We start from the raw sequence: 230,686 nt of genomic DNA on the forward strand, positions 1-230,686 counted from the left end.
GCAGTATGTTATTCCTCCCAGGCGCAAACGCCGCCATGTTGTCCAATGCGTTCATCTATAAACCTGACTCCATTATGTTCGATCTGGAAGATGCGGTATCCCTGCGGGAGAAAGATACCGCGCGCCTGCTGGTTTTCCATGCGCTCCAGCATCCGATGTACCGTGATATTGAAACCGTGGTGCGTATCAACCAGCTCAGTACGCCGTTTGGCCTGCTGGATCTTGAAGCGGCCGTACGCGGTGGTGCTGATGTGATTCGTCTGCCAAAAACCGATTCCACTGACGATGTGAATGAACTGGAACACCATTTGGTGCGTATCGAAAAGGCCTGCGGTCGTGAAGTCGGTTCTACCCGCATTATGGCGGCGATTGAGTCTGCGGTGGGTGTGATTAACGCCGTTGCCATTGCACGCTCTTCTGAACGCATGATCGGGATTGCGCTGGCCGCATTTGACTATGTGATGGATATGCAGACGGAACGCGGTGATGGCACAGAACTGTTTTATGCCCGCTGCGCGGTGCTGCACGCGGCTCGCGCTGCCGGTATCGACGCCTTCGATGTGGTCTACCCCAACGTTAACGACGATGCTGGTTTCCTAAAAGAAGTTGAACTGATCCGCAAGCTGGGCTTCAACGGTAAATCCCTCATTAATCCGCGCCAGATTGAGTTACTGCATAACGCTTATGCCCCGACGCAGGATGAAGTGGACTATTCCCATCTGGTGATCAACGCCGCCGAAGAGGGCGAACGTGCCGGTCTGGGCGTCATTTCCCTGAATGGAAAAATGATTGACGGACCCATTATCAACCATGCCAGAAGCGTGTTGGAACGTGCTCAGGCCTCCGGCGTTCGCAAATAGCTATTGCGTGGTGACACCGCAATAGCCGTTCTCAGGAATTACAGGATTAGACAATGAGTCATTTTATTGAAGCACTGCAACAGCAGTACCCGGAAAAACGTCATTTGCGAGCCTTCGCTAACGCCAATCAAAATACGCCGTGGCTGAATGATGTTGCCCAAAAACATGAACGCAAACTGTGTACCGATCTGGAAGAGGCGATTTGTAACAGCGGACTGGAAAATGGGATGACAATCTCTTTCCATCACCACTTCCGCGAAGGCGATAAGGTGATTAATCGGGTGATTGATACACTGGCACACATGGGCTTTCGCGATCTCACGCTGGCATCCAGTTCGCTGATGAGCTGCAACGCGTCGCTGGTCGACCATATCAAGGCGGGCGTAGTTAGCCGAATTTACACCTCTGGGATGCGCGGCAAGCTGGCTGATGCCATCTCCCACGGATTAATGAAAGAACCGGTACAGATTCATTCTCACGGTGGCCGCGTCCATCTGCTGCAAAGCGGTGAGCTGAATATCGATGTCGCTTTTCTGGGCGTCCCGTGCAGCGATGAATTCGGTAACGCCAACGGCACCACTGGGAAATCCAGCTGCGGCTCGCTGGGCTATGCCATGGTTGACGCGCAGTTTGCTCGCAAAGTGGTGCTACTGACGGAAGCGGTAGTGCCGTTCCCAAATATGCCTGCCAGCATCGTGCAAGATCAGGTGGATTATATCGTTCAGGTCGATGAAGTGGGCGACCCGGCCAAAATCAGCGTCGGTGCGGCGCGTGTTACCAGCAACCCACGTGAATTGCTGATTGCCCGTTCAGCGGCGGACGTGATTGAACATGCCGGTTATTTCACCAACGGTTTCTCGATCCAGACCGGTTCCGGTGCGGCTTCTACGGCCTGTACGCGTTTCCTTGAAGATAAAATGCGTCAGCAGAATATTGTGGCACGCTTCGCCCTCGGCGGTATCACGGGCGGTATTGTCGATCTTCATGAAAAGGGGCTGATCGAAAAACTGATCGATACCCAGTGTTTTGATGCCAATGCGGCCGCATCGCTGGCGAAAAACCCTAATCATGTCGAGATTTCCACTAACGTTTATGCCAACCCAAGCTCTAAAGCGGCCTGCTGCGATCAGCTGGATATGGTGATTCTCAGCGCGCTGGAAATTGACACCGACTTCAATGTCAACGTGATCACCGGCTCTGATGGCGTGATGCGCGGTGCATCTGGCGGACACTGTGATGTTGCGACGGCAGCGAATCTGACCATCGTCGTTGCGCCGCTAATTCGTAGCCGCATCCCGACCGTGGTGCGTCAAGTGACGACGCGGGTTACGCCGGGAGAAAGTATTGACGTACTGGTGACCGATCACGGCATTGCCGTTAACCCGGCACGTCCTGAGGTTGCTGAACGCTTGAAACAGGCGGGGCTGAATGTGATGACGATTGAGGCACTTTATCAACGTGCGATTGCACTGGTCGGTGAACCACGCGCTATTGAGTTTCACGATCGCATCGTCGGTGTTATTCGCTATCGTGACGGCAGCGTGATTGACGTCGTTCGTCAGGTGAAAGAAGCCGACGAATAAGTGCTAAAGACATGAGGGAATCGACGATGATAAAGGCTGTTTCCATCTCGCTGGAAACCTTACTCGCGGCGAAGGAACGCCGCGCAGTTCGTCAGCAAGAATGGCTCGCCCGGCACGGTGCGACGCTGGTGTCACTGACGCTGGTTACTCCGGGGCCGATAAAAGATAGCGAAGGCTACCGGCAGGTGATGGCCGAAGCCATCAAGGCATTTTCCTCGTTATGTCAGACGCGAGGCTGGACGGTGTTGGAGCAGCAGACATTCTGGTTGGCAACCGGTGCAGAAGGGCTGTGGGAAATCACAAAAGACGCGCTGTCGGTGAAAGCAGCCACCATTGCGCTGGAAGATAGCCATGAACTAGGACGGTTATGGGATTTCGACATCTTCAGCCCGCAAGAAGGCGCGATTAGCCGGTCAATGTTGGCGCATAGTGGACGCGCCTGCCTGTTGTGCGATCGGATGGCACACGCCTGTAGCCGTTCGCGCCGCCATTCGCTGTCTGAGCTGCTTGAGCACATAGAGGAAAGGGTCAATGCCTACTTTACGTCAGTCTGACGGTGTGCTGTCTGCCACGGCATCTCATTCTGCACTGCGTGAATATCGGGAACGCTACCCATTGCCCGATATTGGGCTGCGGGTGGCGCGTGCGCTGACGATGGAAGTCATGTTGACACCAAAGCCAGGTCTGGTGGATCGCGCTAATAACGGGTCCCATCGGGATATGGATGTGGCGTTGTTTCAGACCAGCATTCAGGCAATTGCTCCCTGGTTTGGACATTTTACCGACGCAGGTTATCAGCATACCAACGTACCGCGAGAGCAACTGTTGTTTCAGGTTCGGCCTATTGGCATTGCCTGCGAACAGGCAATGTTGTCAGCAACGAAAGGCGTGAATACCCATAAAGGTGGAATTTTTGCGTTTGGTCTGCTGTGCACTGCCGCGGGTTGGTTGGCGGGGCAGGGAAAGCGTGTCACGCAGCGTAGCCTGTGCGATAGCGTTTCCGTTATGTGCAGCGATCTGGTGCGTAATGAGCTGGAAACGTGTTCTGGGGCGGCAACGGCGGGTGAACATCTCTATCAGCGCTATGGTTTGACCGGTGCGAGGGGAGAAGCTGCCAGCGGTTTTAATACCGTATGCCAGTATGCGTTACCCACCTTGCAGCAGGCGATTGCTGCCGGTTTGGATGAGGAAACCGCGCTGTTACGAACGCTACTGGTGTTGATGGCTCACAATCCTGACACCAACGTGGTCTCACGTGGTGGAATGGACGGATTGGCATTTGTGCAGAATTATGCGCAGAAATTACTGGCTGGCCCGCTGGATCGTCAGGCGCTGATAAGAATGGATGAGGCGCTGATAGCCAGAAATCTTAGCCCTGGCGGCAGTGCCGATCTATTGGCTGTAACCTGGCTGTTGTATCACTATCCTGCCGAATAGTGACCGAATGTGATAAAGGAGCGGACTCGCGTCGATAAATTTCATCATTTGACCGCTCTTGAAAACTTTTCTATTAATACGCTAAAGTTGTTGAGGAAATTGTCGATACCGTTTCCACCTATTTATATACCCAAAATAATTCGAGTTTCAGGAAGGCGGCAAGAGAGGGAATCCCGATGAGCTTACACAAGTAAGTGATTCGGGTGAGTGAACGTAGCCAACGCACATGCAACTTGAAGTATTACGGGGATATCATGTAATTTCAAGCGCCTGCGTAATCGTTTTTATAGGCCGCCAGAGTGTCATTGTATTAGCACTTATGGGACTTGAAAGATAACGGAGAGGTGTGCATCAATATAAGCCATTGACACATAATCCATGTAAGTAATGGTGGGGATGAAAGCGGTGAATGAAACTTTGAAAGAGCAGTTTGTTAAGCGCAACAAACTGGCTATCTGTGCAACGCTGCGCGAATTAAAGAAGAATGATACGTCTCTGATGGTGCATCATCCTCACGGACAATTCATCAGTAAAATTCTTGATGTCGTACCCGACAGCAACCTGTTTGTCTTCGATTTAGGTGGCATTGCGCGTGAAAACAACCGTGCGCTATATGCCGGAGCGCTGTCTTTCGTCGCCGAACCTGCGGGTGCGAAAGTTGAATTTAATGCTGAAATTGCAAAAACCGTGACTTACGATGGGTTACCCGCTTTCAGTGCGCAAATTCCTGAACTCCTTTATCTTATCCAGCGTCGAACCTATTTCCGTATCAACACGCCGCTGTGGCCGCCGTTGACGTGCCGTGGCGAACTGCCGGATGAGAGTGTTTTCACGTTCACCATCAAAGATCTCTCTCTGGGGGGATTGAGCTTGTATACCGACCGTGATACCACGGGGTTGCTGACCGAAGGCGATATCATTAAAAGCGTGGAAATGGATCTTGCCGATCACGGTTTCTTCTGCGTTGATTTGCAATTTGTCGGCCAGGCGATGGTGAAGGTTGTCGATAACAAAGGGGAAGTGAAACTCACGCAGCGTCTGAGCTTCAAATTCCCTGCACTGAACGCGGCGCAGGAGCGCGATCTTCAGCAGGTGATTTTTGAGTTGGAAAGATTACAAAACGAAAAGAAAAAGCGGTTCCAGGAGTTGTAATTTTTAAACGCAACCCTTTGTTTAAGCTTCACACATAACAGCAACGTTTTTCATTACGAATATTAACGTATTACCTGACTTATTTACGCCTAACTAATGCGAGTCGCAGGACAAAATGTGATTGTTTTGAATGCGAAAGCCAGCGTACACGCGGCTTGAAGTATATTGGGGATAAATAAATGGTTTCCAACGTTCTCAGAGCCTTGTCAGATGAGATCGTCTGGTGCAAAATACGCGCCTTGCAAAATAACCGACGTCTAATAGCGTCGGTTATTTTTTTACATTTATGCTCGTCATACTTCAGTTACAGAGGTATTGGTGTGGTTTCGTACCTTCTTCTCTGTAGTTTAGGTTTGCTGGGTATAGGGTCTTCAACGAAAGAGGCCGGACAACGATCCGGATAGATAATTTTGTGTGTGCCTGTGAGCACAGTGAGGAAAGGAAAGATGGGGCAATCAGTAAGTTTCGCACCGGTGCCCGCCGGTTTGTGCTGTAAAGGTATTGGTTATGGCGCGACGTTGTCGCAAGTTATCTCTGGTGCTGTTTCAGCCACCTCTTCTCATCGTGATTCAGGCGAGTCCTGTATCCACTCCCGTATTTTCAGTACGTTTGCGTACGACAGCGCTGCTGTAGCCGTGATGAACGGAGGTGTGCGTCATGTCGCTTGATACGCATCTGTCTACTTCTGGCACGACTTCTGCAAAACGCGCTCAGTTAAAAAGAACGCTCACGTTGTGGCCCGTGGTCATGATGGGGCTGGCCTATATGCAGCCGATGACCATTTTTGATACGTTCGGTATCGTGTCTGGCTTGACTGACGGTCATGTGGCTACTGCCTATGCGTTTGCGCTGGTCGCCATTCTGTTCACGGCGTTGAGCTACGGCAAATTGGTAAAACGTTTTCCGTCCGCCGGTTCGGCGTATACCTATGCGCAAAAAGCGATTAGCCCGCACGTTGGGTTTATGGTTGGCTGGTCGTCACTGCTGGACTATCTGTTCATGCCGATGATTAACATCCTGCTGGCGAAAATCTATCTGGAAGCGATTTTCCCCGGTGTTCCGTCATGGATTTTTGTGGCGGCGCTGGTTGGGTTAATGACGCTGTTCAACCTTCGTGGCATCAATTTGGTTGCTAATCTGAACTCCATTATCGTGGTCGTACAGGTTGCTATCATGGCGGTGTTCCTGGGGCTAGTGATCCACGGTGTGTATCTGGGTGAAGGAGCGGGTACGTTGACCAGCACGCGTCCGTTCTGGTCTGAGAACGCGCACGTCGTGCCGATGATTACCGGGGCAACCATTCTCTGTTTCTCGTTCTTGGGATTTGACGGCATCAGCTCTCTGTCGGAAGAAACGCAGGATGCTGGTCGAGTGATTCCCAAAGCCATCTTCCTGACGGCGCTGATCGGCGGCGTGATTTTTGTTGCTGTGGCCTACTTCCTGCAACTGTACTTCCCTGATATCTCGCGCTTTAAAGAGCCGGATGCGTCTCAGCCGGAAATTATGCTGTATGTGGCAGGTAAATTCTTCCAGTCCGTTATTCTGGTGTTCTCCTGCGTTACGGTTCTGGCATCCGGTATGGCCGCACACGCTGGCGTGTCGCGTCTGATGTATGTGATGGGGCGTGATGGCGTGTTTCCTGAGCGTTTCTTCGGCTATATTCATCCCAAATGGCGTACGCCATCGTTGAACGTGTTGCTGGTTGGCGTGATTGCGCTGTCTGCGGTGTCGTTCGATCTGGTAACAGCAACGGCGTTGATTAACTTTGGTGCGCTGGTGGCGTTTACGTTCGTGAACCTATCGGTTATTTCACAGTTCTATATTCGTGAACGCCGTAACCGTACCGTGAAAGATACCATTAACTTCCTCGTGTTGCCTGTACTGGGCGCGTTAACGGTAGGAGCGCTGTGGGTGAATTTGGAAGCCAGTTCGATGACGTTGGGTCTGGTGTGGGCGACGATCGGATTGCTCTATCTGGCGTTTGTGACGCGCAGCTTCCGTCAGCCAGTGCCGCAATGTAGTGAAGAGCCAGTATAAGCTCGTTGATGATTTAGCTATGAAAAAGCGGAGCCTGTGTGCTCCGCTTTTTTATGTCCTATCCCACCAATTCCTGCGCATAAGCGTACAGTGCTTTGAGCTGCGCCATCTTCTCTTTATCGTCTTCATGAAGCTGATACAGATCGCTGAGTTCTGACAGGTAAGACTGCAATCGTTCCGGCGTAAATACCGCACGCCGATGTTGCAGCCAGCGCTGCTGTTCGCGGTCATCCAGCGTGCCGGGGAAATTGCGGGCACGATAGCGGAAAAATAGCGGTTCCAGCCGATTATCGGCAAACGTGAGATCCAACGCGGGGAGATTCTGCGGCGCGGTTTCCTGAATAATTTTCATCGCCATACGGTCGGCATCGCCAAAGAAGCCATCATAAAGCCGTAAATCAACATCATCAGACGCGACAAATGCGGGGGCTTCGGCAAACAGCTCGACCACTTTTTCCCTAACGCTCGCGTCGTTGCGCAGCAGCGCCAGATTATCCAGGCAACGTTGACGGTCGATGCCCAATCTTTCCGCGTCTTCGGGCCGTAAAGTGTTGGCAGGTGCTAATACTGGACATTTATTGATGTGCACCAGCTTGAGTGGAACCGCGCTCTGATCGGCTTCAAGCGCATCCCGACGGGTATATAACCGTTCACGCAATGTCTCGCTGTCCAATTCCAACAGCGGTGTCATATCCCCCGCCAGATCGCACATGATGACCGCATTACGGTTGTCCGGGTGCCAGGCGAGCGGTACAACCCAACTGGTGTTGCTTCTCGCTGCACCAAACATGCCGGAAACGTGAACAAGCGGTTTCATTTGCGGAATATCGATCAGCGCGGAAATTTTATTTTTATTACGCAGTAGGAACAGATACTCAAATAGCTTGGGTTGCGCCTGCTTAAATAGTTTCGCCATCGCGATGGTGGCATAAACGTCGGACATCGCATCATGCGCCTGCTCGTGCGCAATGCCGTTTGCTTTCGTCAGGTGCTCAAGACGGAAACTGGGTAGACCGTCATCATTTTCTGGCCAGACGATGCCTTCTGGCCGCAAGGCATAGCAGGCGCGTAACGCATCCAGTAAATCCCAGCGAGAATTGCCGTTTTGCCAGCTGTAAGCGTAAGGATCGTAGAAGTTACGATAGAAAATATTGCGGCTGACTTCATCATCAAAGCGAATGTTGTTATAGCCCATAATACAGGTGCCGGGTACGCTGAACGCGTCGTGGATTTGACGGGCGAACTCCGCTTCATTCACGCCTTTGGCCAGCGCGGCCTGCGGGGTAATGCCCGTAATCATTACCGCTTCCGGTTCCGGCAGGTAATCATCGGCCGGACGGCAATAAATAACCAACGGCTCGCCGATAATATTGAAATCCATATCGGTTCGGACACCTGCAAACTGCGCCGGGCGATCGCGCGCGGGATGTTTGCCAAATGTCTCGTAGTCGTGGATGAAAAAAGTGGGTTGTGTTTTATCGGCCATATATGCAGTTAGCTACGTCTACGCGCTGAGCCTGTAGTCGGGCAAAACAGGCTGGAAAATGACAAGGATACCATTGAATCGACTTTTCTGCGGCGCTTTCCTGATTTGCATCACTTCCCTGACTTACATCAATAGGAGGGTAGACATAATCGCTAGGCATGAGTGTGTCCATTCGGTTACAATTTTCGCTCTAATGCGAATGATAATTAAATTCGATGATTAGTGAAATTATCTCAATGCTTAATTCCGATAAAGGAGAAAAGAATGCGGTTTCCCTCGATGATAAAAATGACGCTGCTGGCTTCCGCGTTAGTGGTCGCTGGCTGCGATCAGTCAGATTCAGCACCTACGGCAAGCAACACCGTTACAATCGAACATACAAAAGGTGTGACGCAGGTTCCAGTGAATCCGAAAAAAGTCATCGTGTTTGATACCGCCATTCTGGATACGTTGACCGCGTTGAACATTGATATTGCCGGCGTGCCACAGGGCGATGCAAAAATATTTCCCGATGTCTTAGCCCAATATAAAGATAGCAAGTACCTGAATGCAGGCACGCTGTTTGAACCTAACTATGAAGCGATTAGCAGTGCAGCACCTGATTTAATCATTGGTGGTGGCCGTGCTCGCGACGCGTATGACAAATTGAATGCGATCGCCCCGACGATTGCCTTAGATATCGACGATCATCAATTTATGACCAGCTTTACGCAGCGCGTCGAACAACTGGGTGAAATTTTTAGCAAGCAAGACGAAGCGAAAGCCAAACTGGATGACTTTAAACAGCGCATTGCTCAAACGCATGAAAAAGCCGATAAAGCAGGTACGGCGTTGTTAGTGATGGTGACAGGCGGAAAAATGTCGGCATATGGCCCGAAATCTCGTTTCGGCTTTGTGTTTGATGAATTGGGATTTAAACCGGCAACGGAATTCCCTGATTCGGGTCGCCACGGTAATGTCGTGACGTCCGAACTGCTGTTGAGCGCTAACCCAGATTGGCTGTTTGTTTTCGATCGTGACAGCGCCATTGGCAACCAGAAGGAAGGCCAGTCAGCAAAACAGGTTCTGGATAACCCATTGGTGAATAAAACCAATGCCTGGCAGAATAACCGTGTGATTTACCTTGACTCCTCTTCGATTTACATCGCGGGTGGGCTGCAAAGCTATCTGCGTCTGATCGACGATGTTAATAAAGCCCTTGATGCCAAACCCTAAAGCAGCGTCGTGACTTCGGTAATGAAAGCGTTTTATTTTTCAACGGGTATCATCTTCATGTTGGGGATGATTACCACCAGCCTGTTTGTTGGGGCAGGGCAAGTCACGTTTGATGCGGTCTGGACCGACCCAATGATGCGTGACATTTTCTTTATCAGCCGTGTTCCACGCACGCTGGCACTGCTCTTGGCTGGGAGTGCCATGAGCGTCGCCGGGTTGATCATGCAATTGCTTACGCAGAACCGCTTTGTCGAACCTTCGCTGGCTGGTACCACCCAGTCTGCGGGGTTTGGCCTACTGGTTGTGATGGTGATTGCGCCCTCAGCTTCCCTGATGGTGAAAATGGTCGTTGCCAGCGTCTTTGCGATGGTTGGCACGTTACTGTTTATGATGCTGTTGCGGCGTATTGTCCTCAAATCAGCGCTGGTTGTACCGCTGGTTGGGATCATGCTGGGGTCGGTAATCGGTGCGGTGACCACATTCGGCGCAATGCATTATGACCTGTTGCAGTCGCTTGGCAGTTGGGAAGCAGGAGATTTTTCTGGCATTTTACAAGGGCGATATGAACTGCTCTGGCTGGTGGGAGGACTCACGTTATTGGCATGTTGGACAGCAGATCGCTTTACCGTTGCTGGGATGGGACGTGAGTTTTCTGTCAATGTCGGCCTGAACTATCGAAAGGTTATGCTGCTGGGGCTGTCCATCATTGCGGTGATTAGCGGCGTCGTTGTCGTTGTCGTGGGCGCATTGCCGTTTCTGGGGCTGATCGTGCCGAACCTCATCAGTATGCTGATGGGCGATAACGTACGAAAAACTATCCCTTGGGTCTGTTTGCTTGGCGGTGGTCTCGTGCTGTTGTGCGATATCATTGGCCGTGTGGTGCGTTATCCGTTTGAGATCCCGGTGAGTGTTATTCTGGGTGTGATTGGTGCCGTCGTGTTCCTTCTCCTGTTGTTGAGTCAGAAACGTCATGTCAGTTAATGAATTCAAAGTTGATACCCACACTGCCGCTGCGCCCGTGGTGCGTAGCACGTTACCTTATCGGCGTTTGTGGTGGTTGAGTGCGCTGGCATTAGCGGCAATCGTGGTGTTCATGACCATTAATCTGGGCGGTAACCTGCGCTACATCCTTATACACCGTAGTTTGATTTTATCCACGATGGTGTTGGTGGCGTTTGCGGCTGGTGTGTCAACGGTACTGTTCCAGACGGTGACCAATAATCGCATTCTCACGCCCTCTATCATGGGGTTTGAGGCGCTGTTTGTCCTGCTGCAAACTGCGGTTCTGTTCTTCTTTGGGGTGCAAGGTATTACGGCGGTCGGTGTCAGCGGTAAGTTTATCCTCGAAGCGTTGCTGCTGGTGCTGTTTTCCTCACTACTCTATCGTGGCCTGTTTACCGGGCGTCACAGTAACCTGCATCTGGTTCTGCTGGTTGGCATCATTTGCGGAACATTGTTTCGCAGCGCCTCCAGCCTGATGCAACGCCTCCTGACACCCAGTGAGTTTGCGGTACTGCAAGGCCGAATGTTTGCCACCTTCACCCGTGCAGCGCCGGAACTGATTGCGCTGTCTGCTGTGATCATACTGATTGTTGCCTTGTACGTGTGGCGTTTGCGTTTCCAACTGGATGTGCTTGCGCTGGGGAAAAACACGGCGATTAATCTGGGCATCGCGTACAAACGTCATGTGACAGTGGTGCTGTTGTTGGTGTCAGTGCTCGTTGCTATTTCGACGGCGCTGGTGGGGCCGTTAACCTTTTTAGGATTTATGGTGGCGAATTTAGCCTATCTGATAGCCGGTTCCAGTCAGCATCGCATTTTGCTGCCTACTGCGTTTTTACTTGGCATTATCGCATTAGTCGGAGGGCAACTGATTCTGGAACATCTGTTGGGTATGGCAGGGGCGCTATCTGTGGTGCTCGAGTTTATCGGTGGATCGCTGTTTATTGTGTTGCTACTGAAAAAGGTTTCCGTGTGATTGAGATCAGCAATGTAACTAAAACGTATAATAACGTGACGGTATTGAATAATGTCACGGCGACGGTGCCCCGCGGTGGCGTCACGTCGATTATTGGCCCGAATGGCGCGGGAAAGTCGACACTATTGTCCATCATCAGCCGCCTGCTGGATGCGGATCAAGGGCAGGTAAAAGTTAACGGCATGGATGTCATGACAACGCCAAGCGATAAGCTGGCAACATGCTTGTCCGTTCTACGGCAGGAAAATCAGTTTACCAGCCGCCTAACGGTAGCAGAATTGGTAGGCTTCGGACGCTATCCCTACACCAAAGGGCGGCTGAACGCGGATGACCAAGAACGCATTAGTGCCGCGCTGGCTTTCCTCAACTTGACTGAGCTGAAAGATCGTTTTCTAGATGAGCTTTCCGGTGGCCAGCGGCAGCGGGCCTATGTTGCGATGGTGCTGTGTCAGGATACGGAGTATGTGTTACTGGATGAGCCGCTGAATAATCTGGATATGAAGCACGCCGTGGCGATGATGAAGCAGATTCGCCGTGCGGCCGATGAGCTAGGTAAAACCATCGTACTGGTTATCCACGATATCAACTTTGCTTCCGCCTATTCGGACTACATTATTGCTATGCGCAAAGGGCAGATTATCTACACGGGAAAACCGAAAGACATCATGGTATCCGACGTGCTGGAAGACATTTTCGATACAGAAGTCGCTATTGAAGAGGTTCATAATCAGCGCATCGCGGTATATTACCGCTAAATACCCGTCATACTTCAAGCCGCATGTACGTTGTCAATACTCGGCTCATATTTGAGCCTCGCCCTAAAGGGCCGCCGCAAGCGACGTTCAAATTGACTAAGTCAATTTGTCCTTACTCGCCCCAGTCGCTTACTTGAGTCAGCTCCTGGGGACTCTTGCGGTTGCCGCCTGCATGCAACTCGAATTATTTAGGGTATGGTTTGGTGACAGAGTATCCGCTTGGCGATGTGTTAGCGCAAAGGGCGTAAGCACTGCTTGAAAGACGTCGGGTAGAACCTGTATGGTGAATGCATAAAGAATTTATGTATGACTTGAGGTAAGGGCAAAAGATGGATAAGGACACTAAGCCATGTTTCCAGGATGTGCTGGAATTCGTGCGCATGTTTCGTCGTAAAAACAAGCTTCAACGTGAAATCGTCGACAACGAAAAGAAAATTCGTGATAACCAGAAGCGTGTTCTGCTGCTGGACAACCTGAGCGAATATCTTAAACCTGGCATGTCCATTGAGGACGTGCAAAATATCATCGCCAACATGCGCGGTGATTATGAAGACCGCGTTGACGACTACATCATCAAAAACGCCGATCTGTCGAAAGAGCGTCGTGAATTGTCTAAAAAGCTGAAAGCGATGGGCGAAGTTAAGTAACCTAACGCCCCGTTTTTACTATGAAAGGATCGCTTCGGCGATCCTTTTTCTTTTGATTTTTACTCGCCGGATTATTTACTTCTTTCTGTTCGACCCGTTTTCAGTCAATGGTAATTGCATTGCACGCCGGAAAGACTGGAATCCAGCTCGCGTGAAGAATGCTATTTTTTGCAACTTAACCGCTTTTTTGCGAGACGTTTCCCCACCCGAATTTTCCGTTCTGTTGCGTTAACCTGAGTTGCTGCAACATCCCAGAACGAACCGCAGGAAGAGAGGGAATGCTGTGTTATGGCAAAGGACGATGTCGGTCAATGGCCTGGCTTGGGCTGGCGTACTAGGTATATTACCGCTACTTTTTTTACCGCAGATTCCAGCGCAAACGCCGCTGTGGTGGGGCGGTGGTCTGTCCCTTTGTGTGATATTGGTAGGACATCGCTACGCGTGGATATGCTTTGTGGCGATTGTTGCCACAAGTTTTTGCTGGGCCTCGTTGAATGCTCAAACCCTGCTATTGCAAATCGAACGCTTCACACAGGATTCGGTTAGCACCGTCGTCACCATAAGCAGTATACGTTTCAGTGAACATGATGATGCTTGGGTCACGGTGAGGTTGGAAAAAGTGAATCAGCGTTGGGTCTTCCCCCCAGTGTATGCACAACTGATCTTATCTCCTGAGATGAAAAACTGGTGCGGTGGACAACGCTGGGTAATCACGGCCAATTTTCGACCCATACATAGTCGCTTAAATGAAGGCGGTTTTGATAGTCAGCGCTGGGCAGTGGCTAAACGACAACCGCTATCGGGTCGTGTGCTCGCTGCACATGTGGTTGATGGCCGTTGTGATCTTCGTCAGCGTACGATCGCAAAGGCAGAACAGCAGGTACAGGGATTACCTTGGCGTTCTATTTTACTGGCGTTGACGTTTGGTGAGATGAAAACGGTGAGCCCTGAGCTCAAAACGCTACTTCAGAATACCGGAACGATGCACCTAATGGCGATTTCCGGCCTTCATATTGTGCTTGCTGGCCTGTTTGGTTGGGTAATCGTGCGAGCGTTGCAGTATGGCTTCCCTGTGCGATGGATTGGCTATCGTCTCCCACTATTGACGAGCATCATGGTTGCTTGGGGATATGTCTGGCTGGCTGGGGGAAACCCACCGGCGGTGCGTTCTGCATTAGCACTTAGCGTATGGGTTGGCCTAAAAATGCGGGGTGTTAACTGTTCAGCCTGGCAGGTTTGGCTATGGTGTATCGCATTGATTCTGGTCAGCGATCCACTAAGCGCGTTATCAGACAGTTTTTGGCTATCTTGTCTTGCGGTGGCCTCGCTGATTTTTTGGTTTCAATGGGCGCCACTTTCCCATCGGTTACAGACTCAGCGACGGTGGTTCTGGCTACGATGGCTTCATCTGCAAACGGGGATCACACTGTTATTGATGCCCTTGCAGTTGCATATTTTCCACGGTTTTAGCATTACCTCTCTGCCCGCCAACCTTTGGGCTGTGCCTTTAGTCACCTTTGTTACCACGCCGCTTATTCTATTGGCATTGAGCACGATTACGTTCTCACCACTGAGCGAAAGGCTTTGGCAACTGGCGGATATTTCACTGCAAGTAGTATTTGCACCGTTGATGTATCTACAGACGGGATGGGTTTATCTTGATGCGTCGCTGCTACTCGTGAGTGTTGTGGGGTGGGGCGCAGTTGTGATTTGGCGCTTTAGCTGGTGGCGACACTATCCCATGAACGTTTGCGCTCTGATTGTTATTTTATTGGTTTTTCGCATAAAAAATGATGAACCGGAGTGGCGTGTGGACATGTTGGACGTTGGCCATGGTTTGGCAGTCGTGATCGAACAACGTGGGAAGGCGGTGTTGTACGATACGGGAAACCGCTGGGAGGGGGGAGATATGGCAACGCGAGAAATTTTACCCTACCTGCGGTGGCGTGGCGTCGATGTGGAAAAAATCATTCTGAGCCACAGCCATATGGATCACATCGGTGGTCTGGAAACGTTACTGGCCGCTTATCCTGACGCCGCGATCTATAGCGCTATCAACACGGTGAATCATCGTTCTTGCCTACGTGGCGAACGTTGGCGCTGGCAAAATCTCACGTTTACCGTGCTGTGGCCACTCGCGCTCGTCGAAAGGGCGGAAAATAATGATTCCTGTGTTATCCGCGTTGATGATGGTAAAAACAGTGTTCTACTGACGGGCGATTTGGAGTCGGATGCGGAAAAAGCACTGGTGAGAGTAGAACGCAGTGCGTTGCGTGCGAATTTGTTACAAATCCCCCATCATGGCAGTAAAACCTCTTCATCCCCTCCCTTTATTCGAGCGGTTAGCGCCGACGTTGTGATGGCGTCGGCGGCGCGTTATAACCCGTGGCGACTGCCTTCAGTAAAAATTGTTGAGCGATATCGGCAATATGGCTACTCATGGCTGGATACTGCATCATCTGGTCAACTAAGCGCTCGTTTTTTCAGCGATTCGTGGCGTATTCTGCGGTTCAGGGATCACATATCGCCTCGTTGGTATCATCAGTGGTTTGGCGTCGGGCGGTATAATGAGTAAAATGGTCGGCTATTTCTTCCCGATTCAGGTTCACTACATGCTGAATGATAAAGATCTCTCCACCTGGCAGACCTTTCGCCGCCTATGGCCGATGATCTCTCCTTTTAAGGCAGGGCTTGCTGCTGCTGCAATCGCACTCATTATTAATGCAGCTGGCGATACATTAATGCTCTCTCTGCTTAAACCCTTGCTGGATGAAGGATTCGGTAAGGCGGAACGTTCAGTATTGCTCTGGATGCCACTGGTTGTTATTGGGTTGATGTTAGTGAGGGGGCTATCAGGCTTTGTCTCCAGCTATTGCGTTGCCTGGGTTTCCGGCAAAGTGGTGATGAATATGCGCCGCCGCCTTTTTTCCCACATTATGGGGATGCCGGTCGCGTTTTTCGACCAGCAGTCGACAGGGACGCTGTTATCCCGTATCACCTATGATTCTGAGCAGGTTGCGGCTTCGTCATCTGGCGCGTTGATTACCGTCGTCAGAGAAGGCGCGTCAATCATTGGCCTGTTTATTCTGATGTTCTACTACAGCTGGCAATTGTCCATCATCCTGATTGTGATTGCGCCGATTGTGTCGATCGCTATGCGTCTGGTGTCCAAACGGTTCCGTAATATCAGTAAAAACATGCAGGATACAATGGGGCACGTCACCACCAGCACGGAGCAAATGCTTAAAGGGCATAAAGAAGTGCTAATGTTTGGCGGTCAGGAAGTTGAAACCAAACGTTTCGATCAGGTCAGCAACCGGATGCGTCAGCAGGGCATGAAGATGGTATCCGCTTCTTCAATTTCCGATCCTATCATTCAGTTGATCGCGTCGCTGGCGCTGGCGTTTGTCTTGTATGCTGCCAGTTTCCCTAGCGTGATGGAGACATTGACTGCCGGGACGATCACGGTGGTGTTCTCTTCCATGATCGCGCTGATGCGTCCGTTAAAGTCACTAACTAACGTGAATGCCCAGTTCCAGCGCGGGATGGCCGCGTGCCAAACATTGTTCGCCATCCTAGACATGGAGCAGGAGCGTGATACTGGCAAATTGGAAATCGAACGAGCGAAAGGTGACCTCGAATTCCGTCAGGTTAATTTCGCTTACCCGGGAAGAGAAAATCTGGCGCTGAAAAATATCAATCTGCATGTCCCCGTTGGTAAAACGGTGGCATTGGTTGGTCGCTCTGGTTCAGGTAAATCGACAATTGCTAGTTTGATCACACGTTTTTACGATATTCAGTCTGGTGAGATTTTACTTGATGGCCATGACTTGCGCGAATATCGCTTGTCTTCCTTGCGTAATCAGGTGGCGTTGGTTTCTCAGAATGTGCACCTATTTAACGATACGATAGCGAACAATATCGCCTATGCCCGTAATGAGCACTATAGCCGTGAGGAAATTGAGCGTGCGGCGAAAATGGCATATGCGACCGATTTCATCAACAAGATGGAAAATGGCCTGGACACGGTTATTGGTGAAAATGGTGTGATGCTCTCAGGCGGTCAACGCCAACGTATCGCGATTGCTCGTGCGCTACTGCGCGATAGCCCGATCCTGATATTGGATGAGGCTACGTCGGCGTTGGACACCGAATCTGAACGCGCGATTCAGGCAGCGTTAGATGAGTTGCAGAAAGATCGTACTGCTCTGGTGATTGCGCACCGTCTTTCCACGATTGAAAAAGCAGATGAAATTCTGGTGGTTGAAGATGGCAGAATCATTGAACGCGGTAACCATGCTGCGTTGTTAGCGACGAACGGCGCCTATGCCCAGTTGCATAGAATGCAGTTTGGCGAATGATTGAGCGTATTTGGTCCGGGCAGTCGCGGCTCTATTGGCTGTTACTGCCGCTTGCGTGGCTATACGGACTCATCACTTTTCTGATCCGCCAGAGCTATCGGCTAGGGTGGCGGAAAAGCTGGCGATCTCCCGTTCCTGTCGTGGTCGTGGGAAATTTGACGGCTGGCGGCAATGGGAAAACACCGGTAGTCATTTGGCTCGTCGAACGACTGCAACACAGAGGTTACCGTGTTGGTGTGGTGTCACGTGGTTACGGTGGAAAAGCGGAGCGCTATCCACTACTGCTAGATGAGTCGGTGACGACGGTACAGGCAGGTGATGAGCCAGTGTTGATTTTCCAACGTACAGGTGCGCCTGTTGCGGTTGCCCCCCAACGCCGGGATGCCGTGAAGGCATTATTGGCTTGCCACACGTTAGATGTGGTGATTACTGACGATGGGTTACAGCACTATGCGTTGGCAAGAGATATCGAACTGGTTGTGATTGACGGGATGCGGCGTTTTGGCAACGGTTGGTGGCTACCGGCTGGGCCGATGCGGGAACGAGAAAGTCGTCTGGCATCGGTGGATGCCGTCATTGTTAACGGTGGCACTCCGCGAACAAATGAGATAGGAATGACATTAACGGCGGGGATGGCAGTTAACTTATTGTCAGGTGAATCCCGCCCGCTTAGCCTATTGCGTGATGTGGTTGCGATGGCGGGTATCGGACACCCCCCGCGTTTTTTTGCTACGTTGCGTGATGCGGGCGTCAGCATTGTGCGTGAAGTCGCTTTTGCCGATCATCAAGCGTACCAGTCAGAACAGCTTGAATCGTTGACTCAAGATGCGCTTCAGCCGCTGCTGATGACGGAAAAAGATGCCGTAAAATGCAGGTCGTTCGCTAAAGATAACTGGTGGTATTTGCCCGTTGATGCGGTGTTAGCTGAGCCTGATGACTCACAATTACTTGATAAAATTGAACGTGTTATTAACCGTAATGCCCGGCAAAAAGTGAATTAATCTGTTGCCACGGCTTTAACTATCCCTGTAGGTAACACACCTCATTAGATCGTTGCTATAGCGATAAAGAACATGTCGGTCATCGATCGGCCAAAGATGGAGGAAGCATGGATCACCGTTTACTTGAGATTGTTGCCTGTCCTGTTTGTAATGGTCGGCTGTACTTTAATAAAGAGAAACTGGAATTGATATGCAAGGTCGATGGTTTGGCCTACCCAGTTCGTGATGGTATCCCCGTGCTACTGGAAAACGAAGCGCGTAAACTTGGGGCTGACGAGACAGCACAATGACTTTTACTGTGATTATCCCTGCGCGTTTTGCGTCAAGTCGACTGCCTGGGAAACCGCTCGCGGACATCAACGGCAAACCGATGGTCGTCCATGTGATGGAGCGGGCGCTGGAGTCGGGGGCGCAGCGCGTTATCGTGGCTACCGATCATCCCGATGTTGAGATTGCCGTGCGACAAGCTGGTGGTGAAGTCTGTCTGACCCGCGCCGATCATAATTCTGGCACAGAACGTCTGGCTGAAGTCATCGAGCAGTACGGCTTTGCCGATGATGACATCATCGTTAACGTTCAGGGCGATGAGCCACTTATTCCTTCCGTGATTATTCATCAGGTGGCAGAAAATCTCGCAGCAAGTAAAGCGGGAATGGCAACGCTGGCAGTGCCGATTGAAACCAGCGAAGAAGCATTCAATCCAAATGCGGTAAAAGTGGTTACCGACGCTAAGGGATACGCGCTGTATTTTTCTCGTGCGACAATTCCCTGGGACAGAGAACGTTTTGCTCAGTCTAAAGAAACCATTGGCGATCATTTCCTGCGTCATATTGGTATCTATGCTTACCGAGCTGGCTTTGTGCGACGCTATGTCACCTGGGCACCAAGCCAGCTAGAGCAAATCGAATTGCTGGAGCAACTGCGTGTGCTGTGGTACGGCGAGAAGATCCATGTGGCTGTTGCCAAAGCCGTTCCCAGCGTCGGTGTGGATACACCGGAAGATCTAGCCCGTGTGCGACAAATTATGGGTAGACAGTAAAAACCGTCACACTAACCAGCGATAAGCACGTCATGGGGAGCCTATCCTTATCGGAATAGACTTTACCCATGACGTTTTTCTTTATGCAATATTTTATCTTTTAAATTATTTAGCAATTATTTAGATAAGTATTCTTAAAAAATCCAAAATCATACAGCGCTGTTTTATTTTTGCAGGTAATTAATTTTCATTTTGAATTTACGCGCTGCGAGTGAAACTTTTATTTTTATATTTAAATGCTACTATCAATTTGCCATGTTTTCGCATGGCATTTTCTTTATTTCAACTAAGGATGGTAATAATATGAATGCTAAACGTTATATCGCAAAAATTTTCCTCGGCGGTATGTTAATGGGGGCTGCGGCTGGCAGTAGCGCGGCGGTTTATTACATGGCCCCCAACGGCAATGACGCGAATAATGGTACTAAGAACTCCCCTTGGAAAACGATCGATCGTGCACAGAAGACATTAAACCCTGGTGACCGCTTGTGGATACGCGGTGGTAAGTACGTGTTCACCAAAGGGCTGAACGTCTGTGCTACTCGTACCGATGTAGTTAATGCGATTACGCTGAGTAAGAGCGGTACAGAAGGTAAGCGTATTGAGTATTGGGCGTCTAGCGGAGAAGTCCCGATTTTTGATTTCAGCCAGATGCAAGATGATTGCCGGGTCAAAGGGTTTAACGTTGTTGCCGATTGGGTTTCCGTTAAAGGGCTGGAAATAACTGGCGTACCACAACGTAATAACCTTAACCATGAATCTTGGGGCGTGTGGATTAGAGGCAGTAATAATATATTCGAGCAGTTGAATATCCATCATATTATGGGTACAGGTTTGTTCATCCAGCGTGGGGGAAATAACCTGGTATTAAACAGTGACTCTCACCATAACTATGATCCACTGACATCTAATGGCGCTGGTCAAAGCGGGGACGGTTTTGGTGCGCATATCCCGGCGAATCAGCCTGGTAATATTTTCCGCGGTTGCCGGGCATGGTCAAATTCGGATGATGGTTTTGATTTAATTAATGCCTATTCTCCTGTGCTGATTGAAAACTCCTGGGCCTGGTCGCATGGTTATTTGCCGGGGACCACACAATCACTGGCTGCGGGTAACGGTAATGGTTTTAAAATCGGTGGTTATGGTGGCGTTTATGTGGCAAATGCGGTGAAACATACCGTGCGTAACTCGGTGGCGTTTTTAAATAAGGCGGCTGGTTTTTATGCTAATCACCATCCGGTAGCGAACGATTTCTTCAATAACACTGGCTATAAAAATAATCCTAATTTTAATATCCGCGGCATTGATGCAAATGGAAAAGCCATTGGGTTGGGTACGCTGCGCAACAATGTGTCTCACGGTGGTAAAGACTTGTCGTTCTCCGATGGCGCGAACATGCGCTATAACTCGTGGGATCTGAAGATTGCGGTATCAGATGCTGACTTCGAGAGCGTATCCGTGACCGGATGGGATGCGCCACGTCAGGCGGACGGCAGCTTGCCCGTATTGAAGAGCCTGCGTCTTGCGGCGGGGAGCGCGTTAATCAACAAGGGGGGAGATGTCAAACTGCCTTACAAAGGGTCAGCGCCAGATCTGGGGGCTTTTGAACGCGAATAGTGGTGAAATGTTAATACACTAGCCAGCCATTCACGGTATTCCCTGCTGACAGGCAGGGGATATCGCTGCAATAACGTTGCCAGAGCGTTCTTCCTGCTGTGTCCCCAACATGAAGTATGACGAGTATATTTGATCTGCGTTGAAGTATTTGTCCTCTGCTCGCCGCATCATGGTAAGTGGAGCTATTTGGCTCAACTGAGGTATAGCCGTTTATGGAACAGTTGAAATCAGAACTCAGTACGGTTTTGGGGGAAAGCCTCAGCCGGCTTGAGCGCATAAGCGAACAGCCCTATGCGGATCTGTATGCCTTGTATGATAAAGAAGGCAACGCCATTCCGTTGTTAGCTAAAAGTTATGTTTGTCAGGGTGTTGCGCAACAGGAAGCCTATAAGCTCTCGATGCTGGCACGTGAAGGTGATGCCCGTCTGCCAACCGTCTATGGGTTGGTTCTGACGCAGCAACAACCTTATCGGGAACTGTTGCTGATTGAGCGCTTACGTGGTGTATCGGTGGAAGCACCACCAAGAAACGGCCAGCGTTGGACGCTGCTGATGGATCAAATTGTTGAAAACGTATTGGCCTGGCACCGAATTGACAGTCATGGTTGTGTCGGTTCTGTCGATAGTACGCAGGACAACGATTGGTTCAGTTGGTATCAACAGCGTCTGGAAGTCTTGTGGGCTACGTTGCTCAATGTCAGCGCGCCGCAACTTACGCAGCAGGATCGTACCGTGCTTTATCGTTCTCGTCAGTGCCTGAAAATGTTGTTTGAGGATTTTGACGACAACTGTGTATTGGTGCATGGCAACCTTTCACTACGCAGTATGTTGAAGGATGCGCGTAGCGATCAGCTATTAGCGATGATTAATCCGGGGATGATGCTGTGGGCACCCAGAGAGTATGAGCTTTTCCGACTTTGCGAATCTGGCATGCCAGAGCAACTGCTTTATCACTACCTGAAACAGGCACCTGTTTCTGAATCCTTTGTTTACCGACGCTGGCTGTATGTGATTTGGGAAGCCGTGGCCCGCTATATTCACACGGGCCAATTGGATCGTCAGCTATTTGATGTGGCTTCTCGCGAGCTGTCTCCCTGGCTGGAATGAACCTGTGGTTGTTCGGCGTGATGAGGTACTGCCGTGGTTCCCTTTAGTAATTGCCAGAGACGACCTAGCGTTTCATACCAGGCGCGTTCACTGTGAGATAGGTAGTAAGCGGAAGGGAATACTTTTTCCCAGGGGTTAAGCGCAGACGTGATTGCCATCTGGTTCGCTGGAGCCGGAATGGGTGCTAGCCCTTGGGCTTGGAAAAATCGCATAGCGCGAGGCAGGTGGTTGGCTGAGGTCACCAGCAAGAAAGATCGATCGCCAACAATCTTAGCGGTTGCTGCCGCTTCTTCTTCCGTATCCTTCGGTGTATCCAGAATGACAATATCCTGTTGGGGAATGCCCAAACTTTCTGCGACCAGCGCCGCCGTTTTCGCGCTGCTGACAGGATTACCTTGCGCAGCTCCACCAGTAAAAATCAATTTAGCCCCGGGATTGGCATGGTAAAGACGAACGCCTTCCGTCACGCGCGGAAGGCTATTGCTAATGAGATTGGAGCTGGGTGCCCACTCTGCGTTATAGGTATACCCCCCTCCAAGCACGACAATATACTCGACGTTACCTGCTTGCGGCGTCTGTTGCCAGGTTGGGTAGTGTGATTCCAATGGTAACAACAGCCGATCGGCAACAGGTTGCAGGCTGAGTAGAATAAGCATTAGCCAACTGACTAATATCATCGTTTTCCCCGTGCGTTGCCGTTGGGTAAACCAGAGCAGCAACAGGCCAACACCCATCAGAAGCAATAGCAATGGCAGGGGTTGCAAAAGGCCACCGACGAACTTTTTGAGTGTGAAAAGCATAGAATTGCATTCCTTTTGAGTGAAAAAACCGCATCCGGGAAGATATCATGCGGTAAGGCCATTTATTCTAAGCCAGCCTGTGCCAAAATGGCAGGCTGGAAAAATCGCATCGCGCAGACACGAGTTGCGCGAGCCATCCCCGTTTATATGATGCGGAACAATGACTGATGCAGGATCGCAATTTTAACGATATCGCGGAAAAATTTGCCCACAATATTTATGGCACAACGAAGGGGAGACTTCGGCTGGCGGTATTGTGGCAAGATCTTGACGGTCTTTTGGCCCAACTTCCGGCACGGCCTTTACGCATCCTTGATGCAGGAGGAGGGGAAGGGCAGATGGCCTGTCGTCTTGCAGCTTTAGGACATCAGGTATTGTTGTGCGATGTTTCCGATGAGATGATTCAGCGCGCTAAAAACGCAGCAGCGGCGCAGGGCGTCGCCCATAATATACGTTTTGTGCAGTGCGCCGCACAGGATGTCGCGCAATATATGGAAAGCCCCGCCGATCTGATATTGTTCCACGCGGTGCTGGAGTGGGTCGAGCAGCCTCAGCAGGCGCTGAAAATATTGTATGATTGCCTATCGCCGGGTGGTGCGCTGTCGTTGATGTTTTATAACCATCATGGGCTATTGATGCGTAACATGGTGCTAGGCAACTTTGATTATGTTCAGGTTGGCATGCCGAAAAACAAACGGCGTTCGTTATCGCCAAATCACCCGCTGGACCCGCAAGAGGTGTACGGCTGGCTTGATGAGATGGGGATGACCATCAGCGGGAAAACCGGCGTGCGGGTGTTTCATGACTACTTGCAGAATAAGCAGCACCAGATTGATAAATTTGCCGACATTCTGGAGCTTGAGCAGCGGTATTGCCGACAAGAGCCTTTTGTGAGTTTGGGCCGTTATATCCATGTCATGGCGCATAAACCCCATTTGAAGGATGCATTATGAGTGATTTTTCCCAGACTGTACCCGAATTGGTCGCCTGGGCACGAAAAAACGATTTCTCCATTTCCCTCCCCACTGAACGCCTGGCGTTTTTGATGGCAATCGCCACGCTTAATGGCGAACGTATGGATGGTGAAATGAGTGAAGGTGAGCTGATTGATGCCTTCCGTCATGTGAGTCAGGGATTTGATCAGACGAACGAAACCATTACCGTCCGCGCGAATAACGCGATTAACGATCTGGTCCGTCAGCGGTTGCTTAACCGCTTTACCAGTGAACAGGCGGAAGGCAATGCGATTTATCGCCTGACCCCGCTGGGGATCGGCATTACGGATTATTACATCCGCCAGCGTGAGTTCTCGACGCTGAGGCTTTCTATGCAACTTTCTATCGTGGCACAGGAACTCAGTCGTGCGGCCGATGCAGCGGAAGAAGACGGCGATGAGTTCCACTGGCACCGCAACGTATTTGCGCCGCTGAAATATTCCGTTGCTGAAATTTTTGACAGTATTGATTTGTCGCAGCGCGTGATGGATGAACAGCAGCAGGGCGTTAAAGACGATATCGCGGCGCTGCTAAATCAGGACTGGCGAGCAGCGATTGGTAGCTGTGAACAACTGCTGACGGAAACGTCATCTACGCTGCGTGAATTGCAGGATACGCTTGAAGCTGCTGGCGACAAATTACAGACGAGCCTGTTAAGTATTCAGGATGCGATTATGAATAATCCGCATAATCTGGAGTTTGTCGATAAGCTGGTATTCGACCTGCAAAATAAACTCGACCGCATTGTAAGTTGGGGACAGCAAACGATAGATCTGTGGATTGGGTATGACCGCCACGTACATAAATTTATTCGTACCGCGATCGATATGGATAAAAACCGCGTCTTTGCTCAGCGGTTGCGTCAATCGGTGCAGAGCTACTTCGACAACCCTTGGGCGCTGACGTTCGCTAACGCTGATCGTCTTCTGGACATGCGTGATGAAGAACTGACGTTGCGTAGTGAAGAAGTGACCGGCGAACTGCCGCCGGAACTGGAATACGAAGAGTTTAGTGAAATGCGCGAGCAGCTGATCGCGTTGGTTGAGCAGGCGCTGCATAAATATAAAGCGCAACAGATCCCGCTTGATTTAAGTGAAGTGATGCGTGAATACCTCGCGCAGTATCCTCGCTCGCGGCATTTTGATGTTGCCCGAATCGTGGTCGACCAGGCTGTACGTCTGGGCGTAGCCGAAACAGATTTCTCCGGATTGCCAGCACTGTGGCAGGCAATCAATGATTACGGAGCCAAGGTGCAGGCCCATGTCATCGACAAATATTGAACAATTTATGCCAGTAAAGCTGGTAACCGCGCTGTCGAATAACCTTTTTCCCGCGCTGGACAGCCAATTGCGCGCAGGGCGCCATATTGGTATTGAAGAACTGGAAAACCACGTATTTTTGATGGATTTCCAAGAGGTGCTGGAAGAGTTCTACAGCCGTTACAACGTGGAGCTGATCCGCGCGCCGGAAGGTTTTTTCTATCTGCGGCCACGCTCCACCACGCTGATTCCGCGCTCGGTGTTGTCTGAGCTGGATATGATGGTAGGGAAAATTCTCTGTTATCTCTATCTGAGCCCGGAACGTTTGGCGCACGAAGGCATTTTCAGCCAGCAGGAGCTGTATGAAGAACTGCTGAGTCTGGCGGATGAAAGTAAGCTGCTGAAGCTGGTTAACCAACGTTCCACCGGTTCCGATCTGGATCGTCAAAAATTGCAGGAAAAAGTCAGAACCTCGCTTAACCGCTTACGTCGGCTAGGCATGATCTACTTTATGGGTAATGACAGCAGCAAATTCAGAATTACCGAGTCGGTATTCCGCTTCGGGGCGGATGTGCGCAGCGGCGATGATGCCCGTGAAGCACAGCTACGCATGATTCGCGATGGTGAAGCGATGCCTGTTGAAGGTAGTTTGTCGCTGAAAGATGACAGCGACGATAACGATCGCACCGATGATACCGCGCCAGAAACGGGCGAGGATGAATAAGAGCTTATCCCATTAGAGCTATTTCATTTGCCATTTTGAACCTAGGCAGTGCTCGAAATCCTCACGTACTACGTGTACGCTCCGGTTTCTGCGCGCTGTCCGTGTCCAAACTGACTGCACCAATAACGCCTACTGGGATGGGCTCTCAGTGTTGAGGATGAACAGGAATGATTGAACGCGGTAAATTTCGCTCACTAACGCTGGTCAACTGGAACGGCTTTTTCGCCCGCACCTTCGATCTTGATGAACTGGTTACCACGCTATCCGGCGGTAACGGCGCAGGGAAATCCACCACGATGGCCGCCTTTATTACGGCGCTGATCCCTGACCTGACGTTACTGCACTTCAGAAATACGACTGAAGCGGGGGCCACCAGCGGTTCACGCGATAAAGGTTTGCACGGTAAATTACGTGCGGGTGTCTGCTACTCGACGCTGGATGTCGTTAACTCGCGCCATCAGCGCGTACTGGTTGGGGTTCGTCTCCAGCAGGTTGCGGGGCGTGACCGTAAAGTCGATATCAAACCTTTCACCATTCAGGGATTGCCGACCGCCATCCAGCCGACACAAATTCTGACGCAGGTCGTCGGCGATCGTCAGGCGCGCGTGCTGTCGTTGCAAGAGCTGAAAGATCGCGTCGAGGAGATGGAAGGCGTTCAGTTCAAGCAGTTTAACTCCATCACCGATTATCACTCGCTGATGTTTGATTTGGGCGTGGTGCCCAGGCGCTTGCGTTCCGCCTCCGATCGCAGCAAGTTTTACCGCCTGATTGAAGCCTCGTTATATGGTGGTATTTCCAGCGCGATTACGCGCTCGCTGCGCGATTACCTGCTGCCGGAAAACAGCGGCGTGCGTAAAGCGTTTCAGGATATGGAAGCGGCGCTGCGTGAAAACCGCATGACGCTGGAAGCGATTCGGGTTACCCAGTCTGACCGCGATCTGTTTAAGCATCTGATCTCTGAAGCGACATCCTATGTTGCCGCTGACTATATGCGGCACGCCAATGAGCGACGCATCCATCTGGATGGGGCGCTGGAGTTGCGTCGTGACCTGTTCTCCAGCCGTAAACAACTGTCGAGTGAGCAATATCGCCATGTGGAAATGGCGAGGGAATTGGCGGAGCAGAGCGGCGCTGAAGGCGATCTGGAAACGGATTATCAGGCAGCGAGCGACCACCTGAATCTGGTGCAGACAGCGATGCGCCAGCAGGAAAAGATCGAGCGCTACAACGCCGATCTGGAAGAATTGAGCTATCGCCTCGAAGAACAGAACGAGGTGGTAGAAGAAGCGCGTGAGCAGCAGGCGGAAAACGAAGAACGTGCCGATGCGGCTGAATTGGAAGTTGATGAGCTAAAAAGTCAGCTTGCCGATTATCAGCAAGCGCTGGACGTTCAGCAAACGCGCGCCATTCAGTACCAACAGGCTCAACAGGCATTGGAACGCGCTCGCACGCTGTGTCAGTTGCCGGATTTAACGGCAGAGAATGCAGATGAATGGCTGGATAGCTACCAGGCGAAAGAGCAGGAAGCGACAGAAATTCTTCTGATGCTGGAACAGAAACTGAGCGTGGCAGATGCGGCGCACGGCCAGTTTGAGCAAGCTTATCAGTTAGTGAGCAAAATTGCCGGTGCGGTCAATCGCAATGAGGCCTGGCAGGTCGCGCGCGACTTGCTGCGCGACAGCTCTTCACAACGCTATCAAGCCGAGCGAGTACAGCCGCTGCGGATGCGGTTGTCTGAGTTGGAACAGCGCCTGCGTGAGCAACAGGATGCTGAACGGCTATTGCAGGATTTCAGCAAACGTAACGGTCAGGATTATCAGCCAGAAGAGCTGGAGTCGCTCCAGCAAGAGCTTGATGCGCGTATCGAAACCCTATCATCGCTGGTGGCGGAAGCGGGTGAACGTCGCATGGCGTTGCGGCAGGAATTGGAGCAAATCCAGCAGCGCATTCAGAAGCTGACGGCGCGTGCGCCAGTCTGGCTGGCTGCACAGGAAATGCTGACGCAACTGAGCGAGCAAAGCGGCGAAACGTTTGAAGAGAGCCGTCAGGTGACCGAGTTCATGCAGCAATTGCTGGAGCGTGAACGTGAAACGACGGTTGAGCGTGATGACATCGCTGCCCGCAAACGTCAAATCGAAGCGCAGGTTGAGCGACTAAGCCAGCCCGGTGGTTCAGAAGACCCGCGTCTGAACGCGCTGGCGGAACGTTTTGGTGGTGTGCTGCTGTCTGAAATTTATGATGATGTCACGCTGGATGATGCCCCGTATTTCTCTGCGCTTTATGGCCCCTCTCGCCATGCGATTGTGGTACCCGATCTTTCTCTGGTCCGCGATCAGCTTGCCGGTCTGGAAGACTGCCCGGAAGATCTGTATCTGATCGAGGGTGACCCGCAGTCGTTTGATGACAGCGTGTTTGCCGTTGAAGAACTGGAACGCGCCGTGGTCGTGAAAGTTGCGGAGCGCCAGTGGCGCTATTCTCGCTTCCCGGAAGTGCCGCTGTTTGGCCGCGCTGCGCGGGAAATGCGTCTGGAAAGTCTGCGTGATGAGCGCGAAGCGCTGGCAGAGCAGTATGCGACGCTATCATTTGACGTACAGAAAACGCAGCGCTTGCACCAGTCTTTCAGCCGATTTATCGGTACACATCTGGCTGTTGTTTTCGATGAAGATCCCGAAGCAGAAATTCGCAAGCTCAGCTCCCGCCGCGGCGAATTAGATCGTGCGATGGCCAGTTTTGATGGTGAAAATCAGCAACAGCGCCAGCAGTATGAGCAGGCGAAAGAAGCCAGCGCGCAACTGAATAAATTGATTCCGCGTATTAGCCTGTTGTGCGATGAGACGTTGCAGGATCGTGTGGAAGAGATCCGTGCAGAGCTGGATGAAACCGAAGAATCTGCCCGTTTTATTCAACAACACGGAGCGACGCTGGCTAAGCTGGAGCCACTGGTTTCTGTCTTGCAAAGCGATCCGCAGCAACATGAACAGTTGCAGGAAGATTATGCTCAGGCGCAGAACGCACAGCGGCAGGCGAAACAGCAGGCGTTTGCACTGACCGAGGTTGTGCAGCGTCGTGCCCACTTCAGCTATGCCGATTCGGCCGGCATGTTGGGTGAAAACGCCGGTTTGAATGACAAACTTCGCCACCGTCTGGAATTGGCTGAAGCAGAACGGACAAAAGCGCGCGAACAGCTACGCCAGCATCAGGCACAGCTGACGCAATACAGTCAGGTTCAGGCGTCGCTGAAAAGTTCTTATGACGCCAAACAGGACATGCTGAAGGAACTGACGCAGGAACTTCAGGATATCGGCGTGCGTGCGGATGCCGATGCTGAAGCGCGTGCCCGTCAGCGCCGTGATGAACTCCATGCTGCGTTAAGCACCAACCGCTCGCGGCGTAACCAGTTGGAAAAACAGATTACGTTCTGTGAAGCGGAAATGGACAGTTTGCAGAAGAAATTGCGCAAGCTGGAGCGTGATTACCACCAGATGCGTGAGCAGGTTGTCACCGCGAAAGCAGGCTGGTGCGCGGTCATGCGTTTGGTGAAAGACAATGGTGTTGAGCGTCGTTTGCACCGTCGTGAACTGGCGTACATGGAAGGTGATGAACTGCGCTCCATGTCGGATAAGGCGCTGGGGGCGCTGCGTCTGGCGGTCGCGGATAACGAACATCTGCGCGATGTGCTGCGGCTTTCGGAAGATCCGAAGCGACCTGAGCGCAAGATCCAGTTCTACATCGCCGTTTATCAGCATCTGCGCGAGCGTATCCGGCAGGATATTATCCGTACCGACGACCCGGTAGAAGCGATTGAGCAGATGGAGATCGAGCTTAACCGTCTGACTGAAGAGCTGACGGCGCGTGAACAGATGTTGGCAATCAGCTCGCGCAGCGTGGCAAATATCATTCGTAAGACGATCCAGCGTGAGCAGAATCGTATTCGTATGCTGAACCAAGGGCTGCAAGCGGTCGCGTTTGGTCAGGTAAAGAGCGTCCGCTTGAACGTCAACGTACGCGAGACGCATACCACGTTGCTCAACGTGCTGTCCGAGCAGCAGGAAATGCATCAAGATCTGTTTAACAGCAATCGTCTGACCTTCTCGGAAGCGCTGGCGAAATTGTATCAACGTCTGAATCCTGAAATTGATATGGGTCAGCGTACACCGCAGACTATCGGCGAAGAGCTGCTGGATTACCGCAACTACCTCGAAATGGAAGTGGAGGTTAACCGTGGTGCGGATGGTTGGCTGCGGGCGGAAAGTGGGGCGCTGTCTACCGGGGAAGCAATTGGTACTGGGATGTCAATTCTGGTCATGGTGGTACAGAGCTGGGAAGAAGAATCTAAGCGTCTGCGTGGAAAAGATGTTATCCCGTGCCGTCTACTTTTCCTCGATGAGGCGGCGCGTCTGGATGCCAAATCGATCGCGACGCTATTCGAGCTCTGTGACCGGCTGGAAATGCAGCTAGTCATCGCGGCACCGGAAAATATCAGCCCCGAAAAGGGAACCACCTATAAGCTGGTGCGTAAAGTTTACCAGAACAATGAGCATGTCCATGTGGTTGGATTACGTGGGTTCGGAACGGAAGCGTCAGAGACGCAAGAGCAAGTTTTGTAGCTGTAAATCCTGCTGCTATTTTCCTCTATAATGATAAAGCCGCTTTTTTAAGCGGCTTTATTTTTTTCGTAAAGAGTGGCTAAAAGAGAATGCTGACGGCGAATAGGTTCATCAAACACTAAGATAATACCCAGAAGAAGAAGCAAAAATATTTTTCTCTTTATATACTGACGATAAAACGATTGCAGGCCGTAGAGGGATTTACGGGCGTATGTTGTAAAGTGGCCTGTGGTAATAATGGCGCTATATAAAAACGATCCTATTTCATTCTTTATCGTTTTCTACAATGGAAAACGAAGAAATGAGCTTATGCCAGTGTGACCGTATGCGAATGAATTCGGTTTGTTATTTCCATGTTCAACGTGGATTGTCGTGAAAGCATAGTGATTAATGAGTACAGGGGATAAATGGATGTTGTTGTTACATAAACGAAAAATGGTCAGGCTGATGTTGCGCGTGGGTTGTATTTGGGTAGGAAGCCTGTCTCCTTCGTTTTCGGTGCTGTCAGCGTCTCCGACGGTGGTGTCTGGGTTATCACAAAGCACGGGCGTGGTTTCTGTCGAAAAGAGTCGGGCAGGGCTTTTGGCTGCGCTGCCACACGGCATGACGGTACATTATCTCTCTGATTTATCATCACTTTATGCTCAGCATCAGATGCAGCCGATGTGGGCAGATAATCGCGCCGTTCAACAGTTTCAACAGCAGCTTGCCGAATTGGCGATAGCGGGTGTGCAGCCACAGTTCACCACGTGGGTGACCTTGCTGACCGATCCTCAATTAACCGGGTTTGCGCGTGATGTCGTGCTATCAGATGCGATGCTGGGTTATTTGCAGTTCGTCTCTGGCGTGGAGCGTAATGGCAATGATTGGCTGTACAGCAGCGTGCCTTATCGTCTGCAATCGCCTGCGTTGAATATCGTATCTCAATGGCAACAGGCCGTGAAATCCGGCACCAGTGCGGCCTATGTGGTTTCGCTGGCTCCGCAGCACTCACAGTACGCCAAAATGCATGAGGCGCTGAAGACGATGCTGACTGACACGCGTCCGTGGCCGAATCTCAATCTGGCGGAATCTCTGCGCCCGGAACAGCAGAGCCGTGAATTGGTTGTGCTGCGTGAGATTTTGCAACGTACTGGCATGTTGTCGTCAACGGAGAGCATCACGCTTTTTAATGAAAATGTCGCCGCAACGACCACGTCGCTAACCGCGCAAACCTCTGTCGTCGATGGCGCTATCAATACAGACGATCTTTACACGGGTGAACTGGTTGAAGCGGTTAAGCGCTTCCAGCACTGGCAAGGGCTGGAGGATGATGGCGTGATTGGTAAACGCACGCGTGATTGGCTTAATGTTTCTCCGCAAATGCGAGCAACGCTGCTGGCATTGAATATCCAGCGTCTGCGCCTGTTACCGGATAATGTTCATACCGGTATTATGGTGAATATCCCCAATTACTCACTCATTTATTATCAGGATGGTGCTGAACGTTTATCATCGCGCGTCATTGTCGGGCAACCGAAACGTAAGACGCCGCTAATGAGCAGCTCGCTGTATAACGTAGTGGTCAATCCGCCGTGGAATGTCCCTACGACGCTGACCCGACAGGACATTATTCCTAAAGTGGTGCGCGATCCCGGTTATTTGCAGCGCCATGGCTATACGGTGCTGTCCGGCTGGAGCCAGGATGCAGAAGCGATTGATCCCTCAATGATTGATTGGCAGGGCGTGTCGGCAGAGCGCTTCCCCTATCGCCTGCGTCAGGCACCTGGGGCAAACAATTCGCTGGGGCGTTATAAGTTTAATATGCCGAATTCAGAAGCGATTTATCTGCACGACACGCCTAATCATAACCTGTTTCAACGTGATATCCGGGCGCTGAGTTCTGGTTGCGTGCGGGTCAATAAGGCATCGGAACTGGCTAACATGCTGCTACAGGATGCTGGTTGGAATAATAGCCGCATTTCTTCTACGCTGGATCAGGGAAATACGACTTTTGTTTCAATGAAGCATCGGATTCCGGTTAATCTCTATTACCTGACGGCGTGGGTCGCGGAAGATGGTAAACCGCAGTTCCGAACAGATATTTACAATTATGATGATACCGCCCGTGCCGGGACGAAAGTGCTATCCAAAGCAGGGCTGTTGCTTCAGTAAGTATTGAAAATACGGGCATTAGCGGTATGGGGGTTGTATCGTTTTGCGGGGGATCGATGCGATCTCCCGCAAAGCTGTAAGCAAAGCGGGTTGACTCACTTTTCTCTGGCAGTTAAGGTTCAAGGCGGTGCGTTTTGTACCGCTTTTATACCGTTCTTTTAGCCAGGATACCCGTTCTATGGATCGCATTGACAATCATCGCCGTAAGTGGCTTGCACTGGGTGGTGCCGCTTTGGGCATCGCACTGCTTCCCGGTCAGGCATTTGCAACGTTATCTACGCCCCGACCACGAATTTTGACGCTGGATAACCTGAATACCGGAGAACGGCTGAAAACGGAATTCTTTGATGGCAAACGGTATAATAAATCAGAACTTTCCCGCCTGAATCATTTTTTCCGCGATTACCGCGCCAATAAAGTCAAAACGATTGACCCGCAACTTTTCGATCAGCTTTATCGTTTACAGGTCATGCTGGGAACCAACAAGCCTGTACAGCTAATTTCTGGTTATCGCGCAATCGATACTAATAACGAATTACGCGCGCATAGTCGGGGTGTGGCAAAGCAGAGCTACCACACGAAAGGGCAAGCGATGGATTTCCATATTCAAGGTGTTCAACTGGCCAATATCCGCAAAGCTGCTACTAAAATGCGTGCCGGTGGGGTTGGCTACTACCCGCGCAGTGATTTCGTTCACATCGATACTGGCCCAGTTCGTACCTGGTAACCTGCTATAGCAGCACGACATTTTTCTGACACGGCTCGCCGCAATATAGCGAGTCGTTGAGTTATTCAACATGGAGTGATATGAAATATCAAATAGTCCCAGTGACGGCATTTAGCCAGAACTGCACATTATTATGGTGCGAAAAAACCAATGAAGCAGCAATTGTCGATCCCGGTGGCGACGCTGAAAAGATCAAACGTGCCGTCGCGGATACGGGGATTTTGGTTAAGCAGATTTTGTTGACGCATGGTCATCTAGATCACGTCGGTGCAGCCGCGGAGCTGGCAGAACACTATCAGGTATCAATTATTGGTCCACAGATTGAAGATGCTTTCTGGCTGGAAGGATTACCGGCACAGAGTCGGATGTTTGGTCTGGAAGAGTGTGCGCCGCTGACGCCATCACGCTGGTTGCAGGAAGGTGATCAGGTCAGCGTGGGGGAGACGACATTGGCGGTTTTCCACTGTCCAGGTCATACACCCGGTCATATTGTTTTCTTTGATGCCGAATCACGTTTAGCACAGGTAGGGGATGTTGTTTTTAACGGTGGTGTAGGGCGCACCGATTTCCCTCAAGGCGATCATCAGGCGTTGATTGCGTCCATCAAGAATAAGCTACTGCCACTAGGCGATGACGTGACCTTTATTCCAGGGCACGGCCCGATGTCGACATTAGGGCATGAGCGCAAAACCAATCCTTTCCTGCGTGAAGATGCCGCAATTTGGTAGTTTTTTATTGGCTTGAAAAGCAGAAATAAGAAAGCCGACACAGCGTGTCGGCTTTTTTGATCGGTAAAACGATCAGAGCACGGCAACAATCGCTTCGCAGAGCGGTGCCATGTTTTCTGGCGTCATCCCTGCAACGTTGACACGACCAGAGTTCACTGCGTAAACGCCGAATTCGTCACGCAGACGCAGAACCTGCTCCTTGGTCAAGCCGCTGAATGAGAACATCCCATTCTGGTTGATGATGAAGGAGAAATCCTGCTGCGCGCCTTTTTCCTGCAACGTATTGACGAACAGCTGACGCATACGCTGAATGCGCTCGCGCATCGCCGTCAACTCCTGCTCCCAAATGGCCTTCAGCGCGTCGTTACCCAAGATGGTTGCAACAACGGTCGCACCGTGTGACGGTGGGTTAGAGTAGTTAGCGCGAATAGCGGCTTTCACCTGGCTGAATGCTTTGTCTGCCGTTGCGGCATCTGCTGCAACCAGCGTACAGGCACCGACGCGCTCATTGTACAAACCGAAGTTTTTAGAATACGAGCTGCATACGATCAGCTCATTGTGAAGTGCGGCAAAGATTCGCAGACCTTCCGCATCTTCTTCGAGCCCACGGGCAAAGCCCTGATAGGCGAAGTCAAACAGCGGCAGCCAGCCTTTTGCTACCGACAGTTCAGCCAGTTTAGCCCACTGCTCAGCGGTAGGATCGATACCGGTTGGGTTATGGCAACAGCCGTGGAACAGCACCACGTCACCTGCTTGTGCGGCATTCAAGCTGTTCAGTAGGCCATCAAAATCTAGCGCATGGTTTGCTGCATCGTAGTAGTCATATTGGCAAATTTCTAAGCCAACGGCAGAGAACACATTATTGTGATTTGGCCAGGTTGGGTTGCTGATCCAAATACGTTTTGCTGACGTCTGATTTGCAATGAAATCAGCGGCTACGCGCAACGCACCTGTTCCGCCCGGCGTTTGTGCTGTGCGAGCCCGCTTATCGGCAATGATGGCATTCTGCTTGCCAAACAACAGCTCCTGCGTGCACTGACCGAATGCTGGCAGACCGTCAATGCCCAGATAATTTTTGGTGGTTTCATTTTCCAGCAGATAGTGTTCTGCTTTTTTTACGCTGGTCAGAACCGGAGTTTTGCCGGTTTCATCTTTATAGACACCAATACCCAGATTGATTTTATTCGCGCGGTCATCGGCGCGGAAAAGATCGGTCAGCCCGAGAATAGGATCGGCCGGTGCGGCAGAGATATTTTCAAACATTGCCAGAATGTTCCATAACTGAGATGAAATAAGAATTCTCAGAGTACCGTCAGTAAAAGGCTTTGCCAACCGTTGATGTCAAAAAGAAAGGGAAATAACAGGGAGAAGGAGAGAGACGAAATAAAAGACTGGTTAGGTGAGAATAATTGGCGCAAAGCAGAAACAAAAAACACCATGCGCGTTTTCCAATGTTGCTTATGGCGGCCAGTAAGGGGAGCTATCCAATACGCAATAAAAAAGACAGAGCCGAAGCTCTGCCTTTTCATGCAATACGAACGATTAACTCGTTACGTTATGCTGCAACAACTTAGAACTGGTAAATTACACCAACGTCTACACGGTCGCTGTTTTCTTGATTAAATGACTTAGTACGGTCTTTATCAAGCAGGCTGATGTCGTACTCAACATAGGTAGAGAAGTTTTTGTTGAATGCGTAAGTTGCACCAACGCTTGCATATTTAACAGCGTAGTCGTTGGCAACGTTATTAATTTTGTCTTTACGAGATACGTAAGCAACGGTAGGTGTTAAACCGAAATCGAAGTTGTATTGTGCAACCAGTTCGAAAACTTTGCTCTCATCAGCAATTCCAAATGTGCTGCTAGAACGGTAGAAATTACGAGCTTCGCCGTAAGTTGCTGCAACATAGACGTTGTTAGCATCGTATTTCAGGCCAGTTGCCCATACGTCAGCACGGTCGCCTTTAGCGCCAAAAGCAGCAGCTTGCTGGTCTTCAGTACGGTCATATGCACCGTAAGAGGCAACTACACCTACGCCGAAATCGGTATCGTAGGACAGAGACGTCGCCCATGCATCACCATGTTGGCGATCCAGACGTGAAATTTTGTTATCACCGTCGTTCTCGTCTTTAGCGATATATTGCAGACCGAAACCTAAACCGTCAACCAGACCAAAGAAATTGGAAGTGTTGAAAGTTGCTGCATTACCGATACGGCCAGTCAGGGTATCAGTAACGCTGCTGTCGCCGCCGTTTTCTGGCAGTACGTCAGTATAAGCCAGACCGTTGTAAGCGACACCGGTGTTACGGCCGTAGTCGAAAGAGCCGAAATCAGCAAATTTCAGTCCAGCAAACGCCTTACGGGTTTTGCCTTCATCATTATTTGTACTTTCGGTGTTGTTAGCATCGAACTGGTATTCAAAAGTACCGTAACCAGTCAGATCGCTGGTGATCTGAGTCTGGCCTTTAAAGCCCAGACGTGCGTTGGTGTTGTCTGTATTCTCTGCGCTTTGGTTTTGGAACGCATAGCCTGCGTGTACACGACCAGTCAGATCCAGCTTGTTCGCATCTTTATTATAGATTTCTGCTGCGTTGGCAGCGCCTGCGACTAACAGAGCTGGGATTACTACTGCAAGAATGTTGCGTTTCATCATTATTACCCTCATTGGTGTTATTTAGACACCTGCCACTGCCATAAATAATTCTTTGGGAACTATTCCTGAAAGTTTGGTGTCTTCCTGTGTCTGAACGCAGTTTTCCATTCACTCGCGCGTTAATCCACCCTAAAGATGCTACAAACTTCGCAATCAGGTAACAAATAGAAAAATTGTGTGTCAAAATGTAAAATTCAGGGAACTTTTTGTGACATAACAAAAATTAAAAAAAAAGAGCCGGGAAACCCGACTCTTCTTTTCTACATATTTGTTTTACTTATATTAAATTTTTATTTAGAAACTGGCATTCCGTGGTGTGCGTGGGAAAGGGATTACGTCGCGCACATTTTGTACACCGGTAACATAGGCAATTAGTCGTTCAAAACCTAAACCGAAACCAGAATGGGGAATGGTGCCGTAACGGCGTAAATCACGGTACCACCAGTAATCTTCTTTATTCAGCCCCATCTCTTCCAGACGGCTATCTAGCTGTGCCAGACGCTCTTCACGCTGAGAACCTCCGATGATTTCACCGATGCCAGGTGCCAGAACATCCATCGCGGCAACGGTTTTACCATCGTCATTCATACGCATGTAGAAGGCTTTGATGTCTTTCGGGTAATTTTTAACCACAACGGGTGCTTTGAAGTGCTGCTCAGCCAGATAACGTTCATGTTCGGAGGAGAGGTCAACGCCCCAGTAAACCGGATTCTCGAACTGCTGCCCGCAATTCAACAGGATATCAACCGCATCGGTGTAATCGACCTGGGCGAAATCGGAGCTGACGAATTTTTCCAGTCGCGTGATGGCTTCTTTATCTACGCGCTCGGCAAAGAACGCCATATCATCGGCACGCTCGTTCAGTACGGCCTGGAAAACATATTTCAGCAGGTTTTCGGCCAGACCCGCGACGTCATCCAATGTGGCGAACGCGACTTCCGGTTCGATCATCCAAAACTCAGCCAGATGGCGGCTGGTGTTAGAGTTTTCTGCGCGGAACGTGGGGCCAAAGGTATAGACGTTGGACAGTGCACAGGCGTAGGTTTCGCCGTTCAACTGGCCTGATACGGTTAGGAACGCTTCTTTGCCAAAGAAGTCTTCGCTGAAATCCACTTTACCTTGCTCGGTACGTGGCAGATTTTCCAGATCGAGTGTGGAAACGCGGAACATTTCACCCGCACCTTCGGTATCGGATGCAGTTATCAGCGGGGTAGACACCCAGAAATAACCATTTTCATGGAAGAAGCGATGGATCGCCTGAGCCAGCGTATGACGAACGCGTGCAACGGCACCGATCAGGTTGGTACGTGGACGCAGGTGCGCCACTTCACGCAGGTATTCGATGCTGTGACGCTTTGCTGCCATTGGATAGGTATCGGGATCGTCAACCCAGCCGACAACGTTAACATTGGTCGCTTGTAGCTCGAAGCTTTGGCCTTCACCTGGAGAAGCAACGACGTTACCGGTGATTTCAACGGAGCAACCCGTGGTCAGGCGCAGTACGTCATCCTGATAATTCGAGAGATTATTATTAACGACAGCCTGTAATGGATTAAAGCAGGAGCCGTCATAAACGGCGATAAAGGAGATACCGGCTTTAGAATCTCTCCGGGTACGTACCCAGCCGCGCACGGTGACTTCGCTGTCAACGGCGACACGGCCTTGCAGTACATCGACTACAGGCACTACGCTCATAAAATTCTCTCTTTAATTAATCGTGTTTAAGAAATAGATCGTGGTTAAAACGCTAAATGGCCCAATCCGAGCCATTTGCTATGTTACTTGCGATGCAACAGGACACAAGCAGAAATCACCGGAATGGCGCGAAGTTTTCGCCCATGTCGGTGAATCTGCTGCAAAGTTGGTCAATACCCGTCATTCTTCACGTTGCCTGTGCGTTTGCTGCGCTGAAATACTCAACCCGTCGTAGACCTCGTACTGGAGGGGCAACGCGAATGATTCAGAGTATGCGGGAAAGCCTTAACTGGCCTTTTTCACGCGAGGTAAGTCAAACGCTTTGCGTAACTCACACACGAAGTTCTGATCCTGGCAGATGGTTTTACCTGGGCTATCAGAGAGTTTTGCCACTGGTTTGCCGTTGCATTCCACCAGCTTGATGACGATATTCAGCGGTTTCACGTCGGGAATGTCACACGTCAGACGTGTACCCATGCCAAATACCAGATTTACGCGTGGGTAAAAATGACGATACAGCGCCAGCGCTTTATCCAGATTCAGGTTGTCGGAGAAGACCAGCGTTTTGCTCATCGGATCGATGTTCAAGCGTTGATAATGCGCAATCGCTTTCTCGCCCCAATCGACCGGATCGCCAGAATCGTGGCGTAGCCCCTGATAGGCTTCGGCGAACGGTAAATCGAAATCGCGTAGGAAAGCATCCATGGTGATGCAATCGGTCAACGCAATGCCCAAATGTGTGGGATATTCATGTAGCCACATCTGGAGCGCCGCACGCTGGCTGTTGGCCAGCGTCGGACTAATCTGTTGATGCGCTTGAAACCACTCGTGCGCTTGCGTACCGACGGGGGTGATGCCCAAACGGCGTGCCAGATCGTAATTACTGGTGCCGATGAGATAAGGAAAATCGGCTTGCAGCGCCGTAACAATAGTTTGCTGAACATCGTGTGAGAAGCGGCGGCGCGTGCCGAAATCCATCAGCTTAAATTGGCTGAGGTCCACATCTACGCTGTGTTGACGGAAGCTCTCCAGCGAAGCTGACAGTTGGACGAGCGCTTGCTCGGCCGTGACATCGGGCGAACGATACCGATGTACGACTTCGCTGATCACGGCCAGCAGGGGAACTTCCCACAAGATAACTTCACGCCATGGCCCGGTGATGCGGATATCCAGCTTGCCAGCGTTATTCTTAATCGAAACCTGCTGAGGATTGAAACGGAAGTCCCGCAGCCAGTTAAGGTAATCCTGCTGGAAGAACGGCAGAGAAGAAAGATAGGTGAACTCATCGTCACTCAATGACAGGAAACGCATCAGATCAACCTGATGGGCTATATCGTCGGCATAAATGCCTAATAACTCATCGCCACGGCAGCGGAATTCAGCCGCAACATCGACATGGTAATAATGATGATACACCGCCTGTTGCATGTGCAGCTTGTAGGCATCGGTATCCAGCAATGAGCGCAAAATCGGGGAAGTGTGCAAAGTCATAATGCGTTACAGCATCCTTGTAAGATGCCTATCCACCATCGGGACAATCAGCAATGTCCGGTCAGTATACCTTGATTATCTGTTTATTACATTACGACAACATAGCGAGACGTGCGGGGGTGAACCACGATACGATGATTATCCTCATTATTTTGTCGTGGTAACATTAAGATAACAGGCTTAGACTTGATCTTTGATGCTTATGACGAGGTGGAAACTTTAGATGAATCAACAGCCGCAAATAAAATATCGCCATGACTACCGTGCGCCGGATTACACCATTACCGACATCGCATTGGATTTCGATCTCCATGCTGAAAAAACTCGCGTAAAAGCCGTTAGCCAGGTGGTGTTGCAGGGGGGCGCTGGCGCGCCGTTGAAGCTGGATGGGGAAGGGCTGACGCTGATTAGTGTGAGCGTTGATGGCCAGCCATGGGCGCATTATCAGCAGCAGGCCGATGGTTTGATTCTGACGCAATTGCCAGCGACGTTTACGCTCAGTATTGAAACGGATATCAATCCTTCCGCCAATAGTGCACTTGAAGGGTTATACCTTTCTGGCGAAGCGCTCTGTACGCAGTGTGAGGCCGAAGGATTCCGCCACATTACCTATTATCTCGATCGCCCGGATGTGCTGGCGAAATTCACGACGCGCATCACCGCAGATAAAGCTTGTTATCCTTATTTACTCTCTAACGGCAACCGTATGGCGCAAGGGGAGTTGGAAGGGGGTCGCCATTGGATTGAGTGGCAGGACCCGTTCCCGAAACCGGCTTATCTGTTTGCACTGGTTGCCGGTGATTTTGATGTTCTTGAGGATCGCTTCACAACGCGTTCTGGCCGCGATGTGGCGTTGGAGCTGTACGTTGACCGTGGCAACCTCGATCGTGCGGATTGGGCGATGACCTCGCTGAAGAATTCGATGAAGTGGGATGAGGACCGTTTCGGTCTGGAATACGATCTCGACATCTATATGATCGTCGCCGTTGATTTCTTCAACATGGGGGCGATGGAGAATAAAGGGCTGAACGTATTTAACTCCAAATACGTGCTGGCCAAAGCGGAAACCGCGACGGATAAAGACTATCTGAACATTGAAGCGGTGATCGGCCATGAATATTTCCACAATTGGACGGGCAACCGTGTCACCTGCCGCGACTGGTTCCAGCTTAGCCTGAAAGAAGGGCTGACGGTGTTCCGCGATCAGGAGTTCAGTTCCGATTTGGGATCGCGCCCGGTGAATCGTATCGATAATGTACGTGTGATGCGCGGTGCGCAGTTTGCAGAAGATGCCAGCCCGATGTCGCATCCGATTCGTCCCGATCAGGTGATTGAGATGAATAACTTCTATACGCTGACGGTCTATGAAAAGGGATCGGAAGTGATCCGCATGATGCATACCTTATTAGGTGAAGAAGGCTTCCAGGCCGGTATTCGTCTGTATTTTGAGCGTCACGACGGCAGCGCGGCGACCTGCGATGACTTTGTGCTGGCGATGGAAGAGGCTTCCGGCGTCGATCTCACGCAGTTCCGCCGCTGGTACAGCCAGTCGGGAACGCCGGTATTGACTGTGCGTGATGATTACGATCCGCAGACGCAGCAATATCTGCTGAGCGTGAGCCAGATGACGCCAGTCGGTGCCGACAAGCAGCAGAAGCTGCCGTTGCACATCCCGTTGGATATTGAGCTGTATGATCTGCAAGGGAAGGTGATTCCGCTTCAGAAAGACGGTCAACTGCTGTCGTCAGTACTTAATGTGACTGAATCTGAGCAAACGTTCATTTTCGATCAAGTACCTTGCCGCCCGATTCCTTCTTTATTACGTGAGTTTTCTGCACCGGTAAAACTGAACTATGCCTGGAGTGACGAACAACTGACGTTCCTGATGCGCCATGCGAGTAATGCGTTCTCGCGTTGGGATGCGGCACAGAGCCTGTTGGCTAACTATATTCGTCTGAACGTTTCCCGCTATCAGCAAAAACAGCCGCTTTCAGTGCCAATGCATGTTGTTGATGCTTTCCGTGGCGTATTGCTGGATGACAAACTGGACCCAATGCTGGCTTCTCAGATTCTGACATTGCCGAGTGAAAACGAGATTGCCGAACTGTTCGATATCATCGATCCCACCGCAATCGCTGCCGTGCGTGACAGCATGACGCACACCATGGCGCAAGAGATGGCGGATGAGTGGTTGGCGGTGTACCACGCGAATCACGCGCCGCAATATCGTATCGAACATGCAGATATGGGCAAGCGTGCGCTGCGCAATACCTGCCTGCATTATCTGGCATTTAGCGATGCGGTTCAGGCGGATAAACTGGTGCAAACACAGTTCCGTCAGGCGGATAACATGACCGACTCGCTGGCGGCGTTGGCGGCGGCAGTTGACGCTCAGTTGCCGGTGCGTGATGAGCTGCTGACACAGTTTGATGACCGCTGGCATCAGGATGGGTTGGTCATGGACAAATGGTTCACGCTGCAAGCCTCTAGCCCAGCAGATAATGTGCTAACCCGCGTGCGTGAATTGTTGCAACACCGTTCATTCAGCCTGAACAATCCTAACCGTTTACGTTCGTTGGTGGGAGCGTTTGCGGCATCGAATCCGTCGGCTTTCCACGCAGAAGACGGCAGCGGTTATCGCTTCCTGACGGAGATTCTAACCGATCTTAACACCCGCAATCCGCAGGTTGCTGCCCGGATGATCGAACCGCTAATCCGCCTGAAACGCTATGATGCTAAACGTCAGACGCAAATGCGTCAGGCGCTGGAGCAACTGAAGGCGTTGGAAAACCTGTCTGGCGATCTGTTCGAGAAAATCAGCAAAGCACTGCAAGACTAATTCCGTCACGGCCATTCCTCTATCACACGCGGTAACCTGCCGCGTGTGATATTTCCCCCCATGCTAATTTCTTACCTCCGCAAACGTTTTACTTTCCGCAGAGATGGCACTACCATCACCGACCGTGAGTTAAACCGTAATCCACTATTGCTTACTTTCTGCGTAAGCAAGATACCTTTGTGATAGGGATCTCAGGAGACAATATGTTCTATCCCGTTATCAAAAAAGCCCTGTTTCAGCTCGATCCAGAGCGTGCACATGAGCTGACCTTCCAACAATTACGCCGTATTACCAACACGCCTTTTGAATTTCTCGTCCGTCAATCCGTTCCGACTAAACCTGTTACCTGCATGGGGCTCTCTTTTAAAAACCCACTGGGTTTGGCGGCGGGATTAGATAAAGATGGCGAATGTATCGATGCTTTAGGCGCAATGGGATTTGGTTTTATTGAAGTGGGTACGGTAACGCCGCGTCCACAAGCCGGTAATGATAAACCAAGATTATTCCGCGTGGTGGAAGCGGAAGGGTTGATCAACCGGATGGGATTCAATAATAAAGGCGTGGATTACCTTGTCGAGAATGTAAAGAAAACACATTTTGGCGGTGTATTAGGGATCAATATTGGCAAGAATAAAGATACGCCGGTTGAGCAAGGCAAAGACGATTATTTGATCTGTATGGATAAGGTTTATCCTCACGCGGGCTATATCGCGATCAACATTTCGTCACCCAATACGCCAGGATTACGCAGCCTGCAATATGGCGAAGCGCTGGACGATCTTTTGCTGGCGATAAAGAATAAGCAGACAGAATTAAAAGAGAAGCATCAGAAATATGTCCCTGTGGCGGTGAAAATCGCCCCGGATCTTTCTGAAGAAGAATTGATCCAAATTGCCGATAGCCTGGTTCGCCATAACATCGACGGTGTGATTGCCACTAACACGACGCTCGAGAGAAAACTGATTCAGGGGTTAAATCATTGCGGACAAACGGGAGGATTAAGTGGGCGTCCATTGCAGACGAGCAGCACGGAAATTATCCGTCGTTTGTCACAGGAATTAGCGGGACGTTTACCGATTATTGGCGTGGGCGGAATTGATTCTCTGGTCGCCGCGCGTGAAAAAATGGATGCTGGCGCCTCGCTGGTACAGATATATTCAGGGTTTATTTTCCACGGCCCTCGCTTGATTAAAGATATCGTTACACATATTTAATCCGAAAGTTCTTTCATTGCTAGCTGGGGGTTTATTTATTCACCCAGCTAGTCTATATTTTATCCGTTTGTGTAAATAATCTATCAATCGATGTCTGATCTTCTTGCTGCGGCGTTTATTCGCTGAACGATTATTGCGATGTAAGAAAACACAATCAGCCATTTCTGATATTTCTACTGTGAAGGCGAAGGGTAAATAATATGAAGTTAAAACCTGACGATAACTGGCGCTGGTATTTTGATACCGAACACGATCGCCTGATGTTGGATCTGGCTAACGGCATGTTATTCCGTTCTCGCTTTCCGTCTAAAATGCTAACGCCGGATGCATTTAATGAATGTGCATTTTGCGTTGACGATGCCGCATTATTTTTTACTTATAATGACAAATGCCAGAAAGTGGCACTACACCGCGATCTTCAGGGTGAGTTAGTTTTGAATGCGCTGGTGGCAAGCCGATTCCTTAAGCCGCTCATGCCAAAAAGCTGGCATTTTATCCAGCAGCCGGATGCCGTAGCCTATTCACCGCAGGCAGGGGATATTGTGCAGGTACAGCTCACCGAAACGCATGAAACGGCCTGTTTTCTGGTGGCGGAAGCGGGGGATAAAGCTTGTCTTTGCCTGCTGGCGCAAGAGCAACTGCCATTGAATGGGAAAATGATGGGGCTGGGTGATGCCATAAAAATTATGCACGACAGGTTAATGCCTGCCGTTGTTCAGAATAGGGCTGAGTGGGAAACCACGCTGGGTGACGGCACCTCCGCATTTGAGTATGCCAAGGTCGTCTAATCCCCGTCATACTTCAAGCTGCATCGTGTTGGTTTGTCTTCGACTATTGCAGATGCTTTTTTATTGCAAATGAAGGTCACCCTGTGGAATGCAGCTACAGCTCAGAATCTCACCGTTTGCTCTGATGGCACTTTGTTTTAGTGCAGAAACCTCCCCACTGACTAACGTCAATTTGCAGCAACCGCACAGTCCAGCCCGACAAGAATAGGGGACGCGAATGCCCTGTTGCTCCAATTGCTCCAGTAAAATCTGCTGATTATTCCCTTGCAACAATTTTCCCTGATAGTGGATGGTAACGGCTTGCTTACTTTTTTCGGGAACGGCAAGACTTTCGACGACCTGACCTGCGCCATAAGGACGCGGTGGTTTGGTCGCTAGAACTTCCAATGTATCGCCTACGCGAATGATGCCTGTATTTCTGGCGACCAGGTTTTGTCCAAAATCAACGTCGCCGTTGTCGGCAGTGCGGAAAGATTGCAGCGTTGCCAAAGGCTCTGCTGACGGATGTTTGCGCCCGCGCTCGATGCTGACGGTGGTCAAAATGCAGCGACTACAGGGTTTGACAACATCAAAAATAATCTCGCCAATGCGGATGGTCTTCCAGCTATCTTCGGCAAAGGCTTCTGCGCCTGTCACCACCAGATTAGGGCGAAACTGTTCAATTTTAATACCGGCCGAGCAGCGCTGGCGTAGCGCCTGAAATGACGCATCATTGATTAACAGAAACGGATAACCATCGGCAAAAGCCAGAGGAACATCGGGATAATGCTTCACCCGCCGTGACGGCTCATTACCCACCCAACGCAACTGAACATCGCGCTGAAAATAATGGCTTAGCCAACGATTGATAGCATCGGGTGCAACGTTCGCGGTGAAGTGTGTTCCCCAAACTTCAGTGGGTTGAGGTGCCTCGATGAAGTCGGCAAAGCGAATAGTGGCCGTTTGACCATCCGGTGCGGCAATAAACAGCCCATCAGCTAACAGCGCGGGGGTAAATAACACCATTTGTGGATACTGGCGAGCAGTAATAAAGGTGCCATCAGGTTCGGTGATCATGAATGCACGATCGTTCGCCAAACCGCTGACAGATGCCATCGCGTGGGACAGTTGTAGCCCTCGCATCGATTTTACTGGGTGTATATAAAGCCGCGTTACGCCGATCACTGACCTGTTCCTTGCAGAAGTAAAGCGGCAACTTTATGACAAGCGTCTCGGATTAGCTATAATGCGCCTCAATTTCTTTCTTTAATGTATTTCTTTTTGGTGATAGTGACGACATGAATGCTTTGTTTGCCAGCACGGCGCGGGGACTGGAAGAGTTATTAAAAAGCGAACTCGAATCATTGGGTGCGCAGTCTTGTGCGGTTGTGCAGGGCGGTGTCCATTTTGAGGGTGACAACCGCCTGCTGTACCAGAGCCTGCTGTGGAGCCGTCTGGCGTCGCGCATTCTGCTGCCGCTGAATGAATTCAAGGTACACAGCGATCTGGATTTGTATCTGGGCGTGCAGGCGATTGACTGGTCAGCGATCTTTAGCATCGATAAAACTTTTGCCGTGCATTTTACGGGTACTAATGAAGATATCCGCAACAGTCAGTACGGCGCGTTAAAAGTAAAAGATGCGATTGTCGATAGCTTTACGCGCAAAACCGGGCAGCGACCGGACGTGGCTAAACAGCAGCCGGATATTCGCGTTAACGTCTTTTTGCAGCGCGATACCGCTAGCGTTTCGCTGGACTTAAGCGGTGAGGGCTTGCACCAGCGCGGTTACCGCGATCTGGCTGGACTCGCGCCGTTAAAAGAAAATCTGGCGGCGGCGATTGTTTTACGCTCCGGCTGGCAAAACGGCACGCCGATGGTCGATCCGATGTGTGGTTCCGGTACGTTGCTGATCGAAGCGGCAATGATGGCCTCCGATCGTGCACCCGGTTTGCATCGTACCCACTGGGGATTTAACGCCTGGTTAAAACACGATGCTGAACTGTGGCATGAAGTGACCAGTGAAGCACAACAGCGTGCTCGCCAAGGTTTGCAGGCGACCACGTCACGCTTCTTCGGATCGGATAACGACCGCAGAGTGATTGAGATTGCGAAAGCCAATGCGCGTCGTGCAGGCGTTGCCGAGTTGATTTCTTTCGGTGTGAAGGATGCGGCACAGCTACAGAATCCACTACCGGAAGGTCCGAAGGGCACCGTCATCAGCAACCCGCCTTACGGCGAGCGTCTGGAAAGTGAACCTGCGCTGATCGCCTTGCATAATATGCTGGGTCGTAAGATGAAAAGCGATTTTGGCGGCTGGCAGTTGTCGCTGTTCAGTGCGTCGCCGGAGCTGCTCAGCTGCCTACAACTGCGTGCTGAACGTCAATTCAAGGCAAAAAACGGCCCGCTGGACTGCGTACAGAAGAATTATCAACTGGCAGACACGCAGGGGGAATCTGCGGGGCAAATCGCGGAGGATTTTGCCAACCGTCTGCGTAAGAATCTGCGCAAGCTGGAAAAATGGGCGAAGCAGCAGGGGATTGAATGCTATCGCCTCTATGATGCCGATCTGCCTGAATATAATGTAGCCGTCGATCGCTATGGCAGTTGGGTCGTCGTACAAGAATATGCACCGCCTAAAACCATTGATGCACAAAAAGCCCGTCAGCGATTGTTTGATGTCATTAACGCGACGTTGAGCGTGCTGGAATTACCGTCGAACCGTCTGGTGCTGAAAACGCGTGAACGCCAGAAAGGTAAAAACCAGTATGAGAAACTGGCGCAGAAAGGCGATTTCCTTCTGATGGAAGAGTTTGGTGCCAAACTGTGGGTCAACCTGACCGACTACCTCGATACCGGTTTATTTCTCGATCACCGTATCGCCCGTAAAATGCTGGGTGAAATGAGCCGCGGCAAAGATTTTCTCAACCTGTTTGCCTACACCGGCACGGCGAGTGTTCACGCTGGGTTGGGGGGCGCACGTTCAACGACTACCGTTGACATGTCGCGCACCTATCTGGAATGGGCAGAGAAAAACCTGCGGGTGAACGGCCTGACCGGGCGTCAGCACCGTTTGATTCAGGCAGACTGTTTGTCATGGCTGCATAATGGTCATGAACAGTTTGATGTGATCTTCATTGACCCGCCGACCTTCTCTAACTCAAAACGGATGGAAGAGTCGTTTGATGTCCAGCGCGACCATTTGGCGCTGATGAAAGATCTCAAACGCCTGTTGCGCCGTGGCGGCACCATCATGTTCTCGAATAATAAACGTGGCTTCCAGATGGACGTTGCAGGCCTGACCGCGCTGGGGCTGAACGCCAAAGAAATCACCGCGCAAACCCAATCACAAGATTTTGCTCGTAATCGTCAGATTCATAACTGCTGGCTGCTAACGCATGCCGGTGAGGAAAAGTAACCGATGTCTTTAATTAGTGTTTCAGGTGCATGGCTGTCGTTTAGCGATGCGCCGCTGTTGGATAACACCGAACTTCATATCGAAGAGAATGAGCGCGTTTGTCTGGTTGGGCGTAACGGCGCGGGTAAGTCGACGCTACTGAAAATTCTGGCTAAAGAAATTCCGCTGGATGATGGCCGCATCATCTATGAACAAGATCTGATTGTCGCCCGTTTGCAACAGGACCCGCCGCGCGATGTTGCCGGTAGCGTGTTCGATTTTGTTGCTGAAGGGGTCGCAGCACAGGCGGGTTACCTGAAGGATTACCATGCCATGCTGCGTTTGGTAGAGAGTGACCCCAGTGAAAAGAACCTGAACCAGCTAGCTAAGTTGCAAGACGTTCTGGAGCATCAGGGGTTGTGGCAACTGGAAAGCCGCATTCATGAAGTATTGGAACAGCTAGGCCTGTCCGCGGATGCACCGCTGGCGTCGCTTTCTGGTGGCTGGTTGCGTAAAGCGGCACTTGGCAGAGCGCTGGTGAGTTCACCGCGCGTGCTGCTGTTGGATGAACCGACTAACCATCTGGATATCGAGACGATCGACTGGCTGGAAACTTTCCTGAAAACGTTCCAGGGCAGCATCGTCTTTATCTCCCATGACCGTTCATTTATTCGCAATATGGCGACCCGTATTGTCGATCTTGACCGTGGCAAACTGGTTTCCTGGCCGGGCAATTACGAGAAATATCTGGAAGGGAAAGAAGAAGCGCTGCGGGTTGAGGATCTGCAAAATGCAGAATTCGATCGGAAACTGGCGCAGGAAGAAGTGTGGATACGTCAGGGGATTAAGGCTCGGCGTACACGTAATGAAGGTCGTGTGCGGGCGCTGAAGGCAATGCGTCAGGATCGTGCGCAGCGTCGAGAAGTCATGGGCTCTGCGAAAATGCAGGTTGAAGAGGCTGCCCGCTCTGGCAAGATTGTGTTTGAGTTGGAAGATGTCAGCTATCAGATTGACAATAAGATACTGACACGCAATTTCTCCGCTCAGGTACAGCGCGGTGACAAGATTGCGCTGGTGGGGCCGAATGGCTGCGGTAAAACTACGCTGCTAAAATTGATGCTGGGTGGGTTAGAGCCTGTCAGCGGACGTGTGCACTGTGGCACGAAGCTGGAAGTTGCCTATTTCGATCAACATCGTGCTGAACTCGATCCAGAACGTACGGTGATGGACAATCTGGCGGAAGGCAAGCAGGAAGTGATGGTTAATGGCCGCTCACGTCACGTGCTGGGCTACTTGCAGGACTTCCTGTTCCATCCGAAACGTGCGATGACGCCAGTAAAAGCGCTGTCCGGTGGGGAACGTAACCGCCTGCTGCTGGCACGTTTGTTCCTCAAGCCTAGCAACCTGTTGATTCTTGACGAACCGACCAACGATCTGGACGTGGAAACGCTGGAACTGCTGGAAGAATTAATCGAAAGCTATCAGGGAACCGTTCTGCTGGTCAGCCACGATCGTCAGTTTGTGGATAATTCGGTCACTGAATGCTGGATCTTTGAAGGCGACGGTAAGATTTCCCGCTTCGTCGGTGGATATTTCGATGCGCAACAGCAGCGCGCAACGACAACACCACTGCGCACGACGACGGCGCCGGCAGTAGCTGCGCCAGTGGCGACGGCGAGCACCGCACCGTCAGCTAAACGAAGTGCCGGAAAATTAAGTTATAACCACCAGCGCGAATTAGAGCAGCTACCGCTGCGTATTGAGCAACTGGAGCAGGAAATCGAGTCGCTACAAGCGCAGATGAACGATGCCAGTTTCTTTAGTCGCCCACATGATGAAACACAGTCGGTACTGAACGCACTGGCGGAAGCGGAAAGCGCTTTGGAAACCTGTTTCGCACGTTGGGAAGAGCTGGAAGCACAGAAAAACGGCTAATCTGCGCCGTTTGTGTGATGTCATCAATACGGGAGATTAGCTCCCGTATTGATAGAAGATGTTTTCGGTCAGAAGCTGACGAGTTTGAAGGAGAAGGCGCGTGTGTTCCCATCACGATCGGCATGACTGTAATCTTCAACATGAGCATGGCCTTGAACATCATCACCATGATGACTATATGCTTTGCCCGCAGTGTGATCTGCTGGTGGAGCTACCGACTTTGTTACAGGGGCAGAAAGCGACTTGTCCACGTTGCAAAACCGCGCTAACCAGTCGTCAGGCGGAACCACGTAAACGGCCAGTCGGCTACGCGGTGAGCGCACTATTCATGCTATTGCTGGCAAATCTTTTCCCCTTCGTATCTATGCGTGTGGCGGGAATCACCAGCGAAATTACCCTGATACAGATTCCTAAAGTGATGGTGGCGGAAAACTACGCCAGCGTCGCAACACTATTTATGCTTTTTGTTCAACTCGTCCCTGCTTTCAGTATGGCGACCCTGATTTTGCTTTGCCTGCATGCATCGCTGCCGTTGGCGCTGAAAAAGGGCATGGGCAAGATGCTGTTTCATCTTAAAAGTTGGGGCATGGCGGAGATTTTTCTGGCTGGCGTGTTGGTCAGCTTTGTCAAACTGATAGCCTATGGTGACATTGGCATCGGCACCAGCTTTGTGCCTTTTGTCCTGTTCTGCCTGCTACAGCTGTTGGCTTTCCAGAGCCTCGATCGCCGTTGGTTGTGGAATGACATTGTACCGCCACCCACATTACCCGCTCCCCCGATTTTGGGGAAAAGCGGGCTATCGCAAGGGCTACGCTCGTGCTCATGTTGCACCGCTATTCTGCCAGCCAACCAGTTAATATGCCCACGTTGTCACTCACGTGGACATGCCCGTAAGAAACATAGTCTGCAATGGACGCTGGCATTGCTGATCACCTCGGTGATGCTCTATATCCCCTCGAATCTGATGCCGATCATGGTGACTGAAGCCTTCGGCGATCGAATGGGATCGACGATCATGTCAGGTGTTATCCTGCTGTGGGGGATGGGATCTTATCCTGTCGCCCTCGTGATTTTTATCGCCAGCGTGATGGTGCCGACGCTAAAAATGCTGGCGTTAGGCTGGCTGTGCTGGCAGGCCAACGGCAAAACTAAAAAAACGGAAGACAGCGAGCGAATGCACGTCATCTATGAGATGGTTGAGTTTGTTGGACGTTGGTCGATGATTGATGTGTTCGTTATTGCTGTACTGTCTGCGATGGTGCGCATTGGTCGTCTGATGAGTATTTATCCCGCCATTGGGGCGGTACTGTTCGCGGCCGTGGTGATACTGACCATGTTTGCTGCGATGATGTTTGATCCCCGTTTGCTGTGGGATCGTCGCGATGATGTTCTTCATAAGGAGTCTTCCGTTGGCGAAAGATAATCATGCCGTTGCGGATGTAGAAACGATTAAACGCTGGTCGCCGGTCTGGATTGTGCCGATTGTCACGGTGCTAATCGGTGCCTGGATACTGTTTTACCATTTCAGCCACCAAGGGCCGCAAATTACGCTGATTACCAGCAACGCCGAAGGCATTGAAGCAGGTAAAACTGCTATCAAAAGCCGTAGCGTAGACGTTGGTGTGGTAGAGAGCGTTGTGTTGAGCGACGATCTTCACCGCGTGGAGATCAAAGCGCGTCTGCATGATGGTATGGATAAATTATTAAAACAGGACTCCGCTTTTTGGGTGGTGAAGCCGCAAATTGGTCGGGAAGGGGTTTCTGGTCTGGGGACGTTATTATCCGGTGCTTACATTGAGCTACAGCCCGGCGCCCATAAGGATGAGAAGCGCGAATTTACTCTGTTGGATGCGCCGCCGCTGGCCTCGCCCGATGCGAAAGGTATCAGGGTGATATTGGACAGCGATCAATCCGGGCAGTTGAATGCGGGTGACCCGGTCCTGTTCCGTGGTTATCGCGTGGGGTCGGTGGAAACCAGCGAATTCGAGCCGAAAGCGCGCAAGATGCGCTATCAGCTGTTTATTTCGGCTCCGTATGACGGCTTGGTCACCAGCAACGTTCGTTTTTGGAAAGACAGCGGTGTCGCGTTTGATATGTCGGCACAAGGCATGCGTGTCGAAATGGGGTCGCTGGCCACGTTGTTCAGCGGTGGCGTCAGCTTTGATGTCCCGGCGGGATGGGAACTGGGTGATGCGGCCAAGGAAATGGCGCAATATCGGCTCTTTGATAACCAACGCAGTATTCAGGACTCGCTGTACACCGAATATAAAGAGTATCTGCTGTTCTTCAGCGAATCGGTCCGTGGTTTACAGGCGGGAGCACCGGTTGAATTCCGCGGTATTCGACTGGGCACGGTGGCCGAAGTGCCATTTTTTCCGAAAGATATGAAGCAGGAACTGGATGATGATTATCGTATTCCGGTGCTGATTCGTATTGAACCTGATCGCTTCGAGAAGAAGATTGGCGGCTCGTTCGATTTTGAACAGCATCTGAAGCAGGCTCAATCGCTGGGGCTACGCGCGTCGATGAAGTCGGCTAACCTCCTGACGGGGGCGCTCTATATTGATTTCGATTTTTATCCAAAAGAGAAAGTGGATAAACAGCTATTCGTTCTGGATGGTTACCCAGTTCTTCCTACCATTGACGGCGGTCTGTCACAGATTCAGCAGAAGCTGATGGCGGTGCTGGATAAAGTGAATAACCTGCCGCTGAACCCGATGGTGAATGAAGCAACGAAGACGTTGACGGAAAGCCAGGCCACGCTGCGCGAAATGCAAAAAACGTTGGCGACGTTGAACAAATTGACGTCCAGCAAAGCGATGCAGGATCTGCCGGAAGATATGCAAAAAACATTGCTTGAACTGAATCGCAGCATGAAAGGCTTCCAGCCCGGCTCACCGGCGTATAATAAGATGGTGGCGGATATGCAGCGATTGGATCAGGTATTGCGGGAATTACAGCCTGTGCTGCGTACCCTGAACGAGAAAAGCAATGCGTTGGTGTTTGAGGCTTCGGGTAGTCAAGATCCTCAGCCGAAGAGGGCAAAATAATGATGAAAATCTGGACGCTAGCTCTGGTGCTGGTATTGAGCGCCTGTAGCAGTAGCAATACGCAGAAAACGTACTATCAGTTACCGACAGTCGCGGATACCAGCACGGTGCAGACTGCGATGACTCAGGGGCATTCGTTATGGGTTGAACATGTCAGCGTGGCAGATTATCTCGTCAATGCGGGCTTGGTCTACCAGACTAACGATGTGCAGTATGTCATTGCCAGTAATAACCTGTGGGCCAGCCCGTTAGATCAGCAATTGCAGCAGGCGCTGGTGGCTAATCTGGGGCATAAACTGCCTGGTTGGGTCGTGAGCACGCAACCACAGGGAAGCGAGCAGACTGTGCTGAATGTTTCTGTCACTGGCTTTCATGGCCGTTATGATGGCAATGTCGTCGTTCGCGGAGAATGGATGCTGACCCATCAGGGAAAAGTGCTTAAACGCCCCTTTAGCGTGGTGCTGCCACAAACGGAAGATGGCTATGACGCGCTGGTAAGAACGTTGGCACAAGGCTGGCAGCAGGTTTCTCAGTCGATTGCTCAGCAGACTGGTGAACTTAACTAAGCGTTACCGAGGCTTGGCATTATCTGGTCGTTGTTTGAAGCAACGATCGCGCGAAAACTCAAAGTTCTAAAAATCAGACCTCTAAAGGTGTAATGCTGTGATTGCATTGCATTTTTAGAGGTTTTTTATTATTTTCAAATGGTTATGTTTTTTCGTTCTTTAATGGGGAAAATTCCTATTTTGGATCACAAATATGACACTGGCGTGAATTTTGCGCCTTGACGTTTGGCTGCAGAATCGGTATTGATAGTCTGTGGTTGCTTATAAAGTAATCATTGTTTTCTTTCCACCAGATAAATAATGAGGGAAATAAGGCATGAAGAGACAGAAACGCGATCGCCTTGAACGGGCTCATTCACGTGGTTATCAAGCTGGTATTGTCGGTAGACCAAAGGAATTTTGTCCTTATCAATCAATTAATGCCCGGTCTTACTGGTTGGGAGGCTGGCGAAAAGCCATGGAGGACAGGGCTGTTACCGCTTAGCGCGCCTTGTCACTAGAGGGAACGCCTCCGCTTTCGCGGAGGCTTTTGTATTTAAGGGGCAACTACCCTGATTTTGTCTCTCTCTGTTCAATCGATACAGAGATCAATCAACAAAAGCGATTTACCGATACATGGGCTTCGGATGGCAATCTGGTGCCTTGTCACCTTTGTAACCTCGCTTACGAATTTATTTCGATTTCGATCATTTTTTCCCATTTTTTAATCGTTATTGCTCGATTGTGGTTTTTATTTGAGCGAATAGGGTTATTTTTCATTATTTATTGTTAAAAAATCTATCATTACTACCTGAATGGTATGGCTCAAGGCGGCAATGTAGTGTAACTTTTTCTTCGGAATTTTCTGAAAAGAAGTTAGAGATTAGAGAGAAAATAGAGTGAAACTACGAACCAGAATTGCACTGCTATGCGGTACGACCTTGTTAGGGATGCTAATTTTATCTGCAGTGGCGCTGAATACGCTTTATAGCACGATGATGAGCGAGCGCACTGGCCAACTCTCTACGCTGGTGGAATTGGCTCATTCGGCGGCGCAGAAAGCGTATGACCTGGAGAAAAGTGGTCAACTGTCGCGCGACGAAGCAGAGAAAGAAGCCAAAAGGGCGATAGCCAGTTTCCATCAAGGGGACCGCTATTTCTTCGTGCGCGGTTACACGAACGATGTGAACTATGTTCACCCTAACCCTAAGCGCGTTGGTATCGTCGATGCCAGCGGCGGTAAAGAGGCCGGAGAGCGCTACCGTGCTTCGCTTCAAGGCAAGAGAATTGGCACTGTGATTGCGGAAGGGACGCGCCCAGGGCAGCAGAATAAGGTTGAGAAACTCTATGCTGTCATCAAATTCGAGCCTTGGGACTGGACGATTGGCTACGGTGATTACATTGATGATATTCAGCAGACATTCTGGCGTAATGCACTGATTCTGCTTTCTTTAGGGTTGGTTCTGCTGCTAATTATTTCCGCATTTGCATGGAATATGTTGCGTACGCTGATGCGCCAGCTTGGCGGTGAACCACAGTACGCCGTTGACGTGGTACGCGAAATCGCGGAAGGCAACTTACGCGTTGATGTGGAAACGAAGCCGGGCGATCAGACCAGTATTCTTTACGCTATCCGTGCGATGCGCGACAACTTGTCCCATCTGGTGAATCAGGTACGCAGCAGCACAAACTCGATTGCCACGGCGTCGACGCAGATTGCATCGGGTAACGGCGATTTGTCTGCGCGTACCGAATCGCAGGCCAGCGCCTTAGAACAGACGGCTGCAGCCATGGAACAGCTGACTGCAACGGTGAAACAGAACGCGGATAATGCGCGTTATGCGAATGAACTCGCTGTATCGGCATCGGATGTGGCGGTGCGCGGCGGTGACGTTGTCAGCCGGGTTGTCGTAACGATGGATTCGATCAGTCTCTCATCACGTAAAATCGTAGATATCATCGGTGTGATTGACAGCATTGCTTTCCAAACGAACATTTTGGCGCTGAATGCGGCGGTGGAAGCCGCACGGGCTGGTGAGCAAGGGCGTGGTTTCGCCGTGGTCGCGAGTGAAGTGCGTACGCTGGCACAGCGCTCGGCATCCGCAGCAAGAGAAATTAAAGGCTTGATTGATGATTCTGTTGCCAAGGTTGGGGAAGGCACAGATTTCGTGAAGCAGGCAGGCGATACTATGAGTGAGGTGGTTGAAAGTGTGCACCGCGTAACCTCCATGATGGGCGAAATTAGCGTGGCGAGTGCAGAACAGCGTTCGGGCATTGAGCAGGTTAATCTTGCAATATCGCAGATGGATCAGAGCACCGAACAGAATGCGGCGTTAGTTGAAGAAGCATTGGCTGCGGCACACTCTCTGAACGAACAGGCACAAGAGCTGTCACGCACCGTCGAACAATTCCGCGTAGATGAATCCGCAGTTAGCTATTTGGCGCTGGGTGCAAGATGACAGGAATGGCGGAGTTCAGACGTTAATCGAACTCTGCCAACATTTTTCATCCGTTCCAACGATATAAAAGAGAACGCCCCTGACTTGCGTTAAGGGCAGCTCGGTGTACGTATGTGGGGGATTGACTCGCGGCGTCCTGCCGCTCGCCCTGCGGGCCGCCGTTGGCGGTCCAAAACGCCAGTCCTGTCGTTTTGTCGAACCCTGTCAAGGCTTCTCATCCGTTCCAACGATATAAAAGAAAACGCCCTTAACTTGCGTTAAGGGCAGCTCGGTGTACGTATGTGGGGGATTGACTCGCGGCGTCCTGCCGCTCGCCCTGCGGGCCGCCGTTGGCGGTCCAAAACGCCAGTCCTGTCGTTTTGTCGAACCCTGTCAAGGCTTCTCATCCGTTCCAACGATATAAAAAGAAAACGCCCTTAACTTGCGTTAAGGGCGTTTTCTTTTTATATGGCGGTGAGGAAGGGATTCGAACCCTTGATACGTTTTCACGTATACACACTTTCCAGGCGTGCTCCTTCAGCCTCTCGGACACCTCACCGTGGCCTCGCCGTATGTCATGCTGGCGGACGGCGCTAATGTAGGGAAATTGCTGAACAGCGTCAACAAACTTCTGCACCCAATGTGCGCAATGAGCCAAAGTTAACGCAATTTGTTGCTTTTCTCTCCGTTTTTACGCTTGTACTCATTTATGACCCTGCGTTGTTTCAAAAAACAATGTTTCATTTGTGTTAATCATTCGTTGTAATTCCGCTTACTGGCTGCGGAATATCCCTGAAAATGGTATGCTAACTTGCACTCGTTGACCCAGGAGAATCTATGTATCCCGTCGATTTACATATGCACACTGTTGCCAGTACGCATGCTTACAGTACTTTGCACGATTACATCGTCGAAGCGCAGCAGAAAAATATTCGTCTGTTTGCCATTACCGATCATGGCCCTGATATGGCGGATGCGCCACATTACTGGCACTTTATGAATATGCGTGTTTGGCCGCGTTTAGTTGATGGCGTAGGTATCTTGCGCGGCATCGAGGCGAATATTAAAAATATCGAAGGCGATATCGACTGTACCGGGCCGATGTTGGAGCAGGTGGATGTGATTATTGCGGGCTTTCATGAACCGGTTTTTCCACCGCAGGATAAAGAAACGCATACCGCTGCAATGATCGCGACCATGGCGCGTGGTGATGCGCATATCATTAGCCATCCCGGCAATCCGAAATTTCCCGTCGATATTCGTGCAATTGCGGAAGCAGCGGCGAAATACAATGTGGCATTGGAGCTGAATAACTCTTCTTTTATGCATTCACGCAAGGGCAGTGAACCAAACTGTCGGGCGATTGCTGAAGCGGTACGTGACGCCGGTGGGTTACTCTCTTTAGGTTCTGATTCCCATATCGCGTTTTCTCTGGGGGACTTTACCCACTGTGAGCGTATTTTGCAGGAGGTGAATTTCCCACAGGATCGGATATTAAATGTCAGCCCTCGTCGCGTGTTGGATTTCCTTGAGCAACGTGGAATGCCGGCAATCGCTGAATTGGCTGATTTGTGACGCCGTCACTTAAAAACCGTCACTTAAAAACAGTGTTACTTAAAAATAAATAGGATTATGAATGAACGAGTTTTCTATTGTGTGCCGTCTGTTGGGCACGCTGTTTTATCGCCAGCCGCAGGATACCTTGCTGACACCGGTATTTGCGTTGATTAAAGAAGGGAAACTGGCACAGCACTGGCCGTTGGATCAGGATGCGTTGTTAGCACGGTTGCAAAAAGGTCTGGATTTGCCTGCAATGGCGGCAGATTATCAGGCATTGTTCGATCAAGAGAACGGATCGGTTTCACCGTTGCGCTCGTCCTATGAAAGCGATGCCGACGATGCGGAAATTCGTACCTTTCTGCAACAGCGCGGCATGCCGTTAAATGACGGCGCAGTGGGTCATTTTGGTAGCTTGCTGCTGGCGGCATCATGGCTGGAAGATCAGGCACAAGAAGATGAAACCGCGGCGCAAATTACGCTGTTTGATGAATATCTATTACCGTGGAGCGATCGTTTCCTCGGCAAAGTAGAAAGTCATGCTACTACCGCATTCTATCGCACATTGGCGATAGTGTGCCGCGAAGCGCTGGAAGCCATGCGGGATGAGCTGGGCGAAAGCGAAGAAGAAGATGACGAATCGGAATAGGAAGAATAACACGGTGGGATGAAACCCCCGCAGTATGAAACCCCGTAGTATGAAACCTGATGCGCCGATAGCAGACATCACGTGTGCTATCGGCAAATGAAGATTAGTCAGTAAACAGGATAACGATCTGGCCCGGCTTAATTTCGATACCTTTCGCCATCTTCTTCGCCAGCGATTCTGTTGTGCTTTTATCCGCATTCAGCACATAGGCCGGTTTTTGATCAAAATAGCTTTTTAGCGATTGATTGAGGTAAGGGCTCAGTGTTTTCATTACCGTCTGCATTTTTTCCGGTTGCACGGTGTAATCAATCAGTTCCATGTCCTTCAGATAAATCGCGCCCTGCGTTTTATCAAATACCGGCTGTGCTTTCAGTGTAAGCTTCATATCTGCAGCCTGATTGCCCAGCAGAGAGGATATGTCGACCTTTGCATTACCCGTCAGGGTCACTTTCCCCGGCTCTGCGCGACCGATCTGGCTAGATAGTTCGGTTAACACGATATGTGCATCCACTACGCCAGGTACGCCCAATTGTTTCTGATAATCATTGTGTTTTTGCAGGTACTCATTCACTTCCTGTTCACTGAGCGTGTATTGGGTGAGTTTATTACAGCCGCTGAGTGTAAAGGCAAGCAGCACGGTTGCCGCTGCTATCCATCCTGATTTTTTCATTATTCTGACCTCTTAATGCCATTTATGCGCACGATTTATTCATACGGGCAATTTCTTTACGCGGGCGATCTATTTATCTGAACAATCAGCATAATTCCGCATGGGCAGCGTGCGCCCGATACACAGAGTAAACAATAGGATAGCACTGAAATAGCCGATAATGCCGCTTCGGAACGAAGCGGCGGGGTAAAACTGGGTGATTAGATTGCCAGACTGCTGAGTAACGTTACTTGAGTTTGTTTCGCCATGTTATTGCGATAGTCCGCAACGCGGGAAGGGGGCGTAACCCCCGCAACGATAGACAGCGAACGGAGCAGTGGGAAAAGGTCGATATCATCCGTTGATAACACGCCGTTACAGGCATTCGGCTGGGCAATCAGCGGATCAAGATCCTGTAAATCATGGTTCAGTTTCTTAATCAGTCCCTGAGAATGACCCAGGTGGTCGGCAAAATTGCCTAGCTGGGTTTCCTTCTTATTAACAAAGTACTGCCGAGCGGAAGTGGAGGCAAATTCTTCAAAGGCTGCTTGAGCAAAACGGGGAATAATCAAACGCGGCGTATATTCCGTAACTTTGCGTAGCCAAGCGGAAATTGCCGGGTTGATTGAACCTGTCAACAGCGGTTTGTGGTCGTAATTATCGATAAAATGCACGATATCCATACTTTCAGGCATGTAACTGCCGTCATCTTTTTGCAGAATGGGCACCATTTTCTGGCCGATCAGTCGCTCTGGTGTTTCAACGTCATCATTCGCTAATATTTGCAGTTCGACAGGGATATTTTTCAGGCCGAAGATCATGCGTGCTTTAACGCAGTAGGGACAGTGATCGTAAATGTAGAGCTTCATTCGTCGTCTCCTAAATTACAGGGCATAGACAAAGGCCGCAGTGCGGCCACGCGTGTAACCCATCATCAAACAAGGTTAATCGGGTGTGCGAGACGGCTCGCGACGAAACAATTGTTTGAATGTATTAGGAAAGTATAGAAGGGCTTTACCGACGAGATCAAACTCGTCGGTAATATTCAAACTAATGACCACCCAACATCGCAGGTTCGATACGACGTTGGTTGAACTGCCAGTACAGAGCGACTAGCGTCAGGAGCCCGATGGTGCCGAGCATGAACCACGGCAGCTCCGGTTGATTCAGCGCGTGCCCGGTATCAAATAGCCAGCCGCCGCCGCTGTAGCCAATCGCGCCACCAAGCGCCAATCCAAGCCGACTGAAACCCATGTAGCTGCCTCTTGCCCTGGCGTCTGCCAGTGAGGCGCTCAAGGTTTCGCGTGCAGGTTCGGCGATAATCGAGCCAATATAAAACAGGCTAATAAGCATCAGCAGTGTTTGAAGCTCTGTCGTCATCCCGATCGGGAACATGCTGACGGACATGATGAAAAGCCCTGCCATTAGGCGCTGTTCCAGCCGGAAGTGTTTCTCGCTCCAGCGGGCGATAGGATAAAGCAGCGTAAGCGACAGCGTTGCTTCAATGGCGTACATCCATTTCACGGCAGACGGCGTTCCGGCGAGTTGGTTGACCATAATAGGGAGCATCAACAGAACCTGCACGGCTAGCATGTAATAGCCCGTCAGCGTTAATACATACATCAGGAAACGGCGGTCGCGAATTACACGCATCAGACCTTCCCCGATCGGTGTTCTTACCGTCGAAATGCGATAGGCTGGCAGCAGCCACGCATTGAGCGCAGCCGCAAGCACGAAGATGACTGCTCCTGCCCAGCAGACAATTTCGAAATCGTACTGAAGCAACCAACTGCCGATGAGAGCACCGATAACCGCCCCGGCGCTATCCTGCATCATTAACAGAGAGTAAAAACGACCACGTTCCTGCGGACGAACCAATTTGATAACCAGGGCAGTACGCGGTGGATCGAATAATGTGCCACCAAGGCCGGATAGCGCACAAGACAACCAGAGCAACCAGGGTTCATCGGCAATTGCCATGAACACAAAACCGGAGGCGCGTAGCAGCATCCCGGTAATGATCATCGGCTTGGCGCCAAAACGATCGGCGATAGCCCCGCCGAAAATACCGAGCCCTTGCTGAATAAACTGGCGTAATCCCAAGGCGATACCGACTAATAATGCAGCCCAGCCGAGATCGTCGACAAAACGAATGGAAATAAGGGGGAAAACAACGAAGAACCCTAAAACCACCAGCATATTATCTAGTAATAAAAAATATTTACCCAAGCTCCGAGCTTGCGACATCAGAGGCATGTTTCACCACAACGAAAAAAGAAGGAAAATAACAGACGTGACTATTTTGTACTCTAATTCGACTTTGGTATAGCCTATTGTTGGATAATATTTTTTTATCGATTTAACGTTATGCAAGTAGCATTTTGGCGAGAAAAAATGGCTTTCCTGATTCAATTGCGCAATAACTCGGCGATGAGGATTTTACGTCTATGAATTTATGTGGTTATAGTAAGGATTATCGGAAATACCGATATTTTGTGCTTATTGTAGAATAACGATTTTTTCAGCGCCGATGAATTTTACTTATCGACAACATGGAGAGGTAGGGGGAAAAATGTTTGGCTATCGTTTAACACCAGCAAGAGTGCAACTGACAACCGACAGGCTGGTGGTGCGTCTGGCCCATGAACGCGATGCATGGCGTCTGGCTGAATACTATTCTGAAAATCGTGACTTTCTCAAACCGTGGGAGCCCGTAAGGGACGCGAGCCATTGTTACCCATCAGGCTGGCAGGCGCGGCTGAGCGTGATTAACGATATGCATAAACAGGGTAGTGCCTATTACTTCCTCCTGTTAGATCCGAATGAAAACGAAGTGTGTGGCGTGGCTAATTTTAGCAATGTGCTACGGGGCTCGTTCCACGCCTGCTATTTGGGCTATTCCCTTGGTCAGAAATGGCAGGGGCAGGGGCTGATGTATGAAGCGTTGCAGCCAGCGCTGCGTTATATGCAGCGTCAGCAGCATATGCACCGTATCATGGCTAACTATATGCCGCATAACCAGCGCAGTGGGAATTTATTGACGCGTTTGGGGTTTGAACGTGAAGGCTATGCGAAAGACTATCTGCTTATTGATGGGAAATGGCAGGATCATGTATTAACCGCGCTGACCAACGCCGAGTGGAAGTCTCCGCGTTAAGGAATAATGATGAAATACCAATTAGATGCTCGTGAAGCCCGCGTGATCGGCTGTATGTTGGAAAAGCAAATTACCACACCGGATCAATACCCCATGTCGTTAAACGGCATCACCACAGCCTGCAATCAGAAAACCAACCGCGAACCCGTGATGGAGCTAAGCGAAAGTGAAGTGCAGCAAACGTTGGATTTGCTCGTGAAAAAGCACTTCCTGCGTACGCTCAGTGGCTTTGGTAACCGTGTTGTGAAGTACGAACATCGTTTTTGTAATTCTGAATTTGGCGACCTGAAACTCTCTCCTGCGGAAGTGGCGCTGGTAACCACACTTCTTCTCCGTGGCTCACAGACGCCAGGTGAACTGCGTACGCGTGCTGCTCGATTGTACGAATTTTCCGATGTCAGCGAAGCTGAGTCCACCCTTGAGCAACTGCAACGGCGTGATGATGGCCCATTTGTGGTCAGACTCGCACGGGAAGCGGGTAAACGGGAAAGTCGCTATCAGCATCTTTTCAGCGGTGAGGTCAGTGATATAGCGGTTTCAGAGGAAGAACGCGCGAGCGACAATTCTCATCCGCTTACCGAGCGGGTTGAGGCATTGGAAAAAGAGGTCGCTGAACTCAAACGCCAGCTTGCTGCGCTGTTAGCGTAATGAATTTGTACCAGGGAGAATACCAGCCATGAAGCCTCAGTTGTCATCCGTAGAAAGCATCGCAGAACCTATTGTATCCACCCGACGCCCTCGCATCGGCGTCGTCGGCCTGGGAGCCATCGCGCAGAAAGCTTATTTGCCCATTCTCAGCCAGGCCGAGCGCTGGGAGCTGGTCGGTGCCTATTCTCCTGACCAGCAAAAAACGCAACGAATTTGCCAGCACTACCGGATGGCGAGTTTCTCTGCGCTGGATGAGTTAGCGGCACACTGTGATGCCGTTTTCGTTCATAGCAGCACCGCGAGCCATTTCTCTGTCGTGAGCCAACTGCTTAAAGCGGGTGTCGATGTTTACGTGGATAAGCCGCTGGCAGAGCGGCTTACGCAGGCAGAAGCGCTCGTCGAATTGGCAGAGCAACAACAAAAAATTCTGATGGTTGGCTTTAATCGCCGTTTTGCACCGTGTTATCAGCAGTTAAAACAGCGGTTGGATCAACCCGCATCTTTGCGTATGGATAAACACCGTATTGATAGTGTCGGGCCACAGGATGTGCGTTTTACCTTACTGGATGACTATCTGCATGTGGTGGATACTGCGTTATGGCTCGCAGGCAGTGATGCTCAGTTGGTTGATGGTGTCCTGCATGCGAATGCGGACGGTCAACTGCTGTATGCCGAACACCATTTCCAGAGCGGCAACTGTCAGGTAACGACCAGCATGCATCGTCAGGCAGGTAGCCAACGGGAATGGGTTCAGGCTGTCGCTAAGGGAGGCTTATATCAGGTGGATGAGATGCGTGCATGGCGTGAAGATCGTGAAGGGATGACGTTCAGCCCAGCCGTGCCATCCTGGCAAACTACGCTGGAACAACGCGGGTTTGTCGGTGCAGTGCATCATTTTATGACGGCGATTGAACAACGGAAACCAGCGGAAACATCAGGTAATCAGGCGTTACTGTCCCAGCGTATGATTGAGAAATTGCTGGGAAAAAGCTGAAAAGTTCAGCGGTTATGGCAATGTTAGGTAGCTATTACACGCGCAATGCGTAGACTAGTCGCACCTCGCAATCAGGATGACCTCAACGGGTCAATAATCACCCCTGAACCGTTCAGAACATAATCGGATGAATTTACTTAAATCACTGGCTGCCGTCAGTTCCATGACCATGTTATCGCGCGTGTTAGGATTTGTGCGCGATGCTATCGTCGCCCGCATTTTTGGTGCAGGTATGGCGACGGATGCCTTCTTTGTGGCGTTCAAACTCCCCAACCTGCTTCGCCGTATTTTCGCGGAAGGCGCATTCTCACAGGCATTCGTGCCTATTCTGGCCGAATATAAAAGTCAGCAGGGCGATGAGGCTACGCGAACGTTTCTCGCTTATGTTTCCGGGATGCTGACGCTGATTTTGGCGTTGGTTACCGTAGCGGGGATGGTCGCCGCCCCTTGGGTCATTATGGTCACGGCTCCTGGCTTTGCCGCGACGCCTGAGCGCTTTGAGCTGACCTCTAATCTACTGAGAGTCACGTTTCCCTATATCCTGCTGATCTCACTGACCTCCATGGTAGGTTCGGTGCTGAACACCTGGAACCGTTTCTCGGTACCCGCATTTGCGCCGACGCTGCTTAATGTCAGCATGATTGGTTTCTCACTGTTTGCTGCGCCGTATTTTAATCCTCCCGTTATGGCGCTGGCTTGGGCGGTATTAGTGGGTGGTTTACTGCAACTCGGCTATCAGTTACCGCATCTGAAAAAGATTGGCATGTTGGTTTTGCCGCGCCTGAAATGGCGTGACCCAAGTGTCTGGCGGGTCATGAAGCTGATGGGACCCGCGGTTTTAGGCGTGTCGGTGAGCCAGATTTCGCTGATCATCAACACCATTTTCGCATCCTTCCTCAGCGAGGGAGCGGTGTCATGGATGTATTACGCCGATCGTCTGATGGAATTTCCTTCTGGCGTACTGGGTGTGGCGTTAGGGACGATCTTACTTCCGTCGCTGGCGAAAAGTTTTGCCAGTGGCAATCACGATGACTACTCCCGCCTGATGGATTGGGGGCTCCGTTTGTGTTTCCTGCTGGCGCTGCCAAGCGCGGTAGCATTAGGTATTTTGGCTAAACCGTTAACCGTGTCGCTGTTTCAGTACGGCAAATTTAGTGCCTTTGACGCGTTGATGACTCAACGTGCGCTGGTTGCTTACTCGATTGGGCTGATGGGGTTGATTGTCGTCAAAGTGTTAGTGCCCGGCTTTTATTCCCGGCAGGATATCAAGACGCCGGTAAAAATTGCGATAGTCACGCTGATCTTGACGCAAGTGATGAACCTGATCTTTATCGGGCCGCTGCAACATGCTGGTCTGGCGTTGTCCATCGGCCTTGCCTCCTGTCTGAATGCAGGGTTGCTGTACTGGCAACTGCGTAAGCAGGATATTTTCCGACCGCTGCCGGGTTGGGGAGGGTTTTTGGTGCGCCTGCTGGTCGCGGTTATCGTGATGTCGGTGGTTTTACTGGGCATGCTGTGGTGGATGCCTGCATGGGATGACGGCAATATGACGATACGCATCCTGCGCCTGCTGCTGGTTGTTGTCGCAGGGGCGGGTTCCTATTTTGCCACGCTGGCGCTGTTGGGATTCCGCCCCCGGGATTTTGCCCGCCGTAGCGTGTAACCACGTAGCGATATTACGAAATAAAAAAAACGCCATGGATACTGCATCCATGGCGTTTTTGTTGTCCGTTGATGGCAGAATTACATCTTCTCGACGGTTTCGATACCTAGTGTATCCAGACCTTGCTTCAGCGTTTTCGCTGTAAGCAGCGCCAGTCTCAGACGGCTCTGACGCACGTTGTCATTTTCAGCATTAAGAATCGGGCAGTGCTCGTAAAAACCAGAAAACAGGCCAGCCAGGTCGTACAGATAGCTACACATCACATGCGGCGTGCCTTCACGGGCGACGGAGGTGATGGTTTCTTCAAATTGCAGCAGGCGTGTGGCAAGCGCAAACTCACGCTCATCGCTCAGCGTAATCGGCTGCGTTAAGGTGTCTTCCTGTATTCCTGCTCGCTTGAAAATGGACGCGACACGTGTATAGGCGTATTGCATATAAGGCGCGGTATTGCCCTCAAACGCCAGCATGTTGTCCCAATCAAAAACGTAGTCTGTGGTGCGGCTCTTCGACAGGTCGGCATATTTAATGGCGCCGATAGAAACCACTTTCGCCAATGTTTCTAACTCATCGCTTTCCATCTGTGGATTTTTTTCTGCGATGAGTTTCAGTGCGCGATCGTAGGCTTCGTCCAACAGTTCGGACAGCTTGATCGTTCCACCTGCACGTGTTTTGAATGGTTTACCGTCTTTGCCCAGCATCATACCGAACATATGGTGTTCCAGGCTGACAGAGTCAGGCACGTAGCCAGCTTTACGCACGATGGTCCAAGCTTGCATCAAATGCTGATGCTGGCGAGAATCGATATAGTAAAGCACACGATCGGCGTTCAGGGTTTCATAACGGTATTTGGCACAGGCGATATCTGTCGTGGTGTAGAGGTAGCCACCATCCTTTTTCTGGATGATGACGCCCATCGGTTCGCCTTCCTTGTTTTTATATTCATCAAGGAAAACCACCGTTGCACCTTCGCTTTCAACCGCTAAACCTTTCGCTTTCAGATCGGCAACGATGCCCGGCAGCATACTGTTATACAGGCTTTCACCCATCACATCCTGTTTAGTCAGCGTGACATTAAGACGTTCATAGTTGATCTGGTTCTGCGTCATGGTGATATCGACGAGCTTACGCCACATCTGACGGCAATATTCGTCGCCACCCTGTAATTTCACTACGTAACCGCGTGCGCGTTCGGCGAAATCAGCATCTTCATCGTAGTGTTTCTTTGCTTCACGATAAAACGCTTCGAGATCGGACAGATCCATTTCGCTGGCGCTTTCGTTTTGCATTTTTTCAAGGTACGCAATCAGCATGCCGAACTGCGTACCCCAATCGCCAACGTGATTAGCGCGAATGATATTGTGGCCTAAAAACTCCAGCGTACGGGCGGCTGCATCACCAATAATGGTTGAGCGTAGATGGCCGACGTGCATTTCCTTCGCGACGTTGGGGGCGGAGTAGTCAATCACGATCGTTTGTGGTTCAACGGGCGTTAAACCCAGTTTTGGTGCATTCAGGGCGTTCTCAACCTGGCTCGCAACCCACTGCTTATCGAGAAAAATATTAATAAATCCCGGGCCTGCGATTTCTGTTTTTTCCGCAACGCCCTCCAGTTCCAAAAGCTGGACGACTTTTTCGGCCAATTGTCTCGGCGGCATGCCTAGTTTTTTTGCCACGACCATGACGCCATTAGCCTGGTAATCACCAAACTGTGCTTTTGCCGACTGGCGGATCTGAGCTTCGCTGTCTGCTGGCGCGCCTGCCGCAGTTAACGCCTGGCTGACTTTTTCGGAGAGAAGAGCCTGAATATTCACCGGTTTACCTTAAATAAAAAATCAAGCCTTGCTTATACCATATTTGCCTTTCCCCGTCAGCAGACGGGCAGGGGGGAACTGAGAGATATTCAGATGAAAAATGCCTGCCGAGCGAGGGATGAAAAAAGAGGGGGTATGAAAAAATAAACAAGGAGAACACGAAAAAAGAGAAAGTAACGTTAGGCAAAATGAAAATAAATAGAAGTCGCGCTCTTAACGTTTTCTTGAACGATTATTTACACCAATTTTATGTGAGTCTCTGGTTTTAAAATGACGAAAAATAGCATATGCCGCAATAGCAATAAGCACGATAGATATAATGAGTAAAACCATAGTGATATCTCTGCGTTATTATTTGATTCCCTAATTTATACTTTTTCATTCTAATACTCAATGGGCTAGGTCTTATTTAAGATTCTTCCCAGAATAGATTGCGAAAAGTATCTCAAATTAACGTCAGGTAAAAAACATTGCCGTTTATTAACTGAGTGACATGGTTTTCTTTTCTTTGCATTTAATGCGTTTTATGTGGAAACAGGGTAAGTCAATACATTCGCGAGGGACGTATAATTTAATTAGAAAATGTTATGAATGTGATATTCTCACTGCGTGAATAGCCGTTGATATGTGAGATGCTGTGAGGAGCCTTACCTGATATGTTGCCCGATGATTTGATAACAGATTTAGCGCGTTTTGAGCAAGAACTACAGGAATTCGCTGGTGCGCTCCAGTTGGATTTACATGCATTTCAGGCTGACCATATTTCTTTGCGTTGCCATCAGAATACGACGGCTGAATCATGGAAAACGGCGTTACTAAAAGCGGGCACTTTGTTGTCTGAAAACCGTATCAATGGTCGTCCAATCTGCTTGTTTATACTGGATAAAGCCATCCTGATTGGTCCTTGGCAGATTACGTGTATTGAGCTGCCGTGGCCAGGAGAGAAGTACTATCCCCATGAAGGCTGGGAGCATGTAGAACTGGTACTGCCTGGCGATGCGGAGACGCTGCATCAGCGTGCGCTAGCCTGCTTGTCTGATGACGCATTGCGTACACCGGGTATCAAACTTAAATTTAGCTCTCCGCAAGGCGAAAAAGAACGAATGCCTAACCCAACATTGGCGATAACCAATGGGAAAGTGACAATAAAATTTCACCCATGTGATATACGAGATGTTGTCGCGAGTGAAAGCTCTCCTCTATAGAAAGAAAATAGTAAATAACCTGAACATAAGGTAATCAGAAAGATAACCATGGCTGAAAGATAAAATGCGATATCGCGTTATTCATGCCAATTGCTGTTGCTGTAGAACATATTAATAAAATTGTGGTTTATGTCATGTTTATTTCGCTAATGTATCGTGTTCATTGTGACTCCTGTCTCCTCACGATATGAATGTGAATGCCATAGTTATGACTTTAATCGGCGTGATGATTCGTCGATTTTCGATGATTAAGAAAAAGAGTCTGGGAGTTTATATGGAGGAGTCGCGATGACGAAACTGGAAGTATGCTGTTATAGCGTTGATTGTGCGATAACAGCAGCGCAGTCTGGGGCCGACAGAATTGAACTCTGCGCAGGACAGCGAGAGGGGGGATTAACGCCATCCTATGGCGCGCTGCGTGGTGCCAGCGAAAAGGTCGCGATTCCTGTTCACCCTATTGTACGCCCGAGAGGAGGGGATTTTTGCTACAGCCCGACGGAGTTTGCTGCTATCAAATATGACATTGAGCAGATTCGCGAGATGGGATTTCCCGGTGTCGTTGTCGGCGTACTCAATGAGGAAGGGCACATTGATTTGCCCAAAATGCGCGAAATCATGGCGGTGGCGCAGGGGATGGCAGTCACCTTCCATCGAGCATTTGATATGTGCCTGAACCCTTATATTGCATTAGAACAACTTACCGATCTTGGCGTATCGCGCATATTGAGTTCTGGGCAGCAGCAGACTGCGGAAAATGGATTACGACTGTTACGTGAACTAACGCAGGCCAGTCGCGGTCCTATTATTATGGCGGGTTCCGGCGTGCGGTTAACCAACGTGCATAAATTTCAGCAAGCGGGTATCCGGGAGTTGCATAGCTCTGCTGGGCAGTGGGCACCATCTCCTATGCGTTATCGCAAGATCGGTGTGTCGATGTGTTCTGACGCGGAGTTAGATGAATTTAGTCAGTACTGTGTGGATGGCGACGTGGTCGCAGCAATGAAGCGGGCGGTCAGCCCAGACCGTGAAACGCAGTGCGCGTCATGACGTAAGAAATTTCACAGTATAGGAATAGACTGTATTGCGATAAACACCCCATCGTCATTCTTCAATTTTGCCGCGCCGCATACCATCAGGTTTGCATGGCAAGTACCAAGCCCCAGTATCTTGCTGGGGCTTTTTTTATTGAGTGCAGTCATTTAGGGCTGATAGATACCCGGTTTATTGGCAACCAATACCGCCCGTACTGGTGCAGGGTAGCCTTCTACCGTTTTCGTTGGATCATCTGGATCGAGAAATTCGGCCAGCGACTCCGTGATCATCCAGTCTGTCCGGCGTTGTTCCTGCGTCGTGGTGACACAACTATCGACGATACGGACATTAACGAACCCACATTTCTCAAGCCATGTTGTTAAGGCCGCAGCGGACGGAATGAAGTACACATTGCGCATTTGCGCGTAACGTTCTCCTGGCACTAACACCTGATTCTCATCACCTTCAATGACCAGCGTTTCCAGCACCAGCTCGCCGCCTGCCACCAGTTGGTTTTTCAATTGCCACAGGTGATCGAGCGGGGAACGACGATGGTACAGCACACCCATGGAAAATACGGTATCGAAAGCCGCAAGTTCAGGAAGTTGTTCAATGCCGAGCGGTAGAACGTGCGCGCGCTGATCGTCACCGAGCAGCTTGCGCACGGCTTCAAACTGACATAAGAACAGCTGCATGGGATCGATACCGACTGCCATCGTGGCGCCTTCTCCGACCATCCGCCACAGGTGATAGCCGCTACCACAGCCTACATCCAGAATGAGGCGATTCTTCAGCGGGCTGATGTGCGGCAGAACGCGCTGCCATTTCCAATCTGAACGCCATTCCGTGTTGATATCCACGCCGTAAAGCGAAAACGGGCCTTTGCGCCATGGCATCAGATTACGCAGCAGTTTTTCAATGCCTTCACGCTGGCCGATGGAAATATCGGGTTCCACGCGCGCGGTGACGCTATCGTTTAAATCCAGCGAGGTCGGCGTCAGCGAGGGGAGATGTTCCAACGAGTTAAACCATAACTTGAACTTACCGTGTAAGGATTCTTGCTGCCAACTGCTGAGCTGTGAAGGTAGCGTATTAAGCCAGTGGCTGAGCGGACCCTTTGCGATTTGCTGATAAAAATTGCCGAAATCGATCACGCCTTTTCCTCTGCTTTCACGGCTAATAACGAACCAAAATTAAAACACTGAAACCACACTTCGCTGTGCTCAAAGCCAGCATCTGCCAGTCGCGCCTTATGAGTTTCTACCGAGTCGGTCAGCATGACGTTTTCCAGCATACTGCGTTTCTGACTGATTTCTAACTCGCTGTAACCATTGGCTCGTTTGAAATCGAGATGCATATTGAACAGCAATTCACCGACGTCTTTGTCTGCAAAATTGAACTTCTCAGAAAGCACCAGAACGCCGCCGGGATTTAATCCCTGATAAATACGCTCGATAAGCACCTGACGCTGAGAAGGTTCCAGAAATTGAAGGGTGAAATTCAGCACAACCATGGAAGCATTTTCAATATCAATATTCAGGATGTCGGCTTCGACAATCTCGACAGGGGTATTGGAGCGGAAAGCATCAATGTGGCTACGGCAGCGTTTCACCATTGCCGGAGAATTATCTACCGCGATAATTTTGCAACCCGGTACGTGGATATTACGTCGCATAGATAGCGTGGCTGCGCCTAGCGAACATCCTAGATCGTAGACAAGGCTATCCGGGCGGGCGAATCGCTCTGCCAGCATACCAATCATCGAAATGATGTTGGAATAACCGGGTACAGAACGTTGGATCATATCGGGAAATACGTCGGCAACGCGTTCATCGAATGTCCAGTCGCCTAAATTGGCAATTGGCACAGAAAAAAGCATATCGCGGTTTGGCATGGCAGAAAGTGCACTGAAAGTAATAAAGAGGCGCGTATTCTAGCAGAATACGCCATACCCGTCATACTTCAAGTTGCATGTGCGTTGGCTGCGCTTACTCACCCGAATCACTTACTTGAGTAAGCTCATCGGGACTCACTCGCTTGCCGCCTGCCTGAAACTCGAATTATTTAGGGTATATGATCTTCGCCTTCCACATGTGGACGCGGTTTTTGATTCCCGGACGCATTATGTCTGTGCGCCCGAGAACGGCGGGTATTATTTTTGTCTCACGATATCAATACAGCGTGAAAACCAGATCCCAAGGAAGGTAATAGAGGTTTGCTGCAATCATCAGAATGAGTGAGGCATAGGTTGCTGCCATACCTGAACGTCGCCAGCGGAATTCGCGATGCCGAAGGCCGTAGTAGTGAACTAAGCGCCCGGCGATCAATAAAATGCCGCAAAAATGGATCATGATGATAAGCGCGCCATTCATTTCCATCAGCACCAGCAAAATCGCCGCAATCGGAATATATTCCACCGCATTGCCATGTACTCGGATTGCGGTTTGTAACTCATAAAATCCACCGTCGCCATACGCCACGCGATACTGCATTCTCAGTTTTACAACATCAATAGACAGCTTTATCAACAAGATTGCGCCGAGCACGATATAGAGCGCACTTACCATTTTTTACTCCGAGACCTAACCGAAAACGGCTTGCAGAATAATAGCTTTACCTGGCGCACCTGTCGCCTGTAAAGCCCAATTTTTTTAGCGGAAATGGGTTACGTTGAGGGAGTGTTTATAACTAAACGAACTAACACATCCCCTGTTTACTGGATCAAAAAAGCGTTGCCTGCTGCGGCCAATCCGGTTGCGGTGGCAATGTTGGATCGATCTCGGCGAGTAATGGCCAAAGCCGTTGTGCTAGCGGTGGGGCATCACCAATATCCGGCGTGTGAATAAAGAAGAAGGGATTTGCCTCAGGCCACTGCGGCAGCTTATTACGCCATGACTCGAACCAGCGCAGGTTTTCTTCCTGTGTTTCACTGCCAATAAAGCGGATCAGCGGCTGCGTGGCGGTCAGTACGGCGTGTACCGGTACGCGCGGCTTTTTACGCTGTGCCTCACGCATAGCGGCGCTATCTGGTGCGGCGTGATGAACTGGGCGGCTGTCTAAAATTACGCGATTGACGCCGCGCTGCTGTAGCCCCTGATTGAGCGCACGTTCCTCATCACCTTTAGCAAAAAATAGCGGGTGGCGCACTTCCACGCCGTAGCTAAATTCCTGCGGTAAGGCCTCAAGAAAGCGCCACAAAATGGGCAATTGTGCGGGGCTGAAGACGGCAGGAAGCTGTAGCCATAGCTGTCCGATACGGTGCTCAATCGGCTCAAGGCATTGATAAAAAAGGGCAACATCGCTATCACAGTTTTGCAAGGCTGCTTTATGGCTGATCGTTGAGGGAAATTTGAAGCAAAAGCGGAAGTTATCATGCGTCATATCACGCCAGCGGCCGACAATCTCGCGCGAAGGTAACGCATAAAAGGTCGTGTTACCTTCAACACAGGTAAAATAACGGCTGTAGTCGGCAAGGTCGTTTAACCCCAGCCGACTCCACGCAGGGTGCTGCCATTGTGGTAATCCGATGTACATCTACTGCACCATCACATCATTGAGCCTCAATAGGATGTTTGCCATTATTGCGTAATCGACAGGGGAGCGCGAGTGAGTTGAGGGAAATCGTTTATAAAATCTCATCCGCCCACTGTGTGGCCTCCATTATCATGGTAAAGAAGTTTTCTTCATCGACACCTAACTGGTTTAAGAGGTGTTCAAGTTCTTCCCATTCTTGCTGTTCGTATTTAGCAATTAACGTCAGATAAATTGCCAGTTCGCCAGTGTTTTCTAATAAGCTCTGGTTAATTTTTTCGGATAGCGCGATTTGTGAAAGCAGCAGCGGCATGGGGGAATCGAGTACGGCATCAAGCAGCGATAATAATCCGCATAGAAACGCTTCAGTGGTATCTTCCTTCACATTAAAGGAGGCATACAATAATTCAAAAAATCTGGCGCGAATTAAGCTGGTACGATAAAGCTCGCTGGGTTTATTTTCATTACTGTTGGTAATGCTAATTAATGAGACAAAACGTTTAAGTTCACGCTGCCCAAGCAGCATTGCCATTGAACGAAACGACATCGAGGTCGCGGTGATGCCAAAGCGGGTGTTGTATTTGATATTGGTGATATGGCGCATCAACTTATAATAAAGCGACAGATCGGCGCAGACCAATTCTTCGATCGTGGCATAGTTGATCTCAGGTTTATTGACTTCTCTCAGCAACCTGACGGTGTTGCTGGAGTTATTAACTAATTTTCTCGACTTAATCATTTCAGGACGACTGAAGAAATATCCCTGAAAAAGTGAGATTCCCAGCTTTTTGCTTTGCAGATATTGCTCATGTGTCTCTACTTTTTCCGCCAGGTAGGTTAACTTGCGCGGTGCTGTTCTTTTGATGAATTTTTCAATTTCATCAAACGTCGACTGGGTCAAATCAAATTTGATGATATCCGTGTAAGGCAAAAAGCGATCCCATTCTGAATCCATCGAAAAATCATCAAGTGCAATTCTGAAGCCCTTTCTTTTTAGCTTTTTTACAGCAGCAAAGAGATCATTATTGGGTATCGCATTTTCAAGGATTTCAATCACGACCTTTTCTTGTGGCAATACTTCGGCCTGGCCATTGATCAGCATCTGATGGGGAAAATTAATATAGTAAGGTTGTTCCACGACAGATTTTGTCAGTGGGTTGGTCAAGAACTGATCGGAAATAAGCTGTGCAGTCGCAAATTCAGGGCTGACATCAGGAAATTTATTGGTGATGTCCATGCGAAAAAGTAGCTCGTAGGCAACGGTTTGTAGGTGCTGATTTAAGATAGGCTGACGGGCAACAAATGAATACATAGCTGTTCTCCATGTAAATCATACGCATTGGCCAATAATGGGAAAGCGCTTTTTATTAAAATTTTTATAAAAATAATGAGTTACTTATTAACTTTAGCAGGTTTTATTAAAAGGGAAGGCGGGTTTCCACAAATCCTTGCGCGATGGGCTGGGAGGGGGAAAACGGAAGTGGCTTCACGTCGACATTGCTGAGAAGTGATGCCTTTGGACGTTATGGTGCCGTGTTTTGCAACAACACTGTCCTGATCGGTGAACATTTCGTTAACCAGCAGAGAAATTTCGTAAAAAGAGTAGGCTCCTGCATCGTAGAGCGTTACCTTCATACTTATCGTCCGCGCTATTATCCTTTATAATAGCCGCCTTTTTTCACCGAACAGTAACCCAGAAAAACCATACCGCGCAGCGAAAATGCCACGGTTTTTGCATTGTGATCGACCGTGAAGCGTGATCTACCGTGAAAACGTGTGAGCTGGCGGATGAGTAAAAGGACATCGTGATGCGTACTAATTATTGCGGGCAGTTGAATTCGTCCCATGTGGGCCAGGAAGTGACATTGTGCGGTTGGGTTAACCGCCGCCGCGATCTGGGTGGTTTGATTTTTATTGATATGCGTGACCGTGAAGGGCTGGTTCAAGTGTTCTTTGACCCGGATCGTCAGGACGCATTTAAACTGGCATCCGAGTTGCGTAACGAGTTCTGTATCCAACTTACCGGTGTCGTACGTGCCCGTCCAGAAAGCCAAATCAACAAAGATATGGCGACGGGCGAAGTCGAGATTTTTGCTAATGCTCTGACGATCGTTAACCGTTCTGAGGCATTGCCGCTGGATTCCAACCAAACCAACACCGAAGAAGCGCGTCTCAAATTCCGCTATCTGGATTTGCGTCGCCCAGAAATGGCGCAACGCCTGAAAACGCGTGCTCGCATCACCAGTTTTGTTCGCCGCTTTATGGACGATCACGGTTTTCTGGACATTGAAACGCCGATGTTGACGAAAGCGACGCCGGAAGGTGCGCGTGACTATCTGGTGCCGAGCCGCGTACATAAAGGCAAATTTTATGCGCTGCCGCAGTCCCCACAGCTGTTCAAACAGTTGCTGATGATGTCTGGTTTTGACCGTTACTATCAGATCGTCAAATGCTTCCGTGATGAAGACCTGCGCGCCGACAGACAGCCTGAATTTACTCAGATTGATGTGGAAACCTCTTTCATGACTGCGCCACAGGTGCGTGAAGTGATGGAGAAACTGGTGCGTGAGTTGTGGCTGGATGTGAAAGGCGTCGATCTGGGCGATTTCCCGATCATGACGTTCGCAGAGGCCATGCGTCGTTTTGGTTCCGACAAGCCAGATCTGCGCAACCCGCTGGAGCTGGTTGACGTTGCCGATCTGGTTAAAGACATTGACTTTAAAGTGTTCTCCGGCCCGGCAAACGATGCCAAAGGTCGCGTTGCCGCTATCCGCGTACCGGGCGGCGCACAGCTGAGCCGTAAGCAGATTGATGAATACGGCAAGTTTATTGAAATTTATGGCGCGAAAGGTTTGGCTTATATCAAGGTCAACGAGCGTGCCAAAGGACTGGAAGGCGTTCAAAGTCCGGTCACAAAATTCCTGAATGAAGACAGGCTGTCTGCATTGTTGGAACGCACAGCGGCGCAAGATGGTGACATTCTGTTCTTCGGCGCGGACAGCGCGAAAGTGGTGACTGATGCGCTGGGCGCGCTGCGCCTTAAACTGGGTCGCGATCTGGGCTTGACGAAAGACAATAGCTGGGAACCGCTGTGGGTGGTTGATTTCCCCATGTTTGAGGAAGATGGCGAAGGTGGGCTGGCCGCGATGCACCATCCGTTTACCGCGCCGCGTGACATGTTGCCTTCAGAACTGTCAGCCAATCCAGTGTCGGCGATCGCCAACGCCTATGACATGGTGATTAACGGTTATGAAGTGGGCGGCGGTTCCGTGCGTATTCACAGTGGTGAAATGCAGCAAACGGTGTTCGGTATTCTGGGCATTACCGAGCAAGAACAGCGTGAGAAATTTGGCTTCCTGTTGGACGCGCTGAAATACGGTACACCGCCGCACGCGGGTCTGGCGTTTGGCCTTGACCGTCTGGTGATGTTGCTGACGGGTACCGATAACATTCGTGACGTTATCGCCTTCCCGAAAACAACGGCGGCGGCGTGCCTGATGACGGAAGCGCCAAGCTTCGCCAACCCGGCCTCGCTGGAAGAGCTTGCGATTGCGGTTGTTGTGAAAGGGAAAGCGGCTCAGGATGGAAAATCCGAGAACGAATAAGATGGTATATAAGCGACCCGTTTCGGTGTTGGTGGTGATTTATGCCCGTGACACTGGGCGGGTGCTGATGCTGCAACGGCGCGACGATCCTGAATTCTGGCAATCCGTGACGGGGAGTATAGAAGAAGGGGAAAGTGCGCCGTATGCTGCACAGCGTGAAGTCAAAGAAGAAGTTAACATTGATATATCCGCTGAAGCGTTATCACTCTTTGACTGTCAGCGCTGTATTGAGTTTGAGCTATTTGCTCATTTGAGACGTCGCTATGCGCCGGGGGTCACGCACAATACCGAACATTGGTATTGTCTTGCGTTACCTGCTGAGCGCGAGGTGCAATTATCCGAGCATCTTGCTTACCAGTGGCTGGATGTGCCCCATGCGGCACAGTTAACTAAGTCCTGGAGCAATCGGCAGGCGATTGAAGAGTTTGTTATTTATCCGGCCTGAACAGGCTTTTTTCGGAGATTTTTATGGCAGGTCATAGTAAGTGGGCTAACACAAAGCATCGTAAAGCAGCACAGGATGCCAAGCGCGGTAAGATCTTTACCAAGATTATTCGCGAACTGGTTACCGCAGCCCGTCTGGGGGGCGGCGATCCTGGGTCTAACCCACGTCTGCGCGCAGCGATCGATAAAGCACTGTCCAACAACATGACGCGCGATACGCTGAATCGCGCGATTGCTCGTGGTGTCGGCGGTGACGATGATGCCAACATGGAAACCATCATTTATGAAGGTTACGGACCGGGTGGCACGGCTGTCATGGTGGAATGCCTGAGTGACAACCGCAACCGTACCGTTTCCGAGGTGCGTCACGCGTTTACCAAAACCGGCGGTAATCTGGGGACTGATGGTTCCGTGTCATACCTCTTCACCAAGAAAGGCGTCATTTCTTATGCGCCGGGTCTGGATGAAGATGCGGTGATGGATGCGGCGCTAGAAGCCGGTGCTGATGACGTTGTGACGTATGACGACGGTGCGATTGACGTCTTCACGCCGTGGGAAACGTTCGGTAACGTGAAAGATGCGTTGGATGCGGCTGGCCTGAAAGCCGAAGCGGCTGAAGTGTCCATGATTCCGTCAACCAAGGCGGATATGGATGCAGAAACGGCACCGAAGCTGATGCGTCTGATCGACATGCTGGAAGACTGCGACGATGTGCAGGAGGTTTACCATAACGGTGAGATCTCCGATGAGGTGGCTGAACTGCTGTAACGGCCGCTCGGTAATGCTAAATAGAAACGACTATCTACACGGGCGAATCGGCGGAGCAGCATGATGATGATCGTAGCACTATGACAATCGTAGCACTATGACAATAATAGTCGGCATTGACCCCGGTTCGCGCGTCACGGGTTATGGCATTATCCGCCAGCAGGGACGGCATCTGACGTATCTCGGTAGTGGTTGCATTCGTACCGTGGTGGATGACATGCCCACGCGGTTGAAGCTGATTTATGCGGGCGTCAGTGAAATCATTACGCAATTTCGGCCAGACTGTATGGCGATTGAGCAAGTTTTCATGGCGAAAAACCCGGATTCGGCTTTGAAGCTGGGGCAGGCACGCGGTGTGGCTATCGTCGCCGGCGTGAATCAGGATCTGCCCGTGTTTGAATACGCGGCGCGGTTGGTCAAGCAAACCGTGGTAGGAACAGGTGCGGCGGATAAAAAGCAGGTGCAGCATATGGTTCGCTCATTGCTGAAACTGTCGGCTAGCCCGCAGGCAGATGCCGCAGATGCCTTGGCGATTGCCATTACACATTGCCACTTTAATCAGAGCCTGCTGCGAACTGCGGCGGCGAAAGTTAACCCGCTGGCAGGACGACTGCGTTGAAACAGGAGGCTGGATATTCATCCAGCCTTTTTTATGTTATATACTCGTCATACTTCAAGCCATTCATTCCCTACGTAAAAGGAAGCGCAACGTGATAGGTCGTCTCAGAGGCATTATTCTGGAAAAACAGCCACCGCAGGTGCTGATAGAAGCTAACGGTGTGGGTTATGAAGTCCATATGCCGATGACGTGCTTTTACGAGCTTCCTGAACTCAATCAGGAAGCGATTATTTTTACCCAGTTTGTGGTTCGCGAAGATGCGCAATTGCTATACGGCTTTAATGATAAGCAGGAGAGGGCACTGTTCCGCGAGCTGATTAAAGTGAACGGCGTTGGGCCTAAGCTGGCGCTGGCGATTCTCTCTGGCATGTCCGCGCCGCAGTTTGTCAGTGCAGTCGAGCGTGAAGAGATCGGTGCGTTGGTTAAACTCCCTGGCGTCGGTAAGAAAACGGCAGAACGGCTGGTGGTGGAAATGAAAGATCGCTTCAAGGGCTTGAGCGGCGATCTGTTTAATCCGGTCAGCGATATTCCGTTGGCATCGCCAGCTAGCGCAGAAAGCCGTGCCAGCGATCCCGAATCGGAAGCTGCCGCGGCGCTGGTGGCGCTGGGCTATAAGCCGCAGGAAGCCAGCCGTATGATTTCCAAGATCGCGCGTCCTGATGCTGACTGTGAAACCCTGATCAGGGATGCACTGCGCGCAGCGCTGTGAGGTATTCATGATAGAAGCCGATCGTTTAATTTCCGCTGACGCTATTCCCGAAGAAGAATTTCTCGACCGCGCGATGCGCCCTAAGCTGCTGAAAGAGTATGTGGGCCAGCCACAGGTGCGTGAGCAGATGGAAATTTTCATTCAAGCCGCTCGCAAACGTGGGGATGCGCTGGATCATCTGCTCATTTTTGGTCCTCCCGGCTTGGGTAAAACGACGTTGGCGAATATTGTCGCCAATGAGATGGGCGTGAACATGCGCACAACGTCGGGCCCGGTGTTGGAAAAAGCGGGCGACCTTGCTGCGTTGTTGACCAATCTCGAGCCGCATGATGTCTTGTTTATCGATGAAATTCATCGTTTGTCGCCCGTGGTGGAAGAAGTGCTGTATCCGGCGATGGAAGATTATCAACTGGATATCATGATCGGCGAGGGGCCAGCGGCCCGCTCAATTAAGCTCGATTTACCTCCTTTCACGCTGATTGGCGCAACGACGCGTGCGGGGTCGTTAACCTCGCCGCTGCGCGATCGTTTTGGCATCGTGCAGCGTCTGGAATTTTATAATGTGGCGGATTTACAGTATATCGTTGGCCGCAGCGCACAGTGCCTAGGGCTGGATCTGACACCGGAAGGTTCCCTTGAAGTGGCTCGTCGTGCGCGTGGCACGCCGCGTATTGCTAACCGGCTGTTGCGCCGGGTACGTGATTTCTCTGAGGTTAAATCGGAAGGTGCGATTACCGGAGCCGTAGCGACGCAGGCGTTGGATATGCTGGCGGTGGATACCGAAGGTTTTGACTACATGGATCGTAAGCTGCTGTTGGCGATCATCGATAAATTCATGGGCGGCCCTGTCGGGCTGGACAATTTGGCCGCCGCGATTGGCGAAGAGCGCGAAACTATCGAAGATGTATTGGAACCGTTTCTTATTCAACAAGGATTTATTCAGCGTACACCGCGTGGTCGAATGGCGACGCAGCACGCCTATCGGCATTTTGGCTTAACGCGTGAAGATTTAAGTTAACGAGTGAAAAAACGTATCGCTTAAGAAATGCTTTCCATACTCAGGGAGACCACGCGGTATCCCTGAATTTATGTGATTAGAACCAGGCTTCCCACATTGCCCCAACGTTGAACGAATCCAGCTGCGTGTTGACGCCGGTCGTTGTCCGCGCGGTGTGTTTGTTATCCACTTCCCCGCCGGTGACGTAGAAGCGCAGCATCGGTCTGAACTCCGGTCCCATGGCGATCGAGACATTCTGGGAAAGCGTCAGTTTCCATCCTTTGTTATCACCTCCCTGACCGTAATCTACATGCTGATAGCCTGCTTCAAGCCAGGTGGAATGCACATCATTCCAGAAATACATCGGGCGAACGATGGCATTGTAGTTACGACGATCGTCCTGACTGGCTGAGTCATTCGAGTAGTCGTGGTAGGCCAGCAGATATTCGACCTGCGTTTGCGGCGTGAATTTGTATTTGCCTTCAAAGCTGGCATAGAAGGTTTTCAGGTTGTCCGTTTTGTTGTAAACGCTGTTATCCGCATTGTTCGAATAGCGAGTGATAAACTGATTGAGGCTATTTTTCCCCGTGTGGCTCAGGACCGCGCCGCCTTGCCAGGCTTTCAGACGCGCATTGTTATCCACTGCTTTTGAATCAAAACCGTAGTTTGCGTACAGAGCGAGATCCAACGGCCCCAGTTTGATACCGTGTACTTTGGATGTCAGAGCGTAATTACCTTTATCGCCCGTACCAGAACTGCCAGTACAGCTGATGCGTGAAGGGTTCGCATTATTCGTGATTATTTCAGGGTTACAGGATTCCACGGCCGCGACGGCCGCGACATCAAATTGAATACCGCCGAGATCAAAGTTCTTTATCCCCGCGCCCTGACCGTCGTGGTTCATCCAGAAGTAGTCGTTGATACCCTGCTGTGGACGCTGATGGAAATCACGACCGGCCCACAGGTAGGCATTTGGCTGAGAGGCGAAAAGGTTAGTAACGCCCGCATAGGCCTTCTTCAGATTAACCTCATCACCCCAGTGGTCGATCATCACGACGACATCCCAGATTGCGCCGTTGTCACTCTTGAATGCCTTGGAAAGCTGAAATTCACCACCGTTGCCTTCATTACCCAGACGACCCAGCGCGGAACCCCCGTTGTAGGAACCGTCAACCGCGACATATTTCTGGTCACCGCTCTGGAATTGCGCGCCGTAACGTGCATAACCGGTGAATTCGACGCCATAAGGTATCGCCATGTCAGGGGTTTTGGGTGCCTCAGGTGTTGTCAGAGGGTCGACTTGCTTGCTGGCAATCGCGTCTAACTTGGCCTGACGTTCTGCCAGCGCTTTTTCCACTGCCTGAGCAACAATTCGGTCTAATTGTTCCTGAGTAATCGTTTCTTGTGCGAGCGCGGAACCGGAGCAAAGGGCAGCCAGTACCGCCAGCGTAACGGGAAGTTTTTTGCAATTTGTCATAATCATCTCAATTCGGTAAGTTATTTTCAGACAATAACCATCCCGCTCTGATTGGCGTAATAATGATGCGACGCTCAGAACAAGGTGATTGTTATTTTTTTTTAACAGCATGACGTAATTAAATAACTGACGTAATCGCTCCTCCTTTCAAGAGGCATTCATTATTTGCATTATTGCCGTTGATAAAGATGAATAATTTCTTCTGATAATTCGCGAGCAAGTAGCGATGTCATTAAATGATCTTGAGCATGAACCATAATTAATGTCATCGGTTGTCTGGCTTCCCCTGCATCCTGCTCGATCAACTGGGTTTGCATATGATGCGCTTTACGTGCATAGCCATCGGCTTCCTTCAACAAATTTTTAGCTTCATCAATATCGCCTTTTCTTGCTGCATGCAGTGCTTCAAAACACAGACTGCGCGACTGCCCAGCATTGACGATAATTTCCATTACTGCATCTTCTAATGTAATCATCATATGACCTATTTTTATGTGAACGAATATTCGCAGCATGTATTTTCTATGCCGCGTTCTTGAATGTCGTTTAGGTCGGTGAATGTGAATAATAAAAACACCCGACACTGAACGCTTTATTTTCTTTCTTCTATTTAATAGCTATTACTGTTTTTATTAATCCCATTAATTACTGCTCACTGTTTTTGTCAGTGACATATCGCTCTGTATTTTTTGTTCCTCAGTTTTCATTAGCGTACGTTCATAGGCACGCAGGAACGGTAAATACATTAGCGCGGAAAACACCATACACAGCAGGCACATGATCAGCGGGCTGAAACTCCAGTTTGCTGCCCACGATGCGCCAATGGGAGCCGGTGTCGTCCAGGGTGTGAGCGATACGACCTGTGCCAGCCAGCCCATTTTGGTTGCCGTGTACGCCAGTACGGCATTGATCATAGGTACGAAGACGAAAGGGAGAAACAGCATCGGGTTCATGATGATCGGTGCGCCGAACATGATCGGCTCGTTGATGTTGAAGAAGCTCGGTACAACACCCATTCTGCCGATGGTACGCAAGTGCGTGACTTTGCTGCGTAACAGCAGAAATGCCAAAGGCAACGTTGAGCCGACGCCACCGATTAGCAGATAGTGATCCCAAAATCCCTGTAAATAGATATGCGGCAATACTTCGCCTGCCGCCAGCGCGGCCTGATTCACGGCCAGATTAGTCATCCAGAATGGATTCATGATGCCCGTGACAATCAGCGAACCGTGGATACCCGAAAACCAGAAAAGCTGGCACAGCAGCACGGACAGCAGAATAGCGGGCAGAGAGTCTGAGGCGGAAACCAGCGGTGCCAGCAGGTGCATAATCGCTTCGGGAATGATCATCCCTGTTTGCGCCTCAACGAAGAGGTTAAGTGGATGCAGTGTGGCGACAATCACTAACACGGGAATGAGAATTTCAAATGAGCGGGCGACTCCCGTTGGCACCTCTTTCGGCAGGCGAATCGTAATCTTGTGCTGCTTCAGGGCGGCATAAACGCGAGTGGCGTAGATAGACGTCAGTAAGGCGGTAAAGATGCCTTGCCCTGACAGATACTCGGTAGAAATTTTGTCATCTGCGTAAGGCGCCGCGACGAGCAGGAAAGCCATAAATGCCAACAGGCCAGACATCACGGAATCGAGTTGAAGCTGTCGTCCCAGGCTGGCCCCCACACCTACGGAGATGAAAAATGTCATCACGCCCATGCTCAACTCGAAAGGCAGCATCAATTGTTCGCGATAGGTGATAGAGAAGTCCAACCAGGCGCGCGCAAACCCGACGGTGGTATTGGCGGAGAAGGGGGGGAAAATAAACACCAACATAAACGAGCCGATGATCATAAAGGGGAGAGCGGCGGTAAAGCCATCGCGGATAGCGATCACATACTTTTGTTGCCCTAAACGCCCAGCCAGTGGGGTAATCGATTGTTCGATAGCGGCAATCATTGATTGATATAAGGAACTCATATGAACACCTTTTTATGTATCGCCGCGGTGGCGATAGATCATCATCAAGTACGTTATCGCTACATTACATCTCGTAACCCCTTGTATTAACAGGCCCGATGAAAATGTCGCGTGCTGCAACCTTTTATGAACATAAGCTTATACCGTTATGTTTCTTCCGCAATGGATCGCATTTTTCGCTAAGCAGAATGTAAAAAGTTATTGCCAGGATGATTGGATATCATATGGAAACCGTTTTCCATTCAAAGAAAAGAGAACTGTGATGCCCGTCAATGTGTGACGATTTCCGGCGGTATTAATTAGATTTACATCACATCTTAGTGGCTGAAATGTCTATTGGCTGTTAAATGGATAATCGGTTTCCATGCTGGATGGAAACGGTTATACTGCAAGGCAATATAATTTAGGGTCAGTGCACAGATTTCGAGTCGGATTTAGCGTTCTCCAGGGGCAAATAATGTCTACAATCAACGATGTATCGCGTTTAGCTGGGGTGTCCAAAGCCACAGTCTCCCGGGTGTTGAGTGGTTCACGCGGTGTAAAGGAAGCCAGCCGGCTTGCGGTATTAAAAGCGGTTGATGAGCTTAAATATCGGCCAAACGTTATCGCTCAATCGCTGTTAAGCCAGTCAACTGGGTGTATCGGCGTCATTTGCGCACAGGACAACATCAACCAGACGACCGGCTATCTCTATGCGCTGGAAAAACACTTTAGTCGGCATCAAAAGCACCTCTTGTTACGGTTTGCCAGCAGTAGGACAGAAGTGCTGAGCGTGCTGGATGAACTGACTAGCGGCTTGTGTGATGATATTTTAATCATCGGCGCCCGTTTTCCGCTGAATCTGGCCGATAAGAACATTATTCTGATCGACTGCATGGAGACTGATACCACCAACAGCCTACAATTCGATCATGCTTTTGCCACAGAAACAGCGTGTAATTACCTGATTCGGCAGGGACGACGGCAAATCGCACTGATTAATCCCGCCGCCAGCAGCTCGGCGGAACAGGTGCTGTTAGGGTATAAGCGAGCGCTAGAAAATAACTTTCTGCCGTTTAACCGCAACCTGATTTTTATGGATTCCTCTTCATCGTCATCGGTAGCGTTGCAAGTGCTGCTCAATAACAGTACGACGCTGAATTTCAATGCGTTGCTGGTCGCGGATGAACTGGAAGCCAAGCGTGTTATTACACAGCTTCAGGCGTTTAATAAATCGGTGCCAAAAGACATTATGGTATTCAGTCTTGCCGGTTCTCTCGATGTTCCGGGCATCCCGGCAATACCGGCAATTGAATACTCGATGGATGCGGTAGCCGCCAGAATTGTCTCCTGGCTTAATGAAAAAACGCAGGATGTACTGGGGTCGTATGTCTTACGGGGCGATTTAATCATTCCAGATATGGCCAACCGGAAATAGAAACGGGTCACGCTGCCTTCAAAATATAAAGCCCTTCTGAATATCTGCTTCAGAAGGGCTTTTCGTTTTGGTTTTTTACCAATGACTAAGTGGGTTGCCGCTTAATCAGGCTGACAATAAACAGCAATGATGCGCACAGTACCACCGAGGGTCCCGCCGGTGTATTGTAGCCGGCCGAGAAGGCCAAACCGCCTGTCACGGCAATCATGCCAACAATAATCGCGATGCTTGCCATTTGTTCCGGCGTCCGTGCAAAACGTCTGGCGCTAGCGGCGGGAATGATCAGCAGTGAGGTAATGATCAATGCGCCAACAAATTTCATGGCAATGCCAATCGTTAATGCAGTCGTCAGCATGAGAAGCAACTTGGTGCGTTGGAGCTTCACGCCGTCGACATGCGCCAGCTCAGGGCTGATTGTCATGGAAAGCAGGGCGCGCCATTGCCAACGCATGACGGCGACAACGACGATCACGCCAGCACTGATAACCCACAGATCTTCTGTGGTGACGGAGAGTAAATCGCCAAACAGGTACGCCATCAGGTCCACGCGTACATTGTTCATTAGGCTGACGACGACCAATCCAAGCGAGAGCGCACTGTGTGCCATGATGCCGAGCAAGGTATCGACGGCCAGATAGGGGCGTCGCTCCAGCCAGACCAACCCGAGTGCCAGAATGAGCGTTACGGCGATGACGGCGGAAAAGAGGTTGATGTTTAGCAGCAGACCAAATGCAACGCCGAGTAAGGATGCGTGCGCCAGCGTATCGCCGAAGTAAGACATCCGTCGCCAGACGACGAACGAACCGAGCGGGCCTGCGGCAATAGCCAGCAACATTCCCGCCAGCCAACCGGGAAACAGCAGCTCTATCATGCGTCGTTTCCACCTTGTCTTTTTAGAATGATGCGCCCTTGCAGGTCATGGCGATGATTATGATGATGGCGATAAATGGCTAATTGCTCCGTGCCACGGTGACCAAACATGGCTAAAAATTCGGGATGAAGGGAAACCACTTCGGGCGTACCGGAGCAGCAAACATGCTGATTAAGGCACAGGACTTCATCGGTTTTCGCCATCACCAAATGCAAATCGTGTGACACCATCAGTACGCCGCAGTGGAATTCCTGCCGTAGCTGATTAATCAGGTCGTACAGTGCCAGTTGCCCATTGACGTCGACACCCTGTGTCGGTTCATCCAGCACCAGAAGCTGAGGCTGGTTGAGCAGTGCGCGAGCTAAGAGGACGCGTTGGGTTTCGCCACCGGAGAGTTTCTGCATCGGTTGTTCCAGCAGGTGCGCAGCCTGAACGCGTTTAAGGGCGGGTAAAATATCCTGCTTTTTCACGCCGGGGCGCAGTTGCATAAAACGGCTGACGGTCAAGGGCAGGGTGGTATCCAGATGCAGCTTCTGTGGAACGTAACCGATACGCAGCGCAGGATCGCGCACCAGCGAGCCAGAAGTGGGGGAAAGCAGTCCCAGGACCACGCGCACTAACGTTGATTTTCCTGCGCCATTCGGCCCAAGCAGCGTCAGAATTCGACCTTCCTGCAAGGTCAGAGAAATATCTGACAGAACCTTTCGGCTGCCAAATGTTACTGAAATATTATTAAGTGATACCAATGTAGACATATAATTCGGTTTGCATAACTCATGTAACGTTATAATATAACAAACAACACGATAAAAATCGATGGGATCGACTTTCATGCAGCAATCAATTCAACAAAAAAAATGTATTCAGCCAAAAAAATGGTTAAAAAGTGTGTTTGTTGCCAGCGCGCTACTCGCAAGCGGGATGTCAATCAACGCGGCATCCGCTGCGGTCATTACGTCCATTCGCCCTTTGGGATTCATTGCGTCGGCGATTGCCGATGGCGTGACGCCAACTGAGGTTCTATTACCTGATGGTGCATCGCCCCACGATTATGCCTTGCGCCCGTCTGATGTCCAGCGTTTACAGTCCGCCGACCTGGTGATTTGGGTTGGGCCGGAAATGGAAGCCTTCCTTGGGAAACCGTTAGCGAAAATTTCGCCAGCAAAGCAGATTGCGCTTTCCACGCTGCCAGGCATTAAATCTGCGCTGGAAAAAGAGGCTGGACACGATCATGAAAATAGCCATGAGCAGGCACATGATGAGCATGAAAAAGGTCACGAGCACAGCCATGATGACGTCGACGATGATCACCATCATGGTGAGTACAATATGCACATTTGGCTCTCGCCGGAGATGACAAAACAGGCGGCAATCGCTATTCATGCAAAATTATTGGAACTTATGCCTCAGAATAAGGACAAACTAGACGCGAATCTGCTTTATTTCACGGATAAAATTGCACAAGCAGATGAAAAAATTGTTAAGATGCTAGCGCCTGTGCAGGGTAGAGGCTATTTCGTGTTCCATGATGCCTATGGCTATTTTGAGAAACACTATGGATTAAGTCCCTTGGGTTACTTTACTGTTAACCCCGAAATTCAGCCCGGTGCACAGCGTTTACATCAAATACGAACACAGTTGGTTGAGCACAAAGCCGTATGCGTTTTTGCTGAACCACAATTCAGGCCAGCCGTTATTAATGCTGTTGCCAAGGGAACCGACGTGCGCTCGGGTGTGCTCGATCCATTGGGGAGCAATATTGCACTGGGTAGAGATAGCTATGCCGATTTCTTGTTGCAGCTATCGAACCAGTATGTGAGCTGTCTGGAGGAAAAATTATGAGGATACGAATAAGTGCAGCAGATAGTCCGAACTATCGCTCTGGCGTATAACAGTTTACCACGCCCCCATCGCGTCATGCTGGGGTCGCTTACCGTTGTGACATTGGCCGTCGCTGTTTGGCGGCCTTTTGTTTATCCCCACGTCGATGATGCCCCTGTCATTGTGAAAGATATCGACCTGGAAACCAGCCAACTGCGTACTCTGACGCCTGAAGCCAGTGAGCCGATAGATCAACCCTCGCCTGATGATGACATCCCACAAGATGAGCTCGATGATAAGGTTGCCGATGAAGGCGACGTCCACGAGTACATCGTCTCTACGGGGGATACCTTAAGCAGTATTTTGACGCAGTACGGCATTGATATTGCCGATGTCACCCAACTCGCTGACCAGAATAAAGATTTGCGAAACTTGAAAATTGGTCAACAGCTATCCTGGGCTTTGGGAGAGAATGGCGATCTGCAAAGCTTGACTTGGCAGATGTCCCGCCGTGAAACTCGCATTTATGAGCGTGTGGGTACAGATTTTAAAGAGCGAATTGAAACGCTGAAAGGTGAGTGGCGCAACAGCGTACTGAATGGTCGGGTGAGTGGCAGTTTTGTCAGCAGCGCAAAAAATGCTGGCTTGACCAGCACAGAAGTGCGTGAAGTCATCAAAGCGCTGCAATGGCAGTTGGATTTCCGTAAATTACGCAAAGACGATACCTTCTCTGTGCTGATGTCCCGTGAAATGCTTGATGGTAAAAGTGAACAAAGTGAGCTGGTCGGTGTTCGCCTGAATACCGGTGGTAAAGACTATTACGCCATTCGTGCGGAAGACGGCAAATTCTACGATCGCGAAGGCTCTGGTCTGACGCGTGGTTTTATGCGTTTCCCGACCATGAAACAGTTCCGAATTTCCTCCAACTTTAATCCACGTCGTTTGAATCCGGTGACCGGGCGCGTCGCACCGCATAAAGGTGTCGATTTTGCTATGCCGGTAGGGTCACCCGTTCTGGCCGTTGGGGATGGCGAAGTGGTGATTGCAAAGCGCAGCGGTGCTGCGGGGAATTATGTCGCTATACGTCACGGCCGCCAGTACACCACGCGCTACATGCATATGCATCGTATTCTGGTTAAGCCAGGGCAGAAAGTGAAACGTGGCGACCGCATCGGGCTATCTGGTAACACAGGGCGCTCCACTGGGCCGCATCTGCACTACGAATTCTGGATCAACCAGCAGGCAGTTAACCCGTTAACGGCGCAACTGCCGCGCTCTGAAGGGCTGGCAGGTAAAGAGCGTCGTGACTATCTGGCGCAGGTGAAGGAAGTCGTGCCGCAGCTTAAGTTTGATTAACGATATCCGTCATACTTTACGTTGTTTGTGCGTTGGTCAAAATGTTAACGTTTTGTCACGCAACTCGAATGATTTAGGATAGTACGGACTGCATGTTATGCCGGTGGCTTGCTGCCGGCATTTTCATTTATAGAACGCAGGCTCTTGGTTTTTTATTGTCGAGCAGATGTGTTTTTGCGTAATTGTTGGCGGGTGTTGCTAAACGCTAAGCGACAATTATGATTGTGTTTATTGATTGATCTGAAGAGTTTAGGCATGGAAAAAGAAAAAAAATCGAACGCTGAATTTGTTCCCCAGTTTCAACGCGCCTTTTTTCATCCGCGCTATTGGGGCGTTTGGTTAGGCGTTGGTGTGATGGCACTCGCGGCCTATATTCCCGCTCGGTTAAGAAACCCGGTGCTGGGCGGGTTAGGGCGTTTTGTTGGGAGAATATCAAAAGGTGCCCGCCGCCGTGCTCGCATTAATCTGCTGTATTGCATGCCGGAATTAACGGAAGCACAGCGCGAAGCCATCATTGACGACATGTTTGCGACGGCACCTCAGTCGATGATCATGATGGTAGAAGTGGGGATTCGTAACCCGAAGAAAATAGAGAAGTATGTGCGCTGGCATGGTGAAGACATTCTTGAACGCATTAAAGCGCAAGAGAAGAACGTGATCTTTCTGGTTCCGCATGGATGGGGCGTTGATATCCCAGCGATGCTGCTGACCTCTCGCGGGCAGCGTATGGCGGCGATGTTCCACAACCAGAAAAATGCGCTGGTGGATTATTGGTGGAATCGGTTACGTCGTCGCTTCGGTGGACGCATCCATGCCCGCAACGATGGTATTAAACCGTTTATTAGCTCCGTGCGCTCCGGGTGCTGGGGGTATTATTTACCCGATCAGGATCACGGCCCTGAGCACAGCGAGTTTGTGGATTTCTTCGCAACCTATAAGGCAACGTTGCCTGCCGTCGGACGGCTGATGAAAGTGTGTCGCGCTGATATTGTGCCGCTGTTCCCGGTGTATAACGCCAAAGACGGTTGCCTAGATGTGTTTATACGTCCGCCGATGGATGATTTGGCGGAAGCGGATGATGCTTACATTGCACGGCGCATGAATGAAGAGGTAGAGATTCTGGTCAGGCCGAACCCAGAACAGTACACCTGGATTCTGAAGCTGTTAAAAACCCGTAAGCCGGGAGAAATTGAGCCGTATTGTCGGGATGATTTATACCGTAATTAATTGCGAGATGAATCGCGGGTAGCCGCCGATGGATAAAAAAGCCGGACGAGAAATCGTCCGGCTTTTTGCTCGAATGAACCGCCCACCACTACGTAGCGGATCGGTCATGCAATGATTATTCCACGCGTAGAATGCGAATCGTGTTGGTTGTACCTACCGTCCCCATGATGTCACCCTGTGTAACGATGACCAGATCCCCAGACATCAGGAAGCCTTTATCGCGCAGTCGGATCACCGCATCATTGGCCGCGGCAACGCCATCGGTGTAACTATCGAAATGCACAGGGGTGACGCCGCGATACAGTGCGGTCAGATTCAGCGTGTGCTCATGACGAGACATGGCGAAAATGGGCAAGCCGGAACTGATACGGGACATCATTAGCGCAGTGCGGCCAGATTCCGTCATGGCGATCAGCGCGGTAACCCCTTTCAGGTGGTTGGCCGCGTACATGGAAGACATCGCAATCGATTCCTCCGTGTTATCAAACTGCACGTCAAGGCGATGTTTGGAAACGTTGATGCTTGGAATTTTCTCCGCGCCTAAACACACTTTCGCCATGGCAGCGACGGTTTCAGCAGGATATTGACCCGCCGCGGTCTCTGCTGACAGCATCACTGCATCGGTGCCATCGAGTACGGCGTTGGCGACGTCCATCACCTCGGCGCGTGTTGGCATCGGGTTAGTGATCATCGATTCCATCATCTGCGTAGCGGTAATAACCGCACGGTTCAACTGACGGGCGCGGCGAATCAACTTCTTCTGAATCCCCACCAGTTCTGGATCGCCAATTTCGACGCCCAGATCGCCCCTCGCGACCATCACCACGTCGGAAGCCAGAATAATGTCATCCATTGCGGCATCTGAACAAACGGCTTCTGCGCGTTCAACTTTTGATACGATCTTGGCGTTACAGCCTGCGTCACGTGCGAGTCGGCGTGCGTAGTTGAGGTCTTCGCCGGTACGTGGGAAAGAGACAGCCAGATAGTCGACGCCAATTTTTGCGGCAGTAATAATGTCGGCTTTATCTTTTTCCGTCAGCGCTTCGGCAGACAAGCCGCCACCGAGTTTGTTGATACCTTTGTTGTTAGACAACGGCCCACCAACGGTGACTTCGGTATATACTTTCAGACCTTCAACCTGAAGGACTTTCAACTGTACCCGACCATCATCCAATAGCAGGATATCGCCTGGCACCACGTCGCTCGGCAAGCCTTTATAATCGATCCCGACTTTTTCTTTATCGCCTTCGCCTTTCGCTAAATTGGCATCTAGTAAGAATTTGTCGCCGACATTCAGGAAAATTTTACCTTCTTTGAAGGTAGAAACACGGATTTTTGGACCCTGTAGATCGCCAAGAATGGCAACATGGCGGCCTAATTTTGCCGCAATTTCACGAACTTTGTTGGCACGTAATTGATGGTCTTCTGCTGTGCCGTGAGAAAAATTCATGCGTACTACGTTAGCGCCCGCACTGATAATCTTTTCAAGATTATTATCACGGTCGGTAGCGGGCCCCAGGGTGGTGACAATCTTGGTTCTTCTGAGCCGTCTGGACATGTATAACTCCGTTCACTTGTGAAGCTGTCGTGTTGCGATTAAGCGTCGAATAACGGTGCAAAATGTCACTTTACAACAAACTATTTCACCTGCGTTATTCGAACATCGTGTTGAGTCTGATTATCATACTGTACAGGTAATCCCCGTCATCTTTCCATGACCGTAGTCTCTGGTCACCTCAAGATGAAACAGGTTGATGATACCGCTCATTTCTCATTACCCGTCATACTTCAAGTTGCATGTGCGTTGGCTGCGCTCAGTCACCCGAATCACTTACTTGAGTAAGCTCATCGGGACTCCCTCGCTTGCCGCCTTCCTGAAACTCGAATTATTTAGGGTATAAGGTATAACTCAAAAACAAAGCACAATCTAAAAATGACCTATCACCTGAAGGGATTGATCAATCGTTCATCTTTATCAAAGCGTGATTCGCGCAAGGCCTCTTTGACCCGTTTCAGGTTATCACGAAATTTTTCTCCGCGGCGTAAAGTAAATCCTGTCGCCAGCACATCGATCAGCGTTAACTGAGCGATACGGGACACCATCGGCATATAGACATCGGTATCTTCAGGCACATCAAGCCGCAGTGCTAGCGAGGCTTCACGCGCCAGCGGTGTGCCGTCCGAGGTAATGGCGATCACGGTTGCATCATTCTCGCGCGCTAACTGTGCCATTTCGACCAGACTCTTGGTTCTGCCAGTATGGGAGATCAACACTACGACATCGCCGTCGCTGGAATTCATGCAGCTCATGCGCTGCATAACGATGTCATCGAAATAAACGACGGGGATATTGAAGCGGAAAAATTTGTTCATCGCATCGTGTGCGACGGCGGCGGAGGCACCCAAGCCAAAGAAAGAGATTTTCTTTGCCTGCGTGAGCAAATCCACGGCGCGGTTGACGGCAGTGACATCCAGACTGGATTTCACCTGCTCTAAGCCAGCCATCGCGGATTCAAAGATTTTACTGGTGTAGGCGTCAACGCTGTCATCTTCTTCAACGTTACGGTTCACATACGGCGTACCGTTTGCCAGACTTTGCGCCAGATGTAGTTTAAAATCGGGAAAACCCTTAGTTTCAAGGCGACGACAGAAACGATTAACCGTTGGTTCACTGACGTCGGCCATTTTTGCCAAGGTCGCGATGCTGGAGTGAATGGCCGTCTGCGGAGTGCTCAGGATCACTTCAGCCACTTTTCTTTCTGATTTGCTCAAGAGTTCTAAGTGACTCTGGATTTTTTCCAGCATATTCATACGACAAGGGCCATGTAAGTTTTTTCCAATTTCAACTAAAGGTACAACTGGCATGCATTACGTGAAAAAATGCAGGTCATGAAAATATACTACGACCCTGTGGTGGTTGGCAGCGTGCAACATGCTAAGTTGTGCCCTTTTTTTGCCAGAACATGACATGTGTCTAACTTTCAGAAAAGTAATCGACTGTCAAAAACGACGAAAAATTTCGGTTTAGGGCAAATCAATAAGTGATTCCAACCACGGCACAGACCGATTTATGTGTGGTTTTCGGTCAATACCACCCGTTATTTGGCATTTTTATGATGGGTTTACTGGCTGTAGTCAAAAAGAGTACATTAGCGCTGTAATAAAATTACAGCATCCTGCAACGAGGAGATGAACATGGCGGTAACTTCAACAGCCCAAGCGTGCGATCTGGTTATTTTCGGTGCCAAGGGCGATCTGGCGCGCCGTAAATTGCTGCCTTCCCTGTACCAGTTGGAAAAAGCAGGGCACATCCATACGGACACCAAAATTATTGGAGTGGGTCGTGCGGATTGGGATAAAGCGGAGTATACCCGCGTCGTGCGCGAAGCGCTTGACACTTTTATGAAAGAAGCCATCGACGATAAGTTGTGGGAAACGCTAAGCAGTCGTCTGGATTTCTGCAATCTTGATGTGGAAGACACGAAAGCGTTCAACAAACTGGGCAAGATGCTTGACCAGAAAAATCGTACTACCATCAACTATTTTGCGATGCCGCCCAGCACATTTGGTGCGATTTGCAAAGGGTTGGGAGCCGCAGGGCTAAATAAAGACCCGGCACGTGTGGTGATGGAAAAACCGCTGGGTACCGATTTAGCGTCCTCGCGTGTGATTAACGATCAGGTCGCGGAATTCTTTAACGAATGCCAAGTTTACCGCATCGACCACTATCTGGGTAAAGAAACCGTTCTAAACCTGTTGGCGTTGCGCTTTGCCAACTCGTTGTTCTCCTCAAATTGGGACAACCGGACGATCGACCATGTACAGATTACGGTAGCGGAAGAAGTCGGGATTGAAGGGCGCTGGGGCTATTTTGACAAAGCCGGTCAGATGCGCGACATGATCCAGAATCACCTGTTACAAATTCTGACGATGATTGCGATGTCACCGCCGTCTGATTTGACGACGGATCGCATCCGTGACGAAAAAGTGAAAGTGTTGCGTTCACTGCGTCGTATTGACCGTTCCAACGTGCACGAAACGACCGTACGCGGCCAATATACTTCCGGTTTTGTTCAGGGTCATAAAGTGCCGGGCTATCTGGAAGAAGAGGGCGCGAACAAAAGCAGCAGCACGGAAACCTTTGTCTCGATTCGTGTCGACATCGACGACTGGCGCTGGTCTGGCGTGCCGTTCTACCTGCGTACGGGTAAACGTTTACCGACAAAATGCTCAGAAGTGGTGGTGTACTTTAAAAATCCTGCGTTGAATCTGTTCCATGATTCATACCAGCAGTTACCGCAGAACAAACTGATCATTCGCTTACAGCCGGATGAAGGTGTGGAAATCCAGATTCTGAATAAAATTCCGGGATTAGAGCATAAGCACCGCCTGCAAACGGTGAAGCTGGATTTGAGTTTCTCTGAAACTTTTAATCAGCAGCATTTGGCAGATGCCTATGAGCGTCTGTTGCTCGAAACGATGCGCGGGATTCAGGCGCTGTTCGTCCGTCGTGATGAAGTTGAAGAAGCCTGGAAATGGGTGGATTCCATCATGGATGCGTGGGCGATGGACAACGATGCACCGAAGCCTTACCAGGCGGGAAGCTGGGGGCCTGTCGCATCCGTAGCGATGATCACTCGCGATGGTCGTTCCTGGAATGAGTTCGAGTAATTTTTTGATAATACGTCAGTAGCTGGAATGCCGAAGTATGCCGGCATTCCACGGTTTTAATGTATGGCTTACGGTGCGGTTGGCATCTGCGGCAACGCAGATCCCTGTGGCAGGGGCGCGCTATATAATTAATGATGCCTTCGGGCATGACTGGAGATAACTTTTGATGAAAAACTGGAAAACGAGCGCGGAACAGATTTTGACAACGGGTCCCGTTGTTCCTGTGATTGTGGTCAACAAACTGGAACACGCGGTGCCGATGGCAAAAGCGTTAGTCGCGGGCGGCGTTCGCGTTCTGGAACTGACATTGCGTACCGACTGTGCTATCGATGCGATCCGTGCGATTGCCAAAGAAGTACCCGAAGCCATCGTGGGTGCGGGTACGGTGACAAACCCTGAGCAACTGGCTGCGGTGGTTGAGGCGGGTGCGCAGTTTGCCATTAGTCCGGGATTGACCGAGCCACTGCTGAAAGCGGCAACGGAAGGCAATATTCCGTTGATTCCAGGTATTAGCACCGTGTCTGAACTGATGTTGGGTATGGATTACGGCTTATGTGAGTTCAAATTTTTCCCAGCCGAAGCTAACGGCGGCGTGAAAGCGCTTCAGGCGATCGCGGGTCCATTTGCTCATATCCGTTTCTGCCCGACTGGTGGTATTACGCCGAATAACTACCGTGATTACCTGGCGCTGAAAAGCGTGCTGTGTGTGGGTGGTTCTTGGCTGGTGCCGAACGATGCACTGGAAAGCGGTGATTACGCACGTATTACTGAACTGGCGCGTGAAGCTGTTGCAGGCGCAAAAGCGTAAGTTTACTGGCTACTGAATGACGAAGGCCACTCACTGCGAGTGGCCTTTTTTATGACGGACATCCTTGTCCATCACCCTGCGGGCCGTCGCAAGCGACGTTAAAAAACGTTCCCTACGTTTTTTTATGACGGACATCCTTGTCCGTCACCCTGCGGGCCGTCGCAAGCGACGTTGAAAAACGTTCCCTACGTTTTTTTATGACGAGCGTTGTGTACGCCGTCAGTGACGGTTTACTCCACCTAATCAGCAACAGTAGATATTAACCGCTAACGTCTACGTTCGCCGCGACGCGCTTGGCGATTTCAACAGCATCGTCTGTCGTTTCTGCACTGGCTAGCGCAACGCCCATACGGCGTTTGCCGCTGATATCCGGTTTGCCAAACAGGCGAATTTGCGTATGAGGGAGGAGCGCGCTTTCCAGTCCCTGATAGCGTACGTTGTTGCTCTCCAGTTCCGGCAAAATTACGGCAGAAGCCGATGCGCCGTACTGACGAATCGCGCCAATTGGCAGCCCAAGGAAAGCGCGAACGTGTAGGGCAAATTCGGACAGATCCTGAGAGATCATCGTCACCATGCCGGTATCGTGTGGGCGAGGGGAGACTTCACTAAAGATGACGTCATCCCCGCAGACGAACAGCTCAACGCCGAACAGGCCATAACCGCCGAGCGCTTTTACGACATCGCTGGCCATTTTTTGCGCGCGTTCCTGTGCCAGTTCACTCATCTGTTGCGGCTGCCAGGATTCACGATAGTCACCCTCTTCTTGTCGGTGACCGATTGGTGCACAGAAATGAATGCCATCAATTGCATGGATGGTCAGCAGGGTGATCTCAAAATCAAAATTTACCAACCCTTCAACGATGACGCGCCCGCCGCCTGCACGACCACCCTGTTGGGCGTAGTTCCACGCTTGATCTAACTGCTCAGCGGAGCGAATCAGGCTTTGCCCTTTGCCGGATGAACTCATGACTGGCTTCACAATGCAGGGGTAGCCAATTGCCTCTACTGCCTGATGAAAGCTCTCTTTGCTGTCGGCAAAACGGTAGGTGGATGTCGGCACACCGAGGGTTTCGGCAGCCAGACGGCGGATGCCTTCACGGTTCATCGTCAGGCGTGTCGCTTCAGCACAGGGGACAACATGGTGGCCTTGTTTTTCCAATGCCACCAGCATATCGGTGGCGATGGCTTCAATTTCCGGCACGATATAATCAGGACGTTCTGCTTCAACCAACACTTTTAATGCGTCGCCATCCAACATATTGATGACGTGGCTGCGATGTGCAATCTGCATCGCAGGGGCATCGGCATAGCGATCGACCGCAATCACTTCGATTCCAAGGCGCTGACACTCAATCGCCACTTCTTTGCCTAATTCACCGGAGCCAAGCAACATCACTCGTGTGGCATCCGCACGCAGGGCGGTTCCAATCGTTAACATAACCTTATACCTGATCGGGTTGTGAAAAATGGCCGCAGTATAAACGAAAACGTTTGCGTGCGCATTAAAGAGGGCGGGCTCTGGAATGTATTACGCAAAAGCGCACCAAGAGACAAGGACGTGGCTTGGCATTGCTGGGCAATCGTGCCACTCTTCTTACAGAGTGAAAATTTTATGTCAAGACAATGAGATCCGACGCGATGAAGACACCGCAAGCTGAAAAAAAGCCCCACGCGATAAGCACACATGGCGATACGCGTATCGACAATTATTACTGGCTGCGTGATGACCAGCGTACCGATCCGCAGGTGTTGTCCTACCTGGAACAGGAAAATGCCTATAGTGAAGCCATTATGGCGCCTCACGAAGCACGTAAACGGTCGCTGTATGACGAAATGGTTAAACGCATTCCGTCGACGGACATGTCGGTGCCGTATGTCAGAAAAGGTTATCGCTACCAAAGTCGCTATGAGCCGGGCAAAGAGTACGCCATCTATCTGCGCCAGCTTGAGCACGCAACAGAAACGTGGGAAACGCTGTTAGATGGGAATCAACGTGCGGAGGGACATGAATTTTATAGTCTCGGCGCACTTGAGGTTAGCCCAAACAACACGCTGTTGGCGCTCTCGGAGGATTTTTTATCCCGTCGGCAGTACACACTTCGTTTTCGCGATCTTAACAGCGGCGAATGGTTACCGGATGTGATCGAAAATGTGACCGCAGGTGCTGAATGGTCGGCAGATTCGACGGTGTTGTACTACGTGCGTAAACATGAACAAACGCTATTGCCGTATCAGGTCTACCGTCACCGTCTGGGGAGCGACCCGGCACAAGATGAACTGATATATGAAGAGAAAGATGACACCTATTATGTCAGCCTGAGCAAAACGACATCAGAGCACTACATCACCATTTATCTCAGCAGCACCACAACGACTGAGGTGCTATTGCTCGACGCGACAATCCCAGAGGCTGTGCCGCAGGTATGCATTCCACGCCGGAAAGATCATGAATATGGCATCGATCACTATCAGGGACGATTTTACCTACGCTCCAACCGAGAAGGAAAGAACTTCGGCCTTTACCGTTCGGATAAGCCTGATGAACAAACGCTGGAAACACTGATTGCTCCACGTGAACACCGCGTTCTGGAAGGTTTTGAACTGTTCCGTGATTGGCTGGTGGTCGAAGAAAGGGAACGCGGTTTAACCCGATTACGTCAGATCCATTGGCATACACAGGAAGAGAAAACGATCGCTTTCAATGATGCGAGCTATGTGACGTGGCTGTCGTACAATCCTACGCCAGAAACGGCATTGATGCGATATGGTTACTCATCAATGACAACGCCCAGCACGCTGTATGAATTGAATCTGGACACGGGCGACCAGCAGCTACTTAAGCAAGCTGAGGTAAAAGATTTCTCCCCGGATAACTATCGGAGCGAGCGTTTATGGATCACCGTCAGGGACGGTGTTGATGTACCCGTTTCCCTCGTTTATCACCGCGATCACTTCAGCCCTGGTAAGAACCCGATACTGGTTTACGGGTATGGTGCCTATGGAAATAGCATGGAGCCAGATTTCAGCGTTAGCCGTCTGAGCCTGTTGGATCGAGGGTTCGTTTTTGCCTTAACGCACATTCGTGGCGGTGGTGAATTGGGTCAGCGGTGGTATGACGATGGTCGGTTGCTCAATAAGATGCATTCCTTCACGGATTTCATCGATGTGTCCCAGGCATTGATAGAAAAAGGCTATGGCGACAGAGAAAACATGTTCGCGATGGGAGGGAGTGCGGGAGGGCTCTTGATGGGCGCGGTAGTCAATATGGCACCCGATCTGTTCAAAGGGGTTGTGGCCCAGGTTCCGTTTGTTGATGTGTTGACGACAATGCTGGATGAGTCAATTCCGCTGACGACCGGAGAATATGACGAGTGGGGCGATCCGAATGAACAAACCTACTATGACTACATCAAGCAATATAGTCCTTATGACGGTGTGACCGCTCAGCGCTATCCACATTTACTGGTGACTACTGGGTTACACGACTCTCAGGTTCAGTATTGGGAACCTGCAAAGTGGGTAGCAAAATTACGGGAAGTTAAAACGGACGATCGTCTGGTGTTGTTATACACCGATATGGATGCTGGGCACGGTGGAAAATCCGGTCGCTTCAAACGCTATGATGATATCGCGCTAGAATATGCTTTCCTATTGATGGTGCTTGAAAAAGCAGAAGACGGTCACGAATAAGGGCTAGCAACTGCGGTTATGAGGGTAAACCCATTTTCGGGTTTACCCGATCGGCATGGCACATTACTTGGGCAACATCAGGACTCAGGTAATATCAGCTTGTGCTTTCTTCGCTCTTTTGTCGGCCCGTTTTTCGGCGGCCGTTTTCAATGGTTTTTTCTTACCGTTCTTTTTGCTATCCAGTCCTTTACTCATATCTTGCCTCGCTTGATAAAAGGTTAGGGTGCTATTCCATTAACCTCTTGTGCGAGCCAATATGCAAGCAGAAAATCATTTTTGCTGTGTAAGAATGTAACCCGTGGAAAGGGATGTTTTCCACGGTAAACCCGTGTTGGATTGGAAGGAGGGAAATCGCTATTTAGACTTAGGCTCGTAGGGTAAACGAGAGAACTGTAACGAGCGTTGGCGATAAAACATCACACGTTCACGAAAGTAGTTACGCAGGTGATCGGGCTGTTCTCTTTCCACAACCTCAGGAATGACTGGCATATTATAACGTTCTTTGAAGGCAACACCTGATGCTGCCAGATCTACGTTAACTTTATCCATATCCTCTTTGGACAATTCTGCCAGATTATGTCCCATATCGCTTTCTCCTGCCTATTGGCCACAGACTGATAGGTGTCACGGTAAAGTAGCGACAGAAAAATGGCAAGTGTTCACTTTGTCATGTGGATGTTTATTATTCTGATTGCGAAATAGGAATCATTTTTAATACAGATTTATCGTAAGTGATATAGCTCGATATTGTAACTTTTTTGGTAATAAAAATGATTCGCAATAATACATTAAAATCGCTCTTAAGTGATAATAAATATCAATAGCAATTTTTATAATGCATTGTTTTTTATGGTTATTATATTAATATTTTGTTGCTGTTAATAAAGTGTTTTTTATTTTGTTTTTTCAGGCATAATGCCCTAAATAATTTCACCTGCCGGGAAAAATAGGGAGTTACTATGCTAAAAAAAGAAATGATTCAGAAGCTGAATGAGCAACTTAATCTGGAGTTTTATTCCGCGAATTTGTATTTGCAAATGAGTGCATGGTGCGGTGATAAAGGTTTTGAAGGCGCATCGAGTTTCCTGAAGACACATTCTCAGGAAGAAATGCAGCACATGCAGCGCCTGTTTGACTATCTGGATGATACGGGAAGCCTGCCTGTGCTAGGCGCGATTGCTGCACCGCCGATTGATTTTGATTCACTGGCTGACGTCTTCAAGTTGACCTATGAACATGAACAGTTGATTACAGCAAAAATTAATGAGCTGGCGCATGCGGCGATGGCCTTGCAGGATTATTCTACCTTTAATTTCCTGCAATGGTACGTGGCCGAACAGCATGAAGAAGAAAAGCTGTTCCGTTCTATTCTGGACAAATTGGCTCTGGTCAAAGCGAGTGAAGGCGGTCTATTCTTCATCGATCAGGACTTGAAAAAAATGTCTGCGGCGGCACCGTCAGCCTAATGACAATCGACGCCTCTGTCGGTTAATACGCATTTGAATAACGCGGGATAATGTTCTTTTTATCCCGCTATTTCTTTCCTCAAACGATCTTCCTGCTTATCTCTCTCAGCCGATTTTATTCTTTGCTTCGCGCTCGACTTCATCCCTCTCTGTCGCTATGATCGCGCTAGTAGTGATATACAACTTTATGTTTTATAAGGTTTGATGCTGTCTTTCTGTGATCTGGATAAGGCTGTAAAACTCACATACATCATTGTCTGAATACGCATGTCGGGAATACCATGATGAAGAAACTTTTGCTATCTATCGTGCTTACCTCACTTTCTGCGAATGCTTTTGCTGCCGCCAAACTGGCAAATATCAGCCGGCTGGAATATGGCGAACGCTGGGCTTTTACTCGCGAAGAAGTTCAACTGATTTGTCGCCCTGGCAATGCGCTGTACGCCTTACATACAGGGACGCTGATGCAATATCCGCTAAACGATATCGCCATTGAGCAGATGAAGTCCGGGCAGGTAAGTGCACAACCGATAGACGTGATTTGGCTGGACGATCCTAAGCATCCCGGACAGAAGAAAAGCCTTCAGCCATTTATCGAGCGAGCAGAGCAATTATGCTTGCCAGATGGTAAGCCATGAAGTGATTGATTTACCTATTTAATGTTAACTAATTACTTCCATCTGGTTAAGATAAAGTGTGAAATCTGTTCCATTTGTGATAATTACGAACGGGGTGACGCTGGAAAACGCGGTGGAGTTGGCTACGCTTAAGGTACAAGGCTAGTGCAGCTTGTATAAATGCCAACTTTTAGCGCACGGCTCTCCCAAGAGCCATTTCCCTAGACCGAATACAGGAATCGTATTCGGTCTTTTTTTTAAATTGTTGATTTTTAATGGTTTATTTTAGGTGGCGCGAAAATACACGAAAAACCCACGAAATTTAATATACGGCCTTTTATAGATAGGTGTATTTCTTCCCCCCGAGTATCCAGATGTCCGCGAACTGGCCGTATCCGCAAGCGGCAGAAACCTGCCACTAGTGCGGTTTTTTATTAAAGCGATGCCGCTTCTACTGTGCTCGCTGTGTAAATTAACAGATAACTATTAGCAACATAACGCTGGTATCATTGGCATTCTATTTATGGATGAGTGAACACTGGAGTGTGTATGAAATCGGTTTTATCGTTTGTTGTTGCTATTTTGTTGTCCTTTTCTGCCTGCGCTTCCGATTTGACTGAAGACCAAAGATTAGCGGATTTAATTTGGTCAAAAACATCAAATAAAGAAGCGATCCAATTAATCAATAAGAATCCTGAGTTAATCAATTCAAAGACTGGCGCTGGGTTCACTCCGCTGCATTTAGCGGGAATGATTGGTAACAAAGAAATGGCTATATTTCTTCTGGAAAAAGGGGCAGATGTTAATGCTGTTAATGACAGCGGATACAGTCCTTTAGTGGTGACTATAGCTAACGGCAATCAGGATATAGCAGACATCTTGATAAAGAACGGCGGCAAGGAGCTAAGACTTTAACGTCGCAAATGAAAAACCATTTCCAGGCTCGCTTTAGCGAGCCTTTTTATTTCAAAGAGATTGACGTTAAAATGCGCAACATCATTATGTTAGTACTGGCTTTACCATTAGTATCGTTTGCTGCCATTAATGATACCAGCCAAGCTGCACATGAAATCTGCCTGACTGAGTGGAATATTACGGACAAGGCGGGATCAACGGACAGAGATGTGCTGGCAATTGTTAATGAAGAGGTATCCAGTTTCAAAGAACGCGGTTTTAGCCTTTCAGATTTTGGTATTGATGAGTCGGAGTATATTGTTACATCGGCTAAGATTGCCGAATCATTCCGTCAAGATCATCGCCCTCCTAATCGACAATATGACGATGATATAAGGGGTACACTCAGAGAGTTGATGGTTCCTCGTTGTGTGACAAAGGTAAAAGAAAGCTTAACTAACCATTAGCTGTAGCGGTACGAAGAATATGCGGTCAGTTCAAACTGTAGTAGTCAACTAGCCGCTATGTTTGAGCTGGTACAGCGGTAGTACTCTGGCTAAACGATGGCTTTCTGTGCCATACAGTAATATCACTACTCGTAGCGGAAATGATGAATTCACCATTCCATGAAAATCCCGTACAACGGAAATGGTCGGAAAGCAGTTTAAGGCACCCCTCCTGATGACCTATGCATAACGCATCTTTACTTGGTGGACACCAGATTAGGACTTCAAGGGGCCATTCTGGTGCGGCCCGTACCAATGTTTCACCATATTGATTACACATTGGCAATCCGCCGCCACATAGTCCGGCAATGGAAATATCCTCATCGGCTAATGGACCTATGCCTTTACAGGTTAAATTGATGGGATCGTACCAGCTCCCGTATTCCTCAACGTCTCTGGCAACCTTTTCGCCAGTAATACAGTTGAACACTCCTCGTCCTGAGGAGGATATGACCAGTAACAGATGGTTTTGTCGATGAGAAAAACCGATCTCTGTTAATCCTCCAACAGCAATCTCTACTCTGGGATGCCATTCAGTCGGGGGCGACGGAATATTGAGCAATAGCTTGATATAGTTATTCTCGTACTCTTTTTTACGCCAGCCAAACATCTAAATCCCTCTCTAGGACAGGAAATTTTTAAGTTCTCCAATGACAACAGTACCATACAAAGCTCAGATAACCGCGGATATTCAGACAGTCACTACCTTTGAGTGGTGAATGTAATAGGAGCAAGCAGTACGCGATATACCCGCTAAGATTAATAATCTAGAGTGTTTACTCTGGAGTGAGTGCAATGCGCTTTCAATCGGAAATAAGAGGGACAGTTGATGTCATCGTGAGTGGAAACGAACAGGAGTGTGTCGCAGAGGCAGAGGGATGGGGATAATTAGGCTATGGCAAACTAAATAAACGATAAAAATCCTCTTGGCTGCTGATAAAACATCCGCTTATTTTCATGATTATCGCGGTTCAGCGTCTGGTGCCGTGTCTTTTAAACGCTTTTAAAATAAATGCTTGCTAAAGATTTTTATACGTGCGTTAATAGCTCGTCGGTTTGATTCGCAGACCTAAAAAGCAGTTTAGTAAAGCAGTTCTCATTTCAAAGTGTTATCCATAGATATCCCTTCTTTTGAGCCTCCTTATTGTTGCTAATTAAATTCTGTGCACAGGCCCTATTTGCCGGAAGGCGCTATAAAAAATTAAGGTAATTTCTATGTCTAACAAAATGACTGGTTTAGTAAAATGGTTTGACGCTGGTAAAGGTTTCGGTTTCATTACTCCTGACAACGGTAGCAAAGATGTATTCGTACATTTCTCTGCTATTCAGAGCAACGATTTCAAAACGCTGGACGAAGGCCAAAAGGTTGAGTTCACCATTGAAAATGGTCAGAAAGGCCCATCAGCTGGCAACGTTGTTGCACTGTAATCAAGTTGCGCTGTAATAAGCCAAATTGAATTAATGTTTCTCTTGCGATAGCGATGATGGTTTGAACCGGAGCGGCCAAGAAAAGCACCCAAAAACCCTAGCGTAAAGCTGGGGTTTTTTGTTTATAAATCATTATGATTTGCGACTTTCTGCCGCTGAGACCTCATCACTATGATTTAATCCACCTTAGGATATGTGATATAGGCCCATATCGAGCGACATTTCAACACAGGGGAGATATCTCTTGGCAGATCCAGAGTAGTATTCTCCGTGTTTATCAACGCTAAATCCATTCGCTTGGTAAAATACGACAGCATTAGGGGTTGAGGACAATGTTAGCGCTGTTATTCCACGCGTTTTTGCTTCACTTTTTATCGCATCCAGAATTTTTGTAGCGAGTCCTTTATTCTGGTAGTTCGGCAAGGTAAAAATAGCTTCAACACTATTATTTGTTATATCAAGAAAGCCTGTTGCGACAGGGAGGGAAAGTATTGCGTCGTCAATGACGAAAAAGGGGTTATTAGTGATGGCATGTCGATACCCTTCAGGCATAGTATCGGGTGTGAATGCCATGATGGTTTCATTATCATAAACTTCCTGACATCCTGAACGTATTGCCTCATTCCTAATTAGCCATAAACGTTCAGCTTCATCAGCGGTAGCATAGCGAACGGACATCACTCCTCTCCCTTTATTATATGAATATTTTTTATTGTATCCGGTAGGAAGAAAAATCCGCTATTTTTCAACGATAAACTGAATTGCTTCTTCTGGAATGAAGCTACAGTATTTATTTAATGATTGAAACTAAAAATAAATATCTTTCTGATAATACTTGCCGTATTAACAAATGCATTATGAGATGAAGTGTAGAAAGCTTGGCAACCCCGTTGCTGAGCAAAATACGACAGAGGAGCCCTGAGGCTCCCTGACGTCTGGTATGAATTATTTATACAGAATAGCGGTCCCGTGTAACCGATCGTGACCGGTAGCAGAAACGATGCGATATGATGACGCGCCTGCCTTTTGGGCTTTTTGAGCGACCTGAGCTTCGAAAGAATCCAACGTTTTTGCACCGCTGATGGAAACGGTCGCGATTTCTTGAGCGGCAAACGCACCGAAGGACAAGGTAGAGAGTGCGATAACTGCGATAAAATTTTTGATGCTTTTCATGGTTCATTCCTTCACGTTTTATTTGGCTGATTAGGCGTTTTTACTTGATGTGTTGAATGATATTCCTCCTCGATTGAAATGAATATCAGAGAGATTTGCTTTTCTTTTTCAAAAATACTGTTCTTTATTTGCTATGCCATTCATTCCGGTTCCGCAGTAGGATAAATCCTGTGAATAATCAATCAGTGGATGAAAGGAAGGGATATGCAGATTTCAGTCAATCGTCTGATGGCGACAGTGCAAGTCGTATTGCAGAAAGCAGGATGTGAAAAAAATGAAGCCCGTATTGTCACTGAACACCTTGTGACCGCTAACTTAAAAGGGCATGACAGCCATGGCGTAGGGATGTTGCCGCACTATGTGGCGTTCATCGGAAAAGGGATTATGCATCCGAACACTCCGGCGCGTTTACTCCGTGACAGTGGAGCTGTACTGCAATTTACCGGCGATCGTGGCTTTGGTCAGCGTACGGGTAAAGAAGCGATGCAAGCGGCCATTGAGCGGGTGAAAACGACAGGCGTGTGTTTAATGACCCTGTCGTCGACCTGTCACCTAGGACGCATCGGCACCTATGGGGAAATGGCGGCGGACGCCGGGCTTGTTTCGATACACTTTGTCAATGTTAACGATCTCGACCCGATCGTGGCTCCCTGGTGTGGCAGTGAAGCGCGCTTCGGAACAAACCCGATCTGTATTGCATTCCCGCCAACAGAGCACAATGCGGCTTTTGTTCTGGATTTTGCCACCAGCGTGGTGGCGCTGGGGAAAACCCGCGTTGCGTACCTGGCAGGTAAAACGTTTGATGAAGAGGTGATGCTCGATTGCAACGGTGTTTCCACTAACGATCCGAAAGTCATGTGGGAAGGCGAAAAACACGGGGCATTGAAGCCGATTGCGAAACATAAAGGTGGCGGGTTGATTTTAGCGGCTGAAATGTTGGCGGGGCTGCTTTCCGGTGGCGGAACTATTCAGCCGGAGAATACACGTCAGGGGGCGATAGTGAATAATATGACGACGATTGTCATCGATCCCACCAGCATGGTTTCCATGGCGTGGTTGCAAAAAGAATATGATGCCATGCTGGATTACGTCCGTTCTTCAACCGCTCCCGATCCGACACAGCCTATCTTAATCGCGGGCGAGCCAGAAAAGTTGTCTCAGGCGCAACGTCATGCTGACGGTATTTATCTGTCCGATCAGGAGTGGCAGAAAATCGCGGAGGCGGGGATATCACTGGGGATGAGTCCGGCCGAATTCGCATTAATAGCATAATATTGTTCAGGAGAAGAAAATAACCGGGGCAATGCTAATGCGGAGATGGTTGATATTTGCTGTGATGCTGGGGGCGCTAATTGCCTTGTCGCCCTGGATTCAACGCCAGCTTCCACCCGGTTACGATCCTTTTTCTCCGCTATCTGTCGATGACCCGCCCACGTTTATTACCCGATTGAAAATGAAGTCTGTCGCCAGCGACCCTGATGCCTGTTTGGCGGTGTTAAAGCAGGCACAGGAAAACGGACGACTGAGATTCGCCGAGGCCAATGACATCAGTGGGCAATGTCCGGTAATGTCTCCCGTTCGGGTTCAACGTTTTGGTGCGGTCACGCTGAGTTCCAGTTTTCTCGCCAGTTGTCCATTAGCGTTGAGTAGCACCATGTTTGTGACGCAGGTTGCGGTGCCGCAGGCGCAAGCTCTTGGCACATCGTTGGCGCGTATCGACCATATGGGCAGCTACGCCTGCCGCAATGTGTATCACAGGCCAGAAGGGCGTCTGAGTGAACATGCGACGGCGGACGCATGGGATATCGCCGCTTTTCGGCTCTCTGATGGTCGACAGGTTAGCGTCCTGAGCCAGTGGTCGGCCATGGATGAACGCGGCAGTTATTTGCGTACTACATTCAGGGAGAGTTGCCATTTTTTCGGTAATGCTCTGGGGCCGGAATATAATGCCGCACATGCTAATCACTTTCACTTTGGTATGCGTGGTTTTGGCGTATGCCGATAGAAAGGTGACGTTGAAAATGAGGTGAGGGCGGTAATACCACCGCCCTGATCGATATGTAGCGATGAGCCGTTAGGAAATCACGGGGTCAGGTATTGAGAATTTTTTTCTAAACTCGGTGAGTTTATTATGTGACTCCAGTAGTTCTTCAGGCTTCATTTTCAAAGTAAGAGTCATAACTGACTAGTATGCTTCATTTTTTCCGTTTGCCAATGCAATAGAAAGCCAGGTGTGGGCTAACGTATTATCTTGAGGAACACCTTTTCCCTCATAATACATCAGACCCAGATTATATTGTGCATCCGGTAGATTTTGTTCGGCAGCTTTGGTGTACCACGCTACGGCTTGGGCGTGATCTTTCTTAACGCCGTTACCATTGTTATAAGCGAGACCCAGATTGTATTGCGCATGGACTTGGCCTTGTTCAGCGGCTTTTTGATACCAGGCTATTGCTTGGGTACGATCTCGCGCAATACCTTTTCCGGTATCATATAAATACCCCAAATCTGTTTGTGCATCAGCATCCCCTTGCTTTGCTGCCTTGGTATACCATATTAGGGCTTGAGCATAATCTTGTGGAACACCTTTTCCAGATTCATACAATAAACCCAAATTGGTTTGTGCGCGGACATTTCCCTTTTCCGCCGCTTTGGTATACCAGGAAAGGGCTTTGGCATAATCTTGCTGAACGCCGTTCCCTGTTTCATATAAATAAGCCAGATTGGTTTGTGCGCGGGCATTCCCTTTTTCCGCCGCTTTGGTGTACAAGGCAAGGGCTTTGGCATAATCTTGCTGAACGCCGTTACCCTTATCATACAAATAAGCCAGATTGGTTTGTGCGTAGGTACTTCCCTGTTCCGCCGCTTTGGTATACCAGATCAGAGCTTGGGCATAATCTTGCTGAACCCCTTCACCGGTATCATATAAATCTGCCAGATTGGTTTGCGCCCATGCATAACCTTGTTCGGCGGCTTTGGTGTACCAGACAACCGCTTGAGCATAATCTTGTTGGACGCTTTCTCCGTTAGCAAACATATAACCCAGGCTGTATTGGGCTTCAGGATTGTTTTGCGCGGCGGCTTTTTGATACCAGCTGATTGCCTGCTGATAATCTTGTTTTACGCCAGAGCCATCGTAATACATATCGCCTAATGCGTTCTGTGCTTCGGCATCATTTTGATTGGCTACGGTTTGTACTTCATCGAATGTTTTGTTGTCAAATTTGCTCGAAAACGCAGGTGTGGTGTAGAAGGCGCATATGAGCGTCGTTGACAAGAATAATGAAGGTATTGATAACAATGTCATGTGTAATCCGTCACGTGAGAGTTATTAAAGTAGGTATCCTGATTGATAAGCAACGCCGCATAATTTCCCTGGTTGGGCATGCGGAGCGGGGTGAATACTGAACCTAAACACTAAGATAATCAAATAACTGACAGGGTTTAGGCGCAATTATAGGAATTGATAATCAGATGAAGGATTGGCCGCGAGTGCCGATGAGAATACGCAGAGAGAGGATTAGAAATCAGCGTACTCTTGGGCAGGAACCCAGAAGCCATCAATATACTCTTCAATGGGGAAGCAGCCAGCCCGACGCAGACGCTGTTCGTCCATCGCTTGTAGACACTGCGCTTCGGTGTTGTAGGCACCGACGACCAAATCGTCACAGCCATGCCCGAGATAACAAACGAATATCACTAACGCAAACATGTCGCTCTCCAGATATTACTGAGTTTCTCTATCTGTCAGGGTAATTGTAGATGAGAATCAGTAAGAAAAGGGCGGATGAGCGGTTCATCAGGTGGTTTTATCGCCACCTGATGCAGAAAGCGCATTTATTCATTAGCAAGAGGCTGTGCGGAAGAAGCACCATCCCGAACTAAATCGCGAGGTAGGCTGTTTTTTATCCGGCTGCTGATGCGTTTTGCCAGGCCAACGGGCGTATTCTGGTAAGTTAAAATCAGCTCATCCGCAGTAGGAAGCGGGTCTGGGTAGCTGTCTTTACCCTGAAACCACTCACAGGCGATACGGTCATTCAGCGCGTAGGCATTGTCCGCATTTGGATCGGCCAATGCCACAACCGCTTCATGCTGCCAGCGGAAGCCTTTGGGGAAGCGTTCGGCGAGCTTAATACCAATGCGTGAGAATTTGATATTGCCAAAAGCGGAGGCAAGTGCCGTAGGAAAAAGCCAAATCTCGCTATCACGCTGCCATAGTTGAAGTTGCTCCTCATCCCAGTGAATACCCTGTTTACGCGCGGCCTCTGTAAGTAACACACGATCTTTGTGTGTGACGGGAGAGAACGGGAATTTGCCGACTTTATAACTCGGACGTGGCAGTGGTGGTACGCTAGCAGTTTTACGTAAACGGGCAACAAAGAAGCCTTCACTGTCATAAATCTGCGGGAAGACGTGCAGGAAGCCTTCTTCCGTTGTCGCGCGTTTGGCGTCGGTGAAGAGATCGTCTAATGACTCAAACTCGCAGGCATCAGGGAATTGTGCCTGTAACCAATGACAAACCTGCTGGTTTTCCTGCCGATTCAGCGTACAAGTGGAATAAATCATCACGCCGCCGGGCTTTAGGGCATGGAACGCACTCAGAATCAGGTCGCGCTGCGTAGCCGCAATGTCGAGAATACTCTCTTGCGACCAGTGGCTCATCGCCGCCGGATCTTTACGCACCACGCCTTCACCTGAACACGGGGCATCCAGCAGTATCGCATCAAAATATTCTGGCAGCGCCGCGCCGAAAACACGCCCATCGAAGTGCGTAATCGCGGTATTGCTGACGCCGCAGCGGCTGATGTTAGCATGTAGCACTTTTACCCGGCTTGCCGAGTATTCGTTGGCAACAATGGCGCCTTCGTTATTCAGTCGTGCTGCGATCTGCGTCGTCTTGGAACCCGGCGCAGCGGCCACATCCAAAAGCGTCCCCAATGCATCATTACGATGAAACAGGGCGCTGACGGGCAGCATGGAGCTGGCTTCCTGAATGTAGAAGAGTCCGCTCAGGTGCTCCAATGTATTGCCGAGCCGCGTGTTTTCCTCTTCCGCATTCAGCAGCCAGAAACCTTCCTGACACCAGGGAATCGGCTCAAGCTGCCAGCCATAAGGTTGCACGAGCTGTAGAAAGGCATCGACGCTGATTTTTAACGTATTGACGCGGATGCTCCGGCGCAGCGGACGCTGGCAGGCGGCAACGAAATCCTCCATCGAAAGCGATGAAGGCATAATGTCCCGCATTGTGTCGAGAAATTCAGCAGGCAGATTGGCTGGGGTAAATTTTGCCACGACGTGGTTCCGTACCGGTTATTCAGTAAAACGAGGGGAAAGAAGTGGCGAAGTGTAACACGGATCTTGCATCGATAGCGTGAAAACGACAGGGCGACTATCGCCGCCCTGTTAGGTGCTGAACGTTAATTATCCGGGGGAGTTGGGATCGCCGTACCCCATTGCCGCCACTCTTTAGGTTCTTCGTTTCTCAGCAAGAAATGCTTCCCTTCCTGAGCCTTCGGCGCGAGTGGTGTGCTAGGCGGCGTGGCGAAAGCGATACCGCCGCGAATAAACTGCTGGAAGGTTCCACTCTTAATAACGCCGCCAACCAGTCCGAATTCCAGATTGTAGCCAGAAGCTTGCCAGAAGACGGAATTATCGCGTACCAGATGTTGATAGCGTTTACTGATGCGCAGCGAAACGGCGATGCGATCCGACAAAGGGCCTAGCGACAGCCCAGTGACGGTACCGACTTCAATACCGCGGAACAGAACCGGCGTACCAACCTGCAATGCGCCGGCTTCCGGTGCATCAACGCTGATATTCAAGCCGTCCTGATAGCGTGAATCAGAGATAGTCGCCTGCTGAAGCTCAAAATTACGCGTTACGCTGCCATTGCCCGGTTCGACGTTAATATAAGGTTGGAATAGCGTCTCCAGATGATTTACACCCGCAGCAGAAATTTCCGGCGTGACGACGGAAAAGCGCGTTCCAGAACGGGCAAAATTACGCACGTATTCAGGGTAGAGCACCGCCTGCACCAATACGTCGTTGCGTTGTTCGGACAGCTTCAGCGAATCCAACTGGCCGATATCGATGCCCAGATAGCGGATCGGCATACCCGGTGCGAGTTTACTGGCGTCGTAGGTGCGCAGAATGATGCGGCTGCCCACGGCGCGCGCCGCCGTTTCGTTGTTGTACAGGATGCGTTTTCCGCCTTTGATTTCCGGCGCGCCTTCCAGATTATCAAAGCTGATCGCCCCCTTAAGCGCCCGATTCAGCGGGGAAGCTTGCACGGTCAGACCCGAGGTATTCAACTGCACACGGGCTCCACCTTCAGCCCAAAACACGCTGTTTTCTGTCAACAGTTTGCGATGTTCTGGACGGATATAAACCTCAACTTCAAAGGTATCCGCCTTGGGTCGCACCCGCATGATTTCACCTACCTGGAATTTACGATACAGCACGATAGAGCCGTCCTGAATATCCGGTAGACTGTCGGTTACCAGGGTGAGGGTAGGCGAGGGGGTGGCACCGCGAATACCTTCTTCGGCTTTTTCGAGATCGCTGAACAGCGGGTAACGTGCCTGAATCTCTCCCTTACTACCGGGTAAAACCTGAATGCCGCCGCTGACCCATTCTTGTGCACTGGCACCCAACACTTGAATCCCATCCAACCCCATCTTCACATTCACGCGACTGTTAACGATGAATTTGCTGTCGCGGTGCAATAGCTGGCGATAACGTGGCTCGATCACCAGAATGAAGCTGACACCTTGTTCATCCAGTGTGCGTTTCACGACCTGACCAACTTGTACACCGTGCAGTAGCACGGGTTGACCGCTATCAATACCATAGCTTTGTGCGGCGGTGAGCTGAATAGAAAGTGCTCCGGGCTGGGCGAGCTGCTGCTGCCCACTATCCAATACAGTAAAATGCTGGCGCGGTTCGCCTTCGCCGGGGAGTAATGTCAGCGTTGGGCCGCTTAGCAGGCGAGACACATTCAGGTCGCTGAGCGAAAGTTGGGGTTTGCTGAGTTCAATACGTGTACCTTCGCGCATCAACGACACCACGGAAGGATCGATGATCAGCTCCCCGCTGACCTTGCCGTCGTCCGGGTTTAAGATAATTTTGTTCAACGTGCCGACTTCCAACCCTTGGTACATCAGAGGGGTTCGGCCTTCGGATAAGCTGTCACCGGAGGGTAAATCTAGCGTGATTTTCACTCCACGTTGACTCTGCGCCAGATCGGGATAGAGACGATAGGATTGCTCGGCGCCCGCATCCTCGCTCTCTTCTGGCGAATCGAAGGCAATTGCCCCGTTGACCAGCGCCGCCAGATTCTCCATCTCAATTTTTGCGCCGCTGACGCTGATGTCGGCATTAAAGCCGGATACATTCCAGAAACGGCTATTCTTTTTCACCAGATGGGTGAAACGGCGTTCAATCAGGACGTCAATCATCACGCCGCGACGATCCTGAGAAACGGTATAATCGTAAACTTTCCCCACCGGAATTTTACGGTAGTAAACCAGCGAGCCGGTATTCAACGAGCCGAGATCGTCAGCGTGAAGATGAATCAGCAATTCTCCGGTGTTAACGCGGTATTTGGGCTGGGTATCCAGCGCAGAAAAGTGTTCTTGCGCCTCGCCGGAACCGGGCATCATGCCGATGTAGTTACCGCCCACCAGCGCATCTAGTCCTGAAACCCCGGCGAGAGAGGCCTTGGGTGTGACCAACCAGAATTGCGTACCGCTGCGCAACGCTTCCTTCATATCGCTTTTGATGCTGGCTTCGACCTGTATGGTGCGCAGGTCTTCGCTCAGCTTGATATTTTGTACGGTACCGACTTCGACACCTTGATAGCGCACAGGCGTACGTCCGGCGACAATCCCGTCGGCAGAGACGAAATCAATGGTAACCGTCGCGCCGCGCTCCTGCTGATTGGTGTAAATCAGCCAACCGGCAATCATCAGCGCAATCAACGGCAGCAGCCAAAATGGCGACAGACGGCGCTTGTTTTTCACGGTAGCTTCGGTTGGTGTCCCAGGCGTATTATCTTGCATTGTTATTCCACATCAGTGTTGTCCCACATCAGTCGGCTATCCAGCCATTCAACGGCAAGGATAGTGAGAATCACCGCCGCGCCAAAGTAAAAAGCAGCAGGCCCCATGGTGAAAGCGAGTAGTTGATCGCGGTTGACGAGCGACATCGTCAGGGCAATCACAAATAAATCGAGCATGGACCAGCGGCCGATCCAACGGATAACACGCAGCAGCTTCATGCGCATCATTATATTGCCTTCCGACTGGACATGAATGCTAACCAGCAGGCCGAACAGCACTATAACCTTAGTAAACGGCACCAGAATACTGGCGATGAAAACCACCATTGCGATCGGAATATTGCCTGATGCAAGCGAAAGAATACCGGAAAAGATCGTATCCTCCGTGCGTGCACCGTTGACATAAATAATTGATATGGGCAACAGGTTGGCGGGTAACAGTAAAATTATAGAGGCAATCAGCGCCGCCCAGGATTTCTGCAAGCTCTGACGCTGGCGTAAACGAAGCGGAATATGGCAACGGGGGCAACGCCCACGGTTGTCGGGCGAACTGGTGAAATGGCAGGAAAGGCAGATTCGGTAGCGATCTGGAGAGATGAGCGGCCTCAGGCGCGGATAAAACCGCTGCCAAAGCTGATCGGTATTTAAGTGGATCAACGTCAACAGGCTTAAGATCATCAGCGCCAGAAAGGCAACGAGCCCGATACCCGCCTGAACATCTGCGAATTCACGGACTTTGATTGCGGCGACGGCCATACCAACCAGATAGATATCCAGCATCATCCACTCTTTTAGCCGTTGCAACATGAGCAGAATAGGGCGCAGGTTCATACCGATTCGGGGGGCAAAAAACAGGTATAACAGCGAAAAAACTAACGTTAGCGGTGCGCCAACGGTACAAAAGGCGACCATACTTGCCGTGAGCGGGTGTCCTTGTCGGGTGATTTGCCAAATACCTTCAAACAGGCTGGCATTAATCGTGACACCCAACAGACGAATGCTGATCAACGGTTCAGTGAAGGCAAAAGGCATGAGTACCAGCATGGCGACGGCCATTGCAGCAAGGCGAGAAATGGTCCAGTCTCTGCCTGAACTGACTTTGGCATCACAGCGTGGACAGTTTGCTGTCTGGTTCCGCTTCAACTGGGGTAGCGTAAAAACAGCATCGCATTCCGGGCAGCGGTGATAGCGGTCTATGGCGGACGCGGTACTTTTTGCGCCACTGCTTAGCGGTGGGCGGGGAGAAGAAAACGGCGCAGGGCTGGTTATATTATGTATTTTCATCTTTCCTGCGATCCGGTAGAAGGTATCGAACCCCGTTATTACTAATGGATAACGTATTCACAGCGACTCAGTGTAACTGAATGATAAATTCATAAAAGGATATGATTGCTGACCGATGTTATTTTGCAGATGGAAATAGCACGATATGCATGACAACGATACCGTAAAGCGGATGATTCTTCGCGCGAAGGCGCTCATCTTATGGCATTCTGTAGCCGATGCTAATGCAGCCTGTGTGGGAATTGTCCGCACTGTTTCGAAAAGACAACGATAGACTTTATGAATAAACAAGTATGAATAAACAAGCGTTTTATCAGGATCTCATTCGCGATATGTCATCGCTTATTGCGGATGAAAACCGTTTTATTACGATTTTGTCAAACAGTAGTGCGCTGCTGTTTGAGCGTTTGGATGGGGTTAACTGGGCAGGGTTTTACCTGTTGGATAACGACACGCTTTTCCTGGGACCGTTTCAGGGTAAGGTTGCCTGTGTACGTATTCCAGTTGGCAAAGGTGTGTGCGGTACGGCGATAGCTGAAAATCGCATTCAGCGTGTGGATGATGTTCATGCGTTCCCCGGTCATATCGCCTGTGATGCCGCGAGTAATGCTGAAATCGTGCTACCGCTTGTCGTTAATGGGCAACGGATTGGCGTTCTGGATATTGACAGTACCCTTTATCAACGTTTTGACGCGGATGATGAAGAAGGGCTGAAGGCCGTAGTGAGCGTACTTTGTGCTCAACTGGAAGCGAGCGATGTGATGACATTCATCAATTCTCTCTCGTTGAGACAAGGTTAACGTGGCAATTGCCGATGGCGTCATTATAATGACGCCTGTTCATGCCTGCGCCGGTTGGCAAACCCGTTGTAATCAGGAAATTTCATGGAAAATCAACCTAAGTTGAACAGTAGTAAAGAAGTCATCGCCTTTTTGGCAGAGCGGTTCCCGCTTTGTTTCACCACTGAAGGTGAAACACGTCCGTTAAAAATCGGTATTTTTCAAGATCTTGTTGAGCGTGTACCGGAATCCGATAACGTCAGTAAGACGCAATTACGCTCTGCGCTGCGTCTTTATACTTCAAGCTGGCGGTATCTATACGGTGTAAAATTGGGTGCTCAACGTGTAGATCTGGATGGTAACCCGTGTGGCGAGTTGGAACAGCAGCATGTTGATCATGCTCGCACGCAGTTGGAAGAAGCGAAAGCGCGAGTTCAAGCTCAGCGTGCTGAGCAGCAGGCGAAAAAACGTGAAGCAGCCGGAGAAACGGCAGATGCAGCGCGTACACCTCGTCCTGCTCAGAGACGTGCGCCGCGTCGCGATGCTTCAAACGATGCATCTCGAAACCCTGCGTCTCAAAACCATGCACCGCGTAAACCACGCCAGTCTTCTTCCGGCCAATCTCAGTCCTCTTCTCAGCAATCAGCGAATGCTCAGCCGCGTCAGGCAAAGCCTGCCAGCAATGAGCGTCAGCGGGTTGCGGTTACGGATGTTTCCAAACTGCAAATCGGTCAGGAAATCAAAGTCAGAGCCGGCAAAGATGCCATGGATGCCACCGTGCTTGAAATTGCCAAAGGCGAAGTCAGAGTACAATTGGCTTCTGGACTGGCAATGATTGTACGCGCAGAACACTTGCAGTTCTGATACGGAGGCCAACCTGGGCATGAACAACTTAGTCAGAATAACCGCCATTGCAGGTTTACTGCTGGCGGGCTCTAGTTTTGCAAATGAAAACATTACGCGTGTTGAGCAGATCCCTCAGCTACATCAGGAGCCTCAACATGCCACCGTAAGCGACAGGGTGGCCTCACGTTTCCTGCGTTCGCATTATCGCCAGTTTATGCTGGATGCGCAGTTCTCTGAGAAAATTTTTAACCGCTACCTCAACATGCTGGACTACAGCCACAATGTGCTGCTGGCCTCTGATGTGGCGCAGTTTTCCGGGCAAAAAGCCCAATTGGGCGACGCGCTGAAATCCGGTCAACTGGATGTTCCGTACGCGTTGTACAATCTGGCGCAGAAGCGTCGGTTTGAGCGTTTTCAATATGCACTGTCGCTGCTGGAAAAACCGGTCGATCTGACGGGTAATGATACGTTTGAGCTCGATCGTAGCAAAGCGCCTTGGCCGCAGAACGCAGGGGAACTTAACCGCCTGTGGGATGCCAAGGTGAAATATGACTGGCTCAGCCTAAAGCTGACGGGTAAAGATGATAAAGACATCAAAGAGACGCTGACCAAGCGTTACCAGTTTGCGATTCGTCGTTTGGCGCAGAGCAACAGCGAAGATGTTTTCCAACTGGTCATGAACGCCTTTGCGCGTGAAATTGACCCGCATACCAGCTACCTGTCACCGCGTAACACCGAGCAATTCAATACCGAAATGAGCCTATCGCTCGAAGGGATTGGTGCCGTGTTGCAGATGGATGATGACTACACCATGATTAATTCCATGGTGCCCGGTGGCCCCGCAGCGAAGAGCAAAAATATTACTGTCGGTGACCGCGTGGTTGGCGTAGGCCAAAGCGGTAAGCCAATGGTAGATGTTATCGGCTGGCGTCTGGATGATGTCGTTGCGCTGATTAAAGGGCCGAAAGGCAGTAAGGTGCGTTTGGAGATTCTGCCCGCAGGTAAAGGGACGAAAACCCGTATTGTCACGCTGACGCGTGAACGTATCCGCCTTGAAGATCGCGCAGTTAAAATGTCCGTCAAGACGGTTGGCAAAGATAAAGTCGGCGTGTTGGATATCCCAGGTTTCTATGTCGGTCTGACGGATGACGTAAAAGTTCAGCTCCAGAAACTGGAAAAACAGAACGTCAGCAGCATCGTGATTGACTTGCGGACGAACGGCGGCGGTGCGCTGACGGAAGCAGTAGGGCTTTCCGGTCTGTTTATCCCAAGCGGCCCTGTCGTTCAGGTACGCGATAATAATGGCAAGGTGCGCGAAGACAGCGATACCGACGGCATTGTGTATTACAAAGGCCCGCTGGTGGTGTTGGTTGACCGTTTCAGTGCTTCCGCTTCCGAGATCTTCGCGGCGGCGATGCAGGATTACGGTCGTGCACTGATCGTGGGTGAACCGACGTTTGGTAAAGGCACCGTACAGCAGTATCGCTCGCTGAATCGGATTTACGATCAGATGCTGCGCCCTGACTGGCCTGCGTTGGGTTCCGTGCAGTACACGATTCAGAAGTTCTATCGTATTGACGGCGGTAGTACTCAGATGAAAGGCGTGACGCCAGATGTGATGATGCCAACGGGCACCGAAACGGTAGATACCGGCGAGAAGTTCGAAGATAACGCGTTACCGTGGGATAGCATTAAAGCAGCCAACTACATCAAGAGCGGCGATCTGAAGGCGTTGATTAGCAAACTGAATGAACATCATCAGGAGCGTATCGCCAAAGATCCCGAGTTCCAGTTTGTTGCTCAGGATATTGCCCGCTACAACGCGATGAAGGATAAGCGCAATTTCGTCTCGCTCAATCTTGCCCAGCGTGAGAAAGAGAATGACGATGATGAAGCGTTGCGTCTGAACCGGATTAACGATCGGCTCGTGCGAGAAGGCAAGAAGCCACTCAAATCGCTGGACGATTTGCCGAAAGATTATCAGGCACCCGATCCTTATCTGGATGAAACGGTGAAAATCGCTCACGATTTGGCGCAAGAACAGAAAGAGTAATATGCCAACGTTGTTCTGATTATATTTTGAGTTGTTGCTTAGCGCCCTGTTGGTCTATCTGACAGGGCGCTTTGTTTTGGATGTTGCCGGTGATGGTGTTGTCTCGTCGATGACGGATTAACGAATTTTGGTGGGTGAACAGCCAAAACGGTTTTTAAACCGTTCGGAAAAACGCGCAGAGGATTTATACCCGCAGGCTTCAGCCAAACGTTGCATGCTCCATGACGTCGTCTGTACCAACATCATCGCGTGCTGCATCCGTGTCTCTAGCAACAATACTTCAAAGCGCGTCTGCTCGGCGGATAGCCTTCGGCGTAACGTAGCTTCACTCATAGCCAGCAAACGCCCCGCTGACTGTGCCGTCCAGTGGCGCTCCGGCTCTTCACTGATAAGCGCGCGTAGCTGGGTAGAAACGCCTGGCTGTGGCGGCACGCCAAAACGATATCCTCGCTCTGATAACACCAGCAGCATGTCCATCAACCGGAGCTCTAGACGCGATTCATTGAGCGTGTTGCCGGTAATCCCTTCAACCAGATGCTGTAATGTGCTGGTGAGATCGTCATCCAACGTGAAAATCGTGAAGGGGGATGGGGGTTGCGCAGGAACGTGTTCATCAGGATAGCGGAGATAAAAACGCGTCAGAAGCGTGGATGAAAACGTCAGAAAGATCGACCGGAAAGCGGAGTCACGACCGCCGGGCGTTTTCGCCAGATCGGCGCTTGCGTCAGGCGTAATCAGACAAAGCTGAGACGGCGTGTCGACAATCGTCGTTTTGTTTTGTTCGAGAATGGTTAGTTGGCCGGAGAGAACCAGCAGAAGCGTGGCTTCATAAAAATGAAAACGCGTTGTCTGCTGGGGGGCGCGTAGATGAGGTTGTGCTAATGCACACAGGCCATACCGCTGTAGCGGCTGGCCTGATGGCAAACGCCAGTCCGCCTCTGCAATGAGAGACGGAGAAGCAGGGCGTAAAGCGGTCACACTCATAGCAATTGAGGATTCAACGTATACAGCCCGGTGAGTTTGGCTTCAGCCAATACGGGCGCGTTAGCGAGCGCGGCACGGACACTTGTCCCGTTGATCTCACCTTCTATCGCTAAAGAAGACGTCGCGAGGGCGTAAAGTGTGAAAATATAATGATGGACGATCGCATCGTTCCACGGCGGGCAAGGGCCATCATAACCATAGTAATTGCCTTTCATTTGTTCGTCGGCGGCGAACCAGGCGGTGTAATCATTGATGCCGTGCCGGAGCCCTGCGGGGGCGTTTGGGCCTGCTTTCCCACGAGGAGTGATGGTATTGGAATGCGAGGCGGCGGCAATTTCGCTGACGCTGGCGGGAATATCCAGCAATAGCCAATGGTAGAAATCGACGCGCGGCAGAGAAGCGCTTACCTCACGGCCTTCCTGATTCACATCGTCACCGCGGCTAGGTACATCCGGGTCGTGGCAGATCAACACGAAAGACTGTGTCCCTGCGGGAGTGCCCTGCCAGACAAGATGGGGATTGTGGTTAGAAGACAGCGCAATGCGGCTGTTTGCATCCGGTATAGCAAAGGCAAATTCGCCTGGGATAGTTTCGCCGTCCTGAAAACTGTGGCTGGAGAGTTGCAGCATGATGGTGCTCCTTATCGTGGTTCTGATGAGTATGGTGTTATTATAGGAGAAGTTGCATGTAATTATTTTCCTAATGCCGTCACGATAATGCTTTTAGCTGTCAATTTGAGTGCTTTAGATATCATCGCTAAAAAAATGGCTTCCGATAAGGGAAGCCACTGTGATTTAGCCGATGCACATCACGATAGCGCGTGTGATTAACGGCCGGCTTTTAGCTGTTGGAAATAGGTTTCGTATAGCGTGCTGGCGCTGCCAACGTCGTTCTGCCATTCGCCTTTGGCAATGGTTTCATCGTCTGGATACAACGTTTTGTCACCTGACACTTCAGGAGGCAGTAATTTCTTCGCAGCCAGATTTGGCGTTGGATAGCCGATGGTTTCTGCAACCTGAGCCGCCACTTCCGGGCGCAGTAGGAAGTCGATCAACTTCATCGCACCGTCAACATTCTTTGCGTTGGCTGGAATTGCCAGGCTGTCCATCCAGAAGATGCCGCCTTCTTTGGGCCAGATAACATCCAGCGGTGTGCCCGCCTGACGCGCCACATAGGCAGAACCGTTCCATACCATACCCAGATTAACCTCACCCTCAATGAACGGGTTACCAGGGTTGTCCGAGTTGAACGTCAGTACATTTGGCATCAGGGTTTGCAGTTCTTTATACGCCGCCTCAATCTCTTTGGGATCGGTGGTGTTCGCGGAGTAACCCAGTTTACGCAGGGCGATCTGGAATACCTCGCGTGCATCATCCGTTAGTAGCAGGCTGTCTTTATATTTCTTATCCCACAGATCGGCCCAACCGGTGACGCTGGCGGGGTCAATCATTTCATGATTAATACCTATCGCTGTTGCGCCCCAGATATAGGGAATGGAGTAGTCATTGTTCGGATCGAAGGACTTGTGCAGCAGGTTCGGATCGAGATTATGGAAGTTACTAAGTTTGCTGGTATCAATTTTTTGCAGCATGCCTTCTTTACTCATCTTGGAGATGAAATAGGTCGATGGCACAACCAGATCGTAGGCACCGTCCTTATAGGTTTTCAGCTTGGCATACATACTCTCGTTGGATTCATAGGTGGAGTAAATTACCTTGATGCCCGTTTCTTTGGTGAACTGTTCCAGCAGGCCCGGCGGTACATATTCGGTCCAGTTATAAAAATAGAGCGTTTTGCCGTCGTTGGCATTAGCGGTGTTGATACCAAACGCCAGCGCGCAGGTTGCCAGTAGGTGTGGCCACTTTTTCATTATGTTTACCTCCTAGTCCCAAAGGAAATACCTGCTGGTATCAGCAGATATGAAATAACGGTAGTTATCATGCGAGTTGCAATCTTATTTTCCGGTGCGGTCGCGTAAAATCAGTTGGCTACTGAGCACCAGTACAAGCGACAGAATGAGCAAAATCGTTGCCAGCGCATTGACTTCAGGGGATACGCCAACCTTCACCATCGAGTAAATCTTCAACGGCAGAATTTCATACGCGGGGCCGGTGACAAACGAAGAGACCACCACGTCGTCCATCGACAGCGTGAAACTGAGCAGCCAACTGGCCGCGACGGCTGGCATCGCCAGTGGCAGAATAATTTTGCGCAGAATAATCACTTCACTGGCCCCTAAGTCGCGCGCCGCTTCCAGCATCCGCACGTCGAAACCTTTCAGACGCGAGTAGACGGTTACTACCACAAAGGGTAGGCAGAACGTGATGTGGGAAAACAGCAACGACCAGAACCCGAGCGATATGCCCAACAGCATGAAGAGTACCAGCAGCGAAATTGCCATCACGATATCCGGCGACATCATCACCACGAACAGCATGCCGCCGACAAAAGGCTTGCCACGAAAACGATAGCGATACAGCGCGACGGCCGTTAGAGAACCCATCAGTGTGGCGAACGTCGCGGAAAACACCGCCATGGTCAGCGAATGCTGCGCGGCCTGAAGCAGGCTGTCATTGTTCATCAGCAGTCGATACCAGTCCAGCGTAAATCCCTGCCAGTTGATGCCGAAGCGCGCCTGATTAAAGGAGTTCACGATCAGAATAACGATCGGAATGTACAGGTAAGCGTAAATGATGGACATAAATCCACCGCGGATTAAGCGTCCGATCATTCCAGCTCTCCCTTTTTATTCAGCAGGCGGGCTGTACGGTAGTAGATAAACAGCAGCACGCCCATGACCAGCGTCAGACAGATGCTAGTGGCGGCACCAAACGGCCAATCGCGGATATTAAGAAACTGGCTTTTAATCACGTTACCGATCAGCAAATTCTTGGCTCCGCCCATCAGATCGGCAACGAAGAACAATCCCATGGCAGGCAGCAGCACCAGCAGACATCCGGCGATAATTCCCGGCATGGTTAGCGGGATCACCACGCGAATGAAGGTTTGCCATTTATTGGCACCCAGATCGCGTGCGGCTTCAAGATAGGATTTATCGAGTTTTTCAATACTGGAGTAAAGCGGTAGCACCATGAAAGGCAGCAGGATATAAATCAGCCCGAGAATAACGGCTTCGGAGGTGTACATAATCCGTAGCGGTGTATCAATCAAGCCCGTCCAGAGCAGAAACTCATTCAGATGGCCGCGTGTACTAAGGAAAATTTTCAGTCCGTAAATGCGAATCAGCGAGTTGGTCCAAAATGGCACAATCAGCAGAAACAACATCAATGGCTGAACTTTTTGCGGTAAGCGTGCCAGAATAAAGGCGAACGGATAGCCCAAGATCAGACAGCAGAGCGTGGCGATAACGGCCATATTCAGCGAATGCAACAGGACTGAAGCATAAAGTGGATCGGCCAGCCGCGTGTAGTTTTCCAGCGTAAAGACCAGGCTGACGAAGTGGGTGTCATCGCGCGTCAGAAAACTGGTTCCGATGATCATCAGGTTGGGCAAGAAAACAAACAGCACCAGCCAGGCAACGATGAAGGCAATAATGGTGTTTTGAAAGCGTTTACGCGATGTCTTCATCGTGCAGGACTACCTCCCAACTTTCCACCCAGGTGACGTCCACTTTCTGGTTGAGTGAATGATCGAAGTCGGGATCGTCTTCGTTAAAGAACTCGCTAACCATGACCATCTTGCCATTTTCCAACTCGATGTTGGATTCCAGCGTCATGCCTTTATAGTTACGTTCGCGCACGTAACCCACCATTCCTTCCGCCTGCATGTCATCACCCAGTTCTTCGACGCGTAAATCTTCCGGCCGCAGCAGCACGTTGAGGTGTTGGCCAACGTTGACTGGGACGCTGACGGTAATAATGCATTCGTGGCCTTCAACCTGTGCGCGAACCCGCTGTTCGTCCAGTTGTTCCAGTGCGATGGCATCAAAGATATTGATTTCACCGATGAAACTGGCAACGAACAGATTTTTCGGTTCTTCGTAGATTTCACGCGGTGTGCCATCTTGCTCGATCCGCCCGTCGCGCATCACCACGATGCGATCGGACATCGTCAGTGCTTCTTCCTGATCGTGTGTGACAAAAATGAAGGTAATACCCAGCTTACGTTGCAGCGCTTTCAGTTCATTCTGCATCTGCTTACGCAGTTTGTAATCGAGTGCAGACAGAGATTCGTCCAGCAGCAGCACTTTCGGCTGGTTAACGACCGCGCGGGCGATGGCAACACGCTGTTGTTGGCCACCGGACAACTGGTGCGGGCGGCGCTGTGCCATTTCTTCCAACTGCACCATTTTCAACGCGTCAATCACGCGTGGGGTAATCTCCGCGGCAGGCGTTTTCTGCATGCGTAGGCCAAACGCCACGTTTTCAAACACGCTGAGGTGAGGAAACAGTGCATAGCTTTGAAATACAGTATTAACGTGCCGCTGCTCGGCGGGCTGATGGGTAATGTCCTGCTTTTCCAGCATGATATTGCCGCTATCGACCGTTTCCAGACCGGCAATCAGGCGCAGTACGGTGGTTTTACCGCAGCCGGAGGGCCCAAGGATCGTTAAAAATTCACCGTCATTAATGGTGAGATTAAAGTGTGAAATGATGTCTTTGCCATCAAAACCTTTGTGGACGTTGATCAATTCAATGACCGGCACGGTTAGGGAGTTTTCTTTCATTAAGGTCTGGCTCTATTTCCTGATTTGGCCGATCAACGGCATTTCCGTTGCGATCGTACCAAGGGTTATCACCTTTCAGACAGCGTGTGCAATTAAGTGCGGCATTTTACGGGAAACGTTGCCTAACGCCAACTTGTGCGACCCTGCTTCCTGCCGATTAGTGAGTAAACGGTGGCAATTTAATCAATGGATTGGCTCATATGTCTCTCGGTTGTTATGTGGTTGTTGCCTGCTTTGGTCATTTTTCGTGGCGTGGTCGCTGCTTTTTGGCCTGAATTATGGTCTCACGGTTTGTTAAATCGGAAAAAAACTGACCTGACGCAATATCTACCGTAGTAGCCCTATCCATAATGCCTTTCAGGGTTCAGGGGGCATAGATAAGATGGATAAATTACTCGACAGATTTTTGAATTACGTTTCATTTGATACACAGTCTAAATCCGGCGTTCGGCAGGTGCCGAGCACCGATGGTCAATTGAAACTGGCGCGTGCGTTGCAGCAGGAACTGCTCGAACTGGGATTTGAACAAATCGCATTGAGCAAACAAGGTTGCCTGACGGCGACGCTGGCGGCGAATGTGGCCTGGCCCGTTCCGGCCATCGGCTTTATTTCACATATGGATACGTCACCGGATTTTAGTGGCAAAAATGTGAATCCACAGATTCTGGAAAACTACCGCGGTGGCGATATTGCCTTGGGTATGGGAGATGAAGTGCTGTCACCCGTCATGTTCCCGGTACTGCACCAGTTACTGGGACACACGCTGATTACAACAGATGGCAAAACGCTGCTGGGAGCGGATGATAAAGCGGGGATCGCTGAGATTATTACCGCGCTGGTACGATTGAAAAAAAGTCAGCTACCGCACGGTGATATTCGTATTGCCTTTACGCCCGATGAAGAGATTGGCAAGGGCGCGCAGTTTTTTGATGTCAAAGCGTTTAACGCACAGTGGGCCTATACCGTAGACGGTGGTGGTGTTGGTGAACTGGAGTATGAGAATTTTAATGCTGCATCGGTTCAGATAAAAATCGTAGGCAACAATGTGCATCCCGGTAGCGCCAAAGGCGTGATGGTCAATGCACTGACGCTGGCCGCTCGCTATCACCAGCAGGTGCCAGAGAGTGAGTCACCGGAGCAGACGGATGGCTACCAAGGGTTCTATCACCTCCACAGTATGAAAGGTTCTGTAGAACGGGCAGATCTACACTATATCGTCAGGGATTTTGACCGTAATGGCTTTGAGCGGCGTAAGCAGATGATGCTGGATATTGCTGAAAAGGTCGGCGCGGGGCTGCACCCGGATTGCTATATCGAAGTTACGATCGCCGATACCTATTACAACATGCGTGAGCAGGTTGAACAGCACCCGCATATTATCGCATTAGCACAGCAGGCGATGCGGGATTGCGATATTGAACCGAATATGAAACCGATTCGTGGCGGTACTGACGGCGCACACCTGTCATTTCAGGGGTTACCGTGCCCGAATCTGTTTACTGGTGGCTATAACTATCATGGTAAACATGAATTTGTCACGCTGGAAGGGATGGAAAAGGCGGTTTCCGTGATTATGCGCATTGCCGAGCTGACGGCGCTGCGCGCAAAACCGTAAGCGTGCCTATTTTGCAGAGATGAATAAGGCGGGAACACCCCGCCTTATCGTTGTACGAACGGCTATCTTCGTTTTATCTTAATCCGCGAAGTACCAGTAACCGCTATTAATCAGCACGGTGAGCTGTGCGAGGAAAGAGGGATCGTCCAGTGCATCGCCCAGCCGTTCCGCATCAATAGTCGTGTGCTCAGCCAACGCAAACAGCGCCGCTTTGTGCGTACTGTTCACTTTTTCCCCGTTAACGAAGCAGCTATCGCCAACGCAGATGACCCGCAAGCCACCTAAACGGCGCAGCGGTTCACCTTGTTGCAGATAGTCATACACTTCGCCTGCCTGATAAGGTGGCTCCGGCGGTGAGAGATCGAGCTCGTGACGGGACTGGGAAATAAATTCGCCAAACCAGTTCTGGAAATGCTCCGGCTGCTGCACCAGATCCAGCATCATTTTTTGCAGCGCATCCAACTCTTGCGGCAGTACGCTGGCGATATGATCGCGGGATGGAACATCAGGGTCGCTGTAGCGATAGCTGCCGAGTTCGCGGGAAAGGACATAATCCGCAAAGCCGCTGACCAGCTCGCGAGCGTTCGGTGCTCGGAACCCGACCGAGTAATTCAGCGAGTTTTCCAGTGAATAGCCTTCATGCGGGAAGCCCGGTGGAATGTACACAATATCACCCGGCTCCAGTTCTTCATCAATAATGGCCTCAAACGGCTCAACCTGAAGCAGGTCTGGATGCGGACAGTGCTGCTTCATCGGTATTTTTTCACCGATGCGCCAGCGGCGACGTCCCGTTCCCTGAATAATGAAAACATCATACTGATCCAGATGTGGCCCTACGCCACCGCCGGGAACGGAAAATGAAATCATCAAATCATCGGTGCGCCAGTCCGGCAGTTGTCGAAAGGGCTGCATCAAGGCGGAAGAGGGCTCATGCCAGTGATCGACGGCCTGCACCAACAGCGACCAGTTACTTTCCCCCAGGTGGTCATAGCTCTCGAAAGGACCATGGCTCACCTGCCAACGTCCATTCTGATGGCTGACGAGTCGGCTATCTACCTCATTTTCCAACGCCAGACCGGCGAGTTCGTCAGGCGAAATTGGGTCGATAAAATGTGTGAAACCGCCTTTAATCAGGAGCGGACGTTTTTGCCAGTAGTTCGCTAAGAAATCCTGCCAGTCGAGGTTAAGCTGATAGTCCATACCGTTTTCCAGAAACTTGTTTTTGAGGAAATGACTGTTCTTGAAGACATGATTTTTCTTGAAATAATCAGTATTTTAAAACAATCCGCATTGTGGCAATAAGTATAGTGGAAGCATCGTGCGCTGTACCGCCTTTCACCCCTCGTTCTGACTAAGGTTCTGGCGTGAAAAAATAGCTTCGACACGGGCACCGCCCAGTGCGCTGTCGCTGATGAGGATCTCCCCCTGATACTGCTCGATAATTTCAACAGCGACGGCGAGGCCGATGCCTTGTCCCGGACGCATGCGGTCGGCGCGCTGTCCACGTTGGAAAATGACCTCACGCTTGCTTTCAAGAATGCCGGGCCCGTCATCATCGATAATCAGATGCAGTTTATGATCGGAGTGCTGCACGCTAATTTCGACAAATTCCAGGCAGTACTTACAGGCGTTATCAAGGATATTTCCCATGACTTCCATGAAGTCATTCTTCTCGCCCACGAAGGTCAACTCGGGCGGAATATCGAGCGTCAAGGCGACGCCCTTACGCTGGTACACTTTATTTAACGCGGAACATAAGCCATCCAGTAATGCCGGAACTGAATGGACTTCGCGTATCAATAGATTATGTTCGGCGCGTACGCTGGCACGATGCAGGTAATACCCTATCTGCTGTGAGATACGACTGATTTGCGCCAACATGATGGGTTCAGCCTGATCGATAGTGATCTCTTTACCGGTACGCAACGCGCGTAACGTGGTCTGCAAGACCGCCAGCGGCGTTTTCAGGCTATGGGTGAGATCGGTGAGCGTTGTACGGTATTTATGGTAGCGCTGGCGTTCGTTGTTCAGCAGAATATTCAGGTTTTTTACCAGGCTGAACAATTCGCGCGGCGGATTTTCATCCAGTTGATCGCGCGTGCCTTTTTCTAATTCAGCGATCTGTTTTACCAGATGCTGAATGGGGCGCAAACTCCAGTGGGCACCAAGCCAAAGCAAGGGAAGCACCAGCAGGAGATTAGCGATCAAAACATAGCTGAACCACTCCCACACTACGTCTTCCTGTTGCAGTTCCTGTGGGATACGGTCGACCACCACAATGGTGATGGAAGGGAGATGCTCGGTCTTCGGATAAACGTTTACGGCGATGGAGTGCGTTAAGGCATTGCTTTGCGTACCATTCAGTGCTCGCAGGCTGCTTAACAGCAAAGTATTGCCCGTTAAGACCGCACTGCTGGTATCCGTGTCAGTATCTAATTCATGGTAGGCCGTTTTGTTCAGCCATTCGGATTTTATTAGCGCTTCCAGTTCTGGGACATGTTTTTCGCGCCAGAGCATATTGCCATGCTCATCATATATCAACACCAGAGTGGGGAAGTTGATGTCAACGTCGGGCGGCGTAACGATATTCAGTTGGTTGTCGCGCCACTGTGCGAGACTGTAGTAAAGGTTGCTCTCGCCACGTAATAGGCGGAATGACGTTTTATCGAAGTTGACGCTATAACCGATAATGGCGACGACGCCATAAGCTAGCGACAACGCCAGCACAATGGCCGCTGTCGCAAGTAAAAAACGAATGCGAAGCGAGAAGGGTAACTTCTTATCGGTATCACTCATACCGAACCTGAGGGAGTATCAATATCAAAACGATATCCTTGTCCACGTACGGTAGTAATCACATCCGGCGCATCGGCTTGTTGAATTTTCTTGCGTAGTCGTCCCATCAGCACATCAATGGTATGACTTTCCCGCAGCTCTGCATCTGGATACAGCTGTAGCATCAGGGAATCTTTGCTAACGACTTTACCTTTGTTGCGAATCAACGTCTCGATAATGGTGTATTCAAACGCTGTCAATTTGATGGGAGCGCTGTGGATCACCAACTCGCGACGCGACAAATCGACCTCAAAGGGCGGTAGGCTGATGATTTGTGATGCCAACCCGCTGTTGCGCCGCATCAGCGCCTGCAAACGTGCCACGACTTCTTCCATGTGGAAGGGTTTAGTGACGTAGTCATCCGCACCCGCTTCCAACACGGCAACTTTGTCTTGCCAACCCTCGCGCGCAGTCAGCACCAGAATAGGCAGCTTGGCCTGATTGGCTCGCCAGCGACGGATCATGCTCATACCATCTTCATCGGGTAACCCGAGGTCGACAATAGCAATGTCCGGCATGTTTTCATGAAGAAAGTAATCCGCTTCTTTAGCGTCAGAGGCGGCATCGACCTGATGCCCCATTTCATTCATCTGAACGGTTAAATGATGGCGTAGTAATACATTATCTTCAACGACCAGAATCCGCATCGTTATATCCTCTGTCGAATAGATAGGAGCATATTTATAAAAATACTTTTATGCACCTAATCTTTCACGAATGTCTCTCCCGCATATCAACATTATACGCAGAGAAAGTAATTTATTTTATTTGCTAAATTATCCACAGGAAGGGTAAACCGGGTATAAACGGGCTGGAAATGGTTGGTCTTAAGGGAAACTGGCGGGCAGGGTACCCGCCAGAGAACGGTCGAAATTTGTTTGAAAACGCTTATTTCAGATCGTCGACCATCGCGATAGCACGGCCGATGTAGTTGGCTGGTGTCATGGCTTTCAGGCGCGTTTTTTCCGCTTCCGGTAAGGCAAGGCCATCGATAAATTCCTGAATACCGGCAGCATCAACGCGTTTGCCACGCGTCAGCTCTTTCAGTTTCTCGTACGGTTTTTCAATGCCGTAGCGACGCATCACGGTTTGGATTGGCTCTGCCAACACTTCCCAGTTGTGATCCAATTCGTCAGCCAGACGATCGCGGTTCACTTCCAGTTTGCTGATGCCTTTCATCGTGGCCTGATACGCAATCAGTGCATATCCCACGCCGACGCCCAGATTACGCAGCACGGTAGAGTCAGTGAGGTCACGCTGCCAACGGGAAACCGGCAGCTTGCTAGCCAGATGCCCCAGAACGGCATTCGCCAGACCCAGGTTGCCTTCTGAATTTTCGAAATCAATCGGGTTAACTTTATGCGGCATGGTGGAAGAACCGATTTCGCCCGCAATAGTTTTCTGTTTGAAGTGATTCAGTGCGATGTAGCCCCAAATATCACGATCAAAGTCGATCAAAATCGTATTAAAACGCGCGATGCAGTCGAACAACTCGGCGATGTAATCATGCGGTTCGATCTGCGTGGTGTACGGGTTCCAGTTGATGCCCAACGATGTGACAAATTTTTCGCTGAACTGATGCCAATCGACTTCCGGATAGGCTGCCAGATGGGCGTTATAGTTACCGACAGCACCATTAATTTTGCCCAGAATCTCAACCTGTTGCAGCTGACGATATTGGCGCTCCATACGGTAAGCGACGTTAGCAAACTCTTTACCGATGGTGGAAGGTGTGGCTGGCTGACCATGAGTACGGGAAAGCAGTGGAATATCGCGGTATTCCTGCGCCAGTGTTTTCAGCGCATCAATGATTTGGCGCCAGTGCGGCAGAATGACATCGCGGCGAGCGGTATCCAGCATCAGCGCGTGAGACAGGTTGTTGATGTCTTCTGAAGTACAGGCGAAGTGGATAAATTCGTTGACGGCGTGTAGTGCTGGAATCGCAGCCACTTTTTCTTTCAGGAAATACTCAACGGCTTTCACGTCATGATTGGTGGTGCGCTCGATAGTTTTAATTCGTGCTGTATCTTCTTCGCTGAATTCGGCGACAATTTTATCAAGGAAAGCGTTTGCGTCCGCGTCAAATGCAGGAACTTCCTGGATCTCTGCACAGGCCGCCAGTTTTTGCAGCCAACGTACTTCAACCTGCACACGGAATTTCAGCAAACCGAATTCGCTGAAAATGGTGCGCAACGTGCTGACTTTATCGCCGTAGCGTCCATCAATAGGGGAAACGGCGGTCAGTGAGGATAATTCCATCGCAAGCAACTCCTGAGATTGGTTTCAATAACGATTAATTTCAATAAGAACGATTAATATCAATAAGGGCGATTGATTCTCGCGACGCTGGCGTTAGTCATACCAGCGTCAGCCATAGCGGCAAGAATACCATTAAACGGACGTGCAACGTGCCAATATCTGTTTTGCTTCTTTGACCAACTGACTGCGTGAAAACATCAGTTGCAAGCGCCCGCCGCCAATCTGCTGCCAAAGCACGACAGAACGGATACCAGCCAATAGTGCAGCACGCACTTTAGCCTGCACCTGACTGTTCTGTAGCACCTCCGGTGAGCCGGTAACCTGAATGCGTGGCCCCAGCGTACTGATGACGTCCACGTAAATCGCGGCTAGTGCGCTAACGATCGTTTCGGAAAGCAGCTCGAAATGTTCCAGTTGTCGCTCCAACTGCCCGATACGTTTGCCTAATTCGTCCAGCGAGGCAGATTTCGCATTTAGCTTACGTTCCAATGCAATCAGACTGAACGCATAGCGTGATAATTCTGCACCCGCGCCTTTATTACTGCTGGTATTCAGAATACCTAGCAGCGTTTCCACCCCCACTTTCAGGTTTTGCTCATCATTGCCATAAACGGCAAGTGTGGACGCTGGATTGAGGTTTAACACGCTGTTCAGCGAGGTATGCAAAACATCGTTATTACAGTTACCCGTATGGGCCAACTGTTGGACTAAATGCGCCGATTGGCAAACGCCGGCTAGCGCCAGCGTGATTTCATAATAATTCTTAGCCACGGTTACTCCTGTAAGCGTTCTTCGATGATACCGCCACCAAGGCACACGTCGTCCAGATAAAAGACGGCAGATTGACCCGGTGTCACGGCGGCGACAGGTTCATCAAAACGTACGGTAATGCGATCGTCGCCAAGCGGCGTGACGGTGCAGGGGATGTCCGCCTGACGGTAACGCGTTTTTACTGTACAGCGTAGTTCAGCGGTGAGTGGCTGGCGGTCGACCCAGTGCAGTTGCTGCGCAATTAAACCATATGACATCAGGCGAGGGTGCTCATGACCCTGTGCGACATACAGAATATTGTTGGCGACATCTTTATCCACCACGTACCAAGGGTCTTCGCCACCGTCTTTGACGCCGCCAATGCCTAATCCTTTGCGTTGCCCCAGCGTGTGGTACATCAGACCCTGATGTTGTCCCATCGGTTTGTTATCATCGACGGACAGAATTGGCCCCGGTTGTGCAGGTAGATAGCGTGCCAGGAAATCGGTGAATTTACGCTCGCCGATAAAGCAAATACCGGTAGAATCTTTTTTCTTCGCAGTTGCCAGCTCAAGTTCTTCGGCGATTTTGCGAACCTGTGGTTTTTCCAGTTCACCGACCGGGAACAGGCTCTGTGCGATCTGTTCGTGACCCAGCGTATAAAGAAAATAGCTTTGGTCCTTATTACCGTCCATTCCACGCAGCAAACGGCTTTTGCCGTCAACATCGTGACGGCGGACATAGTGGCCTGTCGCGATATAATCCGCCCCAAGATCCTCGGCAGCGAATTCCAGAAAGGCTTTAAATTTGATCTCTTTATTGCACAGGATATCGGGATTGGGGGTACGACCCGCTTTATATTCTTCAAGGAAGAGTTCAAAAACGTTGTCCCAATATTCAGCGGCAAAATTGACGGTATGTAACTCGATACCCAGCTTGTCGCAAACGGCCTGCGCATCGGCAAGGTCTGTGGCGGCTGAGCAATATTCGGTGTCGTCATCCTCTTCCCAGTTTTTCATGAACAGGCCTTCAACATGATAGCCCTGTTGCTGTAACAGGTAAGCGGAAACGGAGGAATCAACACCGCCGGACATACCGACAATCACTTTTTTCTGGCTGTTATCTGACATGGGAGTCTCACGAACTGAATTTACTGACGCATTGATGCGAAAAACAAGCGGCGCATTTTAGCATGTTGAACTGAGGGCTGCATCGCTATTCCTGCCGTGAGCTGGTCAGGCCATTCACGGCAGGTTAAAAAGGCGGATGCTTAAAAAGGCCAGTTAAACGCGCCCAATAAGGCTAGCGGGTAGCGCTCTGGCTGCTGATAGCAGCGAATACTTTCAGCCACTAGCGGTGAACGAAGGTGGCGAGAATGCAAAATTTCCTCGGCGGTCACCCAGCGACAGCATTCGATATCGCTGTCGTGTGGTTGGGTGTCGACTCTTGTAGGAAGATCGAGCGCGAAGCAAAAACGTAAAAAGGGTGTGTTGTCGGGCGCGATCCATTGATGGAGGCGTAAGAAATTTTGTGGTGTGGCCTGAATGCCCGTTTCTTCCCACAGCTCACGGCTTGCCGCCTGAATCAGCGTTTCGTCGGCTTCCAAATGACCCGCAGGCTGGTTCCATAATAATTTGTCGTTAATTAACTCTTCGACGACCAGAAAATGGTTTTCGGCCTGCACGACGCAGGCAACCGTGACATGGGGTTTAAACATCCGCTATCTCCTTCCATTCTCCTGGTAACAGGCTTTCTACGATTTGATTGGCCATGCCGTATCGAATCAGACGCAGGGTAGGATACCCGATATTCGCCGTCATACGACGGACTTGTCGATTACGGCCTTCATACAGCGTGATTTTTAGCCAGCAGTCAGGGATGCTTTTACGTTCACGTATGGGCGGATTGCGCGGCCACAACCAGTCAGGTTCTGGAACGATCTCCGCGCCTGCGGGCAGCGTTTTGCCGTCATTCAGTTCCAGACCAGTACGAAAGCGCGTCAGCGCGGCGTCATCAGGAATACCTTCTACCTGAACATAGTAGATTTTGGCCGTTTTTTCCGTTGGTTGGGTGAGACGTGCCTGAAGCTTTCCGTCATTGGTGAGAATCATCAGACCTTCGCTGTCGCGGTCCAGACGCCCAGCGGCGTAAATACCGCTAATCGGAATGTAATCTTTCAGCGTGCGGCGTCCGGCTTCATCAGTGAATTGCGGCAAGACATCGAAGGGCTTATTGAACAAAACAATCCGACGCGGCGCATTGTCAGGTTGCCTTTTTCTTGCTGGCTGTGAGCTGAATCGTTTAACTTTGTGATTTTTAACAGGGAATTTATTCATCATCTTTATAGTCGCGGGTAACAAAAGCATTATACTCGAAATGGTTTGCGATTGGCGCGGGCTAAATATTCAAGTAGTATTGACACGCATCTTACAAGTCATTAACAAAATTGCGCTCGAAGGAGAGGTTAATGGAAAGCAAAGTAGTTGTACCGACAGAAGGTCAGAAAATCACGGTTGATGCTCAAGGCAAACTGGTTGTTCCGAACAATCCGGTTATCCCGTTTATCGAAGGTGACGGCATTGGTATCGATGTAACGCCTGCCATGATTAACGTAGTAGACGCCGCTGTGAAGAAAGCCTATCAGGGCAAGCGCGCGATTTCCTGGATGGAAATCTATACGGGTGAGAAATCCACGCAAGTTTACGGTAAAGATGTTTGGCTGCCGGATGAAACACTGGATTTGATCCGTGAATATCGTGTAGCGATTAAGGGCCCGCTGACAACGCCAGTCGGTGGTGGGATTCGTTCTCTGAACGTTGCGCTGCGCCAACAGTTGGATCTGTACGTTTGTCTGCGTCCGGTACGCTACTACGAAGGTACACCTAGCCCGGTTAAACAGCCTGAGCTGACTGACATGGTGATCTTCCGTGAAAACGCCGAAGACATTTATGCGGGTATCGAGTGGAAAGCGGGTTCTGCTGAAGCAGACAAAGTGATCAAATTCCTGCGTGAAGAAATGGGTGTTAGCAAAATCCGTTTCCCTGAGCAGTGTGGTATCGGTGTGAAACCGTGTTCCGAAGAAGGTACCAAACGTCTGGTTCGCGCGGCGATCGAGTACGCGATTACCAACGACCGTGATTCCCTCACGCTGGTGCACAAAGGCAACATCATGAAGTTCACCGAAGGCGCGTTTAAAGACTGGGGCTACCAGTTGGCGCGTGAAGAATTCGGCGGTGAATTGATCGATGGCGGTCCATGGGTGAAGATTAAGAACCCGAACACCGGCAAAGATATCGTGGTAAAAGATGTTATCGCTGACGCATTCCTGCAACAAATTCTGCTGCGTCCTGCTGAATATGACGTGATCGCCTGTATGAACCTGAACGGTGACTACATTTCTGATGCACTGGCAGCACAGGTTGGCGGTATCGGTATTGCTCCGGGTGCTAACATTGGTGACGAGTGCGCATTGTTTGAAGCCACGCACGGTACGGCACCGAAATATGCCGGTCAGGATAAAGTGAACCCAGGTTCCGTTATTCTGTCTGCTGAAATGATGCTGCGTCACCTGCAATGGTTCGAAGCAGCTGACCTGATTGTTAAAGGCGTTGAAGGCGCGATCAAGAACAAGACCGTGACTTACGATTTCGAACGTCTGATGGAAGGCGCTACGCTGCGGAAATGTAGCGAGTTCGCGCAGGACATCATTGACAACATGTAATCTGCTCTTTAACGCAGGTTATAATGATGGGGGCCAATTCTGGCCCCTTAATTTTCCCTTAAGCTCCTTTCCCCAAAACTATCCTGTTTTGTATTAACCACCGTTGGCTTTGTCCGCTGTGATTAATGGCCAATGCTCTGTGAATCGGGAATGAGCCGGAAGTACATGTGTTCGGGAATCGGGCTGTCCCAGCCTCCGGTATACATTGCGAAACCGATCATGCCGAAAAGGATACCGAGTACCAGTACGGTCATCGTAATACCGGACAACGCGGTTTGTCGCCATAGCGGTTTTGCTGCGGAACTGCTTTTTTCCTGCGAACCTGAAGGTTTCATCAATGAAAAATGGAGCGTCGATGCCACCGGGCAGGATTCGACGCAGGTCATGCAGGCTGTGCATTCTGCTGTTCTCACCTGAATCAGTTTATCCACCGGGATGTTAGATGGACATGCCTTGGCGCATTTGCCACAGTCGATACAGCTGGTGGCGTTACGACGGATCTTGAAGGGAGACAGCAGCGAAAATACGCCTAAGAGTGCGCCGTAAGGACAGAGGTATCGACACCAAAAATGGCGAATAAACAGGCTGGCAAACATAAAGAGAAAGATACAGACCAGCGTGATGGTGCCGATATTGCGAAAGAAACCGAGCATTTTAACGTCGGCGATCAAACCATAGGGTGACATCAGAAACATATAGATGCCCTGAGCTGGCATCGATAAAGCGATATAGAGGAAAAAGCTTAATAATAGATATTTCAGGCTACGCAGCGGAATATCTAGCCACTTGGGAAGAGTGAAGTGACGTCCAAACAGTTTTTTCCCCAATGCACCCACCCACTCCGAAATCGTGCCAATAGGGCACAGCCAAGAGCAAAACGATTTCTTCAGCAATAGGCTGGTGAGAATAAAGGCGAGAAGCAATAGCATTGATGCAAGGTGGATAGGGGGAAGATTGCCCGTTTCCCATGTGAACTTAACATTCATTAATCCGGCAATCGGCAGCCAGCCCTCAATACCGCCTGGCCTTGACATATAAAAGCTTGTACCGCCAGTTTCAAAATAACGCACCCAAAAATAGAAAGTGACGCCGATATAGATGTTGATCGTCATTAGTAGAATTTGTGTTGCTCTGCGCCAGGTCAGGGTGTTGCGCCAGTCGTTCCAAGGAAGTTTGCCACCCGTTGTTCCGGGACGACGCTGCCACCGTTTTCTTGCTTTCTCACTCATTGCTCTCAATTGCCCCCATTTATTTTTTTCACTCGGTGCATTCAGCGCACCGAAGGGATCGTGAAGCAACGTTATCACGCTCTTAGCGGTTAAAAATTGATTTATGCATTGTAAATGCATGTTTGTTTTTTAGCTGATTTCGTTGAATAAGAGGATTGGAACTAGTTTGCTCGCTATAGCCTGACTGGATATCGTATTGGAAGGGGTTTCTAAGGTTAAACGTTGGAAATAATAGGATGAGAACAAAATGCACTCATCCTATTAATTACCTTGCGGTATTATATTTTAATATATCTTTCATATTTCAAACAGCGTGTGTTGGTTGGTGTCAGCGTATAGAAATATTTTGCTGCATTTGCCTCAATTCGGATGATTTAGATTTTTTTTCTTAAAAGAAGAGGTTGTTGTACTTATTAAATCATCTATTTCATTTTTTTTAATTTATCACCTTTTAATTACTCCGAAAATTGTTGTTTTGCCTGCAACTCCTCTTTTCTCATCGTTCTGACAATTTTATAAATCCATTGCAGTGAGACATTATATTTTTTGGCCAACGCGCTGTGATTACGGCCGTCGAATTCTTTATAGATTTGAAGGTCGCGTTGAGACGCGCGCCAGGATATTCCCATCGGGAAATAAACGTTTTGTCCGCCCCATACGCTCATCATATGTTTGGCAACGGCGTTGCCGACTAGTTCGGCAGTTTGTGGATCTAACTCTGTGACGTTTTTGACCGTGTCGGCAACATGTTGAGAAAGTTCGACCAGAAGTTCAGGACCCTTACTGCGAAATTGTGGCTCAGTCATAAATCACCTTATCCTTAAAGAAAATAATTACTGTTTATGTGAGAGTTCGAGTATTGCTATCCGAGGAATAACAACCGCGTTATGTGTTCATTTAAAACTATAGTTGTTTTCATGTCAACATCTTTAGTTTTAATTCAGGTTGTTTTTGGTTGTAAATCGAAATGGCAGCCTGTGAGGCTATACGCCAAAAAACTCGATGGAGGAGTAAAAAATCCCGCCACAGGGCGGGAAAGCAACACATAGACAGGAGGAATAACACAACATCAACAAGGGGTGATGAAACAATAGCACGATGATTGTATAAAACTGTGACGCGTGGGTAAGGTTATCTGGGCGAGGGTAAACGTTTTTGATGTATGAACCAAAGCCGATGCACCGGCTTTGGGGTGAGAGGAAAAAACGATAGGGCGTAAGCGAAAAATTACCTATATCGAGCTATAACAATACCGAATACCAGAACACGCGACCGATGATCTCGACCTCTGATTCGTAAGCTTCTTCATCCGCATCGCGGTTAAAGCTATGGATGACGAGAAGGCCACCAGGCTTGCGGTAAAGTTGTTTGATTCGCTTGAGTTTATCGTTGCCGCTGCCCTCCTGAGCAATGGCGTAGAGCTTTCCATCAATGATGCGTTTGTTGTTGGTATCAACGGCGACGGTGGTTCCATCCGGGATGATGGGTTCCATACTGTCACCCGCTGCTGGGAAACAAAGAACACCTGAACCGTCAGTGTTTGCGCCAACCTTACGCAGTGTTGCTTTAGAAAAACGGAGCTTAAAGCCGTTGTAATCCTCACTCTGAATGCGTCCGTCGCCGCAGGCAAATTCAATATCCTTTAAAAAAGGCACTTCCACCTCGTCCTTTGATAGTTCTGTCGTGCTGTCCCAAGCTGATACGGTGCCCCATTTTGATGTTGGCGGAATACTCGATTCCTGGAGCGATCGAACCACTCGGTCGCTACGCATTGGGCCTTCGCCATTTGCCAACCATTCAGGGCGAATATGGAGTGCATTGGAAAGCTCAACAATTTTGGTTGTCTGCGACGCTTTCCCCACCTCAATCTTCTGTATGGCGGCCTGAGATACACCAATCATGTCACCAAGAGCTTTTTGGCTAAGCCCTTGTGCAGTTCTGGCGGTCTTTAATCGTTCTGCAAGTGTCGTTTTCATTCACTCAATTTACAACCTAAGTTGTAAATTATCAAGCGGATATTAATCTTGTTTAAAAAAACCAAAGCTATGTATAGTTGGTGTGCGAGGGAAATCATAAATACAACCATGAAAACAATTTAAGTTGTTATGCCGTGCGAAAGAACTGCACGGATGTATGAGATAACATCAAAATAAACGCTATCGCCTGACTATTAAAAATCCTAATAAATGTCAGGTAGTCATAGTATCGTCTTATTTCACTCCCTAATTTGACTTAAACCTGTGTGTCATTTGATCTAAATCACAATCTGGCTGCAACCATTTTGCTTTGATGGAAATCCCGTTGTGGGAAATATAACCAATGAATTCGTTTTATTATGCATGCGCATGACTGCGTGTCGCGGAGGATGTATGTCTGTAATTCGCACGTGTTTAAGTCTGTTTGGCGGTGATACGGTAATTGTCCGGTGTGCTAATACGTTTGAAGTAAAAATGAGCAATGGTGAACAGGAAACGATGGCTGAAGCGAACAGTTATACGCAGGATTCTATTTGCTGTTATGCTGAAGGTGAAGTGTATTTAACCGTCCCTTATACGGGGGTTTGGGATGTTGTTATCCGAGCGAAGAATGACACCCCAGAGCATTCAATAACCTATTTTCCCGCCTGATGATGCCTTGGTTGGCTATATTCTGTTAATAGCTTGATAATACGTTGTCGTTATCCAGTAATAAGTATTTGAATATGCCAACCCCTCTCTTTATTTTTTGTCTTCATCACCGCACGTTGTGAGTTCATCGATAGCTTTCTATTTCGCTTTTCATCTATCATCTTAATTGATGCTTCCACTTGTTATTATTAATGATTCGAAGGGATGATAGAGTTTGAATCTTTTGCCATACTCAACATTCAGCCACTCTCTGGCGAGAAAAAGAGCCTTGGTTTACTCACGTTGGCCTGGTGTTGCTCTTGTCGTGCTCATTGCTGCAATATTTTGGATTTATAGCTAACCTTTTGTCTAATCTGAACATTAATACGATGGGAGGGGGGAACCCATGAGTCGTGCCCCAATAAGCAAAGATGAAGACAAACGTCTTGCTGCTCTTCGTGAGTATGGAGTTAAGAACGCACTGTTCGATCCGAGTCTGAGCAACCTGATTAGTCTGGCTGCCAACATTTTTAGCGCCCCCATCGTTTTAGTCTCGTTGGTGGAAGCTGAGCGTCAATTGTTTGCCGCCAGCGTAGGTGTTCCTTTTTGCGAAACGCCACGCGATATCTCTTTTTGCGCCCACACGATCTTGAAGAAAAAGATTATGGTGGTGCCTGATGCACTCAAGGATGTGCGATTCAAAAATAACCCGCTGGTTGTCGGAATTCCCTATATTCGTTTTTATGCAGGGATACCCTTAATTACGCCGTCTGGGCATGCTATTGGCACGTTATGTGTTATTGATTTGAAGCCCAGAGCAGCATTCTCCAAGCGTGATGAACACAATTTGCAGGATCTGGCGTCACTGGTCATGGACAAGCTGGAAATGCGGCGTCTGGAATTGGCGCGTAAAGCCAGTCAGGTACGTTTTGAAAATATTGCCAATACCTCGCCCGATACGATTTTGTGCGTTAATGAGAAGGGGATGATTACCTTCTGGAATGCAGCCGCAGAGAAGATGCTGGAATACAGCGATGATGAAATTATCGGCCAAAATATTAATAGCATCGTACCTGATGCCTTTATCGTACAGCTTAATCATCTGGTAACTGACCGCGATTCCCTGATGAAAGGGGTGACGCTGGAGCTGAACGTACAAGCCAAAAGCGGTAGCCGGGTTCCAGTTGAACTGTCGGTTTCTATGTGGGAAGACAATGACAATGTTAGCTATGGCGCGATATTGCGTGACATTACTGAGCGTCGGCGCAACGAAGAGCGACTGTTTTTACTGGCGCACATGGACCCACTGACGGGATTGGCAAACCGGACATTATTGACATCAAATTTAGAAACCGCGCTCAAGAATGAGCCTGCGGTCTGCATCATGATGGTCGATCTGGATGGGTTCAAGGATGTTAATGACAGCCTGGGGCACTCAAGCGGCGATGATATTTTGGTACACGTTGCCAAAAAAATAAAAGCGACAGTTCGTTCCGGTGATGTGGTCGCGAGAATGGGCGGAGATGAATTTGCGCTGCTGTTTCCGGGCCTGAGTGATAAAAGGGTCGCGGGTAAAATTGCCGAGCAAATTATTCATGAAATTTCGCAGGCAATGATTATTGACGACCACCAAATCAATATTAGTGCCAGTATTGGTGCTGTGCTGTACCCAGAATATGGCGTGACCGTGCAGGATCTTTTGACCAGTGCAGATTTAGCGTTGTATCAGGCGAAATCTGAAGGTCGGAATTGTTATCGTTTTTTCACACGCGAACTGCTTGAAGTCTTTCAGGCTAAGCATGCTTTCCAGTTAGAGTTTGTGCGAGCTTATGAGCAGCATGAATTTGAAATGTTCTATCAACCACAGGTAAAACTGGCAACAAATGAGATTGTTGGTGCTGAGGCGTTGTTACGTTGGCGCCACCCTGAGAGAGGTTTACTTGGCCCTGCCGCCTTTCTTACTGCACTGGAGAATGGTCCGTGGGCAGAACGGGTAGGGGATTGGATCGTAGAAACGGCCTGTAGGCAGGCAGCAGAATGGTGTCAGGCCAGCAATAGCTACTTCCGTATTAGTATTAACCTTTTCAGTGCGCAATTTCGTACTGGCATGTTGGCGCAAAAAATTATGGATACCCTCGCTCGTACAGGGTTGCACCCAAGCTCGCTGGAGCTTGAAATCACGGAGAATATCATTCTGCGTTACGATGAAAATATGTTACAGCCATTGAAAACGCTGCGGGATGCGGGAATCGGGATTGCGTTTGACGACTATGGGACGGGCTATGCGTCTCTCAGTATGTTGAAAAACTACCCGGTGACTCGGCTGAAGATCGATCAAACCTTTGTCAGAACGATGTGTGAATCTCCGCCGGATGCAGCGATTGTCAGGGCAATCCTCTATCTTGGAAAAAGTTTTGGTCTGGGTGTGATTGCAGAAGGGGTTGAAACGTTAGAGCAGAGTGAGCGGCTGCGAGGCAAAGGGTGTGAAGAAGCGCAGGGATATCTGTTTGGGCATCCGATGCCCGCAGAAGAGTTTACCCAGCTACTGAAGTTGAATAAACCAATTGACATTTAAGTTGTTGTACTACAACAATTTTTACTGAAAGCCAGCGCTTGCTGGCTTTCATTTTTTAACACCTTCTTCGCGTTGTTAGTAGACTAAAAAGTGGAATCTGGATCACATTTTTTCTATAGTGCTGGCTTGTAACCCAGTACCGGATGTCCCGTGCACGAAATATTTGAGATGCTCCTTGCGGTCTTTGACCGCGCCGCCTTGATGCTGATTTGCCTGTTCTTCCTGACGAGGACGCGCCAGTTCCGGCAATTGTTGCAAAAAGAGCAACATTCGCTGAGAGAGCGGGTGACGGTGACGGCCATCTTTTCACTGTTTGCGCTGTTCGGTACCTATTCCGGCATTAATGTAGAAGGGTCGCTTGTCAACGTACGCGTGATTGCTGTGATGTCCGGCGGCATTCTCTTTGGCCCTTGGGTGGGTATTGCGACTGGCATCATTGCGGGGGCGCACCGTTATTTAATTGATATTGATGGCATTACCTCCGTACCTTGTCTGATTACCAGCATCATCGCGGGTATCACTTCTGGCTACATCAATAAGAAAGTCAAAAAAGAGCAGCAGTGGAGCATCGGAATTCTGGGTGGAATGCTGTGTGAGTCGTTAACGATGTTGCTAGTTGTGGTATGGGCAACGCCGATCGAGTTAGGGCTGGATATTGTGTCAAAAATCGCAGTGCCGATGATTCTTGGCTCTGTATGTATTGGCCTGATCGTATTACTGGTACAGAGCGTGGCGAATGAAAAAGAGGTCATTGCCGCCAGACAAGCCAAACTCGCGCTGGATATTGCACACAAGACGCTGCCGTATTTCCGCAACATTAACAGTGATTCACTGACGGCCATTTGTCGGATCATTCGCACTGAAATAAATGCGGATGCTGTAGCGATAACGAATACGCAGCACATTCAGGCTTACGTGGGGATTGGAGAAGACAAATATAATATCGGTCACGATATTATCAGCCCGATGACGCAGCAGGCGATCCATGATGGAAAAATTATCATTAAAAATAATGATGAACAGCATCTAACACCGGAAATCCATTCGATGATTGTCATCCCGCTATGGGAGCATGGGCAGGTAACTGGCACATTGAAAATTTACTACCGTCACGCCCATAAAATTACCTATTCATTACGCGTGATGGCCGTTGGTTTATCGCAAATTATGTCAACGCAAATTGAAGTGTCCCGCACAGAGCAACTGCGTGATATGGCAAATAAAGCGGAACTGAGAGCGCTACAAAGTAAGATCAATCCGCACTTTCTTTTTAATGCGCTCAATGCGATTTCCTCATCGATTCGTATTAATCCCGATACGGCGCGCCAGTTGGTGATCAACCTGTCTCGCTATTTGCGCTATAACCTCGAACTCAACGATGATGCGCTGATCGATATAAAAAAAGAATTGTACCAAATTCAAGATTATATCGCGATTGAGCAGGCGCGGTTCGGTGCCAAATTAACGGTGATTTACGATATTGACGACGACCTGTCGTATAAGATCCCTAGCTTGTTAATTCAGCCGCTGGTAGAAAACGCAATTGTTCATGGTATTCAGCCTTGCCGAGGCAAAGGAACCGTGGTGCTGTCCGTTAAGGAACAGGGCGACAAACTGCTCGTCGCGGTAAAAGATACGGGTCATGGCATCAGCCAGGAAACGATGGAGCGCGTTGCGCGCAATGAGTTGCCGGGGAATAGGATTGGTCTGCTGAATGTCCATCATCGGGTGCGTTTGCTCTATGGTGATGGTCTGCATATTCGCCGTCTGGAACCCGGAACCGAGATTTATTTCTACATTCCACGAGAAGATAAAACACCGTCGGCATTGCCAGATACCGTTCTGGTGCCGTCGTCGACTTATTCTGCTGCTGAAAACAGAGGAGGCAACCCATGAAAGCCATTATTGTTGAAGATGAGTTCCTCGCACAGCAGGAGCTCAGTTATCTTATTAAACAGCACAGTGATATTACGATTGAGGCAACATTCGATGATGGGCTGGATGTCCTGAAGTATCTGCAACATAACGACGTCGATGCGATCTTCTTAGATATCAATATTCCGTCGTTAGATGGTGTATGGCTGGCGCAAAATATCAGCAAATTCGCACACAAGCCCTATATCATCTTTATTACGGCGTATAAAGAGCACGCGGTCGAAGCCTTTGAGGTCGAGGCTTTCGATTACATTCTCAAACCGTATCATGAATCTCGTATCATCACGATGTTGCGTAAATTGGAAGCGACCTGGCAACAGCGGCAAATTGCCCCAACTGCTGAAACAGGCGTGCATGCAGGTGCTCCGAGAGGTGCCCAGCAAACGATTAATTTGATGAAAGACGAACGGATTATCGTCACGGATATTAATAATATCTACTATGCTGCCGCGCAGGAAAAGGTCACGCTGGTTTATACCCGCCGTGAGGAGTTCATCATGCCGATGAATATTACGGAGTTTTGTAATCGCTTGCCGGAAGACTATTTCTTCCGTTGCCATCGCTCTTACTGCGTCAACCTGACGAAGATCCGTGAAATTGTACCGTGGTTTAACAATACCTATATCTTGCGATTGAACGATCTGGATTTTGAAGTTCCGGTAAGTCGAAGCAAGATAAAGGCGTTCAGGTCATTGATGCGTCTTTAAAGGCATTTCATTCCACGTTTCAGGCATCTCATTCCCCATTCGATCAACCACTGTCAGCCCGCTTGTATACTGACCCCAGCCCATAAGCTGACAGTGTTTTGATGGATATTCTCTTCTCCACATCAGCTTATATTTTTTAGCGTGCCGAGCGAATCGGACTAATTTTTGATGTAGGGGAAAACCCATGAATGCTAAACCTGTTAATCGGGGAGTCATTGTCCTCGGTACGATTATCACCCAAATGGGACTCGGCACGATTTACACCTGGAGTTTATTCAACCAGCCGCTGGTGGATAAATTTGGCTGGGCGCTGAGCGCTGTGGCAACGACGTTTTCAATCACCAGTTTCTGTCTGGCATTCGCAACACTGTTTGCCGGTAAATTTCAGGAGCGTATTGGCCTGCGCCGCTTAACGATGATCGCCGGCATTGCGCTGGGTATCGGTCTGATGGCAAGTGCAGTGAGTCCGTCGTTGACGTTGATTTATCTGCTGATGGGGGTGGTTGTCGGCTTTGCAGACGGCACGGCTTACATCACGACGCTGTCCAATTTGATTAAATGGTTCCCTAACCGTAAAGGGCTGATCGCGGGTATTTCGGTTGGTGCATTTGGCACCGGAAGCCTGTTGTTCAAATACGTAAACAGCTTTTTGATTGCGGAAGTCGGTGTCTCAGACGCCTTTTTCTACTGGGGAATTATCGTTATGGCGATGATTCTGGTCGGGAGTTCATTGCTGAAAGAGCCTGCTGCGGTACCCGTGCAGCAGGCTGCGGTTCAGGGATCGTCGAGTGATTTCTCGCTGGCCGAGATGTTGGCAACCAAAGAATCATATTTGCTGTTTATTATCTTTTTCACGGCGTGCATGAGCGGCCTGTATTTGATCGGGATTGTGAAAGATATCGGCGTGCAAATGGCCGGAATGGATATGGCGACGGCGGCAAATGCAGTTTCTGCGATTGCAATTTTTAATACCGTTGGGCGTATTGTGCTTGGTGCACTTTCCGATAATGTCGGACGTATGCGAGTCATTAGCTTTACGCTGTTTGTAACTATTCTTGCGGTGTCAGTGATGACTTTTCTGCCGCTTAGCCCAATTTTGTTCTTTATCTGCGTCAGTGCGATTGCCTTTTGCTTTGGTGGCAATATCACGGTATTCCCGGCGATTGTCGGCGACTTCTTTGGCCTGAAAAATCACAGCAAAAATTACGGCGTGATTTATCAGGGATTCGGTATCGGCGCGTTGTCTGGCTCATTTATCGCCGCCCAACTTGGGGGCTTTCAGGCGACATTTATGGCAATTATCATTATGTCTGTCGTCTCGCTGCTGATTACCTTGTGGATTAAACCACCTAAGCATCAACCTGTTACTGACGCAATGCGTGCGGACATGGCACATGCGCAAAGTTAATAAAATCCCACACTGACGGAATATCGCGCTGGACATGACACATGGTGTCCAGCGCGAAGCTTTACCCCTTTCCTGCTACATAATACCTTCTCTTCATCTGCTGAAATATCGCGATACAGTTCACCACTTTTATCGTCATCCACGTGTCACAGGCGAACTCTAGCGTCGTTATTGGCACGCCTTTTCCTGAAGCGGGCTTTCTTAAAAATAATTTTCTTTAAAAATAACTTTCTTTAAAAACAAAGCGTAGCCGGAGAAAATAACATGATGATTCGGTTTAGGTTCACATCTGTTTTTTCGATGTTGTTAAGTATGGTTTTGCTTATCCCTCTGTCTGCCAGAGCGGCGGTTGAACTGACATTCTGGCATGGCATGGACAGCAATCTGAATACCGAATTGATACGGCTGGTCAATCGGTTTAACGCATCTCAGACGACATATCATGTTGAACCTATCTATAAAGGTAGCTATGAGCAGACGCTGGCTGCGGGTATTGCCGCTTATCGCACCGGTAATGCACCGGATATTTTGCAAGTTTATGATGTCGGTACGCCGAATATGATACACAGCGGGGCGATTGTTCCGGTGTATGACCTGTTCAAACAGGTCGGTATCGACAATGATGAAAAAGCCTTTCTGCCTGCGGTAGCATTGTTTTATAGCGATAGCCAAACCGGGCATTTGATTTCCCAACCGTTTAACAGTTCAACCCCCGTTCTCTACTACAACAAAGATGCTTTTATCAAAGCAGGACTCGATCCCGATAAACCCCCACGGACCTGGAACGAATTGGCCTACGATGCGGCACGACTGCGTCAGAGCGGGATGACATGCGGCTACACGAATGCCGGGCAACAGGGTTGGATATTGCTGGAAGCCTTTAGCGTGTGGAACGGATTGCCGATCGCGACAAAAAACAATGGATTCGACGGTGTCGATACGCATTTGCTGGTGAACGGTCCGTTGCAGGTCGCACATATCAACCAGCTTGCGGAGATGATGAAGAAGAAAGAGTTCAGCTATTTTGGCCGCAATGACGAGGGGACTACGCGCTTTTATAACGGCGATTGCGGCATATTGACGACCTCATCGGGTGGGTTACGTAAGATTCAGAACTATGCAAAATTTCATTACGGTGTAGGCATGTTGCCTTACAGCGAAGACGCTAAAGGGGCGCCGCAGAATACGTTCATCGGCGGTGCAAGTCTCTGGGCCATGAAAGGGAAAGCCGCATCGCATTATCAAGGGATCGCTGAATTCCTGCATTTCCTGACGCTGCCGGAAAATGCTGCCGAATGGCACCAGATGACGGGCTATCTTCCGGTGACGCAACCCGCTTACGAACTGACGCGTGAGCAAGGGTTTTATGCCCGATACCCCGGCAGCGATGTTGCCATGAAACAGCTCACCAATAAGCCGCCTTTACCTTATACGCGTGGATTCCGACTAGGTAATATGCCGCAAATCCGTACCATCATGGACGAAGAGTTGGAGAAAGTTTGGGCAGAGCAAGAAACGCCGCAGCAGGCGTTGGACAATGTGGTTTCGCGTGGCGATCTTCTGTTGCAGCATTTTGCGCAGTCGGTTTCCCGTCATTCATGATGTTCCCCGTTTATGTGGAGTTTTTGACTGATGACAAAGCAAAGTAAAGGTGTAACGCAGGAATTGATTGCGGCGCAGAACACGGCGGTTCTGACGGTAGCACATCGCGGTGTCTGGGCGTCGGCACCGGAAAATTCGCTGGCGGCGCTGCGCGAAGCCATTCGATTGGGGGTTGATATCGTGGAGATAGATGCGCAATTAACGGCTGATAGCCATGTTGTTGTGATTCATGATAATACACTCGATCGCACAAGCAATATGAGGGGGAAGGTTGGCAAGATGACGCTGGCAGAGATTCGCCAGGCGCGTCTACGCGGGAGTGATGGCAGTTCGGCATGGCCGTTAAGTAACGAAAAAATCCCGCTGTTGTACGAGGTACTCGAAGAGGCTCGTGGGCGTATTGTTATCAATGTGGATGTGAAAAATGAGCGGGAATTTGGTGTCATCGCTCGCGATATTCGTGATAAAGGTCTCAGTGCGGGGGCGATCATGAAAAGTCCTATCCATCTTGCTGCTGCCCGTTTTCCTCTCGTTTCACCGTCGGCGGACTCCCAGATACCGTACATGCCGTTGATCGACCTCCAACGAGGGGAAACCGTCGATATTCTGCGGCAAATTGACGATTTTGGCGTTGCCATGGTGGAAGCCAATTTTGATCATATTGATACATTGGTTGAGACGTATGCTGAATTTCAACGGCTTGGCGTACGTATCTGGGTAAACACACTGGATTGTGCGCATCCGCTAGATTACAGCGATACTCGCGCTTTAGTCGATCCTGACGCTGTATGGGGGGCACTCATTCGAGCTGGTGTCGGTGCGATTCAGGTCGATCACGCCGCTGCATTTATCGATTTTCGGTCAACGCTAGTACGCTGATCTATCAGGGCTACCAGCAGACAAGATGCCGCTTTCCTCTTGAAAAATGTAAAGTTATGTGGATTTAGTAACTGAAAAGTTAAGAATACTTGAAAATACCACGACAACCCATACGATGTAGGTGTTGTAAACTTTATTTTTCTGCGAGAGGAAATCAGACCTTTATGATGCGTATTGCGCTTTTCCTGATCACCAACCTGGCGGTGATGTTGGTTTTCGGGCTGGTACTCAGCCTGACGGGAATTCAGTCCAGCAGTGTCCAGGGCTTAATGATTATGGCTGGGCTGTTTGGCTTTGGCGGTGCGTTTGTTTCACTGCTGATGTCTAAATGGATGGCGTTGCGTTCCGTTGGCGGTGAGGTCATTGAACAACCACGTAACGAAACCGAACGCTGGTTGGTGGAAACGGTGCGTTCACAGTCACAGCAGGCTGGGATCGCGATGCCACAGGTGGCTATTTACCATGCGCCAGACATCAATGCGTTCGCGACGGGAGCTCGTCGTGATGCTTCTCTGGTGGCGGTGAGCACGGGTTTGCTGCAAAACATGAGTCGTGACGAGGCTGAAGCGGTTATCGCGCATGAAATTAGTCATATCGCGAATGGTGACATGGTAACGATGACGCTGGTTCAGGGCGTAGTAAACACCTTCGTTATCTTTATCTCTCGCCTGATCGCTCAGGTCGTTTCCGGTTTCTTGTCCGGTAATCGTGATGAAGGCGAAAGCAGTAACGGCAATCCGCTGGTTTATTTTGCCGTTGCTACCGTGTTGGAACTGGTATTTGGTATTCTTGCCAGCATTATCACCATGTGGTTCTCACGCTATCGTGAATTCCATGCAGATGCCGGCTCCGCCAAGCTGGTGGGGCGTGAAAAAATGATCGCGGCACTACAACGCCTGAAGACCAGCTACGAACCGCAGGAGGAGGGCAGCATGATGGCCTTCTGCATTAACGGAAAATCGAAATCCTTCAGCGAGCTCTTCATGTCACACCCGCCGTTGGATAAGCGCATCGAGGCGCTGCGCTCCGGTGAGTACCTGAAGTAATTCACGGTAGTTTTCTTCCCAAAGGCCCATTCGGGCCTTTGTTATTTCTGCGCTTATTGATTCATCGATCCTGCACTTTATCTGCCCGAATGTTTTCATTAGATCTGAAACAGGTGGTGAAAATAGGAAGAATGTTTTATAAAATAAAACCACGATCACGGAAAAATGAAACATTGTTTCTATAATGCCGATATAACAGGCGTCTCGCGTGAGATTGGTGGCCTGATTTTTGAACAACCAGTGTCGGCGTGGCCGACTCGCTGGGCGAGCGGAATATCAGGTTATCGGAGAGTATGCGCGTGTGGCGTCAGATTCTTCATGATAAGTTCTAAGGATTTACGGATGGCCAAAGGTAACAAGATTCCCCTAACGTTCCATACCTATCAGGATTCAGCAACCGGCACCGAAGTTGTGCGTTTAACCCCGCCCGATGTTATCTGCCACCGCAACTATTTCTACCAGAAATGTTTCTTCAACGATGGCAGCAAACTGCTGTTTGGTGCGGCGTTTGATGGTCCATGGAACTACTATCTGCTGGATTTAAAAGAGCAGAATGCCACGCAGTTGACGGAAGGCAAAGGCGACAACACCTTCGGTGGTTTCCTGTCCCCGAATGACGATGCGCTGTATTACGTTAAAAATACCCGTAACCTGATGCGCGTCGATCTGGCTACGCTGGAAGAGAAAACCATTTATCAGGTGCCTGATGACTGGGTTGGCTACGGTACTTGGGTTGCCAATTCCGATTGCACTAAAATGGTCGGTATTGAGATCAAAAAAGAAGACTGGAAGCCACTGACTGATTGGAAAAAATTCCAGGAATTCTATTTCACTAATCCTTGCTGCCGTCTGATTCGCGTCGATTTGGTAACGGGCGAAGCAGAGACGATCCTTCAGGAAAATCAATGGCTGGGTCACCCAATTTACCGTCCAGGCGATGACAATACGGTCGCATTCTGCCATGAAGGTCCACACGATTTGGTTGATGCCCGTATGTGGTTCATCAACGAAGATGGTACCAACATGCGTAAAGTGAAAGAGCATGCAGAAGGCGAAAGCTGTACCCACGAATTCTGGGTGCCAGATGGTTCTGCGATGATTTACGTCTCTTACCTTAAAGACGATACCAACCGCTATATCCGCAGCATCGATCCCGTTACGCTAGAAGATCGTCAACTGCGCATCATGCCGCCATGTTCTCACCTGATGAGTAACTATGATGGCACGTTGTTGGTTGGTGATGGTTCCGATGCGCCAGTCGACGTGCAGGATGATGGTGGCTACAAAATTGAGAACGATCCGTTCCTGTATGTTTTCAACCTGAAAACCGGCAAAGAACACCGCATAGCACAACACAATACATCTTGGGAAGTGTTGGAAGGCGACCGTCAGGTCACCCACCCACATCCTTCTTTCACGCCGGATAATAAACAAGTCCTGTTTACTTCTGACGTAGATGGAAAACCTGCGCTGTATCTGGCGAAGGTTCCTGATTCCGTCTGGAACTAATAATACTAATAAGTCCGCGTCACATTTTATGGCGCGGATTATTTTAAAATATTTACTTACATATTATTTTATTAAGTCTCTGACGCGGTTATTTCTCAATCTTAACTTGATTATCGTTATTGCTCCATTGCCATAATCAAAGCGTTCCCTTTATACTAAAACCATTGTTCTATTTTTTTTAAAACAAAAAAAACCTGAGTAGGGTAACCACAAAAATGGCTATTGCAGATTTAGATAAACAACCCGATTCCGTGTCGTCCGTTTTAAAGGTTTTTGGTATTTTGCAGGCATTAGGTGAAGAGAGAGAAATTGGTATTACCGAGCTTTCTCAGCGCGTCATGATGTCCAAGAGTACCGTTTACCGCTTCTTGCAGACGATGAAATCCCTGGGCTATGTTGCGCAGGAAGGTGAATCGGAGAAATATTCGCTGACGCTCAAGTTGTTTGAACTTGGTGCGAAAGCATTGCAGAACGTAGATTTAATCCGCAGTGCGGATATACAGATGCGCGAGTTGTCTGCGCTGACGCGAGAAACGATCCACCTTGGCGCGTTAGATGAAGACGGCATCGTTTATATCCACAAGATTGATTCTATGTATAACCTGCGCATGTATTCGCGCATCGGTCGCCGTAATCCATTGCACAGTACCGCAATTGGTAAAGTGCTGTTGGCGTGGCGCGATCGTGGTGAAGTGGAAGAAGTTCTCTCGACGGTAGAATTCACTCGCAGCACACCACATACGTTGTGTTCTGCTGAAGATCTTCTTAACCAATTGGATGTTGTGCGCGAGCAAGGCTACGGCGAAGATAACGAAGAACAGGAAGAAGGGCTGCGTTGCATCGCTGTTCCGGTATTCGATCGCTTCGGTGTTGTGATTGCTGGCCTCAGTATTTCTTTCCCAACAATTCGTTTTTCAGAAGAGAATAAACACGAATATGTGGCCACGCTGCACACCGCAGCCAGAAATATCTCAGAACAGATGGGCTACCACGATTACCCTTTCTGATATTCCTTATCGTTTGCTAAGCCTGTCCTTGTCGACAGGCTTTTTTTTATGGCGGGCCGTCGTGAGCAACGTTGAAAAACGTTCCCACGTTTTTTTATTTTTTGCACCAATACGATAGCGATGTGCATCAGCATGCTGTGGATAACGGACGGCGTCGGGTATCGAATTTGGTTACGCCCTGGTGTTAAGATAGCCCGTAGATGTCTGTCTAAGTAGCGATAAGTGGAGTCGTTGTGAACATATTAGAAGTGGTTTTTGTCTTGCTGGTTGTGCTACTGGCCGCACTGGTTTGGTTTTTTGTCAATCGGGCGAGCGTCAGAGCGAATGAGCAGGTGAAATTGCTGCAAGAGATCGTAGAGCAGCAACGTCAGCAGCTAGCGTTATTGAAAAAATTGTTACCCCAGAATGTAGAGAAAAGCGAGCCTGAAGCGCTTGTCGCCGAGCTCGGTCGTGATGATGTGGAGTTAACGTTCAAAAATGTCATTCCTGAACGTTAATAGCCCAATCACTGTGTAGCGCTTAAATACACTTCTTTTGCCTGTTTGCCTCCGCTTTCATTCGGGGGGCGTAAGCAGGCATTGTTATAAAAATGAAGAAGGCTTTACAGGAAGCATAAAAACAACATGGCAAATGCTCAGAACAACATAGCAAACGATCAACAGGAACTGGTTTTAAAACGGGGGCTAAAAAATCGGCATATTCAGTTGATAGCACTGGGTGGTGCTATTGGTACTGGGCTGTTTTTAGGGATATCGCAGACTATTCAAATGGCTGGCCCGTCCGTCTTATTGGGCTATGCGATAGCCGGCATGATCGCGTTTCTGATTATGCGGCAACTGGGTGAGATGGTAGTAGAAGAACCAGTAGCGGGTTCATTCAGCCATTTTGCCTTTAAATACTGGGGTGATTTTGCGGGTTTCCTCGCAGGTTGGAACTACTGGGCGATGTTTATTCTGGTAGGGATGGCGGAGTTGACCGCCGTGGGGATTTATATCCAATACTGGTGGCCGGAGACGCCAACCTGGTTGTCTGCGGCGATCTTCTTTGTGCTGATCAACCTGATCAATCTCGTTAATGTGCGGATGTTTGGGGAAACAGAATTTTGGTTCGCCATTATCAAAGTACTTGCCATCGTCGGAATGATTGTCTTTGGCAGTTGGCTGTTGCTGAGTGGTAATGGTGGCGAAACGGCGACGGTTCGTAATTTATGGATTCATGGCGGATTCATGCCGAATGGCGCAAGCGGCTTGATCATGGCGATGGCAGTGATCATGTTTTCATTCGGTGGCCTGGAGTTGGTGGGGATCACAGCCGCAGAAGCGGCCGATCCGAAACGTTCTATCCCTCAGGCGACTAATCAGGTGGTGTACCGCATCCTGATTTTCTATATCGGCGCGCTGTCTATTTTGTTATCACTCTACCCGTGGGGGAATGTGGTCGGCGGCGGTAGTCCGTTTGTCCTGATTTTCCATGCGCTTAACAGCAACATGGTGGCGAACGTGCTCAACGTCGTGGTGCTGACGGCAGCATTATCGGTTTACAACAGCGGCGTATACTGTAATAGCCGGATGCTGTACGGTTTGGCAAAACAAGGAAATGCGCCGAAGTCTTTGGCTAAGGTTAACGCGCGCGGTGTGCCCGTTCGTTCTATCGCGCTGTCGGCGTTGGCGACCTCACTTGGCGTAGCGATTAACTACCTGATGCCGGGTAAAGCCTTTGAGCTGCTGATGGCGTTGGTGGTGTCGACGCTGGTGATTAACTGGATCATGATCTGCTTTGCGCACCTGCGTTTTCGTCAGGCGATGATCGCGAAGGGGGTTGTTCCTGCGTTTAAAGCCTTCTGGTATCCGTGGGGTAACTACCTGTGTCTGGCATTTTTGGCAGGGATTTTAGTGATTATGCTGCTGTCGCCGGGAATTCGCATTTCGGTCATTTTAATTCCGTTCTGGATTGCTGTTATTTGGCTTGGTTTCCGATTTTCCCGCAGAAATAACGCGATGCTCAAATCGACACAAACACAGTAAACACTCCCGTGGCCTGTTCATCGCGCGGTAACGATGCGCAGGCTACCCATCCGGCTTTAACACACCACTTATAAGGTGTATTATTGTCGCCGACGTTATCCATGTCACGCTACTGCGCGCCTGTAGTGTTCGCATCATGTGTATATATTTCACAGAGTACAGAGAAATAGCATGGGTAACACTTTTGATTTTCAATTGATATGCGATTTTTTGCATGTGAGCTTTCGTGTGGCTCACCACTGTAAATAAGGGAATTATAATGCCAGTTATCACCCTTCCTGATGGAAGTCAGCGTCATTACGACCACGCCGTTTCTCCCCTCGATGTTGCACTTGATATTGGTCCCGGTCTTGCAAAAGCCTGTATCGCCGGACGTGTTAATGGCGAGCTGGTTGACGCCAGCGATAAGATCGATACCGATGCACAGTTAGCCATTATTACCGCCAAAGATGAAGCCGGTCTGGAGATTATTCGTCACTCCTGTGCGCACTTGTTGGGCCATGCGATCAAGCAACTGTGGCCAGATACCAAAATGGCGATTGGTCCGGTTATTGATAACGGTTTTTACTATGACGTTGACATCGACCGTACTCTGACTCAGGAAGACATTGAGCTGCTCGAAAAGCGTATGCATGAGCTCGCTGACACTGACTATGACGTAATCAAGAAAAAAGTCAGTTGGCAGGAAGCACGCGACGCGTTCGCTGCGCGCGGTGAGACCTACAAAATTGCGATTCTGGATGAGAACATCAGCCACGACGATCGTCCAGGTCTGTATCACCATGAAGAATACGTCGATATGTGCCGTGGCCCGCACGTACCGAATATGCGTTTCTGTCATCATTTCAAATTGCAGAAAACCTCTGGTGCTTACTGGCGTGGCGACAGCAAAAATAAAATGCTGCAACGCATCTACGGCACCGCATGGGCGGATAAAAAGCAGTTGGCTTCTTACCTGCAACGTCTTGAAGAAGCGTCTAAGCGCGACCACCGCAAAATCGGTAAACAACTTGACCTGTATCACATGCAGGAAGAAGCGCCAGGTATGGTGTTCTGGCACAACGACGGCTGGACGATCTTCCGCGAGTTGGAAGCGTTTGTACGCATGAAACTGAAGTCGTACCAGTATCAGGAAGTGAAAGGTCCATTCATGATGGATCGCGTGATGTGGGAAAAAACCGGCCACTGGGAAAACTACAAAGAAGCGATGTTCACGACGTCATCAGAGAATCGTGAATACTGCATCAAGCCGATGAACTGCCCGGGCCATGTACAGATTTTCAATCAGGGATTGAAATCTTATCGCGATCTGCCGCTGCGTATGGCTGAGTTCGGTAGCTGTCACCGTAATGAACCGTCAGGTTCTCTGCATGGCCTAATGCGCGTGCGCGGCTTCACTCAGGACGATGCGCACATCTTCTGTACGGAAGAGCAGGTTCGTGATGAAGTGAACAGCTGCATCAAGATGGTGTATGACATGTACAGCACCTTCGGTTTTGAAAAAATCGTGGTGAAACTGTCTACGCGTCCTGAAAAACGCATTGGTAGCGATGAGATGTGGGATCGTGCTGAAGCCGATTTGGCGGCGGCGTTGACTGAAAATAACATTGAATTCGCTTATCAGCCGGGTGAAGGGGCGTTCTATGGCCCAAAAATTGAATTTACCTTGCATGACTGTTTGGATCGCGCGTGGCAGTGTGGTACGGTGCAGCTCGACTTTTCATTGCCGGGTCGTTTGAACGCCTCTTACGTTGGCGAAAGTAATGAGCGTCAGGTGCCGGTTATGATTCACCGGGCTATTTTGGGTTCAATGGAGCGTTTTATCGGTATTCTGACCGAAGAATTCGCTGGTTTCTTCCCAACCTGGCTAGCGCCGGTTCAAGTGGTGATTATGAATATCACCGACAGTCAGTCTGATTATGTCAACGAATTGACCCAAAAATTGCAAGAAGCGGGCATTCGTGTGAAAGCAGACTTGAGAAATGAGAAGATAGGCTTTAAAATCCGCGAACACACTTTACGACGCGTTCCCTATATGCTGGTTTGTGGCGACAAAGAGGTCGAGGCAGGAAAAGTTGCTGTCCGTACTCGTCGTGGTAAAGACCTGGGGAGCCTGGATGTCAGTGAAGTTATCAGCAAGCTGCTGCAAGAGATTCGCAGCCGTAGTCTTCATCAATTGGAGGTATAGGTATTAAAGGCGGAAAACGAGTTCAACCGGCGCGTCCTAATCGCATCAACAGAGAGATTCGCGCACATGAGGTACGCCTAACTGGCGTCGAAGGCGAACAGCTTGGCATCGTAAGTCTAAATGAAGCATTAGAAAAAGCCGAAGAAGCAGGTGTTGATTTAGTTGAAATCAGTCCGAACGCCGAGCCGCCGGTTTGCCGAATTATGGATTACGGCAAGTTCCTTTATGAGAAGAGTAAGGCTACAAAGGAACAGAAGAAAAAACAAAAAGTTATTCAGGTCAAGGAAATCAAATTCCGACCTGGTACCGATGATGGCGACTATCAGGTCAAACTACGCAACCTGGTTCGCTTTCTGGAAGATGGTGACAAAGCTAAAATCACACTGCGTTTCCGCGGTCGTGAAATGGCACACCAACAGATTGGTATCGAAGTGCTTAACCGCGTTCGTGACGATCTGAGTGAACTGGCAGTTGTCGAATCCTTCCCATCGAAGATCGAAGGCCGTCAGATGATCATGGTGTTAGCACCGAAGAAGAAACAGTAAGGCATTCAAGTAGCGGAACCGCACTGCTTTTATTTTGCGTTAAGCAGTAAATCTGTGCGGTTTTGTTCGCCTTATCTGATTCGTTTTATTAACAATGCGAAGTGGAAATAAAAATGCCAAAGATTAAAACAGTACGTGGCGCCGCTAAACGCTTTAAAAAAACCGCTAGCGGTGGTTTTAAGCGTAAGCATGCTAACCTGCGTCATATTCTGACCAAAAAGTCAACTAAGCGTAAACGTCACCTGCGTCCAAAAGGTCTGGTCTCCAAAGGGGATCTGGGTCTTGTTATCGCATGTCTGCCGTACGCATAAGTAACCTTTTTTTAATTCAGAATAAGACTTTAGGAGAGAGCATATGGCTCGCGTAAAACGTGGTGTAGTTGCCCGTGCACGTCACAAGAAAATATTGAAACAAGCGAAAGGTTACTACGGTGCCCGTTCGCGTGTTTATCGTGTTGCCTTCCAGGCAGTAATCAAAGCTGGTCAGTACGCTTACCGCGACCGTCGTCAACGTAAACGTCAATTCCGTCAGCTGTGGATTGCACGTATCAATGCGGCAGCTCGTCAAAACGGTTTGTCTTACAGCAAATTCATCAACGGCCTGAAAAAAGCCTCTGTTGAAATTGACCGTAAGATTCTGGCCGATATCGCAGTATTCGATAAGTTAGCGTTCAGCGCGCTGGTCGAAAAAGCGAAAGCGGCACTGGCGTAAGTCAGTTGAGAGAGGGAGCTTTGGCTCCCTCTTTTCGTCAAACGCTATAGTTTTCGGTGTTTACAATGCCGTTGGTTATTTACACGTTTTTGTGGTTCTCAAAACAAGGTAAAGCAAGTATGAACGCTGCTATTTTCCGTTTCTTTTTTTACTTTAGCGCCTGAACTCAGGGGGCTTTGCGCGTAAGAAAAGAAACGAAAAGTAGCGCTTAAGCCTCCCTAAGGGAGGCTTTTTTATTTATAATTATCGGTTTTTACTATCGTTTTTAGTAAAACGACATTCTTCAATCATGACAGTTGGCCGCATAGGCAGAAAAAGAGGAACACAATGCCACATCTCGCAGAACTGGTTGCCAAAGCCAGAACAGCTATAGAAGAGGCCCAGGATGTTGCCGCACTGGAAAATGTGCGTGTCGAATATCTGGGTAAAAAAGGTCACTTAACCCTTCAGATGACCTCGCTGCGCGAGTTGCCGGCTGAAGAACGCCCTGCTGCTGGTGCTGTCATTAACCAGGCTAAGCAAGACGTTCAGGACGCGCTGAATGCCCGTAAGCAAATGTTGGAATCTGCTGAATTGAATGCGCGTCTGGCGCAAGAAACCATCGATGTGTCCCTGCCGGGCCGCACCATTGAGAATGGTGGTTTGCACCCAGTGACGCGCACTATCGATCGCATCGAAACCTTTTTTGGCGAGCTGGGTTTTTCGGTGGTCACCGGGCCAGAAATCGAAGACGACTACCACAACTTTGATGCGTTAAATATTCCAGGGCATCACCCCGCACGTGCTGACCACGATACGTTCTGGTTCGATGCTACGCGTCTGCTGCGTACACAGACTTCAGGCGTTCAGATCCGTACCATGGAAAAACAGCAACCGCCTATTCGTATCATTGCGCCGGGCCGTGTTTATCGTAACGATTACGATCAGACCCACACGCCAATGTTCCATCAGATGGAAGGGCTGATTGTCGATAAAGACATCAGCTTCACCAATCTGAAAGGTACGCTGCATGATTTCCTGCGTAATTTCTTTGAGGAAGATTTGCAGGTTCGCTTCCGTCCGTCTTATTTCCCGTTTACCGAGCCGTCCGCAGAAGTGGATGTCATGGGTAAGAACGGTAAATGGTTGGAAGTACTGGGTTGCGGCATGGTGCACCCTAACGTCCTGCGTAATGTCGGTATCGATCCCGAAGTTTATTCCGGTTTCGCATTTGGTATGGGCATGGAGCGTCTGACGATGCTGCGCTATGGTGTGACCGATTTGCGTGCATTCTTCGAAAATGATCTGCGTTTCCTCAAACAGTTTAAGTAAGGCGGGTATACATCATGAAATTCAGTGAACTCTGGTTACGCGAGTGGGTAAACCCGGCGGTTGACAGTGAAACGTTATCCGAACAAATCACGATGGCTGGGCTGGAAGTGGATGGCGTTGAGCCTGTTGCTGGCGCATTCGACGGAGTGTTTGTCGGTGAAGTGGTTGAATGTGGGCAGCACCCGAATGCAGATAAACTGCGTGTGACAAAAGTCAATGTTGGTGGCGATCGCCTGCTGGACATCGTTTGCGGCGCACCGAACTGCCGTCAGGGTCTGAAAGTGGCGGTAGCGACGGTAGGTGCCGTGTTGCCAGGCGACTTCAAAATCAAAGCTGCCAAACTGCGTGGCGAGCCGTCTGAAGGTATGCTGTGCTCATTTTCCGAATTGGGTATTTCCGACGATCACGATGGCATCATCGAGTTGCCAGCAGATGCGCTGATTGGCACGGATATTCGTGACTACCTGAAGTTAGATGACAACGCGATTGAAATCAGCGTGACACCAAACCGTGCTGATTGCTTAGGTATCATCGGTGTGGCGCGTGATGTGGCGGTATTGAATCAAATGGCGTTGAATGAACCGGCTGTTGAGCCCGTTGCCGCGACAATTCAGGATACCTTCCCAATTCAGGTTGATGCGCCACAGGCATGTCCACGCTATTTAGGCCGTGTAGTGAAAGGCATCAACGTTAAGGCGGCAACGCCGTTGTGGATGCGTGAAAAACTGCGTCGTTGCGGTATTCGTTCTATCGATCCCGTGGTTGACGTGACCAACTACGTTCTGCTGGAACTCGGCCAGCCGATGCATGCATTCGATCTTGACCGTCTCAACGGCGGCATTATTGTGCGTATGGCGAAAGAGGGCGAAACGCTGACGCTGCTGGATGGTAACGAAGCGAAGCTGAACGCCGATACGCTGGTTATTGCCGACCAGCAGAATGCATTGGCAATGGGCGGTATCTTTGGCGGCGAGCATTCTGGCGTCAATGAAGAAACGCAAAACGTTCTGCTGGAATGTGCCTATTTTAACCCGCTGTCGATTACTGGACGCGCACGTCGCCACGGCTTGCACACTGATGCCTCTCACCGTTACGAACGTGGTGTTGATCCGGCGTTGCAACACAAAGCTATTGAACGTGCCACTCGTTTGCTGATTGAGATTTGTGGTGGCGAAGCCGGCCCGGTCGTTGATGTCACCAGCGACGCTGATTTGCCAACGCGTGCAACGATTACGTTGCGTCGTGAAAAGCTGAATCGTCTGATTGGCCATGTGATTGCCGATGAGCAGGTGAGCGATATCCTGCAACGTTTAGGCTGTAACGTGGTGAGAACTGACACCGGCTGGCAGGCGACTGCACCGAGCTGGCGCTTTGACATGGAAATCGAAGAAGATCTGGTTGAAGAAGTCGCGCGTATTTACGGCTACAACAACATTCCGAATATTCCTACTCAGGCTCCGTTGATCATGACCGCGCATCGTGAAGCGTCATTGTCATTGAAGCGCGTTAAGGCACTATTAGTCGATCACGGCTATCAGGAAGCAATTACTTACAGTTTTGTTGACCCGAAAATTCAGGGGTTAATCCACCCTGAAGAAGCTTCTCTGAGTCTGCCGAGCCCGATTTCAGCAGAGATGTCGGTGATGCGTTTATCACTGTGGAGTGGCTTATTAAGCGCCGCTGTGTATAACCAAAACCGTCAACAAAGCCGCCTGCGCCTGTTTGAAAGCGGTCTGCGTTTTGTACCGGACACCAGTGCTGACCTGGGCATTCGCCAAGATCTGATGCTGGCAGGTGTGATTACGGGCACGCGTTATGAAGAACATTGGGATCTGGCGCGTCAGGCCGTTGACTTCTATGATTTAAAAGGCGATTTGGAAGCGGTACTGGCATTGACGGGCAAATTGTCTGAGATTGAATTCAAAGCCGAAAATAATCCGGCATTGCATCCAGGACAAAGTGCTGCTATTTATCTGTGCGGAGAACGCATTGGATTTATTGGCGTTATTCACCCAGAGCTGGAGCGCAAGTTGGATCTTAACGGGCGCACCGTGGTGTTCGAATTGTTGTGGGATAAGGTTGCAGACCGCGTATTGCCTGATGCGAACGAGATTTCCCGCTTCCCTGCGAACCGTCGTGATATTGCCGTTGTGGTCGCTGAAAATGTCCCTGCGGGTGATATTTTGGCCGAGTGTAAGAAAGTTGGCGCAAATCAGTTAGTTGGCGTAAACTTATTCGACGTGTACCGAGGGAAGGGCGTAGCGGAAGGTTATAAGAGTCTGGCTATCAGCCTGACACTGCAAGATACCACGCGTACACTGGCAGAAGAGGAAATTGCCGCTACCGTTGCTGAGTGCGTAGCAGCATTAAAACAGCGATTCCAAGCATCCTTGAGGGATTGAACCTATGGCGCTTACTAAAGCTGAAATGTCAGAATACCTGTTTGAGAAGCTCGGGCTGAGCAAACGGGATGCCAAAGACCTAGTCGAGCTATTTTTTGAAGAAGTTCGTCGCGCTTTGGAAAATGGCGAGCAGGTCAAGTTGTCAGGTTTTGGCAATTTTGATTTGCGAGACAAGAACCAACGTCCTGGACGTAACCCAAAAACTGGCGAAGATATTCCGATTACGGCGCGCCGTGTGGTCACGTTCCGTCCGGGGCAAAAGCTGAAAAGCAGGGTAGAGAACGCCTCTCCCAAAGAGTAATTGTGTCACTCAAAAAGGCCGCGCAAGCGGCCTTTTCCTCTTTGAGCCTTGACTGATAACACGCTTTCTATGAGGAAGTTAGGTGTTCCATGTGAAGAATGGGAAAAGGCTTGCCATACGAATCTTGCTCCGAACGGTGCTTTACGATAAATCCCATTGTTTCGTAAAATTTTCTGGCTCTTCCATTTTGCTCATTAACATCAACTTTTGTTATCGGAAAGTGTGTGAGCACGAATGTGACCAGTTCACTGCCAATGCCGTTACCGCTCCAGTGGGGTGCTACAAATAGCATCTCGATGGTGTCATCTGACAGGCCAATAAAGCCCTTTATTTCACTTTTATGTGCTCTTATAACCAACACATTCAATGCGGGTAGATAATCGTTCAGAATACGTGGACGAAAAAAATGGATGTCCTCCTCACCGAGAAAAGTATGTGTGGCGCGAACGGATGACTCCCAGAGTGCGGTTAATGTGGGAAAGTCTGCTGGTGTGGCCGATTCAATCATGCTCATGAATAATAATGGTACTCTCTGTTGCTGAGTTAATGCGGAAAAATAGGTTATTTAGACGATTTTTTAATATTTTCCGATGTTACACTTTTTGGTCGTGGATAGTCCGGCACGGGGCGATAATCGTCAATTAAGTGGCGTATTGCCAAAATAGGGTGACGTAGCAGCATCCGTGGCCCAGACCAGCGCATAATTGCTTTAATTGCTTCACGCCTGGCTGGCTGATAGCAGTGGATAGGGCAATGCTTACACGCGGGCTTCTCTTCACCAAAATGACAGCGCTCCAGACGTTTGATGGCGTAGCTAAATAGGTCTTTATACTGTGTGCTGTCGTTGGTTTCTGGGTGGCGCTTTTCATACAGTTCGATCATCAACCCGACGGTACGAATCTCCCGCTGTCGGTATTTTCCCAGGGGTTTTCTCGCCATGTGCGTCATGTCCTGATGAAATCATAATAGATGTATTTTAAATGCAATTTATGGCAAGGGAAACCTCTTACGTCACATGAACGTGCAAAAGGCGGAGAGAAAAAGGCGAGGAGAACCCTCGCCGAAGAAAAGAAGGTATCAGGCCTGACCGAATTGTGCCTGATGCAACGTCGCATAAATGCCACTTTGTTCCAGCAACGCTTGATGACTGCCTTGCTCAATGATGCTGCCATTATCCACTACCACAATGCGCCCCGCGTTCTGTATGGTTGCCAGTCGATGCGCGATAACCAACGTGGTGCGTCCTGCGGATAGTTCGCTAAGCGATTGCTGTATCGCCTGCTCCGTCGCCGTATCTAGCGCGGATGTCGCTTCGTCAAGAATCAGGATCGGCGGATTTTTCAGGAAGATCCGCGCGATGGACAAACGCTGCTTTTGCCCACCCGACAGCTTAACACCGCGTTCGCCGACTACGGTATCCAGCCCTTCAGGCAGATTTTCGATCAGTTCATCTAATCTGGCCCGTCGTGCAGCTTCCATGATTTCGTCATCGCTGGCACCAAGTTTGCCGTAGGCGATGTTTTCTCGAATGGTGCCGCCGAATAGGAAAACATCCTGCTGTACGATGCCAATTTGGCTGCGCAGTGACGCCTGCGTCATCTGGCGGATGTCCATGCCGTCAATAGTGATGGCTCCGCTAGTTAAATCGTAGAAGCGGGGCAATAGAGAGCAAAGAGTGGTTTTACCTGCACCGGACGGGCCAACAAACGCTACGGTTTCTCCCGCGCGAATTGACAGGTTGATATTGCGCAGAATTGGGCGTTCGGCGGAATAACCAAAGCCTACCTGTTTAAACTCGATATTACCTTTCAGAGGCCCTGCATCATGCGCATCAGGGGCATCGGCAATCTCGGGAACCGTATCGATCAGTTGAGTAAAGCGCTTGAATCCCGCAATGCCCTTGGGATAACTCTCCAGCACAGAGGTAATTTTGGCAACAGGGCGGAAGAAAACCTCAATCAGCAGCAGAAAACCGATAAAACCGCCGTAGGTGAGCTCTCCCTGAATGACATACCAGATACCTGCCAGCATCACGATAAGCTGTATCAGGCGCGTGCTGAGGTAACTGAGCGTCATGCTGGCGGTCATGATGCGGTAGGCCTGCAATTTGGTACGGCGATAGTTTTCGTTGTCGTTAGAGAACAGTTTCTTCTCATGGGCTTCATTAGCGAAAGCTTTAACGACACGGATACCGCCCACGCTCTCTTCAATGCGGGCGTTGAAGTTGCCCACTTGACCAAAGAGCTGACGCCAGGTTTCCGTCATTCGTGCGCCATAGCGGCTGACGAGATATCCCATGAAAGGCACGATAACAATCGTTAGCAGCGCCAGATTCAGGTGAACCGTCGCCATCAGAATAAATGCGCCAATAAACGTCATAATAGCGAGGAACAAGTCTTCCGGGCCGTGGTGGGCGATTTCACCCACTTCTTCCAGATCTTTGGTGACGTGCGTGATGATATGCCCGGTCTTCATATTATCGTAGTAACGGAACGGCAAATTTTGCAGGTGCTCAAATGCCTGCCGGCGCATGTCGGTTTCAATCCCCACGCCCAGGGCATGTCCCCAATAGTTGACGATGGCCATCAGCGCGGTATTCAGCAGATAGACTGCCAATAGCGCCACCGACGCTAACAGGATCAGTGACCAATCCTGCGCCGGTAACAGTTTGTCGATGAACGCTTTAATCGCCATCGGAAACCCTAATTCAAGCAGGCCTGCGATAATGGCACAGCCAAAATCGAGGACGAATAACCCTTTATAGGGAGAATAGTACGAAAAGAAACGGCTTAACATGTGGACTTTTTTAGGTAACGAAATGTGAAGGTGACTATAACAGGTTAGTGAGAATAATGTGACCGCGAGCAGATTAAGGTTTTTATTGGCCAGAAAGTCTAACCGGAAACGAATTAGCTCGAGGGTGACCGTGTCGCATACCAGCAGAGTAATGAGCCTGCTGTGACCATTGCGACGCCTTGCCAAAACGAAATGGCGGGCGTGATATTGAGCCAGATCGCCGCCAGCAATGTCGAAAGCACGGGCGTGAAGTAAGAGGCGGTTGCCAGCAGCGTCAGATTGCCGTATTGAATACCGGCATTCCATGCTGAATAAGCCAACGCGGCTGAGGCCCCCATAAAGAGCAATTCCAGCGAACTCGGCAACGTTAATGAAATCGGCCCTTCGGCACTGAAGGCATACTGAATCCATAGCACGAGCGAAGCGATGAAGAAGAACAACGATACACCGCTTTTTCCCTGCCCGTAACGCTTGGTGATATTGCAGTATAGCGCCCAGGTCAAAGCCGCAGAAAATGCCAAACTGTAGGCCAGTGGGTTAGCAAGAATGTTGTTCCACAGGAGCTCGGGTGTCCAGTCACTTTCTCCTTTCATAATCCAGACGATACCACCCAGCGCGAGTGCGAGGCCTGGCCAGAGCAGAAAACGGCTTTTCTGCTGATTGATAAAAAGAGAAAAAAGGATGGTCAGACTGGGCCACAGATAGTTAATCATCCCGATTTCCATCGCTTGCATGCGGCTATCGGCTAATCCGATAGACAGAGACAGAAATATTTCATAGCAGACAAATAGCGCACCGCCCGCGAACAAATAGATTCTGGGTAGCGCGTTAATGCGTGGAAGACCATAAAACGCCAGTAAGCATAGCGTGCTGGTGGAGTAAATCATTGCCGCTCCCCCAATCGGGCCGAGCGCCTCTGTCAGGCTACGGATAAGCCCAACGGATGTACTCCATAGAATGATGGCGAGTAAGCCTGTGAGCGTGGCGCGCTGTGGTGTCATGTTTATCCCTGCCATCCTTCAAATTGCCTGTACGTTGGTTGCATTGCCTGGTCTTTCCATGGCTGTGGCCTGATGAACCAACGCTTCACGTTATTCAAAACGCTAATATTTTGTCCTGCCACTTGAATGCGTGACGGTGTCGTAAAGTGCGTACAGAAGGAATCAAGTTCGAACCGGACGTTATTGTTAGCGCCCGGTGGTGTTTATAGTGATGGTTTACTGCCAAAAGTCATCAAACACGGTAATAGGTGGACGACGCTTGTGCTCTGTTTTCCGATACCAGTTCTCGATCGTAGCCGCATCTTTAGCGTCGATCTGCTTACCTTCCAGATAATCGTCGATCTTTTCATAGGTCACGCCCAGTGCGACTTCATCGGGAAGGGAAGGACGATCTTCTTCCAAATCGGCCGTTGGGGCTTTTGTATAAAGATGAGAAGGGCAGCCCAGTTCGCGCAACAGCGCTTTACCCTGACGCTTATTCAGCCGGAAAATAGGGTTGATATCGGTACCCCCATCTCCGTATTTGGTGAAAAAGCCCGTTACTGCTTCTGCTGCATGATCGGTGCCAACGACAAGACCTGCATTCATGCCTGCGATGCTGTACTGTGCTTTCATGCGTTCTCTGGCTTTTTCATTACCTTTGACAAAATCAGAAAGCGCTACGCCAATGGCGCGTAATGTGGCTTCACTGGCTTCGATTGCAGGCTTGATATTTACGGTGAGTACGCGATCGGGTTGGATAAAGGCGATGGCATCCTGACAGTCAGCTTCATCAGCCTGTACGCCGTAAGGTAGTCGGACCGCGATGAATTGATAGCGAGAATTTCCCGTTTCATTGCGCAATTCCGTGATAGCCGTCTGGCAGAGTTTGCCTGTCAAGGTAGAATCCTGACCGCCGCTGATGCCCAACACTAACGACGTAACAAACGGGTGAGCATTCAGATAATTCTTTAAAAAATCAACGCTAACACGGATTTCCTGTGCTGGATCGATGCGACTTTTCACTCCCAGCGCAGCGATAATGTCGTTTTGTAATGACATGCCATCTCCCTCCTGAACTTATTGATACTGAAAAAGAATTATTACGATTACTTGAGTGTAAAACGAATCGACGTGAAGAAAAAGAGCAAGCTGTCAGGTAGTCATTTTCCCTATAGATACACCGTTTTTGACTATCGGCCAATATGTTACATATCCACGTTATGATTTGAAAAAGTGGTCGCCGCCGACTAGCCTTAGGGGGACCCATTAATAATGAGGTGATGAGATGAAGAATAACAGATTACTGATGTGTATTGCGGCAGCGGGTGCTGTCATGCTGGCGGGATGTTCGGCTTATAACAAAGCAGAAAGCTATGTTAATGAGCCCGTGGTGAAAGATGTGAAGGTGGGAATGACGAAGCAGCAGGTCCACCAACTTGCAGGCAGCGGAATGGAGAAACGGCTGGTAAATGCCAAGGGAACCTGTAGTGATTATCTGCTGAAAAACCGTGATGGGACTGCGCAGAACTATTTTGTGAGCTACAACGATACGGGGCATGTCCTCAACAAAGGTTTCCAAACCTGTCAGGCTTATGACACAAACCCACAGCGCTAAGTAACCTGATTGCACGATATCGTCATAAAAAAACGTAGGGAACGTTTTTCAACGTTGCGCAGCAACGGCCCGCAGGGTGACGGACAAGGATGCCGTCATAAAAAAACGTAGGGAACGTTTTTCAACGTTGCGCAGCAACGGCCCGTAGGGTGACGGACAAGGATGTCCGTCATAAAAAAACGCCGACAGCATGAGCCGTCGGCGTTTTCTTTTGTGCAGCAACATGGCTTAGCGATGTGTCAATTCCGCATCATCCTGCGCGTTGAAAACCGTTTTATCCGTCTGCTTCATCAGTTGGCTGGTGACGGTTCCTGCTGTCATCGAGCCGCTAACGTTGAGTGCGGTACGACCCATATCGATAAGCGGTTCAATGGAGATTAGCAAAGCCACGAGCGTTACTGGTAGCCCCATCGCGGGCAAAACGATTAACGCGGCAAAGGTGGCACCGCCGCCTACGCCAGCTACGCCAGCGGAACTGATTGTGACGATACCGACCAGCGTCGCGATCCAGACGGGATCGAGCGGGTTAATTCCGACCGTTGGTGCGACCATCACGGCCAGCATCGCTGGATAAAGACCGGCACAGCCGTTTTGACCGATTGTCGTACCAAAAGACGCCGCGAAGCTGGCGATAGATTGCGGCACACCGATGCGGCGCGTTTGTGCTTCGATGCTAAGTGGAATGGTTGCCGCACTGGAGCGACTGGTAAACGCGAATGTCAGTACCGGCCAGACTTTGCGATAAAAACGCGCCGGATTGATACCGGTAAAAGACAAAATCAGCGCATGGACGCCGAACATTATTGCCAACCCCAGATAGGACGCAACAACGAAGCTACCCAGTTTGAGGATGTCTTGCAGGTTGGAGCTAGCAACCATTTTGGTCATGAGCGCCATGACGCCGTAAGGGGTTAACTTCATCACCAGACGAACAAGCTTCATTACCCAGGATTGCAGTGTGTCGATGGCGGTTAATACACGTTCGCCTTTCACTGCATCATCTTTTAACAGTTGTAACGCGGCAACGCCAAGGAAAGCCGCGAAAACGACGACGCTGATGATCGATGTTGGGTTAGCGCCAGTCAGTTCCGCAAATGGGTTTTTAGGGATGAATGACAGGATAAGCTGAGGAACGTTAAGATCAGCAACTTTGCCTGCGTAGTTGCTTTCAATTGCCGTTAATCGTGCGGTTTCTTGCGCACCCTGTACCAGTCCGGTTGCCGTCAGGCCAAACAAATTGGTGACAAAAACGCCGACCAGCGCAGAAATCAGCGTGGTGATCAACAAAGTGGAAAGCGTCAAAACGCTGATTTTCCCTAGTGATGAGGCATCATGCAGTTTGGCAACGGAATTGAGAATGGAGATAAATACCAGCGGCATCACGATCATTTGTAGCAGCTGTACATAACCATTACCGACGATGTTAAACCATGAGATGGACTGCTTAACTACCGGGTTGTCGCCGCCATAAATCAGATGCAGTGCCAGACCAAATAACACCCCAACAACCAAACCCAGCAATACCTTCTTTGCCAGGCTCCAGGATGGATTGCGGTTGGTATAGCCTAATCCGAGCAGTAATACGACAAATAGCAGAATATTTATGAGTAGCGGAAAATTCATCCGACTTTGCTCCCTATCAGTGAATCGCAACACATTGCCCACGATCCCGCTCAGTAGTGCAGAATGGCGGAGGCGGTGTGATTTTTTGCGATAAAAAATAACAAACGCGCACAGGATAACAGGTCTTTTGCCATCATGTTACAGAGATATGTCTGACGGTAGGTAACGCGGCTATTTCACGTATTGAAAGAGGTACGTTTGGGCTGACTGTAAAAAGCGAAATGACTGCTCGTAGGTACAACAATCCAAATTTTTTTGCGGTTGATACAGTGAAAAACCGATGCAAGCAAGACACAGGAAACGCTCCAATTGATTACCTTTTTGGCTGTTTAAAATCGGTAAGCGGAAACGCCAGCGGCATGGCCAGAGTAGGGGAACACCGGAGGGGGTCAACATATCGGCGAGAATATGGCTAAGATAACCGACGATCATGGCATGATAGGCATCAGTCGGAATCGGCCAACTCGGTGGTAGGCGCGTCTGAATAAAGAAAATACCCGTAGCGATAGCAAGGAGGCTGTGAGTAAATCCCCGATGACCAAAAAGCCGCGCAATAGGTGTAGAAAGCCACTTGAGGCGCTGTCCAAGAACGGATTTGGGGTGATCGATATCGGGTAGCAGCGCGGTAAGGAGTGCTCCAGGGATAATGTGCCACCAATCTCCGGTAGCCAGCGCTGGCGATAACTCAACTTTTTTAGCCAGAATCGCGCAGGCAACAGAAAAAAGCAGGTGTCCTTCCGCAGTCATGAAACTTCTCAAATAAAACTGTTATTTTATACAGTATAAGAGATTATCTCTGTCTGCGGAAGCGGTGACAGCGTAACGATTTATTACGCTACATCTCTATCATGGTACGGCTTTGGGCTGTTCTACGGGTAAAGCTTGCAGCCAATTGTCCAGCAGTTGAGGCCATGCTGCTGCGGGAAGTCCCTTGGTACCGCGTAGGCCGAAGCCGTGTTTACCTTTCTCAAAGAGATGCATTTCAACCGGAATTTTTTCCCCTCTCAGTGCACTGAACATGACCAGACTGTTATCAACAGAGACTGACGGATCGTCAACGGCATGTACCAGAAACGTAGGGGGCGTTTGAGCCGTAACCTGTTTCTCTGGAGAATAACGAGCCACCTGCGCTTCCGTTGGCTGTTCACCGATTAATTGTTTGCGTGAACCGGCGTGCGCAATATCGGCTTGCATAGAAATCACGGGATACATCAGCACCATGAAGTCAGGACGTGCGCTTACGCTATCGATGGCATCCATCGCAGGATAAACGGATTGTGCGAATCGGGTTCCGAGGCTAGCGGCAACATGACCACCAGCAGAGAACCCCATAATACCGATGCGCTGTGGGTTAATGTGCCACTTCTCAGCATTGGCTCTCAGTGTCCTTATTGCTCGCTGTGCATCAGCCAGTGGGGCATCTGCGCCTTCTTTATGGCCCTCGCCGGGCATGCGATAGGTCATGACGAAAAGGGTGTAACCTTGCTGGTTAAAGAACGGTGCCAAATCGCTGCCTTCTTTATCCAGTACGACACGTTGATAAGAACCGCCGGGCGTAATGAGCAATGCCATGCCATTGGGTTTCTCTGCCTGATAAACGGTAATTTCGGGGCTGCGAATACCCATCGCCGCTCGGTCGGGGAGTGAAGCATCTTTACTTCGTTCGACGACTTGCGGCTGTACCGTTGAAGAAGAAGCTCCTGGTGCATCACCGTGTGGCCAGACAGGAAAAACAGGGTGGGCGTAACTTAATCCATTTACAGACATCATAATGGCCCCGACAAGCAGAGAACGAACAATCATGATAGATCACCTGACAAAGGGAAAGGGGGTGGGCGATGATAAAAAAATAGGGTAGCCATTACATCGGAGAAAAAATGACTACCCTGAACCGCAAAATTTAATAAAGAAGTAACATTCATACACGAAGAGGGTAAATCAGACACAGCAATTCCAACAGCTAAAACGCATGCAACTAAAAATATTAACTCGATCGTATGTAACAAAGAAACGTAACTAACTTGCTTAACCAACAACAGATATCGTAATAAAGGGATGTTAATGATAAAAGAAAAACCAAGTAAACAATTAACAATAACATCCCTTTTTCTAACTAATAACGCTTATTTAAATAACAAGGCCGTTATTAGAAGTTGTATTGCACACCAACACGGTAACGAGTCTGACGCTCATCGCTGAGTTTATCAGCAGCAATGTTTCCGACTTCTACATAAGGAGTCCAGTTTTTATCCCACTTGTAGGAAAGTTTTACGTTGTGATCGATTTTCCATGTTTCATTATCGGCCTGGTAGTTATTAGCTCTGTTTGATTTTTTATAATCAGTTTCATAACTGATACCAAAATCTTTCAGGAATTTATAACTTAATGTACCTGTGAGGTTATAACCATTCTCGGATGTATTGGCCTTGCCAATGTTTCCGCTGGTACGAGTATAGTAAGGGCGATAACGTAATGAGTAAGACAAATCTTTAATGATGTTAACTTTACCGGTTAAGTACGGTTTGTAGGTGCTGCTCGTGTTGTTTGACTCAAACGTTAAACCTGGTTCAACAGAGAATGTGTCATTGATTTTGTAGGCATAGCTAGCTTTTACTTCTGTGCCGTTACTTACGGGCTCATTAAGCGGTTTATCTGGTGTTGTGTCACCATTTTTCCATTTAGCTTCGACGGAAATACCAAAGCCATTATCAAAACGGTGAGACATTGAAAGACGATCTTTATGATCACCTTTAGCAGTGTCTTGCATTTCATGACGGTAATCGATGGTTACGGCCATTGCATTTACACTAATTAATGAGGTAACTGCCAGAGCTAGTAATTTAACTTTCATTGTTATATTCCCTACTGGTTAGGAAGTCGCTTAATAAAAACACGCATTATGATTTTTGGGACAAGTTCTATTCTATTTATTATTAAATTACGTTCTGTGATCGAGATCGTCTTGGGTAACAAAAAGTAAAATAGGGTTTCAAATTGTGAGGGAGATCGAATTGAATATAGCGGATGTTTTAATTTAAATGAAAAATCCCTGCCGGCGGTGCGGCAGGGATGAATTACAGTCTAAAACGGGTGCAACATTATTTCATTGCGCGTTTCAGAATACGCTCAGATTGACGCTGGAAATATTTCGCTGCGTCTTCAACAGATTTCTGACCGTAATCGATAGACTGGATGGTATCACCAAACAGAGAAACGATTTGCGGATCGTCGAAATAAGGAGAAACGGCAACGTCATGCGGCAGAGACAGCGCCAGCTTCAACCCGGCAACCGCTGGTGCATCATCTTTGATGACGCCATCAGCAGTCAACTGAGCCACAGCGGCTTTACTCAACGGTACACCACGCTCCAGACCCAGCGCCTGAGCGCCTTCTTTGCTGTTCAGCAGGAAGTTGATCAACTGAGCAGACTCTTTAGGATGCTTGGTTGACTTACCGATAGACAGCATCTGTGCAGGCTTGAAGAACAGGCCGGCGTCTTTCGCACTTGGCAGCATTGGGTAGTTACCCAATTCCAGTTTCGCTGGTGGTTGCAGGTTGTCAGAGTACTTGGTAATGGTGGAGTTCCACATGTAAGTACCAGACCATTCACCATTGATCCATGGCTTCATTTCATACATGTTGCTCTTGCCGAAAGAGGCATAGTACTTCGCATCAGGCATGACATGGCTGTCGATCAGCTTTTTATACATGCCAAAGAATTCAGCCCATTGTGCATCGGTATAGGCGAATTTCTGACCTTTTACATCAATCGCTGGAATGTTGTACTTCTGAACCATATAAGAGTTCAGCAGCGCCAGAGAATCCTGGTGTTCCAATACGATAGGGTAGTATTGGTCGCCCAGTTTTTCTTTGAACACTTTACCGGCGTTCAGCAGCTCGTCCCACGTTTTCGGATATTCCAGACCGGCTTTTTTCCAGCTTTCGGTGTTGAAATAGAACACGCGAGCAGTAACGGAAATCGGAATACCGTTCAGTTTGCCGTTGACCGTGGTGTTTTGCAGTTCTTTGGATTCGAACTGGGTCAGATCCAGAGAATCTTTAACCTTGTTCAGATCGTAAAAACCGTCGCCGTTTTTAGAGAAAATCGGCAGCCAGTTCCAGTTGGTCTGCATCACATCTGGCTCGGTATTACCGGCAATCTGCGTTGTCAGACGAGACAGGTGACCATCCCAACCTGTGTATTCCGCTTTCACGGTGATATTTGGATGCTGCTTATGGAACTCTTCAATTGCCTTGAGCGTCTGCTGGTGACGGCTGTTGCCGCCCCACCAGGACATTCTCAATTCAACCTGATCGGCTGCCAGAGACGGCATTGCCACTAACGCCAGAGATGAAGCTATTAACGTGTGTAGGATCGCTTTTTTCATCGGTTACTACTCCTGTTAAAGAGAGATATTTTTTTCTGTTTTTGCATCAAAAATATGGCATTTTTCCATGTCGAACTGGAAATATACCGGACGATGCAGTCCCTTCTCGATAATCAGCCGACCTTCGTCATAAGGAATGCGGCTGGTTAATTCAAAGCCATCGACTTTAATGTACATAAAGAATTCGTGACCCATGTTTTCTACGCGAACCAGCTCACCCTGTGAGTGGCTGCCTTCAAATGGCGTATCTGACACGGAAACATAGTCTGGGCGAACACCGAAGAATACGTCTTGTCCGATATAGCCGCGCACTTTATCTTGTTTTTCAGCATTTAACACAAGCGCGTTATTACCCACAACAACGCCAACCTGACCGTCTTTCTCGACCAGTTTGCACGGCTTAATGTTCATTTCTGGTGAGCCAATGAAGCCAGCAACGAACATGTTGACAGGGAAGTGGTACAGGTTATCCGGCGTATCGACCTGCATGATGTGACCGAGTTTCATCACGCAGATACGGTCACCCATGGTCATTGCTTCAGTCTGATCGTGGGTAACATATACGCTTGTCGCCGCTTTACCGCTTTTCTTCAACTGCTTATGCAAGTCGGAAATACGGATACGCATGGAAGCACGCAGTTTGGCATCCAGGTTAGACAACGGTTCGTCAAACAGGAACACATCTGGTTTTTTAACGATGGCGCGGCCTACGGCCACACGCTGTGCCTGACCACCAGACAGCTGGCGCGGCAGACGATCCATCAGTTCTTCCAGCTCCAGAATTTTGGCCGCTTCTGCTACCTGGGCTTCGATTTGCTCTTTAGGAATTTTGCTCAGTTTCAGACCAAACGCCAGGTTCTCTTTTACCGTCATGTGCGGGTAGAGGGCATAGTTCTGGAACACCATCGCAATCCCACGCTCTTTTGGCGCCAGATTGTTAACAACGCGCTCACCGATGCGAACTTCACCGCCGCTAATGGTTTCCAGGCCTGCCAGCATGCGCAGCGTGGTGGATTTCGCACAGCCAGACGGGCCGACGATAACCATGAACTCGCCGTCTTTAATCGTCAGGTCGATGCCGTGAACAGCTTTGAAACCGTTGGAGTATACTTTTTCCAGTTTATTGAAAATAACTTCAGCCATGATAAATCCTCTATTAACCTTTAATTCCGCTGCTGGTCACGCCTTGTACGAAGTAGCGCTGTGCCAGGAAGAAAACAATAATGGATGGCAGAATGGAGATGCTGGACATGGCCAGAATTTCATTCCACGGAGCGCCTTCAGTAACGTCGATAGACATTTTCAGCGCCAGCGCAATCGGATATTTATCCACGCTATAAACATAAATCAGCGGACCGATGAAGTCGTTCATTGACCACATGAACTGGAACAGCGCAACAGAGATGATGGCTGGTTTCAAAATCGGTACGACCACATACCACAGAACCTGGAAGGAGTTACAGCCATCGATCTGAGCGGCTTCTTCCATATCACGTGGTACACCACGCAGGAACTGGATCAGCATGAACACAAAGAACCCTTGTGTTGCAAACGCCAGCGGTAAGTACAGTGGCAGATAGCTGTTCAGCATGCCCATTTCGCGGAACATAAGGTACTGAGGAATCAACAGTACGGTGCTTGGCAGCAGCATGGTGGTGATCAGTGTCGCGAACCAGAAGCCTTTCCACGGAATATCAAAGCGAGCGAAGCCATAAGCCACAATCACTGAGGAAATAACGGTCAGAACCACTTTCGGAATCACGTACTGGAAAGTGTTAATCATGTAGTGACCGAAATTGTATTCCGTACCGGTTTTCCAACCGTTAACGAAACCGTCCCATGTGGCGTGTTCTGGCCACAGGCCCAGTGTCGTGAAGATCTCATGGTTCGGTTTGAACGAGGCTGAGAACATCCACGCCAGTGGGTAAAGCATCAGTAAACCAACGAACAGCAGTATCACGTAACGGATAACGGCACTGATTTTTTCTTTACGCAGCGTGCGGCGTACTTCTGCAGCAGCAATTTCTTGTGCTGTAGTCAGGTTTGAATGCATGTCAGCCATTTTTTCCTCCTTTATCAGCGGAGTAGAACACCCAGTATTTCGACGACTTAAAGGAGATAGACGCAAATACTGCAACAACCAAGAACAGAACCCATGCCAACGCAGCACCGTAACCCATATCGAAATACTTGAACGCCGTATCGTAGATATAGAGCGAGAACAGGTAGGTGTAGTGTGTTGGTCCACCGCCAGTGATGACGTAAGGTGCCGTAAACTCCTGGAATGCTTGGGTTGTCTGCATGATAAAGTTAAAGAAGATAACTGGTGTAATCAGCGGTACCGTTACTTTCAGGAACATTTGCCATTTGGATGCGCCGTCGATCATGGCTGCTTCATACTGTGATTGCGGAACGTTCTGCAATGCAGCCAGGAAGATAACCATCGCGGAACCGAACTGCCATACGCGCAGCAGGGTGACCGACATCAGTGCCAGAGACGGTTCGCCCAGCCAGTTGATGGCGTCAAAGCCAAACACGCCGAGGAAGCTGTTTAACAAACCATCGATGGCGAACAGTGCACGCCACAATACGGCAATTGCCACGCTGCTGCCCAGAATAGAAGGCACATAGTAAGCAGTACGGAAGAAGCCGATACCACGTAATTTGAAATTAAGTACAAACGCAATTAACAGCGCAAAGATTAATTTCAATGGAATGGTCAGAAATACATAGGCAAAGGTGACGCCCATTGATTTCCAAAAGAGATCATCCTCCAGGAACATGCGGTGATAGTTTTCTAGCCCCGTAAATTCAGGCGGATTTATCAAATCATACTCAGTAAAACTGAGGATAAATGACGAAACAAAGGGGAAAGCGGTAAAAACTATCAGCCCTATAATATAGGGGGAGATATAGGCTAACCCCAGCATTCTGTTTTCATTCATAATGCTTACCTATTTGTAATTGTGAATCATTAAAAAAAATATAAAATCAAGCCGTTAATAACTCTGGATAAATTAACTCCACGTCATAAACAATTCTATTTTCCCCGTTAACGCAAAAATCACCGTGAACATATCCACCTTGCGTCAAGAACGGTGGAATAGCGTTTAATTTGTTGCGACAAGCGGCAACGAAAGTCAGTAAAGCCAGCGGATAAGTATCATCCAGACGAACATAACGATGCTGTGCAGAGCGAACAAACAAGCCATGATGGAAGTGTTGTTCAAACAGAACGCTCGCCAACTGCGCGGCGTAATGTGCCCAGGATTCTGATTGTTTGTGATCGGCCAGTTCAATAACGGTCAACAGCAGCATTGGACTGGCGATGTGCTGAATATTTTCTTTGTTCAGCCGCGTCAGCATTGTGTTAACCAGTGCATACAGGTCTTCATCGCCGCTTAGACGATAAGCACGAACCAGCGGTAATAAATAATCGCCTTCTAATGCAAACGGTTTTAATTCTGTTCCCGCTTTGCCGTAATAGCCATCGCGTTGAAAACGGTAACCTGTCATGTCTTGACCGTTGTTCCACATTGGACGCAGCGTATTGCTAGTGACATCGTAGGCATACTGATAATAATTTTTTAACCCAGAAATCACCCAATCCAGCATTTCAGCATCAGGCTGGGTACGGAGGATATCCAGCATTGCCAGTGGGTTATCAATCAGCAGTGGGCGCATATCACGAAACAGCACATTGGCTTCACGCGCAATTTCGCCGAACTCTGGGCCAAACTGGCGTTGCGCGCGATCGCCAAACCAGGATTGTGTCTGGTTATCATCTTCCGGCACGGGCTGGCGTTGCTGTGGTGAGCTGAACTGATACACCGGCATACCGGTTTCTGGGTTGCGAGCCAGAACATATTGGCGATAAAGGTGTTTACCCCAAGCCGCGGCATGGCTATCACCCGTGTATTCTGCGTATTTGAATGCGGCGTAAATCAGATCAGTGCCAGCGTTAACAAACGTCAACCCTTTCGTTAATGGCAGAGCAGGCCACTTTGCTGGATCGACGACGTCATGACGGTTATGCAGGAACACATTAGGATCGCGTTTTTTGCTGTAATCGCCATGGCGACCTAAGTCCAATGATTCCCAGTTTTCAACGTGCGCGTTCCAGAAGCCCTGAAAGAAATTCAGCGTCTTTTCCGCATTAACACGATGCAATAGCGAATAATAAGGCAGGTGATGCTTTAATTCATGCACCTGAGCTTTAGATTCTGGGCCTTCACCGTCTAATGTATCCAGATTAATAAAGCGATGGCCGCCCCAGTAGAACAGGCCGCTATTATTATCAACAAAGTGTTCCAGAAAATATTCGCTTTGTGCGATAGCGTATTGTTGATAACTATCATCATCGGTAACGACGCTCATGGCGCACAGCGTTCTTAGCCAATTCTGCTGGCTGGCAAAATTAGAAATAGGTGCGCTATGTCCATTAGGGAATTGCCAGACTACAGGCGCATAATTTTCCACATCAAAGCCATCTGCCAATAACGGCGTAGGTTGACTCTGGCTGCGACCTTTATCCCGTACGCAAGCTATGTGGCTATCAAGTGCTGCAACCCATTCGTCGAGCTGCGATTTCCTGCTGGTGTATAAGTTTTCAAAAATACTCATGGAGTACCTTCTTATGGAACCGTGGAACAGTTCCTTATAAATAGAAACACTGTTTTGATTGATTATATTGCGCTATTAACCTTGTCGTCATGCACGCAATCTCGAAAGTGTGATCAAAGTCGGAACGTTGTTTTGATTTTTTTTAAGAAAGGATTTTGGCAGGAAAAAGAATGATGAAAAACGAAATAACAAATTGAAAAATAAATAAAAAGCACAACCGAAATTGTGCTTTTTATCGCAGATTGGCGAAATGCCGCTAAGAAAAATTACACTTAGCGAGCCAACCAGCCACCGTCAACGGCAATCGTGTAGCCATTGATGTAGTCAGATGCGCTGGATGCCAGGAAGACGGATGGACCCATCAGATCCTGCGGCAAACCCCAACGGCCAGCGGGGATACGATCCAGAATTTCTTTGCTGCGGTCTTCATCGGCGCGCAGTTGCTGGGTATTGTTGGTAGCCATGTATCCTGGAGCAATCGCGTTGACGTTGATGCCGTGTTTTGCCCATTCGTTAGCCAACAGACGGGTCACACCCATAACGGCGCTTTTTGATGCGGTGTAAGAAGGCACGCGGATACCGCCCTGGAAGGACAGCATAGAAGCGATGTTGATGATCTTGCCGCCTTTACCTTGTTTGATGAACTGGCGCGCAACGGTCTGAGACATAAAGAAAACGCTCTTAATGTTCAGGTTCATGACGTCGTCCCAGTTTTTCTCGCTGAACTCGATAGCATCTTCGCGACGAATGATACCGGCGTTGTTGACCAGAATGTCAACGTGGCCAAATTCAGCAACGGCTTTTTCTACCAGTTCGGCATGGCCAGATACATTGCTCATGTCAGCAGTCAGGCTCAGGAAACGACGTCCCAGTGCGGTGACTTTTTCGATGGTGTCTTTCGGTTCAACGATGTTGACGCCGACGATATCACAGCCTGCTTGTGCCAGACCGATAGCCATACCCTGACCCAAACCGGTATCACAACCAGTGATAAGAGCAACTTTACCTTGCAAATCAAAAGAATTTAAAATCATATCTATAATCTCTCTGTAAGCGACAATACTTAGTCGTTAGCTGTTACTGTAGGGAACGCCGGTAATTCCGGTTGAAAGCGATTAACGTAACTCGCTAACCTTGACGTGATCCATGTCATCGAAAACTTGATTTTCGCCAACCATGCCCCAGATAAAGGTGTAGCGTCTGGTGCCAACACCGGAATGAATTGACCAGCTCGGTGAAATCACCGCCTGCTCGTTTTTTATAACTATGTGACGGGTTTCCTGTGGCTGCCCCATCATGTGAAAAACGGCCGTTTCTTCATCCATATCGAAATAGAAATAGACTTCCATCCGGCGCTCATGCGTATGACAAGGCATGGTATTCCACAGGCTGCCTTCAGCCAGCTTGGTTAACCCCATTGTGAGCTGGCAGGTCGGCAATACATCAGGAACAATGTATTTGTTAATTGTGCGACGATTACAGCTGGCATCCTCTCCCACGGTTTGTGGCGATGCGTCAGCTTGGGTAATCTTGCGAGTAGGGTATGCGGTATGTGCTGGCGCACTGTTGTAGTAGAATTTGGCTGGGTTAGCCGCATCGACGCTGGTGAACTGCACATTTTTCACGCCCATACCCACATAGATGGCTTCTTCATTACCTACGTCGTAGCGTTTCCCATCGATAGTTACGATGCCCGCCCCACCAATGTTGATGGCACCGAGTTCGCGACGCTCAAGGAAATAGCTGACGCCGAGTTGCTTGCCTACTTCAGTGCCAATTGCCACAGCACTGTGTACAGGCATGATGCCACCGACGATGATCCGGTCGATGTGGCTATAGGTCATCGTGTAGGCATCGGCAGAAAAAATCTGTTCGATAAGAAATTCACGACGCAGGCCAGCGGTATCTAGCTGCTTCGCATGATCGCTGTGAATGCTTTGACGAACTTGCATTTCTTAGCCTCTCTTTCAGAGAAAAACAAAAATCAGGCGTTGTTCCTGAAACAGGAATCGTTCCTGGCGAAAGCGCCGGGCGAAACAGATGATGTTGCGTGGCAGTGACAACGTCACCTATTCCTCAACATGCCCGGTTCTTTCTTGTTATGCGGGATGATAGTTTGGATGGGATGTGAATTCAATAAAAATGAAATAATGTTTTATTTATTTCTTGAGGGCCGTCATGGTTTTGCTTATTTTATGTTTCTTCTGGTACTGATGTGGCTAAAATGTCGCAATCCATAGTCATACACTCGTTGTCGTGCACAGTTTGTTGGCGCAATAGAAGGTATGGGCAATAAAAGCGTTAGAGGAGAGATGATGATGAGAAGATACTTTATTGATGATGAAACGCCATGGGAAGAGCTGGGCGGTGGCATTAAACGTAAAATCATGACGTGGAGCGATGAGCTGATGATGGTTTACGTGCACTTTGATAAAGGTGCGATTGGTACGCCGCACTTCCATGAAATTCACGATCAGATTGCTTATGTTGCTGCTGGCAGCTTTGAAGTGGAGATCGAAGGCGATAAGCGTATCCTGAAAGCAGGCGACGCTTATCTGGCGGTGAAACCCGAAATGCATGGCGTAGTTGCGCTGGAAGACGGCAGCGTTCTGATCGATGCTTTCTCGCCTAAGCGAGCTGATTTCCTGTAATGCCTCAACGCGTGGCCGGTATTATATAGTCGGCTACGCTTTCGCAATATCCCGCGATTCCTACCGTTCTACTCTTCTACTTTGCTGCCCCTATACCAAATGCTCAGCAGTCAGTTGATTCAGTGAGTCCAGCTTATAGTCGGCCAACACCCAGCGTGCGTCAGCACGAAATTCAGTCTGTGGAATAACGATGGAGCGCATACGCGCCGCTTTGGTTGCAATCATGCCATTCACCGAATCTTCCAGCGTAACGCATTGTGCGGGAGAAACGCCGAGTCCGTGTGCTGCATTTAAATACACTTCGGGATGAGGTTTGCTATAAGGCAGTGTCTCGGCTGACATCAGTACATCAAAGTAGTGATCCAGGTTAAACATGCGCAGCACCTGCCGTTGCATGTGGAGCGGTGAAGCGGAAGCCAGTCCAATTTTAAGATCCAGCCTACGACACAGTTGCAGAGCATGTTCTACGCCGGGCAGGAGAGGTCGCTGCTCAGCAACGAGTTCGATGGCGCGATCAATAATGCGACGAACAACTTCATCTCGACCAGGTGCCGCCCAGGGAGAGCGTTGATACCAGAGTTCGACCACCATATCGATGCGTAAGCCCAGCGTATCTTTCATTGACTCTCGTAGTGAGATATCGACGCCTAGCGAAGCGATAACCTCCAGCTCTGCTTTATCCCACAGTGGTTCTGAATCAATCAGCAGGCCATCCATATCGAAAATCGCCGCTCGTATAGAAGAATCAAAGGACATACCACGGGCTCCGTCAGCAAAGAAAAGAGTGTTTAGTGATAAACTATACCCTAATAAGTCGAGTGGCAGGATAAAACACTAGCCCTTTGAACAAGGCGCGGTTCATGCAAGGGCTGAGTCATCGCCAGCACAGGTAACTTGAAGCAGAGTGGATGACAAATTGCTATTGTGGCTTATCTGGCGGTGTGGGAGATAAAGTATTGACTGCACGTAAACTTACAGTAGGCTACCCGTCGTACTAAAACGATATATTATCGATGTTGCGTCGCTAAGAAGGGGTTCTCATGACGTATCAACAGGCTGGCCGTATTGCCATGGTTAAACGCCTTGCTGGATGGATACTTTTTATCCCCGCGCTGCTTTCAACTTTCGTCTCGCTGGCTAACTATCTCTACGCCTATACCCAGAAAAAACAGGGTATCGATGCTGTACTGCTGGATTTTCTGCATTTAATGCTCGATATGGTGCGCTTTAATACGCCTTTCCTGAACATTTTTTGGTTCAACTCGCCAATTCCGGATTTTACGCGCTTTTTCAGTGCAGCGACGCTGATGTTTTTGTTGATCTACATCCTGATTTTTATTGGTCTTGCGTTGCAGGTTTCGGGTGCCCGGATGTCTCGTCAGGCGAAGGCAATTAAGGAAGGCATTGAGGATCAACTCATTCTGGAAAAAATGAAGGGAGAGGGGGGGAACACGCGTGAGACTCTGGAGTCACGTGTCATTGTTCCTACGCATACAATATTTGTGCAATTTTTCCCGCTTTATGTTCTGCCGCTCATTATCGCGGGTATTGGGTACCTGGCGTTGCGTTTATTAGGATTGCCAGTCTGAGTAACGCTCTGGCGCAGAGAGTGCGCCAGACGCTGAAACCTCTTTCCTGGCTTAGATTAAACATCCAGGCTTTGAGTAAACACCTCGCCTTAAATCAAAAGCTGCCGTTCGATGAGCTGCTGCGCTTCAACAATATGTTTGCCACCGAAAAGATTGGCGCGGTTAAGCAGATAGTAAATCTGGTAAATGGGTTGGCGCTCGATAAAGCCTTTATCCAGCGGCCATACACTCTGGTAGCCATCATAAATCTGCGCCGGTAGCGCGGGATAGCGTGGCAGCATCGCTAAATCACACTCTCTGTCCCCCCAATAGCAGGCCGGATCGAACAAATAACTACCATCCTGGCTATTTGCACAATTATCTGGCCACAGGTCGCCGTGCAAGAGTGATGGTTGGGGCTGGTGCCCAGCCAGACGTTCCTCAACGCGCGCGATCAGCGTTTCAACGTGACCAAAATGCATTCCTTTTTCTGCCGCCAGTTGTAACTGCCACCCAATACGCTGTTCGGCAAAAAAGGTCGCCCAGCGCCGCTGCCAGCTGTTTGGTTGCGGCGTTGTCGAGAGGTCATTATCAAAATCCAGCCCAAACTGCGGTTGATCGCTCCACTGGTGCAGGCGTGCTAACTGTTCGCCCAGACACCACGCGCTGTGGGCATCCAACGGTTTGACAGGCAGATATTGTAGAAGCAGGAAGCTGTGATCGCGTGAACTACCGACACCGTAGACGGCGGGTACGCGCACGGTATTACTGCGGCTCAGTAAGTGAAGCTGATCGGCTTCAGCGGTGAACTTGGCTAGCATTTCACGGCTATCGCATTTTACGAAGACGTCATGCTCGCCGTAGCGGACGTACCAGGCTGGATGTATTTCACCGCCGGACAATTCGCGATGTTCCTGAATCTCCGCAGCACCGTGATGCTCTTCCAAAAGTCGGCTGATAGCTTGCCACATAAGGTCATCCTCCCGTTGATGTTGCCGATACCCTGCTGTTCACTGGGGTGATTCGTTTACGGTAACCCATTGAGCGCAATAAAAATGGAATCTATACCTCAAATAATTCGGGTGAGTGAACGCAGCCAACACACATGCAGCTTGACGTATTACAGGTATACAGCACAGTGATAACCGATAGGTAGAGATGCGAGAGACAAGTATAGTCGGAATTAAAAATAACGACGTTAGGATGACGGACAATCCGTTAGATAATGGCGTAACCGGCAGTTGCGTTCCGGTTACGCCAGGTTGGGGCAGAGAAGCAAAGCACTACAGCGCATTAGTGACAATCTGGGATGCTGCCTGACGGCGTAGTTTGAGCTGGTGGTAAGTTAGGGCTAATGTGAAGAACAGCGCTTGAACGATGACGATGCAAGGACCGGTCGCTCCATCGATGTAAAAACTGATCAGGGTGCCAGCAATACAGGAAATGACGGAAACCAGTGTGGCAACAAGAACCATATAATCGAAGCGCTTGCAGACCATAAAAGCAATGATTCCAGGCGCAATCAGCATCGCGATCACCAAAATAACGCCGACGGCCTGTAATGATGCGACGATGGTCATTGCCAGCAGGCTCAGTAATCCGTAGTGCAGTAGCTTAACGGGTAGGCCAATGACGCGGGCATGATTGGGATCGAAGCAGTACAGCATGAAATCTCGCCGTTTTAACAAGATGACGGCCAATGTCACCCCTGCAATCAGTAATATTTGCGTCAGTTCTTGCTGAGTGATGCCTAGCACGTTACCAAACAAAATATGGTTCAGGTGCTGATCGGTATCGATACGCGCAAACATGACGAGCCCCAGCGCAAACATGCCGGAAAAAATGATCCCCATTACCGTATCTTCTTTGACTCGGCTGTGCTCTTTTACATATCCCGTCGCTATCGCACAGAAAATACCGGAAACAAAAGCGCCGATGACCAGCGGAATCCCCAGTAGAAACGCGACAACGATACCAGGCAACACGGCGTGCGAAATGGCATCACCCATTAGCGACCAGCCTTTCAACACCAGATAGCAGGATAATACTGCGCAAACCGTACCCGTGACGACGGCGGCGAGTAATGCTCGCTGCATGAACGGATAAGAGAGGGGGTCGGTTAGCCAGCTAATTAGCATCATAAAGCATCTCCTGATTGATCGCGTAATCGCAGACGGCGTGATGCCAGCAACCCATGCTTGGGAGCAAAGACAAACGCCAACAGGAAGACAACGGTTTGCAACGTGACAATCACACCGCCCGTCGCGCCATCAAGGAAAAAGCTCAAATAGGCTCCCACCGCACTGGTTAGTGCGCCGAGCACAATGGAAATCACAACCAGACGACCAAACCGGTCGGTAAGCAGGTAAGCCGTGGCCCCCGGCGTAATCACCATCGCGATAACCAAAATCGCGCCGACGGTTTGCAATGCGGCGACAGTACAGGCGCTTAGCAGCGTAAAAAAGAGGATTTTCAGCTTCAGCGGAGAAAGGCCAATCGAACGCGCATGGTTCTCATCAAAAAACACGGCCAGTAAATCCTTCCACAGTAAACAGAGAATCACGAACGTCACGCCAATGATGATCTCAACTTGCAGAATATCTTCGTCGGCAATCCCCAAAATATTACCGAAAATGATGGATTGCACGTTAACGGATGTTGGATTGAGGGAAATAATCAGCAGACCGACAGCGAAAAACGTTGAGAAAATAAAGCCGATAATCGCATCTTCGCGCAATCGGGTAATGTGACGAATCAGGGTCATCGCCAGCGCGGCTAGCATACCAGTAAAAAATGCGCCGGCAGCGTAGGGCAGGCCCAAGGCATAGGCACCTGCGACGCCGGGGACGACGGAATGTGAGAGTGCATCCCCCATCAGCGACCAACCTTTCAGCATCAGGTACGCCGAAAGAAAAGCGCACACGCCACCGACAATGGCGCTGACCCAGATCGCTTTGACCATGTAGTTATAGCTGAATGGCTGTAGCAGGATATCGATCATCAGGGCTTTTTCTCCTCCGGTATCGTGCGTGATGCAGGAGGGTCACTTTTAGTCGAACCATAGAACACTGCCGGACGTTCATCGTCAGTCAATACGGTCACTGAGCGAACGTCATCGTCATCGTGAAGATGAGATCCCCCGAGGTTGATATGCCGCAGGACGCCCCCGAACGTTTTCTCCAAATTACTTTGGGTAAAGGTGCTGTGCGTCGGTCCAGCGGCTAGCACAGTGCGATTGACCAAAATAACATTGTCGCAAAATTCTGGAACGCTGCCGAGGTTATGGGTTGCCACCAGAATCAAATGTCCTTCATCGCGCAGAGTGCGAAGTAGCTCGATGATGGCATTCTCCGTTTTGACGTCTACCCCCGTAAAAGGCTCATCCAGCAGTAAAACACTGCCTTGTTGAGCCAGCGCACGGGCCAGAAAGACCCGTTTTTTCTGGCCGCCGGACAACTCCCCAATTTGGCGATGTTGCAGCGTCGACAGCCCGACGCGCTCCAATGACTCTGCTACAATGGCGCGATCTTGTTTACTGGGTATACGTAGGAAATTCATCCGTCCGTAGCGTCCCATCATGACCACGTCGGCAACCAGAACGGGAAAATTCCAGTCGACGTCTTCTGTTTGCGGAACGTAGGCCACCAGATTTTGTTTCAGCGCCTGGTAGATGGGCTGCTGATTGAGCAGAACCTGTCCTGAGGTTGGCTTGACTAATCCCATGATACTTTTGAACAACGTGGATTTCCCACTGCCATTTACGCCGACTAAGGCGCAAATCGTACCGCCTGTCAGAGAAAAAGAGGCGTGGCGAATAGCCTGATGCCCGTTGCTGTAAGTAACCGAAACATCATTGACTTCTAATGATTGTCCTGCTCGATCACCACTCATTGATTAAATCCTTTCGCGATGGTTTCCACCGTCACTTGTAACAGGTCGATGTAAGTTGGCACAGGACCTTTTTCTGTCGACAGTGAATCAACATACAGCACGCCGCCATATTTCGCGCCCGTTTCTTTGCTGACCTGTTTTGCTGGCTTATCGGAAATGGTGCTTTCACTGAACACAACAGGAATCGCCTTTTCACGTACGGTATCAATCACCCGGCGCACCTGTTGTGGTGAACCTTGTTCATCAGCGTTGATTGGCCAGAGATAGACTTCACTAAATTGATAATCTTTCGCCAAATAGCTGAATGCGCCTTCGCTGGTGACTAACCACCGCTGCTGCTCAGGGATACGGGAGAGGCGTTCACGCAGTGGTGCATCGAGAGCCTTAATTTTTTCAGCATAGGCCTTGGCGTTACGGTTATATGTCTCCGCATTGGCAGGATCGGCTTGAACCAGACCTTTGCGGATATTCTCAATATAGATTAACGCATTGGAAGGGGACATCCAGGCATGCGGATTTGGATTGCCATTATAGGCACCCTCGCGAATAGGGAGGGGAGTGATACCTTCCGTCACTACGACGGCGGGCACGTTTTTTACATTTTCGAAAAAGCGCGTGAACCAGCGCTCAAGGTTCATACCATTCCACAGCACCAACTGTGCAGACTGTGTTTTAACAATATCGCGTGGCGTCGGTTGATAATCATGAATCTCTGCACCCGGTTTGGTGATGGATTCGACGGTTGCGGCATCACCTGCTATGTTTTGTGCGATATCCTGAATAATGGTAAAGGTAGTGATTACTTTTAGTTTTTCAGCCGCCTGCGCGGATGTGCTGGCTAAAAGCAGTAAGGCGCACGGTAGCGCAATGCGGCGGAACAAGGCAGATAAAGGGGCGTGAAAACCAATCATGCAGATATCCTTACAAACCGTGAAAATATTATTTGAGAATAATTATCAATATCATTTAAGTCAAGGGGCAAAAAAGCGCGGAGGGTTAGTAATCGAGGGGGGCTCATGAGACAAGCAATCGCTGTTCGCTGGCTTGTCGTATGTACTTGTGCAGATAAGGAACGCATTATGCTCCTTTTGTAACAAAACTGTTGCTTTAATTTAATGAATCGTACTTAAGGTTACAATGAAAGTCTAACGGTAACGAGGGCGAACTGTCGTGTGGCTATACATAGATATACACATGGTTAAATTTACGCCAGAAAAAGGGAAAAATCTGAAGTAACCTTAAAAATATCGTGGTGGCTGCCGATAAACCATAAAGAATGTGAAAGATGTCTCTATTTTTATATGAAAGGACTGTGAATGGTATGAGCACAAAATCAGAGCGACGCTGGAAATTGGCGAGTGTATTTTTATTGACTTTCCTGGTGGCATTATTAGTTCTGCTGGTTCAAACAAGTTAATTTCTGGTACAACGAGAAGCTAGATAATATCTATTATGTAATGAATTAATGCAAAGGATATAGATAGCATAAAAATGATAATTGATTTTAAACATTGATATAAGCGTAACTGATGTGGGTCACGCTTCTCGTTAATGTTCAATCTCTCTTGATGGTAGAAGGCTAATTATAGCTTTTTGTTATGACTGTTGGTCCGCTGTGCCAGAAATGCGACATTTGTCGCGTATTTTGTGCGTAATAAAATCTGAAATGTACTTATTGTGTAATGTCAGAACTGGCTTGTTAATATAGGCGTCAATGTGCGCTATCGTGTATTAATGAATCAGTGATGATGTGAATTTGTGCGGCGTGTCCATGACTGGTAAAAAAGGCCTTGCCATCGTTTGCATAGTGTGTAATAACGCTTCTGGGTAAAACGAGGTACAGTTCTGTATATGAATGGCATTTTCAGTAAAGAAGACTTAGGTACAACCTTTAGCGTTGCATGCTACTTCTCTGCCGATCCTTATCTTAGTGCCTCAAGCAGTAACGACTTTGGTTTGTCTGTATAACGCCTTTTGGGCGGTTTAAACAATTAAAGGAAATATTAGAAATGGCAAAGATTAAAGGTCAGGTTAAGTGGTTCAACGAGTCTAAAGGCTTTGGTTTCATCACTCCTGCTGACGGCAGCAAAGATGTATTCGTACACTTCTCTGCAATTCAAGGCAACGGCTTCAAAACTCTGGCTGAAGGCCAGAACGTAGAGTTCGAAATTCAGGATGGCCAGAAAGGTCCTTCTGCAGTAAACGTCACTGCGCTGTAATTTTACAGCTCTGTTGCAAAACCCGCCATGGTGCGGGTTTTTTGTTGTCTGCGTTTTATCTGCACCTGTAATGCAATGAAGACGTGTTTAATGAGGAAAATGTGCCGATGAGTTATCAGTGTCCGCTATGCCAGTTACCTCTGGAGCGACACCCGCGGCAATGGACGTGTGGTAAACATAGCTTTGACTGTGCGAAAGAAGGGTACGTTAACCTGTTGCCAGTACAGTTTAAGCGCTCAAAACAGCCCGGTGATAGTGCTGAAATGATGCAAGCCAGGCGCAGTTTTCTGGAAGCCGGTCACTATCAACCGCTACGCGATGCTGTTGCACAGCATATTGATAATCTTGTGCCGGATGACGCGTCAGCACTGCTGGATATCGGCTGTGGCGAAGGGTATTACACCGCAGAATTGGCCCATCGTCTCATATCGCGCAAGGAGATGGCGATATACGGACTGGATGTTTCCAAAGCAGCGATTCAACGTGCGGCAAAGCGGTATGATCACGTTGAGTTTTGCGTTGCATCCAGCCAGCGGCTACCTTTTCGCGACGCATCCCTTGATGCTGTGGTGAAAATCTATGCGCCATGCAATGACGCCGAATTACGGCGTACGGTTAAGATTGGTGGCTGGGTGGTGACGGTGTCTCCAGGGCCGCGGCATCTTTATCAGTTAAAGGCGGAAGTCTACGATGAGGTGCTATTGCATCCAAGCAAAGATGAAGTGCTCGCGGGCTTTCAACTTATAGATCAGCAAACGCTGGCGTATCCGATGCAGTTATCCGGAAACGAGGCATCTGCATTATTGCAAATGACGCCTTTTGCCTGGCGAGCCACGCCTGACGTGAGCGAACGGTTGCAGGCAACTATGCAGTTTAGTTGTGAAACGGATTTTATTATCCGTTTGCATCAGCGCGTTGAGATCGATGCTGGCATGTGACCAGGAAGAGTAAAAACGGGCTGCGTGATGATAGCCGGGCTGCCCGTTGCTATAGATGCGTTTTTATCAAGCAGAGTAGCCGAGGTGTTCATACAAGATATTACAGCCGATACCAATCAGAACCAATCCACCCATAATTTCTGCTTTTTTACCGAGAATTGGACCGATATAGCGGCCAATCATCATCCCAAGCGTAACCATAATCATGGTGGCACAGCCAATGACCATCGCGGTATGGAAAATATTAACCTGAAGAAACGCTAAACCGACACCAATTGCCATGGCATCCAGACTTGTGGCAATCGCTGTGCAGATTAACAGGGCAAGGCTATGGTTTTTGACTTTTTCGCAGCGACAATCTGAAGAACCCTTGAACCCCTCAATGACCATGCGGCCACCGAGAATCAATAACAGCGTAAAAGCAACCCAATGATCCCATTCGAGAATATACTGGCTGGCAAAAAAACCGAGCGCCCAACCGATGAGTGGAGTAATTGCTTCAATAACGCCAAAAATGAGGCCTGTGCGTATCGCATCACGAAAACGGGGATTATGCAGGACGGCACCTTTACCGATTGACGCGGCGAAGGCATCCATTGACATGCCAAATGCTAGGATAAGTGTTGCTGACGTATTCATTGTAAAATAGCCTCGGCTGGACGATTAACCATATACACGCAGATCATCCCCAACCCGAATGACGATACTACGTGTCTATGGTCTCGCCTGCCAATCATGCTTGGCCGCCCGCACCACGTTTTATGCTCCGATAATATGGAGATAGAACGAGTATGTTGATACGAGCATTTCTGAATGTTTACTAATCAGAAATCGGCTACTCCCCAATGACGGCGCAACCTTACCATATTATTTAGGTTGCAAACAACACCAAAAGTTTTAAGTGTTAATAATGCAATTGATAATTATTTTCATTTACTCGTGAGGGATGAAAATCGTATAAAACAACGTCAAGATTGTTGTGGTTAAATTATCATCGAGATAGGGAGAGTATATTGAGAACTATTTAAATAATTTGAATGATAATTTTATTTCATTGATTGTTAATCATAAATTTATATATTTTTTCTAAATCATCGAGCTGTGTAACCTGTATCAATAAGCGACGTTTTTCAAGTTCGATGACCAATACGCCATCCTCAGATAAATTCATATTCTTAATTTTGGTATAAGGAATGAATATATTTGCATAAAAGAAACCGGTTGGTTTAAAAACCAGTTTGGGGCGGCGAATATAGGCCAGATAGCATGCCATGAAGGCCAGTGAAATCAAAAGATAGGTTGTGATAACAGTGCCATTATTCACTACATTTTGATAAATAAGAATACCCACTAAGCCGATAAAAATCAGCGTGTCGAGTCGATTGATCCGCTTCAGGGGGATGAGAAGTTGTGTTTTCCCTTTAAGTTTATCCATGATGAATTCGTCATAGATGGCATAAATCAGTGCTAAAGCAATCAATCCCACCAGCGTGATATCTGTCATCGTCATCCGTATTCCCCTGTCCGTTGTGTCTCCGTTGATAAATACTAGTCGGGCACACATTGTGCCCGACTAGTATAAACATTACACGCCGAGCAGACCGATCCAATATCCGAAGATACCGATGGCAAAGAAGCCCATAATCAACCACAGCGCGTTCACCTTACGTCGCAATAGCCACATGCAGCCAAACGTCAGCAGTAGCGGAACGAGCCCAGGCATGAGCTGATCGAGGATGGATTGAACGGTGGTTACCGTGGTTTCCCCATTCTGGTTCGTCACTGTCGACACCACCATCGGAATGTTGACGTGAGTCCATTTATTAACCAAGGCTCCCATAACGAACAAACCGAGGATAGACGCCGCCTCGGTCATTTTTTGCAGGAAGCCGCCGCCCATATCGCTAACGATATCGATCCCTTTACGGTAGCCGTAAGCGACGCCATAGTAGCGCACCAGCAGGCGAACCAAATTGAACAGGAGGAAGAAGAGGACAGGCCCTAACAGGCTGCCGCTCATGGCGATCCCGGCACCCAGCGCAGCGAACACCGGACGGGCGGTACCCCAGAATATCGGGTCGCCGACGCCAGCCAGTGGCCCCATCAACCCGACTTTCAGGCCGTTTATTGCCGCGTCATCAATAGGCGCGCCATTAGCGCGTTGCTCTTCCATTGCCATCGTTACGCCGAGTATCGGAGCTGCAACAAAGGGCTGTGTATTGAAGAACTCCAGATGGCGCTTGATCGCCTGTTTACGCTCTTCTGAGTTTTCAGGATAAAGACGGCGAATTACCGGCACCATGGAAAAACAGAAACCGAGTGCCTGCATACGTTCAAAGTTCCAGGAGCCTTGAAACAGGTTGGAACGGATAAACACCGCACGGATGTCGCTGTCAGTGAGTTTTTTAACATTCGTATTTTCGACCATTTTTCTCACTCCTGTTAATCCAGTTCGTTATCAAGGCTGTTATTGCCTGATGCAACAGACTGGCCTTGAACCTTGTTATATTTCGGGCTGAGCTGGATATACAGCACCGCCATCACAATACCAATTACGCCCAGCGCCACCAGATTGAACTCAGTGAACGCGGCAGTAACGAAGCCGAGATAGAAGAATGGCATCAGGTAGCCTGCGCGCATCATGTTGATGACCATCGCGTAACCGACGACGACAATCATCCCACCGGCGATATTCAGGCCGTTGGTGACCACCTCTGGGATGGAGTTGAGCAGGGCGTGAACGGCGTCAGTACCGACGGAGACCGCGACAATAACCGCAGGAATCGCAATACGCATGGCTTGAAGCAGTAGCGCGGAGACGTGAATCCAACTGATGGCCGTCAGGTTACCTCGCTCTGCCGCGCTGTCTGCCGCATGCTGAAACGCGACCGTGATGGTACGAACAATGATGGTTAATACTTGCCCGGCGGCAGCGAGCGGAATCGCCAGGGCAATCCCGGCACCGATTCCCTGACCACCAGCAATAACCAGAATGGTTGAAATAATGGAGGCCAGCGCCGCATCGGGTGCGACTGCCGCACCGATGTTCATCCAGCCTAATGCGATCATCTCCAGCGTACCGCCAATAATGATCCCGGTTTTTAAATCACCTAATACTGCGCCAATTAGCGTACAAGCGACGAGTGGACGGTGGAACTGGAATTCATCGAGAATCGAACCCATCCCCGAAACACACGCGACGAGAAATATCAGCACAATTTGAAGTGTGGTAATCTCCATCGTACTTCTCCTATAAAATGTGTCTGAGTAAAAATAAATCGACATACCCGTTGATTTCCTATGTCGACATAAAGCTTTTCAATATCGACATAAAGGCATATCTTGAAAATCGTCAGGTCTATAAAACTATTATTGATGGTGATGTGAGTGTTAATACCTTTCACATTGCGACAGGTATCAACGCGGCATTTTGTTAATCAAATCCATCATTTTAATCCGGGAATCGGTTGATACTTTCCGAACCTCCAGTTCAATACCGCGTTTATCTAATTCACGGAATGCCGCAATATCTTTTTCATCAATAGAGACAGCATTATTGACCTGTGTTTTCCCCTGTTTAAATGCCATCCCACCAATATTGACTGAGGTGATCTTTACGCCATTCTCGATCAGCGTTAATACATCGGTTGGATTAGTGAATAGCAACATTACGCGATCGGCGGCATATTTCGGGTTGTCATAAACGCGAACGGCTTTTGCCACATCCACGACGTGTGCGGTAACGCCCGGTGGCGCAACCTGAGTCAGCAACGTTTTACGCACGTGATCGGCGGCGACTTCATCGCTGACAACAATAATGCGCGAAACATTGGTTTCTTTCGTCCAGCGGGTGGCGACCTGACCATGAATCAGACGATCATCTATACGTGCCAACCCGATATTCATATGTTCACCGGGTCCTGCCGGTGTGGGAACCGTGTTGGCTTTTGGTATTGGAGAGGAAAGGGGAGCTTTGGCTTTCTCCTGATGTTTTAACGCTTTTACACCCTCTCTGCCAGTTTCCAGAGCGATAGCAACCAGATCGGAAAAGGACGGATTATCATCCCTAGCCATAAAGGTTTCCGCTAGCATGGGAATATTCACGCCGGCGATAACATCATGGTTTTCTTTGTCGGTGACGAGGCGGCTGGCGGCGTTGAACGGGCTGCCGCCCCAGGTATCAACGAGAAACAGCACGCCTTGCGATGTATCTAACTGCGTGAGTTTTTCCTGATATTTTTCTATCAATGTTTCGGCGTTTTCTCCAGGAACGAAATCAATCCAGGCGACATTACGTTGTTCACCAAGAATCATTTCTGCTGTCTTTAACAGCGGTCCCGCAGTGGCGCCGTGAGTGCATAACAGTATGGCAATACTCACTTGCTACCTCCTCACGTTCACGATCAAAAAGAGTCAATGTGTCAGGAAACAGGGTCAACGCTTAGTCGTTCAACGTTAACCGTCGCGGTATTAGTATGGCTGCAAGAAAAATTTTTACCGTGGATTCATGACATTTCACTGTGTTCCTCCAGGTTGTCAGGCGAGAAATCGTGACTGACAGATTTATTTTAGTTATCGAAAAAATAAATAGTGTGATGATGCTCTAATGCTGACCAGTTAAGCAGGGGGGCAAAACGGTGTGGAATCACAAAATTTGAGCGCGTTATCAATGCGAAGCCAGTCTAAGAAATTCTTTGTGAAAAATGGTAACAACCTGTTAGAGTAAACATCCCTTAAATTGCTTAGGAGCACCGGGCATCAGCCCTTCCCATGGACTGTCACCGACAAAACGTTCTCTGTTTCCCCGCTAATGCTGGCGGTTTTCTGCACTCAGTTGGTCACTCAGACCACATTCAGAATCTCTCTGATTCACACCCACTCTTTTTATTACCATTCAATGCGGTTCATGCATTGATGTCATTTGCTCGTTCATTTTCTGGAGTCTGACATGGAATTTTTGCTAGATCCTTCAATCTGGGCAGGCCTATTGACGCTGGTGGTACTTGAAATTGTTCTGGGTATCGACAATTTGGTGTTTATCGCCATTTTGGCGGATAAATTACCTCCCAAGCAGCGAGATAAAGCCCGCATTATCGGTTTAAGCCTGGCGTTATTAATGCGTCTGGGTCTGTTGTCTTTGATTTCCTGGATGGTCACCCTGACGCGTCCACTGTTTAGCGTTGGCGATTTTAGCTTCTCAGGTCGAGACCTGATTCTGCTATTCGGCGGTATGTTCCTCTTGTTCAAAGCCACGATGGAATTGCATGAACGGCTAGAGAATAAAACGCACGACGGCAATGGTAATCGCGCGCATGCCAGCTTCTGGGCTGTGGTAGCGCAGATTGTCGTGCTGGACGCCGTGTTCTCGCTGGATGCCGTCATTACCGCCGTGGGGATGGTGGATCACCTGGGCGTCATGATGACGGCGGTGATCATTGCGATGGGTGTCATGCTGATTGCCTCTAAGCCACTGACCAACTTCGTCAACGAGCACCCAACGGTGGTTGTCCTGTGCCTCAGCTTCTTGCTGATGATTGGTCTGAGCCTAATGGCGGAAGGTTTTGGCTTCCACATACCGAAAGGCTATCTGTATGCAGCGATTGGTTTCTCTATCCTGATCGAACTGTTTAACCAAATTGCCCGTCATAACTTTATGAAGCATCAGTCGCACCGCCCTTTGCGTGAACGTACCGCAGAGGCCATTCTGCGCTTGATGGGCTCACGGAAAAATACGGACGATGCGGATGCGGATGAACCGCAGAAGAAACTCACGACAGAGGAATTCGCCGAAGAAGAGCGCAATATGATCAGCGGTGTGCTGACGTTAGCCTCACGTTCGCTGCGTAGCGTGATGACGCCGCGTACTGAAATTTCCTGGGTGGATAGCGCGAGTTCTGTCGAACAGATCCGTATGCAATTGCTAGATACGCCTCACAGCCTGTTCCCAATATGTCGCGGTTCTCTGGATGAAATTATCGGTGTCGTCCGTGCCAAAGATCTGCTGGTAGCGCTGGAAACGCAAACCGATGTGGAAAGCTTTGCCGCGGCTAATCCGCCGATTGTCGTACCCGAAACGCTGGATGTCATTAACCTGCTGCCGGTTTTGCGTCGTGCGAAAGGCAGCCTGGTTATCATCACCAACGAGTTTGGCGTGGTACAAGGGTTGGTTACGCCGCTGGATGTGCTGGAAGCCATCGCGGGTGAGTTCCCGGATGAAGACGAAACGCTGGATATCATCCCAGATGGCGAAGGCTGGTTAGTGAAAGGCGGAACAGATCTGCACGCTCTGCAACAGGTAGTGGATAGTAGCGATCTGGTTGATCCAAAGGAAGAGTATGCGTCGTTGGCAGGCATGTTGTTGGCGCACAGCGATGAATTCCCGAAAGTCGGTGAGATCATCGAGTTGCACCGCCTGCGTTTCCATATCATCGATGTTTCCGAATACCGTATTGAACTGGTGCGTGTAGAACGCATTGTCGATCGGGAAGAGGATAAAGACGCGTAAGCACGATATTGTGTGTGATCGATGAATAAGAAAGCCCCGCCAATTTGGCGGGGCTTTTGATGATGAAAGTCAGCAGGAGTCAGGTGAAATAGATGAATCGCACTGTACTTTTAATCGCACTGTACTTTGATCGCCAACCCGCCTCGTGAGGTTTCGCGGTATTTGGCGTTCATGTCTTTCCCTGTTTCGTACATGGTTTCAATCACCTTATCTAGCGAAACGCGTGGTTCACTGGTGCGTCGGGTGGCCATACGCGCGGCGTTAATCGCCTTAACGGAAGCAATCGCGTTACGTTCGATGCACGGAACCTGTACCTGACCTGCAACAGGATCGCAGGTTAAGCCTAAGTTGTGTTCCATACCGATCTCGGCGGCGATGCAAACCTGTTCAGGACTCGCGCCCATCAGCTCTGCCAGCCCAGCCGCGGCCATGGAGCAGGCCACGCCCACTTCGCCTTGACAACCCACTTCGGCACCGGAGATAGAGGCGTTCATTTTGTACAAAATGCCGACCGCACCAGCAGCGAGGAAATAACGAATATAAATGGTCGGGCTAACGGGTTCGATGAAGTGATCGTAATAGGCAAGAACAGCAGGAACGATACCGCACGCGCCGTTTGTTGGTGCTGTAACCACTCGGCCACCTGCGGCGTTTTCTTCGTTCACTGCTAGCGCGAACATATTAACCCAGTCGACGACGTTCATCGGATCGTTGGACAACTTATCGGAAGACACCAGCATACGACGCAGCGCAGAGGCGCGGCGTGGTACGCGCAGTGGCCCGGGCAAAACGCCTTCGGTGTTGATACCGCGATCGATACAGGCACGCATTGTTTGCCAAATATCGGCAAAGTACGCATCAATATCCTGGCGGCTGTGCAACGCCAGCTCGTTACGCATTACCATGCCGGAAAGTGACAGGCCGCTCTGCTTGCAGTGTTCCAACATCTCTTTGGCAGAATGGAAGGTATAAGGCACGGAGACGTCGGTGGTGGCGTCTTTACCAAAATTCTCTGCATCGACGATGAAACCGCCACCGATGGAGTAATAGGTTTTGCTATAAATTTCTTTATTGCTGGCAAAGGCGGTGATCGTCATGCCATTTTCGTGCAGCGGCAAATTCTCGCTGCGAAAAACCATGCCGCCTTCACGAGGGAAATCCACCTCGTGCTGCCCGTTAGCCAGCAGCAGACGTTCGCGTTGCTCAACATCGCGGATAAAGCCGGGGATGGCATCAATATCAACGGTATCTGGCATGTTACCCGCCAGACCCATGATGATAGCGATATCCGTATGGTGGCCTTTACCCGTCAGCGACAGCGATCCATAAACGTCAACGGCAATGCGCGTGGTCGCGGTCAGTAAATTTTGGTTGATCAATTCATCGACAAATTGCTTACCGGCTTTCATAGGTCCAACCGTATGAGAGCTAGAGGGGCCAATACCGATCTTAAACATGTCGAAAACACTTATCACACCAAACTCCTCAAAGAGTCAGGGCAGTATCCACAATTCTCTGGCTGCCAGTTTTTGGCTCTGGCGAAACATGATCTGAATTGTAGTGGATATATACCCAAAGATTAGAATAAAACTCGTCAAATCGCGCTATTGTAGTGTGGAATATGTCGTGTGGCTTTCTTTTTCGCATGAAATAAACTTATGCCAATACATAATTTAACTTATCTCAAATGTGAGATAAGTCATTGTAAAATCTATACCTGAATGGTTTTTGTCCGGCGAAAATGTTTTTAAAGTAGAGATAATTAGTGGGGGAAAAGAAGTGTTGCGCTAAAAGCCGCCAGCGGCGGCCTTGGACTTAGGGGCTGTCGGAGATCTGTAACGCAAGCTGGTGGATGATGGCGGCGGTCAATCCCCAGACAAACTGCTGCTGATACCAGGAGAGATAAACCCGATGCCGTTGCTGTTTACGCTCGATATCCAACGGGTAATAGCGCGTTAGCGCGAAAGCTTCGTCCAGTGGCATTTCAAACAGCTCGGAGACTTCATCTTCATTAGGGTGAAAGCGAGTTTGTGCTGTGATCAACCCGATGACTGGCGTGACCTGAAAGCCACTGACGCTGTCCAACGGCGGTAAGACGCCCAACACCTGAACATTCTCCGGTGGGATTGCCACTTCTTCCTGCGCTTCACGCAGCGCGGTTTCGATAATCGAACGATCCGTTTTATCTGCCGCACCGCCGGGGAACGCCACTTGCCCGGCATGCTTACGCAGGTCGACAGACCGCCGGGTCAAGAGCAGAGTGGGGGCAGGGTGACAGATAATCGGCACCAGAACCGCCGCCTGACGTTGTTGATGCACTGGCCGTAGCGGTGGAGGAAGCTGTAACTGAAAGCGCGTAATAAAGTCATTCAACGCAAACGCCGCTGGCGGCAAGGCGATCTCACTCATTTGTTTAGTACCTGAATTATCTGGGAATCCTCCAGCAGGGGAAGAATACGACCCACTTTATCAAACGTTTCCTGATATTCCGCCTGTTCCTGACTGTCGGCAACAATACCGCCACCCGCCCAGCAGTAGATTCTGCCGCGTTCTGTCAATAACGTCCTGATGGTGATGTTGGTATCCATCGTTCCGCACTGGCTAATGTAGCCGACACTGCCGCAGTAGGCATTGCGTCGCTGAGGCTCTAGTTCCTCAATAACCTGCATGGCGCGGATTTTTGGTGCCCCAGTGATCGACCCTCCGGGGAAACAGGCACGTAGCAACGTGGTTGCGGGGCAATCTTCGGGTAGTTGTGCTTCAATCGTGCTGACCAGATGGTGCACTGCGGGAAAAGGCTCGACGACGAACAGCTCAGGTACGCGAACGCTGCCCGGAACCGCCACGCGACCGATATCATTACGCAGGAGATCGACAATCATCAGGTTTTCTGCGCGATCTTTCTCTGAATTGGCAAGCCGCGCCGCCTGCTGTTTATCAGCGTCTGAATCTGCGAGACGCGGTAATGTGCCTTTAATCGGACGCGTTTGAATATGGTTGTTTTCAAGCCAGAGAAAGCGTTCCGGCGACACGCTGATCACGGTATTCTCTGGCAAGCGTAGAAAGGCAGAGAAGGGCGCTTTATTTCCTGCGGATAGCTGTAAAAACGCCTGCCATTCATCGCCTTCGTAAGCTGTAGAAAAACGCTGTGCCAGATTAACCTGATAACAATCCCCCGCCAGAAGATAGTCCTGTATTTTGCGGAATTTCTCTCCGTACGCGCTGCGTGACATATTCGACTGCCAGGCGTCGGTGAGTTTGAAATCGGCTTTCGGGGCGTTAACTGGCGGGTTAGCTAGCCAGTCGAGCCGTGTCTGAAGGGAATGATGTACGATCAGCGTTAACGTTTTCCGATGATGATCGGCAACCAGCGCCCAGTCATATAGACCCACAGCCATATCTGGCAAATCAATGTCCCGTTCGGCCTGTACGGGCAGCGTTTCAATCTGGCGTCCCAAATCATAGCCGAACAGACCTAACACGCCGCCCTGAAAGGGAAAATCAGGGTGTGATTCGACGGGTAACGACAGCGTATCCAACTGCTGTTGCAGCAGGATAAACGGATCACCCTCGATGGTTTTCGTTACACTGTCACTTATAATTTCCGTTTTGTCTCCGCGCGTACACAGCGTGATGCGCGGGTCAGCGACCATGATGTCAAAGCGATTGTGCGGATGATCGGCAAACCCAGAATGCAGTAGCATAGCCCACGGTTGTTGGGAAAAAGGGGCAAAGCGATCGAGCAGCACATTCGGGTAATATGGCAGCGCGTGATAGAGAACGGCGGAGCCCGAATCGCTGGTATTGATCTCGTGAATCGTGTTGGCGGCAATCATGTTTTCGTGTGGTATCTATAGAGTGTCGTGTCGATTTTACTGCCTACAGCGTACCATAAAGCAGAAATACTGGTGTATCTCAAAGCGGGCGTGCGATGATACGCGTGAATTTATTAATCAGGAAATAATCATGATTACAGGTATGCCCGCGCTGACACATAAACAACAGCAAGATGCCGTAGAGCGCATTCAGGAACTGATGTCTGAGGGCATGAGCAGTGGTCAGGCTATCGCGCTCGTTGCAGCCGAAATCCGCGAAAATCATCAGGGTGGCAGCGTCGCGGTGATGTTTGACGAAGACGATGACGACACAGTTAATGACAACGATGATGAACATCATTTTGACGATGGTGAAGAGGAGGATGAGCAGTAACTGCCATCCTCTTCGTTAGGGTATTAATGATAGGGCGGTTTATACCGCGGCAATCGCTTTTATTTCGACTTTAAATTTCGGATGCATCAACTTCGCCTGCACGGTGCAGCGCACCGGCGCGCTGCCAGCCACGATCCAGGCATCCCACGCTGCGTTCATCGCGGCGAAATCATCGGCGTCGGCGAGAAAAATCGTCACATCCAGCAGTTGGCTCTTATCTGTTCCCGCGTGTGCCAGGATCGCATCCAACGCGCCCAGCGCGTTTTCCGTCTGTGACTGAGCGTCGTCATCCAGATTCTCTGGCACACTGGTGTAATAGAGCGTGTTGTTATAGATAACGGCGTCTGACCAGCGTGCTTCAGGATGAATTCGTGTGATCGCCATGGGTGAAGTTTCTCCTAACGTAATAAAAGCGAATTGCCAAGCCTAACACAGCGGGCGTCGGCCCGCTTTCCTGATTTAAGGTGGTAGCGCCGAGCGACTCTTGGCATAATCAGCGCGATATTTTTGCCGCGACCAGAAACGGTTAGGGGCGACAGAGAACGTATTCCTTTGAGAAAGAGAGTTGGCGTGACGAACGATCGGGTAATCGATGATTTTGCTAATGACGGCGCGCTGGCGAAAGCGATCACTGGCTTCAGGCCTCGTGAACCACAGCGACAGATGGCGCAGGCCGTCATGCGGGCCATCGATGACAAAACGGCACTGGTGGTGGAAGCGGGAACCGGAACGGGTAAAACCTATGCTTACCTCGCGCCCGCCTTGCGATCAGATAAAAAAGTCATCATTTCAACCGGGTCTAAAGCGTTACAGGATCAACTCTATAGCCGCGATTTGCCGACGATTGCGCAGGCGCTGAAGTACAAAGGCAAGTTAGCGCTACTGAAAGGCCGCTCGAATTATCTCTGTCTGGAACGGCTCGAACAGCAGTCGCTGGGGGGCGGTGATTTACCCGCCGAAACATTGAGCGAACTGGTCAGGCTGCGAGGATGGTCGTCGGAAACAACGGAAGGTGATGTCACGACCTGTTCGGGCGTAGCGGAAGACAGCGTGATTTGGCCATTAGTGACCAGCACCAACGATAACTGTCTGGGTAGCGACTGCCCGCATTATAAAGAGTGCTTCGTGGTGAAAGCGCGACGCAAAGCGATGGATGCCGATATCGTGGTGGTTAACCATCATCTTTATTTGGCAGACATGGTGGTGAAGGAAACCGGTTTTGCGGAGCTGATCCCAGAAAGTGACGTCGTGATTTTCGATGAAGCCCATCAAATTCCTGATATCGCCAGTCAATATTTCGGTCAGCAACTTTCCAGCCGTCAACTGCTGGATTTGGCAAAAGACATCATCATTGCATACCGCACCGAAGTGCGCGACGCCTCTCAGCTACAGAAAAGTGCCGATCGCCTGACGCAAAGTACGCAGGATTTTCGGTTGGCGCTGGGCGATCCGGGGTTTCGCGGTAACTTACGCGATGTGCTCGAACAGCCGTCGCTTCAGCGTGCTTTGGTACTGCTAGATGATGCGCTGGAGCTGTGTTACGACGTCGCGAAACTATCACTGGGGCGTTCTGCGTTGCTGGATGCCGCCTTTGAACGTGCCACGCTTTACCGCAATCGACTAAAACGGCTGAAAGACGTACAGTTACCGGGCTACAGCTACTGGTATGAATGTAATTCGCGTCATTTTGTGTTGGCACTGACGCCGTTGTCCGTCGCCGATCGTTTTCGTGAATTGATAAAAGAGAAACCTGCGGCCTGGGTATTTACCTCTGCGACCTTGTCTGTTAACGATCAACTCTTTCACTTCACGGATAGACTGGGGTTGGATAACGCGAACACGCTCCTGTTACCTAGCCCGTTTGACTATGCCAATCAGGCACTGCTCTGTGTTCCTCGGAACTTGCCGGAAACCAATCGCCCCGGTGCGGCGAAAAGGCTGGCGACGATGCTGCGGCCGCTGATTGAAGCGAATCAGGGGCGCTGCTTTATGCTATGCACCTCGCATCAGATGATGCGCGATTTAGCCGCCGAGTTCCGTGCTATGCTGACGCTACCGGTGCTGTTGCAGGGTGAAACGGGCAAGGCGCAGTTGCTGTCGCAGTTTGTGTCGGCGGGAAATGCGTTGCTGGTGGCGACCAGCAGCTTCTGGGAAGGGGTGGATGTGCGCGGTGATACGCTCTCCTGCGTTATTATCGATAAACTGCCGTTTACTTCACCGGATGACCCGCTGCTGAAAGCGCGTATAGAAGACTGTCGCCTGCGCGGCGGTGAGCCGTTCGACGATGTACAGGTTCCCGATGCGGTGATTACGTTGAAACAGGGCGTAGGCCGCCTCATCCGTGATGTTGAGGATCGCGGAGTGATTGTGATTTGTGATAATCGACTGGTGATGCGGCCGTATGGTGCCGTATTTCTTAACAGCTTACCGCCGACACCGCGTACCCGCGATATTCAGCAAGCGATTACTTTCCTGACGAGTAGCACCTAATCTCCGTTGATGATTGCCGTATGGCCTGACTGGTGGCGGGAAGGGCTGCGGCGCGACAGGGGCTTATGCTATGATGCGGGTTATTAAGATTTATTTATCCTGCCTGAGGTTGGCATGTCTACGCGAATTCTAGCGCTTGATACCGCAACGGAAGCCTGTTCCGTCGCACTCTGGAATGATGGTGAAATTCATTCCCTGTTTGAAATTTGTCCCCGTGAACACACACAACGTATTCTGCCGATGGTTCAGCAGGTGCTGGCCGACAGCGGCCTGACGCTCAAGGATCTTGATGCGCTGGCCTTTGGTCAGGGGCCGGGAAGTTTTACCGGTGTGCGGATTGGTATCGGCATTGCACAAGGGTTGGCGCTGGGCGCAGATTTACCGCTGCTCGGCGTATCGTCACTGGCGGCGATGGCGCAGGGCGCTTTTCGCCAGAGGCAGGCGACCCACGTGCTGGCTGCCATCGATGCGCGGATGGGAGAAGTCTACTGGGGCTGTTATCAGCGCGATGCTGACGGCAGTTGGCAGGGCGAGTCCGAAGAAGCGGTATTGAAACCTGAACAGGTGCAGGCGTTAACGGTTGCGCTGTCAGGCGAATGGACCACGGTAGGAACCGGATGGGAAACCTATCCAGAATTGGTCAAACATCCATCGTTGGTATTAACGACGGGGGGTGTGCTGCTGCCGCAGGCACAGGACATGCTGCCGTTGGCCTGTCAGCTATGGCAGGCAGGAAAAGCGGTCAGCGTCGAGAATGCGCAACCCCGCTACCTGCGCAATGAAGTGACCTGGAAAAAGCTGCCTGGCCGCGAGTAGGTCGAGCGTACATTTTTGCGTGACGTATAACGGGAATAAACAGCAACTTATTCGATGCCGAGCAGTCTAACTATCAGATGTCTGGTAGAGGGGGTTGCGCCATGCGTGTACAGATAAAAAGTATGCAAATGAAAAGTCTGTATCTGAATCAGAAAAAAGCACGCCTCTGTATAGTGGCGGCTACAGCGCTGCTGTTGTCAGGCTGTGTCACAGTGCCGGATGCCATTAAAGGCACGTCGCCAACGCCGCAGGATGATCTGGTGCGCGTGATGAATGCGCCGCAGATTTATGTTGGTCAGGAGTCACGCTTTGGTGGGCGAGTGGTCAGCATCCGCAATGAAGCGAATAAAACGCGCCTGGAAATTGCCAGTATGCCGCTGGATAGCGGGGCGAAACCGCTGTTGGATATGCCGTCAGAAGGCCGCTTTATTGCTTATGTGAATCGCTTTCTGGAACCTGTCGATTTTAAAGAGCAACTGGTGACCGTGGTTGGGCCGATTGTTGGTACCGAACAGGGCGCGATTGGTGATAAACCTTATCGCTATGTCGTGGTCGATGCGCAAGGCTACAAACGCTGGAATGTCGTGCAGCGTCTGATGGTGCCGCCCGGTGGTTATGGCCCGTGGGGATGGCGTGCAGGTTACCGTTATGGCTGGGGGCCAGGATGGGGATTTGACGGCGGTTGGCCCGGTCCGGCGCGGATTGAGAATATCGTGACAGAATAAGCGTAGGGCTATTTTACTTGTCATTTTGAACCTGGGTAGGCTCTAAAATTATTTCGTTCGACGTAAAGAGATCAGGCGACGCAGGTCGCCTGATTTTTTTTGAATAAAGAATAAATTAGTGATCGTTCTCGCAACCTTAACATTGTTTGTTAGCTAACTGGTAGGCTGAGTTAAAATAATGTTAATAACTATATGCCTATGAGGGCGACGACGATGCCACTAAAAAAATATCTCGGGAGTGACGTCTTGGAAAAAATTTGGTTATCACGTTATCCGGCGGACGTACCGGCGGAAATCGATCCAGATCGCTATTCGTCGTTGGTTGAAATGTTTGAAAATAACGTAAGGCGTTATGCCGATCGACCTGCATTCATCAACATGGGTGAGGTGATGACGTTTCGCAAGTTGGAAGAGCGGAGCCGGGCGTTTGCGGCCTATCTTCAAAATCAGCTTAAATTGCAGAAAGGCGATCGCGTGGCGCTGATGATGCCCAATCTGCTGCAATACCCTGTTGCACTGTTTGGTGTGCTGCGTGCGGGTATGGTGGTCGTCAACGTCAACCCGCTGTACACGCCACGGGAACTGGAACACCAACTAAAAGATAGCGGTGCCAGCACGATTGTGATCGTCTCGAACTTTGCGCATACGCTGGAAAAAATTGTCCATAACACGGCGGTGAAGCACGTTATCCTGACCCGCATGGGCGACCAGCTATCCACGGCAAAAGGCACGCTGGTTAACTTCGTAGTGAAATACATTAAGCGACTGGTGCCCAAGTACCATCTGCCGGATGCCATCTCGTTTCGTCGTGTTTTGCAAGAAGGACGGCGTCAGCAATATGTGCGGCCTGATATCATCAATAGCGATCTGGCCTTTCTGCAATATACTGGCGGTACGACGGGCGTCGCCAAAGGTGCGATGCTCACGCACCGCAATATGCAGGCGAATGTGGCACAGTGTCTTGCGGCTTATGGCCCGGTGTTGAGGGAAGGAAATGAATGGGTGGTCACGGCGTTGCCGCTGTACCACATTTTTGCGTTGACGGCTAACTGTCTGCTTTTCTTTGAGTTGGGCGGACAGAATTTATTGATCACCAATCCCCGAGATATCCCCGCGGTGGTAAAAGAACTGAAGCAATATCCTTTTACTGCGATTACTGGCGTCAATACGCTGTTTAATGCGTTGCTCAATAATAAAGAATTCCATGAGCTTGATTTCTCGACACTGCGGTTATCCGTTGGCGGAGGCGCGTCAGTGCAACGGGCAGTGGCAGAACGCTGGGAGAAACTCACGGGTAAACATCTGCTTGAAGGATATGGCTTAACAGAAAGTTCCCCTCTGGTGGCCGTGAATCCCTACGATCTCAAGCATTACAGCGGCAGTATCGGGCTGCCAGTCGCATCAACGGATGTCAGAATCATTGACGATAACGGCAACGATGTGGGGCCGGGCGAATCCGGTGAACTGTGGGTGCGCGGGCCGCAGGTGATGTTAGGATACTGGCAGCAGCCTGCTGCCACGGATGACGTATTAAAAGACGGCTGGCTGGCGACAGGTGACATTGTCACGGCTGATGACGAAGGATTCCTGCGGGTGATCGATCGCAAGAAGGATATGATTCTGGTTTCCGGTTTTAACGTCTATCCTACGGAGATTGAAGACGTCATTAGTCGTCATCCCAAAGTCTCCGAGTCGGCAGTGATTGGGGTCGAAAATGAAGTATCCGGTGAGGCAGTTAAAGCCTTTGTGGTAAGGCGCGATCGCACGTTAACGAAAGAAGAACTCATCACCCACTGTCGCCGTAATCTTACGGGCTATAAAGTGCCGAAAGAGATCGAATTTTGTGAGGATTTGCCGAAATCCAACGTCGGGAAAATCCTGCGCCGCGAATTACGTGAAGATAAGAAGGCGAAGAAAGACGCTGCCGCTTGACGATTTTCCGCGAAAAACGACTGCCAGAGAGAGGCAGGACGCGATATGATGTTTTCACGCCGGTTTATCCGGCGTTCTTTTTTATGACGGATTTATTCGTCGTTACCCCATGGGCCGTCGCTTGCGACGTTAAAAATTTCCGCCGGGAATTTTTTACGGCGATACGGATTTGACCCAGAACCGTAAAGTAAAAACAACCAAGAGAATGACGTTTTGAATTATCAGTTGATCACTTCCGACATCGGGTTACAACAGGTCTGCGCCCAGGCGCGGCGCTTTCCGCAGGTGGCATTGGACACGGAGTTCGTCAGAACCCGCACGTATTACCCGCAATTAGGGTTGATTCAATTGTATGACGGTGAACAGCTTTCGCTTATCGACCCGTTAACGATTAAAGACTGGGCTCCTTTTCAGGCATTACTGCGTGACGAACAGGTCACTAAATTCCTGCATGCGGGCAGCGAAGATCTGGAAGTCTTTCTCAATACGTTTGGAACACTACCGACGCCTTTCATTGATACACAGATTCTGGCCGCATTTTTAGGCAAGCCACTTTCTTATGGCTTTGCTGCGCTGGTGGCTGACTACATGGACGTGATGCTGGATAAAAGTGAGTCGAGAACGGACTGGCTTGCCCGTCCACTGAGTGAAAAACAGTGCGACTACGCGGCCGCTGATGTGTTCTATCTGTTACCGATGGCGATCCAACTGGTGGCGGATACAGAAGCCGCGGGCTGGATGAATGCCGCGTTGGACGAGTGCTTCCTGCTTTGTCAGCGTAAACAGGATATTTTGTCCCCGGCGCTGGCCTATCGTGAATTTGGCAACGCCTGGCAACTGCGTGGACGACATCTGGCATGTCTTCAGCGTTTGGCTGAGTGGCGTTTACGTAAAGCGCGTGAGCGGGACAGCGCGGTGAATTTTGTCGTACGTGAAGAGAACCTTTTGCAGGTTGCACGCTGTCTGCCGTCTTCGCTGGGGGAACTGAGTTCTCTGGGGCTGAGCGGCCCTGAAATCCGTTATCACGGCAAAACGCTGCTGGATTGTGTTGCGCAGACGGAAGGCATTGCTGATGTGGATTGCCCACCACCAGTAATTAATTTGATCGACCATCCCAGCTATAAGAAAGCATTTAAAGATATCAAGGCGTTGGTGCAGCGCGCCAGTGAACAGAGTGGCTTATCCGCCGAATTATTGGCATCACGTCGTCAAATTAATCGCCTGCTGAACTGGCACTGGAAATTAACGGGGCAAGATGCCAGTACACCAGAAATGCTATCTGGCTGGCGTGGTCAGTTATATGGCGATGAACTGCGCGAAATTGTGCAGGGCTATTAATCACTGGCAAACGAGTATTCTTAAGACGCCTTATTTGTTGCGATGTTCAATTAGAGAAAAGCAGCAAATAGGGTGAGAAGAATGTGGTGAAAAACAGAATAAAAATAAATACTGGCTAAATATACAGTTTATTTTAAACGATTCGAGTTTTAGAAAGGTCACAAAAGAAAGAGTCTTAATGAGTTTACTCAGGTAAGTGATTCGGGTGAATGAACGCAGACAATGCACATGCAACTTGAAGTATGACCGGAATATATATCCCCTGCGTGAAAGCAGGGGATATCACAGCAGAAAAATCATTTAGGCGTTTCTTCCGCTTCCGGTAATGTCACGTTTAACTCAAGCACGGAAATATCATCTCCTTTTTGCTCAAGTTGAACTGTCACCATCTCAGGATCAATCTGTACATATCTACAGATAACCTCAAGAATGTCTCGCTTTAATTGCGGCAGATAATGGGGTTCACTGTCACCCCGGCGTCGCTCCGCGACAATAATTTGCAGCCGTTCCTTGGCAATATTGGCTGTCGTTTTTTTGCGGGACAGAAAGAAGTCCAGTAAAGCCATAATTTATCCCCCAAAAAGTCGTTTAAGGAAACCCTTCTTCTCTTCTTCAATAAAACGGAAAGGACGCTCTTCGCCAAGCAAACGTTCAACGGTATCCGCGTAGGCTTTACCTGCATCGGCTTCCGCATCCAGAATAACGGGTTCGCCCTGGTTAGAGGCGCGTAGCACGGATTGGTCTTCAGGAATAACGCCAACCAGCGGAATCCGCAGGATCTCAAGGACGTCTTCCATACTCAACATATCACCACGGCTCACCCGCCCTGGGTTGTAGCGCGTCAACAGCAGATGCTCTTTAATCGGATCTTCAGAACGTTCCGCACGACGTGATTTAGAGGACAGAATGCCCAGAATACGGTCGGAATCGCGAACGGAAGACACTTCCGGGTTAGTGGTGATAATCGCTTCGTCGGCGAAATAGAGTGCCATCAATGCACCTGTTTCAATCCCGGCTGGCGAATCACACACGATAAAATCGAACGCCATATCGCTCAGGTCGTTGAGTATTTTTTCAACGCCCTCATGCGTTAACGCATCCTTATCGCGTGTTTGTGATGCAGGCAGAATATAGAGATTGTCCGTTCTCTTATCTTTGATCAGCGCTTGATTCAGTGTGGCATCACCCTGAATCACGTTCACGAAGTCATACACCACGCGACGCTCACATCCCATGATCAGGTCGAGGTTACGTAGACCGATATCAAAATCGATGACAACCGTTTTTTTTCCTTTCTGGGCTAAACCGGTAGCAATGGCCGCGCTTGATGTGGTCTTGCCAACGCCCCCTTTACCCGATGTAACAACAATGATGCGTGCCATAAATGTTTCCTTGGGAGATTCTAGTCTAGAGGTTTTATCGTTAACACATTGTCCAGCTGGTTCAGGTTGATCCGTGCTGGTTGCCCAAAATACGCTTCAGGAATCTGGTCGCTCAGCCAGTAACGTCCGGCAATAGAGACCAGTTCTGCGGCCAGATGCGTACAGAATATCTGGCTTTGAACATCGCCAGAAACGCCCGCGAGGGCTCGGCCGCGCATCATGCCGTAAATATGAATATTGCCATCAGCAATCACCTCTGCCCCTGCGCTAACGCTGCTCATGACGATTAAGTCACTGTTTCGAGCATAGATCTGTTGGCCGGAGCGAACAGGGGTGTTGATGACTTTCGTTTTCACCGCGGTAGGAACAGCCGCAACGGGTTCGATTGCCCGACGTTGTGCTTTGCCTTCACTCAAAAGAGGAAGCCCCGCCTGCGCAATGGCTTGTTTTAATACGTCGTCGGTGCATCCGCTGACGCCAACGACATGCAGGCCTGTTGATGAAATGGCCTGCTGCAATTTTATCCAGTCGGTTTCCGCTGTTAATGCAGCAACATTAATGACAACGGGGGCATTTTTCAGGAAAGCAGGCGCTTGCTCTATTTTTTCCTGTAGTGCCTGGTAAATTACCTCGGGTTGGGAATCATGCAAATGAACAACCGATAAGGTAAAGCTGCTGCCTTTTAGCTCTATTGGCGTTTGTGACATCTATCCTGACTCAGTTTCAGCATCTTTTAATCCCTAGAGTAACATTTAAGGCATGATATTCCAGAGCGCTGTAAGCATGTTATAGTTACAATTATATACAGGCAAGATGGCATTCCCATCAAATAGAGTAAAAAAAATGTTTTGTGTGATCTATCGAAGTGCTAAACGCGATCAGACCTATCTTTATGTTGAAAAAAAAGACGATTTTTCACGCGTGCCTGAAGAATTAATGAAAAGTTTTGGTGCGCCGCAGTTGGCCATGGTTTTACCGCTGGATGGGCGTAAAAAATTGGCGAATGCCGATATAGAAAAAGTAAAACTTGCGCTTCAGGAACAGGGCTTTTATCTACAGGTTCCGCCGCCGGTTGAAAGCTTATTAACCACGCCGGTGTAAATGTAAAAAAATAATACTAAGGCGTAATTTCAGATAAAGCCGAACACATAATTTGGTGTGGAATATCTCGACGGTTTACATGATATTCCGCACGATAAATATTCATCTTTCGAGTTTTAGCCCGTCATAATTTAATGGTTTCTATTCTTGATAGGCTATGGTGCCTTCTTCAGACCACGCGATCGGTAACCTTGCGCTCCTGAAATCTGTTGGGAGAACCCCTGCTGCGATGATATAACGATGGTTTTGCACCATCGTGTTCTTATATAGCGGCTTTCTTTTTGGGCATATTCTGCGCCATGAAAGCAGCGATAATCCAACAGACAGGGCAGGAGAATACCCATGTATCAACACAGAGACTGGCAGGGCGCGCTGCTTGATTTCCCAGTAAATAAAGTCGTTTGCGTCGGAAGCAACTACTCAGAACATATCAAAGAAATGGGAAGTGCAACCCCGAGTGAGCCAGTGTTATTCATCAAGCCTGAAACCGCATTGTGTGATTTACGCCAGCCCGTCGCCATTCCCAAAAACCTGGGATCGGTACACCATGAAGTCGAGCTGGCGGTGCTGATTGGCACGCCGTTAAAGCAGGCGAATGAAGAACGCGTCGCTCGTGCAATCGCGGGTTATGGCGTAGCGCTGGATTTGACGCTGCGTGATTTGCAGTCTGAATTCAAAAAAGCGGGTCAGCCGTGGGAAAAAGCCAAAGCATTTGATGGCTCTTGCCCGATCTCCGGTTTTATTCCGGTCGCTGAGTTTGGCGATCCGCAGCAAACCGAACTGGGTGTAAAAGTGAATGATGAAGTACGCCAGCAGGGCAACACGCGTGATATGATTACGCCGATTCTGCCGCTGATTGCCTATATGAGCCGTTTCTTTACGCTGCGTGCGGGCGATATTATTTTGACGGGTACGCCAAAAGGGGTTGGTCCGATCCTGTCTGGCGATATGCTGACGATTACGGTCAATGACCGGACGCTGAGCACACGTATTATTTAACGCTCTGGCTGCCCGTATCGAACGACGGGCAGCAACACTTCCCCGCAGTGCCTGCCAGAATCACGTATCTTTATTTACAACGCTATAGATTTACAACAGGAAGAAACATGACTGAACGCCCTTTTTGGCAGCAAAAAACGTTGTCTGAGATGTCTGACGATGAATGGGAGTCGCTGTGCGATGGCTGCGGTCAGTGCTGTTTGCATAAACTGATTGATGAGGATACGGAGGAGATCTACTTTACCAACGTCGCCTGTAATCAACTGAATATTAAAAGCTGCCAGTGCCGTAACTATGAGAAACGCTTCGAGTATGAGCCGGACTGTATCAAGCTCACGCGAGAAAACCTGCTGACGTTTAACTGGCTACCGGCGACCTGTGCTTATCGTCTAGTTCATGAGCGTGAGGATTTACCGCAGTGGCATCCGTTGGTCTGTGGTACCAAGACAGCCATGCACCGCGAACGTATCTCGGTGCGCCATATTGCCGTGCGCGAAAGCGAAGTGGTGGACTGGCAAGACCATATTTTGAACAAACCAGAATGGGCGCGATAATTTTTGTTCGGCGCGGGTTGTTGTATGACGAAAACAAGTTGCATGCCTAAAACAAGAAGCCCCTCAATCTGAATCTCTCAGAAGAGGGGCTTTTTATCGGGGGGAGAGTCAGTGCTCATTAGTCATCCCATTTGGGGCTCAGGTACGCCGCCAGAAAGCTAAGAAAGAGGATGCCGCCCAATACGGCGATGAAAATATTGATATTGCCTAACATGATTGTTTCTCCTGAATACATTAATTGCGCTAGAAATACCTCATAGGGTGAGAAGTCGTTGTTGACCTGCGATACCTACTATAGGCATGAGTGGGGTTGTAATGAAGAAAAAGTGCTCAAAAAGGGGCGTGTGGTTTAAATACCATTGAGGAAGAAAACACCGCACTTCACTACTGAAACCGAAACATCCATTTTTTTGCCCACCACTTCACATTTTTCTTTTTCCTTGTGCGAATCATGCTGTCGTCTCCGGCATAAATCGTGACGTGTTGTATAATTTTAGAGCAGTTAAACCAGCAGAGGGGGAGAGCATGTGATTAACTTTGAGAAAATCATCCTTGAATACAGCGAGCAGTACACCGACTTTGCTGCCTCCACGATTGCTTTCATGGAAAGTCAGGAAAAAAAGATCGACGCAGATGAAATATCACGAAGAATCCCGCAAGAAAAAAGGCCTTTCTTCAACGAGCGATTAGGCCATTATCGGGATATCTACAGGCCACAGCAGTGACGGTTGGCGTGAGTCTGTGAAGTGCAGAAACGGTTACCAGAAGCCCGACATATTGTCGGGCTTTTCGGTTTCTTAACAGATTATGTATTAACGGCTGAAGAGGTCGCGGCGCTTGGGACGGAAGGGCTGAGCGATCAGTACCAGCGCAGCAATCAACAGATAAGCAGCAAAGATGCCGAGCAGCCATTGTGGCATTTCCATCGAAAGGAACGACCATTGACGCTCTGAGCAATCCCCTGTCGCATTGAAAATGGCGGGAAGCCATTTGTCCAAAGGCAGCCATGACGGGAAGCTGACAAAGAAATCACAGGTGTTAAACGGCGACGGATTCAACAAGATATCCGTATGCTTCCATGCCAATCGAACCCCTTCGTACGAGCTGTATATCCAGAGCGCAATGGCAGGGTAACGCAACGGTGTTGATGGTGCGATGGCACCGACAATACCTGCCGCGAAAACGCCCCATAGTGCACAGCGCTGATAGATACACAGCACGCACGGTTTTAATAGCATAACGTGCTGAAAATAGAGCGCAGTCAATTCCAACGCTAAAGCGGTAAACGCCAGCAGCAGCCACGCACCACGTCCGCGTGAGCAACGATTAAGAAATCGCAACATAAAAATATTCCATGCTAAACATGATTAAAGCAGCAGTGTAAACCGTTCTGGCTTCACTGCCATCATTTCACTGTGCAAAACGTAACGATATGTTTATTTGATGCTTTTCTGTCATTTTTTCGGCGACAATGTCCCTGTGGATAGGAGCATCAACAGGGACATTGCCACCACCGTAATGACTATACACGATCGTGATTATGAGTGACTGCCCGATAGGGTCAAATTTGGCAAAGAAATCCAGTGATTATTCAGCAAAAAGTCAGTGAACGGCACCAGCGCGAATTCAACGCAAAGCAACCCGACCAGCGTCATCACTATGGTGTAAGGCAGCGCCATGATCACCATACGCCCGTAAGAGAGGCGGATAAGCGGTGCTAGCGCGGATGTCAGCAAGAACAGAAACGCAGCTTGCCCATTCGGCGTAGCAACCGAAGGCAGGTTGGTGCCGGTATTGATCGCCACGGCGAGCAGTTCGAACTGAGAATACGAGATCTGTCCATTTTTAAATGCATTGTGGGCTTCGTTAATGTAAACCGACCCCACAAAGACATTATCCGATATCGATGATAGCAGGCCGTTGAACAGATAAAACTGTGTTAACTGGGCGCTATCCGAAGATTGCAGGACGTAATGGATAATCGGTGAGAACAGGTGCTGATCGATAATGACGGCGACGATGGCAAAGAAGACTGTCAACAGCGCGGTAAACGGCATGGCATCTTGAAACGCTTTTCCGATAGCGTGTTCTTCGCTTACGCCGCAGAACGTTGTGGCCATAATAATCACGGAAAGACCAATCAACCCGACTTCAGCCAGATGGAACGCCAGCGCGATGATGAGCCAAACGCCAATCAGCGCCTGCACGAGTAAACGCACGTTATCCTGCGGCGTACGTTTTTCTGTCATGTCCCGATCATAATCCTCAAGTACACGGCGTACGCTGTCCGGCAGGTTTACCCCATAGCCGAACAGTTTAAAACGTTCGACCAGCACGCAGGTCAGGATGCCGCAAATAAACACGGGGACGGTGACTGGTGACATGCGCAGGAAAAAATTGACGAAATCCCAGCCAGCGCTTTTCGCGATAATCAGGTTTTGAGGTTCGCCGACCATCGTCATCACCCCACCCAACGCTGTGCCGACGCCAGCGTGCATGAGCAGGCTGCGTAAGAAGGCGCGAAACTGTTCCAACGTGGACCGATGCTCCTCGCTGCTTAATGCACTGTCATCGCTGATGTCGGCATCACTTTCACCCTGTTGGGACGCGAAACGGTGATAAATACCGTAAAACCCGATGGCGACGCTGATCACGACGGCAATTACCGTCAACGCGTCTAAAAACGCGGAGAGAAACGCTGCCGCTATACAGAAGGCGAGTGAGAGTAGCGTTTTGGAGTGAATGCGCAGCAGCAGTTTGGTAAACACAAACAGCAGCAGTTGCTTCATGAAGTAGATGCCTGCCACCATAAATACCAGCAGCATGAGCACTTCAATATTCCCTGTGACTTCATGCCACACCTGCTGTGGGCTGGTCATGCCGATGAGAATCGCCTCCAGCGCCAGCAGACCGCCTGGCTGTAGCGGATAGCATTTCAGCGCCATACCGAGCGTAAAAATAAACTCCACGACCAATAACCAGCCTGCCCAGAACGGACTAATAAAATAGAACAGCAGTGGATTAATCAGCAAGAAGCAAAAAATAGTCAACTTATACCAGTTTGGTGACTGCCCAAGAAAGTTTTTAAACAGTGCGTGGTGAAGGGGCATGCCAATCATGATGAGAAGAGAATCCTTATTCGTTAGAATAGTTTGATGGTTTTTATCATACCGTAAAAACTTTACAAATGGTCATAAGTCTACCGTTCGTCGCAGTGAGGGGCGGTTTGCAGTCACAATTTTTCATTGAAATGGTTCGGGGTCTGAGTACGGCGCTATATCATGATTCTTTCGTCTGGTATTATGGTTCGGCTTTTTTCGGCAATCACCGCTACGGATTATCAAACACATGGTTATAAAGGCGCAAAGTCCGGCTGGATTCGCGGAAGAATACATTATCGAAAGTATATGGAATAACCGTTTTCCACCAGGCTCTATTTTGCCCGCGGAAAGAGAGCTTTCCGAACTGATCGGCGTGACCCGTACTACCCTGCGCGAGGTGCTTCAGCGCTTAGCCCGCGATGGCTGGCTGACGATACAGCACGGGAAACCAACCAAGATTAACAATTTTTGGGAAACTTCTGGGCTTAACATTCTGGAAACATTGGCTCGGCTCGATCACGATAGCGTCCCGCAACTGATCGATAACCTGCTGGCTGTGCGTACCAATATCGCCGCAATTTTTATTCGGACGGCGTTACGACATAATCCTGAAAAGGTGCGCGATGTGCTGACCCAGTCAAACGCGGTTGATGACAGCGCAGAAGCCTTTGCGCTACTTGACTATAACGTGTTCCGTGGTTTGGCTTTTGCTTCTGGCAACCCGATTTATGGCCTGATCCTGAACGGTTTGAAAGGATTATATATTCGCGTAGGGCGATATTATTTCTCCAACCCAGAAGCCCGTAAGCTGGCGGTGAATTTTTACGGTCGGTTGGAAACGTTACGCAGCGAAGAGCTGTACGATCAGGTTATGGATGTCGTCAGACATTACGGTAAAGAAAGTGGAGCGATCTGGCACAGTATGCAGAGCGCCATCCCGCGAGATATCGCGGAAGTGCGCCGCTAAGACGTCATTCGCTTCATCGTGAAAACGTGAAAAGGGGATTCAGGTACTGCCTGAATCCCCTTTGTCTTTTATTGGCGAAGCTTTTTACCTGTGCCCGCTATGCGGATGCCGCCCCGTTACGCGGCGGGCAGCGCTCAATTAGCTCAATGCTGCCATCTGAGTTAGCCTGCTCCAGATAAACATCAAACCCCCACAGGCGATGGACGTGTTTTAACACTTCCTGACTGCTTTTATCTAAGGGCGCGCGGTTATGCGGAACGTATCGCAGTGTCAGCGCTCGGTTGCCGCGCAAATCCACGTTCCAGACCTGAATATTTGGCTCCAAATGGCTCAGATTGTACTGCGCGGACAACTCTTGCCGAATTAAACGATAACCTTCTTCGTCGTGAATCGCGGCAATTTCCAGATAGTTGTTTCGATCATCGTCCAGCACGGTAAATAGCCGGAAATCGCGCATCAATTTAGGTGATAAGAACTGGCTGATGAAGCTCTCATCCTTGAAATTCTGCATTGCGAAATGCAGCGTATCAAGCCAGTCCTTACCCGCGATATCGGGGAACCAGTAGCGGTCTTCCTCTGTCGGTGACTGACAAATACGCTTGATGTCCTGAAACATTGCGAAGCCCAGCGCATAGGGGTTGATGCCGCTGTAATACGGGCTGTTATACGGCGGCTGATAAATCACGTTGGTATGGCTGTGCAGGAATTCCAGCATGAAACGCTCAGAGACTCGACCCTCATCATAAAGATGGTTCAGGATGGTGTAGTGCCAGAAGGTGGCCCAGCCTTCATTCATCACCTGAGTCTGCTTCTGTGGATAGAAATACTGGCTGACTTTCCGCACGATACGCAACACCTCTCGTTGCCAAGGCTCGAGCAGCGGGGCGTTTTTCTCCATAAAGTAGAGCAGGTTTTCCTGCGGTTCTTGCGGAAAGCGTCTTGCTTGTTCTGGTGCCGTCCCCTGTTCGCGGCGCGGTAAGGTTTTCCAAAGGTCGTTGACCTGGCTTTGCAGATAGGCCTCGCGGCTTTTCTGGCGAGATTTTTCCTCTTCGAGCGAGATTTTCTGCGGACGCTTATAGCGGTCAACGCCGTAATTCATGAGCGCATGGCAGGAGTCTAACAGGTGCTCGACCTCATCCACGCCATAACGTTCTTCACATTGCGCAATATACTGCCGGGCAAAGAGCAAATAATCGACGATAGAGCTGGCGTCGGTCCAACTGCGGAACAGATAGTTGCCTTTGAAGAACGAATTGTGTCCGTAGCAGGCGTGTGCCATGACGAGTGCCTGCATCGGTAGCGTATTTTCTTCCATCAAGTACGCGATACAGGGATCGGAGTTAATGACGATTTCATATGCCAGCCCCTGCTGCCCGTGCTTGTACCGCTGTTCGGTTTCGATAAATTTTTTCCCGAACGACCAGTGGGCATAGTTGATCGGCATACCTATGCTGGAATAGGCATCCATCATTTGTTCTGAGGTGATTACCTCGATCTGATGAGGATAGGTTGCCAGACGATACAGCTTGGCTACCCGATCAATCTCGTCGAGATAAACCCGCAATAACTCAAATGTCCAGTCCGGTCCATCACTCAGGCGAAGTGTTTTTTTTACCTGATTATCCGTCGATATAGCCATCAGCGCGCCCCCTAGCATAACAAGCCTGTAGATGAGATCCCGTGTGCTGCCTTCCCGTTGGCTCCTGTCAAAAAATCATCGTGGTTCATTTAGTTATAGCTGAGCTTTGGAGACGCGGCAATTGACTAATTGAGCGTATTCAGTGGATAAATATCGCTGATGGGATAAAAAAGAACGGTGTTTGCACTGTCTATCAATCGGAGAGTGCGCTCCCCTGAGAGAGCGCAACATGCCGTCTGAACTAGGGGCGCTGATACCGTTTTAACAGCACCTGAATATCGTTGAGGCGAGACACGGCGAGCGTGGACAATTTCTCTTTAGAAATGTTGCGATCGAGTGAGATGCAATCCTTCCAGAGGGAACGTCCTGCAATCACACCAGAGGCACCATTTTTCAACGCGCTCTCTACCTGAGGGAGAAAAGTGGCGTGATCGACGCCCGCAGACAGGACAGCCCAAGGTATTTCACCACAGAGCGTGGTCACGCGCGCGCAGGCTTCATCCGATCCAGGATAAGGGATCTTCAACACTTTTGCGCCTTGCTCAATACAGGCCTGACAGCCCGCTGGAATGAGCTCGGGCAGGAGATGGGTATAGGCTTCGCGAGATTCATTTTCCAGAGAATAGGTGAGGAACTCGACGACGAGCAGCAAGTCTTCCTGTGCAAAGTCCTGAATCACGGCACGAAGTGTTTCAAGATTACGGGTATTGGCGTCTGTGATATCTGGGCGAAGATAGATCATAATTTTTCCGCCAGTGGCACCCCATTCACGCACTTTACGGGCCGTTACGCCCTCAACCATCGTGGAGATCCGATAGCCTTCCGGGCTCGTTTCCCAGCCAGAGGCATCCAGGCCGATGAGTAGGCCGGTATCGCGAGGCAAAATATTGTCGTCTATCAGGCCTGGTATGGCGCAGATCGGGTCAACCAGCACACAGCCCGCCTCAGCCGCTAGATAGCGTGTGATATCATATTTTGTTTTACCTAATGTTTCATTGGAAATGGCAGCTTGTGCCTCTGATGTTGGCGCTAATAGTGTGCGCATACCGCCACGTTGATCGCAGGCAATGACCATCATGGCGCCCGTCTCGTCACAAATTAATTGATATCCCCGGTGTTCAGCTGTTGTCATGGTGTTCATGATAATTATCCTCATAAAAATTAATGTAAATAAGCGATTAACCCAGATGTGTTTTGATCCATTGAATTAATTCCTGATGATTAATTTCCTTATCCTGATCAACCGTGTAACACTTTCCAATGCACATTGGCCGTGCCTGATGCGCGAGTGAAATTAATTCCGGGAGATACTCATCACCGGGATGGCCCTTTATTCTTTCATTCATTCTTTTTTGATACCGTTCCACAACCCGTTCAGGTGAGATAGCATTCCATATTTCAAGCGAATGCTTGACGCCACACGACGTGAGATATTCTTGTAATATCGACTTCTCACGGAATCCGAACCAGGCATCAAGTATGAAAATGTTATTTTCTGGAGCCTGTTGAACGATATTAAACATCGCCTGATACGCGGCGTATCCCAGCTTTCTATTTAACGTCCTGTCAATGACATCGCAGAACTGCATCATGAACGGCTCTTTTATTTCATCGAGGCTTAATCGTGGGAGATACAATTCGTCAGAAATAATACGTGCTACCGTGCTTTTCCCTGATGCTGGTATGCCATTTACTAAAATAAGCGTTTTCATAATACCCCGACAATATCATCTGCTGTGGTGGCACATCGAATACGAGAAAGCATGTCGTCCTGTTCTAATAAACTGACGATGGAGGCAATACCTTCTGTAATATGTGCATCGCTGTTAACACCACCGAACATAATTAAAATATCCACCGGCTCACTTCCCTGAATAGAAAGTGGTGTTTGCAACGTCAGTAAACTAAAGCAATTCTCAATGACGCCGCACTCAGGGCGTGCATGAGGAATAGCGATGCCTTCATCAAAAACATAATAAGGACCGTATTCCTTCGTGCTGTTTATTACAGCAAGCGGATAGCTCTTTGTAATACACCCTGCGCTGATTAATGGTTTTGCGGCACAATAAATAGCCTCTTCCCATGTTTCACATATCACGCCGAGTTGAATGCAATTGTGCTGCAAAAGGAAATTTTTTATGCTCATAAAGCCTCATATATTTTTCCGAATGGTGTTCCTGAGTTCATCTATCTGAATGAAAATAGTATCAACGCGATCCCGATAGTCAGGATGGGAAGAAAATAATTGAATGGCCTGGTTGTATTTAATCATTAGCGTTTTTTGTGTTTCACTATGGGTTGGATCTTGTGCTAAACGAGATTCAAGTTCAGCTAATTCCTCCTCAATTTCCCTGACGCGGTTGTTATCCGTATTATCACGACGGCCGGAAGAGGCGGTTGGCAATAAAAAACGTTTGAGTGAAGAAAACATAGTGACTCCTTAACAATCTACACCATGACATTAATGACGACAGGACATGCGATGTGTTTATGCGTTATTGCGATAGTTTACGATTCGCAATAAAGGCAATGGCTGCAACAAACGCGATAAATACGGCGACAAATAACCAGTCTTGCTGGAAGGCGTGTCCTAATATCAACCCTGTACCGATGACATCAGAATCACTGAAGGTGACGCCAGTAAATCCGAAGACTTCCAGTAATGGCACCAGAATGGCGGGTAACAAGGTAATGAAAAGGCCATGAACCACACCGCCGATAATTGCGCCACGCCGTCCTCCCATCGCGTTACCGAAAATACCCGCCGTTCCGCCCGCAAAGAAGTTGGTCAATAACCCTGGCAAAATCATCGCCAATCCAAACATGGGGAAGATCAGCATTCCCAGGATTGAACCGACGGTGGTGGCGAGGAAGCCAACAATCACGGCGTTGGGAGCATAGGGGAAGAGCACCGGGCAATCCAACGCGGGTTTAGCGTTAGGCACCAGACGCATGGCGATACCTCGAAATGCAGGTACCAGCTCATTAAGCAGCAGGCGTACGCCGCTGTAGAGAACGAAAACGCCCGCCACAAACTGCATCGACTGCATGAAGGAATACATCAGATAGTTGACGCCATTGGCATACTGCGCGATGTAGGCGGGTCCCGCAGCCAAGGCGGGGATAAGGTACATTGGCACCATGACGACGGCCATCGACAGGTAGGTATCCTGCAAGAATTTGAAGTTATCGGGCAGCGTTAAATCTTCTGTAGATTTGGAGTTTTACCGACTAGCCGAGCGACGGCAGCCTGCACCAGATATCCAATGGTACAAAAATGGCCCAGTGCAACATCATCCGAATTCGTGATTTTACGGACAATCGGCTGCGCCAGCGCAGGCATCAGCACGGCCATCACGCCGCCAAATATGCCTCCGGTGAGGATCAACGTCGCGCCGCTCAAGCCCGACTTATAGCCGATCACAGTACCGATGGTTGCCATCCACAGCAGAGCCTGCCCCGTCAGGAAGATATATTTAAAGGGAGTAATCCGCGCAATCAGGATGTTGACGGCAAAGATCACCATCAGCGTCAATGCGACTTCGGACCCAAGTTCGCGGTTTGCCAATCCGGCGATGGCGGCGACATCGGTGATGTAACCCTTCATGCCGAAACCGTGGGTAAAGATGCTGTTCAAGTACGTCAGGGCATCGACGATAATGTTAATCCCTGCCATCATGATGAGGAAACCAAGCAGTGTCTTGAACGTCCCCTCTGCAATTTTCCCTACCGATTTTTTCTGTAAAATCAACCCGATCATGGCGATCAGCGCGATTAGTATGGAGGCCTGGCCTAATAAATCTTTCACAATGAAATTGATAACGGTGTTCATTTTTCACCTCATGCTATTTATGAGCCTGGATGTAGGCTAAAATTTTTTCTTCTATTTCATCTTTGTCGGTAAGTTTATTAAGAATGATGACTCTTTTTTTCTCATCTTCACTGGCGTCGCTATTCAGGATCTCCGCAAATATTTTCTGGGTTAGAATGACGTCATAATTAAAGGCTGAGGCTTCTGAAATCGTGGTATGATTGATTTCTGCATCAATTCCCAATTTTTTCAGTACGGATTTCGCACTCATTTCGATAGCGAAACTGGAACCTAATCCACAGCCGCAAACGCAAAGTACTTTCAACATGATAATGGCCTCATATAAGGTGATGAGCTTTCGCGAGCTTATAAAAATGGCTTTCGACATCAACCAAACGTCGTTCGGAATCCTCCAGGTCAATAGGGATGGCTTTATTGTTGTTATTAATAATGATAATTTTATTGGTCAGCCCGGCGTTAATGCACCGGACCATTTCTTCTGCTAATAGTGTGCCCTGAATAATTTCTTCCCCGGTGGGCGCGCCATTTCGTAAACCGTACCCTAAAATGGTTTTTCGGATGCGGATTCCAACCTTATGCTCAATTTTCTTGATAATCGTGTCTATGGCACCCTGAAAGCCAGGCGTATATTCCTGAGTGTATCCTTCAGAGCATAAAATAATGACGCTATTCTGTTCTGCGATTTTCTCGCGAATACGTTGCGATAATGTATCAATGCTCCACGGTGATTCTGGAATGAGTGCGATATCGGCATTGCTCTTTAATGCTGCCTGTAGTGTTAGTTCACCGCAATAGCCACCGAGTAATTCAATCATAAAGACCCGACCTTGTAATCCCCGACCCGTATTGCGTAATTTCTCCACTTCACTCATTACCTGCTCGCAGGCGGTAGAAAAACCAATCGTATAGCTGTTCCCTGAAATATCATTATCGATTGTCATTCCTACACCGTAACAATGAATGCCATAGTGGCTTAACTTTTTTAGAAATTGAAATGAACCATCTCCTCCCGCCATAATGAGCGCATCGAGTTTTTGTTTTTGGATGTTTTTAACGATGTGCTCGTAGTCTGTTTTTCTACATTTTCCATTTTTTCGCCCTGATGCAATCAGCGGCATTGATGAAATGGAGTAATCTACCAAATCTCGACGAGTGAGGATTTTACAGCAATTATCGATAAGGCCATTAATTCCCCCATCGAAAATGACGATGTCAGCGGCAGTCATTCTATTCACCTGATAGATGAAGTTATTTATTCCGCTAACGTCGCCGCCGCTAATGACTAATCCAATTTTCATCATCGCCCTCGAAAATATGAATAACCGTCGTGTGAACACAATGTTATTAAACTGATAAGGCGTTTTTTTGATGGATGTCGCAATTTTGTATTTAATTACGCGTAAGCATGTCTTGACAGCAAGATTGTTGCTTCTATTTGTGTGATGATGGTCATAATTTAAAAACAAGCAATCTAACTAACGTGTTAATTAAACTGGGATTTAACATTTCTATCTTTTTTACTTTTCCTTCTCTTTTTTGCGAAAAAACGAAAGCGTATTTTGTGAATGGTTTCACAGTTATTTCGTTATGATTTCAGTGAAGAATCAACGGGACAAAAACATAACAATAAATAAATGTTATCGTCGAGGCAGGTGACAATTGCTTCCCAAATGCTAGAGTAGTCTTCAGTTTTACCTGTTAACTAGTGTTTTATTCCAGTGAATGAGTGATTCATTAGCAGATTAAATGGTCTTTAACGGTGCAAAAGGGAGAGTGGTCGCATGCGGGTTGTGATTCTGGGAAGTGGTGTAGTTGGCGTGAGTACCGCCTGGTATCTTGCGCAGGCAGGGCATGATGTCACCGTTATTGACAGGCAACCGGAACCCGCGCTTGAAACCAGCGCAGCGAATGCAGGGCAGATCTCACCCGGCTATGCTGCACCGTGGGCTGCACCTGGAATACCGTTGAAAGCGATAAAATGGATGTTCCAGCGCCATGCACCTCTGGCTATCCGGCCAGATTTCACGGCGACACAGCTTTGCTGGATGTGGCAAATGTTACTCAACTGTGATGTGCGCCACTATAAAACCAATAAAGCCCGGATGGTGCGTCTGGCTGAATACAGCCGTGACTGCCTGCAACAGCTGCGGCGAGATACCGGCATCCAGTACGAAGGTCGGCAAGGGGGAACGCTTCAACTGTTCCGCACCGAACAGCAATATGACAATGCGATACGGGATATTGCCGTGCTGGAAGAGGCTGGCGTCCCGTATCAATTGTTGGCTCGCCATGAGCTGGCCTCTGTCGAACCCGCATTGGCGAATGTCGTCGGGAAACTGACTGGTGGGCTGCGGTTACCACATGATGAAACGGGGGATTGCCAGCTGTTCACCCGTCAACTGGCCACGATGGCCGCTGATGCAGGGGTCACCTTCAAGCTGGGGCGTCACGTTCGTCAACTGCGAGTTGAAGGACATCATGTCACAGGCGTGCAGTGCGACGATGGCATGATTGTGGCTGATGCCTATGTGATGGCCTGCGGTTCCTATTCTACGGGACTACTGCGCCAGTGGTTCGATATTCCGGTTTATCCGTTGAAAGGTTATTCACTAACCATTCCTCTGGCGGATGATGCCGCCGCACCCGTTTCTACCGTGTTGGATGAAACGTACAAAGTTGCCATCACACGTTTTGATCATCGTATTCGCGTTGGTGGCATGGCGGAAGTGGTGGGTTTTAACACCGATCTGAACCCTAAACGGCGTGAGACGCTGGAAATGGTGGTGCGCGATCTGTATCCCCATTGTGGTCCGATCGAGCAAGCGACATTCTGGACAGGGCTGCGCCCGATGACGCCAGACGGCACACCGCTGGTGGGGCGTTCACCGCTGAAAAATCTGTATCTGAATACTGGACATGGCACGTTAGGCTGGACGATGGCCTGCGGGTCAGGGAAATTATTGGCAGATATTCTGTCAGATCAATCACCGGAGATTGAGTCCGATGATTTATCTGTAGAAAGATACGTTCGTTAGTGTATCTGTATTCAGTGTTTTGAACTAGGCGCGGGGCAGCGACGTAATGCTGCTCTTATGGTGACGCGTGAGCAGGCGGGCGCGTATCGCCAGCAGGGCGGCACAGAACATGACCAACGCCAGTGATATTTTTGACGGCAGAGGAATGGCCATCGCAATCAGCCCCAGCGCCGCACCGCCTGCCATCTGCACAAATCCTACCATCGCCGATGCAATACCCGCCTCGTTAGAATAAGGCTCCAGCGCATAGCTGGTGGACGGCCCGATCAAAAACGCCAGACCCGCACAGGCTAGCGCGACGGGGAACATATAAGTTGGCCAGGTGTCTTGCATCGCCTCTGGCAAGAGCGCGACGCCGCCGAGCAGCGAAAGAAAACCCGCCCCCATTAGCAGGCTACCGATAGCCAGACAACGTGGTCTACCGACTTTGCGGATAATACGATTCGCGAAGAAGCTGACCAGCATGATCCAAAAGCCGTTCGCGCCGAAGGCAATCGAAAACTCAAGCGGTGTGAGCTGTGCCTGATTCATTAACACCACAGGTGAAAAGGTGACATAGGTTAATGCCATCCCCATTGCGCCCGCATTGACTGACGCGAAGCCCAGAAAGTGGCGATCGGATAACAGGCGTGCATATTGGCGCAGCGGCAAGCCGTGTACGGGCAAGGTTGAATCCGGCCGTGTCTCGGGCAGGAAGCGGATCACGACTGCCAGCACTAGAATGCTGTAGCCTGCGAGGAACCAGAAAGGGGCACGCCAGCCGAAGGCCTCGGCTAAGAGCCCACCTAGTAGCGGTGCCAGCGCGGGTACAATATTCAGCGTACCGTTAAGAAAACCATAGGTTCTGGCAGCATCATCACCGTTTAGTTTGTCACGTACGCTGCTGAAAATGGCAACGGCGGTACAGCAGACGGCCATGCCCTGAAAAAGGCGTGAGAGAATGAATAGCGTGGCATCGGTGGCCAGTGCCGCCATGATCGCCCCAATGATGTAGATCACTACACCTGCCAGTGCCATTGGACGTCGACCATATTTATCAACCAGTGGCCCAGCCAAAAGCTGTCCTAATCCCATGACCAGAATAAAGAGGGCGACGGTGGACTGGATCAGCGATTCTGGGCTGTTCAGCGCCACGGCGATGGCGGGAATAAGCGGTAAATAAATGTCGATGCCCAGAGGGCCGAGTAGAACCAGAGTCAGTAAAATCAGAACAAATCGTTGCATAACAAAACAGAAATCTATGTTTTATGGGGCTGACAGGGTAATGCGCACGCTAGCGGAAAGGAAGTGTTATATTTGTGACGATGTCACAAATATGTGGCGGAAAATGAGTTTATATGTTCGGACGCGGGCGGTCATTAACAGGGCGGAGCGTCATGTGTCAGACATTCTCCCCCCTTAAGTCAGGCGTACTTAATGTGCCTAGGCTGTTTCAATACGGGGGTAAAAATCGTGATTCTCTCGCTGCATACGCTCATAGACTTTACGCAAGACGTGGTTAGCGTCTGCCCGGAAATCCCTATCATGGCCCACTAACTGTGAAGCTGTATTCCAGCGGCGGGAAAAGGCATCGTAATCCGCGGCAATGGTTTGCATTTCATCCTGATAATGCTGACTCATTTTCGTTAATTGTTCATCACCGCTGCGTTGCAGAGAAGGGTAAAGCACGCGATCTTCCGCAGAAAGATGCAGTTTGATAGTCGAACTCATGGCGACAATGGCGCGGGCGATGTCAGTGGCGTTCTCCGTCACGCCTTCTCGCGATAGCCGACGCAGGGTGTCAATGCTTGCGAGTATTTCGGTATGCTGGTGTTTGAATTTATCAATATTCATGAGCGATTCTCTGTGCAGGTATAATGCTATTTATAATACATGTATTTTAAATGCATGTTTATAGAAAAATGCTCACAGAGATAAAATCAGCCAGCTAACTGTTAACAGATAACTGGCCGATTGAGAGGTCGCTAATGCCCTACGGTTTGTTTACGGAAGAGTTCACGGAAGACAGGGTAAATATCATCCTGATCGCGGATATGCTGCATAGCGAAATTGTCGAACGTATCGCGCAGCGTTTCATATTCGCGCCAGAGCGTCTGGTGTGAACGTCGGGTGATTTCAATGTAGCTGTAGTAACGCACCATCGGCAGCAGCTGATTCGCCAGAATCTGGTGACACAGCGGCGAATCATCTGCCCAGTTATCGCCGTCCGACGCCTGTGCGGCGTAGATATTCCACTGTGACGGATCGTAGCGCTCGCGCACGACTTCCTCCATCAGCTTTAGCGCACTGGAGACAATGGTGCCGCCGGTTTCCTGAGAGTAGAAGAATTCCTGTTCATCGACCTCTTTCGCCTGAGTGTGGTGGCGAATATAGACAACGTCGACGTTTTTGTAATTTCTGCTGAGGAACAGATACAGCAGAATATAAAAGCGTTTCGCCATGTCTTTCGTCGACTGATCCATAGAACCAGACACGTCCATCAAACAGAACATCACGGCCTGGCTCGATGGTTCGGCTCGACGCTCGTAGTTCTTGTAGCGTAGGTCAAACGTATCGATAAAAGGTACGCGTGCGATTTTCTGGCGTAGTTCGGCGATGTCCTGCCGTAACCGTTCCTCCTCCAGCAATTGTGCGGGTTCGGTGTGCGCCAATTGCTCTAACGACTCTTCCAACTCATGCAATGTGCGGCGTTTACCCGCCGTCATCGCCATACGGCGTGCCAGCGAGTTTTGTAGTGAACGCACGACGCTGATATTGGCGGGAACGCCGTTAGCGGTGTAGCCGGCGCGATGCGTTTTGTATTCGGTCATCTGCCGATGCTGGGTCTTCTTCAGATTCGGCAGCGCCAGATCTTCAAACAGCAGATCCAGATATTCGTCTTTGGAGATCTGAAAGACAAACTCATCCTCGCCTTCGCCGTCTTTGCTGGCGTCTCCCTGACCGGAACCACCGCCGCCACCTCCTTGTGGCCGCTCGATTTTGTCATTTTGTACGAAGTGATCGTTGCCAGGGTGGACGCGGTGGCGGCGTCCTCCACGGCCCTGATGGAACATCGGTTCGTTGATGTCTGCATTGGGGATCGACACCGACTCCCCGCTTTCGATGTCGGTCACCGAACGCTTATTAATGGCCTCGGAAATCGACTGTTTTATTTGCGACTTATAGCGGCGCAGAAAGCGTTGGCGGTTCACCGTGCTTTTGTTTTTGCCGTTCAGTCGCCTGTCAATAAAATAGGCCATGTTTCCCCCAAACGCTGTTGCCAGCATCGTGCGTCATTATGATGATTTCCTCACCCGCAGATACCATTCGCACAGCAAACGTACCTGCTTCCGGGTGTAGCCTTTCTCCATCATGCGATCGACGAAGTCATCATGCTTTTTCTGTTCATCCGTTGAGGTTTTGGTATTAAACGAAATCACAGGCAACAGCTCTTCCGTGTTGGAGAACATTTTCTTCTCGATAACCGTGCGCAGCTTTTCGTAACTGGTCCAGTTTGGATTCCTGCCGCTATTGCTGGCACGGGCGCGCAGGACGAAGTTGACGATCTCGTTACGGAAGTCTTTAGGGTTACTGATACCCGCAGGCTTCTCGATCTTTTCCAGCTCGGCGTTCAACGATTCGCGGTCAAACAACTGGCCCGTATCTGGGTCACGGTACTCCTGATCCTGAATCCAGAAGTCCGCATAGGTAACATAACGGTCAAAAATATTCTGTCCGTATTCGGAATAGGATTCGAGATAGGCTGTTTGGATCTCTTTACCGATAAACTCAGCGTACTTCGGCGTCAGATAACCTTTCAGGTGTTCCAGATATTTCTCTGCCAACTCCTGCGGGAATTGCTCGCGCTCGATCTGCTGTTCCAGTACGTAGAACAGGTGTACCGGGTTGGCGGCGACTTCGCTGTGATCGAAGTTAAAAACACGTGACAGAATCTTGAACGCGAAGCGGGTCGACAGACCGTTCATCCCTTCATCCACGCCCGCGTAGTCGCGGTACTCCTGATAGGATTTCGCTTTTGGATCGGTATCTTTCAGGCTTTCACCGTCGTAAACCCGCATCTTGGAGTAGATGCTGGAGTTTTCGGGATCTTTCAGGCGCGACAGAATGGAGAAGCGAGCCAGCGTTTCCAGCGTGCCGGGGGCGCAAGGCGCATGCGTCAGCTCGCTGTGATCCAGCAATTTGTCGTAGATTTTAACCTCTTCGGATACGCGCAGGCAGTACGGCACCTTCACGATATACACGCGGTCGAGAAACGCTTCATTGTTCTTGTTGTTACGGAACTGCACCCACTCGGACTCGTTGGAGTGCGCCAGAATAATCCCGTTGAATGGCAGGGCAGCAATGCCTTCCGTCCCGTTATAGTTGCCTTCCTGTGTCGCGGTCAGCAGCGGGTGGAGCACTTTGATCGGAGCCTTGAACATCTCCACGAACTCCATAATGCCCTGGTTCGCGCGGCACAATGCACCGGAGTAACCATAGGCATCGGGATCGTTCTGGGCAAAATGTTCCAGTTTGCGGATATCGACTTTACCGACCAGCGCGGAAATATCCTGATTGTTCTCATCGCCCGGTTCGGTTTTCGCGATCCCGATTTGCGCCAGAATGGATGGCCACACTTTGACAACCCTGAATTTGGCGATGTCACCACCAAATTCCTGCAAGCGTTTGGCGGCCCACGGCGACATGATGGTGCCGAGGTAGCGCCGCGGAATCGTATACTCTTTCTCGAGTATTGCGGCATCTTCCTGTGGATTGAATAGGCAGAGAGGATGGTCATTTACCGGGCTGCGTTCACCGTTGGCGCTGAGGATGTAAATGGGCACGCGCTGCATCAGGGCTTTTAAGCGCTCAGCCAGCGAGGATTTCCCGCCGCCGACGGGGCCCAACAGATACAGGATCTGCTTTTTCTCCTCCAATCCCTGCGCGGCGTGTTTCAGGTAAGAGACAATCTGTTCGATGGCCTCTTCCATACCGTAAAATTCTTCAAAAGCAGGATAGCGGGCAATCACCCGGTTCGAAAATAAGCGTGACATTCGTGATTCTTGGGCGGTATCCACCATTACAGGCTCACCGATAGCCGTTAACAATCGTTCAGCCGCGTTCGCATAAGCATTGCGATCCTGCTGACAGATGGTAAGGAATTCCTGCAGAGTGAACTCTTCGTCCTTGGCAGCGTCGTAGCGCTGGCGGTAGTGATCAAATATGTTCATAGCGATGCCCGTCCTTCGTCGATTAGCACAGATTAAGAGAGCGAGTGGAATATATGCCTATTAATGTATTGCCCTCCGAAAGAAGAAGTCTCCTGAACCCAGCAACCCTTATGCCAACTTGTGGCGTCAGGGCGTCGTGATTTTATTCATACCTGCTGGTCAGGAAAACGTCACCTTCTGTATTAAAGCGTAGTTTGCATCCGTAAAATTTCCTCTAGTCCACAGACGTATTTTTAAGATATTTCAAGGACTCACTTTCAGGTAAATCCGTGTAACATTACCGTTAATAGGCTCTCAGCCTGAAGGACACTGCTTATTACCGACGTTAGCGCACGTAAAACCTATCGAATATATAGGTTATTCGTTAATGTTATTTTTATATAACCTGAACGCGAACGTGTGTAATTGGCCTATCATGTTTCATGATATTTATCTGTAATAGGAAATAGAAAACTGTGAAAAAACCTCAACTATGTATGCTGGCCGCGCTGATTTCTGGTGCTGTGCTCCTGCCTTCAGCCTATGCCGCAGATGTCTCTCTGGGTCTTGGCGCTGCGGGTTCAACGTCTGTATACCGTGGTGTTGATAATGACGTTTATCCGCTTCCTGTACTGAATTATGAAAGTGAAAGCTTTTATTTCCGCGGGCTGGGTGGTGGATACTACCTGTGGAATGACGGCGCAAATCGTTTCTCTTTAACGGCTTACTACCTGCCTTTAGGTTTTAAACCGGGAGATAGCGACGATCAGCGCATGAAACAGTTGGATAAACGCCGCGGTACGCTGATGGCCGGTGCGGCTTATCGTCATACCGCCGACTGGGGTGAAATCCGTACTGTGCTGGCTGGCGATACGCTGGATTACAGCAACGGTTTCGCGTGGGACACCGCCTATCTTTACCGTTTCTCGATGGGCGATCTGAGCATCACTCCCGGTATCGGTGCGACCTGGTTCAGTGAAAACATGAACCAATATTACTACGGTGTGAGCGCGCAAGAATCTTCGCGTTCTGGATTTAACCAGTACAGCCCGGGTGATGGTTGGGCTCCATATCTTGAACTGAGCGCGGGCTATCAGCTTAACGAAAGCTGGAGCGCTTGGGCAGTCGGACGTTACACGCGTTTGTCTGACGAAATGAAAGACAGCCCTATCGTCGATAGTAACCACAGCATCTTAATGAGCGCAGGTGTCAGCTATCGCTTCTGATGCTTTTCGTAAGCGCTTTTAATGCTTTTCGTAAGCATAGTGCATCTGCCGTACAATAATGGGGTGATATCACCCCATTTGCACGTTTATGGTGCGCTGAATGCCATGTTAGGTTTGACGGTAAACAGATTACGTTGATGCCAACCAAGGGAGGGATGCATGACAAAAGCGATTCGTTTCCCAGATGACACCCGTGTACCCGCGATCGGTCAGGGAACGTGGTACATGGGTGAAGATGTCCGACTGAAAGCGCAGGAAGTGGCGGCGCTGCAAGCGGGCATTGACCTTGGGTTAACGTTGATTGATACGGCTGAAATGTACGCGGAAGGTGGAGCAGAGGATGTCGTCGGTGAGGCGATACGTGGCCGCCGTGACAGCGTTTATCTGGTATCGAAAGTCTACCCGCACAATGCGGGAGGCGAAAAGGCGATACAGGCGTGTGAACGCAGCCTGAAGCGACTGCAAACGGAGCGTATCGATCTGTATCTGTTGCACTGGCGCGGTGGCATCCCGTTAGTTGATACGATCTCCGCCATGGAACGATTACAACAGGCGGGAAAAATCGGTCAGTGGGGCGTATCCAATCTCGATCTTGAGGATATGCAGGAGCTGTGGTCGTTAGATGGCGGACAGCATTGCATGACCAATCAGGTGCTTTATCATGTGGCATCGCGCGGTATTGAGTTTGATTTGTTACCGTGGTGCCAACAACGGCAACTTCCTGTGATGGCGTATTGCCCGCTGGCACAGGCGGGGCGCTTACGCGATGGGTTA

Annotated in this window: 210 protein-coding genes, 1 tRNA gene, 1 pseudogene, 1 riboswitch and 1 other annotated feature (2 of these 214 only partly in view); of the genes and pseudogenes, 111 read left to right on the forward strand and 101 right to left on the reverse strand. The window is 49.6% G+C overall.

The genetic code is table 11. From position 1 onward, the window contains the following. The 7 genes from citE to E2566_RS09355 all read left to right on the forward strand — a co-directional run. A protein-coding gene (gene citE / locus E2566_RS09325) for a citrate (pro-3S)-lyase subunit beta (RefSeq protein WP_107171156.1) crosses the window boundary here: on the forward strand, positions 1–860 show its 3' portion. The gene continues 16 nt to the left of window position 1, outside the view; only the last 860 of its 876 coding nucleotides appear in the window; its start codon lies beyond the left edge, outside the window; its stop codon occupies positions 858–860. 53 nt (positions 861–913) lie between these two features. Next, positions 914–2,443, forward strand: a complete 1,530-nt coding sequence (gene citF / locus E2566_RS09330) for a citrate lyase subunit alpha (RefSeq protein WP_107171155.1) — start codon at positions 914–916, stop codon at positions 2,441–2,443. A gap of 26 nt (positions 2,444–2,469) precedes the next feature. Next, on the forward strand, positions 2,470–2,997 hold the full coding sequence (gene citX / locus E2566_RS09335) for a citrate lyase holo-[acyl-carrier protein] synthase (protein ID WP_107171154.1): 528 nt from the start codon (positions 2,470–2,472) through the stop codon (positions 2,995–2,997). Then, positions 2,975–3,880, forward strand: a complete 906-nt coding sequence (citG, locus tag E2566_RS09340) for a triphosphoribosyl-dephospho-CoA synthase CitG (protein WP_107171153.1) — start codon at positions 2,975–2,977, stop codon at positions 3,878–3,880. Before citX ends, citG begins: the two co-directional genes overlap by 23 nt. 396 nt (positions 3,881–4,276) lie before the next feature. Further along, complete coding sequence (locus E2566_RS09345) at positions 4,277–5,032, forward strand: flagellar brake protein (protein WP_107168267.1); 756 nt, start codon at positions 4,277–4,279, stop codon at positions 5,030–5,032. Between the two features lie 446 nt (positions 5,033–5,478). Beyond that, complete coding sequence (locus tag E2566_RS09350) at positions 5,479–5,700, forward strand: hypothetical protein (RefSeq protein ID WP_107168266.1); 222 nt, start codon at positions 5,479–5,481, stop codon at positions 5,698–5,700. Next, the gene (locus E2566_RS09355) at positions 5,690–7,069 is read left to right on the forward strand and encodes an APC family permease (RefSeq protein WP_107168265.1); all 1,380 of its coding nucleotides are present in this window, start codon (positions 5,690–5,692) and stop codon (positions 7,067–7,069) included. Before E2566_RS09350 ends, E2566_RS09355 begins: the two co-directional genes overlap by 11 nt. Positions 7,070–7,127: 58 nt before the next feature. On the opposite strand, the gene sbcB is transcribed toward E2566_RS09355, so the two are convergent. Further along, entirely contained in the window at positions 7,128–8,555 is a 1,428-nt protein-coding gene (gene sbcB / locus E2566_RS09360) for an exodeoxyribonuclease I (protein ID WP_107168264.1), read from the reverse strand. 264 nt (positions 8,556–8,819) lie between these two features. On the opposite strand from sbcB, the gene E2566_RS09365 reads away from it, so the two are divergent. The 12 genes from E2566_RS09365 (at position 8,820) to E2566_RS09420 (ending at position 22,274) form a co-directional block, all read left to right on the forward strand. Continuing rightward, positions 8,820–9,770, forward strand: a complete 951-nt coding sequence (locus E2566_RS09365; RefSeq protein ID WP_107168263.1) for a siderophore ABC transporter substrate-binding protein — start codon at positions 8,820–8,822, stop codon at positions 9,768–9,770. A gap of 21 nt (positions 9,771–9,791) precedes the next feature. Then, the gene (locus E2566_RS09370; protein WP_107168262.1) at positions 9,792–10,751 is read left to right on the forward strand and encodes an ABC transporter permease; all 960 of its coding nucleotides are present in this window, start codon (positions 9,792–9,794) and stop codon (positions 10,749–10,751) included. Continuing rightward, positions 10,741–11,748, forward strand: coding sequence for an iron chelate uptake ABC transporter family permease subunit (locus tag E2566_RS09375; RefSeq protein ID WP_107168261.1), 1,008 nt, complete (start codon positions 10,741–10,743; stop codon positions 11,746–11,748). Before E2566_RS09370 ends, E2566_RS09375 begins: the two co-directional genes overlap by 11 nt. Beyond that, positions 11,745–12,503, forward strand: coding sequence for an iron ABC transporter ATP-binding protein (locus E2566_RS09380; RefSeq protein ID WP_107168260.1), 759 nt, complete (start codon positions 11,745–11,747; stop codon positions 12,501–12,503). The genes E2566_RS09375 and E2566_RS09380 overlap by 4 nt, the downstream gene beginning before the upstream one ends. A 329-nt stretch (positions 12,504–12,832) precedes the next feature. Next, positions 12,833–13,150, forward strand: coding sequence for a PTS system regulator TmaR (gene tmaR / locus E2566_RS09385; protein ID WP_005967626.1), 318 nt, complete (start codon positions 12,833–12,835; stop codon positions 13,148–13,150). A gap of 301 nt (positions 13,151–13,451) precedes the next feature. After that, on the forward strand, positions 13,452–15,725 hold the full coding sequence (locus tag E2566_RS09390; RefSeq protein WP_107168259.1) for a ComEC family protein: 2,274 nt from the start codon (positions 13,452–13,454) through the stop codon (positions 15,723–15,725). A gap of 37 nt (positions 15,726–15,762) precedes the next feature. Next, positions 15,763–17,511, forward strand: a complete 1,749-nt coding sequence (gene msbA, locus E2566_RS09395; protein ID WP_107168268.1) for a lipid A ABC transporter ATP-binding protein/permease MsbA — start codon at positions 15,763–15,765, stop codon at positions 17,509–17,511. Next, positions 17,508–18,512, forward strand: coding sequence for a tetraacyldisaccharide 4'-kinase (lpxK, locus tag E2566_RS09400; RefSeq protein ID WP_107168258.1), 1,005 nt, complete (start codon positions 17,508–17,510; stop codon positions 18,510–18,512). The genes msbA and lpxK overlap by 4 nt, the downstream gene beginning before the upstream one ends. A 107-nt stretch (positions 18,513–18,619) precedes the next feature. After that, positions 18,620–18,802 (forward strand): Trm112 family protein, encoded by a 183-nt coding sequence (locus E2566_RS09405; RefSeq protein WP_107168257.1) that lies wholly within the window; start codon positions 18,620–18,622, stop codon positions 18,800–18,802. Beyond that, positions 18,799–19,551 (forward strand): 3-deoxy-manno-octulosonate cytidylyltransferase, encoded by a 753-nt coding sequence (gene kdsB, locus E2566_RS09410; RefSeq protein ID WP_107168256.1) that lies wholly within the window; start codon positions 18,799–18,801, stop codon positions 19,549–19,551. Before E2566_RS09405 ends, kdsB begins: the two co-directional genes overlap by 4 nt. A gap of 303 nt (positions 19,552–19,854) precedes the next feature. Continuing rightward, positions 19,855–21,168 carry a pectate lyase PelN gene (gene pelN / locus E2566_RS09415; RefSeq protein WP_107168255.1) on the forward strand — a complete coding sequence of 438 codons (1,314 nt, stop codon included), beginning with the start codon at positions 19,855–19,857 and terminating at the stop codon, positions 21,166–21,168. A 212-nt stretch (positions 21,169–21,380) separates the two neighbouring features. Further along, the gene (locus E2566_RS09420; protein ID WP_107168254.1) at positions 21,381–22,274 is read left to right on the forward strand and encodes a YcbJ family phosphotransferase; all 894 of its coding nucleotides are present in this window, start codon (positions 21,381–21,383) and stop codon (positions 22,272–22,274) included. Here the strand turns inward: E2566_RS09420 and elyC are convergent. Beyond that, on the reverse strand, positions 22,226–23,074 hold the full coding sequence (elyC, locus tag E2566_RS09425; protein ID WP_107168253.1) for an envelope biogenesis factor ElyC: 849 nt from the start codon (positions 23,072–23,074) through the stop codon (positions 22,226–22,228). The genes E2566_RS09420 and elyC overlap by 49 nt on opposite strands. Before the next feature lie 167 nt (positions 23,075–23,241). Between elyC and cmoM the strand changes: the two genes are divergently transcribed. The 7 genes from cmoM (at position 23,242) to E2566_RS09460 (ending at position 34,268) form a co-directional block, all read left to right on the forward strand. Further along, entirely contained in the window at positions 23,242–24,027 is a 786-nt protein-coding gene (cmoM, locus tag E2566_RS09430) for a tRNA uridine 5-oxyacetic acid(34) methyltransferase CmoM (RefSeq protein WP_107168252.1), read from the forward strand. Continuing rightward, positions 24,024–25,349, forward strand: a complete 1,326-nt coding sequence (gene mukF, locus E2566_RS09435; protein WP_107168251.1) for a chromosome partition protein MukF — start codon at positions 24,024–24,026, stop codon at positions 25,347–25,349. Before cmoM ends, mukF begins: the two co-directional genes overlap by 4 nt. Continuing rightward, positions 25,330–26,052, forward strand: a complete 723-nt coding sequence (gene mukE, locus E2566_RS09440; protein ID WP_107168250.1) for a chromosome partition protein MukE — start codon at positions 25,330–25,332, stop codon at positions 26,050–26,052. Before mukF ends, mukE begins: the two co-directional genes overlap by 20 nt. 167 nt (positions 26,053–26,219) lie before the next feature. Further along, entirely contained in the window at positions 26,220–30,659 is a 4,440-nt protein-coding gene (mukB, locus tag E2566_RS09445) for a chromosome partition protein MukB (protein ID WP_107168249.1), read from the forward strand. A gap of 411 nt (positions 30,660–31,070) precedes the next feature. Next, positions 31,071–32,813, forward strand: coding sequence for a L,D-transpeptidase (gene ldtD, locus E2566_RS09450; RefSeq protein ID WP_107168248.1), 1,743 nt, complete (start codon positions 31,071–31,073; stop codon positions 32,811–32,813). Between the two features lie 178 nt (positions 32,814–32,991). Further along, positions 32,992–33,540, forward strand: a complete 549-nt coding sequence (mepK, locus tag E2566_RS09455) for a peptidoglycan L,D-endopeptidase MepK (protein ID WP_107168247.1) — start codon at positions 32,992–32,994, stop codon at positions 33,538–33,540. An 80-nt stretch (positions 33,541–33,620) separates the two neighbouring features. Then, positions 33,621–34,268 carry an MBL fold metallo-hydrolase gene (locus E2566_RS09460; protein WP_107168246.1) on the forward strand — a complete coding sequence of 216 codons (648 nt, stop codon included), beginning with the start codon at positions 33,621–33,623 and terminating at the stop codon, positions 34,266–34,268. 72 nt (positions 34,269–34,340) lie between these two features. Here the strand turns inward: E2566_RS09460 and E2566_RS09465 are convergent, their stop codons facing one another. The 4 genes from E2566_RS09465 to pncB form a co-directional block, all read right to left on the reverse strand. Then, a complete protein-coding gene (locus tag E2566_RS09465; protein WP_107168245.1) occupies positions 34,341–35,531 on the reverse strand; it encodes an amino acid aminotransferase in 1,191 nt (396 codons plus the stop codon). A 307-nt stretch (positions 35,532–35,838) separates the two neighbouring features. After that, complete coding sequence (locus tag E2566_RS09470; protein WP_107168244.1) at positions 35,839–36,921, reverse strand: porin; 1,083 nt, start codon at positions 36,919–36,921, stop codon at positions 35,839–35,841. Positions 36,922–37,215: 294 nt separating this feature from the next. Beyond that, positions 37,216–38,616 (reverse strand): asparagine--tRNA ligase, encoded by a 1,401-nt coding sequence (asnS, locus tag E2566_RS09475; protein WP_107168243.1) that lies wholly within the window; start codon positions 38,614–38,616, stop codon positions 37,216–37,218. Positions 38,617–38,901: 285 nt separating this feature from the next. Then, positions 38,902–40,107 carry a nicotinate phosphoribosyltransferase gene (gene pncB, locus E2566_RS09480; RefSeq protein ID WP_107168242.1) on the reverse strand — a complete coding sequence of 402 codons (1,206 nt, stop codon included), beginning with the start codon at positions 40,105–40,107 and terminating at the stop codon, positions 38,902–38,904. Positions 40,108–40,330: 223 nt separating this feature from the next. On the opposite strand from pncB, the gene pepN reads away from it, so the two are divergent. The 3 genes from pepN to E2566_RS09495 all read left to right on the forward strand — a co-directional run bounded on the left by pepN (position 40,331) and on the right by E2566_RS09495 (position 44,948). Further along, positions 40,331–42,946, forward strand: a complete 2,616-nt coding sequence (pepN, locus tag E2566_RS09485; RefSeq protein WP_107168241.1) for an aminopeptidase N — start codon at positions 40,331–40,333, stop codon at positions 42,944–42,946. 203 nt (positions 42,947–43,149) lie between these two features. After that, a complete protein-coding gene (pyrD, locus tag E2566_RS09490; protein ID WP_107168240.1) occupies positions 43,150–44,160 on the forward strand; it encodes a quinone-dependent dihydroorotate dehydrogenase in 1,011 nt (336 codons plus the stop codon). 200 nt (positions 44,161–44,360) lie between these two features. Further along, on the forward strand, positions 44,361–44,948 hold the full coding sequence (locus tag E2566_RS09495) for a cell division protein ZapC (protein ID WP_107168239.1): 588 nt from the start codon (positions 44,361–44,363) through the stop codon (positions 44,946–44,948). Positions 44,949–45,008: 60 nt separating this feature from the next. On the opposite strand, the gene E2566_RS09500 is transcribed toward E2566_RS09495, so the two are convergent. Continuing rightward, positions 45,009–46,112 carry a YcbX family protein gene (locus E2566_RS09500; RefSeq protein WP_107168238.1) on the reverse strand — a complete coding sequence of 368 codons (1,104 nt, stop codon included), beginning with the start codon at positions 46,110–46,112 and terminating at the stop codon, positions 45,009–45,011. 113 nt (positions 46,113–46,225) lie between these two features. On the opposite strand from E2566_RS09500, the gene rlmKL reads away from it, so the two are divergent. From rlmKL to E2566_RS09535, 7 genes are all read left to right on the forward strand, one after another. Beyond that, positions 46,226–48,343 (forward strand): bifunctional 23S rRNA (guanine(2069)-N(7))-methyltransferase RlmK/23S rRNA (guanine(2445)-N(2))-methyltransferase RlmL, encoded by a 2,118-nt coding sequence (gene rlmKL, locus E2566_RS09505; protein WP_107168237.1) that lies wholly within the window; start codon positions 46,226–46,228, stop codon positions 48,341–48,343. Positions 48,344–48,346: 3 nt separating this feature from the next. Next, on the forward strand, positions 48,347–50,257 hold the full coding sequence (locus E2566_RS09510; protein ID WP_107168236.1) for an ABC transporter ATP-binding protein: 1,911 nt from the start codon (positions 48,347–48,349) through the stop codon (positions 50,255–50,257). Positions 50,258–50,435: 178 nt separating this feature from the next. Continuing rightward, complete coding sequence (pqiA, locus tag E2566_RS09515; RefSeq protein WP_240618610.1) at positions 50,436–51,680, forward strand: membrane integrity-associated transporter subunit PqiA; 1,245 nt, start codon at positions 50,436–50,438, stop codon at positions 51,678–51,680. Next, positions 51,640–53,307 (forward strand): intermembrane transport protein PqiB, encoded by a 1,668-nt coding sequence (gene pqiB, locus E2566_RS09520; protein WP_400370356.1) that lies wholly within the window; start codon positions 51,640–51,642, stop codon positions 53,305–53,307. The genes pqiA and pqiB overlap by 41 nt, the downstream gene beginning before the upstream one ends. After that, positions 53,307–53,873 (forward strand): membrane integrity-associated transporter subunit PqiC, encoded by a 567-nt coding sequence (gene pqiC, locus E2566_RS09525; protein WP_107168233.1) that lies wholly within the window; start codon positions 53,307–53,309, stop codon positions 53,871–53,873. Before pqiB ends, pqiC begins: the two co-directional genes overlap by 1 nt. Positions 53,874–54,189: 316 nt before the next feature. After that, entirely contained in the window at positions 54,190–54,357 is a 168-nt protein-coding gene (rmf, locus tag E2566_RS09530; protein WP_010276992.1) for a ribosome modulation factor, read from the forward strand. Between the two features lie 394 nt (positions 54,358–54,751). Beyond that, positions 54,752–56,311: a methyl-accepting chemotaxis protein gene (locus E2566_RS09535; RefSeq protein ID WP_107168232.1), complete on the forward strand. Its 1,560-nt coding sequence runs from the start codon at positions 54,752–54,754 to the stop codon at positions 56,309–56,311. 448 nt (positions 56,312–56,759) lie between these two features. Here the strand turns inward: E2566_RS09535 and E2566_RS09540 are convergent. Further along, a tRNA-Ser gene (locus E2566_RS09540) sits at positions 56,760–56,849 on the reverse strand. A gap of 278 nt (positions 56,850–57,127) precedes the next feature. Between E2566_RS09540 and E2566_RS09545 the strand changes: the two genes are divergently transcribed. Beyond that, entirely contained in the window at positions 57,128–57,865 is a 738-nt protein-coding gene (locus E2566_RS09545; protein ID WP_107170684.1) for a phosphatase, read from the forward strand. A gap of 61 nt (positions 57,866–57,926) precedes the next feature. Next, positions 57,927–58,496 carry a TorD/DmsD family molecular chaperone gene (locus E2566_RS09550; protein ID WP_107170683.1) on the forward strand — a complete coding sequence of 190 codons (570 nt, stop codon included), beginning with the start codon at positions 57,927–57,929 and terminating at the stop codon, positions 58,494–58,496. A gap of 103 nt (positions 58,497–58,599) precedes the next feature. Here the strand turns inward: E2566_RS09550 and E2566_RS09555 are convergent, their stop codons facing one another. The 3 genes from E2566_RS09555 to mdtH all read right to left on the reverse strand — a co-directional run bounded on the left by E2566_RS09555 (position 58,600) and on the right by mdtH (position 61,401). Then, a complete protein-coding gene (locus E2566_RS09555; RefSeq protein ID WP_107170682.1) occupies positions 58,600–59,166 on the reverse strand; it encodes a lipoprotein in 567 nt (188 codons plus the stop codon). A gap of 200 nt (positions 59,167–59,366) precedes the next feature. Further along, positions 59,367–60,014: a glutaredoxin 2 gene (gene grxB / locus E2566_RS09560; RefSeq protein WP_107170681.1), complete on the reverse strand. Its 648-nt coding sequence runs from the start codon at positions 60,012–60,014 to the stop codon at positions 59,367–59,369. Positions 60,015–60,195: 181 nt separating this feature from the next. Continuing rightward, on the reverse strand, positions 60,196–61,401 hold the full coding sequence (gene mdtH, locus E2566_RS09565) for a multidrug efflux MFS transporter MdtH (protein WP_107170680.1): 1,206 nt from the start codon (positions 61,399–61,401) through the stop codon (positions 60,196–60,198). Between the two features lie 316 nt (positions 61,402–61,717). Between mdtH and rimJ the strand changes: the two genes are divergently transcribed. The 4 genes from rimJ (at position 61,718) to murJ (ending at position 65,607) form a co-directional block, all read left to right on the forward strand. Then, positions 61,718–62,302 (forward strand): ribosomal protein S5-alanine N-acetyltransferase, encoded by a 585-nt coding sequence (rimJ, locus tag E2566_RS09570; protein ID WP_107170679.1) that lies wholly within the window; start codon positions 61,718–61,720, stop codon positions 62,300–62,302. A 9-nt stretch (positions 62,303–62,311) separates the two neighbouring features. Continuing rightward, entirely contained in the window at positions 62,312–62,950 is a 639-nt protein-coding gene (locus E2566_RS09575; RefSeq protein WP_107170678.1) for a YceH family protein, read from the forward strand. A 28-nt stretch (positions 62,951–62,978) separates the two neighbouring features. Beyond that, complete coding sequence (locus E2566_RS09580; protein WP_107170677.1) at positions 62,979–63,944, forward strand: Gfo/Idh/MocA family protein; 966 nt, start codon at positions 62,979–62,981, stop codon at positions 63,942–63,944. Positions 63,945–64,071: 127 nt separating this feature from the next. Further along, the gene (murJ, locus tag E2566_RS09585) at positions 64,072–65,607 is read left to right on the forward strand and encodes a murein biosynthesis integral membrane protein MurJ (RefSeq protein WP_107170676.1); all 1,536 of its coding nucleotides are present in this window, start codon (positions 64,072–64,074) and stop codon (positions 65,605–65,607) included. A gap of 80 nt (positions 65,608–65,687) precedes the next feature. Here the strand turns inward: murJ and argS are convergent, their stop codons facing one another. Further along, positions 65,688–67,418, reverse strand: coding sequence for an arginine--tRNA ligase (gene argS, locus E2566_RS09590; RefSeq protein ID WP_107170675.1), 1,731 nt, complete (start codon positions 67,416–67,418; stop codon positions 65,688–65,690). Positions 67,419–68,074: 656 nt separating this feature from the next. On the opposite strand from argS, the gene E2566_RS09595 reads away from it, so the two are divergent. Together E2566_RS09595 and cutC are read left to right on the forward strand one after the other, a co-directional pair. Then, positions 68,075–68,623, forward strand: coding sequence for a VOC family protein (locus tag E2566_RS09595; RefSeq protein ID WP_107170674.1), 549 nt, complete (start codon positions 68,075–68,077; stop codon positions 68,621–68,623). Between the two features lie 288 nt (positions 68,624–68,911). Beyond that, a complete protein-coding gene (gene cutC, locus E2566_RS09600) occupies positions 68,912–69,670 on the forward strand; it encodes a copper homeostasis protein CutC (RefSeq protein ID WP_107170673.1) in 759 nt (252 codons plus the stop codon). A gap of 152 nt (positions 69,671–69,822) precedes the next feature. On the opposite strand, the gene cmoB is transcribed toward cutC, so the two are convergent. From cmoB to E2566_RS09630, 6 genes are all read right to left on the reverse strand, one after another. After that, the gene (gene cmoB / locus E2566_RS09605; protein ID WP_107170672.1) at positions 69,823–70,809 is read right to left on the reverse strand and encodes a tRNA 5-methoxyuridine(34)/uridine 5-oxyacetic acid(34) synthase CmoB; all 987 of its coding nucleotides are present in this window, start codon (positions 70,807–70,809) and stop codon (positions 69,823–69,825) included. Continuing rightward, positions 70,806–71,549 (reverse strand): carboxy-S-adenosyl-L-methionine synthase CmoA, encoded by a 744-nt coding sequence (gene cmoA / locus E2566_RS09610; RefSeq protein ID WP_107170671.1) that lies wholly within the window; start codon positions 71,547–71,549, stop codon positions 70,806–70,808. The genes cmoB and cmoA overlap by 4 nt, the downstream gene beginning before the upstream one ends. Positions 71,550–71,826: 277 nt before the next feature. Then, positions 71,827–72,222, reverse strand: coding sequence for an MAPEG family protein (locus E2566_RS09615; RefSeq protein ID WP_010275916.1), 396 nt, complete (start codon positions 72,220–72,222; stop codon positions 71,827–71,829). Between the two features lie 154 nt (positions 72,223–72,376). After that, positions 72,377–73,189, reverse strand: a complete 813-nt coding sequence (locus tag E2566_RS09620; protein ID WP_107170670.1) for a DUF72 domain-containing protein — start codon at positions 73,187–73,189, stop codon at positions 72,377–72,379. Positions 73,190–73,280: 91 nt separating this feature from the next. After that, a complete protein-coding gene (locus E2566_RS09625) occupies positions 73,281–74,498 on the reverse strand; it encodes an EAL and HDOD domain-containing protein (RefSeq protein ID WP_107170669.1) in 1,218 nt (405 codons plus the stop codon). Between the two features lie 80 nt (positions 74,499–74,578). Then, positions 74,579–74,821 (reverse strand): hypothetical protein, encoded by a 243-nt coding sequence (locus E2566_RS09630; protein WP_133169878.1) that lies wholly within the window; start codon positions 74,819–74,821, stop codon positions 74,579–74,581. Between the two features lie 173 nt (positions 74,822–74,994). Here E2566_RS09630 and aspS point away from each other — a divergent pair, with 173 nt between their 5' ends. From aspS to ruvB, 6 genes are all read left to right on the forward strand, one after another. Then, positions 74,995–76,791, forward strand: coding sequence for an aspartate--tRNA ligase (gene aspS / locus E2566_RS09635; protein ID WP_107170668.1), 1,797 nt, complete (start codon positions 74,995–74,997; stop codon positions 76,789–76,791). Between the two features lies 1 nt (position 76,792). Next, complete coding sequence (gene nudB / locus E2566_RS09640) at positions 76,793–77,236, forward strand: dihydroneopterin triphosphate diphosphatase (RefSeq protein ID WP_005967739.1); 444 nt, start codon at positions 76,793–76,795, stop codon at positions 77,234–77,236. 23 nt (positions 77,237–77,259) lie between these two features. Next, on the forward strand, positions 77,260–78,003 hold the full coding sequence (locus E2566_RS09645; protein WP_107170667.1) for a YebC/PmpR family DNA-binding transcriptional regulator: 744 nt from the start codon (positions 77,260–77,262) through the stop codon (positions 78,001–78,003). A gap of 97 nt (positions 78,004–78,100) precedes the next feature. After that, entirely contained in the window at positions 78,101–78,622 is a 522-nt protein-coding gene (gene ruvC / locus E2566_RS09650; RefSeq protein WP_107170666.1) for a crossover junction endodeoxyribonuclease RuvC, read from the forward strand. Positions 78,623–78,713: 91 nt separating this feature from the next. Beyond that, entirely contained in the window at positions 78,714–79,331 is a 618-nt protein-coding gene (ruvA, locus tag E2566_RS09655; RefSeq protein ID WP_107170665.1) for a Holliday junction branch migration protein RuvA, read from the forward strand. Between the two features lie 7 nt (positions 79,332–79,338). Further along, positions 79,339–80,349 carry a Holliday junction branch migration DNA helicase RuvB gene (gene ruvB, locus E2566_RS09660; protein WP_107170690.1) on the forward strand — a complete coding sequence of 337 codons (1,011 nt, stop codon included), beginning with the start codon at positions 79,339–79,341 and terminating at the stop codon, positions 80,347–80,349. Between the two features lie 76 nt (positions 80,350–80,425). On the opposite strand, the gene E2566_RS09665 is transcribed toward ruvB, so the two are convergent. From E2566_RS09665 to E2566_RS09675, 3 genes are all read right to left on the reverse strand, one after another. After that, positions 80,426–81,805 (reverse strand): carbohydrate porin, encoded by a 1,380-nt coding sequence (locus E2566_RS09665; RefSeq protein WP_107170689.1) that lies wholly within the window; start codon positions 81,803–81,805, stop codon positions 80,426–80,428. Positions 81,806–81,975: 170 nt separating this feature from the next. Further along, positions 81,976–82,281: a PTS lactose/cellobiose transporter subunit IIA gene (locus E2566_RS09670; RefSeq protein WP_107170664.1), complete on the reverse strand. Its 306-nt coding sequence runs from the start codon at positions 82,279–82,281 to the stop codon at positions 81,976–81,978. A 165-nt stretch (positions 82,282–82,446) separates the two neighbouring features. After that, entirely contained in the window at positions 82,447–83,775 is a 1,329-nt protein-coding gene (locus E2566_RS09675) for a PTS sugar transporter subunit IIC (protein ID WP_107170663.1), read from the reverse strand. 457 nt (positions 83,776–84,232) lie between these two features. Here E2566_RS09675 and E2566_RS09680 point away from each other — a divergent pair, with 457 nt between their 5' ends. Continuing rightward, the gene (locus E2566_RS09680) at positions 84,233–85,192 is read left to right on the forward strand and encodes a LacI family DNA-binding transcriptional regulator (protein ID WP_107170662.1); all 960 of its coding nucleotides are present in this window, start codon (positions 84,233–84,235) and stop codon (positions 85,190–85,192) included. 85 nt (positions 85,193–85,277) lie between these two features. Here E2566_RS09680 and znuB read toward each other — a convergent pair whose 3' ends face one another. Both znuB and znuC read right to left on the reverse strand, forming a co-directional pair. Next, positions 85,278–86,063: a zinc ABC transporter permease subunit ZnuB gene (gene znuB, locus E2566_RS09685; protein WP_107170661.1), complete on the reverse strand. Its 786-nt coding sequence runs from the start codon at positions 86,061–86,063 to the stop codon at positions 85,278–85,280. Then, complete coding sequence (gene znuC / locus E2566_RS09690) at positions 86,060–86,818, reverse strand: zinc ABC transporter ATP-binding protein ZnuC (RefSeq protein ID WP_107170688.1); 759 nt, start codon at positions 86,816–86,818, stop codon at positions 86,060–86,062. The genes znuB and znuC overlap by 4 nt, the downstream gene beginning before the upstream one ends. Before the next feature lie 76 nt (positions 86,819–86,894). Between znuC and znuA the strand changes: the two genes are divergently transcribed. The 3 genes from znuA to lpxM all read left to right on the forward strand — a co-directional run bounded on the left by znuA (position 86,895) and on the right by lpxM (position 90,467). Next, on the forward strand, positions 86,895–87,905 hold the full coding sequence (gene znuA / locus E2566_RS09695) for a zinc ABC transporter substrate-binding protein ZnuA (RefSeq protein WP_107170660.1): 1,011 nt from the start codon (positions 86,895–86,897) through the stop codon (positions 87,903–87,905). Positions 87,906–87,917: 12 nt separating this feature from the next. Beyond that, positions 87,918–89,240 (forward strand): murein DD-endopeptidase MepM, encoded by a 1,323-nt coding sequence (gene mepM / locus E2566_RS09700; protein ID WP_107170659.1) that lies wholly within the window; start codon positions 87,918–87,920, stop codon positions 89,238–89,240. 255 nt (positions 89,241–89,495) lie between these two features. Then, positions 89,496–90,467 carry a lauroyl-Kdo(2)-lipid IV(A) myristoyltransferase gene (gene lpxM / locus E2566_RS09705; protein WP_107170658.1) on the forward strand — a complete coding sequence of 324 codons (972 nt, stop codon included), beginning with the start codon at positions 89,496–89,498 and terminating at the stop codon, positions 90,465–90,467. 115 nt (positions 90,468–90,582) lie between these two features. On the opposite strand, the gene pyk is transcribed toward lpxM, so the two are convergent. Further along, positions 90,583–92,025, reverse strand: a complete 1,443-nt coding sequence (gene pyk, locus E2566_RS09710; RefSeq protein WP_107170657.1) for a pyruvate kinase — start codon at positions 92,023–92,025, stop codon at positions 90,583–90,585. Between the two features lie 383 nt (positions 92,026–92,408). Then, positions 92,409–93,278, reverse strand: coding sequence for a MurR/RpiR family transcriptional regulator (locus tag E2566_RS09715; RefSeq protein WP_010275858.1), 870 nt, complete (start codon positions 93,276–93,278; stop codon positions 92,409–92,411). Between the two features lie 384 nt (positions 93,279–93,662). Between E2566_RS09715 and zwf the strand changes: the two genes are divergently transcribed. Beyond that, positions 93,663–95,138: a glucose-6-phosphate dehydrogenase gene (gene zwf, locus E2566_RS09720; RefSeq protein WP_107170656.1), complete on the forward strand. Its 1,476-nt coding sequence runs from the start codon at positions 93,663–93,665 to the stop codon at positions 95,136–95,138. Positions 95,139–95,304: 166 nt separating this feature from the next. Next, positions 95,305–95,946 carry a bifunctional 4-hydroxy-2-oxoglutarate aldolase/2-dehydro-3-deoxy-phosphogluconate aldolase gene (locus E2566_RS09725; protein ID WP_107170655.1) on the forward strand — a complete coding sequence of 214 codons (642 nt, stop codon included), beginning with the start codon at positions 95,305–95,307 and terminating at the stop codon, positions 95,944–95,946. Positions 95,947–96,205: 259 nt separating this feature from the next. Here E2566_RS09725 and purT read toward each other — a convergent pair whose 3' ends face one another. Beyond that, entirely contained in the window at positions 96,206–97,384 is a 1,179-nt protein-coding gene (gene purT / locus E2566_RS09730; RefSeq protein ID WP_107170654.1) for a formate-dependent phosphoribosylglycinamide formyltransferase, read from the reverse strand. 200 nt (positions 97,385–97,584) lie between these two features. Between purT and E2566_RS09735 the strand changes: the two genes are divergently transcribed. Further along, on the forward strand, positions 97,585–99,636 hold the full coding sequence (locus E2566_RS09735) for a S9 family peptidase (RefSeq protein ID WP_107170653.1): 2,052 nt from the start codon (positions 97,585–97,587) through the stop codon (positions 99,634–99,636). A gap of 354 nt (positions 99,637–99,990) precedes the next feature. Here E2566_RS09735 and E2566_RS09740 read toward each other — a convergent pair whose 3' ends face one another. After that, positions 99,991–100,221: a DNA polymerase III subunit theta gene (locus tag E2566_RS09740; protein WP_107170652.1), complete on the reverse strand. Its 231-nt coding sequence runs from the start codon at positions 100,219–100,221 to the stop codon at positions 99,991–99,993. 374 nt (positions 100,222–100,595) lie between these two features. Here E2566_RS09740 and ftnA point away from each other — a divergent pair, with 374 nt between their 5' ends. The 4 genes from ftnA to E2566_RS09760 all read left to right on the forward strand — a co-directional run bounded on the left by ftnA (position 100,596) and on the right by E2566_RS09760 (position 103,080). After that, positions 100,596–101,102, forward strand: coding sequence for a non-heme ferritin (gene ftnA / locus E2566_RS09745; RefSeq protein ID WP_015840082.1), 507 nt, complete (start codon positions 100,596–100,598; stop codon positions 101,100–101,102). Positions 101,103–101,383: 281 nt separating this feature from the next. Further along, on the forward strand, positions 101,384–101,740 hold the full coding sequence (locus tag E2566_RS09750; RefSeq protein ID WP_107170651.1) for a YebY family protein: 357 nt from the start codon (positions 101,384–101,386) through the stop codon (positions 101,738–101,740). Positions 101,741–102,268: 528 nt separating this feature from the next. Next, entirely contained in the window at positions 102,269–102,634 is a 366-nt protein-coding gene (locus tag E2566_RS09755; RefSeq protein WP_107170650.1) for an ankyrin repeat domain-containing protein, read from the forward strand. 8 nt (positions 102,635–102,642) lie between these two features. Continuing rightward, positions 102,643–103,080, forward strand: a complete 438-nt coding sequence (locus E2566_RS09760) for a hypothetical protein (protein ID WP_234256823.1) — start codon at positions 102,643–102,645, stop codon at positions 103,078–103,080. Positions 103,081–103,135: 55 nt separating this feature from the next. Here the strand turns inward: E2566_RS09760 and E2566_RS09765 are convergent, their stop codons facing one another. Beyond that, entirely contained in the window at positions 103,136–103,729 is a 594-nt protein-coding gene (locus E2566_RS09765; protein ID WP_107170649.1) for a hypothetical protein, read from the reverse strand. Positions 103,730–104,334: 605 nt separating this feature from the next. On the opposite strand from E2566_RS09765, the gene cspE (E2566_RS09770) reads away from it, so the two are divergent. Further along, entirely contained in the window at positions 104,335–104,547 is a 213-nt protein-coding gene (gene cspE, locus E2566_RS09770) for a transcription antiterminator/RNA stability regulator CspE (RefSeq protein ID WP_005967874.1), read from the forward strand. A gap of 186 nt (positions 104,548–104,733) precedes the next feature. Here cspE (E2566_RS09770) and E2566_RS09775 read toward each other — a convergent pair whose 3' ends face one another. Both E2566_RS09775 and E2566_RS09780 read right to left on the reverse strand, forming a co-directional pair. Then, positions 104,734–105,225 carry a GNAT family N-acetyltransferase gene (locus E2566_RS09775; RefSeq protein ID WP_107170648.1) on the reverse strand — a complete coding sequence of 164 codons (492 nt, stop codon included), beginning with the start codon at positions 105,223–105,225 and terminating at the stop codon, positions 104,734–104,736. A 267-nt stretch (positions 105,226–105,492) separates the two neighbouring features. Further along, on the reverse strand, positions 105,493–105,720 hold the full coding sequence (locus E2566_RS09780; RefSeq protein ID WP_107170647.1) for a YdgH/BhsA/McbA-like domain containing protein: 228 nt from the start codon (positions 105,718–105,720) through the stop codon (positions 105,493–105,495). Between the two features lie 204 nt (positions 105,721–105,924). On the opposite strand from E2566_RS09780, the gene E2566_RS09785 reads away from it, so the two are divergent. Beyond that, entirely contained in the window at positions 105,925–106,992 is a 1,068-nt protein-coding gene (locus E2566_RS09785; protein WP_107170646.1) for a malate/lactate/ureidoglycolate dehydrogenase, read from the forward strand. 37 nt (positions 106,993–107,029) lie between these two features. Then, positions 107,030–107,725 (forward strand): extensin-like domain-containing protein, encoded by a 696-nt coding sequence (locus E2566_RS09790; protein WP_107170645.1) that lies wholly within the window; start codon positions 107,030–107,032, stop codon positions 107,723–107,725. A 180-nt stretch (positions 107,726–107,905) separates the two neighbouring features. Here E2566_RS09790 and E2566_RS09795 read toward each other — a convergent pair whose 3' ends face one another. From E2566_RS09795 to yebS, 5 genes are all read right to left on the reverse strand, one after another. Continuing rightward, positions 107,906–109,027, reverse strand: a complete 1,122-nt coding sequence (locus E2566_RS09795) for an SEL1-like repeat protein (RefSeq protein ID WP_107170644.1) — start codon at positions 109,025–109,027, stop codon at positions 107,906–107,908. A gap of 213 nt (positions 109,028–109,240) precedes the next feature. Continuing rightward, positions 109,241–109,432: a YdfD/YebW family protein gene (locus E2566_RS09800; RefSeq protein WP_014699780.1), complete on the reverse strand. Its 192-nt coding sequence runs from the start codon at positions 109,430–109,432 to the stop codon at positions 109,241–109,243. A 125-nt stretch (positions 109,433–109,557) separates the two neighbouring features. Then, positions 109,558–111,012 carry a 16S rRNA (cytosine(1407)-C(5))-methyltransferase RsmF gene (gene rsmF, locus E2566_RS09805; RefSeq protein WP_107170643.1) on the reverse strand — a complete coding sequence of 485 codons (1,455 nt, stop codon included), beginning with the start codon at positions 111,010–111,012 and terminating at the stop codon, positions 109,558–109,560. 125 nt (positions 111,013–111,137) lie between these two features. After that, the gene (locus tag E2566_RS09810; protein ID WP_107170642.1) at positions 111,138–113,780 is read right to left on the reverse strand and encodes a PqiB family protein; all 2,643 of its coding nucleotides are present in this window, start codon (positions 113,778–113,780) and stop codon (positions 111,138–111,140) included. Positions 113,781–113,782: 2 nt separating this feature from the next. Further along, positions 113,783–115,063: a membrane integrity lipid transport subunit YebS gene (yebS, locus tag E2566_RS09815; RefSeq protein WP_107170641.1), complete on the reverse strand. Its 1,281-nt coding sequence runs from the start codon at positions 115,061–115,063 to the stop codon at positions 113,783–113,785. A gap of 293 nt (positions 115,064–115,356) precedes the next feature. Between yebS and E2566_RS09820 the strand changes: the two genes are divergently transcribed. The 3 genes from E2566_RS09820 (at position 115,357) to prc (ending at position 118,741) form a co-directional block, all read left to right on the forward strand. Beyond that, the gene (locus tag E2566_RS09820; protein WP_107170640.1) at positions 115,357–115,863 is read left to right on the forward strand and encodes a GAF domain-containing protein; all 507 of its coding nucleotides are present in this window, start codon (positions 115,357–115,359) and stop codon (positions 115,861–115,863) included. 84 nt (positions 115,864–115,947) lie between these two features. Further along, complete coding sequence (gene proQ, locus E2566_RS09825) at positions 115,948–116,706, forward strand: RNA chaperone ProQ (protein ID WP_107170639.1); 759 nt, start codon at positions 115,948–115,950, stop codon at positions 116,704–116,706. 19 nt (positions 116,707–116,725) lie between these two features. After that, positions 116,726–118,741, forward strand: coding sequence for a carboxy terminal-processing peptidase (gene prc / locus E2566_RS09830; protein ID WP_107170638.1), 2,016 nt, complete (start codon positions 116,726–116,728; stop codon positions 118,739–118,741). 117 nt (positions 118,742–118,858) lie between these two features. Here the strand turns inward: prc and E2566_RS09835 are convergent, their stop codons facing one another. Beyond that, entirely contained in the window at positions 118,859–119,725 is an 867-nt protein-coding gene (locus tag E2566_RS09835; protein ID WP_107170637.1) for an AraC family transcriptional regulator, read from the reverse strand. Further along, entirely contained in the window at positions 119,722–120,354 is a 633-nt protein-coding gene (locus tag E2566_RS09840) for a YbhB/YbcL family Raf kinase inhibitor-like protein (protein WP_107170636.1), read from the reverse strand. The genes E2566_RS09835 and E2566_RS09840 overlap by 4 nt, the downstream gene beginning before the upstream one ends. On the opposite strand from E2566_RS09840, the gene E2566_RS09845 reads away from it, so the two are divergent. Beyond that, the gene (locus E2566_RS09845) at positions 120,334–120,555 is read left to right on the forward strand and encodes a hypothetical protein (RefSeq protein ID WP_133169877.1); all 222 of its coding nucleotides are present in this window, start codon (positions 120,334–120,336) and stop codon (positions 120,553–120,555) included. The genes E2566_RS09840 and E2566_RS09845 overlap by 21 nt on opposite strands. Here the strand turns inward: E2566_RS09845 and potD are convergent. From potD to potA, 4 genes are all read right to left on the reverse strand, one after another. Then, complete coding sequence (potD, locus tag E2566_RS09850; protein WP_107170635.1) at positions 120,552–121,595, reverse strand: spermidine/putrescine ABC transporter substrate-binding protein PotD; 1,044 nt, start codon at positions 121,593–121,595, stop codon at positions 120,552–120,554. The two genes, E2566_RS09845 and potD, sit on opposite strands and share 4 nt — an antisense overlap. A gap of 84 nt (positions 121,596–121,679) precedes the next feature. Further along, positions 121,680–122,456, reverse strand: a complete 777-nt coding sequence (potC, locus tag E2566_RS09855) for a spermidine/putrescine ABC transporter permease PotC (RefSeq protein ID WP_107170634.1) — start codon at positions 122,454–122,456, stop codon at positions 121,680–121,682. Continuing rightward, positions 122,453–123,313: a spermidine/putrescine ABC transporter permease PotB gene (gene potB / locus E2566_RS09860; RefSeq protein WP_107170633.1), complete on the reverse strand. Its 861-nt coding sequence runs from the start codon at positions 123,311–123,313 to the stop codon at positions 122,453–122,455. Before potB ends, potC begins: the two co-directional genes overlap by 4 nt. Then, entirely contained in the window at positions 123,297–124,412 is a 1,116-nt protein-coding gene (potA, locus tag E2566_RS09865) for a spermidine/putrescine ABC transporter ATP-binding protein PotA (RefSeq protein ID WP_107170632.1), read from the reverse strand. Before potA ends, potB begins: the two co-directional genes overlap by 17 nt. Before the next feature lie 382 nt (positions 124,413–124,794). Here potA and pepT point away from each other — a divergent pair, with 382 nt between their 5' ends. Then, entirely contained in the window at positions 124,795–126,027 is a 1,233-nt protein-coding gene (gene pepT, locus E2566_RS09870; RefSeq protein WP_107170631.1) for a peptidase T, read from the forward strand. 78 nt (positions 126,028–126,105) lie between these two features. Here pepT and E2566_RS09875 read toward each other — a convergent pair whose 3' ends face one another. The 8 genes from E2566_RS09875 to rluE form a co-directional block, all read right to left on the reverse strand. Beyond that, positions 126,106–127,227, reverse strand: coding sequence for a ribosomal protein uL16 3-hydroxylase (locus E2566_RS09875; protein WP_107170630.1), 1,122 nt, complete (start codon positions 127,225–127,227; stop codon positions 126,106–126,108). 135 nt (positions 127,228–127,362) lie between these two features. After that, positions 127,363–128,823, reverse strand: a complete 1,461-nt coding sequence (phoQ, locus tag E2566_RS09880; protein WP_107170629.1) for a two-component system sensor histidine kinase PhoQ — start codon at positions 128,821–128,823, stop codon at positions 127,363–127,365. Continuing rightward, positions 128,820–129,509 (reverse strand): two-component system response regulator PhoP, encoded by a 690-nt coding sequence (gene phoP, locus E2566_RS09885; RefSeq protein ID WP_107170628.1) that lies wholly within the window; start codon positions 129,507–129,509, stop codon positions 128,820–128,822. The genes phoQ and phoP overlap by 4 nt, the downstream gene beginning before the upstream one ends. Before the next feature lie 241 nt (positions 129,510–129,750). Further along, on the reverse strand, positions 129,751–131,121 hold the full coding sequence (gene purB, locus E2566_RS09890; protein WP_107170627.1) for an adenylosuccinate lyase: 1,371 nt from the start codon (positions 131,119–131,121) through the stop codon (positions 129,751–129,753). A 132-nt stretch (positions 131,122–131,253) separates the two neighbouring features. After that, a complete protein-coding gene (gene hflD, locus E2566_RS09895; RefSeq protein ID WP_107170626.1) occupies positions 131,254–131,892 on the reverse strand; it encodes a high frequency lysogenization protein HflD in 639 nt (212 codons plus the stop codon). A 2-nt stretch (positions 131,893–131,894) separates the two neighbouring features. Further along, on the reverse strand, positions 131,895–133,001 hold the full coding sequence (gene mnmA, locus E2566_RS09900) for a tRNA 2-thiouridine(34) synthase MnmA (protein WP_014699799.1): 1,107 nt from the start codon (positions 132,999–133,001) through the stop codon (positions 131,895–131,897). 140 nt (positions 133,002–133,141) lie between these two features. Next, positions 133,142–133,588, reverse strand: coding sequence for an NUDIX hydrolase (locus E2566_RS09905; RefSeq protein WP_107170625.1), 447 nt, complete (start codon positions 133,586–133,588; stop codon positions 133,142–133,144). After that, positions 133,581–134,207 carry a 23S rRNA pseudouridine(2457) synthase RluE gene (gene rluE / locus E2566_RS09910; RefSeq protein ID WP_165800675.1) on the reverse strand — a complete coding sequence of 209 codons (627 nt, stop codon included), beginning with the start codon at positions 134,205–134,207 and terminating at the stop codon, positions 133,581–133,583. The genes E2566_RS09905 and rluE overlap by 8 nt, the downstream gene beginning before the upstream one ends. A gap of 131 nt (positions 134,208–134,338) precedes the next feature. Between rluE and icd the strand changes: the two genes are divergently transcribed. Continuing rightward, positions 134,339–135,592 carry an NADP-dependent isocitrate dehydrogenase gene (gene icd, locus E2566_RS09915; RefSeq protein WP_005968922.1) on the forward strand — a complete coding sequence of 418 codons (1,254 nt, stop codon included), beginning with the start codon at positions 134,339–134,341 and terminating at the stop codon, positions 135,590–135,592. A 122-nt stretch (positions 135,593–135,714) separates the two neighbouring features. Here icd and E2566_RS09920 read toward each other — a convergent pair whose 3' ends face one another. From E2566_RS09920 to E2566_RS09930, 3 genes are all read right to left on the reverse strand, one after another. Continuing rightward, on the reverse strand, positions 135,715–136,821 hold the full coding sequence (locus E2566_RS09920) for a 4Fe-4S binding protein (RefSeq protein WP_107170623.1): 1,107 nt from the start codon (positions 136,819–136,821) through the stop codon (positions 135,715–135,717). A gap of 455 nt (positions 136,822–137,276) precedes the next feature. Next, positions 137,277–137,627 carry a Mor transcription activator family protein gene (locus E2566_RS09925; RefSeq protein WP_107170622.1) on the reverse strand — a complete coding sequence of 117 codons (351 nt, stop codon included), beginning with the start codon at positions 137,625–137,627 and terminating at the stop codon, positions 137,277–137,279. A gap of 435 nt (positions 137,628–138,062) precedes the next feature. After that, on the reverse strand, positions 138,063–138,797 hold the full coding sequence (locus E2566_RS09930; RefSeq protein ID WP_107170621.1) for an XRE family transcriptional regulator: 735 nt from the start codon (positions 138,795–138,797) through the stop codon (positions 138,063–138,065). A 393-nt stretch (positions 138,798–139,190) separates the two neighbouring features. Here E2566_RS09930 and E2566_RS09935 point away from each other — a divergent pair, with 393 nt between their 5' ends. From E2566_RS09935 to ihfA, 20 genes are all read left to right on the forward strand, one after another. Next, positions 139,191–139,448, forward strand: coding sequence for a hypothetical protein (locus E2566_RS09935; protein WP_107170620.1), 258 nt, complete (start codon positions 139,191–139,193; stop codon positions 139,446–139,448). A gap of 385 nt (positions 139,449–139,833) precedes the next feature. After that, positions 139,834–142,002, forward strand: a complete 2,169-nt coding sequence (locus tag E2566_RS09940; protein WP_107170619.1) for a sensor domain-containing phosphodiesterase — start codon at positions 139,834–139,836, stop codon at positions 142,000–142,002. 150 nt (positions 142,003–142,152) lie between these two features. Continuing rightward, positions 142,153–143,898: a sensor histidine kinase gene (locus E2566_RS09945; RefSeq protein ID WP_107170618.1), complete on the forward strand. Its 1,746-nt coding sequence runs from the start codon at positions 142,153–142,155 to the stop codon at positions 143,896–143,898. After that, positions 143,895–144,644, forward strand: coding sequence for a LytR/AlgR family response regulator transcription factor (locus E2566_RS09950; RefSeq protein WP_107170617.1), 750 nt, complete (start codon positions 143,895–143,897; stop codon positions 144,642–144,644). Before E2566_RS09945 ends, E2566_RS09950 begins: the two co-directional genes overlap by 4 nt. 184 nt (positions 144,645–144,828) lie before the next feature. Further along, complete coding sequence (locus E2566_RS09955) at positions 144,829–146,052, forward strand: L-lactate MFS transporter (protein ID WP_107170615.1); 1,224 nt, start codon at positions 144,829–144,831, stop codon at positions 146,050–146,052. A 264-nt stretch (positions 146,053–146,316) separates the two neighbouring features. Then, positions 146,317–147,654, forward strand: coding sequence for a sn-glycerol-3-phosphate ABC transporter substrate-binding protein UgpB (ugpB, locus tag E2566_RS09960; RefSeq protein ID WP_107170614.1), 1,338 nt, complete (start codon positions 146,317–146,319; stop codon positions 147,652–147,654). 30 nt (positions 147,655–147,684) lie between these two features. Further along, complete coding sequence (locus E2566_RS09965) at positions 147,685–148,533, forward strand: glycerophosphodiester phosphodiesterase family protein (RefSeq protein WP_107170613.1); 849 nt, start codon at positions 147,685–147,687, stop codon at positions 148,531–148,533. A 164-nt stretch (positions 148,534–148,697) separates the two neighbouring features. Further along, the gene (gene htpX / locus E2566_RS09970; protein WP_107170612.1) at positions 148,698–149,579 is read left to right on the forward strand and encodes a protease HtpX; all 882 of its coding nucleotides are present in this window, start codon (positions 148,698–148,700) and stop codon (positions 149,577–149,579) included. 342 nt (positions 149,580–149,921) lie between these two features. Then, positions 149,922–151,088, forward strand: a complete 1,167-nt coding sequence (gene ogl / locus E2566_RS09975; RefSeq protein WP_107170611.1) for an oligogalacturonate lyase — start codon at positions 149,922–149,924, stop codon at positions 151,086–151,088. Positions 151,089–151,303: 215 nt separating this feature from the next. After that, positions 151,304–152,095 carry a DNA-binding transcriptional regulator KdgR gene (kdgR, locus tag E2566_RS09980; RefSeq protein ID WP_107170610.1) on the forward strand — a complete coding sequence of 264 codons (792 nt, stop codon included), beginning with the start codon at positions 151,304–151,306 and terminating at the stop codon, positions 152,093–152,095. Between the two features lie 233 nt (positions 152,096–152,328). Then, entirely contained in the window at positions 152,329–152,592 is a 264-nt protein-coding gene (locus tag E2566_RS09985) for a YebO family protein (RefSeq protein ID WP_107170609.1), read from the forward strand. Positions 152,593–152,718: 126 nt separating this feature from the next. Beyond that, entirely contained in the window at positions 152,719–154,119 is a 1,401-nt protein-coding gene (locus tag E2566_RS09990) for an amino acid permease (RefSeq protein ID WP_107170608.1), read from the forward strand. A 259-nt stretch (positions 154,120–154,378) separates the two neighbouring features. Continuing rightward, entirely contained in the window at positions 154,379–156,307 is a 1,929-nt protein-coding gene (gene thrS / locus E2566_RS09995; RefSeq protein ID WP_107170607.1) for a threonine--tRNA ligase, read from the forward strand. Between the two features lie 2 nt (positions 156,308–156,309). Then, positions 156,310–156,852 carry a translation initiation factor IF-3 gene (gene infC / locus E2566_RS10000; protein ID WP_107170606.1) on the forward strand — a complete coding sequence of 181 codons (543 nt, stop codon included), beginning with the start codon at positions 156,310–156,312 and terminating at the stop codon, positions 156,850–156,852. 113 nt (positions 156,853–156,965) lie between these two features. Next, on the forward strand, positions 156,966–157,163 hold the full coding sequence (gene rpmI, locus E2566_RS10005) for a 50S ribosomal protein L35 (RefSeq protein WP_010275699.1): 198 nt from the start codon (positions 156,966–156,968) through the stop codon (positions 157,161–157,163). Positions 157,164–157,206: 43 nt separating this feature from the next. Continuing rightward, positions 157,207–157,563, forward strand: a complete 357-nt coding sequence (gene rplT / locus E2566_RS10010) for a 50S ribosomal protein L20 (protein ID WP_005968887.1) — start codon at positions 157,207–157,209, stop codon at positions 157,561–157,563. Between the two features lie 114 nt (positions 157,564–157,677). Continuing rightward, positions 157,678–157,801 (forward strand) — a sequence feature (Phe leader region). Beyond that, complete coding sequence (gene pheM, locus E2566_RS21705) at positions 157,683–157,727, forward strand: pheST operon leader peptide PheM (RefSeq protein WP_106120997.1); 45 nt, start codon at positions 157,683–157,685, stop codon at positions 157,725–157,727. (Overlaps the previous feature by 45 nt.) Before the next feature lie 89 nt (positions 157,802–157,890). Further along, the gene (gene pheS / locus E2566_RS10020) at positions 157,891–158,874 is read left to right on the forward strand and encodes a phenylalanine--tRNA ligase subunit alpha (protein ID WP_039489639.1); all 984 of its coding nucleotides are present in this window, start codon (positions 157,891–157,893) and stop codon (positions 158,872–158,874) included. Between the two features lie 14 nt (positions 158,875–158,888). Then, the gene (pheT, locus tag E2566_RS10025) at positions 158,889–161,276 is read left to right on the forward strand and encodes a phenylalanine--tRNA ligase subunit beta (protein ID WP_107170605.1); all 2,388 of its coding nucleotides are present in this window, start codon (positions 158,889–158,891) and stop codon (positions 161,274–161,276) included. A 4-nt stretch (positions 161,277–161,280) separates the two neighbouring features. Continuing rightward, positions 161,281–161,577, forward strand: coding sequence for an integration host factor subunit alpha (ihfA, locus tag E2566_RS10030; protein WP_005968881.1), 297 nt, complete (start codon positions 161,281–161,283; stop codon positions 161,575–161,577). Positions 161,578–161,644: 67 nt separating this feature from the next. Here the strand turns inward: ihfA and E2566_RS10035 are convergent, their stop codons facing one another. The 5 genes from E2566_RS10035 to nadE all read right to left on the reverse strand — a co-directional run bounded on the left by E2566_RS10035 (position 161,645) and on the right by nadE (position 166,415). Then, positions 161,645–162,091, reverse strand: coding sequence for a GNAT family N-acetyltransferase (locus E2566_RS10035; protein ID WP_107170604.1), 447 nt, complete (start codon positions 162,089–162,091; stop codon positions 161,645–161,647). 47 nt (positions 162,092–162,138) lie between these two features. Further along, positions 162,139–162,516, reverse strand: a complete 378-nt coding sequence (locus E2566_RS10040) for a nitrous oxide-stimulated promoter family protein (RefSeq protein ID WP_107170603.1) — start codon at positions 162,514–162,516, stop codon at positions 162,139–162,141. 138 nt (positions 162,517–162,654) lie between these two features. Further along, positions 162,655–164,373 carry an ABC transporter ATP-binding protein gene (locus tag E2566_RS10045; protein ID WP_107170602.1) on the reverse strand — a complete coding sequence of 573 codons (1,719 nt, stop codon included), beginning with the start codon at positions 164,371–164,373 and terminating at the stop codon, positions 162,655–162,657. Positions 164,374–164,486: 113 nt separating this feature from the next. Continuing rightward, positions 164,487–165,374 carry an aromatic amino acid DMT transporter YddG gene (gene yddG, locus E2566_RS10050; protein ID WP_107170601.1) on the reverse strand — a complete coding sequence of 296 codons (888 nt, stop codon included), beginning with the start codon at positions 165,372–165,374 and terminating at the stop codon, positions 164,487–164,489. 216 nt (positions 165,375–165,590) lie between these two features. Further along, the gene (gene nadE / locus E2566_RS10055; RefSeq protein ID WP_107170600.1) at positions 165,591–166,415 is read right to left on the reverse strand and encodes an ammonia-dependent NAD(+) synthetase; all 825 of its coding nucleotides are present in this window, start codon (positions 166,413–166,415) and stop codon (positions 165,591–165,593) included. Positions 166,416–166,641: 226 nt separating this feature from the next. On the opposite strand from nadE, the gene osmE reads away from it, so the two are divergent. Next, positions 166,642–166,971: an osmotically-inducible lipoprotein OsmE gene (gene osmE, locus E2566_RS10060; protein ID WP_048260337.1), complete on the forward strand. Its 330-nt coding sequence runs from the start codon at positions 166,642–166,644 to the stop codon at positions 166,969–166,971. A 228-nt stretch (positions 166,972–167,199) separates the two neighbouring features. Here the strand turns inward: osmE and E2566_RS10065 are convergent, their stop codons facing one another. The 11 genes from E2566_RS10065 to kduI form a co-directional block, all read right to left on the reverse strand. Beyond that, a complete protein-coding gene (locus tag E2566_RS10065; protein WP_107170599.1) occupies positions 167,200–168,594 on the reverse strand; it encodes an L-cystine transporter in 1,395 nt (464 codons plus the stop codon). A 171-nt stretch (positions 168,595–168,765) separates the two neighbouring features. Next, positions 168,766–169,341 carry a metal-dependent hydrolase gene (locus E2566_RS10070; RefSeq protein WP_015730415.1) on the reverse strand — a complete coding sequence of 192 codons (576 nt, stop codon included), beginning with the start codon at positions 169,339–169,341 and terminating at the stop codon, positions 168,766–168,768. 99 nt (positions 169,342–169,440) lie between these two features. Then, positions 169,441–170,397: a pectin acetylesterase PaeX gene (paeX, locus tag E2566_RS10075; RefSeq protein WP_107170598.1), complete on the reverse strand. Its 957-nt coding sequence runs from the start codon at positions 170,395–170,397 to the stop codon at positions 169,441–169,443. A gap of 343 nt (positions 170,398–170,740) precedes the next feature. Continuing rightward, positions 170,741–171,445 (reverse strand): oligogalacturonate-specific porin KdgM family protein, encoded by a 705-nt coding sequence (locus E2566_RS10080; RefSeq protein ID WP_107170597.1) that lies wholly within the window; start codon positions 171,443–171,445, stop codon positions 170,741–170,743. A 247-nt stretch (positions 171,446–171,692) separates the two neighbouring features. Continuing rightward, the gene (locus E2566_RS10085; RefSeq protein WP_107170596.1) at positions 171,693–172,982 is read right to left on the reverse strand and encodes an ABC transporter substrate-binding protein; all 1,290 of its coding nucleotides are present in this window, start codon (positions 172,980–172,982) and stop codon (positions 171,693–171,695) included. Between the two features lie 15 nt (positions 172,983–172,997). Continuing rightward, a complete protein-coding gene (locus E2566_RS10090) occupies positions 172,998–174,125 on the reverse strand; it encodes an ABC transporter ATP-binding protein (RefSeq protein ID WP_107170595.1) in 1,128 nt (375 codons plus the stop codon). A gap of 13 nt (positions 174,126–174,138) precedes the next feature. Next, a complete protein-coding gene (locus E2566_RS10095; protein ID WP_015840146.1) occupies positions 174,139–175,044 on the reverse strand; it encodes a carbohydrate ABC transporter permease in 906 nt (301 codons plus the stop codon). After that, on the reverse strand, positions 175,037–175,927 hold the full coding sequence (locus E2566_RS10100) for a carbohydrate ABC transporter permease (protein WP_005968854.1): 891 nt from the start codon (positions 175,925–175,927) through the stop codon (positions 175,037–175,039). The genes E2566_RS10095 and E2566_RS10100 overlap by 8 nt, the downstream gene beginning before the upstream one ends. A 46-nt stretch (positions 175,928–175,973) precedes the next feature. Further along, positions 175,974–177,605, reverse strand: a complete 1,632-nt coding sequence (gene pelW / locus E2566_RS10105) for a pectate disaccharide-lyase PelW (RefSeq protein WP_107170594.1) — start codon at positions 177,603–177,605, stop codon at positions 175,974–175,976. A gap of 272 nt (positions 177,606–177,877) precedes the next feature. After that, the gene (gene kduD / locus E2566_RS10110; protein WP_005968850.1) at positions 177,878–178,639 is read right to left on the reverse strand and encodes a 2-dehydro-3-deoxy-D-gluconate 5-dehydrogenase KduD; all 762 of its coding nucleotides are present in this window, start codon (positions 178,637–178,639) and stop codon (positions 177,878–177,880) included. Positions 178,640–178,720: 81 nt separating this feature from the next. Continuing rightward, positions 178,721–179,557 carry a 5-dehydro-4-deoxy-D-glucuronate isomerase gene (kduI, locus tag E2566_RS10115; protein WP_107170593.1) on the reverse strand — a complete coding sequence of 279 codons (837 nt, stop codon included), beginning with the start codon at positions 179,555–179,557 and terminating at the stop codon, positions 178,721–178,723. Between the two features lie 366 nt (positions 179,558–179,923). Here kduI and E2566_RS10120 point away from each other — a divergent pair, with 366 nt between their 5' ends. After that, positions 179,924–180,256, forward strand: a complete 333-nt coding sequence (locus E2566_RS10120; RefSeq protein ID WP_005968848.1) for a cupin domain-containing protein — start codon at positions 179,924–179,926, stop codon at positions 180,254–180,256. 90 nt (positions 180,257–180,346) lie between these two features. Here E2566_RS10120 and hxpB read toward each other — a convergent pair whose 3' ends face one another. Further along, entirely contained in the window at positions 180,347–181,012 is a 666-nt protein-coding gene (gene hxpB / locus E2566_RS10125; RefSeq protein WP_107170592.1) for a hexitol phosphatase HxpB, read from the reverse strand. Positions 181,013–181,296: 284 nt separating this feature from the next. Here hxpB and E2566_RS10130 point away from each other — a divergent pair, with 284 nt between their 5' ends. Then, positions 181,297–181,845, forward strand: coding sequence for a YniB family protein (locus tag E2566_RS10130; RefSeq protein WP_107170591.1), 549 nt, complete (start codon positions 181,297–181,299; stop codon positions 181,843–181,845). Positions 181,846–181,934: 89 nt separating this feature from the next. Here E2566_RS10130 and E2566_RS10135 read toward each other — a convergent pair whose 3' ends face one another. The 5 genes from E2566_RS10135 to E2566_RS10155 all read right to left on the reverse strand — a co-directional run bounded on the left by E2566_RS10135 (position 181,935) and on the right by E2566_RS10155 (position 186,626). Then, complete coding sequence (locus E2566_RS10135) at positions 181,935–182,795, reverse strand: fructosamine kinase family protein (RefSeq protein ID WP_107170590.1); 861 nt, start codon at positions 182,793–182,795, stop codon at positions 181,935–181,937. A gap of 312 nt (positions 182,796–183,107) precedes the next feature. Then, complete coding sequence (locus E2566_RS10140; protein WP_107170589.1) at positions 183,108–183,965, reverse strand: metal ABC transporter permease; 858 nt, start codon at positions 183,963–183,965, stop codon at positions 183,108–183,110. Further along, positions 183,962–184,825 (reverse strand): metal ABC transporter permease, encoded by an 864-nt coding sequence (locus tag E2566_RS10145; protein WP_107170588.1) that lies wholly within the window; start codon positions 184,823–184,825, stop codon positions 183,962–183,964. The genes E2566_RS10140 and E2566_RS10145 overlap by 4 nt, the downstream gene beginning before the upstream one ends. Beyond that, on the reverse strand, positions 184,825–185,715 hold the full coding sequence (locus tag E2566_RS10150) for a manganese/iron ABC transporter ATP-binding protein (RefSeq protein WP_107170587.1): 891 nt from the start codon (positions 185,713–185,715) through the stop codon (positions 184,825–184,827). Before E2566_RS10150 ends, E2566_RS10145 begins: the two co-directional genes overlap by 1 nt. Continuing rightward, positions 185,712–186,626 (reverse strand): metal ABC transporter substrate-binding protein, encoded by a 915-nt coding sequence (locus E2566_RS10155; RefSeq protein ID WP_107170586.1) that lies wholly within the window; start codon positions 186,624–186,626, stop codon positions 185,712–185,714. The genes E2566_RS10150 and E2566_RS10155 overlap by 4 nt, the downstream gene beginning before the upstream one ends. Positions 186,627–187,566: 940 nt before the next feature. On the opposite strand from E2566_RS10155, the gene E2566_RS10160 reads away from it, so the two are divergent. The 3 genes from E2566_RS10160 (at position 187,567) to rlmA (ending at position 188,872) form a co-directional block, all read left to right on the forward strand. Next, on the forward strand, positions 187,567–187,683 hold the full coding sequence (locus tag E2566_RS10160; RefSeq protein WP_015730422.1) for a DUF2627 domain-containing protein: 117 nt from the start codon (positions 187,567–187,569) through the stop codon (positions 187,681–187,683). A 41-nt stretch (positions 187,684–187,724) separates the two neighbouring features. Then, positions 187,725–187,934, forward strand: coding sequence for a transcription antiterminator/RNA stability regulator CspE (gene cspE, locus E2566_RS10165; protein WP_005968829.1), 210 nt, complete (start codon positions 187,725–187,727; stop codon positions 187,932–187,934). 107 nt (positions 187,935–188,041) lie between these two features. After that, entirely contained in the window at positions 188,042–188,872 is an 831-nt protein-coding gene (gene rlmA, locus E2566_RS10170) for a 23S rRNA (guanine(745)-N(1))-methyltransferase (protein ID WP_107170585.1), read from the forward strand. Between the two features lie 66 nt (positions 188,873–188,938). On the opposite strand, the gene mntP is transcribed toward rlmA, so the two are convergent. The 5 genes from mntP to manX form a co-directional block, all read right to left on the reverse strand. After that, positions 188,939–189,511, reverse strand: coding sequence for a manganese efflux pump MntP (mntP, locus tag E2566_RS10175; protein ID WP_107170584.1), 573 nt, complete (start codon positions 189,509–189,511; stop codon positions 188,939–188,941). A gap of 8 nt (positions 189,512–189,519) precedes the next feature. Beyond that, positions 189,520–189,728: riboswitch (yybP-ykoY riboswitch) on the reverse strand. Between the two features lie 195 nt (positions 189,729–189,923). After that, positions 189,924–190,382 carry a DUF986 family protein gene (locus E2566_RS10180; protein WP_107170583.1) on the reverse strand — a complete coding sequence of 153 codons (459 nt, stop codon included), beginning with the start codon at positions 190,380–190,382 and terminating at the stop codon, positions 189,924–189,926. A gap of 75 nt (positions 190,383–190,457) precedes the next feature. Beyond that, positions 190,458–191,300 carry a PTS mannose transporter subunit IID gene (locus E2566_RS10185; protein WP_107170582.1) on the reverse strand — a complete coding sequence of 281 codons (843 nt, stop codon included), beginning with the start codon at positions 191,298–191,300 and terminating at the stop codon, positions 190,458–190,460. 14 nt (positions 191,301–191,314) lie between these two features. Beyond that, on the reverse strand, positions 191,315–192,112 hold the full coding sequence (locus E2566_RS10190) for a PTS mannose/fructose/sorbose transporter subunit IIC (RefSeq protein WP_107170581.1): 798 nt from the start codon (positions 192,110–192,112) through the stop codon (positions 191,315–191,317). Between the two features lie 177 nt (positions 192,113–192,289). Beyond that, entirely contained in the window at positions 192,290–193,252 is a 963-nt protein-coding gene (manX, locus tag E2566_RS10195) for a PTS mannose transporter subunit IIAB (RefSeq protein WP_107170580.1), read from the reverse strand. A 568-nt stretch (positions 193,253–193,820) separates the two neighbouring features. On the opposite strand from manX, the gene E2566_RS10200 reads away from it, so the two are divergent. After that, positions 193,821–195,377, forward strand: coding sequence for a TerC family protein (locus E2566_RS10200; RefSeq protein ID WP_107170579.1), 1,557 nt, complete (start codon positions 193,821–193,823; stop codon positions 195,375–195,377). A 110-nt stretch (positions 195,378–195,487) separates the two neighbouring features. Here the strand turns inward: E2566_RS10200 and sdaA are convergent, their stop codons facing one another. From sdaA to pabB, 3 genes are all read right to left on the reverse strand, one after another. Beyond that, positions 195,488–196,852: an L-serine ammonia-lyase gene (gene sdaA / locus E2566_RS10205; protein WP_107170578.1), complete on the reverse strand. Its 1,365-nt coding sequence runs from the start codon at positions 196,850–196,852 to the stop codon at positions 195,488–195,490. Positions 196,853–197,192: 340 nt separating this feature from the next. Further along, the gene (locus E2566_RS10210; RefSeq protein WP_107170577.1) at positions 197,193–197,786 is read right to left on the reverse strand and encodes a CoA pyrophosphatase; all 594 of its coding nucleotides are present in this window, start codon (positions 197,784–197,786) and stop codon (positions 197,193–197,195) included. Beyond that, positions 197,783–199,213, reverse strand: coding sequence for an aminodeoxychorismate synthase component 1 (pabB, locus tag E2566_RS10215; RefSeq protein WP_107170576.1), 1,431 nt, complete (start codon positions 199,211–199,213; stop codon positions 197,783–197,785). The genes E2566_RS10210 and pabB overlap by 4 nt, the downstream gene beginning before the upstream one ends. 130 nt (positions 199,214–199,343) lie before the next feature. On the opposite strand from pabB, the gene E2566_RS10220 reads away from it, so the two are divergent. Further along, the gene (locus tag E2566_RS10220) at positions 199,344–199,586 is read left to right on the forward strand and encodes a YoaH family protein (protein ID WP_107170575.1); all 243 of its coding nucleotides are present in this window, start codon (positions 199,344–199,346) and stop codon (positions 199,584–199,586) included. A gap of 39 nt (positions 199,587–199,625) precedes the next feature. Here E2566_RS10220 and E2566_RS10225 read toward each other — a convergent pair whose 3' ends face one another. Beyond that, positions 199,626–199,970 carry a RidA family protein gene (locus E2566_RS10225; protein WP_107170574.1) on the reverse strand — a complete coding sequence of 115 codons (345 nt, stop codon included), beginning with the start codon at positions 199,968–199,970 and terminating at the stop codon, positions 199,626–199,628. 186 nt (positions 199,971–200,156) lie between these two features. On the opposite strand from E2566_RS10225, the gene E2566_RS10230 reads away from it, so the two are divergent. The 5 genes from E2566_RS10230 to rnd all read left to right on the forward strand — a co-directional run bounded on the left by E2566_RS10230 (position 200,157) and on the right by rnd (position 206,887). Further along, a complete protein-coding gene (locus E2566_RS10230; RefSeq protein WP_107170573.1) occupies positions 200,157–202,076 on the forward strand; it encodes a DNA repair helicase YoaA in 1,920 nt (639 codons plus the stop codon). A gap of 114 nt (positions 202,077–202,190) precedes the next feature. Further along, positions 202,191–202,892, forward strand: a complete 702-nt coding sequence (gene tsaB / locus E2566_RS10235; RefSeq protein WP_107170572.1) for a tRNA (adenosine(37)-N6)-threonylcarbamoyltransferase complex dimerization subunit type 1 TsaB — start codon at positions 202,191–202,193, stop codon at positions 202,890–202,892. A gap of 101 nt (positions 202,893–202,993) precedes the next feature. After that, on the forward strand, positions 202,994–203,617 hold the full coding sequence (locus E2566_RS10240; protein ID WP_107170571.1) for a Slp family lipoprotein: 624 nt from the start codon (positions 202,994–202,996) through the stop codon (positions 203,615–203,617). A gap of 246 nt (positions 203,618–203,863) precedes the next feature. Continuing rightward, entirely contained in the window at positions 203,864–205,549 is a 1,686-nt protein-coding gene (gene fadD / locus E2566_RS10245) for a long-chain-fatty-acid--CoA ligase FadD (protein WP_107170686.1), read from the forward strand. A 213-nt stretch (positions 205,550–205,762) separates the two neighbouring features. Continuing rightward, the gene (gene rnd / locus E2566_RS10250) at positions 205,763–206,887 is read left to right on the forward strand and encodes a ribonuclease D (protein ID WP_107170570.1); all 1,125 of its coding nucleotides are present in this window, start codon (positions 205,763–205,765) and stop codon (positions 206,885–206,887) included. Between the two features lie 296 nt (positions 206,888–207,183). Here rnd and minE read toward each other — a convergent pair whose 3' ends face one another. Genes minE through minC form a run of 3 tightly spaced genes read right to left on the reverse strand, consistent with a single transcriptional unit; the run spans position 207,184 to position 208,976 of the window. Next, complete coding sequence (minE, locus tag E2566_RS10255) at positions 207,184–207,453, reverse strand: cell division topological specificity factor MinE (RefSeq protein WP_005968801.1); 270 nt, start codon at positions 207,451–207,453, stop codon at positions 207,184–207,186. Positions 207,454–207,456: 3 nt separating this feature from the next. Then, the gene (gene minD / locus E2566_RS10260; protein WP_107170568.1) at positions 207,457–208,269 is read right to left on the reverse strand and encodes a septum site-determining protein MinD; all 813 of its coding nucleotides are present in this window, start codon (positions 208,267–208,269) and stop codon (positions 207,457–207,459) included. A gap of 20 nt (positions 208,270–208,289) precedes the next feature. Next, positions 208,290–208,976 carry a septum site-determining protein MinC gene (minC, locus tag E2566_RS10265; protein WP_107170567.1) on the reverse strand — a complete coding sequence of 229 codons (687 nt, stop codon included), beginning with the start codon at positions 208,974–208,976 and terminating at the stop codon, positions 208,290–208,292. Positions 208,977–209,112: 136 nt separating this feature from the next. Here minC and E2566_RS10270 point away from each other — a divergent pair, with 136 nt between their 5' ends. From E2566_RS10270 to E2566_RS10280, 3 genes are all read left to right on the forward strand, one after another. Next, positions 209,113–209,370 (forward strand): YcgL domain-containing protein, encoded by a 258-nt coding sequence (locus tag E2566_RS10270; RefSeq protein WP_107170566.1) that lies wholly within the window; start codon positions 209,113–209,115, stop codon positions 209,368–209,370. Between the two features lie 342 nt (positions 209,371–209,712). Then, positions 209,713–210,369 carry a fumarylacetoacetate hydrolase family protein gene (locus E2566_RS10275; RefSeq protein ID WP_107170565.1) on the forward strand — a complete coding sequence of 219 codons (657 nt, stop codon included), beginning with the start codon at positions 209,713–209,715 and terminating at the stop codon, positions 210,367–210,369. A 107-nt stretch (positions 210,370–210,476) separates the two neighbouring features. Next, the gene (locus tag E2566_RS10280) at positions 210,477–210,923 is read left to right on the forward strand and encodes a YcgN family cysteine cluster protein (protein WP_014699866.1); all 447 of its coding nucleotides are present in this window, start codon (positions 210,477–210,479) and stop codon (positions 210,921–210,923) included. A gap of 118 nt (positions 210,924–211,041) precedes the next feature. On the opposite strand, the gene mgtS is transcribed toward E2566_RS10280, so the two are convergent. Next, positions 211,042–211,137, reverse strand: a complete 96-nt coding sequence (gene mgtS, locus E2566_RS10285) for a protein MgtS (protein ID WP_005968788.1) — start codon at positions 211,135–211,137, stop codon at positions 211,042–211,044. Positions 211,138–211,450: 313 nt separating this feature from the next. On the opposite strand from mgtS, the gene E2566_RS10290 reads away from it, so the two are divergent. After that, entirely contained in the window at positions 211,451–211,648 is a 198-nt protein-coding gene (locus E2566_RS10290; protein WP_010275471.1) for a DNA polymerase III subunit theta, read from the forward strand. An 87-nt stretch (positions 211,649–211,735) separates the two neighbouring features. Here E2566_RS10290 and dsbB read toward each other — a convergent pair whose 3' ends face one another. Next, a complete protein-coding gene (gene dsbB, locus E2566_RS10295) occupies positions 211,736–212,266 on the reverse strand; it encodes a disulfide bond formation protein DsbB (protein ID WP_107170564.1) in 531 nt (176 codons plus the stop codon). Positions 212,267–212,461: 195 nt separating this feature from the next. Beyond that, positions 212,462–214,042 (reverse strand): sodium/proton antiporter NhaB, encoded by a 1,581-nt coding sequence (gene nhaB / locus E2566_RS10300; protein ID WP_107170563.1) that lies wholly within the window; start codon positions 214,040–214,042, stop codon positions 212,462–212,464. Between the two features lie 229 nt (positions 214,043–214,271). On the opposite strand from nhaB, the gene fadR reads away from it, so the two are divergent. After that, the gene (gene fadR / locus E2566_RS10305) at positions 214,272–214,991 is read left to right on the forward strand and encodes a fatty acid metabolism transcriptional regulator FadR (RefSeq protein WP_107170562.1); all 720 of its coding nucleotides are present in this window, start codon (positions 214,272–214,274) and stop codon (positions 214,989–214,991) included. A gap of 97 nt (positions 214,992–215,088) precedes the next feature. Here the strand turns inward: fadR and E2566_RS10310 are convergent, their stop codons facing one another. From E2566_RS10310 to E2566_RS10345, 8 genes and pseudogenes are all read right to left on the reverse strand, one after another. Continuing rightward, on the reverse strand, positions 215,089–216,630 hold the full coding sequence (locus E2566_RS10310; RefSeq protein WP_107170685.1) for a SpoVR family protein: 1,542 nt from the start codon (positions 216,628–216,630) through the stop codon (positions 215,089–215,091). A 241-nt stretch (positions 216,631–216,871) separates the two neighbouring features. Next, positions 216,872–217,771, reverse strand: coding sequence for a tagatose-bisphosphate aldolase (locus E2566_RS10315; RefSeq protein WP_107170561.1), 900 nt, complete (start codon positions 217,769–217,771; stop codon positions 216,872–216,874). A 37-nt stretch (positions 217,772–217,808) separates the two neighbouring features. Beyond that, the gene (locus E2566_RS10320) at positions 217,809–218,342 is read right to left on the reverse strand and encodes a P-loop nucleotide/nucleoside kinase family protein (protein ID WP_107170560.1); all 534 of its coding nucleotides are present in this window, start codon (positions 218,340–218,342) and stop codon (positions 217,809–217,811) included. Beyond that, positions 218,339–218,776, reverse strand: coding sequence for a PTS sugar transporter subunit IIA (locus E2566_RS10325; protein WP_107170559.1), 438 nt, complete (start codon positions 218,774–218,776; stop codon positions 218,339–218,341). The genes E2566_RS10320 and E2566_RS10325 overlap by 4 nt, the downstream gene beginning before the upstream one ends. 6 nt (positions 218,777–218,782) lie before the next feature. Then, positions 218,783–219,061, reverse strand: coding sequence for a hypothetical protein (locus tag E2566_RS10330; protein ID WP_107170558.1), 279 nt, complete (start codon positions 219,059–219,061; stop codon positions 218,783–218,785). A 64-nt stretch (positions 219,062–219,125) separates the two neighbouring features. Beyond that, a pseudogene (locus E2566_RS10335) lies at positions 219,126–220,462 on the reverse strand (PTS sugar transporter subunit IIC). 13 nt (positions 220,463–220,475) lie between these two features. Then, positions 220,476–220,769 (reverse strand): PTS sugar transporter subunit IIB, encoded by a 294-nt coding sequence (locus E2566_RS10340; RefSeq protein ID WP_107170556.1) that lies wholly within the window; start codon positions 220,767–220,769, stop codon positions 220,476–220,478. A 10-nt stretch (positions 220,770–220,779) separates the two neighbouring features. Then, positions 220,780–221,760: a 6-phosphofructokinase gene (locus E2566_RS10345; protein WP_107170555.1), complete on the reverse strand. Its 981-nt coding sequence runs from the start codon at positions 221,758–221,760 to the stop codon at positions 220,780–220,782. Positions 221,761–222,243: 483 nt separating this feature from the next. On the opposite strand from E2566_RS10345, the gene E2566_RS10350 reads away from it, so the two are divergent. Continuing rightward, positions 222,244–223,497: a D-amino acid dehydrogenase gene (locus E2566_RS10350; RefSeq protein WP_107170554.1), complete on the forward strand. Its 1,254-nt coding sequence runs from the start codon at positions 222,244–222,246 to the stop codon at positions 223,495–223,497. A gap of 24 nt (positions 223,498–223,521) precedes the next feature. Here E2566_RS10350 and E2566_RS10355 read toward each other — a convergent pair whose 3' ends face one another. The 4 genes from E2566_RS10355 to yeaG all read right to left on the reverse strand — a co-directional run bounded on the left by E2566_RS10355 (position 223,522) and on the right by yeaG (position 228,707). After that, positions 223,522–224,721, reverse strand: a complete 1,200-nt coding sequence (locus E2566_RS10355) for a multidrug effflux MFS transporter (RefSeq protein ID WP_107170553.1) — start codon at positions 224,719–224,721, stop codon at positions 223,522–223,524. A gap of 198 nt (positions 224,722–224,919) precedes the next feature. Next, positions 224,920–225,330: a hemerythrin domain-containing protein gene (locus E2566_RS10360; protein ID WP_005968772.1), complete on the reverse strand. Its 411-nt coding sequence runs from the start codon at positions 225,328–225,330 to the stop codon at positions 224,920–224,922. 131 nt (positions 225,331–225,461) lie between these two features. Further along, positions 225,462–226,736 (reverse strand): YeaH/YhbH family protein, encoded by a 1,275-nt coding sequence (locus E2566_RS10365; protein ID WP_168444501.1) that lies wholly within the window; start codon positions 226,734–226,736, stop codon positions 225,462–225,464. Between the two features lie 36 nt (positions 226,737–226,772). After that, a complete protein-coding gene (yeaG, locus tag E2566_RS10370) occupies positions 226,773–228,707 on the reverse strand; it encodes a protein kinase YeaG (RefSeq protein WP_107171110.1) in 1,935 nt (644 codons plus the stop codon). Between the two features lie 455 nt (positions 228,708–229,162). Here yeaG and E2566_RS10375 point away from each other — a divergent pair, with 455 nt between their 5' ends. Next, a complete protein-coding gene (locus tag E2566_RS10375; protein WP_107171109.1) occupies positions 229,163–229,912 on the forward strand; it encodes a MipA/OmpV family protein in 750 nt (249 codons plus the stop codon). Positions 229,913–230,071: 159 nt separating this feature from the next. Continuing rightward, on the forward strand, positions 230,072–230,686 hold the 5' portion of the coding sequence (locus tag E2566_RS10380; protein ID WP_107171108.1) for an aldo/keto reductase. It continues 237 nt past the right edge of the window; the window shows 615 of its 852 coding nt (coding positions 1–615); its start codon is at positions 230,072–230,074; its stop codon lies off the right edge, out of view.

Source organism: Pectobacterium punjabense (genome assembly GCF_012427845.1).
Classification (GTDB): Bacteria; Pseudomonadota; Gammaproteobacteria; order Enterobacterales; family Enterobacteriaceae; genus Pectobacterium; species Pectobacterium punjabense.

What these genes read in the sequence shown, in the direction of transcription:
- citF (WP_107171155.1), top strand. Translation starts at nt 914, where the DNA reads ATGAGTCATTTTATTGAAGCACTGCAACAGCAGTACCCGGAAAAACGT.
- citX (WP_107171154.1), top strand. Translation starts at nt 2,470, where the DNA reads ATGATAAAGGCTGTTTCCATCTCGCTGGAAACCTTACTCGCGGCGAAG.
- citG (WP_107171153.1), top strand. Translation starts at nt 2,975, where the DNA reads ATGCCTACTTTACGTCAGTCTGACGGTGTGCTGTCTGCCACGGCATCT.
- E2566_RS09345 (WP_107168267.1), top strand. Translation starts at nt 4,277, where the DNA reads ATGAAAGCGGTGAATGAAACTTTGAAAGAGCAGTTTGTTAAGCGCAAC.
- E2566_RS09350 (WP_107168266.1), top strand. Translation starts at nt 5,479, where the DNA reads ATGGGGCAATCAGTAAGTTTCGCACCGGTGCCCGCCGGTTTGTGCTGT.
- E2566_RS09355 (WP_107168265.1), top strand. Translation starts at nt 5,690, where the DNA reads ATGTCGCTTGATACGCATCTGTCTACTTCTGGCACGACTTCTGCAAAA.
- sbcB (WP_107168264.1), bottom strand. Translation starts at nt 8,555, where the DNA reads ATGGCCGATAAAACACAACCCACTTTTTTCATCCACGACTACGAGACA.
- E2566_RS09365 (WP_107168263.1), top strand. Translation starts at nt 8,820, where the DNA reads ATGCGGTTTCCCTCGATGATAAAAATGACGCTGCTGGCTTCCGCGTTA.
- E2566_RS09370 (WP_107168262.1), top strand. Translation starts at nt 9,792, where the DNA reads ATGAAAGCGTTTTATTTTTCAACGGGTATCATCTTCATGTTGGGGATG.
- E2566_RS09375 (WP_107168261.1), top strand. Translation starts at nt 10,741, where the DNA reads ATGTCAGTTAATGAATTCAAAGTTGATACCCACACTGCCGCTGCGCCC.
- tmaR (WP_005967626.1), top strand. Translation starts at nt 12,833, where the DNA reads ATGGATAAGGACACTAAGCCATGTTTCCAGGATGTGCTGGAATTCGTG.
- E2566_RS09390 (WP_107168259.1), top strand. Translation starts at nt 13,452, where the DNA reads ATGTCGGTCAATGGCCTGGCTTGGGCTGGCGTACTAGGTATATTACCG.
- msbA (WP_107168268.1), top strand. Translation starts at nt 15,763, where the DNA reads ATGCTGAATGATAAAGATCTCTCCACCTGGCAGACCTTTCGCCGCCTA.
- lpxK (WP_107168258.1), top strand. Translation starts at nt 17,508, where the DNA reads ATGATTGAGCGTATTTGGTCCGGGCAGTCGCGGCTCTATTGGCTGTTA.
- E2566_RS09405 (WP_107168257.1), top strand. Translation starts at nt 18,620, where the DNA reads ATGGATCACCGTTTACTTGAGATTGTTGCCTGTCCTGTTTGTAATGGT.
- kdsB (WP_107168256.1), top strand. Translation starts at nt 18,799, where the DNA reads ATGACTTTTACTGTGATTATCCCTGCGCGTTTTGCGTCAAGTCGACTG.
- pelN (WP_107168255.1), top strand. Translation starts at nt 19,855, where the DNA reads ATGAATGCTAAACGTTATATCGCAAAAATTTTCCTCGGCGGTATGTTA.
- E2566_RS09420 (WP_107168254.1), top strand. Translation starts at nt 21,381, where the DNA reads ATGGAACAGTTGAAATCAGAACTCAGTACGGTTTTGGGGGAAAGCCTC.
- elyC (WP_107168253.1), bottom strand. Translation starts at nt 23,074, where the DNA reads ATGCTTTTCACACTCAAAAAGTTCGTCGGTGGCCTTTTGCAACCCCTG.
- cmoM (WP_107168252.1), top strand. Translation starts at nt 23,242, where the DNA reads ATGCAGGATCGCAATTTTAACGATATCGCGGAAAAATTTGCCCACAAT.
- mukF (WP_107168251.1), top strand. Translation starts at nt 24,024, where the DNA reads ATGAGTGATTTTTCCCAGACTGTACCCGAATTGGTCGCCTGGGCACGA.
- mukE (WP_107168250.1), top strand. Translation starts at nt 25,330, where the DNA reads ATGTCATCGACAAATATTGAACAATTTATGCCAGTAAAGCTGGTAACC.
- mukB (WP_107168249.1), top strand. Translation starts at nt 26,220, where the DNA reads ATGATTGAACGCGGTAAATTTCGCTCACTAACGCTGGTCAACTGGAAC.
- ldtD (WP_107168248.1), top strand. Translation starts at nt 31,071, where the DNA reads ATGTTGTTGTTACATAAACGAAAAATGGTCAGGCTGATGTTGCGCGTG.
- mepK (WP_107168247.1), top strand. Translation starts at nt 32,992, where the DNA reads ATGGATCGCATTGACAATCATCGCCGTAAGTGGCTTGCACTGGGTGGT.
- E2566_RS09460 (WP_107168246.1), top strand. Translation starts at nt 33,621, where the DNA reads ATGAAATATCAAATAGTCCCAGTGACGGCATTTAGCCAGAACTGCACA.
- E2566_RS09465 (WP_107168245.1), bottom strand. Translation starts at nt 35,531, where the DNA reads ATGTTTGAAAATATCTCTGCCGCACCGGCCGATCCTATTCTCGGGCTG.
- E2566_RS09470 (WP_107168244.1), bottom strand. Translation starts at nt 36,921, where the DNA reads ATGATGAAACGCAACATTCTTGCAGTAGTAATCCCAGCTCTGTTAGTC.
- asnS (WP_107168243.1), bottom strand. Translation starts at nt 38,616, where the DNA reads ATGAGCGTAGTGCCTGTAGTCGATGTACTGCAAGGCCGTGTCGCCGTT.
- pncB (WP_107168242.1), bottom strand. Translation starts at nt 40,107, where the DNA reads ATGACTTTGCACACTTCCCCGATTTTGCGCTCATTGCTGGATACCGAT.
- pepN (WP_107168241.1), top strand. Translation starts at nt 40,331, where the DNA reads ATGAATCAACAGCCGCAAATAAAATATCGCCATGACTACCGTGCGCCG.
- pyrD (WP_107168240.1), top strand. Translation starts at nt 43,150, where the DNA reads ATGTTCTATCCCGTTATCAAAAAAGCCCTGTTTCAGCTCGATCCAGAG.
- E2566_RS09495 (WP_107168239.1), top strand. Translation starts at nt 44,361, where the DNA reads ATGAAGTTAAAACCTGACGATAACTGGCGCTGGTATTTTGATACCGAA.
- rlmKL (WP_107168237.1), top strand. Translation starts at nt 46,226, where the DNA reads ATGAATGCTTTGTTTGCCAGCACGGCGCGGGGACTGGAAGAGTTATTA.
- E2566_RS09510 (WP_107168236.1), top strand. Translation starts at nt 48,347, where the DNA reads ATGTCTTTAATTAGTGTTTCAGGTGCATGGCTGTCGTTTAGCGATGCG.
- pqiA (WP_240618610.1), top strand. Translation starts at nt 50,436, where the DNA reads ATGCTTTGCCCGCAGTGTGATCTGCTGGTGGAGCTACCGACTTTGTTA.
- pqiB (WP_400370356.1), top strand. Translation starts at nt 51,640, where the DNA reads ATGATGTTCTTCATAAGGAGTCTTCCGTTGGCGAAAGATAATCATGCC.
- pqiC (WP_107168233.1), top strand. Translation starts at nt 53,307, where the DNA reads ATGATGAAAATCTGGACGCTAGCTCTGGTGCTGGTATTGAGCGCCTGT.
- rmf (WP_010276992.1), top strand. Translation starts at nt 54,190, where the DNA reads ATGAAGAGACAGAAACGCGATCGCCTTGAACGGGCTCATTCACGTGGT.
- E2566_RS09545 (WP_107170684.1), top strand. Translation starts at nt 57,128, where the DNA reads ATGTATCCCGTCGATTTACATATGCACACTGTTGCCAGTACGCATGCT.
- E2566_RS09550 (WP_107170683.1), top strand. Translation starts at nt 57,927, where the DNA reads ATGAACGAGTTTTCTATTGTGTGCCGTCTGTTGGGCACGCTGTTTTAT.
- E2566_RS09555 (WP_107170682.1), bottom strand. Translation starts at nt 59,166, where the DNA reads ATGAAAAAATCAGGATGGATAGCAGCGGCAACCGTGCTGCTTGCCTTT.
- grxB (WP_107170681.1), bottom strand. Translation starts at nt 60,014, where the DNA reads ATGAAGCTCTACATTTACGATCACTGTCCCTACTGCGTTAAAGCACGC.
- mdtH (WP_107170680.1), bottom strand. Translation starts at nt 61,401, where the DNA reads ATGCCTCTGATGTCGCAAGCTCGGAGCTTGGGTAAATATTTTTTATTA.
- rimJ (WP_107170679.1), top strand. Translation starts at nt 61,718, where the DNA reads ATGTTTGGCTATCGTTTAACACCAGCAAGAGTGCAACTGACAACCGAC.
- E2566_RS09575 (WP_107170678.1), top strand. Translation starts at nt 62,312, where the DNA reads ATGAAATACCAATTAGATGCTCGTGAAGCCCGCGTGATCGGCTGTATG.
- E2566_RS09580 (WP_107170677.1), top strand. Translation starts at nt 62,979, where the DNA reads ATGAAGCCTCAGTTGTCATCCGTAGAAAGCATCGCAGAACCTATTGTA.
- murJ (WP_107170676.1), top strand. Translation starts at nt 64,072, where the DNA reads ATGAATTTACTTAAATCACTGGCTGCCGTCAGTTCCATGACCATGTTA.
- E2566_RS09595 (WP_107170674.1), top strand. Translation starts at nt 68,075, where the DNA reads ATGTTGCCCGATGATTTGATAACAGATTTAGCGCGTTTTGAGCAAGAA.
- cutC (WP_107170673.1), top strand. Translation starts at nt 68,912, where the DNA reads ATGACGAAACTGGAAGTATGCTGTTATAGCGTTGATTGTGCGATAACA.
- cmoA (WP_107170671.1), bottom strand. Translation starts at nt 71,549, where the DNA reads ATGCCAAACCGCGATATGCTTTTTTCTGTGCCAATTGCCAATTTAGGC.
- E2566_RS09615 (WP_010275916.1), bottom strand. Translation starts at nt 72,222, where the DNA reads ATGGTAAGTGCGCTCTATATCGTGCTCGGCGCAATCTTGTTGATAAAG.
- E2566_RS09620 (WP_107170670.1), bottom strand. Translation starts at nt 73,189, where the DNA reads ATGTACATCGGATTACCACAATGGCAGCACCCTGCGTGGAGTCGGCTG.
- E2566_RS09625 (WP_107170669.1), bottom strand. Translation starts at nt 74,498, where the DNA reads ATGTATTCATTTGTTGCCCGTCAGCCTATCTTAAATCAGCACCTACAA.
- E2566_RS09630 (WP_133169878.1), bottom strand. Translation starts at nt 74,821, where the DNA reads ATGAAGGTAACGCTCTACGATGCAGGAGCCTACTCTTTTTACGAAATT.
- aspS (WP_107170668.1), top strand. Translation starts at nt 74,995, where the DNA reads ATGCGTACTAATTATTGCGGGCAGTTGAATTCGTCCCATGTGGGCCAG.
- nudB (WP_005967739.1), top strand. Translation starts at nt 76,793, where the DNA reads ATGGTATATAAGCGACCCGTTTCGGTGTTGGTGGTGATTTATGCCCGT.
- E2566_RS09645 (WP_107170667.1), top strand. Translation starts at nt 77,260, where the DNA reads ATGGCAGGTCATAGTAAGTGGGCTAACACAAAGCATCGTAAAGCAGCA.
- ruvC (WP_107170666.1), top strand. Translation starts at nt 78,101, where the DNA reads ATGACAATAATAGTCGGCATTGACCCCGGTTCGCGCGTCACGGGTTAT.
- ruvB (WP_107170690.1), top strand. Translation starts at nt 79,339, where the DNA reads ATGATAGAAGCCGATCGTTTAATTTCCGCTGACGCTATTCCCGAAGAA.
- E2566_RS09665 (WP_107170689.1), bottom strand. Translation starts at nt 81,805, where the DNA reads ATGACAAATTGCAAAAAACTTCCCGTTACGCTGGCGGTACTGGCTGCC.
- E2566_RS09670 (WP_107170664.1), bottom strand. Translation starts at nt 82,281, where the DNA reads ATGATTACATTAGAAGATGCAGTAATGGAAATTATCGTCAATGCTGGG.
- E2566_RS09675 (WP_107170663.1), bottom strand. Translation starts at nt 83,775, where the DNA reads ATGAGTTCCTTATATCAATCAATGATTGCCGCTATCGAACAATCGATT.
- E2566_RS09680 (WP_107170662.1), top strand. Translation starts at nt 84,233, where the DNA reads ATGTCTACAATCAACGATGTATCGCGTTTAGCTGGGGTGTCCAAAGCC.
- znuB (WP_107170661.1), bottom strand. Translation starts at nt 86,063, where the DNA reads ATGATAGAGCTGCTGTTTCCCGGTTGGCTGGCGGGAATGTTGCTGGCT.
- znuC (WP_107170688.1), bottom strand. Translation starts at nt 86,818, where the DNA reads ATGTCTACATTGGTATCACTTAATAATATTTCAGTAACATTTGGCAGC.
- znuA (WP_107170660.1), top strand. Translation starts at nt 86,895, where the DNA reads ATGCAGCAATCAATTCAACAAAAAAAATGTATTCAGCCAAAAAAATGG.
- lpxM (WP_107170658.1), top strand. Translation starts at nt 89,496, where the DNA reads ATGGAAAAAGAAAAAAAATCGAACGCTGAATTTGTTCCCCAGTTTCAA.
- pyk (WP_107170657.1), bottom strand. Translation starts at nt 92,025, where the DNA reads ATGTCCAGACGGCTCAGAAGAACCAAGATTGTCACCACCCTGGGGCCC.
- E2566_RS09715 (WP_010275858.1), bottom strand. Translation starts at nt 93,278, where the DNA reads ATGAATATGCTGGAAAAAATCCAGAGTCACTTAGAACTCTTGAGCAAA.
- zwf (WP_107170656.1), top strand. Translation starts at nt 93,663, where the DNA reads ATGGCGGTAACTTCAACAGCCCAAGCGTGCGATCTGGTTATTTTCGGT.
- E2566_RS09725 (WP_107170655.1), top strand. Translation starts at nt 95,305, where the DNA reads ATGAAAAACTGGAAAACGAGCGCGGAACAGATTTTGACAACGGGTCCC.
- purT (WP_107170654.1), bottom strand. Translation starts at nt 97,384, where the DNA reads ATGTTAACGATTGGAACCGCCCTGCGTGCGGATGCCACACGAGTGATG.
- E2566_RS09735 (WP_107170653.1), top strand. Translation starts at nt 97,585, where the DNA reads ATGAAGACACCGCAAGCTGAAAAAAAGCCCCACGCGATAAGCACACAT.
- E2566_RS09740 (WP_107170652.1), bottom strand. Translation starts at nt 100,221, where the DNA reads ATGGGACATAATCTGGCAGAATTGTCCAAAGAGGATATGGATAAAGTT.
- ftnA (WP_015840082.1), top strand. Translation starts at nt 100,596, where the DNA reads ATGCTAAAAAAAGAAATGATTCAGAAGCTGAATGAGCAACTTAATCTG.
- E2566_RS09750 (WP_107170651.1), top strand. Translation starts at nt 101,384, where the DNA reads ATGATGAAGAAACTTTTGCTATCTATCGTGCTTACCTCACTTTCTGCG.
- E2566_RS09755 (WP_107170650.1), top strand. Translation starts at nt 102,269, where the DNA reads ATGAAATCGGTTTTATCGTTTGTTGTTGCTATTTTGTTGTCCTTTTCT.
- E2566_RS09760 (WP_234256823.1), top strand. Translation starts at nt 102,643, where the DNA reads ATGAAAAACCATTTCCAGGCTCGCTTTAGCGAGCCTTTTTATTTCAAA.
- E2566_RS09765 (WP_107170649.1), bottom strand. Translation starts at nt 103,729, where the DNA reads ATGTTTGGCTGGCGTAAAAAAGAGTACGAGAATAACTATATCAAGCTA.
- cspE (WP_005967874.1), top strand. Translation starts at nt 104,335, where the DNA reads ATGTCTAACAAAATGACTGGTTTAGTAAAATGGTTTGACGCTGGTAAA.
- E2566_RS09775 (WP_107170648.1), bottom strand. Translation starts at nt 105,225, where the DNA reads ATGTCCGTTCGCTATGCTACCGCTGATGAAGCTGAACGTTTATGGCTA.
- E2566_RS09780 (WP_107170647.1), bottom strand. Translation starts at nt 105,720, where the DNA reads ATGAAAAGCATCAAAAATTTTATCGCAGTTATCGCACTCTCTACCTTG.
- E2566_RS09785 (WP_107170646.1), top strand. Translation starts at nt 105,925, where the DNA reads ATGCAGATTTCAGTCAATCGTCTGATGGCGACAGTGCAAGTCGTATTG.
- E2566_RS09790 (WP_107170645.1), top strand. Translation starts at nt 107,030, where the DNA reads ATGCGGAGATGGTTGATATTTGCTGTGATGCTGGGGGCGCTAATTGCC.
- E2566_RS09795 (WP_107170644.1), bottom strand. Translation starts at nt 109,027, where the DNA reads ATGACATTGTTATCAATACCTTCATTATTCTTGTCAACGACGCTCATA.
- E2566_RS09800 (WP_014699780.1), bottom strand. Translation starts at nt 109,432, where the DNA reads ATGTTTGCGTTAGTGATATTCGTTTGTTATCTCGGGCATGGCTGTGAC.
- E2566_RS09810 (WP_107170642.1), bottom strand. Translation starts at nt 113,780, where the DNA reads ATGCAAGATAATACGCCTGGGACACCAACCGAAGCTACCGTGAAAAAC.
- yebS (WP_107170641.1), bottom strand. Translation starts at nt 115,063, where the DNA reads ATGAAAATACATAATATAACCAGCCCTGCGCCGTTTTCTTCTCCCCGC.
- E2566_RS09820 (WP_107170640.1), top strand. Translation starts at nt 115,357, where the DNA reads ATGAATAAACAAGCGTTTTATCAGGATCTCATTCGCGATATGTCATCG.
- proQ (WP_107170639.1), top strand. Translation starts at nt 115,948, where the DNA reads ATGGAAAATCAACCTAAGTTGAACAGTAGTAAAGAAGTCATCGCCTTT.
- prc (WP_107170638.1), top strand. Translation starts at nt 116,726, where the DNA reads ATGAACAACTTAGTCAGAATAACCGCCATTGCAGGTTTACTGCTGGCG.
- E2566_RS09835 (WP_107170637.1), bottom strand. Translation starts at nt 119,725, where the DNA reads ATGAGTGTGACCGCTTTACGCCCTGCTTCTCCGTCTCTCATTGCAGAG.
- E2566_RS09840 (WP_107170636.1), bottom strand. Translation starts at nt 120,354, where the DNA reads ATGCTGCAACTCTCCAGCCACAGTTTTCAGGACGGCGAAACTATCCCA.
- potD (WP_107170635.1), bottom strand. Translation starts at nt 121,595, where the DNA reads ATGAAAAAGTGGCCACACCTACTGGCAACCTGCGCGCTGGCGTTTGGT.
- potC (WP_107170634.1), bottom strand. Translation starts at nt 122,456, where the DNA reads ATGATCGGACGCTTAATCCGCGGTGGATTTATGTCCATCATTTACGCT.
- potB (WP_107170633.1), bottom strand. Translation starts at nt 123,313, where the DNA reads ATGAAGACATCGCGTAAACGCTTTCAAAACACCATTATTGCCTTCATC.
- potA (WP_107170632.1), bottom strand. Translation starts at nt 124,412, where the DNA reads ATGAAAGAAAACTCCCTAACCGTGCCGGTCATTGAATTGATCAACGTC.
- pepT (WP_107170631.1), top strand. Translation starts at nt 124,795, where the DNA reads ATGGATAAATTACTCGACAGATTTTTGAATTACGTTTCATTTGATACA.
- E2566_RS09875 (WP_107170630.1), bottom strand. Translation starts at nt 127,227, where the DNA reads ATGGACTATCAGCTTAACCTCGACTGGCAGGATTTCTTAGCGAACTAC.
- phoQ (WP_107170629.1), bottom strand. Translation starts at nt 128,823, where the DNA reads ATGAGTGATACCGATAAGAAGTTACCCTTCTCGCTTCGCATTCGTTTT.
- phoP (WP_107170628.1), bottom strand. Translation starts at nt 129,509, where the DNA reads ATGCGGATTCTGGTCGTTGAAGATAATGTATTACTACGCCATCATTTA.
- purB (WP_107170627.1), bottom strand. Translation starts at nt 131,121, where the DNA reads ATGGAATTATCCTCACTGACCGCCGTTTCCCCTATTGATGGACGCTAC.
- mnmA (WP_014699799.1), bottom strand. Translation starts at nt 133,001, where the DNA reads ATGTCAGATAACAGCCAGAAAAAAGTGATTGTCGGTATGTCCGGCGGT.
- E2566_RS09905 (WP_107170625.1), bottom strand. Translation starts at nt 133,588, where the DNA reads ATGTTTAAACCCCATGTCACGGTTGCCTGCGTCGTGCAGGCCGAAAAC.
- rluE (WP_165800675.1), bottom strand. Translation starts at nt 134,207, where the DNA reads ATGAATAAATTCCCTGTTAAAAATCACAAAGTTAAACGATTCAGCTCA.
- icd (WP_005968922.1), top strand. Translation starts at nt 134,339, where the DNA reads ATGGAAAGCAAAGTAGTTGTACCGACAGAAGGTCAGAAAATCACGGTT.
- E2566_RS09920 (WP_107170623.1), bottom strand. Translation starts at nt 136,821, where the DNA reads ATGAGTGAGAAAGCAAGAAAACGGTGGCAGCGTCGTCCCGGAACAACG.
- E2566_RS09925 (WP_107170622.1), bottom strand. Translation starts at nt 137,627, where the DNA reads ATGACTGAGCCACAATTTCGCAGTAAGGGTCCTGAACTTCTGGTCGAA.
- E2566_RS09930 (WP_107170621.1), bottom strand. Translation starts at nt 138,797, where the DNA reads ATGAAAACGACACTTGCAGAACGATTAAAGACCGCCAGAACTGCACAA.
- E2566_RS09935 (WP_107170620.1), top strand. Translation starts at nt 139,191, where the DNA reads ATGTCTGTAATTCGCACGTGTTTAAGTCTGTTTGGCGGTGATACGGTA.
- E2566_RS09940 (WP_107170619.1), top strand. Translation starts at nt 139,834, where the DNA reads ATGAGTCGTGCCCCAATAAGCAAAGATGAAGACAAACGTCTTGCTGCT.
- E2566_RS09950 (WP_107170617.1), top strand. Translation starts at nt 143,895, where the DNA reads ATGAAAGCCATTATTGTTGAAGATGAGTTCCTCGCACAGCAGGAGCTC.
- E2566_RS09955 (WP_107170615.1), top strand. Translation starts at nt 144,829, where the DNA reads ATGAATGCTAAACCTGTTAATCGGGGAGTCATTGTCCTCGGTACGATT.
- ugpB (WP_107170614.1), top strand. Translation starts at nt 146,317, where the DNA reads ATGATGATTCGGTTTAGGTTCACATCTGTTTTTTCGATGTTGTTAAGT.
- E2566_RS09965 (WP_107170613.1), top strand. Translation starts at nt 147,685, where the DNA reads ATGACAAAGCAAAGTAAAGGTGTAACGCAGGAATTGATTGCGGCGCAG.
- htpX (WP_107170612.1), top strand. Translation starts at nt 148,698, where the DNA reads ATGATGCGTATTGCGCTTTTCCTGATCACCAACCTGGCGGTGATGTTG.
- ogl (WP_107170611.1), top strand. Translation starts at nt 149,922, where the DNA reads ATGGCCAAAGGTAACAAGATTCCCCTAACGTTCCATACCTATCAGGAT.
- kdgR (WP_107170610.1), top strand. Translation starts at nt 151,304, where the DNA reads ATGGCTATTGCAGATTTAGATAAACAACCCGATTCCGTGTCGTCCGTT.
- E2566_RS09990 (WP_107170608.1), top strand. Translation starts at nt 152,719, where the DNA reads ATGGCAAATGCTCAGAACAACATAGCAAACGATCAACAGGAACTGGTT.
- thrS (WP_107170607.1), top strand. Translation starts at nt 154,379, where the DNA reads ATGCCAGTTATCACCCTTCCTGATGGAAGTCAGCGTCATTACGACCAC.
- rpmI (WP_010275699.1), top strand. Translation starts at nt 156,966, where the DNA reads ATGCCAAAGATTAAAACAGTACGTGGCGCCGCTAAACGCTTTAAAAAA.
- rplT (WP_005968887.1), top strand. Translation starts at nt 157,207, where the DNA reads ATGGCTCGCGTAAAACGTGGTGTAGTTGCCCGTGCACGTCACAAGAAA.
- pheS (WP_039489639.1), top strand. Translation starts at nt 157,891, where the DNA reads ATGCCACATCTCGCAGAACTGGTTGCCAAAGCCAGAACAGCTATAGAA.
- pheT (WP_107170605.1), top strand. Translation starts at nt 158,889, where the DNA reads ATGAAATTCAGTGAACTCTGGTTACGCGAGTGGGTAAACCCGGCGGTT.
- ihfA (WP_005968881.1), top strand. Translation starts at nt 161,281, where the DNA reads ATGGCGCTTACTAAAGCTGAAATGTCAGAATACCTGTTTGAGAAGCTC.
- E2566_RS10035 (WP_107170604.1), bottom strand. Translation starts at nt 162,091, where the DNA reads ATGAGCATGATTGAATCGGCCACACCAGCAGACTTTCCCACATTAACC.
- E2566_RS10040 (WP_107170603.1), bottom strand. Translation starts at nt 162,516, where the DNA reads ATGGCGAGAAAACCCCTGGGAAAATACCGACAGCGGGAGATTCGTACC.
- E2566_RS10045 (WP_107170602.1), bottom strand. Translation starts at nt 164,373, where the DNA reads ATGTTAAGCCGTTTCTTTTCGTACTATTCTCCCTATAAAGGGTTATTC.
- yddG (WP_107170601.1), bottom strand. Translation starts at nt 165,374, where the DNA reads ATGACACCACAGCGCGCCACGCTCACAGGCTTACTCGCCATCATTCTA.
- nadE (WP_107170600.1), bottom strand. Translation starts at nt 166,415, where the DNA reads ATGTCATTACAAAACGACATTATCGCTGCGCTGGGAGTGAAAAGTCGC.
- osmE (WP_048260337.1), top strand. Translation starts at nt 166,642, where the DNA reads ATGAAGAATAACAGATTACTGATGTGTATTGCGGCAGCGGGTGCTGTC.
- E2566_RS10065 (WP_107170599.1), bottom strand. Translation starts at nt 168,594, where the DNA reads ATGAATTTTCCGCTACTCATAAATATTCTGCTATTTGTCGTATTACTG.
- E2566_RS10070 (WP_015730415.1), bottom strand. Translation starts at nt 169,341, where the DNA reads ATGACTGCGGAAGGACACCTGCTTTTTTCTGTTGCCTGCGCGATTCTG.
- paeX (WP_107170598.1), bottom strand. Translation starts at nt 170,397, where the DNA reads ATGATTGTTCGTTCTCTGCTTGTCGGGGCCATTATGATGTCTGTAAAT.
- E2566_RS10080 (WP_107170597.1), bottom strand. Translation starts at nt 171,445, where the DNA reads ATGAAAGTTAAATTACTAGCTCTGGCAGTTACCTCATTAATTAGTGTA.
- E2566_RS10085 (WP_107170596.1), bottom strand. Translation starts at nt 172,982, where the DNA reads ATGAAAAAAGCGATCCTACACACGTTAATAGCTTCATCTCTGGCGTTA.
- E2566_RS10090 (WP_107170595.1), bottom strand. Translation starts at nt 174,125, where the DNA reads ATGGCTGAAGTTATTTTCAATAAACTGGAAAAAGTATACTCCAACGGT.
- E2566_RS10095 (WP_015840146.1), bottom strand. Translation starts at nt 175,044, where the DNA reads ATGGCTGACATGCATTCAAACCTGACTACAGCACAAGAAATTGCTGCT.
- E2566_RS10100 (WP_005968854.1), bottom strand. Translation starts at nt 175,927, where the DNA reads ATGAATGAAAACAGAATGCTGGGGTTAGCCTATATCTCCCCCTATATT.
- pelW (WP_107170594.1), bottom strand. Translation starts at nt 177,605, where the DNA reads ATGAGTATTTTTGAAAACTTATACACCAGCAGGAAATCGCAGCTCGAC.
- kduD (WP_005968850.1), bottom strand. Translation starts at nt 178,639, where the DNA reads ATGATTTTAAATTCTTTTGATTTGCAAGGTAAAGTTGCTCTTATCACT.
- kduI (WP_107170593.1), bottom strand. Translation starts at nt 179,557, where the DNA reads ATGCAAGTTCGTCAAAGCATTCACAGCGATCATGCGAAGCAGCTAGAT.
- E2566_RS10120 (WP_005968848.1), top strand. Translation starts at nt 179,924, where the DNA reads ATGAGAAGATACTTTATTGATGATGAAACGCCATGGGAAGAGCTGGGC.
- hxpB (WP_107170592.1), bottom strand. Translation starts at nt 181,012, where the DNA reads ATGTCCTTTGATTCTTCTATACGAGCGGCGATTTTCGATATGGATGGC.
- E2566_RS10130 (WP_107170591.1), top strand. Translation starts at nt 181,297, where the DNA reads ATGACGTATCAACAGGCTGGCCGTATTGCCATGGTTAAACGCCTTGCT.
- E2566_RS10135 (WP_107170590.1), bottom strand. Translation starts at nt 182,795, where the DNA reads ATGTGGCAAGCTATCAGCCGACTTTTGGAAGAGCATCACGGTGCTGCG.
- E2566_RS10140 (WP_107170589.1), bottom strand. Translation starts at nt 183,965, where the DNA reads ATGATGCTAATTAGCTGGCTAACCGACCCCCTCTCTTATCCGTTCATG.
- E2566_RS10145 (WP_107170588.1), bottom strand. Translation starts at nt 184,825, where the DNA reads ATGATCGATATCCTGCTACAGCCATTCAGCTATAACTACATGGTCAAA.
- E2566_RS10150 (WP_107170587.1), bottom strand. Translation starts at nt 185,715, where the DNA reads ATGAGTGGTGATCGAGCAGGACAATCATTAGAAGTCAATGATGTTTCG.
- E2566_RS10155 (WP_107170586.1), bottom strand. Translation starts at nt 186,626, where the DNA reads ATGATTGGTTTTCACGCCCCTTTATCTGCCTTGTTCCGCCGCATTGCG.
- E2566_RS10160 (WP_015730422.1), top strand. Translation starts at nt 187,567, where the DNA reads ATGAATGGCATTTTCAGTAAAGAAGACTTAGGTACAACCTTTAGCGTT.
- cspE (WP_005968829.1), top strand. Translation starts at nt 187,725, where the DNA reads ATGGCAAAGATTAAAGGTCAGGTTAAGTGGTTCAACGAGTCTAAAGGC.
- rlmA (WP_107170585.1), top strand. Translation starts at nt 188,042, where the DNA reads ATGAGTTATCAGTGTCCGCTATGCCAGTTACCTCTGGAGCGACACCCG.
- mntP (WP_107170584.1), bottom strand. Translation starts at nt 189,511, where the DNA reads ATGAATACGTCAGCAACACTTATCCTAGCATTTGGCATGTCAATGGAT.
- E2566_RS10180 (WP_107170583.1), bottom strand. Translation starts at nt 190,382, where the DNA reads ATGACGATGACAGATATCACGCTGGTGGGATTGATTGCTTTAGCACTG.
- E2566_RS10185 (WP_107170582.1), bottom strand. Translation starts at nt 191,300, where the DNA reads ATGGTCGAAAATACGAATGTTAAAAAACTCACTGACAGCGACATCCGT.
- E2566_RS10190 (WP_107170581.1), bottom strand. Translation starts at nt 192,112, where the DNA reads ATGGAGATTACCACACTTCAAATTGTGCTGATATTTCTCGTCGCGTGT.
- E2566_RS10200 (WP_107170579.1), top strand. Translation starts at nt 193,821, where the DNA reads ATGGAATTTTTGCTAGATCCTTCAATCTGGGCAGGCCTATTGACGCTG.
- E2566_RS10210 (WP_107170577.1), bottom strand. Translation starts at nt 197,786, where the DNA reads ATGAGTGAGATCGCCTTGCCGCCAGCGGCGTTTGCGTTGAATGACTTT.
- pabB (WP_107170576.1), bottom strand. Translation starts at nt 199,213, where the DNA reads ATGATTGCCGCCAACACGATTCACGAGATCAATACCAGCGATTCGGGC.
- E2566_RS10220 (WP_107170575.1), top strand. Translation starts at nt 199,344, where the DNA reads ATGATTACAGGTATGCCCGCGCTGACACATAAACAACAGCAAGATGCC.
- E2566_RS10225 (WP_107170574.1), bottom strand. Translation starts at nt 199,970, where the DNA reads ATGGCGATCACACGAATTCATCCTGAAGCACGCTGGTCAGACGCCGTT.
- tsaB (WP_107170572.1), top strand. Translation starts at nt 202,191, where the DNA reads ATGTCTACGCGAATTCTAGCGCTTGATACCGCAACGGAAGCCTGTTCC.
- E2566_RS10240 (WP_107170571.1), top strand. Translation starts at nt 202,994, where the DNA reads ATGCGTGTACAGATAAAAAGTATGCAAATGAAAAGTCTGTATCTGAAT.
- minE (WP_005968801.1), bottom strand. Translation starts at nt 207,453, where the DNA reads ATGGCTTTACTGGACTTCTTTCTGTCCCGCAAAAAAACGACAGCCAAT.
- minD (WP_107170568.1), bottom strand. Translation starts at nt 208,269, where the DNA reads ATGGCACGCATCATTGTTGTTACATCGGGTAAAGGGGGCGTTGGCAAG.
- minC (WP_107170567.1), bottom strand. Translation starts at nt 208,976, where the DNA reads ATGTCACAAACGCCAATAGAGCTAAAAGGCAGCAGCTTTACCTTATCG.
- E2566_RS10270 (WP_107170566.1), top strand. Translation starts at nt 209,113, where the DNA reads ATGTTTTGTGTGATCTATCGAAGTGCTAAACGCGATCAGACCTATCTT.
- E2566_RS10275 (WP_107170565.1), top strand. Translation starts at nt 209,713, where the DNA reads ATGTATCAACACAGAGACTGGCAGGGCGCGCTGCTTGATTTCCCAGTA.
- E2566_RS10280 (WP_014699866.1), top strand. Translation starts at nt 210,477, where the DNA reads ATGACTGAACGCCCTTTTTGGCAGCAAAAAACGTTGTCTGAGATGTCT.
- mgtS (WP_005968788.1), bottom strand. Translation starts at nt 211,137, where the DNA reads ATGTTAGGCAATATCAATATTTTCATCGCCGTATTGGGCGGCATCCTC.
- dsbB (WP_107170564.1), bottom strand. Translation starts at nt 212,266, where the DNA reads ATGTTGCGATTTCTTAATCGTTGCTCACGCGGACGTGGTGCGTGGCTG.
- nhaB (WP_107170563.1), bottom strand. Translation starts at nt 214,042, where the DNA reads ATGATTGGCATGCCCCTTCACCACGCACTGTTTAAAAACTTTCTTGGG.
- fadR (WP_107170562.1), top strand. Translation starts at nt 214,272, where the DNA reads ATGGTTATAAAGGCGCAAAGTCCGGCTGGATTCGCGGAAGAATACATT.
- E2566_RS10310 (WP_107170685.1), bottom strand. Translation starts at nt 216,630, where the DNA reads ATGGCTATATCGACGGATAATCAGGTAAAAAAAACACTTCGCCTGAGT.
- E2566_RS10315 (WP_107170561.1), bottom strand. Translation starts at nt 217,771, where the DNA reads ATGAACACCATGACAACAGCTGAACACCGGGGATATCAATTAATTTGT.
- E2566_RS10320 (WP_107170560.1), bottom strand. Translation starts at nt 218,342, where the DNA reads ATGAAAACGCTTATTTTAGTAAATGGCATACCAGCATCAGGGAAAAGC.
- E2566_RS10325 (WP_107170559.1), bottom strand. Translation starts at nt 218,776, where the DNA reads ATGAGCATAAAAAATTTCCTTTTGCAGCACAATTGCATTCAACTCGGC.
- E2566_RS10330 (WP_107170558.1), bottom strand. Translation starts at nt 219,061, where the DNA reads ATGTTTTCTTCACTCAAACGTTTTTTATTGCCAACCGCCTCTTCCGGC.
- E2566_RS10340 (WP_107170556.1), bottom strand. Translation starts at nt 220,769, where the DNA reads ATGTTGAAAGTACTTTGCGTTTGCGGCTGTGGATTAGGTTCCAGTTTC.
- E2566_RS10345 (WP_107170555.1), bottom strand. Translation starts at nt 221,760, where the DNA reads ATGAAAATTGGATTAGTCATTAGCGGCGGCGACGTTAGCGGAATAAAT.
- E2566_RS10350 (WP_107170554.1), top strand. Translation starts at nt 222,244, where the DNA reads ATGCGGGTTGTGATTCTGGGAAGTGGTGTAGTTGGCGTGAGTACCGCC.
- E2566_RS10355 (WP_107170553.1), bottom strand. Translation starts at nt 224,721, where the DNA reads ATGCAACGATTTGTTCTGATTTTACTGACTCTGGTTCTACTCGGCCCT.
- E2566_RS10360 (WP_005968772.1), bottom strand. Translation starts at nt 225,330, where the DNA reads ATGAATATTGATAAATTCAAACACCAGCATACCGAAATACTCGCAAGC.
- E2566_RS10365 (WP_168444501.1), bottom strand. Translation starts at nt 226,736, where the DNA reads ATGGCCTATTTTATTGACAGGCGACTGAACGGCAAAAACAAAAGCACG.
- yeaG (WP_107171110.1), bottom strand. Translation starts at nt 228,707, where the DNA reads ATGAACATATTTGATCACTACCGCCAGCGCTACGACGCTGCCAAGGAC.